We start from the raw sequence: 230,686 nt of genomic DNA, 5'->3' as shown, positions 1-230,686 counted from the left end.
TCGCATCTTCGGTCAGCGCGATCATAGCTTCACCAGCCCGCACCGGGTCACCCGCCTGCGTCCCGCTAACTTCGCGCGTACCATCCAGCCGCTTGCCCGCAGTATCAGCATAGTCGGCAATCTTCACCGGCGTCTGCTTCAGCGAACGCCCGGCCCAATCCGTCCGGAACGGTCCCGGCTCGACACACGTCACGTCGATCCCAAGCGGCTTGACCTCGGCGAGCAGCGCATCGGACCAACCCTCGACCGCATGCTTCGACGCAGCGTAATAACCCGAGCCCGGAAACCCGACCTGACCGGCAACCGACGTGATGTTGATGATATTACCGCTCTTCTGCCCCCGCATGATCGGCAGCACCGCGCGAGTCAGCGCAAACAACCCGAACACGTTCGCATCGAACTGCGCGCGGATCTCGGACTCGACGCCCTCCTCGACCGACGCCTGATAGCCGTAGCCCGCATTGTTCACGAGCACGTCGATCCGCCCGAACTTGGCCCTGGCCTGCGCGACCGCATCATCGATCTGCGCCTGCTCCGTCACGTCGAGCGACAGCGCGAGCGCCCGGTCCTCGGCGCCCTCCGCCAGATCGGCAACGCGATCCGCATCCCTCGCGGTCACCACCGCACGCCAACCGCGCGCAAGCACGAGCTTGGCGAGTTCGCGACCGAAACCGGTCGAGCAGCCGGAAATGAACCAGACGGGCGTGTCGGAGGCCATGAGACATCTTTCGCTATGGGGTAAGCACGGAAGAACGGCCGGACCGCCGATTGGCTCCGCTTTGAGCGCAAGCCACGGGATGCACGCGCGTCACGACCGGCTATACCGATCCAATGAGCACCGCTCCCGACACCGAAACCGCCTGGACCGCGTTCGAAGCCCGCGACCGCGCGTGGGACGGCCGGTTCGTCGTCGGCGTGAAGACCACCGGCATCTACTGCAAGCCAAGCTGCCCCGCGCGCCACCCCAAGCGCGAGAACGTCACCTTCCACCCCGACCCAGCCAGCGCCCGCGCCGCCGGCTTCCGCGCGTGCCTGCGTTGCACTCCGGACGAAGTCGGCCGCGACCGCACCGCCGTGGCCGCCGCAATCACGCTACTCGAAGCCGCCGAAGACCGTCTTTCGCTCGACGAGGTCGCGGCGAAAGTCGGCTACGCGCCGCACCATTTCCACCGCCTGTTCAAGCGCGCCACCGGCGTCACCCCCGCCGCCTACGCGCGGGCGCTTCGCACCGGCCGTGCGGCCAACGCCTTATCGGAGGACTCGACCGTGACCGAAGCGATCTACGACGCCGGCTATTCCGCCCCCAGCCGCTTCTACGAAGCCGACGCGAAACGGCTTGGCATGGCCCCCAGCGCCTGGGCACGCGGCGGCGAAGGCGTCACGATCCGCTGGACCACCGCCGACACGAGCCTCGGCGCCCTGTTCGTCGCCGCCACCGACAAGGGCCTCTGCCGCGTATCGTTCGACGAAGACGCCAACGAACTCCGCCGCCGCTTCCCCAACGCCAAGATCGAACCCGGCGACGAAGCGCTCGCGGACCTGGCGGCGCAAGTCGTCGCCGCCGTGGAATCCCCCGACCGCGACCAGGACCTCCCGCTGGACGTCCGCGGCACCGCCTTCCAGGAAGCGATCTGGCAAGCCCTGCGAACCATCCCGATCGGCGAAACCCGCACGTATAGCGAACTCGCGGCCCTAGCCGGTCGCCCCGCCGCGGTCCGAGCCGCCGGCACCGCGTGCGGCCAGAACCCCGTTTCGATCGTCATCCCCTGCCACCGCGCGCAACGCATCGGCGGCGCACTCGGCGGCTATGCCTATGGGCTGGACCGCAAGCGCGCGCTCCTCGCGACCGAAGCTACCAAAGCTGATCAGCGCGCCGACTTGCAGGAATAGACGAGCTTCTCGTTCGGCAGCGGCGGCAGCACCGCGCGAACCGCCGCCTGCTGCCCCGCGAGCCGCGCCAGCGCCGCATCGTCCATGTTGCACACGTTAGGTACCACACCGCGCGCGGTCCGCGCCGCGGTCATCCCCGCCGCCGACATCAGATAGCGCGTGTTGGAATAGACGCGCGTTGCCGGATCGAACGACAGGACGGACACGGTCTGCTCGGCGTCGGGCACGAGCACGCGGTCCCATCGACCGTTCGCTTCGACATATTGCGTCTTGCCGTTCACACACCCCTTCGCGCCCCAATCGATCGGCACGTCCTCGCTGGACGAGATCGTGATCCGGCTGCGCTCCGGGATCAGCGTGCACATCAGCTTGCCAGGCGCGGCGTCGGGCGTCGAAGTCCGCGTCTTCGGCAGTGCCGACACGGGGACGTCGACCTCCCCCGACGGCCGTAGCACGAAGACGATGATGGCAACGAGCACCGCCACCCCGCCGACCGACACCGCCCAGATCGCCTGCCGCCGCTGGCCGCGCGATTCGAGCAGCCCCGCGCTCCCGATCACGAGGGCGCCAGCCACCAGCAACAACCCGGCGATCGCCATCACATTCTCGCGACTGCGCGACGCCTCGGTCCGCGCCTTCTCCAGCGCAACCTCGCGCGCCATAGCATCCTGCGTCGCAGCATCGCGCTTCGCCGACGCCGCATCCGCCGTCGCCCGCGCATCCGCATCGGCATCCTGCCGCAAGCGATCCTCGATCGACGTACAGCCCGTCCCGATCGACGCGTAAGCCTGTTTCGCATCGTGCAGAAAGCCCGCCAGCTCGGTGTCCGCAATCGCAAACCCGAACGTCGAATCGCCCTCTTCGCCCCGCGTGATCGCAGAATTCACCCCGATCACCCGCCCGCACCGGTCGAGCAGCGGCCCACCCGAATTGCCCCGCGCGATGCTCGCCGTGTGAAGGAGCACCTCGACGCTGCTCAACACGCGCCGCCCGGAAAGCACGCCCTCCGACCGCACCGGAGTCATCGGCCGGATATAATCCGCCGCCGACCGCGCCGTCGCCAGGTCGACGTTCCCCGGGAAGCCGAGCGACACCACCGCATCGCCCTCGGTCATCGGCCCGGTATACAGCGCGCTCGGCGGCAGGCGTGCGCCGGTGAACTCGATCAATGCCAGGTCGCGCTGCGAATCATACGCGATGACCTTGCCCTGGTACGACTTGGTGCCCTCCGTAGGCACGATCCCGACGACGACATTGTCGGGATAGCGCTCGGCGAGATCGACGACATGCGCGTTGGTGACGATCCGGTTGGGCGCGATCGCGAAGCCGCTGCCGTGCCCGAAGCCGACCACCTGATCGTCGACCACCGCGATCGTCACGACGCGCACCACGCCGCGCCCGGTGGCGGCGATGTCGTCGGCTGAGGCGGAACTCGCCAACCCGAAAGTCAGCGCGAGAAGGAAGAGCAGGCGGATCATGCAGCAGCCTTCGGGGAGTTCTTGACCGCGATCAACCCTCGGCACTCACGAGAGGACATCCACCATTCCGGTTTGGTTAGCGAATTATCAAGCCTTCGCCCCTAACCCGGTGCGTATTCATCCAGGGATTTGGACATGAGCGCATTCGGGCGTCGTAATGGCATCAGCGGGGGGCAATCGGCCCGCCCCGCATTCGGCGTTGCCCGCCCCATGCAGGGAGGCGGCCCCGCGCTGCGTCCCGAGTCCGAGCCTGGCGCGCAATTCCCCCCGATCGAACCCTTTCCCATACCTGGCGAATCGGACGGCTTCGGCCCCGGCACCATGCCCGCCGGCCAGATGGACGCGATGCAGCGCCTGTCCGATCGTCAGAATGCGAGCGGCGAGGCGGGCAATAGCCGCGTCGAGGGCTTCGAACAGTCGATCCACAAGATCAAGGAACAGGTCCTCCCGCGGCTGCTCGAACGTGTCGATCCCGAAGCGGCGGCGACGCTGGGCAAGGACGAACTCGCCGAGGAATTCCGCCCGATCATCGGTGAAGTGCTCGCCGAACTGAAACTGACGCTCAACCGCCGCGAACAGTTCGCGCTTGAGAAAGTGCTGGTCGACGAGTTGCTCGGTCTCGGACCGCTGGAGGAGCTGCTGGCGGATCCGAACATCACCGACATCATGGTGAACGGGCCCGAGCAGACCTATGTCGAGCGCAAGGGCAAGCTCGAGCTCGCGCCGATCCAGTTCCGCGACGAGGAGCATCTGTTCCAGATCGCGCAGCGGATCGTGAACTCAGTCGGTCGCCGCGTCGACCAGACCTCCCCGCTCGCCGATGCGCGCCTCAAGGACGGCTCGCGCGTCAACGTCATCGTCCCGCCGCTGTCGCTTCGCGGCACCGCGATCTCGATTCGTAAGTTTTCCGCGAAACCGATCACGCTCGACATGATGGCGGGGTTCGGCTCGATGTCGCCGAAGATGGCGACCGCGCTGAAGATCGCGGGGGCGTCGCGGTTCAACGTGGTGATCTCGGGCGGCACCGGCTCGGGCAAGACGACGATGCTCAACGCATTGTCGAAGATGATCGACCCCGGCGAGCGCGTGCTGACGATCGAGGACGCCGCCGAGCTTCGCCTGCAACAGCCACACTGGCTTCCGCTCGAAACGCGGCCGGCCAATCTAGAGGGCCAGGGCGAGATCTCGATCCGCGATCTCGTCAAGAACGCGCTGCGTATGCGGCCCGACCGGATCATCCTGGGCGAAATTCGTGGCAGCGAGTGTTTCGACATGCTTGCAGCCATGAACACGGGTCACGACGGCTCGATGTGCACGCTCCACGCCAACTCCCCGCGCGAGGCCCTCGCCCGCATGGAGAACATGGTGATGATGTCCGACATCAAGGTGCCGAAGGAAGCGATCTCGCGCCAGATCGCCGACTCGGTCGAGCTGATCATCCAGGTGAAGCGCCTGCGCGACGGCTCGCGCCGCGTGACCAACATTACCGAAGTGATCGGGATGGAGGGCCCGGTGATCGTCACGCAGGAGCTGTTCAAGTTCGAATATATGGACGAGTCGGCGGACGGGAAGATCCTCGGCGAATACCGCTCGATGGGGCTGCGGCCGTACACGCTCGAGAAGGCCAAGCAGTTCGGGTTCGACCAGGCGTATCTGGAGGCATGCCTGTAAGGACGCGTTTGCGATTTGAGCTCTCCCATACCCGATACCGCCACCCCGGCGAAGGGCACCACCCCGGCGAAGAGCACCACCCCGGCGAAGGCACCACCCCGGTGAAGCCACCACCCCGGCGAAGGCCGGGGCCCAATTGGCAAGGTGGCAGTAACGACATGCTGCCCGCAATCATTACCGCCCCCCACTTGGGCCCCGGCCTCCGCCGGGGTGGCATATGTCCCGGGCGGTATGCCTATTTGGCGGCCTGAGCGTCGTCGCGAGATCGGCAGACATTGAGCGATCTCCGCACGCAGCGATCCTCCCCCGCCAGGGGGAGGTGTCGCCGAAGGTGACGGAGGGGGAGGACGCGCAACAGACGGGAGTCCTTTCCGCCCCCTCCGACTGGCAAGCGCCAGCCACCTCCGCCTGGCGGGGGAGGATTGCCGATCTGCTTTGCCGCCTGAAAACCCAGAAGCCTGTTTCCCCGCGAAGGCGGGGACCCAGACTGGACTCCCGCCTTCGCGGGAGATCACGGTAGAGCGGACCGTCGATGGAAGTGTGCCACGTCCTTGCGGCGAGGCGATAAGCACTGTCTTCGATCAGCCCCCCCGCCCCCGCTTGTACGCCGCCACCGACACGCTAGGGACACCCCCACATGCGTCGCGCCCTTCTCACGCTCATCCCGCTGCTTGCGGTCCTCATCGTCTCCGCGCGCGAGCCGGCAGCGCCAGCCGCCGCCATCTCCCCCGCCGCCCGAGACCGCGGCGTCTACCATCTCGCGACCGACGCCGAGACACGCTGGGTGCCGTTCGACCTCACCCCCGGCAACCAGATCCGCTTCTCGATGCAGCTCGACGGCCGCGCAGTCACCGCGATCCTCGATACCGGCGTAAGCTACACGCTGCTGGCCAAGGCCTCCCCCGTAGTCGATGCCAGCAAGCTGGTTGCAGGTGGCAGCGCCACCGCGATCGGCGGATCGGTCGCGCTCGGCTGGATGCCGACCCGCACGGTGGCGCTCGGCGGTCTTGCGCGAACCGGCGGCGGCGTCACGGTCGCGGACCTGCCCGCGATCGCGACCGGCAGCGCCGCCGCGGTCGACCTGCTGGTCGGCGCGGACATGCTCGCCGGCCATGCGCTCGACATCGACTATGCCGCGCACCGCTTCCGCCTGCTCCGCTCGGGCCGCCTCCCGTTCAAGGGCGAGACCGCACCCTTGCGAGTCTCTACCGAGCGCAGCGTCTACGAAAGCGCGATCACGCTCGGCACCCGGCGGCTGGCGCCCGTCGTGGTCGATACCGGCGACGGGTCGTCGATCACCGTCACCGCCGCCGGCTGGCAAGCGGCCGATCTTAAAAACCTGCGCACCACCACCGCGATCGCGTTCGGGCTTGCGGGGCCGGCGGTGAGCGGGCTCGCGATCGTCCCCGATCTCCGCGTCGGCACGATGACGGCCCATGCCACCGAAGTGCGGATCGAACCCGCGGGTGGCTTTTCGCAGGCGATCGGCACCGCCGGTCGGATCGGCTCGGGCTTTCTCCAGAATTACCGCGTGCTGCTCGATCCGGGCGCGGGCCACATGGTGCTCAGCCGCGGACCCAAGGCCGATACCGCGCCGCTCCGCTCGACCAGCGGGCTGCTTGTCGGCGCCGAACCGGACCGCTTGAAGGTCCTGCACGTCATGCGCGGCGGCCCCGCAGAAACCTCGGGCTGGAAGACTGGCGACATGATCTGTTCGATCGACGGCGTGCCGATACCGGCCGATTATCCCACCAACCCGCTTGCATCATGGTCCGCCGATACGCCCGGCCGCGTCGTCCGGCTCGGCCTGTGCGTCGGCGCGATACGCAACCTCACACTCGGTAATTTCTATTGACCACGCGTAGCCGCTGGACGCACGCGCTGATCCTGCTGCTGGTCGCGCTTGCGATCCGCGCTTGGGATTTCGGCAATCCGGTCATCGAGCCCGACCAGCAATATTATCTGCTGGTCGGCGATCGCCTGCTGCACGGCGCGGTGCCGTATATCGACATCTGGGACCGCAAGCCGATCGGGCTTTTCCTGCTGTTCGCCGGGATCCGCACGCTCCCCGGCAACGGCATCCTCGCCTACCAGTTGATGGCGACATTGTGCGCGTGGGCGACCGCGATCGTCGTCGGCCGCGCAGCGAAAACCCTCGGCACGAACGATCGCGGCGCGCTGGGTGCAGGAACCGCCTATCTACTGGTCATCGCGCTGGTCGGTGGCGGCGGCGGGCAGGCGCCCGTCTTCTACAATCTGCCGATGGCGGTCGCCGGCCTGCTGACGCTGCACCTGCCCGCCAAGGCGACGGCCGAGCGACCGGTGGCGATCGTGGCGAGCGGCATCGTCGCCTGCCTGCTGGCCGGGATCGCGATCCAGCTGAAATACACGCCGATGTTCGAAGGCGCGTTTTTCGGGCTCGCGCATCTGTGGTTTCTCCGGCGTGCAGGCGCACGCTGGGGTGGGATCGTCGGTGCGACCGCGGCCTGGGCGCTGATGGGGCTGCTGCCCACGCTCGCCGCGATCGGCTGGTACCGCGCGCAGGGCCAGACGGCATTCGACGCGTTCTGGTTCGCCAACGTCACCTCGATCGCGCTGCGCCGGGGCTATGCCGCGAGCGATCTCGCGATACGGCTGCTCGGCATCGCCGCACAGCTGTCGCCGCTGATCCTGGGCGCCGTCCTGACGTGGCGGGCACGACCACGCGGCGGCGCGGTCCGCGAAACGATCCTGGTCGGTTATGCGTGGCTCGGCTTTGCACTTGCGGGGTTCTTCGCGATCGGCACGTTCTTCGATCATTACGCGCTGCCGCTGGTCGCGCCCCTGGCGATCCTCGCGGCGCCGACGCTGGGGCGTTCGATCCGCATGCTGATCCTGACGCTCGGCGTGGCGATCGCGATCCTGATCGCCAAACGCCTGCTTCATCCCAGCGACGCCGCCGGTGCCTACGCGGTCGCGCAGGTCGTCGAAGCCAACAGCGGCGGCGCATGCCCGTACGTCTTCATCGGCGACACTATCACCTACCACCTCGCGCACGCGTGCCTGCCGACCGCCTATGCCTTCCCCAATCTGCTCGCCTACGACACCGAACAGGGCGCGACCGGGATCGACGAAGCCGGCGAAGTCCGCCGCATTCTCGCGCGCCGCCCGCCCGTCATCGTCACGTCGGACCGGCGCCTGTCGATCTGGAACCGGGGGAGCTTGCGCGCGGTCAAGGCGGCGCTCGCGCGCAACTACCGCCCCGTCTTCACGACCCCGCGGAACAGCTGGCACACGATCGTCTATCTCAGGAACGACCGCCGCTTCAGGTCTTGAACGCGAGCCCGATGGTGACGGCGAGCGCGATCAGCGCCAACATCTGGACGGTCGGCCAGTCGACCCAGCCGACCGAGTCCGGATCGCGCCGCCTTCGCCTGCGCCGCTCGCCAAACCCGGCCACGATGGCAAGCGCCACCAGGCCGCCGCTCGCACTCCACAATACCGACACCCCCATCAGTCCGACCGATCAGCCGAGCTTCTCGACCTTTTCCTGCAACTTGGCGAGTTCGCTGCGCAGCGCCGCGATCTCGTCATCCTTGCTGGCCGCGGGGGCTGGCGTCGTCGCGGCCGGCGTCATCGCCTGCGCGGCCACATCGAACATTGCCAGATTACGCTTGGCCAGATCGGCGAACGGCGAGTTCGCGAACGCGCCTTCGACCGCGGACTTGAACTGGTCGTGGTTGCGACGGAAGCTGTCCATCGAAGCCTCCAGATATCCCGGCACCATCGTCTGCATCGAATCGCCGTACATCGAGATCAACTGACGCAGGAAGTTCACCGGCATCATCGTCTCGCCACGGCTCTCCTCCTCCATGATGATCTGCGTCAGGACATTGTGCGTGATGTCCTCGTCGGTCTTCGCATCCACCACCTTGAAGTCGCGTCCCTCGCGGGTCATCGTCGCGAGATGATCCAGCGTGATGTAGGATGACGACTCGGTGTTATAGAGCCGCCGGTTGGCGTACTTCTTGATGATGACGATTCCGTCGGCAGCCGGTTGCTTCTTCATGGATCCCCCGTCTTATGTTTGAAACGGAGGCTACAGTCTTTGATGACGCACCGCAACACGGTGCGCAGCATGGTCCCCGGCCCTTACCCTTGTTCCTCAACGTGCTGCGCAGCGAGACCGCAGCATCGCCGGAACGGATGGCTCGAGCCCTGGCGGGATTGCGCGCGTATCAAGGCGCGCCGCGAGAGCCGCGCCCCGATCCGAAGCCGGCGATTCATCGTAAAGGCCGGGTTTCGTTGCGCGATTACGGCGGCGAAGGCCGTCCCGTCGTGTTCGTCCCATCGCTGATAAACCCGCCCGATATCCTCGATCATTCGCCCGAGTCTTCGCTGGTGCAATGGACCGCCGCGCAAGGATCCCACGTCTGGTTGGTCGACTGGGGATCGCCCAGCAGCGAAGACCGCGATCTCGATCTGGCGGCGCATGTCGAACGCTTGCTGGTGCCGCTGCTCCAGGCACTCCCCGAGCCACCAGTGCTAGTCGGCTATTGCCTAGGCGGGACGCTTGCACTCGGTGCCGCCGCGATAACGCCGACCGCCGGAGTCGCCACGATCGCCGCGCCGTGGCACTTCGCGGGGTATGGCGAAGGCCGTCCCACGCTCGCCGCGACCTGGGCTGCGGTCCAGCCCGCCGCCGCGATGCTCGGCGTCCTGCCGATGGAAGTCCTGCAAGCCGGCTTCTGGCAACTCGACCCCGCGCGCACGATCGCCAAATACGAGGCCTTCGCCGACCTCGCCCCCGACAGCAACGCAGCACGCGCATTCGTCCGACTCGAGGATTGGGCGAACGCCGGCGCTCCCCTCCCCTACGCCGCCGCCGCCTCACTCTTCGAGGACTGCATCGCCAACGATCTCCCCGGCAAAGGCGCCTGGGTCATCGCCGGCACCCCAGTCGATCCGCGCGCGCTCGCCTGCCCCACGGTCGAGTTCGTCTCGCTGAGCGACCGCATCGTCCCCGCCGCGACCGCGATCGGCCTCGCCGACCGCCGCGATCTCGGCGCGGGCCATGTCGGCATGATCGTCGGCCGTTCCGCCCGCGCGCGCCTCTGGGAACCGCTCGCCAACTGGATCGCCGCGCTCGACTGACCTACATGGGGTCCAACCATAGAGGACCCTGACATGACCGATCTCAACCCGAACGACGTCGTCATCACCGCCGCCAAGCGCACCCCCGTCGGCAGCTTCCTCGGCGCGTTCGCCACCACGCCCGCACACGAACTCGGCCGCATCGCGATCGAAGCCGCGCTCGAACAGGCCGGCGTCGCCGGCAAAGACGTCTCCGAAGTCATCCTCGGCCAGGTCCTTACCGCAGCCCAGGGCCAGAACCCCGCCCGCCAGGCCTCTATGGCCGCCGGCGTCCCGAAGGAGATTCCCGCCTGGGGCGTCAATCAGGTCTGCGGCTCAGGCCTGCGCGCGGTCGCCCTCGCGGCACAGGCGATCCAGACCGGCGACGCGACCATCGTCGTCGCGGGCGGCCAGGAATCGATGTCGCTTTCCGCGCACGCGCAGTCGATCCGCGGCGGCCAGAAGATGGGCAATCTCAGCCTCGTCGACACGATGGTCAGCGACGGCCTGACCGACGTCTTCAACGGCTATCACATGGGCATCACCGCCGAGAACCTTGCCGAGCAATACCAGGTCACGCGCGGCGAGCAGGACGCCTTCTCGGTCGCCTCGCAGAACAAGGCCGAGGCCGCCCGCGGCTCGGGGCGTTTCAAGGACGAGATCGCCCCCGTCACGATCAAGGGCCGCAAGGGTGACACCGTCGTCGCCGACGACGAATACATCCGCGCCGGCGCGACGATCGAGAGCGTCTCGGGCGTGAAACCCGCGTTCAAGAAGGACGGCACGGTGACCGCCGCCAACGCCAGCGGCCTCAACGACGGCGCCGCCGCCCTCGTCATGATGCGCCGCGACGAAGCCGAACGCCGCGGCTCGACCATCCTTGCAACGATCAAGAGCTGGGCCTCGGCCGGCGTCGACCCCTCGATCATGGGAATCGGCCCCGTCCCCGCCACCCGGCGCGCGCTGGAGAAAGCCGGCTGGACGCTAGCCGACCTCGACCTGATCGAAGCCAACGAAGCCTTCGCCGCCCAGGCGCTGTCGGTCGGCAAGGAACTTGGCTGGGACGCATCGAAGGTCAACGTCAATGGCGGCGCGATCGCGATCGGCCACCCGATCGGCGCCAGCGGCGCCCGCGTCCTGACGACGCTGATCTACGAGATGCAGAAGCGCGATTCGAAGAAGGGGCTCGCGACGCTCTGCATCGGCGGCGGCATGGGCATCGCTATGTGCATCGAGCGGTAAGCTTCGATCCTCTACCGGCCGCTCATCACGACCCGGCCGGTCAGGACCATGACCGGGAGTAGCGCGCGCCCATCCCGGTCAGCAATTCATATTGCGACATGCCAGACCGTGCCGCGGCGTCGGGCAACGCGAAATATAGCGCGATCCACGCGCCTTCCTCGATCTCCGCGACTGCAGTGACGTCGATCGCCAGCAGGTCCATCGACACCCGACCGATCACCGGCACATGCTTGCCGTCTACCACCGCACTCCCGCGGTCCGAGAACCCGCGGAAATAGCCGTCCGCGTAACCGAGGTTGATGATCGCAACCTCGGTTACGCGAGAAGCCGTCCAGGTCGCGTTGTAGCCGACGGTATCACCGGCCACCACGCGACGCCGCTGGAGGATCTGGGCTTCGGGAGTCACGACGGGCCGGATTGCTTCGCCCAGTTGGGCGCGGGGGATGCCGCCGTACAGCGCCAGTCCGGGCCGGGTCAGATCGAACGCATACCCCTCGAGCGCGATACCGGCGGAGTTGGCAAGACTCATTCGTCGCGCCGATGTCTGCCCAGCGAGCGCGGCGAACGCGACACGCTGGCGTTCGTTCATCGGGCTGTCCTCGTCCGCGCACGCTAGGTGGCTCATCAGCGTTTCGATCTGGAGGCCGTCGAGCAAGCCGGCGGCAATGTCATCCGCCGACACGCCGAGGCGGTTCATGCCGGTGTCGACCATGACGTCGCACACGCCGCCGCCCGCCGCTTTCCAGCGCGCGACTTGGCGTGGGGTGTTGAGAACCGGGCGGGCAAAGCCGGCGGCCGCGGCGGGCATGTCCTCTTCGCGGACGCCGTGGAGGACGGAAACCGTCAGGCCCAGCGGGGCGAGTTCAGCGGCTTCCTGCCAGTTCGATACGAAGAAGTCGCGGCAGCCTGCGTCGGCCAGGCGGCGCGCAACCTCGATCGCGCCGAGGCCGTAACCGTTCGCCTTGACCGCGGCACCACATGCGGCGGTGCCGCTCATGCGGTCGAGCGTGCGCCAGTTCTGGACGAGGGCGTCGCCGTCTAGGCGCAGGCGGAGGGGAGCGGGAATGTCGATCACCGGCGCGGGATAGTGCCACGGGCGCGGCGCGTCGACCGTCTATGCCGCCTTGATGCGTCCGACCGGCACCAGCAGGCGGCGATCGCCATCGTCGAGTGGCGCTACACGGACGCCGAATACGCGGCCGAGCGTCTCCGCGGTCATCACCTCGGCGACGGGCCCGAAGGCGACGACCCGGCCATCGGCGAGCAGCAACGCATCGTCTGCCGCGCGCTGCGCCTGGACGAGGTCGTGGAGGACGATCGCCACCCCTGCGCCGCCAAGCGCATAGCCACGCAGGCGGGCGAGCAGGTCGATCTGGTGCGACGGATCGAGACTCGCGAGCGGCTCGTCCGCCAGCAACCAGCGCGGCTCGCCCGCCAGTACGCGCGCCAGCAGGACCCGCGCCCGCTCGCCGCCGGAGAGTTCGCCGACCGGGCGCTCCGCGAGGTGAATCGTCTCGGTGTCGTGCATCGCGCGCTCGACTGCGGCGCGATCGGCGGGCGACGGCGCCGCATGCGCGCCGAGGTGCGGCAGGCGGCCGAGCGCGACGACATCGCGCGCGACGATGTTCCAGTGGACCGTCGCGTCCTGCGGGAGATAGCCGATCGCACGTGCGCGGGCGCGCGGGTCCATATGCGCGACGTCCTGCGCATCGAGCCGGACGCTGCCGGTGCTGCGGTCGACGAGCGCCGCGGCGGCCTTGACCAGCGTGCTCTTCCCGGCGCCGTTGGGGCCGAGGATCGCGGTGACGCGGCCGGGACGCAGGTGTGCGGACACGTCGTTGAGGACAATGCGCTTGCCGAGCTTCACGCCCAGCGCGTCGATGATCAGATCCATGCGCGACCTCGTTCCCTGACCAGCAACCCGAGGAAGAACGGCGCGCCGATCATCGCCATCGCCACGCCGAGCCGGACTTCGCCCGCGCCCGGAGCAAGGCGGACGAGGCTGTCGGCGGCGAGTACCAGCGCAGCCCCGCCGAGCGCCGAGGGCAGCAGCAACGCGCTAGGGCGGTGGCCAAAGATCGGTCGCAACAGATGCGGGACGACCAGCCCGACGAAGCCGATCACGCCCGTCACTGCAACGCCAGCACCGACGACGAGCCCAGTGCCGAGTACGACCAGCAATCGGACCCGGCCCATCCGTGTCCCGAGCGACCGCGCCGCCGTCTCGCCCAGCGCCAGCGCGTCCAGCGATCGGCCGGTGAGCAGCAGCAGCACCGCACCGACCGCCATCGGCGGCAGTGCGAGCGTCACGTCGTCCCAGCCGCGATCGGTCAACGCGCCCATGATCCAGTCGATCACCTCGGCGACCGCAGAGGGGTTCGGCGCGATCGAGATCAGGAACGCGGTGAGCGCGCCGGCGAGGCTCGACAGCACCGTGCCCGCTAGGATGAAGGTGATCGCGCTCGGCGACCGCCATGTCAGCGCGGCGAGCAACGCGACCGCGCCGCCTGCGCCCAACATCGCGGCGGCGAAGATCGCCGGGCCCGAGCCGAGCCCGAACACGATTGCCGCGACTGCCGCCAGCGCCGCAACCGACGACACGCCGACGACTGCGGGGTCGGCGAGCGGGTTGCGAAGATAGCCTTGCAGGACCGCACCCGACAGCCCGAGCGTCGCGCCCAGCGCGAGCCCGAGTACCGCGCGTGGCAGGCGGAGTTCGAGAATGATCCACCAGCGCGGATCGCTCGAGAACCAGGCGTCGAGCGGCACCCAGACTTTCCCGCAGCCGAGCGACACGCCGAACAGGAAGACGACCAGAACGGCCAATACGGCAAGTTTGAGCGCGCGGTTCATCACAGGTCCACCGCACGCCTACCGACCACCGCCGCCACCCCGGCGAAGGCCGGGGCCCAATTGGGGGACGATCGTGACGGCGTGCAGCACGCCGTTATTTCCGCCATGCCAATTGGGCTCCGGCCTTCGCCGGGGTGATTTTGGTATGCGTGTCGCATCACAGCCCCGCCCTTATCGCGGCGAGGCGTTCGAGTGCGGGCGGGATAGTCGGGCCGCCGCAGTTGATCAGGACGCGTGGGAACACGGCTTGCGGCGTGTTCGGCAGCAGGCGGCGGCGCAGGGCAGTACCGCGGCTCGCACGCTCGGGGGCGATCACGATGTTCGGGGGATTCGTCACGATCGTCTCGGCCGCCAGCGTGCCGGTATGCGTCAGGCCATAGCTCGCGGCGGCGTTGCGGAAACCGACGCGGGTCATCATCTCGTTCAGCAACGTGCTCCCCCCGGTCGCGAGATCACCGCTGATGTAGAGCAGAGCGCTCGGCTGGGCTCCATCCTTGCGCCTCCAGCGCGCCACAGCGCGATCGATATCGGCGTTGATCCGCGCGCCTCCCGCGGGCGCACCGACCGCATCGGCGATCTGCGTCACCTGTGCCTGGCTCTCCGCGATCGAGTCCGGGATGCCGAGCAGCAATGTCTTCAGCCCGGCCCGCGCGTACGCCGCCTGGGTCGCGGGCGGGGTATAGGTGCTAGCGATGACCAGATCGGGGTGCAGCGCGATCACCTCCTCGGCGGTCCCGGCAATCCCGCGAAACCGCCGCGCGACGGCCAGCGGGATCGAGGTCGCGGACGCGTCCTGCGAATAGTGGCTGATCGCGGCGATCTTTGCGGGCGGCAGGATCCGGACCAGCACCGAATCGACGCAAGGATTGGTCGAGACGATCCCCCCGCCGCCGCCGGGTGGCCGGGCGCAGCCTCCCAGCAGCAGCGCGAGCAGGATCGCCCCAATCCTCACTTCAGGCGCAACCGCACGCCGCCATACGCCGCGCGACCGTAAGTGCCGTAGCCGGCGATCGTCTGGTAGCGTGCGTCGGCGAGGTTATCGACGCGGCCGTACAGCGCGATCCGGTCGTTGATCGGCACCTCGGCACGGACGCTGGCGAGCGCATAGCCGTCGAGCCGCGTGGTGTTGCCGGCATCGTCGAAGCTGTCGCCGACCAGCGACACCGTGCCGCCGACCGAGAGCCCGAACGCGAACCGGTAGTCGGCGTTGACGCTCGCGGTCTGCGTCGGGCGACGCGCGAGGTCGTTGCCGTAATTGGCGCCGGTCGCGCGGTTCTCGGTGTGGATATAGCTGTAGTTGGCGGTCAGCGTCAGCGCATCGACCGGGCGCAGCGCAAGCGTGAACTCGACGCCATCCGCTTCGGCACGCGCAATGTTCTGGTACGTGAACGTCCCGAGATCGAAATCGATCTGGTTGCGCGTACGGCGGTTGAAATAGGTCACGCCGACGCGCGCGCGGTCGTCCAAAAACGCCTGCTCGATCCCAATATCGAAGTTCCGCGCCGTCTCCGGATCCAGATCGCGATCACCATATTCGGAGAAGAGCTGGTACAGGGTCGGCGCCTTGAAGCCTTCGCCGTAACTTGCGCGAACGGTGGTGCCGGTGTGCGGCGCCAGCGCCGCGTTCGCGCCGAACGTCGTGTGGCTGCCGAAATCCTCATGATCATCGTTGCGCACGCCGCCGGTGATCGTGAGGATCTCGAGCGGCTTGACGATCAGCTGGCCGTACACGCTGGTGATGCCGGTGTCGGCATAGGTAACGCCGTCGTTGAAGCGGCTGTTCTCGCGCTCGACGCCAGCGACGATGCGGACCTGGTCGAGCGGACGGAAGTCGCCCTGATATTCATAGCGTTCGCTGCGGCCGCGGCCGATGAACGACACATCGCCGCCGGGCTGCGCGAAATTGTCGCGGTTGATGTCGGCGATCGTGAACGCGACGCGGTTGTTGAACCGACCATCGGCAAAGTTCGCGTGCAGGCCGGCATAGCCATAGAGTTCCTGCGTGGTCCCGTAGGCAAGGCTGTCCGCGACCACAAAGGTTTCCGGATCGAAACCATCGTCGATCTCGACCTTGCTGTCCGCGAAATAGCCGCGCAGGTCGAGGCCGATCCCCGGCGCGAACTCGACGCCCAGCCGTCCGGTCGCGCCATATTGGCGATAGCCGTCGCGCTCCGTGCCGCTGGCCGCGGACGAGATGCCGTCGGTCTTCAGATACCCGCCGGTCAGCGAACCCGATACCGGCCCCGATTTGCCCGACACGCCCGCGCTCGCGAACATGCTGTCGGCATAGCCATATTCGGCGTGGGCGCGCGCCTGAACGCCTTCGGTTGGTGCGGCGGTGATGATGTTGACGACACCGCCGATCGCCTGGCTGCCCCACGGCACCGAGTTCGGCCCGCGCAACACTTCGATCCGCTCGACCGAACTCGACAGCAGGTTGCCGAAATCGAAGCCGCCGCCGGTCGAGGCCGGATCGTTGACGCGCACGCCGTCGATCACCACCAGCGTCTGGTCGGACTCGGCACCGCGGATCCGCACGCCGGTCAGCGCACCGAGCGTTCCGTTGCGCGTGACGGTGACGCCGGGCGTGGTCGCGAGCAGATCGGATATGACGACGGTCTGGCGGCGCTCGATCTCGGCGCGGTCGATCACGGTCACCGCCTGGCCGATCTCGCTGGCAGGCTGGGCAACGCGGCTCGCGGTAACGACGAGTTCGGGGGCGTCGGTATCGGGCATGTCCTGGGCATAGGCCGGCAACGCGATCGCCGCGGCGCTCAGGAGCAGGAAGAATTTCGTCATGGGGCACGTCCTGTCAGAACCGCCCACGACCATTCGGGAACGGCAGACGTCTCTCGCTCGAGGAAACCCGGCTGGACCGGAGCACTCGTCCGCGCCGGAGCACCCGCCCGCGCAGTGGATCGACCGTGAAAGGCAGGTCTCCTGGCTTCCGGGTCATCGCCTCCACCCCGCCTTCCCAGGTCGAAACCCAGTGGCATAATCGGGGTGGCCGCTAACCGGTCACAGTTGCGGGGACAGCGCCGGTCTTGCGGATGAGGATCCTGACGACCCAGCCCGCGCACCGACTTCCCTTTTGATCCCGTCGCCGGGAACCCTTCACGAAACTGGCATTAGTCGCGCGCCATGCACGGGTCAACGCGGGGGCCTAATCGACGATCCTCCCCCGCCAGGGGGAGGTGGCGCCGAAGGCGACGGAGGGGGAGGACTTCGCAACGGACGTCGTCTTTCCTCCCTTCCGTCTGCCAAGCGCCAGCCCCCCCCCCCCGGCCAGGGGGAGGATCAGATATCATCGCCCTCCGTAGCGCAGCCCCACCCAAATTGTCCGCGGCGTCGCGCGTTCGACGATGTTCGCGCCGCTGATTCCCGCCTCGACGCGTTCGTTGAAGAGGTTCTCCCCGCGCACCTCGGCGACGAGCGAGCGCAGGATCGGCAACGCGGCATACGCATCCAGCGTCGTCGCCGGGTCGAGTACCCGCGTATTCTGGTCATCGTCGAACTGCCGGCCGATATGCCGCACGGTCAGCGACAGCGCCGCCGCGTCGTGTCGCCAGTCGACCGTTCCCGACACCTGGTCGCGCGGGGTCTGCGCCGGACGCAAGCCGTCCAGAGCGGCGGTGATTCCCGAACCCTCGACCTTCGAGTTCGTGTGCGACCACGATGCCTGCACGCCAAACGGGCTATTGCCGGCATTGGGCCGATACGACGCATCCAGTTCGAACCCGTGCGCGCGGATCGCATCGAGGTTCTGGCGTACGCGGTAGGTGACGACACCCGGCAGCACCTGCGGCGGGTTGGTCGTCGTGACGTTGGCGATCGCGTCCTTCAGCCGGTTGTAGAAATAGGTCGCGGCGATGCTCACGCCCGGAGCCGGCGTCAGCGTGACGCCGCCCTCGACCCCGGTCAGCCTCTCGGGCGACAGCAACGCGTTCGCCGCAGTCGCGTCGTTGCCGACCCGGAACGGGCGATACAGTTCGTTGAGCGTCGGCAATCGCCACCCACGATACCCGGCGACACGAAGCGTGATCGGCTCGATCGGCTGATACGCGATCCCCGCACGCCCGGTCGCCTCGCTGCCGTCGCGGTCCGCGTAGCGCAGGTTGGTCAGCGCCGCCCCGCCAGCCAACGGCCGTTCCGTCAGATAGCCGCCATCGATCGACCACCAGTCGACCCGTCCACCAAGGCTGAACGTGAAGTCGCCCGCCACTACGCTTCCATCGGCGAACACACCGGTCGTCGTCGTACTCCCGCCAGCCTCGCGCCGCCGCGTCGGCGCCGCGTTGACGAACGTGTAGAGTTCCTGCGTCTTGCCGCTCACGTCGCGGATATCCGCGCCCAGCCTGAGCGCGATACTCTCGCCCAGCGGCGGCGCGATCTCGATCCGCCCGCCGAGCCCGGTGGCGGGCGTATTATACTGGTTCAGCGACTGGATCGCGGTCGTCCGCGCGGCATTGATGCTGTTGAAGCTGCTCGCGAACGCGCGCGTCTGCAGATACGCCAGCGCCGAATAGCCCCAGCGCCCGCGCCCGATCAGCCGAACGCTCGCATCGGCCCCTTCGCTCTTGTTAGCGGTAAAGTCGCTGCCCCGGTCGCGCGTGTCGGTGAAGGCGCTCGCGTTCATCTGCAATTCTGTCTTCGCACCGATTCCGACGACGGTCCGCAACGCCCCCGACGCCTGCTCGTACGGCGCGGGACGATCGACAATCCCGCGGCTCTCCCCGACCGTCGGCGTAAAGCCGTCCCCGCGCGCGTAAGCGCCCGACAAGGTCGCAAACCCCGCCCCCCGCACCAGTGCCGCAGAGCCCTGCGCATCGACCGAGTCCCGGCTGCCGTAAGCAACACTTCCCTGGAACGGCGTCAGTTGATCGGGCGTCGCGCTCTCCAGTTCGACCGTGCCAGCCAGCGCGCCCGGTCCCTGGTATCCGCTCCCGCCACCGCGCGTCACGCGAATGCGCCCGAGCCGCCCCGTCGCATAGGCCGGGAACGCGACCCAGCCGCCGAACGGATCCGCCTGCGGCACGCCGTCGAAGATCAGCAGCGCGCGACTGGAGGCATTGCCGCCGATCCCGCGCAACGAAATCCCCTGGCTGGTCGGGTTGGCACTGCGCGAATCCGATCGACGAAACTGCTGGAGACCCGCAACGTCGGCGAGCACGCTCTCCAGCCTGTTGCTCGCATTCGCCTGGATCCGGTCGCGCTCGATCGTGACGATATCATAGGCACGATCGCCGGGCGCATCCGCCAGCCCGCGCCCGGTGACGACGATGTCGGGCGCGGCGTCGGTCGGCGCCTCGGTCGATTGAGCAAGGGCGCTTCCCGATGAGAACAGGATGCAGGCGAGCGCGGACAGCGGAGTGCGAATCATCCACGCCGCATGACATCTTTTTTCCTCGCCTGAAAAGCCGGTCAAAGGTCGCCTGGGAATATATCGCCGACGTGTCCGCCGCCCCCCTCATTGGGCCCCCGCTCATTGGGCCCCCGCTCATTGGGCCAGCGCCAAGACACCCTATATTAGCGGAAACCCCATCGATGCGAGCGTTCGATATCGGTGGAGGCCTGCGTTCACGCTGATGGGACATACCATGACCGAGTATAAGAAGACCGACGAAGCCATCGCCAAGCTCACCCCCGAGCAGTTCCACGTGACGCAGCAGAGCGGCACCGAACGGCCGGGAACCGGCGAATATCTGAACACCCGCGAACCGGGCGTCTATGTCGACATCGTCTCCGGAGAACCGCTGTTCGCGTCGGCCGACAAGTTCGATTCGCATTGCGGCTGGCCCAGCTTCACCCGGCCGATCTCGCCCGTCCACGTCACCGAGCTGCACGATCGCAGCCACGGCATGGTCCGCACCGAGATCCGGTCGGCCGGCGCCGACAGCCATCTCGGCCATGTGTTCGAGGACGGCCCGCAGGATCAGGGCGGACTGCGCTACTGCATCAACTCCGCGTCGCTTCGGTTCGTGCCGCGCGACGAGATGGAGACGCAGGGCTACGCGGCCTATCTCGACCAGGTCGACGCGGCAGGCTGAAGTACGGCCAGCGGTACGAGGGCATGAAACGGGACGGCACGCGCCAGTGAGCCGTCCCGCAATTTCGGGAAGAGGTCGGCGAGCGTCGAGGGCCGCGGGGTGCGAATGATCGTGGTGTGGGTTGGAACAGCGTCTCGCGCGGACTGTTCCCCCTGCAAGCGTCCCTTTGCCGGCGACTTCGAGCGCGGCCTAGGCACAGGCTTCGAGCCTCGGCGCGCCCTCGTTCCCAAAGGACCCTCATGCCGATCCTGACGACCGAAGATCTCGTCTTCGCCTATGCCGATACCGGCCCGCGCGATGGCCCCCCGGTGCTGCTGATCCACGGCTGGCCAGACGATGCATCGACCTGGGACGCCGTCCTGCCCGCGCTCCACGATGCCGGTTTGCGGACGATCGTACCGACGCTTCGCGGCTTTGGCGAAACGCGGTTTGTCGGCGATGCGCCGCGCACCGGCAACAGCGCGATCCTGGCGATGGACATGATCGCGCTGATGGACGGGCTCGGGATCGAGACGTTCATGGTCGCGGGGCACGACTGGGGTTCGAACACCGCAGAGGCACTCGCGGTCGGCTGGCCGGACCGGGTCGAGCGGATGGCGATGCTCGCGACGCCGCCACGGCTCGGCGGCATGCCGACGCCGCCGTTCGAGCAGGCGCAGCGCCAATGGTATCACTGGTTCATGGCCACCGCGCGGGGTGCGCAGGCGGTGCGCGACGACCACAAGGGCTTCGCGCATATCCACTGGGTCAACTGGTCGCCGCCCGGCTGGTTCGACGAAGCGACGTTCGCGCGTGTCGCCGCATCGTTCGAGAATCCGGACTGGGCGGCCGTGACGCTGCACAGCTACCGCGCGCGCTGGGACGAGGCCAAGCCCGATCCGCGCAGCCAGTGGCTTGAGGACAAGGTGAAGGCAACCGCCTCGCTGTCGCTCCCGACGCTGTATTTCCAGGGCGAGGTCGACGGCGTGAACCCGCCCAGCGCCAGCGCCGCGGTGCCCGCGAAGTTCACCGGCCCGTTCGCCTTCGTGACGCTGCCCGGTGTCGGCCACTTCATCCAGCGCGAGGCGCCCGAAACGGTGTCGCGCCATCTCGTCCAACTCTTCACCGGCAACCCCGCCACCTTGGTGGCGGCGGCGGCGGCGGCGGCGGCGGACCAGAGCCCAGCCATATCGAAGGCGAAGCCCTATCTGCTCGGGGCGGCTGCGATCGGCGTTATCGCCACCGCGGCGATCGGTATCGCCCAAGCGCAGGCACGTGCCGCGAGCCCGCTGACGAGCATCGCGGAGTTCGATCACCAGGTAACGGGCGTTACGGTGACGGCGGATGGCCGCCGCTTCGTCAATTTCCCGCGCTGGACCGACGACGCGCCGATCTCGGTCGCCGAACTCCTCGAGGACGGCTCGCTCCGGCCTTATCCCGATGACACATGGAACAGCTGGCGCAACGCGCGGGCGAACGAACTGCCGGTCGGGGACTATTTCGTCTGCGTTCAGTCGATCGTCGCCGATGGTCGCGGCAACCTGTGGGTGCTCGATCCCGGCGCACCCGGCAACGAGAAGATCCTCGAAGGCGCGCCCAAGCTGGTCCAGATCGACCTCGCCACCGACCGCGTCGTGAAGGTCATCCCGGTGCCGCTCGACGTCGCGCTGCAAGGCACCTACCTCAACGACATCCGCTTCTCGCCCGACGGCAGGACCGGCTACATCACCGACAGCGGCACCCGCGGCGCGATCATCGTCGTCGACCTCGAGTCAGGCCGATCCTTCCGCGCGCTGGATGGCCACGGATCGACGCAGGTCGACAAGGCGGTCACGGTCGAGACCGACGGGACGCCGCTGCTCCGCCCGGACGGTCGCCAGCCCGCCTTCGCCGCCGACGGCATCGCGATCTCGAACGATGGCGGGACGCTCTATTTCCAGGCGCTCACCGGCCGGACGCTCTACGCGATCGACACTGCCTTGCTACGCGATGGCGTCAGCGAGGCGGATCGCGCGGCTGGTGTGAAGACTGTCGCGCAAACGCATGTCGCCGACGGCCTGTGGATGAGCAAGGCGGGCGTGCTCTATCTGACGTCGCCGACCGACAACGCGATCACGCGGCTGGTCGGCGATCGTGTCGAAACGGTCCTCACCGACAAGCGACTGCGCTGGCCCGACACCTTTTCCGAAGGGCCGGACGGTCGCATCTACCTGACGGCAAGCCACATCCAGGACACCAACTGGTTCAAACCCGGCGCGCCCGCATCGATCCGGACCGCACTGTTCGCGTTCATGCCGGACACGGTTCGCCCGAGCTGACCGTCACCCCGCCCTGTTGCTGCGTCCGGCGGTAACAGGGCGATCTGAGCGACCCCAGAACGTAAAAACCCCGCTAGCCATGAGGCTAGCGGGGTTTTCAATGGTGGGCGTGGCAAGGATTGAACTTGCGACCCCTGCGATGTCAACACAGTGCTCTACCACTGAGCTACACGCCCGCCGGAGGGCTCCACTAGCCGCGGTTATCGCGGCGTGCAAGCCCTCAATGCACGCCGGTCATATTATCCATCTCGAACAGGCGATCGACCTCGGCGACGAGGTCGCGGAGGTGGAACGGCTTGGACAGGACGCGGGCGTGCGGCATTGCTCTGCCCGCCTTCAGCGTCACCGCTGCAAACCCCGTGATGAACATCACGCGCAGGTCCGCGCACATTTCGCCAGCCTTCTGCGCCAGTTCGATACCGTCCATCTCGGGCATCACGATATCGGTCAGCAACAGGTCGAATTTTTCGGTTTCGAGCAACGGGATGGCCGCGGTGCCGCGATCTACCGCCGTTACTGCATAACCCGAGCGTTCGAGCGCACGCGTCAGATACTCGCGCATCACCTGATCGTCTTCGGCCAGCAGAATTCGCAACATCGATCTAACGCCCCGTTTTCACTCGTACATTTCAGGCCCCTGCCTTACGCGCGAAGCGGTTAAGATTTCCAGTTCGTTGACCATGAAGCACGACGGGAAGACCGCGTAGCGCGGGAGGCCGATTGCCCCGATGGCTGCGCGGCCCTAGCATGGCGTGATGCCTCCCTCTCCCTTCGAACGTCTGGGCGCGATGCCGCCAAGGACCCCCGTGGTGCTGTCGGTGCCCCATGCCGGCCGGGAGTATCCGCTGGCGTTGAAGACGGCGCTCCGCGTGCCGCTCGCGGCGCTCCTGCCGCTCGAGGACCGCCTGGTCGACGCCGTCGCGCGCGCCGCCCGGACGAACCAGACGACGGTCGTCCAGACGCGCGCGCGCGCGTGGATCGACCTCAACCGCGGGGAAAACGAGCGCGATCCCCTGATCGACGAGGGTGCCGCGTCGGTGGCGCCGACACAGCAATCCGCCAAGCTGCGCAGCGGGCTCGGGCTGGTGCCACGGCGCGTGTCGGGTGCGGGCGATCTGTGGGCGCGTCGCTTCACCGATGCCGACGTCACCGCCCGCATCGCGCAGGATCATCGTCCTTATCACGCGATGATCGCGAGCGCGCTGGAGGCGGCCAAGGCGCAGTTCGGCGTCGCGGTGCTGCTCGACCTGCATTCGATGCCGCCGCTTGGCCCTGGCGGTACGCGGATCGTGCTGGGCGATCGGTTCGGCCATGCCGCAGCGGCGCGGTTCGTGACGCGGATCGAGACCGAATGCACCGCGCGGGGGTTTTCGACTGCGATCAACACACCCTATGCTGGCGGCCACATCCTCGAGCGACACGCCCGTCCGGCCGCTAACATCCATGCGGTGCAGCTCGAACTCGACCGCACGCTGTATCTCGACCGCAAGCTCCACGCGCCGGGCGCCGGCTTTGCCCGCGTCGTCGACCTTGTGCGCTCCATCCTGGCGGCTCTCACCGACGAAGCCTTGTCTCCCCCGTTGGCGCAGGCCGCAGAATAGGCGCTACTCGACCACCCCATCGAGCAGTTCCTCGATCCGGTTCGCGCGTTCGATCGGATCTGCGATGCTCTCGCCAGCGATCCAGCGGCCATTCTTCTCGACCAGATCGCCCACGGGCTTCGCAGTCCGGCGGTCATGGGGCGTCAGCGCGATCGCCGCAGGCCCTGCGTCGATCCGCCGAATATCCGCCGCCCGCGCCAAAGTGCGGATCCGCGCGACCTGGAGAAGGCGTCGCGCCTGATCCGGCAGCGCGCCAAAACGATCGTCGAGTTCAGCTTCGAACAGATCGAGCGCAGCGACACCGTCCAGTCGCGCGAGCCGGGCGTACAGCGCAAGGCGCACTTCGGTTTCCGGAATCCACGCCTCGGGCAGGCATCCGCCGAGTTCCAGATGCAGTTCCGGGATCCAGTCGTCGACCAGCGTATCCCCTTCTTTCTCAAGCCGTGCCTTGCGCAGCGCCTTGCCAAACAGATGCTGGTACAGATCGATGCCGATCAGCTTCATGTGGCCGGCCTGGGCCTCACCGACCAGATCGCCCGCACCGCGCAGATCGAGATCACGCGCACTGATCGCGAAGCCTGCGCCGAGCCGGTCGAACGCCTGCAAGGTCCGCAGGCGCTTCAACGTTGCCTCGGCGATCGTCGCGTCGCCGTCGGTGAGCAGCATCACCTGTCCCCGCCGCCCGCTGCGTCCGACCCGCCCGCGCAACTGGTGAAGCTGCGACAGCCCGAAGCGATCGGCGTGGTGGACGATCATCGTGTTCGCGCGCGGCACGTCGAGCCCCGCCTCGATGATGTTTGTCGCCAGCAAGATGTCGCCATCGCCCGCCGCGAACGAGACCATCGCTTCGTCGATCTCCGCCGCCTGCATCTTGCCATGCGCCTGAACGAGGCCGAGTTCGGGAACGAGCTTGGCAAGCCGCGCGGCCAGTGGCGCCATGTCGTCGATCCGCGGCACGACGACGAAGCTCTGCCCGCCCCGTGCGCGTTCGCGGCGCAGCGCGGCACGGACGGTGGCATCGTCGAACTGCGCTACCGCGGTCCGGATCGGCTGGCGGCGCGCGGGCGGAGTCGCGATCACCGACAGGCCCTGCAACCCGATCATCGCCGACTGCAGCGTCCGTGGAATCGGCGTCGCACTGAGCGTCAGGACATGGCCCTCGCCGAGCGTATGCAGCTTCGCCTTGTCGGCCGCACCGAAGCGCTGCTCCTCGTCGATCACCACCAGTGCCAGATCCCGGTAGGCGACGCCCTTGCCGGCGATCGCCCCGGTGCCGATCACGACCTGGATCGATCCATCCGCAAGCCCGGCCTTCACTCGTGCCTTGTCGGCCGTGCTCGACAAACGCGACAGCCCCGCGACGTTGATGCCGCTGCCTTCGAACCGGCGTACGAACGTTTCGATATGCTGGCGGACGAGGACCGTGGTCGGCGCGGCGATCGCGACCTGGCGTCCTGCCAGCGCCACCGCGGCGGCAGCCCGCAACGCGACCTCGGTCTTGCCGTAGCCGACATCGCCGATCACCAGTCGATCCATCGGTTTGCCGCTCGCCAGGTCGGCCAGCGTCGTCGTGATCGCCCGAGCCTGGTCAGGAGTTTCGGTAAAGGCGAAGCCGGCAGCGAAACGCTCATAGTCTGCCCGGTCCGGCACGATCGGATCGGTCGTCCGCGCGCCGCGCTCGGCAGCGATCTCGGCAAGATCGCGTGCGCTCTCGGCAATTGCGGCATCGATCGCACCGCGACGTTTTTGCCATGACGATCCGTCCAGCGCGTCGAGCGTCACGGCATCCACCTCGGCGCCATAGCGCCAGATCCGGTCGGCTTCGGCGACGGGTACCAGACGCCGTCCTCCCTTGGCATATTCCAGGACGATCGCGTCGCCATCCGTGCCCGGCAGCATCTCCAACCCACGCACGACGCCGATACCGAACGCTTCATGGACGATCACGTCGCCGCATCGCAGTTCGCTCGCCAGCGCGGCCAACGCTCCCGCACCGCTGCCCGACATCTCGTCGGCGCGCGCGCGCCCGCCGAGCAGGTCCGCGCCGGCGACGACGGTGACACCGTCGATGACGAAACCACGGTCGATCGGCGCGATCAGCATCATCGCGGTGCCCGGCTTTGCCGCGTGCGCTTCGGACCAGCAGTCGATCTGCTCGAAGGCAATCTTTGCCGCACGTTCGAGCCTGGGTTGCAGGAACCGCAGGTCGCGCGGCGAGCCGACGATCAACAGCCGCCCATCGGCCAGACTGTCCTTTGCGAACCGCGCGAACGCACGCGCCGGATCGCGCCGTTCGACGAACCGCGGTGGCTGCACGTCGCTACGCCCGATTTCCAGCATGGCGCGCTGTGCCGTTGCAGCCTTCCACGCCTTGTCGTCGACCAGATCGGCGGCAGCCTTGCGGCGCGGCAGACCGTCGGCGGCGATCGCGAGGAACCGCGTCCGGCGGCCCTCCGCACCGTCATCGAACGCAATGCCAGCGTCAGGCAGATGCGCCAGAATGGACACGCCGTCCTTGATCGCCGGTTCGGTTGCGCGACCGATCTCGACACGCGCGATGTCGCCTTCGCTGAGCTGCGACACCGGATCGAAATCGCGAAGACCCGTTATGCGGCCCTCGGCGAACTCGATCCGTACGGGCTGCTGCCGATCCGCCGGGAAGACATCGATGACACCGCCGCGAACCGCGATTTCGCCAGGCTCGTCGACGCGGTCATCGACGATATAGCCGATCCCCGCCGCGATTTCCGCAAACGCATCGACGTCGATCGTATCCCCCACTGCGAGCCGGGGCGGTGCCGAATCGAACAATACCGGGGCGGGATAGCGTACTGCAGTCGCCTCTGCCGTCGTCACCAGCAAAATCGGATGCGTCTTGGCTTCGGTGGCCGCACGCAGTTGGCGCAGTGCAGCCACGCGGCGGCCGACATTGGCAGGCGATGCGGGCGCATCGTCCCCCGGCAGGGCGTCGCTGGACGGCAGATGCACCACGAGCGCGTCGGGCGCGAAGGCTGCGGCGATCGCCGCGATGTCCGTCGCCCGCTGATCATCGGCGGCAACGCAGATCACGTCGCCCTTTCTCAGCCCGTCGACGACCGTGACCGCTAAGATCCCCGCGGCAAGGGGTGTGATCTGCTCGCCGACGACCTGCTGACTGACCTGAAGCACCGATACGCATCCTTCTTTAGCCACTCAACGTGAGCCTGGGGATACGCGTTCCGGCAATGCTATCCTGAATCATGACGTTCGTCGGATTGCGGGGGTGAACGACACGATCGCGATCCGCGCGCCGTCAGGATCGCGATGATGCATGGCAAGCGCACCGCAATTGTCATAATAGCCCGGTGGTTCGGGACCATGCCGCGCATGCGACCGATCCTACCGTGATACCGGCAAAGAGCCCGAGGATAGCGCAATGGGCGGATTTATTGCAGTCGATTGGGGAACGACCAATCGGCGTGTGTTCCGGATCGAGGACGGCATAGTCGTTGCGACCGAGCGGGACGACCGTGGTGCCGCGAGCGTCGCGGCCGGTGAGTACGAGGTCGAGGTGGCGGGCATCCGCAAGCGGTTCGGCGATGTACCGATGCTGCTAGCCGGCATGGTCGGATCGAACATCGGCTGGCGTAGCGTACCCTATGTCGACGCGCCTGCGGGCCTGTCGGACATCGCAGCCGCGCTCGACCGGATCGACGACCGCACTGCGATCGTGCCGGGGTTATCGTACCGCGACGGGCTGCATGCCGACGTGATGCGCGGGGAGGAGGTGCAGTTGCTCGGCGCGGTAGCAGCCGGGCTGGTGCCGGCGGACGCGCTGCTCTGCCAGCCCGGTACGCACTGCAAATGGGCAACCGTGGAGAAGGGCGCGATCACCCGCTTCACCACCGCGATGACCGGTGAACTCTTCGCGCTGCTCCGCGCGCACGGTGTGCTCTCCCGGCAGCTCGGCCACCCGGTCGAATTGGGAACCGCGTTCCTCGACGGCGTCATGGAGGGTGCACGCCGCGATCTCGCTGCCAGCCTGTTCGCGATCCGTGCGCGTGGCGTGCTGGGAATTGCCGACGATGCGCACGCGGCCTCGTTCGCAAGCGGACTGCTGATCGGCGCGGATACCGCCGCACGGATCGAGCCGGGCGCCACGGTGCACATCCTCGCCGACCCGGCACTCGGCGCACTCTATGCCGGCGCGATCGATGCGCTCGGCGGCCGGTCTCACCATATCGACAGTCAGGCCGCGTTCGTCGCCGGCATCACCCGCATCCAGGATCTTGCAGCATGACTTCCATCACGACGTCGCCCGTGACTCATCGCCAGGCGTTCGACGAGGCCTTCGCGACATGCCCGCTGATCGCGATCCTGCGCGGTGTAAAGCCGGAGCAAGTCGAGGCAATCGGCGAGGCCCTGGTCGAGGCGGGTTTCACGATCCTCGAAGTGCCGATGAACTCACCCGATCCGCTCGACAGCATCGCCCGGCTCGCGCGTACGCTGAAGGGCCGCGCGGTCGTCGGGGCGGGCACGGTGTTGCGCGTCGAGGACGTCGAGGCAGTCGGCGCGGCGGGCGGCACGCTGATCATCGCGCCCAACGCGAACGTGCGGGTGATCGCCGCGGCGACCGAGCGCGGCTATGTCGCGCTCCCCGGCATCGCGACGCCGACCGAGGCGTTCGCGGCCCTCGAAGCAGGCGCGGCGGCGCTGAAGCTGTTCCCGGCCGAGGCCGCCAGTCCGGCGGTGCTGAAGGCGATGCGGGCCGTCCTCCCCAAGGATACCCGCGTCCTGCCGGTCGGCGGCATCGTACCGGAGATCATGACGGACTGGCGCAAGGCGGGTGCGGCAGGATTCGGCCTGGGTTCCGCGCTATATGCGCCAGGAATGACCGCAGCGGATGTCGGCGCAAGGGCCCGCGGGTTCGTCGAAGCGTTGCAGGCCGGGTAACGCGGGGATCGTCTTCGGGCCGCGTTGGGGTTAGGGCGGCGCGATGATGTTCGCCGACCAGGAACGAGACCTCGCAGCGCTGGCCGCCGCCGACCGGTATCGATCGCTCCTGCCGCGCAAGGGGATCGACTTCGCCTCGAACGACTATCTCGGGCTTGCCGGATCGGACCGGTTGCGTGGCGCGGTGGTCGATGCGTTGCGGCGCGGCGTGTCGGTCGGATCGGGCGGCTCGCGGCTGCTGCGTGGCAATGCACTCGAGCATGAGGTGCTGGAGGCGGGCGCCGCGCGGTTCTTCGGGACCGAGGCGGCGCTGTTCTTCGCGAGCGGCTATGTCGCCAACACGGTGCTGTTCGCGACGCTGCCACAGCGCGGCGACCTGATCGTCCACGACGCGCTGATTCATGCGAGCGCGCACGAAGGCATGCGTCTTACGCGGGCAGACTGCGTGAGCGCCGCGCATAACGACGCGGGCGCGTTCGAGGACGCGATCGCCAACTGGCGAAAGGCTGGCGGTATGGGCCGCGTGTGGCTCGCGGTCGAAAGCCTCTACAGCATGGATGGCGACCAAGCCCCGCTCGCAGCGCTCGCCGAAATCGCCGACCGCCACGACGCAATCCTGCTGATCGACGAAGCGCATGCGACCGGCGTGTTCGGCACCGATGGCCGCGGGCTGGCCGAGGGACTCGATGGCCGTGAGAACGTCATAAGCTTGCGAACCTGCGGCAAGGCGCTCGGCTGCGAGGGTGCGCTACTCTGCGGCCCCGCGGTGATGCGCGACTTCATCGTCAATCGCGGGCGCGGCTTCATCTTCTCGACCGCGCCGTCGCCGCTGATGGCGTTGGCAGTCGGCGAGGCGTTGCGGATCGTCGCGGACGAACCGGGGCGACGGGAGAGCCTCTGGGATCTGATTGCGACCGCCGAGCGCGTACTTGCGCGATACGGCATCGCGGCGACGGGGTCTCAGATCCTGCCGCTGGTTCTCGGCGATGCCGCGCGCACGATGCGCGTCGCCGGCGCGATCCAGGCGGCAGGGTTCGATGTGCGCGGCATCCGTCCGCCGACCGTACCTGCGGGCGGATCGCGTCTGCGGATATCGTTGACGCTCAACGCGACCGTTGCAGACATCGAGGCGTTGGGAACGGTCATGGGAGAAGCGTTGCAATGACGATCGTCGTCACCGGTACGGACACCGATATCGGCAAGACCGTGTTCGCCGCCGGGCTCACCGCGGCGCTTGGTGCGCGCTACTGGAAACCGGTGCAGGCGGGGCTTGCCGATGGCAGCGACGCAGCATCGGTGGTGACTTTAGGCGTGCCGGCGGACCATGTTTTGCCCGAAGCATACCTGCTGACGACCCCGTGCTCGCCACATCTCGCGGCGGAGATCGACCGCGTGACGATCGATCCGGACCGGCTTGCGCTACCCGAAGTCGATGGCCCCCTGATCGTCGAGGGCGCGGGCGGCGTGATGGTCCCCGTGACACGCGACCTGATCTTCGCAGACCTGTTCGCGCGCTGGGGCAAGCCGGTCGTGCTAGTCGCGCGCACCGGACTCGGCACGATCAACCACAGCCTGCTCTCGATCGAGGCACTGCGCAGCCGCGGCGTCCCGATTCTCGGCATCGCCTTCGTCGGCGACGCGGTCGAGGATAGCGAAGCGACGATCGCCGCGCTCGGCAAAGTCCGCCGGCTCGGCCGCCTGCCTCGCCTCGATCCGCTGAACGCGGCCACCTTGGCCGAGGCGTTCGCCGCAAACTTCGACCTGAAGGCGTTCCAGTGACCGGTTCCCCCGTCTGGCACCCGTTCACGCAGCACGGCCTGCGCGAGCCGATCCCGCTCGTCACGCATGCCGAGGGCGCCGCGCTCTACACGTCGGACGGACGGCGGATCGTCGATGCGATCTCGTCCTGGTGGGTGACGACGCATGGCCACGCCAACCCGAAGATCATGGCCGCCATCGCCGAACAGGCGGGCAAGCTCGACCAGATCATCTTCGCCGGCTGGACGCACCAGCCTGCCGAAGACCTCGCGCGTGGGCTGACTGCGATCATGCCGCCCGAGCTTACGCGAGTTTTTTTCTCCGACTCGGGGTCGACCAGCGTCGAGTGCGCGCTGAAGATGGCGCTCGGCTATTGGCTCGATCGCGGCGAGGATCGCCACCGCATCCTCGTGCTCGAACACGGCTATCACGGCGATACGATCGGCGCGATGTCGGTCGGCGCACGCGGAGTCTACAACCGCGCCTACGCGCCGTTGCTGTTCGACGTCGGCACGATCCCCTTCCCCGCCGCCGGCCACGAACAGGCGACGCTCGACGCGCTGGAGAAGGCCTGCGCGGCGCACCCCGCCGCGTTCATCGTCGAACCGCTGCTGCTCGGCGCGGGCGGGATGCACATCTATCCCGCGCACATCCTCGCCGAGATGCGGCGGATCTGCGCAGCGCACGACGTGCTGTTCATCGCCGACGAAGTGATGACCGGCTGGGGCCGCACCGGCACCTTGCTCGCCTGCGAACAGGCCGGCGTGGTGCCCGACATCCTCTGCCTGTCGAAGGGGCTGACCGGCGGCGCGGTGCCGCTCGCGGTGACGATGACGACCGAGGCGATCTACCAGGCGCATTACGGCACCGACCGCGCGCGGATGTTCTTCCACTCGTCGAGCTACACCGCCAACCCGATCGCCTGCGCCGCCGCCAATGCGAACCTCGCGATCTGGCGCGACGAGCCCGTGCGCGAGCGGATCGCCGACCTCGCCGCCCGCCAGGCCTCGCGGCTGGAAGCCCTGGCCCGCCACCCCCGCATCGCCAACGCGCGCCAGATCGGCACGATTACCGCGGTCGAACTCCGCGGCGAGGACGGTTATCTCTCGCAGATCGGCCCACGCCTGCTCGCGTTCTTCGGCGAACGCGACCTGCTGCTCCGGCCGCTCGGCAACACCGTCTACGTCATGCCGCCCTATTGCATCGACGATCCCGATCTCGACCGGGTCTACGCGGCGATCGCCGAAGCATGCGACACGATCGGGCAACACTCCTGACGCTATTGCTGCATTGCAGCAACAAATGATGTACGTGCGACGTTGAGATAAGATCGCGGCTGAGTACGCTGGCGACGAAAGGCTCGAGTCACGTGAGAAACATCGCCGATACCCTCGCCCGCATGGCGCGCGCCGGAGCACCGACCCCGCGCGACACCGCGCTCAGCCGCCTGACGCCGCTGACCGAGTTCGGGACCAATCCTGGTGCGCTGCTCGGCTTCAGCTACGTTCCCGCCAACCTGCCAGCGAACGCGCCACTGGTCGTCGTCCTGCACGGCTGCACGCAGACTGCGGCGGGCTACGATCACGGGTCGGGCTGGTCGAAGCTCGCCGATCGCGCGGGTTTTGCGCTGGTATTCCCCGAGCAGACGCGCGCGAACAACCCTAACCTCTGCTTCAACTGGTTCACATCGGAGGACACCGCACAAGCCGGCGGCGAGGCCGAATCGATCGCGCAGATGACCGAGACGATGATCGCGCGCCACGGCCTCGACCAGAGCCGCGTGTACGTCACCGGCCTGTCGGCCGGTGGCGCGATGACGATGGCGATGCTGGCCACGCGACCGGACCTGTTCGCGGGCGGCGCCGTGATCGGCGGCCTCGCCTACGGCACCGCGACCGGCGTGTCGCAGGCGCTAGACCGGATGCGCGGGCACGGCGACACCAGCGATAGCGTGCTGGTCGAGATAGTCCGCAGCGGCGCGCGCGGGCATGACGGACGCTGGCCGACGCTCGCGATCTGGCACGGCGGCGCGGACGCGACGGTGAGCGTAGCGAACGCGGACACGATCGCGCGGCAATGGCGCGGTATCCACGGCGTCGATGCGAAGGCCGTGCGCACGGAGCGGGCAGGCACCGCCGTCCACCGCATCTGGTCCGACGCGCAAGGGCGCGACGTGGTCGAGGACTGGACCGTCCCGGGCATGGGCCACGGCACGCCGATCGACCCGTCGCGCGGCGAGCGCTTGGGCGCCGCGGGACCGTTCATGCTCGACGTCGGGCTTTCGAGCACGGCAGTAATCGCAAAGTCCTGGGGCCTGCTAGCGGCGGCGAAGGCGGAGACTGCGGTCAGGCCGGCTCCGGTCGAACGCGTCGCCAAGATCGCTATCCCCGTGCCGCCGAAACCTGCGCCGAAGCCTCGCGCCGAAGCCCCCGCCGGTATCCAAGCCACGATCGAGAACGCCCTCCGCGCCGCCGGGCTGATGCGGTAAAAGCCACTATTGGCTAGCGCTTATGTTGACGCGCCGACCAAACCCCAACCGTCATCCTGACGAAAGTCAGGACCCAGAGCCAAACAGGACACCATCCGTTACCCTGGATCCTGACTTTCGTCAGGATGACGGAGTTGTTGGGAAGGGTCACGCGATTGCCCCAGCACCTTTCAAACCGCATCGCGCCCTATCGATCCTCCCCCGCCAGGGGGGGGTGGCAGGCATAAGCCTGACGGAGGGGGAGGAATGGACGACGTCCGTTGCATGTCCTCCCATGCGTCGCCTTCCCTACCAGCACGAGGATCGACGCGAGTAATCGACAAGCCGCCGTTCCCGGCTAAAGCCAGAGCATGACGTCCACCCCGCCCCGCCCCTGGCGCACCGAGTTCGCCGCCACGCTGAAACTCGCCTGGCCGCTAGTCGCGACCAATCTCGCCCAGGCACTCGTCGGCGCGACCGACGTCGCGATGCTCGGGCGGCTCGGCTCCGACACGCTCGCGGCAGCGACGCTTGGCCTCAACCTCTACCTCGTCTTCCTGATCTTCGGGATGGGCCTTACCACCGCCGCCGTCCCGATGATCGCGCGCGAGCGGGGTGCGCGGCCGCATGCGGTGCGCGATATCCGCCGGACCGTGCGCCAGACGATCTGGGTCGCCGCAACGCTCTGCCTGCCCTCGTGGATCATCCTGTGGAACGCCGAGTCGATCCTAGTCCACCTGCTCGACCAGGACCCGCTGCTCGCGCACGAGGCGGCCCGCTTCGTCCGCGCGGTAATGTGGGGAATGCTCCCGAGCCTCTGCTTCCTCGTGCTCCGCGCATTCGTCGCTGCGCTGGAGAAACCCGCCTGGTCGCTGGTGGTGATGGTCGGGCTGCTGGTCGTCAACGCCGGGCTCAACTGGCTGCTGATCTTCGGCCACGCCGGCCTCCCCGCGCTCGGCCTGCTCGGCTCGGGCATTGCGAGCAGCATCGCCAACGGCCTGAGCTTCATCGCGATGGCCGCCGTCATCGTCTATGCCAGGCCGTTCCGCCGCTACCACCTGCTGGGCCGGTTCTGGCGCAGCGATTGGCCGCGCTATCGCGCAGTCTGGACGCTGGGCCTGCCGATCGCGATCACGCTCGGGTTCGAGTCCACCGTGTTCATCGCCGCGGTGTTCCTGATGGGGCTGCTCGGCACCGTGCCGCTTGCCGCGCATGCGATCGCGATCCAGATTGCCAGCGTCACCTTCATGGTCCCGCTCGGCATCGCCCAAGCCGCCACCGTCCGCGTCGGCCTCGCCTCAGGCCGCGGCGACCGCGCAGGCATCGGCCGCGCCGGCTGGGCCGCGTTCGCGATCGGGGAGGGCTTTATGGTCATTACCGCCGCGCTGCTCATCCTCGCGCCACAAATGTTGATCGGCATCATCCTAGACGTCGACGCGCCCGCCAATGCGCCGGTCGTCACGCTGGCGATTTCGCTGCTCGCGGTCGCCGCCGTATTCCAGGTGGTCGACGGCGCGCAGGTGATCGGCGCAGGCATGTTGCGCGGGCTGGGCGATACCAAGGTGCCGATGCTGTTCGCTGCGATCGGCTATTGGGGCATCGGTATCGGCGTCGGCGCGTGGCTGGCGTTCGGGCGCGGCTGGGGCGGGGTCGGCATCTGGACCGGGCTCGCGACCGGACTGGCCGTGGTTTCGGTGCTGATGATGGCCCGGTGGCAGGCGCGCGAGCGGCTCGGCCTTGGTTGACGCTCCGCTGGGCGTGTTTTCCCGATAGGCCGGTACCGTTAACGCTTGGAGCGCGTTAACCTATATTGCACCACGGGAGCCTAACATGTCCGACCCAGACCGTATCGTCGCCATCGGACTTCTCACGCAACGCGACGTGTTTGCGCTGGGGCACGATCTTTCGCGCGTCTATCCAATCGACGATGCCCCATGTTTCGGCGCACTGCTCGGCGCGATCGACGATGCCGACCGTGCCTTCCACCGCGCGCACGACGCGCGCCAAATGCATGCCGATCAGCAGATCAAGGTTGCAACACAAGCACGCTAGCAGCGTTCGAGACCCGCTGCCCTAGCGGAGATCGATCATGACGCACCTACCCACCGAATTGCTGCTGCTCGGCTGGTCGACAGTCCTGCTGTTCGCCTACATCATGATCCAGGGACAAACCGCGACACGCGATCGCGGGCTCGGCTGGAACGCGGGCCCCCGCGACGGCGCACAGAAGCCGCTCGGCGAAATGGCCGGCCGCGCCGAACGCGCGCTGAAGAATTTCCAGGAAACCTACCCGGTCTTCGTCGCGCTCGCGCTGGGGTTGGCGGTCACCGACCGCACCGGCGGTATCGGTACGATCGGAGCGGGGCTCTGGTTCGGCGCGCGGATCGCCTACATCCCGCTCTACCTGTTCGGGATCAAGTATGTCCGCAGCCTGTGCTGGCTAGCGTCGATCCTCGGCCTGCTACTGATGCTGATCCGCTTCCTCTGAGGCTCAGAGCGTGCGAATGATCGCCGAAAAGTCGAGCCCACCCTGACCGGCCTCGGCAAACGCCTCGTAACGCTCGGCGGCCTTCGCGCCCATCGGCGTATCCGCACCGGTATCCCTTGCCGCCGCCATCGCAAGCCGCAGGTCTTTCAGCATCAGCGCCGCCGCAAAGCCGCCCTGATAGTCATGATCCGCGGGCGTATCGGGGCCGATACCGGGCAGCGGCGCGTACGTCGTCATCGACCAGCTCTGCCCCGACGACACGCTGGCGATATCGTAGAATGCCTGCGCATCGAGGCCCAACTTCTCCGCCAGCACGAACGCCTCGCAGGTGGCGATCATCGTCGCGCCGAGGATCATGTTGTTGCAGATCTTCGCCGCCTGCCCCGCACCGTTCGCGCCCGCGTGAATCACCGCCTTGCCCATGTCCGCCAAGATCGCCTGTGTTCGGTCGAACGCCTCCGCCGAGCCGCCGACCATGAAGGTCAGCGTCCCCGCATTCGCCGCGCCGATCCCGCCCGAGACGGGCGCGTCGACCGCGACAAGCCCCTTCGCCTGCGCAGCGACGGCGACCTGCTTGGCGGTAGCGACGTCGATCGTCGAACAGTCGATCAGGATCGCGGAGGGCGACGCGACGGCGAACAGCGCGTCATAGACCTCGGCGACATGCTTGCCGGCGGGGAGCATCGTCACGATCGCCTCGGCACCGTCCGCGGCTTCGGCGGCGGACGTGACCGGCAGGCATCCGGCGGCCTTAGCCTTGTCCAGCGCGTCGGCGCTCAGGTCGAACGCGCGGACGTCATGGCCCTTCTTGGCGAGGTTCGCCGCCATCCCGCCGCCCATGTTGCCGAGCCCGATGAAACCGATCCGTGCCATGTTCTCTCTCCTAATCTTAGCCGCCGCGACTGTGTCGCTCGCGATCCGTAACCACCCCCGTCATCCTGACGAAAGTCAGGACCCAGAGCCCAACAACGCGCCCGCCCGTAACCCTGGGTCCTGACTTTCGTCAGGATGACGAGCGGCGGCGACGGGCGCGTTACTTCCCCGTCCAGGTCCCGGCGCGCTTCTCGACGAATGCAGCCATGCCTTCGCTCTGGTCCGCGGTCCCGAACAGCCCGTGGAACAGCCGCCGCTCGAACTGGACGCCCATCGCGAGGCCCGTCTCGAACGCGGCGTTGACCATTTCCTTGTTCGCCAGCACCGCCAGCGGCGCCATCGCCGCGATCGTGGTCGCGGTCTTCACCGCCTCCTCGACCAGCTCGTCCGCCGGCACGATCCGCGAGACAAGGCCCGCACGCTCGGCTTCGGCGGCGTCCATCATCCGCCCGGTCAGGCACATCTCCATAGCCTTGGCCTTGCCGACCGCGCGCGTGAGGCGCTGCGATCCGCCCATCCCCGGCGACACGGCGAGCTTGATTTCGGGCTGGCCGAACTTGGCGGTATCGGCAGCAAGGATGAAGTCGCACATCATCGCCAGCTCGCACCCGCCGCCGAGCGCATAACCCGCGACCGCCGCGATGACCGGCTTGCGCGTCCGCGTGAAATGCTCCCAGCCTGCGAAGAAGTTGCTCGCGTACATCTCCGCGAAGCCCTGCGCCTGCATCTCCTTGATATCCGCCCCCGCCGCGAACGCTTTGGCCGAGCCGGTGAGCACCGCGCACCCCTGCGACGCATCCGCATCGAACGCGGCGAACGCGGCGATCAGGTCGGCGAGCACCTGCGAATTGAGCGCGTTCAGCGCCTGCGGGCGGTTCAGCGTGACGAGCGTGACGCCACCGCGCTGCTCGACCAGGATCGTTTCGTAGTCAGCCATTTCGTTCTCCAATTACTACGTCATCCTGGACTCGATCCAGGATCCAGAGCCACACATGTGGGCATCTGTAACGCTGGATCCTGACTTTCGTCAGGATGACGAGTCAGCCCGGCGTCCACGCCTCATGCTCCGGCAGCGGCGCGAAAATCTGGTCGATCACGTGATCGGTCACATCCTCGGGCGTCGCCGGATCCCAGCGCGGCGCATTGTCCTTGTCGACGATCACCGCCCGCACGCCCTCGATAAAGTCATGCCGCTGCACGACATGCGCGCCGACCGCATATTCCTGCCGCATCTCGTCCGCGAAACTCGCCATCGCCGCGCCCTCGTGGAGCAGCCGGAGCGAGACCTTCATCGTCTGCGGCGATTTGGTTTTCAGCGTCGCAAGTGTCTGCGTGGCCCACTCACCACCATCGGCTTCGAGCGCGGCATAGATCTCTTCCAGCACGTCCGACGCGAACAACCGGTCGATATCGTCCTTGCGCGCTAGGATCTTCGCGTCGGGAGCCGTAGTGGCCAGCGCGTCGAGCATTTCCGCAATATTCTGTGGAGTCTCCGCAATCCGCGCCTTGGCGGTATCGAGCGTATCGCCCGCCAGATACTGCGTCGCCAACCCAAGCGCGAGACACTCCGCGCCATCGAGCCGGTGCCCGGTCAGCGCCAGATACTGCCCGATCCGCCCCGGCAACCGCGACAGATACCAGCCGCCACCGACATCCGGAAACAACCCGATCCCCGTCTCAGGCATCGCGAACTTGGTGTTCTCGGTCGCCACGCGAAACCGGCACGGCAGCGCAAGGCCGACGCCGCCGCCCATCGTGATGCCGTCCATGAACGCGACAATCGGCTTGGCATAGGTGAACAGCCGATGGTTCATGCGGTACTCAGCATGAAAGAACGCCCGCGCCTCGACGCCATCGGTCGCGCCGGACGCGGCAAGCATGCGGATATCCCCGCCAGCGCAGAACCCACGCCCCTCGGCATGATCGACCACGATCGCCTCGACCGCCGCATCGCCACGCCAAGCTTCCAGCGCCTCGATCACGCCTTCACACATCGCCAGATTCAACGCGTGCAAAGCCATCGGCCGATTGAGACGAATACGGCCGACAGGCCCTTCACTCTCGACGATCAGATCATCGGTCACGCGTTCACCTCCCGAACACCATCTCCGCGCCTCCGCGTCTCCGCGTGAAAAAATTCTTGATTCACGCGGAGACGCGGAGGCGCGGAGTAGAAGTAATAAGCAAAGCTGCGCGGACTCACTGCCGCGTCAGCTCGCGACCGACGATCATCCGCATCACTTGGTTCGTCCCCTCAAGGATCGAATGCACGCGCAGGTCACGCCAGAAGCGTTCGATCGGATAATCCTGCAGATACCCATACCCGCCATGCAGCTGCAACGCGCGGTCGACCACCGACGAGCCGGTATCGGTCGCCAGCCGCTTCGCCATCGCCGCAAACTTGGTCTTGTCGGGCGCGTTCGCCGTCACCTTCGCCGCCGCGATGTAGAGCAGCGCCCGCGCCGCCTCCAGTTCGGTCGCCATGTCCGCCAGCATGAACTGCGTGTTCTGGAAATCCGCGATCGCCTTGCCGAACTGTTTCCGGTCCTTGGTATAAGAAATCGCCTCGTCCAAACACCGCTGCGCCCCCCCAAGTGAGCACGCACCGATGTTCAGTCGCCCGCCATCGAGCCCCATCATCGCGATCCGAAAGCCCTCGCCCTCGCCGCCGACCATGTTCGCCGCCGGCACGCGGACGCCATCGAAGATCACCTGCCGCGTCGGCTGCGAATGCCAGCCGAGCTTCTTCTCGTTCGCGCCGAACGACACGCCCGGCATATCCTTCTCGATCACCAGGCACGAGATGCCCTTCGGCCCGTCCTCACCGGTGCGGACCATCGTCACGTACACCTCGTTCTCGCCCGCGCCCGAGATGAACTGCTTCGAGCCCGTCACGATCCAGTCGTCGCCGTCGCGAACCGCACGCGTCTTCAGCGCCGCCGCGTCGGAACCCGACCCCGGCTCGGTCAGGCAATAGCTCCCGAGCCGGTCCATCGTCACCATGCTGGGAAGATACTTGTCCTTCACGCCCTGCGATCCGAACCGGTCGATCATCCAAGCGGCCATGTTATGGATGCTGATGAACGCCGACGTCGAAGGACACCCATACGACATCGCCTCCATGATCAGCGCAGCTTCGAGCCGCCCGAGCGCAATCCCGCCGCTTTCCTCGCTGACGTAGATCGCCGCGAAGCCGAGTTCGGCCGCCGCCTTGATCGTGTCGCGCGGAAAGATGTGCTTCTCGTCCCACTCGGCCGCATGCGGGGTGATGCGATCGGCGGTGAATCGGCGCGCCAATTCCTGGATCTCGCGCTGGTCGTCGGTGAGGTCGAACTGGTTGGAGGTGAACTGGTTCATCGTGGTCCTATCTCCGTCATGCCGGGCTTGACCCGGTACCCAGTGTCACGGACGCCGGTGTTCGTGGCTCTGGGTCCTGACGTGCGTCAGGATGACGATTGGGGGAAATGACGTGGATCGGCAACCGGCTGTCTACATCCTCGCCAGCTGGCGCAACGGGACGCTGTATATCGGCGTCACGTCCAACCTGATGGCGCGGATCGTTCAGCACCGTGCAGGATCCTTTGGCGGCTTTACGCGAATATACGGCGTCAAACGGCTCGTTTGGTTCGAGATGGCGGACACGATGGAGGGGGTCATAGCTCGCGAGAAGCAGTTGAAGAACTGGCACCGCGCCTGGAAAATCGAACTGATCGAGGCGAGCAACCCGACTTGGCGCGATCTGGCAGAGGATTGGGGCTTCCCGCCGCTCCCCCAGCCGTCATCCCGGGCTTGACCCGGGACCCAGAGCCACGAGCCCATACGCTCGTGGCTCTGGGTCCTGACGTTGATCAGGATAACGGAAGAAGGGAAGCTCACCCCAATCACCCCATCGTCGGAATAACGAACGCGTCGTTATTCCGCGCCGGACCGCCATCCTCAGCCATCGCCGGCAGCGCCGACCCGTCCGGCCAACGCTGCGTGATCGTCTTGACCTTGGTCCAGAACTTCACGCCCTCCATCCCATGCTGGTTGGTGTCGCCGAACGCCGAGCGCTTCCACCCACCAAACGTATGATACGCGACCGGCACCGGGATCGGCACGTTGATGCCGACCATGCCCACATTCACCCGCGCCGCGAACTCGCGCGCGGCGTGGCCGTTGCGCGTGAAGATCGCGACGCCGTTGCCGTATTGATGCTCGCTCGGCAGCCGCACCGCCTCCTCGAAATCGGCGGCGCGGACGATCTGGAGCACAGGCCCGAAGATCTCCTCCTTATACGCTGACATCTCCGTCGTAACGTGGTCGAACAGCGACGGCCCGATGAAGAACCCCTTCTCATGCCCCTGCAACGCGAACCCGCGCCCGTCGACGACCAGTTCCGCGCCTTCGTCGACGCCGGTCTGGATCCAGTTCTCGATTCGGGTGCGATGCGCCGCATTCACCACCGGGCCGTAATGCGCGTCGTTGTCGGTCGACACGCCGACGCGCAAAGCCGCGATCGCCGGGATCAGCTTCTCCCGCAGCGCGATCGCGGTCTTCTCGCCGACCGGCACCACCACCGGCAGCGCCATGCAGCGCTCGCCCGCGCTCCCGAACGCCGCGCCCGACAGGTCGGCGACGACCTGATCGAGATCCGCGTCGGGCATGACGATGCCGTGGTTCTTCGCGCCGCCCATCGCCTGGACGCGCTTGCCCGCCTCGACACCGCGCCGATAAACGTAATGCGCGATGTCGGACGAGCCGACGAAGCTCACCGCCGAGATCGCCGGATGATCGAGGATCGCGTCGACCATTTCCTTGTCGCCGTGGACGACCTGAAAGATGCCCTCGGGCAGCCCCGCCTCGACGAACAACTCGCCGAGCCGCACCGGCACCGACGGATCGCGCTCGCTGGGCTTCAAGATGAACGCGTTACCCGTCGCGATCGCCACGCCCGACATCCACAGCGGGATCATCGCCGGGAAGTTGAACGGCGTGATCCCCGCGCCGATGCCGAGCGGCTGGCGCATCGAATACACGTCGATCCCCGGCCCCGCGCCCTGCGTATATTCGCCCTTGAGGATGTGCGGAATGCCGCAGCAGAACTCGATGACCTCGAGCCCGCGCTGGATGTCACCCTTCGAATCCGCGATCACCTTGCCGTGCTCGGACGACAGCAACCGCGCGAGTTCGTCCATGTTCGCCTCGACGAGCCGCTTGAACTCGAACATCACGCGAGCACGCCGTTGAGGGTTAGTCGCGGCCCACCCCGGCTGCGCCCGCTGCGCGGCAGCAACCGCGCGGTCCAGATCGGTCGCGCCCGACAGCCGCACCCGCGCCTGCACCTCGCCCGAATTCGGGTCGAACACGTCGCCGAAGCGCTCGGCCGTGCTGGCCGCACCGCTAACGAAATTCTCGATAGTCCGCATGGCATCCTCTTCTAGTTGTCGGCATCGTCGGCCATAAGCGTTTCGCAGCCAAGTGGGGCTGTTTGCAGATACGCTCTGCAGATATGCAGCATGGGGTGAGGCGTTCATGGATTGGGACGACGTCCGGTATTTCCTCGCTCTGGCACGCACGCACAGGCTCGGGCCAGCCGCGAAACTGCTCGGGCAGGACGCGACGACGGTCTCACGACGGCTGCAACGGCTGGAGCGCCGACTCCAGACGACGTTGTTCGAGCAGACCGTGGCGGGATACGCGCTGACCGAGCGCGGCGCGGCGCTGCTCGACCATGCCGAGACGATGGAGGCGTCCGCGCTCGGCATCCAGGAAGTCGTCGGCAACGACGCCGGCGTGCTCGCGGGGCCGATCCGGTTGAGCGTCTCGGAAGGCTTCGGCAGCCGCATCCTCGCGCCACGCCTCGCGTCGTTCACCAACCAGCATCCGCGGATCGCGGTCGACCTGATTGCATCGACCGGATTCCTCAATCCCTCGCGGCGCGAGGCGGACATCGCCGTGATGCTCGCGCGGCCGAAAAGCGGGCCGCTGGTGGCGCGAAAGCTGACGGACTATCACCTCGGCCTCTACGCGCATCCCGATCACCTCGCACGGACGGGGCCGATCGCGACGACAGCCGACCTGATGCGCCACCGGCTGATCGGCTACGTCCCGGACATGATCTATGCGCCCGAGCTCCGTTATCTGGCGGAGATCGATAGCCGGCTCGATGCCTCGATCCGCAGTTCGAGCATCGTCGCACAGGCCGAACTGGTTGCCACGGGGGCGGGATGCGGGATCCTGCCCTGCTTCATCGGGGACGTAATACCAGGATTGGTCCGCGTGCTCCCGGAGGCGATCGATATCCGGCGCTCGTTCTGGCTGGTCGTTCACCGTGATGTCCGCCGGATCGCGCGCATTGACCGGTTCATCGCCTGGCTGACTATGACCGTCGGCGACCTGAAGCCGCTGATGCTGGGCGCCACGCTCCGATCGACCGGCGCATCGATTGCCGCGCCGAGGTGAGCCCCGTATAGCGCGCGCCGCGGCGATATCCTGTTCGTCCGGAGTACCAGCGTGATCCCGACCCTCTACCACAAGATGATCGACTGGATCGGCGACGGCACTGGGCTGCCCGACACGATCCTGCACATCCACGCCGGCATGGCGCTGTTGATGCTCGCGCGACTGGTGACGCGGCGATCGTTCGGGACGTTCATTCCGTGGTGGGTCGTTGTCGCGGGCGAGGCGTTCAACGAGATCATGGACCGCCTGACGTTCGGGTCTTGGCGGTGGGAGGATACCTCGCTGGATATCCTCAACACGCTATTGTGGCCGACGGTGATCTGTCTCGGCGTGCGGATGCGACCGATGATCGGGAAGCGTCGGCGGTAATTCGCGTCATTCCCACACCGTCATCCTGACGAAAGTCAGGACCCAGAGCCACAAAGGACGACGACCGTAACCCTGAGCCTTGACTTTCGTCAGGGTGACGGAGCGCATCAGGGGTAACGGGCGCTCACCCCAGCGCGATGTAGCGCTGGAGGTGGTGGTCTTCGTCGCCGAGCTGGTGGTCGATCATCACCAGCCGCTTGGCGTAGTGCGACACCGCATATTCCCACGTCATGCCGATGCCGCCGTGGAGCTGGATCGTCTCCTCGGCGACCAGCGCACCAGTACGCCCGATCGTGTATTTCGCCGCTGCCAAAGCCCGCTCGCGCGCCTTCGCATCGTCGCCATCGAACGCCGACGCGGCGTTGATCACTGCCGAGTGCGCCTGCTCGATCTCGAGCAACACCGTCGCCATCCGGTGCTGGAGCGCCTGGAACTTGCCGATCGGCACGCCGAACTGTTTCCGGTCGCGAAGGTAGCCGAGCGTCGCTTCCTTGACGAACTCCATCGCGCCGACCGCTTCGGCCGACAGCGCGAGCAACCCCGCCCCGACCGCCGCGTCGACGATCGCCTGCCCCCGCCCGTCGCCACCGACGCGCGCATCCGCGCCAAGCGTCACGTTCTCGAACGTCACGTCCCCGGCTGCGCCACCTTCGACGACATTGAAGCTGCGAACCGACACCCCCGCCGTATCCGCCGGTACGAGCAATACCAGCGGGTCGCCATCCTGCTCGACCGTTACGACAAACACCGATGCCGCACCCGCCTGCGAGACAACCGCCTTCGTCCCTCTCAGCGTCCAGCCATCGCCACTCTTCGCCGCGGTCACCGGCGTCGCGCCGTCGTCGTACGCGAACGCGGCGATCGTCTCGCCGGACACGATCCCGGCGAGCGTCCCGTCATGCCCGCCAGCCTTCGCCAGCGCACGCCCTGCCATGAGCGCGCCCAGGAACGGCTCGACCACCAGCGCGCGGCCGAGCGCCTCGAATACCACCATGATGTCGAACCCGCTGCCGCCGAAGCCGCCCGCCGCCTCGTCGAACAGCGCGGAGACGATGCCGAGTTCGGTCAACTGCTGCCAGACCGCCGGGTCGTACCCCGCCTCGCCATACGCGCCCGCATTGCGCGTCTCGATCGGATAGCCGTCGCGCAACGCCCGCACGAGCGTGTCGGCGAGCATGCGGCGGTCGTCGGTGTGTTCGAAGTTCATGGTATCACAGACCCAGGATGGCTTTGGAGATGATGTTCTTCTGGATCTCGTTCGACCCGCCGAAGATCGACAGTTTGCGGTTGTTGAAATAGCTCGGCGCCGCCATCGCCGCGTCCTCCGGGCCAACATCCTCGCCGTTCCAGCCTGCCTCCAGAGCTTCGGGTATGTAGGGCGCCGCATACGAGCCGTAAGCGCGACGCGTCAGCGAGGTGATCTCCTGGCGGATCTCGGTGCCCTTGATTTTGAGCATCGAGCTTTCCGCACCAGGCGCACCGCCACCCGCGACTGCCGCCAGCACGCGCAGGTTGGTCGTCTGCATGTTCGCGAGATCGATCTCGACCCGCGCCATCCTTGCCGCGAACAGCGGATCGTCCGCCAAGGCCCGCCCGCCCTTCTTCTGCATCTGCGCGACTTCCTTCAGCCGCTCGAACGACGCGATCGAGAAGCCGACGCCGGCGATGTTGGTGCGCTCGTAGGTCAGCAGGTATTTGGCGTAGGTCCAGCCCATATTCTCTTCGCCGACGAGGTTGGCGACGGGCACCTCGACGTCGGTGAAGAACACCTCGTTCACCTCCTGCTCGCCATCGATCAGCGTGATCGGGCGGACTTCGATGCCGGGCGACTTCATGTCGATCAGCAGGAACGAGATGCCCTCCTGCTTCTTCGCGGCGGGGTCAGTGCGGACGAGGCAGAAGATCATGTCGGCATGCTGGCCAAGTGTCGTCCAGGTCTTCTGACCGTTGACGACATAGACGTCGCCCTTCCGGACCGCGGTAGTCTTCAGGCCCGCGAGATCGGAGCCCGCGCCCGGCTCCGAGTACCCCTGGCACCACCAGTCGGAGCCGTCGAGGATGCGTGGCAGCCACTGCTTCTTCTGCTCTTCGGAGCCGTATTTGATCAGCACCGGGCCCAGCATGTTAACGCCGAACGGGACCACGCGGGGAGCGTGCGCGAGCGCGGACTCATTGTCGAAGATGAAGCGCTGGATTACGCTCCAGCCGGGGCCGCCCCACTCCTCGGGCCAATGGTTCGCCAGCCAGCCGCGCTCGTTGAGGATCGCGTGCCATTCCTCCATGTCCGATTTGCGCAGCCGCTTGCCCTCGCGGACCAGAGTCGAGAGGCGGGCGGGAAGTTTGTCGCGGAAGAAGCTGCGGACTTCCTCGCGGAACGCTTCTTCCTCGCGCGTAAAGCTGAGATCCATGGCCATGTGACTCCTGATGTTGGAGCCTGTGTGCCACAGTCGAACGTGAAATTGAAGGACCGGTATGGTCCGAAACGAAGAAAAGGCAGCGTCGAACGACGCAGGTTAATCCGAACGGTATCGCCGCCCACTCGTCATCCTGACGAAAGTCAGGACCCAGGGTCACAGACGCTGACGGCCTTGGCTCTGGGTCCTGACTTTCGTCAGGATGACGGAGCGGATCAGAACCGGTAGCTGATCCAGCCCGCGAGGAAGTCGGAGTTCTTGTAGCCGGCATTCGTCAGCGCAGGCCCCGCGATCAGATGCTCGTAGCGCCCGGTGAACGACAGTCGCGAGGTGAACGGATACACCGCCTGGAACCGCAGCGTATCGGCGATCTTCTTGCCCCCGAAATTCTGCGTGCCGGCAAACGCGGTGCCGTTCGCACGGTACACCGCATCGCTCGTCGTATCGCGCCACGAGCGCTGATACTCCGCGGTCATGCGCAGCTTGCCGAACGGCGTGAAGGTCACGTTGGGCGCCAGCGCGATCAGATTGGTCGGCGTCGCGAACAGCTGATAGCTGTAATAGATGTTGTTGCCGAACGGCGCGAGCGAGGTGCGCAAGGTACCGTTGCCATACGCCCCGCCACCGCTCGCATAATCCGCATGGAAGCCGACGCGTGGCGCGGTCTTGCTGTCACCGATCTTGTAAGTCTGGGCGAGCAGCAGGAGCCACGCCTTGATCGAGCGGTTGTCGTAGGACCCGCCCTGATAGTTGATCGTCCAGTCGAGGTTGACTGGCCCCGCGTCACCCCAGACGTGCAAGCCGTAGAAATTACGGACTTCGCGCGCGTTGGTCGTACCCCATACCGCCGCGCGGTTGCGCAGGCGCCAGAGGAACGGATCGACGTACAGCTTCGAGCCGCCGAACAGGGTCTCCGGCACGACAATACCCGTCGAGATGCCCGAGAACCGCCGCGCGCTCTCCGCATTGTCGTCCTGAGTACCGCCATTGCCGTAGGCGGTCGGCTTGAAGTCGAACACGTCAGCGCGGACACCAGCGGTGCGCGCCCAGGCACGGAAGCCGTTGAAGCCGAAGAACAACGTGTTGTTGTCGCGCGGCACGACCATCAGGTTCGGCCCGTCGGCAAAGGTCTGGCGGCCATAGCGCACCCCAACGTCGACATCGGCGACCGTCCCGGTCAGATCGACGAATGCCTGCTGCACGGCCAGCTTGTTGCGCAGGTTCGGCAGCGCGGTGCCGAGATTCCGCCCTTCCAGAGTACCGTGCGCGAGTTCACCGTAGAAGCGAAGGTGCTGGCCGACATGCAGGTCGGCACCACCGAACAGGCGAAGGATGTCCTGCCGCTGTGCCTCGGCATCGCGCAGGTTGGGGTTGGTGGTCTCGTTGACGCGGAACCGCGCCTCGCCCGACAGCGTCAGATAGACGTCGCCGTCGCCAGCGAGCGAAATGAACTTCAGCTGGTCGACGATGTCCTTGCGCTTCTTCGGATCGCGCAGCTTCGACCAGTCCTCCGCCCAGCGCGACTGGTTGTAGCCACCCGCCGTCACGCCGTCGCCGATCGCGGCATTGGGATAGCTTTCGGCGATCGGCGAGGCCTCGGCGGTGCTCGACACATCCTTGGCGCCGGCATTCGCCTGTCGCGAGGGCGGCGCTTCGGCCTGCGCCATGGCCGCGCTCGAGAAGGCCAGGGTCAGAAGTGCAGACGCGGCAAAGCCGGCCGCATACGCCATGCGGCGGATCGTCATCGAGGTCATAAGCAAATATCCGGTACAGGACGCGGGACCGGCGAACCGGCCCCGTACGCGTCAGTGGGCGGTAGCAGCGGCGGGGATCGCCGCCGGCACGAACTCGGGAAGCTTGCCCGACAAGGCAGCGTCGAGCTTGTCGCGGTCAAGACCACCTTCCCAGCGGGCGACGACGATCGTCGCGACCGCGTTGCCGATGAAGTTGGTGAGGCTGCGGCACTCGCTCATGAAGCGATCGACGCCGAGGATCAGCGCCATGCCCGCAATCGGCACGGTCGGCACGATCGACAGTGTCGCGGCCAAGGTGATGAAGCCCGCGCCGGTAACGCCCGCCGCACCCTTCGAGGAGATCATCGCGACGACTAGCAGCAGCAACTCCTGACCGAGCGTCAGGTGCGTGTTGGTCGCCTGCGCAATGAACAGCGCCGCCAGAGTCATGTAGATGTTGGTGCCGTCGAGATTGAACGAATAGCCGGTCGGGACGACCAGCCCGACGACCGACTTCTCGCAGCCTGCCGCTTCCATCTTCTGGATCAGGTTCGGCAGCGCGGCTTCCGACGACGACGTTCCGAGCACCAGCAGCAGCTCGGCCTTCAGATAACGGATCAGCTTGAAGATCGAAAAGCCGGTCAGCCGCGCGACGGTGCCGAGGACGACGATTACGAACAGCGCCGCGGTAAGATAGAAGGTCGCGACCAGCGCGCCGAGATTGGCAAGGCTGCCGATCCCGTATTTGCCGATGGTGAACGCGATCGCACCAAACGCGCCGAGCGGGGCTGCGCGCATCAGGATGCCGACCAGCTTGAAGACAATCAGGCTGAGGCGCTCGAGGAAGTTCAGCACCGGCTTGGCAGGCTCGCCGACCAGGCTCAGCGAGATACCGAACAGGATCGCGACGAGCAGGATCTGGAGGATGTTACCTTCCGTGAACGCGCTGACCATCGTGTCCGGGATGATGCTCATCAGGAACCCGGTGATCGTCGTCTCGTGCGCCTTCACCGTGTAGTCGGCGATGCCCTTGGTATCGAGCGTGGCGGCGTCGATGTTCATCCCCGCGCCCGGCTGGACGACGTTGGCCACGATGAGCCCGACGATCAGCGCCAGCGTCGAGAAGAACAGGAAGTAGGCGAACGCCTTGCCCGCGACGCGACCGACCGAGCCGAGCTCCTTCATCCCGGCGATGCCGGTGACGAGCGTCAGGAAGATCACCGGGGCGATGATCATCTTCACCAGCTTGATGAACGCATCGCCGAGCGGCTTCAGCGCCGCGCCGTACGTCGGATAGAAATGCCCGAGCGCCGCGCCAAGCGCGATCGCGATCAGGACCTGGATATAGAGCTGGCCGCTCCAGCGCTTTCGCGCGGGCGTTTCCGCGACGCCATATGTCTGGGTGGGTAGGGTCAACATCGCCTCCTGGTATTCTCGTCCACTCACGCGGGACGTTATGTGCGACGGTAATGCCGGGCCGAACCCAGGACTACAAGAGCAGCGCCTTCAGCGCTTAGAACGTTGGTTTTTAGCCATTTATCAGCATACCCGTTGTTCGGACGTGTGAAAATCGCCGCGTTTCACCAATGGCGCGGCCGCCGGGTGTGTGATAATCCGCACAAAATGACGCGACTCCGATCTTCCCTTTTCATCACGGCGTTGACGGTGCTGATGGCGTTCGCGGCGCTTGGCACGATCGTCGCAGGAGTCGCCTCGATCTACGGCCAGCGCGCAGCCGAAGACGCACGCGCGGGCGTGCGGATGCGCGCGGTCCAGCAGACGCGGAGCAACCTCCGCCTGCTCGAAGCGGAGCTGCAGACCTACCGCCTGTTGCCGATCATGCTCGGCGAATACCCCGACGTCCGCGCGGCACTCGCGTCGGGCAAGGTCGACCCCGCGCTCAACACCAAGCTCGCGCTGCTGGCCGAACGCACCGGTGCCCCGGTGATCTACGCGCTGGATACGCAGGGCATGACGATCGCCGCCTCGAACGCCGACCGCCCCGACAGCTTCCTCGGCCACGACTACCGGTTCCGCGATTATTTCACCAAGGCGATGGCGTCGGGCGCAACCGAGTTCTTCGCGCTCGGCAGCGTCAGCGGGCGACCCGGCCTGTACCTGTCGCGACGAATCGACCGCGCCGGTCGACCGCTCGGCGTGGTCGTGGTCAAGGTCGAGTTCGCGAAGATCGCGCGCGCGTGGATCCAGGACCGGATGGCGACCTTCGTCACCGATCCCGACGGCATCATCCTGATCTCCAGCGATCCGAAGCTGGAATTTCGCACCACCCGCCCGCTCTCGCCTTCGCGCCGCGCCGAGCTGGTCGAGACGCGCCAGTTCGGGACGTCGCCATTGGCCCCCGCCCCACTGACGCTTGCCGAGGGGGTCTCACGGCTGACCGACGGATCGCCTGCGATCACCGTCTCGCTGCCGGTACCGATCTCCGGCTGGCGGCTGGTGCATATGGAGCCGCTCGACGCTGCCCTGCGCACCGCCGCCGCGCGCACGCGCTGGGCCACCGCGATCGCCGCGATGCTGACGATCGCGGCCATGCTCGGCGCGTGGTGGCTGTACGAGCGGCGCAAGCGCAACGTCGGCGCACGCGCGGAACTGGAGGCGGAGGTCGCCCGCCGCACCGCCGAGCTCCGCGCCACCGCCGACCGCCTTCAGATCGAGGTCGAGCAGCGCGAGGCGTCCGACCAGCGCTTCCGCCAAGCACGCGAAGAACTCGCGCACGCCAACCGCGTCGGCTCGATCGGCACGATCACCGCCAGCGTCGCGCATGAAATCAACCAGCCCGTCGCCGCGATCCGCACCTTCGCCGACAATGCCGCCGCCTTCCTCGACCGCAACGAACCGGCACGCGCCGCGACCAATCTCCAGTCGATCGTCGACCTCACCAGCCGGATCGGCACGATCACCGCTGGGCTCAGACGCTATGCCCGGCGCGGTGCAGGCTCGATCGGCCCCGTCGCGCTCGACGAAGCGATCGACGGCGTCCGCCTGCTGATCGGCGACCGCTTCCGCGCCAAGGGCGTGACGCTCGACCTGCCGAACGGTCCCGAGGCGCGACTGACGGTGATCGCCGGTCGCGTCCGCCTGGAGCAGGTGCTGGTCAACCTCCTCCAGAATGCGCTCGACGCGGTCGCCGACCGCCGCGACGCGCGCGTCAGCGTCACCGTCGGGCGCAAAGGCCGCGACGTCGTGCTGACCGTCGCCGACAACGGTCCCGGCATCGAAGCCGATATCGCCGACCACCTCTTCACCCCGTTCGCGACGAGCAAGAAGGACGGCCTCGGGCTCGGTCTCGGCATCGCGCGCGACATCATGACCGAGTTCGGCGGCACGCTCGACCTGGTCCCCGCTCCAGAAGGCGCCATTTTCCGTATGATCCTGGTGAAGGCATGAGCGAGCAAGCCGTTCTGCTCGTCGACGACGACGACGTGTTGCGCGGCGCGCTCGAGCAATCGTTCGAACTCGCCGGGATCGCGGTGATCGCCGAGCGCGACCCGACCGTCGCGCTCGCCCGCGTGACCGCCGGGTTCGACGGCGCGGTGGTGTCCGACATCCGCATGCCCAAGATGGACGGCCTCGAACTCTTCCGCCGGATCGCCGCGATCGACCACGAGATCCCGGTGCTGCTGATGACCGGCCACGGCGACGTCGCGATGGCGGTCGCCGCGCTGAAGAACGGCGCGTTCGACTTCATCCCGAAACCCTTCGCGACCGATCACCTGATCGCGGGCGCGCGCCGAGCGCTCGAAATGCGCCGCCTCGTGCTCGACAACCGCCGTCTTCGCGCCGCCGCCGAGGAAACGATCGGCGCCGAACCGCTGATCGGCGAGACCCCGGTGATGGTCCGCCTCCGCGAAACGATGCGCCAGATCGCCCAGGCCGACATCGACGTGCTGGTCGAAGGCGAGACCGGCACCGGCAAGGAACTCGTCGCGGTCCTCCTCCATCGCTGGAGCAACCGCCGCTCCCGCCCGTTCGTCGCGGTCAACTGCGCCGCGCTGCCCGAGGCGGTCGCGGAGATCGAGCTGTTCGGCCACGACGGCGACTCCCGCCTGCCCCGCACCGGCCGGATCGAGGCCTCGAACCGCGGCACGCTGTTCCTCGACGAGATCGAGAGCACGCTGCCGGCGTTTCAGGCGAAACTGCTCCGCGTGCTGGAGGAGCGCGAGGTGATGCCGGTCGGCGGCGACCTCCCGCGCGCGCTCGACCTGCGCGTGATCGCCGCCGCCAAACCCGGTCTCGAACAGGCGGTCGAGGAAGGCCGATTCCGCGCCGACCTCCTGTTCCGCCTCGATGCGGTCCGCCTGCGCATCCCGCCGCTCAGAGAACGCCGCGACGACATACCGCTGCTGTTCGGCCATTTGCTCCATCAGGCAGCAGAACGGTTCGGCCGCGAGGTCCCGACGATCGACACCGCGACGCTAGCCTATCTCGGTCAGCACGACTGGCCGGGCAACGTCCGCGAACTCGACAACCTCGCCAAGCGCCTCGTCCTCCGCGTGGAGGCGGACGAGCCTTCGGACGAAGACGGCATCCCCCTGCCTGCCCGCGTCGACAAGTTCGAGGAAGCCACCATCCGCGCGACGCTGCAGCAGGTCAGCGGCGACGTCCGCTCGGCCTTGGCCGCGCTCGGCATCCCGCGAAAGACGTTCTACGACAAACTCAAGCGCCACGATATCGATGTCGAGGCGTACCGCCCGACCAAGGGGTAATTCCCCGTCATCCTGACGAAAGTCAGGACCCAGGGTTACAGGGGATAGCGGTCGTGGCTCTGGGTCCTGACTTTCGTCAGGATGACGGCAGTATATGGGCCCCATCGCGCTAAGTCGGAATGACCGGCGGCGGCACCCCGCCCTGCCGCGTCGCCACGAACTTCGCGAGCGGTGGCCCGATCAGCAGCACGCCCAGGAACCGCAACACCTGAAGCGCCATCACGAACGGCACATCGACCGGGCTAGACGCAGCAATGATCGCGACCGAATCCATCCCACCTGGGCTAGTCGCCAGATACGCGGTAACCGGATCGATCCCCCACCACCGCGTCAACGCCGCCGCGATCCCGCCGCAGAACGCAATCAGCAGCGCCACCGACAGAAGTATCCGCGGCATAGCCTTACCCGCCACCCGCAGCGTATCGCGGGTGAACGACAGCCCGATCCGCCACCCGACCACCGCATAGCTGATTGCGAGCAACCACTGCGGCAACACCGGCTGCGCGACGCCAGTGACGTTGAGCGCCGCCCCCGCCACCAGCGACCCGAGCAGCGCCCCCGCGGGCAACTTCAGCACAACCCCGACGGTCGCACCAACACCGGCAATCGCGATCGTCCGCAGCACGGCAACCGGATCGACCGACGCGAACCACGTCGCGGCAACATGATGCCCGCTCCCGCCACCGACCATCACCGCCGCCAGCACCGAAGCTACCACCGCCACGCTCACAACGCGCGTGTACGTCATCACCGCGACCAGCCGGGAATCCGCACCGTAGGCCTGCGCCATCAACACCATCGCGCTCGCAGCACCCGGCGTCGATCCCCACACCGCGACGGTCCCCGGCAACACCTGCCACCGGCTGAGCAGATAACCGAGCACGCTGCTGGCCGCGAGCGTGACGAAATTGACCATCAGGAACACCGGCCAATGATCCGCCACCGTCGCGACGATCCCCGTGGTGATCGACCCCGCGATCAGCGTCCCGACCGCCGCCTGCGCCCCGCGAAACGCCGAAGTCGGCACGGTCAGCGACCATCCGCGCACCGCCAGCACGACCGCAGCGATCATTGGCCCGAGCAGCAACCCCGCCGGCAGCCCGACGACTTCGAGCAGCGCGGCGATCACCGCCGACAGCGCGATCAAGACGGCCCACCGCCAGATCATGGCTTGGTGGCGAACCAGATCGTGTGCCGCGCGCCGCCCTTCCGCGTCGCTCGCGCGATCACTTCGTCGACCGCGAAACCCGCTTCGGCAAGGCGTGTGGCGAACGGCTTGCTCGGCGCTGACGACCACACGGCAAGCACCCCGCCCGGCCGCAAAGCCGCTCGCGCCAGAGACAATCCGCGCGCGCCGTAAAGCCGATCGTTACCCGGCCGAGAAATCCCGTCCGGACCGTTGTCGACATCGAGCAGGATCGCGTCCCAATCACCCTCCGCGATCGCCGCGGCGACATCGCCCTCGAAAATGCGCGTCCGCGGATCGGTCAGGCTGTCCCCGTGCAGCGCCGCCATAGGCCCGCGCGCCCATTCGATCACCGCCGGCACGATCTCCGCAACCACCACCTCCGCGTCCGCGCCAAGCCGGGCCAGCGCCGCGCGGAGGGTAAACCCCATCCCAAGCCCGCCAATCAGCATCCGAACACCCGACCGCCCACCGATCCGGTCGCACGCCTGCTCCGCCAGCGCCTCTTCCGACCCGCTCAACCGGCTGTTCATCAACTCGTTCGCACCGAGCATGATCGAGAACTCCGCGCCACGCTGGAGGAGCCGAAGCTCACCCCCACCCGGCACCTGCGCCGTCCCGAGAAGCACACGTGGGATCATGCCGACCAAGCCGCGATATCGTCCTGTTCGCCGATCAGCGCGAGCCCGTGCGCGATTGACGTCAGCTCGCCGCCGCTCATGATCGCCGCCTCGCCGAACCGCTCGACGAAGATCCGGCGGATGCGCGGGATCAGCGACGACCCGCCGGTCAGGAACACCCGGTCGATCTCTCCGCCGCCGACGTTCGCGACTTCCAAGGCCCGGTCGACCGCCGCCTCGATCCGCACGACGTCGTCGGCGATCCAGCCCTCGAACTGCGCCCGCGTCACGTCCGCCTCGATCTCCAGCCCCGCGCCCGCGAAGTGGAAATGCGCATCCTCACCGCTCGACAGCGCACGCTTCAGCGACCCGACCGCGTCGTACAGAGGATAGCCGAGCTCGTTCTCGATCACCGCGATCATCCGCCCGATCGCATCCGGATCGACCGCAGTCTTCTGCAACCGCTCCAGCTCGGTCATCGTCTTGCGGTTGCGCATCAGCGCTAGCCGCGACCAGTCCGCGAAATCGGCGAAATACGCGCGCGGAATCTCCAGTTCCTTGCCGAACGACTTGTACGCGCCGCCCTTGCCCAGCATCGGCAGCACCAGCCGGTCGAGAATGCGGTAATCGAACCGATCGCCCGCGATCCCAACGCCTGCATGACCCAGCGGCGTACACCGCCGCGCCGCGCCCGGCTCGGCAACGCGCACGACCGAAAAGTCGCTCGTACCGCCGCCGAAATCCGCCACCAGAATCGTCGCCGGCTCGGTCAGTCGCGTCGCATAGCTATAGGCAGCACCGAGCGGTTCGTAGACGTAATGGATCTCAGCGCCGAAGCCCTTGAACATAGCGTCATACCGCGTTCGCGCGAGCGCCTCGTCAGGCCGCGCGCCAGCATATTCGACCGGCCGCCCGACCACGATCCGATGCGGCCTTGTGTCGAGCTTGCCGCCCGCATGTGAAATCAGCTTCTCGAGAAACAGCTGGCCCATTTCCTCGAAGCGATAGCGCTTGTCGAAGACCGAGGCCTGCTCGAACGTCTTCATCGCCGCGACCGACTTGAACGACTGGATGAACCGGCTGTCGAGCGGATACTCCATATATTCGGCGATCGCCCACGGCCCCGCATCCGACGCGAGCCCCTTGCCGCTATCGTCCTGCCAGAAGCACAACGCCGATCGAAACACCGGGCTCGTCTCGGCGGGGGCGGCGAACGTCACGAGTTCGGGCGTCCCGCCGCGCGTCCCCAGCGCCACGACGCTGTTGGTCGTGCCGAAATCAAGCCCCAGGGCGGGGCCGCCAGCGTCCGTCTGCATCGCGTCATCCTTCAATGAACGCGCGCCTATGCCGACGCGGAGTGCGGGATGGCAACCCCGTGTGTGTGCTGGCGGGTGAATTGGCGAATGCGATCGTGCTCCGAGCGAACCAAACCCGTCATGCCGGGCTCGTTCCGGCATCCACCGTTCCGCGCACTCGACGCGCTTGAGTTTGCGGGACCGTGGACCCCGGAACGGGTCCGGGGTGACGAAGCCTCCAAACTGCGTGGCAGGCCTAGCGGCGCTTCAACCGGACCAGCGCGGCATCGAGCGCGGAGAGGAAGCTCGACCGGTCCGCTTTCGAAAACGGCGCGGGGCCGCCGATGATGTCGCCACCCGCGCGAAGGTCGGCCATGATCGCCCGCGTCGCGATGGCGCCACCGATCGAGCTGGTGGTGAAGGGCTTGCCGGTATTGGCGAGCACGGTCGCGCCGGCCTTCACGCAGCGATCGGCGAGCAGGATGTCGGCGGTGATCACGACCGACTTCGCATCGGCCTGTTCGGCGATCCAGTCGTCGGCGGCGTCGAAGCCATCGCTGACCACGACGCGCGAGATCAGCGGGTGGACGGGGATGCGGAAATGACTGTTCGCGACGATCGTCACGGGGACTTCGTGGCGCCACGCGACCTTGTAAATCTCGTCTTTGACGGGGCATGCGTCGGCGTCGACGAGGATGCGGATCGCGCTGGAAGATACGTTCGTCATCGTACACATCCCAAACCGCCCCACTCTTCCCGTCATCCTGACGAAAGTCAGGATCCAGGATCAAGCAGGACGGCGTTCGTTACTCTGGATCCTGACTTTCGTCAGGATGACGGAGTTCTTGAGGGCGACGCGCTCTCCCCTAGTGGGAAGCACGTGCCGAGGTCCTCAGCTACGCTCGCGATTGCCGCGATACGGCGGCTTGCGCGCAGGAGCCGGACCGCCACGCGGGGCCGCACGGTGCAGCGTCGAGCGGGGGCCGCTTGCATTGCTGCGACCACCGCCATCATGCCGGGCGCCGCTCTCGGGCGCGCCCTGCATCGCCTCGATCGCCACGCCGCTCTCTTCTTCGCCAGCCTGTGCCGTACGCTGAATCGCCGCCGAGAAACGCGACGCCACCGCGCGGGGAATCTCGAAAGCGGTCTCGTTCGGACCGATGCGGATCGCGCCGATCTCGGACTTGGTGATGTGCCCGCGACGGCAGATCAGCGGCAGGATCCAGCGCGGATCGGCGTTCTGGCGACGACCGATGTCCATCCGGAACCAGACGGTGTCCTCGAAGCCGGCGCGCGGACCCTGCGAACGCTCGTCCTGAGTCGGCTGCTTGCTCTGGTCGATCAGGTCTTCGGCCTGCGGCATCGTCGCGCGGTGCATGTGTACCAGCGCCGCGGCGATATCCTCCGGCGTCTTCTCGGCCATCAGGCGGACGGCGAGTGCGCGATCCTCCTCCTCGACCTCGACCGGCTGCAACAGCATGCCGATCAGCCGCTCGTGATCGTTCTTGCGGATGTCCTCCGCGGTCGGGGCGTTGACCCACTCCGCGTTGATCTTCGCACCACGGAGCATCATCTCGACGCGACGGCGACGCGGGAACGGTACGATCAGGACGGCGGTGCCCTTCTTGCCCGCACGACCGGTACGACCCGAGCGATGCTGGAGCGTCTCGGCATCGCGCGGCAGCTCGACGTGCACGACCAGCGACAGCGTCGGCAGATCGATACCGCGAGCGGCAACGTCGGTCGCGACGCAAACGCGCGCACGGCGATCGCGCAGAGCCTGAAGCGCAGCGTTACGCTCGTTCTGCGAATGCTCACCCGACAGTGCGACGGCGGCAAAGCCACGCTCGACCAGGCTCGCATGCAGATGGCGCACGTTATCGCGAGTCGCGCAGAACAGCATCGCCGTCTCCGCCTCGTGGAAGCGCAGCAGGTTGATCACCGCATGCTCGATCTCGGACGGCGAGACCGTGACGGCCTGGTACGAAATGTCGCCATGACCGCGATCCTCGCCAACGGTCGAAATCCGCAGCGCGTCCTTCTGGTAGCGCTTGGCGAGCGCGACGATCGGCCGCGGCATCGTTGCCGAGAACAGCAGCGTGCGACGCGCTTCGGGCGACGCATCGAGGATCTGCTCGAGGTCCTCGCGGAAGCCCATGTCGAGCATCTCGTCGGCCTCGTCGAGCACGGCGACCTTGAGGGCCGACAGGTCGAGCGCGCCACGCTCGAGGTGATCGCGCAGGCGGCCCGGCGTACCGACGACGATATGCGCGCCGTGCGCAAGCGAACGACGCTCCTTCGAGGCGTCCATGCCGCCGACGCAGGTCGAAATCCGCGCACCGGCCTTGGCATAGAGCCACATCAGCTCGCGGCTGACCTGGAGTGCCAACTCGCGAGTCGGCGCGATGCAGAGCACGAGCGGCTTGTGCGGTGCGGGCAGGCGCTGGACGCCGTCCTCGCCGGCATCACCGAGCAGCTCGCCGGCCATCGCCAGGCCGAACGCGACGGTCTTGCCCGAGCCGGTCTGCGCCGACACGACGAGATCGCGACCGATCGCATTGTCCTCGATCACATGAGCCTGGACGGGGGTGAGCGCGGTATAGCCACGCGCTTCGAGCGCCTCGGAAAGAAGCGACGGAATATTTGTAAAAGGCATGTACGTCCTAATTGGTGGCCGGCTTACGCAACGGCAAGGCACTGGCGTGGTGGTCCCTACAGGACTTGACCCGCGGCCCACCCGCTCGCCCATGCCCATTGGAAGTTGTAGCCGCCGAGCCACCCTGTGACATCGACTGCTTCGCCGACTGCATACAGCATTGGTACGCGTTTGGCTTGCATTGTTTGCGATGACAGTTCCGCGGTGCTGATTCCGCCCGCGGTGACCTCGGCCTTGGCATAGCCTTCGGAGCCGTTTGGCGTGAATTGCCAATGGCTTAGCGCGCGCTCGGCGTCCTGAAGCTTGCGGTCGGTAAGCGTGGAAATCTCGCTCGTCATGCCCAATCGCTCGCTCAAAGTCTCCGCGAGTCGGTCCGGAAGCGTGCTGCCGAGCAGTTTCCGCAGAGTCGCGCGCGGCGTGGTACGCTTGGCGGCGGGGAGCCAGCCGGACTCGCGATCGGGGAGGAAATCGATCCCGACGGGCTGGCCATTGCGCCAATAGGACGACACTTGCAGGATCGCGGGGCCGGACAGACCGCGGTGCGTGAACAGTGCGGCCTCGCGGAACGCGGTCTTGCCGGCGGTGGCGACCACCTCGGCGGCGACTCCGGACAGTTCGCGGAAGAGCGTCTCGTCGCCGCCTAGCGTCAGCGGTACGAGCGCGGGGCGTGGCTCCACGACCTTCAGCCCGAACTGGCGTGCGAGGTCATAGGCAAAGCCGGTCGCGCCCATCTTGGGGATCGACGGGCCTCCGGTGGCGATAACCAGCGCGGGGGCGGTGACGGTGCGGTCGTCGAGCGACACGCGGTAGCGGCCGTCTGCGTGGTCGACTCCGGTGACCGCGCGGCCTAGCGACAGGTCGACTCGGCCCTTGTCGCATTCGTTGAGCAGCATCTCGACGATCTGGCGAGCCGAGCCGTCGCAGAAGAGTTGGCCGAGCGTCTTCTCGTGCCACGCGATGCCGTAGGATTCGACGAGTGCGAGGAAGTCTTGCGCGGTGTAGCGGCCGAGTGCGGACTTGGCGAAATGCGGGTTGGCGGAGATGTAGCGGTCGGCGGCGGTGTGGACGTTGGTGAAATTGCACCGCCCGCCGCCGGAGATCAGGATCTTCTTGCCCGCCTGGTCGGCGTGATCGACGAGCAGGATTTTTCGCCCGCGCTGGCCGGCGACAGCGGCGCACATGAGGCCGGCGGCCCCTGCGCCGAGGATGATAGCGTCGTATTCGGACAAGTGTCGCTCCGTGCGGCTTGGTTGGGCGAGCCGCTAGTCAAGAATGTTTCCCCGCGAAGGCGGGGACCCAGACTGGGCTCCCGCCTTCGCGGGAGAACAAGGGGTGGCCGCTGTAGCCTGTTCGGGGTGCGCCACAAAGGTGGTGAGGCGTTCGTAAGTTTACGAAACCCATATTCCAGATAGCACCACCCCGGCGAAGGCCGGGGCCCAGTTGGGGGACGGCAGTGGCGCAAGTTGCGCCTCGTTACAGCGACCTTTCCAACTGGGCCCCGGCCTCCGCCGGGGTGGTGCCATTCGGGCGGGGGTGGCGCCTATCGCGGCAATGTCTCTCGCGGTGGTGCCGTTCGAAGTGGCGCCATGCGGGGGCGCGGAAGCCTCCGACGGCGTGGAGAAGCACGATAACGCCCCTTCTGCTCCCTCTCCCCTCCGGGGAGAGGGTCGGGGTGAGGGGCATCCAAGCAATGCTCCGCCTGGAACAGCCCCACACCCAACCCTCTCCCCGGAGGGGAGAGGGCTTCTAGCAAAAAACCTACCGCAACTTGGCGATATTCAACGAATCTTCCTTCGCCCGAACCTTTACCGACTCCTCGCTCCGAGTCAGCGCCTTGGCGATCGCCTTCAGCGCCATGCCCTTCTTGGCAAGCGTGTGCAGCTTCTGGATCTCGTCCTGCGTCCACGCCTGACGGTGCCGCTCGAATTTCGCTTCAGCCATCAGCCGTCATCCTTGTCGATCGACAGAACCTCGATCGCATCCGCCTTGTCCGCGAACGCTACCGTCTCGCCAACCGCCGCGCCCATCAGTGCACGCGCCAACGGTGCCGAGAACGCCAGCCGGTCCTCGCCAGGCTCGGCCTCGTCGCCACCGACGATCGCGATCACGCGTTCCGCGCCGTTCATCCGAACGCGAACGCGCGAACCGATCCCGACCTCGTCCTCCTCGGGCTGAGGCGCGAGTTCGGCGGTCGTCTGGCGCGTGTGCCAATAGCGCAGGTCGCGCAGCAGCAGCTTCCGCGCTTCCTCGTCCGTCTCCCCAGCAACCGCAGCCTCGATCTCTGTCACCCGCTCGCCGAGCAACTGCAACCCCCGCGCAGTGACCAGATTAGGCCCCGGCGCGATCGGTTGTTCGAACTTCGGCTCGAGATGTTCCTCGTCACTCTCGCGACGGAAAGCGACGCTCATGCCCTTACTTCAGGCACGCGACGATCCCGGCGATCGCCGCCAGCGTGCCGTCGACGTTCTTCACCTTCACGACGTCGAGCCCAAGCTGTTCCGCCGGATAATCATTCCCGCCCGGGAAGATCGCGTCGCCGATGAACATCATCTTGTCGAGCGCGATGCCGCTCGCCTCGTTGAGCTTCTTCAACCCGTAAGCCTTGTCGACACCTTCACGCGTGATGTCGATCGAGGTCGCGCCGCCCATGTTGATCGACAGCCCCGGCAGGCGCTTCTGCAAGTCCGCCTGGATTACTTTCCGCTTGGCGAAATCTGGATCCCAGCTGTGCTTGGCATCGATCGGCGCTTCCTGGCCGAGTGCCGAGAACGTGATCTGGCTGCCACGATCCTCGATCCGCTCGCCCCAGGTCTTCTCCGGCACGAACCCGGTAGCCTCGAGCGACTCATCGAACGCCTTGAGGATCTTCTGCTTCTCGTCCTCCTCGAACAGCTCGGCATACACCACGCGCCATTCGTCATCGAACCGGTACAGCTTGGTGCCGGTAGTCGGCATCAGCCACAGCTTGGTGCGGTCGGCCCGCTCGGGCAGCCGCGACGCGACCTGCTTTTCGAACTGCGGCCAGTCGCCGCCCGAGATCACCGCGACATGCGCGACGTCGAGCAGGTTCGCCAGCGCCTCGCCCATCGGCTCCTGCAAGGGCTGCTTGCTCTCGGCCAGCGTTCCGTCGAGGTCGAAGGCAACCAACTCTTTCATGCGGAAACTCCAGTAAGGATAAACGTGTCGATCGCGTGCGCGACGCCGTCGGCATCGTTCGCGCTGGTAATCTCGTGCGCGACGTCACGGACGGCTTGCGGTGCGTTGCCCATCGCGATCGCCAGCTTGGCGCGCTTGAGCATCGCGATGTCGTTGGCCTGATCGCCGATCGCGGCGGTCTCGGTCAGCGAGATGCCGAACGCGTCCGCCAATTCCTCGATCCCGCTGCCCTTGTTGCCGGCCACCGGCGTGATGTCGAGATAATAGGTCTGCGACTGGACGATCGTCGCTTGGCGGTCGAACTTTGCCGCGACCTTCGCATGCAGGTCGCGCAACAAATCCTCGTCATCGCTGACGAACGTCACCTTGTCGGCCTTGGCGAGCAAATCGGAAAAGTCGGAGACGATCACCGGGTCCTGCGCCGACGCCTTGCGCTCGCTGCCGACATGCCCGCCCTGATCGGTGCTGGCATACCAGACGTCGTCCGCGAAGAACCACGTATCCACGGCTGCATCGCCGACGATCTCCATCGCGCCGCGCACGACGTCGACGTCGATCATGTGATGCTCGATCACGGTGCCGTCGCGCTTGAACACGATCCCGCCATTGAACGCGCCCATCGGCTCGTCGATGCCGAGCAATTCCGCGATCGGCATCATTCCCGACCGCGGCCGGGCGCTGATGATCGTGAAGCCGAGGCCCGCCGCCTTGAGCCGCTTGACCGCATCGACCGTGGCAGGCGCGACCTTCTTCTCCTTGTCGACGAGCGTGCCGTCGACATCGGAAACGAGGAGCTTGATCGAACTCACTGCGGCATCTCGACGTGACCACCAAAGCCGAAGCGCATCGCCGACAACAGCTTGTCGCCGAACGTGTGCTCAACGCGGCTGCGGTATCGTGCGTAGAGCGCAGCGCTCAGCACGTTGGCCGGCACCTTCTCCTCCATCGCCGCATCGATCGTCCACTGGCCCTCGCCCGAATCCGCGACGCTGCCGCTATAGCCCTCGAGCGTGCCGTCCTTCGCCAGCGCGATCGCCGACAGGTCGAGCAGCCACGACGAGATCACGCTGCCCCGGCGCCAGACTTCGGCGACGTCGACCAGGTTGATGTCGAACCGCTGGTCCTCGGCGACATGCTCGCCTGACTTGCCCTTGAGGATGTCGAAGCCCTCGGCATAGGCCTGCATCAGGCCGTATTCGATGCCGTTGTGCACCATCTTGACGAAGTGCCCGGCGCCCGGAGGCCCGGCATGAATGTAACCCTTCTCGGCGCGCGGATCGGCCTTGTCCTCTACGCGACCCGGCGTGCGGACGATGTCGCCCAAGCCCGGCGCCAGCGTGTCGAAGATCGGATCGAGCAGGTCGACCGTTTCCTTGTCGCCGCCGATCATCATGCAATAGCCGCGCTCAAGGCCCCACACGCCGCCCGACGTGCCTACGTCGACGTAATGGATGCCCTTCTCGGCGAGCGCCTTCGCGCGGCGGACGTCGTCCTTGTAGAAGGTGTTGCCGCCGTCGATGACGATATCGCCGTCCGATGCCTTTTCGGCGATCGCGGTAATGGTGTCTTCGGTCGGGCCGCCGGCGGGAAGCATTACCCACCAGATCGCAGGGCTGGCGAGCTTGCCGCGCATGTCGTCGAGCGAGTCCGCGCCAATCGCGCCATCGGCGGCGAGCTGCTTGACGGCTTCGGCATCGCGGTCGAACGCGACGACTTCGTGGCCGTTCTTCATCAACCGGCGCGCGATATTGCCGCCCATCCGGCCGAGGCCGATCAGTCCGATCTTCATGGGGAATTCCTTGCTTACCCCCTCTCCCCGCCGGGGAGAGGGTGGGGGTGAGGGGCAGTTGGGGAGGGCAGCGCTCCCGGCGCCCCTCACCCCAGCCCTCTCCCCTGAGGGGAGAGGGAGCAGAAGTTTATGCCGTCGCGGGCTGCTTCTTCGCGATCGAGCCGAGCAGGTCGTCGAACGCCTTCACGAACGAGGCTACGCCCTCTTCGACCAGCTTGCCGGTCACGCCGTTCAGGTCGAGCCCAAGCCGCTCGGCTTCGGCGAGCGTGTGCTTCGCGCCCTCGACGTCCTGCGTGATCGTCTCCGCCGCGGTGCCGTGGTCGCGAAACGCGTCCATTGTCTTCGGCGGCATCGTGTTGACCGTGTCCTTGCCAATCAGCGTGTCGATGTAGAGCGTGTCAGGATAGCTTGGATCCTTCACGCCAGTCGACGCCCATAGCAGACGTTGCGGCTGCGCACCCTTAGCGGCGAGCGCCTGCCAGCGATCCGACTTCAGGAAGTCGAGATACCATTGATACGCCATCTTCGCGTTGGCGATCGCGACCTTGCCGCGGACCGCCTTCAGCGCCTCGGCATCGGCGTCGCCCTTCTCCAGGCGTGCATCGATCTCCTTGTCGATCGACGAATCGATACGACTGACGAAGAAGCTCGCCACGCTGGCGATCTTGTCGATCGGCTGGCCTTGCTTAACGCGCTCTTCCAGACCCGCAGCATACGCCTCGGCGACGCGAATATACGCGTCGAGCGCGAACAGCAGCGTGACGTTCACGTTGATCCCGCTCGCGATCGTCGACGAGATCGCCGGACCGCCCGCAAGCGTCCCTGGGATCTTGATCATCAGGTTCGGCCGGTCGACCATCCCCCACAGCTTCTTCGCCTCGGCGATCGTCGCGTCGGTATCGTCCGAGATATACGGCGACACCTCCAGGCTGACATAGCCGTCCTTCGCGTCGAGCTTGTCATAGACCGGCTTCAACGTCTCCGCTGCCGCCTTGATGTCCTGAATCGCCAGATGCTCGTAGCGGTCGATCGTCGCCGCGCCGGCATGCTGCTTGTCGTATTCGGCCAGCGTCGAGTCATAGGCATCGCCGTGACCCATCGCCTTTTCGAAGATCGACGGGTTCGACGTGACGCCGGTCAGGCCATCCTCATCGACCAGCTTCTGGAGGCCACCGGCCTCCAGGAACTTCCGGTCGACGAAATCGAGCCATACCGCCTGGCCGAAACCTTCAAGATCGTTGAGCGCACCCATCACTTGGTCTCCATCACTTGGCGGGCGACCTTGACGACATTGTCGACGGTGAACCCGAACTTGTCCTGCAGCTTGGCGAGCGGTGCCGAAGCCCCGAAGGTCGACATCGTCACGGTCGCGCCGTCAAGGCCGACATAGCGGTCCCAACCGATCGACCCAGCCATCTCGACCGCAACGCGCGCGCGCACTTCGCGTGGCAGCACGCTTTCCTTGTACGCTGCGTCCTGCAGTTCGTAGCGATACCAGCTCGGCATCGACACGACCCGGCTCTTCACGCCGTCCGCCGTCAGCTTCTCGTGCGCCTCGACCACCAGCGATACTTCGCTGCCGGTCGCGATCAGGATCACGTCGGGCGTGCCGTCGCTATCCGCGAGGACGTAGCCGCCCTTTTCGAGCCCATCAGCGCTCGCATACTTGGTCCGGTCGAGCGTCGGCAGAGCCTGGCGCGACATGATCAGCGCGGCCGGCGTGCTGGCGTCCTTGAGGACCGCCTTCCACGCCGCGACGACTTCGTTCGCGTCGCTCGGACGGATCGTGTCGAGTCCGGGGATCGCACGCAGCGTGGCGAGATGCTCGATCGGCTGGTGCGTCGGGCCGTCCTCGCCGACACCGATCGAGTCGTGCGTGAACACCCAGATCGCGCCGACCTCCATGATCGCGGACAGGCGCACCGGCGCGCGCATGTAATCCGCGAACACCAGGAAGGTGGAGCCGTACGAACGCAGATGCGACAGCGCCATGCCGTTGACGATCGCGCCCATGCCGTGTTCGCGGATGCCGAAGTGGAAGTTCCGGCCGGCGTAATTCTCCGCCTCGAACGAGGGCTGGCCCTTGATGTCGGTCTTGGTCGACGGCGCGAGATCGGCCGAACCACCGATCAGCCACGGCACCTTCGCCGCGATCGCGTTGAGTACCTTGCCGCCCGAGTCACGGCTGGCGACGCCCTTGGCATCCGCCTCGAAGGTCGGGATGTCGGCATCCCAGCCCTCGGGCAGCTCGTCCTTGAGCAGCAGGTCGAGCTCTGCGGACAGCTCGGGATAGGCACCGCGATACTTGTCTGTCAGCGCGACCCACTCGTCACGCAGCTTGGCGCCACGCTCCGCGATCGCACCGTTGAAATGCTCGATCACGCCGTCCGGCACGTAGAACGACTTGTCCTCGGGCCAGCCATAGGCCTGCTTGGTGAGGCGGATATTCTCTTCGCCAAGCGGCTCGCCGTGCGCCTTCTCGCTGCCCGCCTTGGGGCTGCCGTAACCGATCACCGAATGCACGACGATGAAGGTCGGCTTGTCGGTGGTCGCCTTGAACGTCTCGATCGCGCGGCTCAGCGCGGCGGTGTCGTTCGCGTCGTCGATGTGGATGACGTTCCAGCCATAGGCGTCGAAGCGCAGGCCGACATCCTCGTCGAACGCGAGATCGGTCGCGCCCTCGATCGAGATGTGGTTGCTGTCGTAGATCCAGCACAGGTTGCTGAGCTTGAGGTGGCCGGCAAGGCTCGCGGCCTCGGCCGAGACGCCCTCCATCATGTCGCCGTCGCCACAGATCGTGTAGACGTCATGGTCGAACAGCGTGAAGCCATCCTTGTTGTAGCGCGCCGCAAGCCAGCGTTCGGCGATCGCCATGCCGACCGAGTTGCCGCAACCCTGGCCGAGCGGACCCGTCGTGGTCTCGACGCCGGTGGTGTGACGGTATTCGGGATGACCGGGGGTTTTCGACGACAGCTGGCGGAACTGCTCAATGTCTTCGAGGCTGACGGCTTCCTTGCCGGTCTTGTTGCCGTCCGCATCGATCTCTTCGATCTTGGCGAGGTGGATCAGCGAATAGAGCAGCATCGACGCATGGCCGACCGACAGCACGAAGCGGTCGCGATTGGGCCAATCGGCGTGCTTGGGATCGTAGCGCAGGAACTTCGACCAGAGCGTGTAGCCGACCGGCGCAAGCGCCATGGGGGTGCCGGGATGGCCCGAATTGGCCTTCTGCACCGCGTCCATCGACAGCGTGCGGATGGTATCGATCGCGAGGCGTTCGGGCGAACCGTCCTCGTGCAGCATGGGGTCCGCCTTGGGGGCGGCGGTTGCGGTATCGGTCATGGAAGAAGCCTCGCTCTAGACGGTGACCGAACGCCGCGCATCCGATCTGGTTGCCAACATAGGATGCCTTTAGTCGGATGCACCCGTCCGTTCCAGTCGCGTAACGACGCCGTTCGTTGCAATATACGCGGCATCGACCTCGTCGAGGAACAGCCCGTGGCCGAGAATACCGGGGATCGCGGCAAGCGTGGCGGCGGCGCCGCGGGGGTCTTCGAGGGTCGTGAAGTGGCAGTCGACGACGAGATTGCCTTGGTCCGTCCGGTAGTTGTCGCGGATGACGGGCGCAGCGCCGATATCGGTGAGGGCGCGCATGACGTAGGCGCTGGCGAAGGGCAGCACCTCGACCGGCAGCTTGGCCGCACCGATCCGGTCGACGCGCTTGGAGCCGTCGGCGATCACGACCATCCGTGCCGAGCTTGCGGCGACGATCTTCTCCCGCAACATCGCGCCCCCTGCGCCCTTGATGGCGAAACAGCGGGCGTCGATCTCGTCCGCGCCGTCGATCGTGAGGTCGACCTGGGCGATGGCGGCGAAGTCGAGGATCTCGATGCCGAGTTCGCGGGCGAGTTTGCCTGAAGCTTCGGAGGTGACGACCGCGCGGATTTGCAGGCCTTGAGCGACCCGGTCGCCGAGCGCCTGGATCGCAAACGCGGCGGTAGATCCGGTCCCGAGTCCGACCAGCATCCCATCCCGCACCTCGGCCACAGCCGCAACGGCAGCCGCCTTCTTGTCATCATCGATCGAAGCCATCAGCCCACCCCATCCGTCATGCCGGGCTCGTTCCGGCAACCACTGCTCAACGCCCTCGCGACAATTTGGTTTGGAGGACTCCCACACAAAGCACCACCCCGGCGAAGGCCGGGGCCCAGTTGGGGAACGTTGCTAACGAAGCGCAGTCCCTCGTTACCACGACCTCTCCAATTGGGCCCCGGCCTCCGCCGGGGTGGCACCGTGGCTCAGGTCACGTGCGGTGGCTGCATGGTAGTCCGTGTGGTTGCGGGAGCGCACCCTTCCTTGTTCTCCCGCGAAGGCGGGAGCCCAGTCTGGATCCCGGCCTTCGCGGGGAAACAATCTCTTCGGCATCGAAGCGCGGCGAAGGCAGAAACATCCCCCAGCAGCAAAACAGGTTACTCTTTCTTCCCTATTTCTCACCCGCGCTTTTCAACTGACATACTTCTGGTACATCCTCGTGGTTTAGGCCGACCAACAGCTGCCACCACCGATCGCGAGCGGATACCAAACTTGATAGCCACACGATTTTCTGCGCGGCAGTGCGCCATCCTGCTGGTGCCCGCACTGGCGCTCGCCGCCTGCTCCGGCGGCGGCGACAAGGCTCAGGGCAAGGCAGGCCGTGGCAGTCAGCCCGGCCAGGGCACGCCAACCGTCGGCTATGTCGTCGTCCAGCCGACCAGCGTCGCGATGACCACCGAACTCAGCGGCCGCACCACCGCGTTCGAAAGCTCGGACGTCCGCCCCCAGGTCACCGGCATCATCCGCCGGCGGTTCTTCACCGAGGGCACGCTCGTCAAGAAGGGCCAGCCGCTCTACGAGATCGACCCCCGCCTCTATCGCGCCGCCGCCAACGAGGCGCAGGCCAACCTCCAGAGCGCGCGCGCCAACCAGCAGGCGCAGACCATCCTCGCGCAGCGGTACAAGCCGCTCGCCGAGATGGAGGCGATCAGCAAGCAGGACTACACCAACGCGGTCGCGACCTCGCGCCAGGCCACTGCCTCGGTCGCGCAGACCCGAGCCGCGCTCGAGACCGCGCAGATCAACCTCAAGTTCACGACGGTCCCCGCGCCGATCACCGGCCGCATCGGCCGCTCGCTGTTCACCGTCGGCGCGCTCGTCTCCGCGACGCAGACCGATCCGCTCGCACAGATCCAGCGACTCGATCCGATGTTCGTTGATATCCAGCAATCCTCCGGCGACCTGCTCGCGCTGCGCCGTTCGCTCGGCCAGAACGGCATCGTCGCGACCCGCGCCGAAGTCCGCCTCACGCTCGAGGACGGCAGCGAATATGGCGCGACCGGCTCCGTCGAGTTCGCCGAAGCGCTGGTCAATACCGAGACCGGCACCGTGACGTTGCGCGCCCGCTTCCCCAATCCGCAGGGCCTGCTGCTCCCCGGCATGTTCGTCCAGGCGAAGTTCGCGCAGGCGATCAACCAGCGCGCGTTCCTCGTGCCGCAGGCGGGGGTGTCGCGCGACGCGAAGGGCAATGCGACGGTCTATGTGGTCGATGCGAACAACAATGCGGTGCAGAAGAAGATCAAGGCGGACCGCACGCAAGGCGCGTTCTGGGTTGTGACGAGCGGGCTCAACCCAGGCGACAGGATCATCACGCAGGGCCTGTCGAAGATCGCCCCGAACCAGGGCGTGAAGCCGGTGCCGGAAAACACCGCGCAGAAGATCGAAGCGCCCAAGGACGACTCCTCAGGGGGCCAGTCCAGCCAGAAAAAGGCCGGCTAAGCCCTTATGTTATCCCGTGTCTTCATCGATCGCCCGATCTTCGCCTGGGTGCTCGCGATCATCGTGATGCTTGGCGGCATCGGCGCGATCATGAGCCTGCCGATCGCGCAGTACCCCGACGTCGCGCCGCCGCAGGTGACCGTCCGCGCGTCCTTCCCTGGTGCGAACGCTCAGACGATCCAGAACAGTGTCACGCAGGTCGTCGAGCAATCGCTGACGGGTATCGACGGGCTGATCTATTTCAGCTCGTCCTCGTCGTCGCGCGGCTCGGTGAACATCACGGTGACGTTCGAGAAGGGCACCGATCCCGACATCGCGCAGGTCCAGGTCCAGAACCAGGTCCAACAGACGCTGTCCCGCCTGCCGCAACAGGTCCAGCAACAGGGCCTCGTGGTGCGCAAATCGAACCCGGACAACCTCCTGATCGTCGGCGTTTACGACGAGACCGACAAGCTGACCAACCAGGACGTCTCGGACTATCTCGTCTCGAACCTGCAGGACCCGCTCGGCCGTATTCCCGGCATCGGTGACAGCAACGTGTTCGGCGCGCAATACGCGATGCGGATCTGGCTGAACCCCAACAAGCTCGCGAGCTACCAACTGATCCCGAGCGACGTGACGACCGCGATCCAGGCGCAGAACACCGAAGTCGCCGCCGGCGAGCTCGGCGGGCAACCCCAGCCCGACACGCAGATGCTCAACGCGACCGTCACCGCACAGTCGCGCCTCCAGACGCCCGAGCAGTTCGCCAACATCATCCTGAAGACCACCAACGACAGCGCCGTGGTCAAGCTGCGCGACGTCGCCCGGATCGAGCTAGGTGCGGAGAACTACAACGCGCGCAGCCGCGTCAACGCGCATCCCGGCGCCGGTATCGCGGTGCTGCTCGCGCCGGGCGCCGACGCGCTCAAGACCGCCGAACTGGTCAAGGCGTTCGTCGCTAAGTCCGCCAAGAGCTTCCCGCCTGGCCTGAAGTTCGCCTACGCCAACGACACGACGGACTTCATCAAGCTGTCGATCGACGAGGTCGTGAAGACGCTGATCGAGGCGGTCATCCTCGTCGTCATCGTCATGTTCGTGTTCCTGCAAAGCTGGCGCGCGACGCTGATCCCGACCATCGCCGTGCCCGTCGTGCTGCTCGGCACGTTCGGCGTGTTCTATCTCGCGGGCTTCTCGATCAACACGTTGACGCTGTTCGGGCTCGTGCTCGCGATCGGCCTGCTGGTCGACGACGCGATCGTCGTGGTCGAGAACGTCGAGCGACTGATGGAGGAAAATCCCGAGATGACGCCTCGGGAGGCGACGATCGAGTCGATGAACGAGATCACCGTCGCGCTGGTCGCGATCGCGCTGGTGCTGTCGGCGGTGTTCCTGCCGATGGCGTTCTTCGGCGGCTCGACCGGCGTGATCTACCGCCAGTTCTCGCTGACGATGGTCTCGGCGATGGTCCTGTCGGTGCTAGTCGCGCTGATCCTCTCGCCCGCCCTCACCGCAACGCTGCTCAAGCAGAAGAAGAAGGACGCGGACGGCAACACCGAGAAGAGCTGGGGCGAACGTAAATTCCCCAAGGTCGCGCATGTCTTCACCCGCGCAGGCGACAAGTTCAATTCGACCTTCGAGAAGGGCACGCAGAAATACACCGGTGCGGTTCAGTCCGTGATCGATCGCAAATGGCTGTTCCTCCTCATCTACGCGGTGATCGTCGCGGTGCTCGCGGTGCTGTTCCTGCGGCTGCCGACGGGCTTCCTGCCGACCGAGGACCAAGGCTCGGGCATCGTCCAGTTCCAGCTGCCCGCGGGCGCCACGCAAGGCCGCACCTTCGCGCTGCAGAAGCAGATCGAGCAATATTACTACACCAACGAGAAGGCCAACGTCCGGACGATGTTCACCGTCAGCGGTGGCGGCGGCGGTGGCGCGAGCGGCCAGAACACGGGGCAAGGCTTCATCGCGTTCGCGCCGTGGGATGATCGCAAGGGCAAGGAAAACACCGCGGAGGCGATCACCGGTCGCGCGTCGAAGGCGTTCGCCGGCTTCCGCGACGCACAGGTCTATTCGCTGGTACCACCAGCCGTGCGCGGTCTTGGTTCGTCGAACGGCTTCACGATGGAGTTGCAGAACGCCGGCGGGCTCAGCCAGGTCGAGTTCAACGCCGCGCGCGACAAGCTGCTCGCGCTCGCCCGCGCCGACTCGTCGCTGACCGCGATCCGCCTCACCGAACTGCCAGACGTCGCCACCTTGCGCGTCGACGCCGACCAGCAGAAGCTTTCCACGCTCGGCCTCACGCAGGCGAATGTGAACTCGACGCTGTCGACCGCCTGGGGTGGCCAGTACGTCAACGACTTCATCGACCGTGGCCGCGTCAAGCGCGTCTATGTCCAGGGTGACGCGCAGTTCCGTGCGCAGCCGTCGGACCTCAGCCAGTGGTTCGTCCGCGGATCGAACGGCCAGATGGCGCCTTTCTCGTCGTTCGCGAAGACCAGCTGGGGCCAGGCACCGACGACGCTGTCGCGGTTCAACGGCATCGCCTCGTACGAGATCCAGGGGTCGGGCGCGCCCGGCGTCAGCTCGGGCGACGCAATGGAGAAGATCGCGCAGCTCGCCGGTCAGATTCCCGGCACGTCGGTCGCATGGTCCGGCCTGTCGTATCAGGAACGCCTGTCCTCGGGTCAGGCGCCGATCCTCTACGGGCTGTCGCTGCTGGTCGTGTTCCTGTGCCTCGCCGCGCTGTACGAGAGCTGGTCGATCCCGATCGCTGTGCTGCTCGTGATCCCATTGGGCCTCGTCGGCGCTATCCTCGCGGTGACGCTGCGTGGGCTGATCAACGACGTGTATCTCCAGATCGGTCTGCTGACGACGATGGGCCTGGCCGCGAAGAACGCGATCCTGATGATCGAATTCGCCGAGCAGGAGGAAAAGAAGGGCAAGCGCGTCATCGAGGCGGCGTTGTCGGCCGCGAAGATCCGGTTGCGCCCGATCCTGATGACCTCGTTCGCGTTCATCCTCGGCGTGCTGCCGCTAGCGCTCTCGACCGGAGCCGGTGCGAACAGCCGCATCGCGATCGGGACGGCAGTGGTCGGCGGCATGCTGACCGCGACGATCCTAGCCATCTTCTACATCCCGCTGTTCTTCGTCCTCGTCCGCCGCGGCGCGCGGGACGGCATCGCCAAGCTGCGTGGCAAGCCGACCGGCTTCCAGGGCCATGACGACCACGACCATGACGGCCATGGATCTGATGGCGATCGCAACGAACCGCTCGGACCACCCGAACCACAGGGCCCTCACCGGCCGGAGCCCGCATGATGCGCTCGCTAGTCCTTATCCTCGCCGCCTCAACCGCGCTCGCCGGCTGCTCGCTCGCGCCGAAATACGCGCGGACCGAACTCCCCGTCCCGCCGTCGCTTCCGGTTGGCGACGCATATCTGCGCCAGTCCGAGGCGACGCTGCCCGCGATCACCTACCGCGACGTCTTCAAGGACCCGCGGCTCCAGCAGATCATCGTCCAGGCGCTCGCCAACAACCGCGATCTCCGCGTCGCCGCCGCCAACATCGCCTCGACCCGCGCGCAATACCGCATCCAGCGCGCCGACCTGTTGCCGCAGGTCGATGCGAGCGGCCGCTACACCTATTCGGGCGGCGGCAACGGCACGCGCAACACCGTTACGAGCGGAACGGGCGGTACGGGAACGGGAGGGACCGGGACCGGGACCGGAACGGGCACCGGCAACACGGGCACCGGCACCGGCACCGGTACAGGTGGGACCGGCACCGGCACCGGCACTGGATCGGTGGTCAGCTCGTCGAGCTCGAACAGCGCCTTCTCGGTCGACCTCGGCACCACCGCATTCGAGCTCGACCTGTTCGGCCGCATCCGCTCGCTCACCAGCGCCGCGCTCGATCGCTATTTCGCGACCGAAGCCGCCGCGCGCGCCACCCGCCTGACGCTGGTCGGCGACATCGCCGATGCGTGGCTCACCTACGCGTCGGACCAAAGCCTGCTCAAGATCGCGCAGGACACGGTGACGAGTTCGCAGCGCAGCGTCACGCTGACCAACGCGCGGCTGCGCGGCGGCGTCGCCCCGCGCACCGATCTCCGCCAGGCGCAGCAGATCCTGTTCACCGCGCAGTCCGACCTCGCACAACAGCGCACCGCGCTCGCGCAGGACGTCAACGCGCTGCAACTGCTGGTCGGCGCGCCGGTCGACGCCAGCCTGCTGCCCGCGTCGATCGAGCAGGCGCTGCCGACCGTTGCCACGCTGCCGGCAGGGCTCGACAGCAGCATCCTCCTGCGCCGTCCCGACGTCGTCGAGTCCGAATACCAGCTCCGTGCGACTAACGCCGAGATCGGCGCAGCGCGTGCGGAACTGTTCCCGAAGATCTCGCTGACCGGCATCCTCGGCTTTGCGAGCACGTCGCTGACCTCGCTGTTCAGCGGCGGCGCGTTCAACTATTCGGTCGCGCCCTCGGTCAGCTACCCGATCTTCCGCGCCGGTGCCGGGATCGCCGGCGTCGCCTATTCGAAGGCGCAACGCGACGCCGCGCTCGCCACCTACGAGAAGACGATCCAGACCGCGTTCCAGGAAACCGCCGACGCACTTGCGCGTCAGGGGACTATCGCCGACCAGCTGAAGGCGAACCAGAACTTCTCCGAAGCGGCGCTGGACACGTATCGCCTGTCCGACGCGCGCTATCGCGGCGGGATCGACACCTTCCTCAACTCGCTCGACGCGCAACGCTCGCTCTACACCGCGCAACGCAACCTCGTCGCGACGCAGCTCGTCGGCGCGAGCAACCGCGTGACGCTTTACCGGGTGCTGGGCGGGGACTCGACGCTGGAAGCGACGGCGGGCGGACCGCAACCGGTAACGATGAGTGGCGCACCGCGAGCGGAAACGGACTGAGCCCACCAGGGTATCGCGTTGAGGTGTCGGCGCACACCGGGGCCCGTTGCTGTCGACCAATCGCCACCACCCCGGCGGATGCCGGGGCCCAGTTGGAAAGGTCGCAGTAACGACGGACCGCGCTGCGTTAGCAACGTCCCCCAGCTGGGCCCCGGCCTTCGCCGGGGTGGCGTAATGGTCCTGATAATCGTGGCAACCCCCTCCTTGTTCTCCCGCGAAGGCGGGAGCCCAGTCTGGGTCCCCGCCTTCGCGGGGAAACAGTTTAGTCCGGACGCGCGGATTCCACGGTAGTGTAAGCCCACAACGCCGCCCGCCGCGAGGCCTCAGCCTGCACCTCCAGCCACTGCTCTCGCTCCTCAATAGCATCGGCCAGCGCCCGGTGATCCGGCACCCGCCCGTTCCGCCGCTGTGACACCGCACCGACCACTTCGCGCGCCAGAGCCTCACGCGCCGCCGCCGGCTCGACACCCGTAAGGCACGCCCGCGCCGCCTCCAGCTGCGCCTCGTCGCTATCGCGCAACCGCAACACCCGCCGCGGCTTGCCGCCCGCCCGCAACAGCGTGCTCAGCCACTTCCCATCCCACGACGGCGCGCTCGCCAGCAGGTCATGCCCCGCCAATGCCTCCACCATTCGCGCCGCCACGATGTCATGATCCTCGCCAGTCTCCTCCAACACCCGTCGCTCGATCCCATGGATAGCCTGCGCCGCCCGATCCCAGTCGGTCCACTCCGGCGCAGGCTTGATCAGATGGCTCTCCGACGACCCATCCTCGAACACCACGCCACCTCGATCGGATAGCTCGCCTTCCCCAGCGACGACGCTTCGAAATCGAGGAAGGCGAGCATGGCGCTCAGCCGGTCGGGCTGGCGGCGTTGACGAGCCTGGGCTCCTTGATAGGCGACAGCGTCTGCTCCTGATCCCCCGAAATCCGCCGCGAGCGCACGAACGGCGGCAACGTCACCGGCCCGCGCGTCTTCAGCGCCTCCAGCACGCCCTCGATCACGCGCAGATCGGCAAGCCCCTCCTCCGCATCCGGCTCGGGATCGCGGTTCTCGAGGATGCAGTCCGAGAAATAGCGCATCTCGCCGCCGAACTGGTCGGTCGGCTTGAAGCTCTCATGGCTCTTCTTCTCGCCGATGGTGACACGCTGCTCCATCGCGTCGCCGAAGCCGTAGGCAGGGTCCATGTGGATGCTGCCCTTGGTGCCCGAGATCGTCAGGCTGTCGACGTTGTTCGCCGCATAGGAGACCGTGAACTGCGCCAGCCGATCGCCGGGAAACCGCAACGTCACCGCGAACGTGTCGTCGAGATCGCCGAGCCCCAAATCGGGATGCCGCGTAGCGATCGCCGAGACCACTTCGGTCGGCTCCGCCCCGAACAGATAGCGCGTCGCGTTGATCGGGTATGGCGCCATGTCGAACAACGGCCCGGCAATGACGCCGTTCCTGACCCGGTGGTTGGCCGGATCGACCTTTTGCGTGAAGCACGAGGTGAATGCGATCAACTCACCCAGTTCGCCAGAGCGAATGCGCTGGATCGCATCGAGCGTCGACGGCTCGAAATGCAGCCGGTACGCGGTCATCAGCTTGGCCGACGACGCCCGCTCGGCATCGCGGATCGCTTCAGCCTTCTCGACCGATATTTCCAGCGGCTTCTCCGACAGCACGTGGATGCCAGCCTTGAGCGCAGGGATCGCGAACTCGGCGTGGCGCCAGTTCGGCGTCCCGAGATAGACCGCGTCGATCAGCCCCGACGCGAGCAGTTCGTCGAACTGGTCATAGCGATAGGTCGCATCGACCCCGTATTTCTCGCCCAGTTCGCGTGCCTTTTCCGCATCGTCGGTGACCAGCGCGGTGATCTCCGAATTGCCGGTATGCGTGACGCCGGGCATCATCGATGCCTGCGAGATGTCGCCGAGTCCGACGATCGCATAGCGGACCTTCTTCTTGCCAAGCCCGAGGGCGGCGGTGACGTTCGAAACGACGTTCATGGAAATGCCTCGTAATCAGGGATCGAGCCCTCAACGCGACAGGTGGCATAGCTATCCCCACAAAGTGCCGTCGAGGCCGTCGTTTGCATGATCCGGGACCGCGCTTCGAATACGGATCATTCTGTTTACGCTAAAAAAACCACTCTGGGTTTACCGATCGGACGACCGGGTAACCCGGTGGCGTTCGTCCTCCAACCCTAGGAGGCTTTCGCCACCGCCAGCGCTCGGCCGTCTCGAATCCGCAGGATACCCCGATGTACGCGCCGCTTCCCACCGCCGATCGTCGCGCGCAAAGCCGGCCGCACGGGCTCGCCCTGCGCGGGCTGTTCGGACTGAGCGACGACGACCGCGATCAGGTGACCGATCTGTTCGTGCTCAAGCTCGCGCAAGTTGCTGCGGTATGGCCGTTCACGCTGACGATCCAGGTCATCGCCTGTACGTTGCTGATCGCCTTGGCAGCATTCGGGGGAGACGGTGCGCAGTCCAGCGTTTTGGGGATCGCTGCCCAGTCCACGGTTCTGTTGGTCGCCGCGCTCTCGATCTTCGCGACGCTACGCGTGCCTGCGTTGGTCGCGCTGGCGCCGTACAAGCGCAACCGGATCGTCACGCTATGCGCGGCGGTGATGGCGGCGATGCTGACCTCGCTCCTGTGGGTCATCACGTCGGCACCCGATGGCCCGATCCGATTCACCGACGCGGTCGCGGTGGCGGGAACGATCGGCATCACTGCGGTCAGCCTCCACTCGGTCCGTGCCGCGTCGCTCGGCTTCGGCGGCGGGCTGGTGTTGACGCTGGCGATCCTCGCCGGGCCCGGCATCCCGGTGGTGATCGCCGTAATGTTCCTCGGCTGCCTTATCGCGGCCACGCTGCGCCTCGCCCGGATCGATCATGCGCGCGAACTTGATCGTGCGGCGGCCTCGAACGCAGGGTACGTCGCGGTCAAGATGATCGCGGAGTTCGAGCAGCACGGCGCGGGCTGGTTCTGGGAAGCCGATCGCCAGGGCCGCGTGACCTATCTCTCGGCGAAGGTCGCACATGATCTCGTGCCCTCCGGCAGCGCGATCGGCCAACCGCTTACCGACCTGTTGCAGATGGACAGCGATACGCCCGGTACCGAGCGCACACTCGCCTTCCACATCTCGTCGCGGACGTCGTTCTCGGATTATTCGGTCTGCGCCACCGCGTCGGGCAGCGATCGCTGGTGGTCGATCTCGGGCCGCCCGGTGGTCGACGATCTCGGTCGGTTCCAGGGCTTCATCGGCTCGGGCAGCGATCTGACCGAACAGCGCAAGTCGGAAGCGGAAATCACGCGGCTGGCGCTGTTCGACGGCCTTACCGGGCTCGCCAACCGCCAGCGGATGCGAATATCGCTCGAGAAGACGCTCGCGCAGAACACTGGCCCCTACCGCGCGACCTCGCTGTTCCTGATGGATCTCGATCGGTTCAAGGCGGTCAACGACACGCTGGGGCATCAGGCGGGTGACGCGCTGCTGCAACAGGTCGCGCAACGTCTGCAGCGCGGAGTCGGCAACACCGGGCTGGTCGGGCGACTTGGCGGCGACGAGTTCAAGGTCGTGCTACCCGGTATCGACAATCGCGACACGCTGGCCGATCTGGCGAGGGATTTGATCGCCTCGTTGTCGCAGCCCTATTTCATCAGCGGCACCGCGGTCACGATCGGCTGTTCGATTGGCATCGCGATCGCGCCCGACGACGGCGAAGACTCCGAGACGCTGGTCCGCAACGCCGATCTCGCGCTGTACGCCGCAAAGGGCGATGGCCGCGGCGTCCACCGGTTCTTCGCGGACGAGATGCTGGCGGGTGCGCGGACGCGCAAGCTGCTCGAGGACGATCTGCGCATCGCTGTATCGGAAGGCGCCTTCCATCTTTGCTACCAGCCCGTCGTCAGTACCCAATCGGTCCGGATCGTCGGTTACGAAGCGCTGATCCGCTGGGACCATCCCACCCGAGGGCTGGTCTCGCCCGCCGACTTCATCCCGGTCGCCGAGGAATGCGGGCTGATCGAAGCGATCGGCGAATGGGTCCTGCGCACCGCGTGCCACGAGGCGGCGCGCTGGCCCGACACGATCCGCGTTGCCGTCAACGTCTCGCCGATCCAGTTCGCCAACCCGGTCCTGCCCGCGCTCGTCACCAGTGCACTGGCCCAGTCGGGGATCGCCCCTGGCCGGCTCGAACTCGAGATCACCGAGGGCGTGTTCCTCGACGAGACGCGCTCGTCCGAACAGATGTTCAAGTCGCTCAAGGGGGTCGGCGTCCGGCTCGCGCTCGACGATTTCGGCACCGGCTATTCGTCGCTCGGTTACTTACGCAACGCACCGTTCGACAAGATCAAGATCGACCAGTCGTTCGTGAAGGGCGCCGCCGAACCCGGCAATCGCAACGCGGCGATCATCAAGGCGATCGTGACGCTTGCCGACACGCTCGGGATGGAGACCACGGCCGAGGGGGTCGAAGTGCAGGACGAGATCGATCTGTTGCGCGATCTCGGGTGCAGCCACATTCAGGGCTATGTTTATGGCCGCCCGGTCCGCGCGGAGGAGGCGTTGCGGCAACTCGACGTCGAGAACGGTGCCGCCACCGCCAGCGGCTTCAAGGTCAGCCGCGCGCGCCGCCACAAGATGCTCCGCTCGGCGCGCATCCTGCTCGACGGCGTCCGCGGCGACGTCCGAATTCGCGACATTTCGACCTCGGGCGCGATGCTCGAAGGGTTGAAGTTCGACAGCAACCCCCATGGTATCGAGATCCAGATCGAAATCCTCGAAAACCAGATGACTCCAGCCCGGATACGTTGGGCGCATGGCAGCAAGGCGGGCGTCGAGTTCGACGAGGCGTTCAATCTGGAGCGCCTGAACCCCGGTCAGGGCACGCGTATCCGGCGGATGGGCTAACGATCGGCAACGACGGATTCCCGTGAAGGACTCGGTCGGACACCGTCGAGTCGGACTCGTAACGCTGGCGGCCAGCATCGGGCAAAATGACGCCGTGGATCCTCGCCGACCGCTCCCGCTCGGAACCAACCGCTCCCACCACCGTCTTTCCCTCATGCCCCAGCGCACCCCCATCAAGGCCCTGGCCTTCGACGTGTTCGGCACCGTGGTAGACTGGCGTTCCGGCATAGCTCGCGATGCTGCCCCGGTTCTCGCAAGCCTCGGCCGCAGCGACATCGACCCGCACGCTTTCGCCGACGGCTGGCGCAAACGCTATCAGCCCGCGCTCGAGGAAGTTCGCAGCGACCGACGGCCGTTCGTCATCCTCGACACGCTTCACCGCGAAGCGCTCGAAGACCTGCTCCGCCACCACGGCATCGACCCCGCCGCAATGGACGAGGTCACGCTCGCCGACCTGACCCACGCTTGGCACCGTCTCGATCCGTGGCCCGATTCGGTCGAGGGTCTCACGCGCCTCAAGACCCGCTACCCGGTCGTCACGCTCAGCAACGGCAACATCGCGCTGATGCTGGATATGGCACGCCGCGCCGGCCTGCCCTGGGACGCGATCCTCGGCGCGGAAGTCAGCCGGGTCTACAAGCCGCTCCCCGAATCCTACCTCGCCACCGCGCGCATGCTGGCGATCGATCCGGCGGAACTTTGCCTCGTCGCCGCGCACCACAGCGACCTCGCCGCGGCACGCGCCGCCGGCTTGCAGACCGCCTATGTCGACCGTCCGTTGGAATATGGCGGCCGCCCCGCACCCGACGCGGATGCCGCGCAGGATTGGAACCATAGCGTCGACAGCCTGACGCGATTGGCCGACGAACTGTGCCGATGACCCGCCGACCTGCCCGCGAACCGGTGGAAACGCGCGACGCGTCCCCGTATCGAACGCTCACCGGAGTAAGATTCGGCCCGGCGTGCGACCCGGCAGGAATTTAAGATGACCACACAGACGGCCGAGGCCGATTTCCTGACAGGCGGCGGCGATATGGCCGCGATGATCCGCACGTATGACTGGTCGTCGTCGTCACTGGGGCCGATCGAGCACTGGCCACAATCGCTCCGCTCGATCGTGTCGCTGATGCTCGCCTCGGAATTCGCGATGTGCCTCGCCTGGGGCCCCGAACTCGGCTTCCTCTACAACGACCACTATGCCCGCATCATGCACGACAAGCACCCGCAGGCGCTCGGCCGACGGTTCGCCGACGTGTGGGCGGATGTCTGGGGCGATATCAGTCCCCTGGTCGACAAGGCGCTGGCGGGCGAAGCCTCGTTCTTTGAGAACCTCCCGCTCGTCACCGACCGCAAGGGCTATGACGAGCACGCCTGGTTCACCTTCTCTTATTCCCCCGTCCGCGACGAAAGCGGCGAGATCGCGGGCATGTTCTGCTCGACCTACGAAAGCACCGAGCGTGTCCAGACCGAACGTGCGCTCCGTGACGAACGCGAGCGGATGGGACAGATGTTCGCACAGGCGCCGACCTTCATGGCGATGTTGCGTGGGCCGGAGCACCGGTTCGAACTTACAAACCCCGGTTATGACAAGCTCATCGGCCACCGTGAGGTGCTCGGCCGCACGGTTGCCCAAGCACTGCCCGACGCGGTCGAACAGGGGTTTCTCGGCCTCCTCGATACCGTGTTCACGAGCGGCGAACCCTTCACGGCAAGCGGCATGCTGTACGCAGTCCAGGCCGAGCCCGGCGGTCCGATCGACAATCGTTATGTCGATTTCGTCTATCAGCCGATCCGCGATGCGACCGGCGCCATTGTAGGCATCTTCGTCGAGGGTGCCGACGTCACCGATCGCAAGCATCTCGAACGCGACCTGCAATCGCTCAACGCCGATCTTGAACAGCGCGTCCTCGATCGCACGCGCGAGCTGGTCGAGGCCCAGGAAGCGTTGCGGCAGGCTCAAAAGATGGAGGCTGTCGGTCAATTGACCGGCGGCATCGCGCACGATTTCAACAACCTGCTCCAGGGTATCACCGGTAGCCTGGAGATCGTCCAGCGGCGCGTCGCACAAGGACGGATCGGCGAACTCGATCGCTTCATACATGGCGCCACCGCAGCCGCCAACCGCGCGGCCTCGCTCACCCACCGCTTACTCGCCTTCTCGCGTCGCCAGCCGCTCGATCCGCGCCCGGTGAAAGCCAACCCGCTGGTCGCTTCGCTTGAGGACCTGCTGCGCCGCACGACGGGCGAACAGATAGAGTTCGAGATGGTGCTCGGTGCCGGCCTGTGGACGACGCTATGCGATCCCAACCAACTCGAGAACTCGCTGCTCAATCTGGTCATCAACGCGCGCGACGCGATGCCCGATGGCGGCAGGCTGATTATCGAAACCTGCAACGCGCATCTCGACGACCATTTCGCCGCCAGCCAGCGCGACGTGCGGCCCGGACATTATGTCTGCATCAGCGTGTCCGACACCGGCACCGGCATGTCCGCCGACACCATAGCGAAGGCGTTCGAGCCGTTCTTTACCACCAAGCCGATCGGTCAGGGTACCGGCCTCGGCTTGTCGATGATCTACGGCTTCGCGCGCCAGTCCGAGGGCTATGCGAGGATCTATAGCGAGCTCGGCCAGGGCACGACGATCAAGCTGTATTTGCCACGCCATTACGGCGAAGCAGAACAGGACGAGGCGCTGCCCGGGCTGACTTCGGCGCACGCGACCGATGCCGGCGAGATCGTGCTCGTGGTGGAGGACGACGTGGTGGTCCGGTCGTTGATCGTCGAGGTGCTGGGCGAGCTCGGCTATCAGGCGGTCGAGGCGCATGACGGCCCTGCCGGGCTCGAACGCCTGCGGAGTATGCAGCGCGTCGATCTGCTCGTCACCGACATCGGCCTGCCCGGCTTGAACGGTCGCCAGGTCGCCGACGCCGGCCGCGCGCTGCGTCCCGATCTGCGCGTGCTGTTCATGACGGGCTATGCGGAGAATGCGGCGCTCGCGTCGGGCTTCCTGGAACCGGGGATGTCGATGATCACCAAGCCGTTCGCGATGGAAGCCTTGGCCACGCAGATCCGGACGATGATCGAGGGGTAAGGTGGACAGGACGCGCCAACCAATCGCCGCCATTCCCGCCGATCACCACCACCCCGGCGAAGGCCGGGGAAGTTGGAAAGGTCGCAGTAACGACGCGCACCGCTCAGTTGGCGACGTCTCCCAATTGGGCCCCGGCCTCCGCCGGGGTGGTGCTCTCAAGGCTTGCTCGAATTAACCGCGGCTCGGTCTTCCGATCCTCCCCCGCCAGGGGGAAGGTCATCATGATCACCCCATATCTAGCGCCCGCGCGCGCTCCCCCAACCGAAGCAACATTTGCCACCTTCTGCCCTTAAATAATTTTTCGTTCCCGCTTCGCCCCCTTGCGCTTCACGAACCCCGCAGAAGTCCACGCGTCGCGAATATGTCGCTCGGCCAACCCGCACCCGAACGCGACGAACCGAGCCCCCGACCACCCCCGCACCCCCTTGCGTCTCTTCGCGCTTTGGCACAATCTCTTGGGGTTGCGTTCGGGGGCGGACCCAATCGCTGGTAGAACAACCCTCGCATAGCCATATGCGATATGACCGTAAGCGCGCCTTCCACCGCCGCGATGGTCACTTTTTGTTCTCCCGTTAGGGGCCGTCCGATGGTAGCATGGCGACATGACGCCGATTCGAACGAATACAGAACACTAGGAGCGGTTTCGATGAATTTCAGAGACAGCAGCCGGGATAGCGACATGACCACAGACACGATCGAACAGACCATCGCAGCGCCTGAAGCCGAGGCCCCCAAGGCCCCGCGCCAGGCGCAGGACAGCCATTCCGTGCGCGCGCAGATCTACCCGGTCGAGGTCGATCACAGCCGCGACGCGCTGCTGACCGAATTCGGTAAGGACACGCTGAAGGATCGCTACCTGCTCCCGGGTGAAAGCTACCAGGACCTGTTCGTCCGCGTCGCTTCTGCGTACGCCGACGACGCCGGCCATGCGCAGCGGCTGTACGACGCGATCTCGAAGCTCTGGTTCATGCCCGCCACCCCCGTTCTCTCGAACGGCGGCACCGGTCGCGGCCTGCCGATCTCGTGCTACCTCAACTCGGTCCCCGACAGCCTCGGCGGCATCGTCGACACCTGGAACGAGAATGTCTGGCTCGCCTCGCGCGGCGGCGGCATCGGCACCTATTGGGGCAACGTCCGCGGCATCGGCGAGCCGGTCGGCCTCAATGGCAAGACCAGCGGCATCATCCCGTTCGTCCGCGTCATGGATTCACTGACGCTCGCGATCAGCCAGGGCTCGCTGCGTCGCGGGTCGGCCGCAGTCTATCTCGACGTCTCGCACCCCGAGATCGAGGAATTCCTCGAAATCCGCAAACCCTCGGGCGATTTCAACCGCAAGGCGCTGAACCTCCACCACGGCGTGCTGATCACCGACGCCTTCATGGAAGCCGTGCGCAACGGTGAGGAATGGCACCTCCGCTCGCCGAAGGACCAGGCGATCCGCGCCACCGTCGACGCGCGCTCGCTGTTCCAGAAGCTCGTCGAGACCCGCCTCCAGACCGGCGAGCCGTACATCGTGTTCGCCGATCACGTGAACAAGGCGATGCCCAAGCATCACCGCGAGCTCGGCCTCAAGGTCTCGACCTCGAACCTGTGCTCGGAGATCACGCTGCCGACCGGCAAGGATCACCTCGGCAACGAGCGGACCGCGGTATGCTGCCTGTCGTCGCTGAACCTCGAGACATGGGATCAGTGGAAGGACGAGAAGGGCCTGATCGAGGACGTCATGCGCTTCCTCGACAACGTGCTGCAGGATTACATCGACCGCCACGAACCCGGCATGGAACGCGCCGCCTACTCCGCGGGCCGCGAACGCTCGGTCGGGCTCGGCGTGATGGGCTTCCACAGCTTCCTCCAGGCACGCGGCATCCCGTTCGAGGGCGCGATGGCAAAGTCGTGGAACCTGCGCATGTTCAAGCACATCAGCAGCCAGGCGAACGAAGCCTCGATGCAGCTCGCGATCGAGCGCGGCCCCTGCCCCGATGCCGCCGACGTCGGCGCGATGGAGCGGTTCAGCTGCAAGATGGCGATCGCGCCTACGGCTTCGATCTCGATCATCTGCGGCGGCACGTCGGCCTGCATCGAGCCGATCCCCGCGAACATCTACACGCACAAGACGCTGTCGGGCAGCTTCTCGATCAAGAATCCGTATCTCGAAAAGATGCTGAGCGAGAAGTCGAAGAACTCGGATGCGGTGTGGAACTCGATCCTCGAACAGGGCGGCTCGGTCCAGCATCTCGACTTCCTCTCGGTCGAGGAAAAGGACTGCTACAAGACGTCGTTCGAGATCGACCAGCGCTGGCTGCTCGAACTCGCCGCGGATCGCACGCCCTATATCGACCAGGCGCAGTCGCTGAACCTGTTCATCCCGGCGGACGTCGAGAAGTGGGACCTCCTCATGCTCCACTTCCGCGCATGGGAGCTCGGCATCAAGTCGCTCTATTACCTGCGTTCGAAGTCGGTCCAGCGCGCAGGCTTCGCCGGCGGCGTCGAGGCGGACAACACCATCGACCTGCGCCAGATCGACGTCGAGTCGAAGGATTACGATGAGTGCCTTGCCTGCCAGTAAGGCCTCTCGGCGTTCAAGCGTGACCCCGGCCCGTGACACGCGGACCGGGGAGCGCCTGACGCAAAAAACCCCGGCCCGCGCGAAGCGGACCGGGGTTCGGGCAGACTCGGCGGCGCGTTATGCACGCATCGCTAAGAGTTCAGGCCTCTTCTTCGAACGTCACCGCCACGTCGGCGTTGGCGGAAAGGCGGACCTTGCCGTCCTCGATATCCGCAACCAGCCCGAGCGAGATGAAGTGATGATGCCCTTCATGGCTGCCCGTGCCCTCGACGACCTGCGGCCCCGAGTCCTTCTTGGTCAGCTTGATGCGGTTGCCTTCGACCTTGTCGACGGTACCGACATGGACGCCGTCCGCGCCGATGACTTCGGCATGTTCCTGGATCTTGGTTGCATCGACCATGGTCGTTCTCCTGTGTTGGGTTCGGGTGCTGAACGCGCGCCGGGCGAGTTGGTCGCATGACGTATGGTTCAGCTATCATGTTCGTGGTCGCAGGCGTGCTCGGAATCGTCGGCACCGCGATGCTGCTCCGGTTGCGCAGCCCGAGCATTACCGAGCAACAGACCTACGCGTTCCGCATGATCGGCATCATGCTCACCTCGGCCGCGATCGTCCTCGCGATGTCCGCCGCCGCGATGTGGCAGTGGAGCACGGAAACATGATGCCCCCTTCCTGATCCCACCAGTTTCTCGATATAAAACCAATCTCCCGAAAGGCTTACCCCATGTCCCTCCTTCACGCCTCCAAGCAGTACAAGCCGTTCGAATACCCCTGGGCGTTCGAGTTCTGGAAGCGCCAGCAGCAGCTCCACTGGCTCCCCGAGGAAGTGCCCCTGGGCGAGGATTGCCGCGATTGGGCGCAGAAGCTCAGCGATCACGAGCGCAACCTGCTCACGCAGATCTTCCGCTTCTTCACGCAGGCCGACGTCGAGGTGCAGGATTGCTACCACGAGAAATACGGCCGCGTGTTCAAGCCGACCGAGATCAAGATGATGCTGACCTCGTTCAGCAACATGGAGACGGTCCACATCGCCGCCTACAGCCATCTGCTCGACACCATCGGCATGCCCGAGAGCGAGTACGGCGCCTTCCTCGAATATGCCGAGATGAAGGAAAAGCATGACTACATGCAGCAGTTCACCGTCGACAACGACGAGGACATCGCGCGCACGCTGGCCATGTTCGGCGGCTTCACCGAGGGCGTCCAGCTGTTCGCGTCGTTCGCGATGCTGATGAACTTCCCGCGCTTCAACAAGATGAAGGGCATGGGCCAGATCGTCACCTGGTCGATCCGCGACGAGAGCCTCCACTGCGAGGGCATCATCAAGATGTTCCACACCTTCTGTCAGGAGCGCCAGTGCCTGACCAAGGCAGTCAAGGACGACATCGCCGACGTCTGCCAGACGACGATCCGCCTCGAGGACAATTTCATCGATCTCGCCTTCGAGATGGGCCCGGTCAACGGCATGACCCCCAAGGAGATCAAGAAGTACATCCGCTTCATCGCCGACTGGCGCATGACTCAGCTCGGCCTGAAGCCGATCTACATGATCGACGAGCACCCGCTGCCCTGGCTCGCGCCGATGCTCAACGGCGTCGAGCACGCCAACTTCTTCGAACAGCGCGCGACGGAATATTCGAAGGCCGCGACCAAGGGCCAGTGGAACGACGTCTGGGACTCGTTCGACAAGCGCCAGACCGCGAAGAAGGGCCCGATCGCTAATGTGGACCTGAGTGAGGTTCGGGATATGTTCAGCGATTCGGTTGCAGCGGAGTAAGTTTGCGTTTCATGAAGAGGTTAGCGTCAAGTTAGCCTCCGTTACTGCGAGCCGGCATTGGCAGGCCGATGCCGGTTCGCAGAGGGAGGGAGATATAAAGAATCCTTTATGCGTCACGGATATTGAGAACATAAAGCGAACGGAACAAACCGTGGCCGTTAATCACAACGCGTGCGGTTTATTGTAGACGGATGCCGTAGGTTCGCATATAATCCATCTATGTCCTCCTTTGATGAGACCATCGCCGCATATCGCACCCGCGTCGGGCAACTGCTTGACACAAAGCGTATGTATGCGCGCAAGGTCGAAGAAATTGGTCATGAGGCCGATCTTATGAGCGCCCGCATTCACGGCTTGATGGAGGCTAAGGAACTCCTTGATGCCGAACAACGGCTGCCAGATGACTCGGAAAAGTCGGCTCAGGTAGTCATCCCAGTGCGTCGTCGCCAGCGCAGCCTCACCGGGCACTGGCAGCAGATCATGCAACTGGTCGATGACGACGACGGTTTTGACTACGATACGCTGGCAGAAGCTGTGGACACGGTAGGTCATGATGCGAACCGTGACACGCTACGCTCGCAAATGTCGCTCTATAAGGGCGGAGGGCTGGTCGAGACTATCGGAGAAGGTCGGTTCAAACTGACCGACCTTGGCCGACGTGCCGCAAGAATTTCAGGGGACCAATCCCCGAACGAGAATGGGCCGGTTTCGGCCGACCCAGATGGCCCGGACGGGGGAGTTCGTACCTCCCCCGCACCGGATTTTAAGCTCCAGACCAACGACTAGGAAGGTAGGTGCTAGCGTGAAGGCAATATTAAGAAACTAGCCGGTTAAACCGGCAGGCCCCGGCCGTCATGCCGGGGCCATACATATCCAGTCGTGACGAAATCGTCAATTTTGGGATACGGATATTTATGGCTACCAATTCAGGCGGCAAAGGCCCGCCCCGCGATAGCGGCAAAGGCCCGTCTTCGATCGCTGGTAAAGTGTTGGGTGGCGCGAAGGCGACTCCCGCACAAGCTCGTATTCTAGCGGCGTCTGTCCTGTCGCAGAACCAGAAGAGCTAAGCGCCGGACGCTGATTAGTCAGGCGCAAAGTCGCCAAACGCAGCGTGTAGGGATCTGGATTAGTCCGGATACCTACACGCTGTTTTCGTCGTTGATTGATCCATATTCCCGACACTCCGTCACCCGGATCTGTTTCGGGATCCATTGCGTTGCGGATCAAAGCCGTTCCCTCTTATGCCGCAATGGATGTTGGACCAATTTCGCCATACCGAGCCAAGGGAATCCGCCAACGGGATCGTGCAGCTAAGGGCTCTCGACCACACACCAGAACTCATGGCAAACTGGAAGCGCGGCGTAGACCAGTTGCCGCTGGAGATGATCGCCGGTGCAGACCTCGATGATTAAACTCGTCCGCGTAACCGTAGAAGGTGACGACGCCCTACAGCTCGTGTTTTCGGATGGCGCTGCGGCGCTCTGTTCGGCCGCCGATCTCATCGCACGCGACACAGTCATGACGCGTCCTCTTTCCAACCCGGCCTATTTCGCCCGCGCCTTTATCGAAGGCGGCGCGCTCGCCTGGCCCAACGGGTTCGAATTGTCGGCTGACAGTCTCCATCTCCGTCTAGGTCTGACGGACGAACAGGCATTCTCCGCCGCCTGACCCCTAAAGACCCTGTTTTTTTTCAATCGGCAGGATACCGTCGACGCTTAAGCACTACAGTCAGCACATCGATGTCACTATCGGCGGCAAGAGAATAGACGATCAGATATGGTAGTCCGACGACCGAGAACTCCCGCGTTCCGCTGACCTGCCCAGCACGACCTAGAAGCGGGAATTGCCCGAACATCATCGCCGTCTGCACGATGCGGACAACCACTCGTTCCGCGGCTCTGGCGTCATTTTCAGCGATCCAGTCGCGAATTGCGCCAAGGTCATCGCGCGCTTGGGGCGTGAAGTTAACCGTCAATCGTCAGGTCGCGTAGCACCTGTTCGACCGGGATCATCGACGACCGATCCTGCGCCTGCCTCAGGCCGCGCTCGATCTTCGCGCGTTTCCAACTTTCATAGCCATGGTCGACCGTACCGTGACCGGCTTCCAGCTTTTCGAACTCATCGACGTGCGTGGCCATGGATCGATCATAGCGCAACATCGGCTGTCCGGTAAGCCTAGCCCCATCCACACCAAGGCGAGCGCTTGCCGCCGCCATAGTGGCGCGCGAGTCCGTGGCGGACTAGGACCGCGCCCAGCGACTCCCCGTCGCGCTCGACGATGCGCAGCTTCCGCCCATAGCGGTCGACGTCGCGCTTGATCGGGGTCAGCGTGAAGGGGCCGGCGTTGAGCAGCGACTGCATCTTCAGCGTCGCCGCCTGCCCCAGCCGCGCTTCGCGGGCGCAGCGCGGCGGGTGGGTCTCCGGCGTATCGATGTCGGCGATGCGGATCTTGGTGCCCGCCATCCAGAACGTGTCGCCGTCGACCATGCAGTCGATCCGCTTGGCGTGGCCGCAGATCGTGAAGCGCGCGGAGACCGCCTTTCCCCCCGACAGCGCGGACGCCGCCGCCGCAACGGTCGACGCCGCACTGGCGACCCCCGCCGCGGTGGCGAGCGCGCCGGTGGCGGTGGCGGCGGCACCGGCCTTCGTCGCCGCACCGGCGGCTGCGGCCGCAGCGGCCGACGCCTCCGCCTTCGCAGCGTCCGCCCCCCAACCCCAGCCACCCGGCACGCGCAGATGCCCGGCGGGCCAGGCGATGCCGAACCCGGTCGGCCATTCGATCTTCAATCCGGGCGGCAGCAGCGCCGACCAGTCGATCTGGCGGATCACCGGCATCATCAGCCCGAGCAGCACGCCGTAAAACACCAGGCGGAGCTGCAGCAGCACCCCCGGCGCGGCACTGCGGCCCGCCCCACCTCGGCGCGTGGCACCGGCACGATCGCCACTCAGCAACCGCATGAAATCAAACACATACTCCATCGTCCGTCGCGCGTACGCGCGCGCGCGAGGATGTCACCTGCTCGGCGAGTCGACTTGCGCCGAGCGGAGTCAGAAACGAGGCGAACGCATCGTGAACATCGCCCAAGCGACGTCTGCGACGAAAATCGGCAGCGGCAATCTCCGCGCCGTGTGAAACGCCCGATACTCCGCTTTTCTACGCTAGCCCGACATGCCCGGTTCGACGCAGTTCAGAACGTATCCAATCCGGCGCCAATACGCCCACGCCTGCGATCGCCGGGCGAGCGCCTACGCATGCGATAGCTCGCGCACCGACGCCCAAGCGGGCCAGACACACGAAGGGCGGGAAATGGCCCTAGCCACTCCCCGCCCCCGTTACGCGTCCAGCTTGAACCTCTTGCGAGGCAAAGGCTTAGAAGTGCGTGATGATGCCGAGCATCGGACGGAAGCTCTGCGCGTCGCCGAAGGTGTTGACCTCGGCGCGGATGCGGAAGCCTGCGTTGCCGGTGATGCCCTTCAGGCCGATGCTCTGCGGACCGACTTCTGCGCCGATGCCGTAGGTGATCGCGCCGTAGTCACGACCGGTGTCGCCACCGTTGGTCGAGCGGCCCGAGAAATGGTCGAAATTGACCCACTGGTAGCCGACCTTGCCGTAGAAGATGCCGCTGTCGCCAGCGCGGAAGCCGAAGCGGCCTGCTGCGCCGTATTCCCAATCGATGTTGCCATCGATGCCCTTGATCGCGTTGCCTTCGACACCGACGAAGACCGGGCCGAGCGGTACGTTCACGCCTACGACGCCCTGGACCAGCGAGCCCGATGGCTTGTACCCGCGACGGATCGTGTTGTCAGCGTTCAGCGCCTGCGGGATGTTGTGGCCGCGCTCGTTATCGAACTGCTCCCAGCCGCCCATGACGCCGAAGTACGGCTCGATGCCGAATGCCTTCGAGCCGTCCGGTGCTGCTGCCTCGCCGGGCTGCGCGCTGTTGTCGACGGGGGCCGGTGCCGACATGTCCTGCGCGAAGGCGGGAACTGCGACCGTTGCGGCGGCGAGGGCGATTGCCAGGGAAAGCTTACGCATGCGTGTGACCTTATCTCGAGTGTTGCGTGGATCCCCGACTGCACGGTGCGTCGGTTGGTCCAGGCATGTCGAAACAGGCCGGCGGGCACATGGTTGCACAAAAAACGTCACATTCAGGGAACTGTTCCGCTGTGTTGCGTTACAGCAACGGTTCCTGTCATTTGGATGAACGAACCGTGGCCGCGTTGGGGCGTACTAGGCAGGAATACAGCGGAAAAGCGGCAAAAAGCAGAAAGCCGCGTGTTAACGCCGTCTGTTTACCGACTGGTGACCACCGGTGTGCAATGCAGCATGGATGGGGTTTTCACGCCTGTTCCGAAGCCGCTGGGCGGCGCTCTTCTGGTCGGCGGGGATCGTGTGGACGGCCTATGACGTGGCCAACGATGCACCGGAACCAGCCGCGACGAACGCGACTTCGGGCAATACGGTGGAACAATCGACCGACGCTGTCGGCGCCACGTTCAACATGGAGGATCTCGCGATACTTGCCAACGCCGCAGGCTGAGGGCGACGCGCCCGCTACAGGCGCGTCGCGGATCGTTCAGGGCTTCAGCGCGACATCGTCGGCATCCTTCAGGTCTTCGTCGTCATCGATCGTGTCGTCGTCGAGTTCGTCCTGGACGTCGTCCTCGTCCATGTCGTCTTCGTCCATCGTCACCGAGGCATCGCTCTCGCCGACGTCTTCGGAGTCCATCTTGGTCTCGTCGATCGACTCGTCGTCGGTGTCGTCTTCGCCCAGATCGGGATCGAGATCGGTCAGGATGACGCCGTCGCTCGGCCCGTTGCGCGTTGCCTCTAGGATCTCGGCGCGCTGGCTCTCGTCATAGCCCTCTTCGTCATAGCCGTCGTCGCCCGAACCGGCACTCGGCACCTGATGTCCGCCCATGGTCACACTCCCTCGTTCCAGGACGCCCGCACGATGCAGGCCTACCGGATGCGAACGGTGGACGTGGCCGGTGGTTCCTTCAAGCGCGGACGGGCGCGGTCGACGCAGGGCGGAACAAGCGCCCGCGTTCGGTGACAAGGATCGAGACGAGCGCGGCGAGTCCCGCCAGCAGGAACCCACCGACCAGCGGCACCGTCGTGCCGTTGAACGCCTGCCCGATCAGCGCACCGAACACCGCGCCGACGGTGACGCTCAGGAACCCCTGCACGCTCGACGCGGTACCCGCGATCCGCCCCATATTCTCCATCGCCATCGCCGAGAAGTTCGACGTCGCCAGCCCGAAACAGCCGAGCGTCAGCGCCTGGAACACCGCGAAGCTGACCAACGTCTCGAACCCGATCTGAATCGCGAACAGGTGGACGAGCGACACCAGGATCAGCACCGACAGCGCCCCGTGGCTGATCAACCGCGTCCCCAGCCGCATCACGATCCGCGAGTTGAGCAGATTGCACGCCGCCATCGTCACCGACGTCGTCGCAAAGATCAGCGCGAGCAACGTCGGCTTGTGGAACACGTCCGCCATGATCTGCTGAATCGAGTTGAGATAGCCGTACAGCGCGCCCATCAACGCGGTCGAGGCGAGCGTGTAGCCGAGCGAATTGCGATCGCTCAGCGTCTGGCGCCAATCGCTGAAGATGCGCCCCGGCGTGATCGGCAGGACGTTCTCGGGCGCCAGCGTCTCCGGCATCCGCAGATAGAACCAGATCAGCACCCCCAGTGTCAGCACCGCGACCGTCCAGAAGATCGCGCGCCAATCGCCGAACTGGAGCACCGTCCAGCCGAACGTCGGCGCCAATATCGGGACGATCATGAACACCATGAACGCGATCGACATCACCCGCGCCATCGCCCGCCCGTGATAGCAGTCACGGACCAGCGCGATCGTCGCCACACGGGCGGCCGCGATCACCGCCCCGCCGAACGCCCGAGCCGCCAGCAGCAGCGTGAAGCTGCCCGCGGTCGCGCAGGCAACGTTGGCGATGATGTACAAGACGAGCGACCACAGCAGCACCGTCCGCCGCCCGAACCGATCCGCAAGCGGCCCGTGGACGAGCTGCGCCACGCCGAAGCCGATCACGAACGCGGTGACGACGAACTGCCGCCCGTTCTCGGTCGCGACGCCGAGCGAGTCGCCGATCGCCGGCAGCGCTGGCAGCATCGAGTCGATACCGAGCGCGGTCAGCGACATCAACGAGGCGACGAGCGCGACGAACTCGACGAAACCGATCGGCGCGCCGCGCATCGCTGGCGCGTCGGATTGTGGATCCTGGGTCTGCATGATGCGTGCGCCTTTACCCGCTCGGCCGGTCTTGCGGAACCCGCTAACCGGCGCAGTTCGGAGATGATTGCGCGATAGGTCGACGCCCCCTATCTGTATTGTCAGAACAACACACTTCGGAGACAGTCATGATCCGTACGCTCTTTACCGCTGTTGTAGGCCTTACCAGCTTGCTCGCTCTGTCCGCCTGCGATCGCTCGAACGAGGGCGCGTCGGTCTCGATCAACGCCGATGGCGGGAACGTCCTCGGCGCGATCAACGGCGAGACCGGCGAAATGAAGATCGACGTGCCCGGCTTCCAGGGCTCGGTGAAGCTGCCGAAGATCAAGATCGACACCGGCAATTTCGATCTCAACGGCGTGCGGCTGTATCCGGGATCGTCGATCAAGACGCTCAACATCGTCGGCGACGACAAGGCCGGCGGGTTGCGCGTAGCGTTCGCCAGCCCCGCCACCCCGACGATCGTCCGCGACTGGTTCGCACAGCGGCTCGGCAAGGTCGGCTACCAAGTGCACGCGGAAGGCCCGAATCTGATCGGCACAACCGACGAGAACAAACCCTTCCGCCTCGAACTCGCGCCCGACGGCAAGGACAAGGCGACCGGCACGATCGTCATCAGCGGCTGAATCTGCATTCCTCCCCCGCCAGGGGGAGGTGGCTGGCGCTTGCCAGACGGAGGGGGCGGTAAGCGAACACGTAAGTTCCGTGTCCTCCCCTCCGTCACCTTCGGTGCCACCTCCCTCTGGCGGGGGAGGATTGAAATCTCGCCCCACCCCAATCCAGGCATTTGGCACGCCACCCCCGATCGCCTATGTCGGGCATCCCCCAAACCGGACACGCACCCCATGCTCGATACGCCCGCCGCCCAGGTCCCGACGCTCAGCCTCGCCATGCAGGACACCGACCCCGACGGTTTCGCCGCCGCGTTCGGCGAATCGTTCGAGCGCTACGGCTTTGCGATCGTCGCCGATCACGGCATCCCCGCCGACCTGATTGAGCGCGCCTGGGCCGAAACTAAACTCTTGTTCGACCTGCCCGAGGACGAGAAGCGCGGCTATCACATCCCCGGCGGCGGCGGCGCGCGCGGCTACACGCCGTTCAAGACCGAGATCGCCAAGGACGCCAAGGTCGTCGACCTCAAGGAATTCTGGCACGTCGGCCGCGAACTCCCCGAGGGTCATCGCTATGCGAACACGATGGCGCCGAACGTCTGGCCGACCCGACCCGAGGGCTTCAAGCCGGTCTTTCTCGAACTGTTCGCCGCGTTCGACCGCGCCGGCGACAAGCTCCTGTCCGCGATCGCGCGCCACCTGAAGCTCAAGCCCGACTGGTTCGATCCGGCGGTGAAGGACGGCAACAGCATCCTCCGCCTGCTGCATTATCCGCCAATCCCCGCCGACGCCGAGGGCGTCCGCGCCGGCGCGCATGAGGACATCAACCTTATCACGCTGCTGCTCGGCGCCGAGGAAGCCGGGCTCGAACTGCTCGATCGTGCCAACGATCGCTGGCTGTCGATCAAGCCGCCCGAGGGCGCGATGGTCGTCAACGTCGGCGACATGCTCCAGCGGCTGACCAACAACGTGCTGCCCTCGACCACGCACCGCGTCGTCAACCCGCCCCCCGAGCGCCGCGGCCACTCGCGCTACTCGATGCCGTTCTTCCTGCATCCGGCGCCGGACTTCCTGATCGAGACGCTGCCGGGCACGATCACGCCGGACAACGCGAACCGCTATCCGAACCCGATTACAGCGCATGATTACCTGTACGAGAGACTGGTCGAGATCGGGCTCATCAAGAAGTAGGCCGGCTCTATCAATCCTCCCCCGCCAGGGGGAGGTGGCTGGCACTTGCCAGACGGAGGGGGAGGACAGGGTAACCGCTGTTCCGTACCCTCCCCTCCGTCACCTGCGGCGCCACCTCCCCCTGGCGGGGGAGGATCGAGATGACGGGCACGCCCCAAACCTCCGCTACCACCACACCTCCACCCCGGCGAAGGCCGGGGCCCAATTGAAGGAGGGTGATAACGAAGCGCAGCGCGCCGTTACGACCACCTTTCCAATTGGGCCCCGGCCTCCGCCGGGGTGGAGCCTATTCTGATCGGTTAAAGCGGAGCAAAACACCCCACCGCTTTTCTCCCCACCTGATACCCAACAACCACGCTTCGCCCATTGGTGCAGGCGCGCGCATCCGCTAGACCGCGCGCGATGCCCCATCTCTATCTCGTCGACGGCTCCGGCTATATCTTCCGCGCCTATCACCGGCTGCCGCCGCTCACCAACAAGCATGGCGAGCCGGTCGGCGCGGTGTACGGCTACACGACGATGCTGTGGAAGCTAGCAGACGAGGTCCACGCCGCCGACGGCCCGACCCACATGGCGGTCATCCTCGACAAATCGTCGAAGACCTTCCGCAACGATCTCTACGACAAGTACAAGGCGCAGCGTCCGCCCCCGCCCGAGGACCTCGTCCCCCAGTTCCCGATGATCCGCGACGCCACGCGTGCCTTCTCGCTGCCGTGCATCGAGACCGAAGGCCTAGAAGCCGACGACATCATCGCCTGCTATTCTAAAGCCGCGCTGGCCCAAGGCTGGGAAGTCACGATCGTGTCGTCCGACAAGGACCTGATGCAGCTGATCGAGCCCGGGCTCGACATGTACGACACGATGAACAACCGCCGGCTCGGCGCGGAGCATGTCGCGGAGAAATTCCACGGCGTCTCGCCCGCGCAGCTCGGCGACGTGCTCGCGCTGATGGGCGACAGCGTCGACAACGTCCCCGGCGTGCCCGGCGTCGGCCCGAAGACTGCGGCAAAACTGATCCTCGAACACGGCGATCTCGAATCCGTGCTCGCCGCCGCCGACGGCATGAAGAAGGGCAAGCTGCGCGACAACCTGATCGAGCATGCCGAGATGGCACGCCTGTCGAAGGTCCTCGTCACGCTCAAATGCGACGTCGCGCTGCCCGAACCGCTCGAAGATCTCGAACTCAAGGGCATCCCCGACGCCCCCCTTCGCGCGTTCCTCGAACATCACGGCTTCAAGTCGCTGATCGCGAAGCTTTCCGCGGTCGCCGAAGCCCCCGTCGCGGAACCGGCGAGCACGGCCGAGTTCGACGAGGACGAGCCCTGCAAGCACGACGACTATGAAACCGTCGTCGACGAAGCCGCACTCGATCGCTGGATCACTGTGGCCAAGCACCAGGGCTGGATCGCGATCGACACCGAGACGACCGGCATAGACGCCACGCGCGCGGACCTCGTCGGGGTTAGCATGGCGCTGCATCCGAACCTCGCCTGCTACGTACCTATCGCACATGGCGGAACGGATTTGCTCGCGGAGAACCCGGTCCAGCTCGATCGCGCGCTCGTGCTAGAGAAACTGAAGCCGTTGCTGGAGGACCCGAGCGTCCTCAAGATCGGCCACAACCTCAAATACGACATGATCGTCCTCGGCCGCGCCTATGCGTCGACCGGCGGCGTACAGATCGCGCCGTTCGACGACACGATCGTGATGAGCTTCGATCTCGACGCCGGCCTCCACGGCCACGGCATGGACGAACTCGCGGCCACGCATCTCTCGCACAGCTGCATCGCGTTCAAGGACGTCGTCGGCACCGGCAAGACGCAGCGGACCTTCAACGAAATCGACCTGAAGGCCGCCACGCGCTACGCCGCCGAGGATGCCGACGTGACGCTCCGCCTCTGGCGCCGGTTCAAGCGCCGCCTGCCCGCGGAAGGTTCGACCCGCGTCTACGAGATGGTCGACCGTCCGCTCGTCCCCGTCATCGCGCAGATGGAAATGCACGGGATCAAGGTCGACGCCGCCAAACTGTCGAAGCTCTCGACCGAGTTCGCCGGCCAGATGGCGAGCCTGGAAACCGAAATCCACGCGCTCGCCGGCGCGCCGTTCACGATCGGCAGCCCCAAACAACTGGGCGACGTGCTGTTCGAGAAGATGGGCATCAAGGGCGGCCGCAAGGGCAAGTCCGGCGTCTATTCGACCGACGTCAACGAACTCGAACGGATCGCCGCGGACAAGGATTCACCCGGCGCAGTGATCGCGCGGAAGGTGCTCGACTGGCGCCAGTTGTCGAAGCTGAAATCGACCTACACCGACGCGTTGCAGGCGCAGATCAACCCGGCGACGGGCCGCGTCCACACGTCCTATTCGCTGACCGGCGCGCAGACCGGCCGGCTGTCGTCGACCGATCCCAACCTGCAGAACATCCCGATCCGCACCGAGATCGGTCGCCAGATCCGCGACGCGTTCGTTGCGGAACCCGGCAACGTCATCCTCGCCGCCGATTACTCGCAGATCGAGCTGCGGCTGGCCGCGCACATGGCCAACGTCCCCGCGCTGAAGGCCGCGTTCGCGAACGGCGACGACATCCACTCGCTGACGGCACAGGAACTGTTCGGCGAGGTCAACCGCGACACCCGCGGCCGCGCGAAGACGATCAACTTCGCGATCCTCTACGGCATCTCACGCTGGGGTCTGGCGGGTCGGCTCGACGTGTCGGCGGACGAGGCGCAAGCGATGATCGACCGCTATTTCGACCGCTTCCCCGGCATCTCTAATTACATCGTCGAGACGACCGAGAGCGTTCGCGCGAGCGGCTTCACCACCACGCTATTCGGGCGCAAAACGCACTTCCCGCGCATCCGCTCGAAGATCCAGCACGAACGCCAGGGCGCCGAACGCGCCGCGATCAACGCGCCGATCCAGGGGACGAGCGCCGACATCATCAAGCGCGCGATGGTGCGGATGGGGCCGGCGTTGCTCGAAGCGGAGCTGCCGAACGTCCGCATGCTCCTCCAGGTCCACGACGAACTCGTGTTCGAACTGCCGGAAGGTGACGTCGCCGCGGCCAAGCCCGTGATCGAGCAGGTCATGGCGAACGCCGCGCAACCCGCGGTGACGCTCGACGTCCCCCTCGGTATCGAGATAGGCACCGGCCTTAGCTGGGGAGCGGCGCATTGAGCCAGCCGATGCCGGAAAACCTTCCCCCCTCCCTGGAAGGGAGGGGCCGGGGGTGGGTCGGCTCGAGGCAGGCGCAACCAAACCTCACGGGCCAACCCACCCCCTACCCCTCCCTTCCAGGGAGGGGGGAAGAGTGACCGAAGCCACGCAGGATATCGACACGCTCGCCAAGGGCGGTCGGACCAACATCGCCGGCTTCGTCCTCCGCCTCGCCGCGCGGATCCCGTTCCTGTTCATCGCCGGCCGTATCTACGGCCCGGACCTCGTCGGCCGCTTCGCGATCGCAGTCGTGGTCGTCGAACTCGCCGCGCTGCTCGCCACGCTCGGCCTGAAACGCGGTCTCGCGCAAGCGCTCAGCAGCGCCGACCGCCCGCACGCCAACGTCGTGTGGGACGCGATGGCGGTGGCGTTCGTCGCCTCCCTCATCGCCAGCGCGGTGCTCTGCACCTTCCCGCAGATCATGTATCCGAACAGCGCGATCACCGGGCTCGACCGGTTCCTGCCGCTGATCATCGTCGCGATCGCTTGGTCCGACGTCAGCCTCGCCGCGCTCGCCTACCGCCTCAACGTCAAGGCAGCGGTGACTGCGCGCGCGGTGGTCGAGCCGTGGACGATCTCGATCGCCGCCTGGGCGTTCTCCTATTTCACGATACGTGACGGCCTAGTCCTCAGCTACGTCGCATCGATGACGGCAGCGCTGATCGCCAGCCTCGTGCCGTTCCTGCGCAGCTACGGCGTGCCGCGCGGTTGGAAACCGCAGCTCCGCCCGCTCTACACGCTCGCCCGCGCCAACGTGCCGCTCGCCGGCGCGGACATCCTCGAATGGGGCAGCCGCAACGTCGACCGCTTCATCCTCGGCGTGATGTTCGAGCCCAAGGTGGTCGGCATCTATTACATGGCGCAGCAGGTCGCGAGCTTGCCGCAAAAACTGAAGACCAGCTTCGACCCGATCCTCGGCCCCGTCATCACCCACAGCCTCGCGATCAACGACCGCGCAGCGATCGCGAACCAGGTCCGACAGGTCGCGTTCTGGATTATGGCCGCGCAAGGCGGGCTCGCGCTGATGGGCTCGATCCCTGGCGAAGCGGTGATGGGTGTGGTCGGCCCGCAGTTCGTCGCCGGCACCGCCGCGCTCGCGTTCCTGCTCACCGCCGAAGTGCTCGCCTCGACCGGCGCGGTCAGCGAATCCGCGCTCGTCTACATCGCCCGCCACCGCAATCTGATGATCTCGGCGGCGATGCTCGCGTTCCAGGTCGGCCTCAGCTTCGCTTTGATCTTCACGATCCGCGCGCTGGGTTACCCGATCAACTATCAGGCAGCAGGCCCGGCGATCGCGCTGATGCTGTCGGTAGGCATCACGTCGATCATCAAGTCCAAGCTGCTCGGCCATCTGCTCGGCGCCAGCGTCTCGCCCTGGCGCTGGCCGCTGATCTGGGCCGCGCTGGCCGCGATCGTGGTGGGGGCAGGCTTCACCGCGCTTCCCAAGCGCTACGAATGGGTCGAACTGGCGATCGGCGAACCCGCGATCGCCGCGACTTACCTCTATATCCTGTGGAAATACGCGTTCGGCCCCGCCGACCGCGCCCTGTTCGCCAAGAAACCGGACGCTGCCGAGCCTAAGCTGCCACAGACTGGATCAGCGACCCTCTAGTCCGTCAGTATGCGCGGGCGACCGCGAACTCGACGGCTTCGATCATCGCGTCCTTGGCTTCGCCATTCGGGAAGCCTCCGATCGAGTCGATTGCACGCTGGCCGTAGTGACGGGCTCTGGCGAAGGTGTCGTCGATCGCGCGGGTCGATCGGATCAGGCGGATCGCATGTTGCAGGTCGGCATCGCTGTCACGGCGACCTTCGACCGCGTCCTTCCAGAACGCACGATCCTCGGCCGATCCGCGGGCGTAGGCGAGGATCACCGGAAGCGTCATTTTCCCTTCGCGGAAGTCGTCGCCGGCATCCTTGCCCATCGTGTCCGCGTCCGAGACATAGTCGATCGCGTCGTCGACCAGCTGGAACGCGATGCCGAGGTTGCGGCCATACGCATCGAGCGCGGCCTCCTCGGCTTCGGGACGCTCGGCGACCACAGCCGAAATCCGGCAGGCAGCGGCGAACAGCGCGGCGGTCTTCGCGCCGATGATGTCGAGATAGCGCTCCTCGCCGAGATCGACGCGGCGTGCGGCAGTAAGCTGGTTGACCTCGCCCTCGGCGATCACCGCACTGGTCGAGGACAGAATCTTCAGCGCCTTGAGGCTGCCCGCCTCGACCATCAGCTCGAAACTGCGGCTGAACAGGAAATCGCCGACCAGCACGCTGGCGGGGTTGCCCCAGATGATGTTGGCGGTGCGTTTTCCCCGGCGCAGGTCCGAGCCGTCGACGACGTCGTCGTGAAGCAGCGTCGCGGTGTGGATGAACTCGACCGCGGCGGCGAGCAGGTGATGCTGCGTGCCGGAATAGCCGATCAGTTGCGCGCTTGCGAGCGTCAGCATCGGCCGCATCCGCTTGCCCCCACCCGCGATCAGGTGACCGGCGAGTTCGGGGATCAACGGAATCTCGGACTGCATCCGGCCGCGGATCACCGCATTGACCTGATCCATGTCGCCGGTCACGAGTTTGACCATCGGGTCCAGCGACGGCTGAGACTCGGGATTGGCACGTACGGTTTCGAGGCGGTGGACGGTAGCGCTCATCTCCCCGAGCCTCTGACGCCTATGCCCCTGCAAAGCAACCCTTGCCGGGCGTCGGCCCACCTTGGTCTGCCCCGCAACGCCTTGCCGATCCCGCCACATCGCCGCAAAAGGCGCGCCGAACCAACGAAAGGGTGTTTAGGTGGCTGACGACCTGTTGACCGGATACCGCCAGAGCATCGACAATATCGATGCGGCACTGATCCACATGCTCGCCGAGCGCTTCAAGGTCACGCAGGCGGTGGGACGGCACAAGGCGACGCACGGCCTGCCTGCCGCGGATCCTGGCCGCGAGGAGCGCCAGATCGCCCGATTGCGCCATCTGGCGGCGGAAGCGCAGCTCGATCCTGAGTTTTCCGAAAAATTTCTGCGCTTCATCATCGACGAGGTGATCCGTCACCACGAGCGGTTGGCGCACGATCCCGAAGAGGTGTGAGGCCTAGGTTTACGATCTTCCACCAGGGAGGAGATCGCGACGATGTCGTTGAAGTGCATGACGAAAACGTCATTCGTGCTCCACGTGCCGATCACTTGCTCCGGTGCAATCGGTTGCGAATGACGTGGTTCCACCGATCCCTGCTGGCGCTGGCCGCGTTTGCCGTTGCCGCGACCGGGTTCATGGGATGGCTCGGCTATTTCGGCGGGGCGCTGTTCACCGATGTCTACCCGACCGGGCCGCGCCGGCCGTTCGCCGCGGTGCTGCTGACCGGCGACCTTGGCTACAAGATCGGCCTGGCGCCGCAGATCGCGCAGCGGCTGGCGGCGGACGGCGTGCCGGTGGTCGCGGTCAACACGCTGACCTATCTGCGCACGACGCGCACGCCGGCGGACATCACGACGCTGATCGCCCGCGCCGAACAGAGCGCGCTGCGGTTGGGCCATACCGACCGGGTGGTGCTGATCGGCCAGTCGTTCGGTGCGGACATGCTGCACGTCGGTCTGGTCGATCTCGCCCCCGAACTGCGCGCCAAGATCGCCAAGGTCGCGCTGATCGTGCCCGAGGACACCGTTCAGTTCCGCGCGTCGCCGAGCGAGGTGTTCGATCTCTTTACCCCGACCGTCGATGCGAGGCCGACCGCGCGGCAGCTGACCTGGGCACCGTTGCTGTGCGTGCAGGGCGTGGAGGAAGTCGGCAGCCTGTGCCCGTTGCTGACGCAGCCCAATGCGCGCCGCGTCGCACTACCGGGCGGACACCCGCTTCACCGCGACGCCAATGCACTCTACGGAGTGTTGGCGCGGTTCGTTTTCGCGGATTGAGGTTCGACCGATGATTCCTGCAATGTTGGCGCTCGCGATGGTAGCGGGAAGCCCCGCCCCCGCTTCACCCGTGGAAGGCGTCTGGCACAATCCGAAGAACAGCGTCGCCGTGAAGACCGGCGCCTGTGGCGATAAATTGTGCGGCTGGGTGATCCGCGCCAATGACGAGGCCCAGGCCGATGCCCGTGACGGCGGCACTGCGAAACTCATCGGTACGGCATTGCTCCGCGAATATCGCCCGAGCGGTCGCAACAAATGGTCCGGCCAGATTTTCGTCCCCGACATGGGCCGTACGTTCGGATCGACGCTGACTCTGGTCGACACCAACACGATCGACGTGAAGGGCTGCCTGATCGGCGGGTTCCTCTGCAAGACGCAGACTTGGCACCGCGGTTGATCCAATGACAACCCGGCCGTTGGTCATCCGGATTCGCGACTGGGTCGCGCATCGCCGGGGCATGCTCATCGCACTGGCGGTACTGGTCGTCGCGGTGCTCGGCTTTGCAGCGATCCACAAGCTGACCGCCGAGATCCGCCTGTCCGAGGTTCGCGCGGCATTCTCCGCGCTCGGCTGGTCGCAGCTGTCGGTAGCGATCGGGCTGACCGTCGTCAGCTATATCGCGCTGACCTTCTATGATTCGATCGCGCTGAAAGTAATCGGCCACCCGCTGCCGTGGCGCACCGCGGCCGTCGCGTCGTTCACCAGCTATACGATCAGTCATAATCTGGGGCTTGCGATGCTGACCGGCGGCTCGGCGCGCTACCGCGTCTACAGCCGCGCGGGTCTCGACGAAGCCGCCGTCGCCCGCGTCGTCCTCATCGCGGGCGTGACATTCTGGGCGGGGGTGATCACCGTCGCGTGCCTGTCGATGGCGATCCATCCGGGGACGCTGCCGATCGTGACGTGGACGATGCCACCGCTGCTGGAGCGGACGATCGGCATCGGCCTGCCGCTCGTCATGCTGGGCATCGTTCTACGCCATCGGCAAGGCGGATCGATCGGGCTGCTAGGTTGGCGGCTGCCGCTGCCCAACTGGCGCCAGGCGCTCGCGCTGCTGCTGGTCTCGACGGTCGACCTCGCCACCGCCAGCGCGGCGCTGTTCGTGCTGCTGCCCAACGCCTCGCCGGAACTCTATCCGGTGCTGTTCCTCGGCTATGCGGTCGCGATCGTCGTCGCGTTGATCAGCCATGTACCCGGCGGCCTCGGCGTGTTCGAGGCGGTGATCATCGCGACGATGCCGCAGGACAATGCGACGGTGCTCGCGGCCCTGCTCGCCTACCGGATCATCTATTATGTCGCGCCGCTGATCCTCGCCGCGGTGCTGATGGCGTTTCACGAGGGGCGCCAGTGGCGCGGTCGAGGGACCGATCCGCTGGCGATCGCGCTGCCCCTCGCACCGCTCCTGCTCGGCGTGCTGGTCTTTCTGAGCGGGGCGATGCTGCTGGTATCCGGGGCGCTCCCCGCCGCGCCGGGCCGGATGGACACGTTGGCGACGATCCTGCCACTGCCGATCAGCGAAATGGCGCACGTCGCCGCGAGCTTGGTCGGCGTGATGCTGTTGCTGGTCGCGCTCGGGCTGTACCGGCGGCTCGACGGCGCGTTCTGGGCGGCGCGGCTGTTGCTGGTCGCCGGCGCATTGCTGTCGCTCGCCAAGGGTCTCGATTACGAAGAGGCGACGATCCTGCTGCTGACCGCGGCCGCGTTGCAATGGACGCGCGCGGCGTTCTACCGGCGGACGCGGCTGACCGCGGAGCCGCTGTCGCCCGAATGGCTGGTCGGCGTCGGCGCGGCGATCGGTCTGTCGGTGCTGATCGGGTTCTTCGCGTATCGCCGTGTCGGCTATTCGAGCGATCTGTGGTGGGAGTTCGAGACCAACGCCAACGCCTCGCGCTTCCTCCGCACGAGTCTGGCGGTCGGACTGCTGCTGATCGCCGCGGCGATCTGGCGGCTGTTCGCGGCGGCGCCCGTGCCGGTCGTCCACGACACGCTGCCCGAGGACATCGCGACCGCCGCGCTCGCGCATGCCGACCGGACCGACGCGATGCTGGCCTTCACCGGCGACAAGCGCTTCCTGGTGTCGGACAGCGGCGACGCGTTCCTGATGTACCAGGTCAAGGGCGCAAGCTGGATCGTGATCGGCGACCCGGTCGGCCCAGCCGAGGCGTGGTCGGAACTCCTCTGGGCGATCCGCGCCCGCGCCGACGCCGCACAGGGACGGCTGCTGCTGTACCAGATCGGCCTGCGCATCGTACCGATCGCGATCGAGATGGGGTTGAAGCTGGTCAAATATGGCGAGGAAGCGACGGTCGAGCTCGATGGCTTCACGCTGGAGACACCCGAGATGCGCAGCGTCCGCAAGGCGGCGCGGGTCGCGGAACGCGCGGGCGCGCAGTTCGCGGTCGTGCCGGCCGCCGAGATGCCGGCGATCATCCCCGAATTGCAGGCGATTTCCGACTGGTGGCTGGCCGACAAGGATCATGCCGAGAAGAGCTTCAGCGTCGGCCGGTTCGAGCCGAAGTATATGGCCAGGTTCGACTGCGCGGTGGTCCGCATCGAGGGGCGTATCGTTGCGTTCGCCAATGTCTGGGGCACGCCGAACGGGCAGGAACTGTCGGTCGACCTGATGCGTCACGCCGAGGACATGCCCCAGGGCGGGATGGACTTCCTGTTCACCCGGCTGATGCTGTGGGGCCACGAGCATGGCTACCGCCATTTCTCGCTGGGGATGGCGCCGCTGTCGGGGATCGAGGCGCGGCGGCTGTCGCCGACCTGGTCGAAGGTGGCGGCGTTCCTGTTCCGCCACGGCGAGCGCTTCTACGGGTTTGCCGGCCTGCGTGCGTACAAGGAGAAATTCCGGCCGAACTGGACGCCACGCTACATCGCCTCGCCGGGCGGCACGTCCTTGCTGCGCGGACTGATCGATTTGCAGGCTCTGGTCAGTCGGTAAGACTTGCTAGGGGCCCCCGCCTTGCTAGGGCAGACGCCATGAGCTTCCTCCTCGCAATCGAAGGCGCCGACGGCGCGGGCAAGGCCACCGCCTCGGCTCTGGTGGTCGAGCAACTGCGCGCCGCCGGCCGCACTGCCGACGTCGTGTCGTTCCCGCGCTATACCGAGACGGTCGGCGGCTGGGCGCTCGGCGCGATGCTCGCCGGCACACTGCCGCGCGGAACGTCGCCCAAGGCGGCGGCGGTGCTGTACGCGCTGGACCGAATGGAGTCGCGCGATCACCTGCTGGCGACGATGGCGGCGAACGACGTCGTGGTGTTCGATCGCTATATCGCCTCGAACATGGCGTATCAGGCGGCGCAGGTTCCCGCGGACCAGGCCGATGCGATGATGGCATGGATCGCCGAGCTGGAAACGGGGTCGTTCGCGCTGCCCAAGCCCGACCTGTCGGTGTATCTCGATACGCCGGCAGCCATTGCCCGCGGGCTGATCCTGAAGAAGCGGAAGCGGTCCTACACCGACGAGGCGTTCGATGCGTACGAGGCGGATACCGGACTGCAGGACCGGGTTCGAACCAATTACGCGGCGATGGCGCAAGCCGGGTTGCTCGGGCGCTGGGCGACGGTATCGACCGTCACGGATGGCGCGTCGCGCCTGCCCGCCGAGATCGCTACGGAGATTGCCGCGCTTCTCGCGTAAGCCTTATTCCGTCATCCTGACGAAAGTCAGGACCCAGAGCCACAGAGTGCATCGCCCGTTACCCTGGGTCCTGACTTTCGTCAGGATGACGATGCGATTGTCGACGCCGTTCTTAACATTTCCGTCACAAACCGATTCCGCATTGCAGCATAAGTAAACGCCATTACTTAGCACGCTAATGACTTCCCCCCGTGCCATTCTCGAATCCGCCTATGCCCGCACGCTGCTCCCGCTCGCGAAGATGTGGCGACAGGCGGCGGATCGTGCTCTGCGCGACATGAACGTCTCCGCATCGACGGGTTGGGCGCTGATCCAGGTCGGGCGGCTCGGCGACGACGTGCGCCAGACTGACCTTGCCGCCCAGCTCGACGTGACGCAGGCCTCGTTGGTCCGCTCGATCGACCAGATGACCGCGGCTGGCCTGGTCGAGCGTCGTCGCGACCCCGCCGACGCGCGCGTCAGCCGTATCCGCCTCACCGATCACGGCCGCGCGCTCGTCACCACGATCGAAGCGAAATTCGCGACGTTGCGCGCGGCGATGCTCGACGGCGTCTCCAACGACGATCTCGCCACCGCACTGCGCGTCGCGGAACGGCTGGGCGCACGTTTCATCGCGGATCGCGGGCGATGAACCTCACCCGGTTCGGCGGTAAGGAAGCGCTCTTCTCGGTCAAATGCCTGATCGCGGCGTTCCTGGCGTATTACATCGCGCTCAGGATCGGTCTCACGCGTCCCTATTGGGCGGTGACGACGTCGTACATCGTCGCGCAGCCGCTGGCGGGCGCGGTGCTGTCGAAGGCGGTGTTCCGCGTCGCCGGCACTGTGCTTGGCGCGGCCGCCGCGGTGGTGCTGGTGCCGAACCTGGTCAACGCGCCCGAGCTTCTGTCGCTCGGTCTCGCGCTGTGGCTCGGGCTGTGCCTGTATATCTCGCTGCTCGACCGGACGCCGCGCGCGTACCTGTTCCTGCTGGCGGGCTATACGGCCAGCATCATTGGGTTTCCGTCGGTCACGACGCCGGGCGCGGTGTTCACGATCGCCGCATTGCGCGTGCAGGAGATCACGATCGGCATTCTCTGCGGGAGCCTGATCCACGGATTCGTCTTCCCGCAGACCGTGACGGCGACGCTGCTCGCGCGGATCGACGCGATCCTGGCGGATGCCGAACGCTGGTCGCGGGACTCGCTGGCGGGCGCGTCCGATGCCGCGCTCGACCGCGATCGTCGGCGGCTCGCGCTCGACATCAACGAGCTTCACCAACTGTCGATCCACCTGCCGTTCGACACCGCACGCCTGCTGCCGCGTACGCGGACCCTGCGCGCGTTGCAGGCCGAACTGTCGATGCTGCTGCCGCTGGCGAGCGCGGTCGACGACCGGATCGTCGAGCTCAAACGCGGTGCCGATGCACCCCGCCCCGAATCGCTCGCGCTGATCGAGGACGTTCGTGAATGGTTGCGCGATCCGCCGCCCGTGGCCGACCGCGGCCCGACCGCGGACGCCCTGATCGAACGGGCGCGCGCCCTCGAGCCGGCAGTGGGCGACACGCTGATCTGGCGCGACGCGTTGCGGCTCAGCCTGCTCGCGCGGCTCGGCGAGCTGGTCGACGCGCACCGCAACGCGCGCGACCTGCGGGATCAGATGCGGTCGCCATCGCGCGCGCCGGTTACACCCGCAGTCGCGCGGCTGCTCGCCCGGATCGCCAAGCGGCCGCTCCACCGCGATCGAGGTATCGCACTCCGCGCCGCTGCCGGCACCGTCGCGACGATCCTGCTCGGCTGCGTCTTCTGGATCGGCACCGGCTGGGCGGACGGGGCAGGCGCGGTGCTCATCGCCGGCGTGTGCTGCGCACTGTTCGGCAACAGCGACGATCCAGCGCCGGCGATCAAGGCGTTCTTCTACGGTACGATCATCGGGCTGGTCATATCGGCCGTCTACGCCTTCGCGATCCTGCCGCGCGTGACCGATTTCGTGACACTGGCAGCCGTACTTGCGCCGCCCATGCTGATCGGCGGCATGTACCTCGCGCGGCCATCGACGCTGCTCGTGACGCTCGGCGCGCTGCTCGGCGCACTGAACACGGTCGGCCTCAACGACCGCTTCGGCAGCGATTTCAACAGCTTCATCAATGGCGGCATCGCCCAGCTGGTCGGCACGCTGTTCGCGGTGGTTACGGTCGGCCTGTTCCAGACGATCGGCGCGGACACTAGCGCGCGGCGTCTGATCCGCGCAGGCTGGCGCGAACTGGCGGCACGCAGCGATTCGATGCGCCGCCCCGATGCCGCGGGCTGGATCGCGACGATGCTCGACCGCATCGGCCTGCTCGCGCCGCGGCTCGCGTTGCAGGGCGAGGATCCCGGCAAGCCGCTGCTCGACGCGCTGACCGATCTGCGTGTCGGCGTCGCGGTCGGCGAACTCAAGCAGTTGCGGATGGACGGCTCGATCGACGAAGCCGCGATGATCACACCGGTTCTCCGCGGGATCGGCGCGCATTACCGCGCACTGCGCCCCAACCAGCCTGCGCCCCCCGAGCTCTATCTGCTCGCCGGGATCGACACCGCGATGGCGGCGATGGCCGCATCCACGCCGGATCGCCACCGCACGAGCGTCCTCGCGCTGACCTCGCTGCGTCGCAACCTGTTCCCGTCGGCGCCCCCTTATCTGGCACCTGCTTACGGAGTGGCCGCATGACCGGCGAAATCTCGATCGGCGGCGTCTATCTGCCGAGCATCCTGCTGCTCGCGGTCGCCGCGGTGATCCTCACCGGCATCGCGACACGGCTGCTCGCGTTCGCCGGTGCCTACCGCCTGGTGACGTATCGACCGCTCGTCGACCTCGCACTGTTCTTCCTCATCCTCGGGCTGCTCGCCCTGCTCACCGGACCTTCCGCATGAATACCCGCCTGAAATCTTTGCTCGCCCCTCTGGGTCGCTCGGCCGTCACGCTGATCATCGTCGCGCTCGCGGTGCTGGTCGCGCTGTGGCTGTGGAAGCGGTACGAGACCGATCCGTGGACGCGCGACGGGCATATCCGCGCCGATATCGTCCGCGTGACCCCCGACGTCGCGGGTTTGGTGACGCAGGTCGCGGTGCACGACAACCAGGCGGTGAAGCCCGGCGACGTGCTGTTCGTGGTCGATCGCCCCCGCTTCCAGCTGACTCTGGCGCAGTCGGATGCCTCGATCGCGAGCGCGCGTGCCACGCTATTGCAGGCGAAGCGCGAGGCCCAACGCGATCTCGCCCTCGGCGATCTGGTGGCGAAGGAGACGCACGAGCAGAACGTCGCGCGCGTCGCTACCGCATCCGCGGCGCTTGCGCAGGCGCAGAGCGCACGCTCGACCGCAGCGCTGAACCTCGCCCGGACGACGGTGCGCGCGACGGTGCACGGGATCGTCACCAACCTCGATCTTCACCCCGGCGACTATATCGCGGCCGGCGCGCAGGCGATGGCGCTGGTCGATACGGACTCGCTCCGCGTCGAGGGCTATTTCGAAGAGACCAAGCTCGGCAGCATCCATCTCGGCGACCCGGTGATCGTCCACCTGATGGGCGAACCGCAGGCGCTGCACGGGCGCGTCGATAGCATCGCCGCGGGGATCAACGACAGTGAGCGGACGAACACGACGAATTTGCTGCCGAACGTGAACCCGACGTTCAACTGGGTGCGACTTGCCCAGCGTATTCCCGTCCGCGTGAAGCTGACCCAGGTGCCAAAGGGGACGCAGCTGATCGTCGGCCGCACCGCAACGGTGACGGTCGAGCCAAGGGTCGCTCCGGGGACGACGGCATGATGCGCGTCTACCTCCGCCCCACCCCCCACCGCCATCCTGACGAAAGTCAGGACCCAGGGTTACAAGCGATGTCCTGCGTGGATCTGGGTCCTGACTTTCGTCAGGATGACGGAAGAGGGGGCATTGCGCGTATCGGTCACCGTGGCCTCGCGACGGTCATCGCCGCACTCGCCCTCGCCGCGTGCACCACCGCCGGCCCGAACTACGCCCTCCCCGATCGCGCCGCCGTCAACAACCCCTCCGCCCAGGGCCAGTTCGACAGCGGCTACGAAAAGGCGTTCGTCGACGCCCCGCTCCCCGACCACTGGTGGCAGCTCTACGGCGACCCCCGCCTCGACGCGTTCGTCACCGAAGCGCTAGCCGCCAACACCGACCTGCGCGCCGCCGACGCCAACCTGCGCCGCGCCGATGCCGTTGTCGCCGAAGTCGCCGCCGGCCGAACGCTTTCGACCGTCCTCGGCGGCGGCACCTCGCTCGACCGCCCGTACACGACCGGCGGCAACCTGCCTGGCACGCTCGACTACAACCTCAGCATTACCCTCGCCTACCCGCTCGACCTGTCGGGCCGCATCCGCCGCGGGATCGAGGCAGCGCAAGGCGATGCCGAGGCCGTCGCCGCTGCACGCGACAACGTCCGCGTGACGGTCGCTGCCGAAACCGCGCGGAGCTATGCCGCCGCCTGCACCGCCAACTCGGTGCTAGCCGCCAACAACCGCATCCTCGCCTTACAACGGCAGACTCTCAACGTGACGCAACGCCTGCAACGCGGCGGCCGCGGCACCGCGTTCGACGTGACGCGCGCCCGTACCGCAGTCGACCAGAGCGAAGCGCTGATCCCCGTCCAGGTCGCGACCCGCACCGCCGCGCTGTACCGGCTGGCGACGTTAATGGGTCGCGCGCCCGCCGATTACCCCAAGGACGTCGCCACCTGCGCAAAGCCGCCTGCGCTCAACCGTCCGCTCCCGATCGGTGACGGTGCAGCGCTGATCCGCCGCCGCCCTGACATCCGCGGCGCGGAACGTACGCTCGCCGCCGCCACCGCGCGGATCGGCGTCGCGACCGCGAACCTCTATCCCCAAGTCAGCCTCGGTGGTTCAGCCGGGTTCACCGGGCCGGTGTCGTCGCTAGGCTCAACCAACGCGTTCCATCTCGGGCTCGGACCGCTGATCAGCTGGAGTTTCCCCAACCGCCCGGTCATACGCGCGCAGATCGCCCAAGCCGGAGCCGCGGCGGACCAGGCGCTCGCGCAGTTCGATTCGACTACGCTCGAGGCACTCCGCCAGACCGAGACCGCGCTCTCGGCCTATGCCCGCGAAGGCGACCGCAACGCCGCGCTGCGCCGCGCGCAGTCCAGTGCCGCGCGCGCCGCGGACCAGGCCGGCACGCTCTACCGGTTCGGCCGCACCGACTTCCTGTCGCTGCTGACCGCGCAGGCCGCGCTGACCACCGCGCAGGCGAATCTCGCGGCATCCGACGCGCTGCTGGTCGATCGCCAGGTCGACGTCTTCAAGGCGCTCGGCGGGGGGTGGCAGGCATGAGACTCCGACGGCGCGGGCTCGCCTCGATCAACAGCGAAATCCGCGACGGCATCATGCCCGCTGCCGACACCATCGCGCGCGTCGCTAAGGACCCCGACGCGTTGCCGCACACGCCGAGCAACTACCGCGTCACCGCGCTGATCATCGCCTGCGCGCTGTTCATGGAGCAGATGGACTCGACCGTGCTCGCGACCGCGCTGCCGACGATGGCGCGCGATTTCGGCGTACCCGCGACCAGCATGAGTTCGGCGTTGACCTCCTACCTGCTGGCGCTCGCGATCTTCATCCCCGCGAGCGGGCGCCTCGCGGACCGGTTCGGATCGCGGACGATCTTCCGCGCGGCGATCCTCATTTTCGTCGGCGGGTCGATGCTGTGCGGCCAGGCGACCAGCCTGCCCTTCATGATGTTTGCGCGCTTCCTGCAAGGGCTCGGCGGCGCGATGATGATCCCGATCGGCCGCCTCGTCCTGCTCCGCAGCGTTGCCAAGGAGGACATGGTCCAGGCGATGGCGTGGCTGATCATGCCCGCATTGATCGGCCCGATCCTGGGGCCACCGGTCGGCGGCGCGATCGTGACGTATCTCGACTGGCGCTGGATCTTCTACCTCAACGTGCCGATCGGTCTGCTCGGCGTGGTGCTGGTAACGCGTTTCATCGGCGAGGTGCGCGAGGACAAACCGGCGCGCTTCGACGGGCCCGGCTTCATCCTGTCGGGCGTGTCGCTCGGCTTTCTGTTGTTCGGGTTCGAGATGACCAGCCGCACCGGCGAATTGTCGCGGGCCATCGTGCTGATCGTCGTCGGACTGATCGCCGGCGTCGCGTATATCCGTCACGCGAAACACCGCAGCGATCCGATCCTCGACCTCTCGCTAATGCGCATCCCGACCTTCCGCCTGTCGGTGATCGGCGGATCGCTGACTCGCATCACGCAGGGCGCGCAGCCGTTCCTGTTGCCGATGATGCTCCAGCTTGGGTTCGGGATGACCGCGGCGGCGAGCGGCGCGATCACGATCGCCGGCGCGATCGGCTCGCTGATGATGAAGAGCCTCGCACCGCGCGTGCTCAGGCGCTTCGGGTTCCGCAACAGCCTGATCGTCGGCGGACTGTGCGCGAGTTCGGGCTATGCGGTCGCCGGCTTCTTCCGCCCCGACTGGCCCATCCCGGCGATCTTTGCGGTATTGTTGGTGTCAGGCTTCTTCATGTCCTTCCAGTTCTCGGCGTATAACACGATCGCGTATGACGAGATCCCCTCGTCGCGAATGAGCAGCGCGACCAGCTTCTACGCGACGTTCCAGCAGCTGATGCTGTCGCTCGGCATCTGCGTCGGCGCGGCGTCGCTGCATGTCGGGATGCTGGGGACCGGCGCGACTAGGCCGGCGCTGACGGACTTCACGCTGGCGTTCCTGGTGGTGACCGCAGTGTCGGCGTCGGCGACGATCTGGAACCGCCGGTTCGCGGTGGATGCGGGTTCAGAACTGAGCGGACACCGCGCGTAAGTGAGGTGACCTGCTCCCATCCCTGGAAGGGAGGGGTTGGGGGTGGGTCGGCCAGCTTGTGTCGATACCGCTAGGTGATATGCGGAAGCCGACCCACCCCCGGCCCCTCCCTTTCAGGGAGGGGGGAGAGGACTCGGCGTTACGCGTGCGGTGCAGGCAACGACGGCCGCGACAATACCGACACATGCTCGCCGGGCTCCACGAACATGCCATGCGACAGCGCCCACTTCCCCGCCTTCTCGCTCGCCGTCAGCATCGTCAGGAACGGGCTGAGCAACAGCCCCAACGTCACCGGCGCGAGCCACGCCGCAGTGATCGGCGCGAACGGCGTGATCAGCAACAGCACCACACCCACCCCGACATGCCAGCGATAGCGCGGCATCACATCCGCCAGCGATAATTCGTGCGCATCGCGGTTCTGCGGCGCCCAGCCGGACTTGCGCCCCATTAATATCCCCCCCAGATCCATCGTCTGCGTCAGTGCGATCACCGGCGCCGACAGCATTGAGAACGGCACGTCGATCAGTACCGACCGCACAATCCCGCGCCGCCCGCCAAACCCCGCACGCCGCTCCGCATTCGAGATCGCCCAGATCACGCTCAGCAGCTTCGGCCCGAACAGCAACAGCAGCGTCACCGCCAACACCTGGAGCGAGGTCTGCGCCTCGACGATGTTGCGCTCGCCGAGCAGCGCTTGCACCACGCTCGTCGCGATCATCAGCAGCCACACCGGCGAGGTGATGAACGCCGACGCGCCCATCAGCAATTGCAGCCGGCTGACCCATTGGAACCCCGACGACGTCAGCAGGCTGAGATGCTGGATATTGCCCTGCGCCCAGCGCCGGTCGCGCACCGCCGCGTCGATCAGCGTCGGCGGATATTCTTCGAACGTCTCCTCGGTCATCAACATGTGCACGCGCCAGCCGCGCCGCCGCAGCAGCGCCGCCTCGACCATGTCGTGGCTCATGATGACGCCGCCGAACGGCGCACGCCCGGGGAGATCGGGGAGCCCGCAACTCGACGCAAACGCCTCGATCCGGATCAGCGCATTATGCCCCCAGAACGTTGCCTCCGATCCCGACCACCAGACCAGCCCGGCGGTGGAAATCGGACCGTACAACCGGCTGGCGAACTGCATCCAGCGCTGGAAGAACGTCACGCCGTTGATCACCGCCGGTACGGTCTGAAGCAGCGCCACCGCAGGGCGACGTTCGAGCACCTGCGCCATGCCGATGATCGTGTTGCCGCCCATCAGGCTGTCCGCGTCGAGCATCAGCATGTAGCGGTAACCGCCACCGAACCGCCGGATCCACTCGGCGACGTTGCCGGGTTTGCGCCCCACGTTCACGGTACGGCGACGGTAATAGAGCGCGCAGTCGAGCGTCGGCGCGAGGCGCTCCCATGCGGCAATCTCGGCCGCCTCGGCCGCTTCGCCGGAGTCGCTCAGGATGAAGATGTCGAACCGGTCGGCGACGCCTCCGGCCGCGATCGCGCGCGCCATCCACGCGATCCGCTCGAACACCGCATCGATATCCTCGTTGTGGACCGGCATCAGGATCGCGGTGCGGCCCTCGAGCGGTTCGGACTGGCGCGGCGTCGGGACGAACCCCGGATGCCCCCCGGTCATCAACAGCACGAAGCCGATCGCAGCGTTCATGAATCCGAACGCGATCCACGCGAACAGCGGGAAGAACAGCGCGAGCAACGCCGCGTCCCAAAAGCTCAGTCCGTCGGCGAGCAGCGATTCTTGCACCGCCGACGACGCCGCGGTTGCGAGCAGACCGGTCATCAGCACGAGGAGGATGCGACGCGCGAGCATGTCGTCGGACGACACGACCATGCCGGGGCCGGGCTCGGGCGCGGACCAGGGCGGCGGCGGCCCGTCGAAACGCTGCGGGGGCATCTCGATCGGCGTTTCGCCCGGCATCATTGCGGGAAGCGCGGGCATCAGAATATCGGGGTCAGGACGGTTTCGCTAAGTGCGCGACCGCCGCGCGTGAGGAACAGCCTGACGTCGGCGCGCCCTTGCGCATCGGGGGCCACGTCTGCGGTGACGCGCCAGCGGTTCTTCTGGCCGACGACGGGATAGGCCGCGTTGGCGAGCACCTTGCCGCGGACGACGTCGATCTTGGCGGTCACGCCGCTCTGCCGGTCGAGACCGGCGAGACCGTCGCCGATGAAATCGACCACGAGCTTTCGCGCGCCCTTCACCGGCTCGGCGCCCGGTCGGCCGGCGACGCCCTGCCAGCAATCGACGACGTGCGCTGTCGCGGCGACCGCGGTCGGATCGGTCGATTTCCACGACAGCGAGTAATCGAACTGCAACCGCTGCCCCGCCTTCGCAGGCGCTGCCGGGGTCCAGAACGAGACGACATTGTCGACCGTCTCACTGTTCGTGGGGAACGCATAGAGCATCACTGCGCCCTTGCCCCAATCGCCCTGCGGCTGAACCCACAGGTTCGGTCGGCGATCGTAGAACGCACCGTCATCTTGATAATGATCGAAATTGCGATCGCGCTGGATCAGCCCGAAGCCCTTGGGTGCCTGGTCCGCGAAACTGTCCAGCGTATCATGCGGCGGATTGTTGAGCGGCCGCCAGATGCGTTCGCCGGCGCCGGTGAGGAGCGCCAGGCCGTCCGAATCGTGGATCTCGGGACGCCAGTCGACCGCGGCGGCGCGGTTGCCTTCGCCGTACCAGAACATGCTGGTCGCCGGCGCGATGCCGAGCCGTTCGATGTCACGGCGCACGTTGAGCACGGACGAAACCTGCTGCTCGACTCCCGCGCCGGCGACGTGCCGCGACTGGATGCGGTACGCGCCGGTGACGCTCGCGCCAGCCATCAGCGCGTAGATCGTGTACGCGTCCGCGCCGGTCCGCTCGATCCAGAATTCGGTGAAGTCAGGGAATTCCTCGCGACCGGGCAACCCCGTGTTGATCGCGAGACCGCGCGCGGACAGGCCATATTGATCCTGCGCGCCGGCGGTGCGGAAATAGGATGCGCCCTGGAACGCCATCCAGTCGCTAGTCCCACCCGGCGCCATTGCGCGGAACCCAGCGATGCCCAGCGCGGCGGCATGACCTTCTTCGGCCTCGAACAGGTCGCGCGAAAACTCGATGCGACGCGCCTGACCGTTCTCGACGACGTTGATCGCGACCGGCATCGGCGCATAGCGGCCGAGCGGGAAGAGGCGGATGCCACCCGCCAGCGTCTTGTCCGCGCGGAAGCGGATGCTGCCGACCTTGTCGTAATCGATCGCGGCGGCGGCTGCGACCTTGGCGGGAGCGGCGTATGGCTTGGTGGCGAGCGTCGCGGCGCGCTGCTGGAGCGCATCCCATGAGAACGGCTCGGCCTTGCCGGGCACCGAACGCATTGCTGCGGCGGCCTGCGGGAGGACACCCAACAGACCCAGCGCGGTTAATACTTCGCGTCGACCGATCATGCAGAGCGCTCCCTTGTCGTCATCATGCTGCAGTGCGGTAGCATAGTGACGTCGCGCGCGCGCGTCGACAGGTCCCGCAGCGGGCGCGCCCTATCGCGCAGCGCGTTGCCAGCGGACACTGATCCTGACCGGGTCGTGGATATGGCCGCCGACGACCAATAGCATCGCGCCGGCGCTGGCGCAGAGGAAGCCGATCGTGGCGAGCAGGAACGCAAGCGGGCCGGCTGCCGGGTGGAGACGAGCGAGCGTGTGGACCGCGGTGACGGCAATTGCGAGCGACAGGACACCACTGGCGCGGAGGCTGAGATCGGTGCGGAGTCGGCGAGCGTCGGTCATGCGACACGTCAGCTATCGCCTGCGGCCTATGCGTTCGAGATCGATAACGGGGGGAGCCATAGTGTTCACATAGTGCGCAACCCCGTCATCCCGTCGAAAGCCGGGACCTCGCGCGGCAGGGGCGACCTGTTGCGGGGAACACACCATCTTCTCGGTTCAGGCGTCGACCAGCAGCCGGTATCCGATGCCGAGTTCGTTCGCGATGACCGGGCCGACTCCCCCCGTCCCTTCCAGCTTCTGACGAAGATTGCGCACCACAATGCGGAGATATTCGATCCGCCGGTCGTGATCGGTCGGCCACGCTGCCTCCAGGATTCGCTGATGCGTTACCACCCGCCCCGGATGCGCCGCCAGCGCCGACAGCACGTCGAACTCCTTCCGCGTCAGATGCGCTTCCTCGTTGCCGCGCCGGACGAGGCGGTGCTCGAAATCGATCTCGACCCCGTGCGCACGCAGGACCGTCGGCCGAGACGTCGCCTCCCCACGACCGCGCAAGGCGACCCGCAACCGCGCAAGCAGCTCTTCGGTATCGAACGGCTTGGTCACGTAATCCTCAGCCCCCAGATCGAGCGCCGCCACCTTCTGGTCGGTCGCCTCGCGAGCTGAAACTACGAGGATGATCGGATCGCCGAGCTTCTTCAACAGCGGCACCAGTTCCAGCCCATCGCGGTCGGGCAACCCCAGGTCAAGAAGCACTGCGGTCAACGGCCGACTCCGCGCGATCCGCAACGCCTCGCGCGCGTCGACCGCCTCCTCGACGTCGTACCCCGCGCGCTCCAGCGTGTTCTTCAACAACCGTCTGATATGCAGTTCGTCATCGACGATCAGGACCGTCTGTCCGCTCATAGATTCGCTCCATCGGTGTCGCGGACAAGCAGGGCCACGGGAAAGCACAAACTGAACTGCGCGCCGGTCAGGTCTTCGCGGTTGCTGGCTTCGATGGTCATGCCCATCGCTTCAGCGAACGCCTTGACGATCGCAAGCCCGAGCCCGGTACCGCCGATCGCGCGATCGGAGCCTTCGAGGCGGCGGAACGTCTCGAACACCTCCTTCTCGCGGCCGGGGGGCAGACCGGGCCCCTGGTCGATCACAGACAGCCGGAGCAGCCCGAACCGGTGCTCCGCACGCACCACGATCGGCGTCCCCGGATCGGCATAGCGCCCGGCATTGTCGAGCAGGTTGAGCAGACAATGGTGGAGCAGTTGCGGATCGACGCGGACCAGCGGCAGGTTGGGCGCGACGTCGAGTTCGATCGCATGACCCTCGAGCACACGCTTCGTGTCGTGAACCGCGCCCGCGACCGCGTCGGTGAGGTCGGTCGGTTCGAGCCGCAACCGGAGCGCGCCCGCTTCGACGCGGGCCATGTCGAGCAGGTTGCCAACGAACCGGTTGAGTCGCGCCGCCTCGGTCTCGATCGTGTCGATCAGTTCCGGGGTAACGCCGCGGTGCAGTTCCGCCGCCGCCGCCATCACCGAGGTCAGCGGCGTGCGCAGGTCGTGGCTGACCGACGACAGCAACGCCTGCCGCAACCGATCGCGTTCGCGCACTGCATCGACATCGCGCATCTCGACCTCCAGCCGCGCGCGTTCGAGCACCAGCGACGCCTGATCGACCAGGCTCATCAGCAACGGCAACTGGTCCGATCGTACCGGATCGCCCCCCGCTTCCCGAGCCAGCCCAAGCACCGCCAGCGTCCGCTCGCCCGAGCGCAACGGCTGGAAGAACCACTCCGAGGCCGCCAGCGTACTCGACCCGCGGCCCGCGGGCGCGCCGGTGTCGTAGGCCCATTGCGCGGCCGCCATCTCCATCGTCTCGAGCCGGTAGTCCACGCTGTTCGCAGCCTGCACCGCTAAACCGGGGTCCTCCGCGACGAGGATCACGGCGCGCACGCCGAACAGCCTCCCGATTTCCTCGCAGATCGCGCGGGCGAGCGCGACCGGGTCGTTGAGCGAGGTCAGTTGCCGCAGGAATCCGGCAAGTGCGGCGTTGGTGCGCGCGCTGGCGGCGGCGATGTCGGCCTGCGCGCGGACTCGCGACGTGAGCTGGCTCGTCACGAACGCGATGCCGAGCAGCACGAGGATCGAAATCACGTTCTCGGGATTGTTGATCGTCAGCGTGCCGGTCGGCGGCAGGAAGAAGAAATTATACGCGATCGACGAGACCACGCCTGCGAACAGCCCGGTGCGCAGCCCGAACAGGCTCGCCGCGGCCATCACCGGGAGCAGGTATAGCAGCGCGACGTTGCCGAGGTTGAGGATATGGAACAGCGCGCTCGCCACGCCGGTGACGCCCGCGACCATCGCGGTCGTCCAGGCGTACCCCGCCTTGCTGCCCCATCCACCGGTTCGCACGCGCGTACCGCGGGGCGCAGTGCCCGCCCCCATCGGCAGGACGTGGACGGCGATCCCCGGCGACTCGCGGACCATCTGGTCGACGACCGAGCCGTGGCGCAGTTCGAACCAGCGCGAGCGGGTAGACTTGCCGACGACCAGCTGCGTCGCGCGCGCCTCGGCCGTGAAGGTCTTCAGGCCGTCGACCACCGACGTCGCGGGGACGGTCGCGACGTCGCCACCAAGTTGGGTCGCCAGGTTGAAGACTGCGGCAAGCTGCCGGTGCTCGGGCTCGTCGAAGGTCTGCGCGCGGGGTGTCTCGATATATACCGCGATCCACGGCGCGTGCATCGCGTCGGCGATCCGCTTGGTGGCGCGGACGAGGCCGAGTGCGCCGGGCAGTTCGCTGATCGCGACGACGATCCGCTCGCCGCCCGCCCAGGTGCCGCCGACGCCCAATGCGCGGACGTGTTCGAGCATCTGCGCATCGACGGCTTGCGCGGCACGGCGGAGCGCGAGCTCGCGTAAGGCAGACAGGTTGGACTTGGAGAAGAAGTGCGCGAGCGCGCGCGTGGCTTCGTGGGGGAGGTAGACCTTGCCCGCCTTCAGCCGTTCGATCAGTTCGTCGGGCGGGATGTCGACGACTTCGATCTCGGCGGCCTCGACGATGCTGTCGGGGACGGTCTCGCGGACGCGGACGCGCGTGAACGAGGCGACGACGTCGTTGAGGCTCTCGATGTGCTGGATGTTGATCGTCGAATAGACGTCGATCCCCGCGGCGAGCAGTTCCTCGACGTCCTGATAGCGTTTCGGGTGGCGGCTACCGGGCGCGTTGGTGTGGGCGAGTTCGTCGACGAGGACGAGCGTGGGCGCGCGTTCGAGGATTGCGTCGAGGTCCATCTCGTCGAGCGTGCGGCCTTCGTAGGGAATCGCTTTGCGCGCGACGATCTCGTGGCCTCTGGTGAGCGCTTCGGTTTCGACGCGGCCGTGCGTCTCGACTACGCCGATGACGACGTCGACACCCGCGCGGCGCCGTTCAGCGCCTTCCGAAAGCATCTCGTACGTCTTGCCGACACCGGGGGCGGCGCCGAGGAAGATCTTCAGACGGCCGCAACCCTCCTGCGACGCCTGTCGCAGGAGGGCCTCGGGTGACGGTCGCGTATCGTCGCTCAACGCGTTGCGTCGAGGGCGCGGTTGAGAGCGAAGACGTTGACGCGTGGCTCGCCGAGGATGCCGAGCAGCGGCCCATCGACGTTGGCGGTGACCAGTGCGCGGACCTTGTCGGCGGGGAGGCCGCGGGTACGCGCCACGCGGGCGACCTGGGCATAGGCCGAGGCTGGCGACAGATCGGGGTCGAGGCCCGAACCCGATGCTGTGGCGAGGTCCGCCGGGAGCGGTCCAGTCACGCCTTCTGCGCGGCGCTTGGCGACATCGGCCTTGGTGCGATCGACCAACGCCTGGCTGGTCGGGCCGTAGTTCGAGCCCGACGAGGCCAGGCCGTCATAGCCCTTGCCGGCGGCGGAGGGGCGCGTCTGGAAATAGCGATCGGTGGTGAAGGCCTGGCCGACGACGGTCGAGCCGATCGCCTTGCCGTTGGCCATGACGAGGCTGCCGTTGGCTTGGCTGGGGAAGATGGCCTGTCCGATCCCGGTCATCGCGAGGGGATAGACGATCCCGAGCAACAGCGCGAACAGGATCGTCATGACGAACGCCGGGCGGAGGGCGGAGGTGAAATCGGAGGTCATTGTTTGCTTCCTTCTGCCGTAATGCCCGCTTCCGCCGTCACCCCCGCGAAAGCTGGGGTATCGTGCCGCGCACGGCGCACTTCGGAGAGAGAGACCCCAGCTTTCGCTGGGGTGACGGGGTGGAGTGGGGCGGTGGCGGCGGTGGTGGCATTCCACGCAGAACACGTCGAAGCGTCCGCCCTGCCATCTAGCACCACCCCGGCGGAGGCCGGGGTCCAGTTGGGGGACGTGGCCAACTGCGGATGCGCTTCGTTACTGCAACCTTTCCACCTGGGCCCCGGCCTTCGCCGGGGCGGTGCTGGCTCGTGGTGCAACGGCGCGTGAGCTGACGACGGGCTAGGCTTGGCCATCATGCCAGCCCCATCGCACCGACCAAAAGGTCGATCAGCTTGATTCCCACGAACGGCGCGATCAGGCCGCCCAGGCCATACACGGCAAGGTTGCGCGCAAGTAGCGGCCCTGCAGCCATCGGCTTGTACGCGACGCCCTTGAGCGCGAGTGGCACCAGCATCGGGATGATAATCGCGTTGAAGATGATCGCCGACAGGATCGCGCTTTCGGGCGAGCCGAGCCGCATCACGTTCAGCACCCCCAGTCCCGGATAGAGCGCGACGAACATCGCCGGGATGATCGCGAAATACTTCGCCACGTCGTTCGCCACCGAGAAGGTCGTCAGCGCACCGCGAGTCATCAGCAGCTGTTTGCCGAGGCCAACGATCTCGATCAGCTTGGTCGGGTCGCTGTCGAGATCGACCATGTTGCCCGCCTCGCGTGCAGCCTGCGTGCCGGTGTTCATCGCCACGCCGACGTCCGCCTGCGCCAGCGCGGGCGCGTCGTTGGTGCCGTCGCCGCACATCGCGACCAGCCGCCCGCCCTGCTGTTCCTTGCGGATCAGGTCGAGCTTGTCCTCCGGCGTCGCTTGCGCGAGGAAGTCGTCGACGCCCGCCTCGGCAGCGATCGCGGCGGCGGTGAGCGGGTTGTCGCCGGTGATCATCACCGTGCGGATGCCCATCGCGCGCAGTTCGCCGAAGCGTTCGCGGATGCCGGCTTTCACGACGTCCTTGAGGAAGATCGCACCGAGCAACCGCCCATCGCGAGCGACCGCCAGCGGCGTGCCGCCTGCACGGGCGATCTCATCGGTGATCCGGCGCAGTTCGGTGGCCGCAGCGGTTGCCCCTGCCCCCGGATTGGCCTTCAAGATCGAGTCGACGGCCCCCTTCTGGATCAGCGAACCACCGACCATCACGCCCGAGATGCGCGTCTGCGCGGTGAACGGAATCACCTCCGCATCGCTCGGCAGTTCGCTGGTCGTAACCCCGAACTTCTCGCGCGCCAGCACGACGATCGAGCGGCCCTCGGGCGTTTCGTCGGCAAGACTCGCTAGCAACGCCGCCTCGGCCAGATCCTCGTCGCGCGTGCCGCCGACCGAGCGGAACTCGCTCGCCTGACGATCGCCGATCGTGATCGTGCCCGTCTTGTCGAGCAGCAGGACGTCGATATCGCCCGCTGCTTCGACCGCACGACCCGACTTCGCCAGCACGTTGAAGCGCACCAAACGGTCCATGCCCGCGATACCGATCGCCGACAGCAACGCCGCGATCGTCGTCGGGATCAGCGTGATGAGCAGCGCCGCGAGGATCGCGACCGGCACGCGGCCGCCCGCATAGCTGGCGAAACCGGGGATCGTGCCGACCGCGATCAGGAAGATGATCGTCAGCCCGACGAGCAGCAGCGTCAGCGCGATCTCGTTCGGCGTCTTCTGCCGCTCGGCGCCCTCGACGAGTGCGATCATGCGGTCGAGAAAACCTTCGCCGGGATTGGCGGTGACCTTCACGCGGATCTCGTCGGAGATGACGCGCGTGCCCGCCGTCACCGCCGAGCGATCGCCGCCCGCCTCGCGGATCACCGGTGCGCTCTCGCCGGTGATCGCGGCTTCGTTGACCGAGGCGACGCCCCAGACGACTTCGCCGTCCGCCGGGATCAGGTCACCCATCGTCACCAGGACGATGTCGCCCGCGCGGAGCATGCTGGCGGGGACGGACTCGACCTGGTCCCCCTTCATGCGGCGGGCGGTCAGCTCGGCCTTGGTCGCGCGCAACGACGCGGCCTGCGCCTTGCCGCGCCCTTCGGCGAGCGCTTCGGCGAAGGTGCCGAACAGCACGGTCAGCCACAGCCAGATCACCAGCTGGATCTTGAAGCCGACCGAGAGCCCGTCGCCGCCGACATTGACGAGGATCGTCAACAGCGTGGCGACGACGGCGGTGACGAACATCACCGGGTTGCGGATCAACTGCCGCGGATCGAGCTTGCGAAACGCGTCGCCGATCGCGGGAACGATCAAGTCGGCCGTGAACAGCGACTTGGTAGGGGTGCGTGCCATTTTGGCTTGTCCCGTCAGAAGGTTTTGCCGCTGATCATCGCGAGATGATCGGCGATGGGACCGAGCGCGAGGCTCGGCAGGAAGGTCAGGCCACCGACGATCAGGATGATCCCGACCAGCAGGCCGACCCACAGCGCACCCGTCGTCGGGAACGAACCTGCGCTTTCCGGCGTGTATTTCTTGGCGGCGAGACCACCGGCGATGGCGAGCATCGGCACGATGATGAAGAAGCGCCCGAGCCACATGGCGACCCCCAGCAAGCCATTGTAATAAGGCGTGTTGGCGGTGAGCCCGGCAAAGGCCGACCCGTTGTTCCCGACCGCGCTGGTGAACGCGTAGAGGATCTCGCTGAACCCGTGCGGCCCCTTGTTGAGCGGCCCCGCAAGCCCGTCCGGCAGCACGGCGCTGAGCGCGGTGAAGCCGAGGATGACGAGCGGCAGGATGGCGATCGCCAGCACCGCCAGTTTCACTTCGCGCGCCTCGATCTTCTTGCCGACATATTCGGGCGTGCGGCCGACCATCAAGCCCGCAACGAACACCGCGAGGATGGCGAACAGCAGGAAGCCGTAGATGCCCGCGCCGACGCCGCCGATGACGACTTCGCCGAGTTGCATGTTGAGCAGCGGGATCATGCCGCCGAGCGCCGTGAAGCTGTCGTGCATCGCGTTGACCGCGCCGCACGATGCGGCAGTGGTTACGACCGAGAACAAGGCGGACGCGGCGATCCCGAAGCGGACCTCCTTGCCTTCCATGTTGCCGCCCGCAACGCCGATCTGGTGGAGGATCGGGTTGCCCGCGGCTTCCTGGGCATAGGTGATCGTGACGCCGGCGAGGAACAGTACGAGCATCGCCGAGAGGATCGCCCAGCCTTGTTTCGTGTTGCCGACGGCCTTGCCGAACGTCCAGGTCAGGCCGAAGCCGACGACGAAGATCGACAGCATCTGCACGAGGTTGACCAGCGCGGTCGGGTTCTCGAACGGATGCGCCGAGTTCGCGTTGAAGAAGCCGCCACCATTGGTGCCGAGCATCTTGATCGCTTCCTGGCTCGCCACCGGACCGAGGACCAGCGTCTGCTTGAGCCCTTCGAGCGTGGAGATGTCCACCGTGCCGGCCATCGTCTGCGGCACGCCGCTGGCGATGTAGAAGAGCGTCACAACGACGCAGATCGGCAGCAGCACGTAGAGCGTGACGCGCGTCATGTCGGCCCAGAAATTACCGATCGTTGCGCTCGAGCGCCGAGCGAACCCGCGGAACAGCGCGAACGCCAGCGCGATGCCGGTCGCCGCCGACAGGAAGTTGTGGATCGTCAGCCCAAACATCTGGCTGAAGTTCGACATGGTCGTCTCGCCGGCATAGCTCTGCCAGTTGGTGTTCGCCGTGAAGCTGATCGCGGTGTTGAACGCGAGATGGGGGTTGAGCCCCGCGAGGCCCTGCGGATTGCCCGGCAACACGCCCTGCAGACGCAGCACCGCGTAGGTCAGTGCCATCAGCACGGCGTTGAACACGATCATGTGCAGGGCGTAGCGGCGCCAGCCCTGCTCTTGTTTCGGATCGATGCCGCTGAGCTTGTAGAAGCCGGTCTCGACCGGTCCGAGGATTGCGTGGATCGGGGTGCGGCGGCCTTCGTACAAGGCGAACAGCCACAGGCCGACGGGTTTGGTCAACGCCAGCAGGATGCCGACGAAGCCCAGGATGAGGATCCATCCTTCGAATGTCATGGGCGCGCGCTCCTAAAAGCGTTCGGGACGGATCAGCACCGCCACGAGGTAAAACAGCAGCCCGAGCGCGACGATCGCGGCGAGCCAGAGGTCGAGGGTCATGGCTATGTCCTCACGCGTTGTCGCAAAGGCGGACATAGGCGAGCGTCGCCGCCACCAGTCCGACCATGAACGCTATCCAGAGTAGATCCTGCATCGGTCGATCCTTCAGAAGGCGGCGGTGAGCGAGGCGACGATCGTGCCGTCGGCGATCGATCCGGTTCCGTCCTGGCCGCGGCTGAAGCTCGGCTGGAGATACGCAGCACTGCGACGCGTGATGTCGGTGTCGACATAGCTCACGTTGAGGGTGAGGTTTCGATACGTAGTGTCCGCACCCAGCGACCAATCCCAATAGTCGCCGGTCGGCGCCGCGCTGGTCGCGTTGGGCCCGAGGCCGTCATTGCCCCAGCTATGGCCAATATGCGCCTTGGCGGTGATCGGCGTCCCTGCGATCGCGAACGCGCCATCGCCGGTGAGGTAGAGGTTGTCCTCCTTGTCGCCCGCGTCTGTGTAGACGCCCGCGGCGGCATCGGCGCCGGTGCGATACCATTTGCCGAGCGCCTGCTGCTTCGGCGCATAGAAGGCGCTCGCGGTCAGCGTCGCCGGGCCGGTCGTGCCGCTGAGCTTTACATAGGGCTCGGCGTAATCAGTCTTCGAGGCGCCGCCCGGATACATGTACCAGGTCAGGCCGACGTCGATCGTCGCGTTGTCCGCGAGCTTGTGCTTGTAGCCGCCGATCAGGTCGAGCTCCATGTTCGAGCCGCCGAACGTACCCCAGCCCGACAGGTTCGATCCCCATGCGCCGACGTAGATGCCGCTCTGGTGCGCGATCGTCAGCCCGCCCTGGATCGCGCCGTCCTTGTCCGACTGCGACACGCCGCGCAGGCGGTAGTCGGTCGCGAGCGTCACCGAACCGGAAACGGTTACCGGAGACGGCGGCGCGGTGTCCTGTGCGAACGCGGGCGTGGCGATACCGGCGAGAAGTCCGGCGGCGGCGGCGAAACGAAGAATGTGCATTGCGGTCCCCATGCGCGGGCCGCCGAAAGGATGGCGGTTCGCGAGGACTGGCAATTAGGCTCCGGCGACGTAGCAATTCGAGATCGATTGCCGGGCCGGAGCATATGTTTCCCGTAGTATTGTCGGAATTATCGACGGCTACCGTACTGGCCGAGATGCACCACCCCGGCGGAAGCCGGAGCCCAGGTGTAAAGGTCGCTGTGACGAAGCGCACCCGCCGATAGCATCGTTGCCCAACTGGGCCCCGGCCTCCGCCGGGGCGGTGCCGGCCCAGTGTCGATCAGCATTACCGACTTACTGTGCGGTGCGGCGAAGGATCAGCCAGCCGGCGATACCCGACAGGATCGAGCCGGCGAACACGCCGACCTTTACCGCGTCCATCGCATGCGGTGCGCCGGCGAACGCAAGCCTGCCGATGAACAGGCTCATCGTGAAGCCGATCCCGCACAGCACGGCCATGCCGTACACCTGCGTCCAGCGCGCGTTCCTGGGCGCCTCGGCCAGCCGGAACGTCACAAGCCCACGGATCGTCGCGAAGATGCCGATCTGCTTGCCGAGAAACAGCCCCAGCATGATCCCGACCGGCAGTGGCGCAATCACGTCCGCCGCCACCATCCCGCCGAACGCGATGCCCGCATTGGCGAACCCGAACGCCGGCACGATCAGGAAACTCGACCAGGGCTGGAGTGCGTGTTCAAGACGTTTCAGCGGCGGCTGACCGTCTCCCGTCCGCAGCGGAATCGTCAACGCGACCGCCACGCCGGCGAGCGTCGCATGGACACCCGACAGCAATACGCCATACCAGATCCCGACGCCGATCAGCAGGTACGGCACCAACGACCGCACCCCCGACAGGTTCAGGATGACGAGCACGCCGAGCCCCGCGCCCGCGCCGAGCAACGGCAGCAGTGCGATATGGCCGGTGTAGAACAGCGCGATGACGAGGATCGCGAGCAGGTCGTCGATCACCGCGATCGCCGTTAGCAACACTTTCAACGAGGTCGGTACGCGCGACCCGAGCAGGGCCAGGATGCCGAGCGCGAACGCGATGTCGGTCGCCGCCGGGATCGCCCAGCCGCGCAGATTGGCGGGCGTATCCATGTTGACCAGCACATAGAAGGCCGCCGGCACCGCCATGCCCGCGAGCGCCGCCGCCCCGGGCATGATGCGCTCGCCCCAGGTCGACAGATGCCCCGAGACGAACTCGCTCTTCACTTCCAGCCCGATCAGCAGGAAGAACAGCGCCATCAAACCGTCGTCGATCCAGTGATGGACGCTCATCCCGCCGACTACGTGGTGCAGTGTCGCGAAGTACGTCGGCGCGAGCGGTGAATTCGCGACGATCAGTGCCGCTATTGCCGCCGCGAGCAGCACGATGGCCCCGGCCGCATCACTCGAGAAAAAGCGGCGGATCGCGGTCAAAGACCTTCGCCGCCCACCCATTGCGCGTTCGACAGGCGGCGCGCGAGGTCCCAGCTCTGGACGCGGATATCGGGCACCGCGACCACCTCCCACAGCCCGCCGCGGGTCATCGGCCCGATGCAGTGGATCCGGTCATCCGGCGTCCCGTCCGCACGAATCGCGCGCGACTGCGCGTCGACGTCGACGCCGAGCCGCAACGGATCGGGCCGGATCGCGCCGGCGGCGAGCAGGTGCTTCACGAGCGGCTCCTCCGAGCGCAGCAGGTCGCCCTGCGGCCCGGTGCAATTGACGATCCGCGCCGCGCGCGTGACGACCGGGTCGGTCTCGCCGCGTGGTCGCCACGTCAGCTTTGCCTGCATACCGTCGGCTTCGGCGGACACGATCTTGCCCGCCGCGAAGGTCAGCCGCCCGGTCGCGACGAGCGCTTCGACCCGGTCCGCAACCGCCGGTGCGAGCCGGTGGCGATGGACGTCCCAATAGGGCCGCAGATGGCGAAGGAAGCGTCCGCGCACCTCCTGCGACGCCGCCGCCCACAGCATCTGCGTGACCGGACGAAGCTCGTCGACTGCGCAACGCCAGCCTTCCTGCGCAGCGCGTGCACGAACATGGCGGACGAGGTCGATCAGCCCGCCCTGCGGCTTGTCCGAGACACCGCGGTGCGCCGGCGCGCCATCGACGTGCCGTCGCGGCGACAACCCGCGTCGCGACATCGCCAGGATATTTCCGGCGAACCCCTGCGCATCGAGCAGCAACGCCGCGTCGATCGCGGTCAGCCCGGTTCCGACCAGCACGACGGTGTCGTCCGCGCCCAGTCCCTCGGCGAGATTGGCCGCCCACGGGTCCGCGTAGTAGACACCGGTCGGCAGCATGTCCGGCTTCAGCCCCGGCGGGGTATGCGGTGGCAGGTTGCCGAGCGCGAGCACCGCGGTGTCGGCCGCGATCTTGCGCCCATCCGCCATCGTCAGCGTCACCCCGTCGCGTTCGACCGGATCGATCGCGCAGACCTCGCCCTCGACATGCACCAGCCGGCCATCCGATTCCGCGATCGCCGCATCGAGCAGTTCGCGCAGATACGCGCCATAGGTGGTGCGCGGGACGAAGGTCTTGCGGTCGCCCTTGCCGTGCGTCTCCAGCCAGCGGACGAAGTGATCGGGGTCGTCGGGCAGCGCACTCATGTTGCCGGCACGGACGTTGAGCAGGTGATCCGGATGCGCCGCACTATACGCGACGCCCCGCGCGAGCTGCCGATCACGCCGCTCGATCAAGGTCACGCGCGGCCCCTCGTGCCGCATCAGATTGACCGCGAAAAGCGCACCGGAAAAGCCGCCACCCACGACGACGACATGATCCTCGGGCCCCGCGATCCGCGGCATGGTAGCTGATTGGTCCATCTGTACGCTCACCCGTGTTGTCGCGGGAAGCCATGCCCGATTCAGACCAGCTAGCCCAGCCCCGGTGCCAAAAGGCCTGTCCTCTGCGACTTCCGTCATCCTGACGAAAGTTGGGATGACGGGGTTGTGAGAAACCACCCTATGCCTCCGTCATGCCGGGCTTGTTCCGGCATCCACCGTTCCGCTGGATCGACCCTTTCGACTTTGCGGAACGGTCGCCCCCGCAACCCGGCGGAAACTGTCCCTCTCAACCGGTAAGACATGTTTCCCCGCGAAGGCGGGGATCCAGACTGGACTCCCGCCTTCGCGGGAGAACAAGGAAGCGCATGGTGCCGTACGAATGCGAACCCGGACTTGTTCGAAAGCTATAGGATCCGAACCAGTCCGGGATGAGGGAGATCATGGTGTCCGCCTGCCCCTGCCCTAAGGCCGGAACGCGCCGATGCCCGCGATCGCCATCTTCGGCTGCGTGGTCGCGACCGTCGTGAAGCCCAGCATCAGGTACCGCGCCGCTCGTGCCTTGGCGAAGGTGATGCGCTGCGTCGCCCGCGCATAGGCGATGTTGCCGAACTCGCCCTCGCCCGCCGGCGTCCAGGTCCTGCCGTCCTCACTCGTCTCGACGCTGTAGCGCCCCGGCGGTCCTGCGTCCGGCAGCGCCTGCCGGGTCGGCGTCAGGCTGAACCCGGCGACCTGCTCCGCCTTGCCCATGTCGATCATCAGCATCACGATGCCCGTCGGTGTCGGCGCGGGCGTCGTCCAGACGGTCGCGAGATCGTCGTCGAGCACCGCCTCCGCACCGGCCAATCCGGGCTTCACCACACCCGCCAACGATTTCTCCCCCGCGAAATCCGGCTTGCCCGCCTTCATCGCCAGAGTGTGCTGGATCGCGCTGACGATCGTCCACCCGGTCTTCGAGATGATCTTGTTGCCCGTCGCCTGCGAGGCCGCGATCGCGACCGGCGCGACGCTCAGGAATAGCGACAGCTCGGTGATCGCCGGGCACGCCGGCGCCTCGACGATCCGCAACCGCACGCGCCGCGCGGTCACCGGCTCTGGCAGGCGGATGATCCGTTGCGCCCCGATGCACTCGTGCACCGCGACCTCACGCCACGCGCCCTTCGCATCCGCCACATCGATCGCGAACTTCGTCACGCGCACACCGAGGTCGAGCGCCTCGCGGATCCGGATCAGGTCGAACCGGCGCCCCGGCGGCAGGTCGAGCACCAGCGACGGCGTCTTCATCGCATCCGGCGTGCTCCAATAGGTGTCGCGATTGCCGTCGAGCACGTTGGCCGGCGCAAACCGGGCGCCGCGCGATGGGCCGCTCGCCACCGCGCCCTTCGCCAGATCGGTCTTGAAGCTGCCACGCAACGCATCGCCGAACGATTTCAGCGACGCGAGATCGGGCTCCGCGATCAGCCCGCGGCGATCGGGCGGCAGGTTGAGCATCATGTTGGTGCCGCGCCCGACCGACTCGTCGTGGAACTGCATCAGCCGCTGCGGCGACTTCACCTGGAGGTCCTCGTCGGCATGATAGAACCAGCCCGGACGAATCGACGTGTTGGTCTCCGCCGGCCACCAGAGTGGCGCCCCGCGCACGCCCGAATTGCCCTCCGACTGGACATACGGATGGTTCGGCATCGTCGGCCAGCAAGGATCGCCCGCGTGACCGTCCTCGTTGCCGACCCAGCGGATATCCGCGCCGAGCGGATCGAAGGTGCACGCCATCGGCTGCAATTTGTGGACCAGCGCGATGATCGACGGCCAGTTGTAATATTTCGGCGCATCGATCTTCCGCGCCTCGCGCGCGCCGCCATAATAGCCGTCGCCGCCGTTCGCGCCGTCGAACCAGACTTCGAACAGCTCCCCGTAATTGGTGCAGAGATCGGTAAGCTGCGCGCGGAAATACTCGACATACGCGAGGGTGCCATAATCGGCGCGGTTGCGATCCCACGGCGACAGATACAGGCCGTAGGAAATCCCGCCGCGGCGGCACGCATCGCCCAGTTCGCGGACGATATCGCCCTTGCCGCCCTTGTACGGGCTGTTGCGGATGCAATGCTCGGTCAGCTTTGTGGGCCAGAGGCAGAAGCCGTCATGGTGCTTGGCGGTCAGGACGAGGCCGGTGAGCCCCGCGCTTTTCGCCGCCGCGACGATCTGGTCTGGATCGAACGCGGTCGGGTCGAACAGCTTCGGGTCCTCGTCGCCATAGCCCCATTCCTTGTCGGTCCAGGTGTTCAGCGTGAAGTGGACGAAGCCGTAGCGCTCGCGCTTGTGCCATGCGAGCTGGCGGACGCTCGGCGTCGCGCCCCACGGGGCGGGTGCACCGACCGGGGCCGCCGCACTGGTCCGGCCAGCCGCAGCAGTAGCGAGCGTACCGGCGATCAACGCGCGGCGGTTCAGGTCTAACGTCATCGCGAAACTCCGGTAGTTGCTGGCGGCCGATCGGCAGTCGCGCGGCCAAAATCACGGTTGGGCGTGGCGCCCATCTCGAACACCAGCCGCCCGCCACGAGTGATGTCGGCATGCGCGATCCAGCTCTTAGTCCAGGGCTCGCCGTTCCACGTCACCGATTGGACGTACGGCCGATCCGCCGCATTGCCGCGTGCCTCGACGACCAGCGTCCTGCCGGCACCGACGCGCATCTCCGCACGGTCGAACAGCGGCGACCCCAGCACGTAGTTCGCGCTCACCGGATCGACCGGATACAGCCCGAGCGCGCTCAGCACGAACCACGCGCTCATCTGCCCGCAATCGTCGTTGCCGATGATGCCGTCGGGATCGTCCTTATACATCTCGGTCAGCAGCCGGCGGACCATTCCTTGCGTCTTCCACGCCGCGCCACAATAGGCGTACATGTACGCGACGTGGTGGCTCGGCTCGTTGCCGTGCGCATATTGGCCGACCAGCCCGCTGATATCGGGCGGCGCGTCCTTCGGCAGGATCGACGGCGCGTTGAACAGCCCGTCGAGCTTCGCCTCGAACTTCGCATCGCCGCCCATCGCCGCGATCAGCCCGTAGACGTCGTGCTGGTTGAGGAACGTCGCCTGCCAGCCATTGCTCTCGGTAAAATCGCGCCACTTGCTCGAATGGCCGAGCGCGATCGGATCGTACGGCGCGGTCCATTTTCCGTTCGCAAGCTTGGGCCGCGCAAACCCGATCGACGCATCGAACACGTTGCGCCAATTCCCGCTACGCTTGCGCAAGCGTGCCGCGTCGGCGGTCGCGCCCGCAGCATCGGCCAGACTCGCCGAAGCGTAATCGTCATACGCATATTCGAGCGTGCGCGACACCGACTCGAACACCGTGTCGGCCGGCACATAGCCGAGCGTGTCGTAAGGCTTGATCCCGAGGCTGTTGTCGAGATTTGGCATCGCGAAGTCGAACGACCGGCGGCGCACGTTCGGCCACGCCGCGCCGTAGTTCGCGGGCACGCCCTTCGCGCGCGCCTCGGCCATCACCGACACCGAATGCCAGCCGATCATGCAGCCCGTCTCGACGCCCTGCAAAGGCCAGACCGGCGGGCCGTACGGGCTCTGCTGCGTCTGCCGGATCAGGTCGCCGACGAGTTCCGCGGTGCGCTCCGGCTCGATCAGCGTGAGCAGCGGATGCAGCGCGCGATACGTGTCCCACATCGAATAGGTGCTGTAGGCACGGTCCTTGCCGGTCACCGTATGCACCCGCCGGTCGAGCCCGACATAGCGTCCGTCGACATCGGAGAAGAGCGTCGGCGCGAGCTGCGCATGGTACAGCGCGCTCGCCATGATCGTGCGCTGCGCCGGCGTCCCACCCTCGACGCTGACCGCAGCAAGCACAGGCGCCCAAAGCTTGGTCGCCTCGGCACGGTAGCGGTCGAAATCCCAATGCCGCGCCTCGGCCGCAAGGTTCGCGCGCGCACCGGCGACGTCGACTGCGGAGATGCCGGTGCGGATCACGATCGGCGCGGCACCCGCGTCGTCATAGTGCAGCACAGCCTTTACGCGCTTGCCCGCGACGCCCTTCGCGGCCGCTGGCTGCGCGACGTCGCCATCGCCGTAGAACACGATCCGGTCAGGCTTGCGCGACAGCTGCATCGCGAAATGGATCCGCCGCCCCTTCGCCCAGCGGAACACGCGCCGGCTGCCGGTCAGCATGCCGGTTTCGTCGATGTTCAGCGAGGCGTCGTCGATCAGCACGCCCTGATCGGACTTGTCGAGGATCAGGTGCGACAGGTTGACGAGGATATGCCCCGCGCCCCCCGGAAATACGTGGCGCTGGATGCCGGTCCGCTCGGTCGCGGTCAGCTCCGCGCGGACGCCCGATTCCAGCGTCACGCGGTAATAGCCCGGCTCGGCATGCTCGGCGGAGAAGCGCTGGCGATACCCCGCATCGGGATCGGCGAGCGTGCCCGGAATCAGCTGCACCGGCCCCCGGCTAGGCACCACCAGCACGTCGAGCATGTCGCCGATACCGGTGCCCGACAAATGCGTGTGGCTGAACCCCATGATCGACGTATCGGTGCGATGATAGCCCGAACACGCATCCCAGCGCTCGACGTCGGTATCGGGGCTGAGCTGCACCATCCCGAACGGCAGCGTCGCGCCCGGATAGGTGTGGCCATGCCCGCCGGTGCCGACGAACAGGTCTGGCGCCGTCGTGGTTCGCGGCGTGGCGGCAAACGTCGCGCGCGCAGTGAGCGCAAGTGCGCCGCTACCGGCGAGGAGCATACGGCGGGAGATCATGCGCGGACTCCAAGAAGGGCGGGACGTTTGGCGGCGATGTCGACGACCAACTCGCCGAACAACCCGTTCGCCCAGGCGAACCAGGCGCGGGTAAATTTCGCGCCGTCGTCCTGGTTGAAGGATTCGTGCATGAACCCGGTGCCGCCATGCGTCGCCTTCAGCGCGGCGACGCTCCGCGCGACGGTCGCGTCGTCACCGGTCTCGAGCGCGTTCAGCGCGTGCATCACGATCGACATCGGCCAGATCTCGCGCAAGCCCGTATGCGGACTGCCGATCCCCTCCGCTGCCTTGCCGGTGAAGAAATACGCGTTGTCCTTGCTCCACGCGCGTGCCGCGGTGCGCTGCCAGAGCGGATCGTCGGCCTTTACCGCGCCGAGATAGGCGAGCCCCGACAGGCTCGGCACATTGGCGTCGTCCATGAAGATCGCATTGCCATAGCCATCGACCTCATACGCCCAGACCGGCTGGCCGTCCGCCCCCCTGGTCATGCCGTGCAGCCGCAACGCTGCCTCGACCTCGTCCGCCAGCGCAGACGCATCCGCCGCCAGCGCCGCGTCGGGTCGGGCGCGTGTCGCGAGTTCCGCCAACTGGCGCAGCGCACGAACCGCGAAGATGTTCGACGGGATCAGGAACGGGAGCACGCACGCATCGTCCGAAGGCCGGAACCCGCAATGGATCAGCCCGACCGGGCGCGACGGCGGCCCATAGCCGTCGAGCGCCATGCTTTCCCCGACGATCGGCGACGAGCGACGGAAGCGATACGGGCCCGGCCCGTCCTTGCGCTGTTGCTCGCGGAACGTCCGGATCGACGCACGCGCCCCGTCCGCCCACAGCGCATCGAACGGCGCGGTATCGCCGGTCGCCTGCCAATACGCGTGCGCGATCCACATCGGGTAGCAGAGCGAATCCACCTCCCACTTCCGCTCGCCGACGCCCGGCTTCATCACCGTGTCGTCGATCAGTGACCAACTCAGATTGGTCTTCGCCGACGGATCGTGCATGAACGCGTTGGCGTACGGATCGATCAGGATGCACCGCGCCTGCCGCGCGATCAGCCCGCGAAACAGCATCCGCAACGCCGGATCGCGCTTCGCCAGCGGCAAATACGGATGGACCTGTGCCGAGCTGTCGCGCAGCCACATGCAGTCGATGTCGCCGGTGATGACGAACGCATCGGGCTTGCCGTCGACCGCGCCCATGAACACCGTCGTGTCGAGCGTGTTCGGGTAGCAATTCGCGAACATCCAGGCGAGTTCGGGATCGGCGATCTTCGCCGACACGCGCGCGATCTCCGCCTCGACCGCGCGGCTGGTGTAGCGGCGATCGCCAATCTTCGGGCGCTTGCTGACGAACGACGGTGCGGCCACGCGCAGCGGTCCCGCAAGCCCCAGTGCCGCAGCACCGGCAATCAGCGAACGGCGGTCGATCATTTCGGCAAATCCCGCGTTCCCGTCACGGTGAAGACGGTATCGACACCCGGTCCGTCGCCAGGCTGGCCGCCGCCGATGTGCAGCCGGTATTCGCCCGGTACGACACGGCGCGTTCCTGCCGCATCGACGCTGCTCATGCCACGAGGATCGATCGTGAATGCCACGCGTGCCGTCTGCCCCGGCTTTACTGTCTGGCGCCTGAACCCGACGAGCTGCCGCTGAAGGACGGGATCGTTGAAGCGCGGCTTCACAGCCGGCTCGGGCGGCACGAGATACGCCTGCACCACCTCGTCGCCCGCAACCTTGCCGACATTGCGCACCGGCACCTCGACGGTGAAGCTCTCCCCCGCGGTTATCGTGCTGCGTGCGAGTTTGGGCGCGGCATAAGCGAACTGCGTATAGCTCAGCCCATGCCCGAAACCCCAGAGTGGCGTGCCCGTGAAGTAGCGATACGTCCGCTCGCGCATGTTGTAGTCGATGAACGCGGGCAGATCGCGCGTCTTCGCGTAGAACGTCACCGGCAGTCGGCCGCCCGGATTGCTCCTGCCAACCAGCGTATCGGCGATCGCCTGCCCGCCAGCCTGCCCCGGATACCAGCCGACCAGGATCGCATCGGCATGTGCCTTCGCCCAGGTCATCGCGACCGCGCTGCCGGTCATCAGCACGACCACCAGCGGCTTGCCGGTCGCCTTGGCCGCTTCGAGCAACTTCACCTGCGCGGCCGGGAGCCCGATATCGGTCCGATCGCCGCCCGAGAACCCGGCGACCTCGATCTGCAACGCCTCGCCCTCGACCGCGGGCGATAGGCCGACGAACGCGACGATCGCATCGGCATCCTTCGCCGCGGCGACCGCCTCCGCAACCTGCGCATCGGCCGGCGCGGTCCAGGTCAGCCGTAGCCCCTGATCCTCACCGCTATGCGCAAGCTCGACACGGATCGCGTGTGGGCCGGCGGCCAGCGTCACCGCCGCCTCGACATTCTTGCCGCCGCCGTCGTCATCGGCGACCGGCTTCCCGTCGATCCACAACCGCGACGGATCATGCCCCTTGCAGTCGAAACAGCGCGGCACGTCGAGCCGGAACACATAGTCACCCGCCGCCGGCGCGGTGATCGTACCCGTCCAGCGCACCGAAAATGCGGCCGGGTCGATCCCCGGCGCAGGCTCGGTGCGGTCCCAGTCAAAGTCGATCAGCCGGTCGGCGCGTACCACCGACGTGCCGGTGAAATCGCTCGCTCGGAAATACTCGCCACGCAGCGACAGCGCAGTGTCGGGCACCGGCACGGGCACGCCCTCGGCGATGCTCGATCCTTGCGCATACCGAACGCCCCCGAACGATGTGCGCAGCGCCGCCAGTGGCGTGATCGGCGCCCCCGCGGTACCGTGATAATTCGCCTCCAGCACGTCGACGCTGTCGGCATTCGGCCCGATCACCGCGATCTTCGCCGATGGTTTCAGCGGCAGCACGCCGTTGTTCTGAACCAGCACCATCGCCTTCCGCGCCGCCTCCAGCGCCAGCGCACGATGCGCAGGCGTGTCGAACTCGGTCGGCTTGATCCGATCCCACGGACTGGTCGTCCCGAACGCCCCGCCGAGCATCCGCCGCACCGCGAACGTCCGCGTCAGGCTCGTGTCGAGCGTCGCCTCGGGCACCAGCCCTCGCCGCACCGCATCGCCGAGCGCCGCGTAGGTCCGCCCGCAATTGAAATCCATCCCCGCAGCAATCGCCGCCGCCGATCCGCTCGCAGTATCGGGCCGATAATAATGGTAGTTCGAGATATTCCCGACCGCATCGCAGTCGGACACGATCAGCCCTTTGAAGCCCCATTCCTTACGCACTGTCTGGTTGAGCAATGGCTCCGACGCGCACACCGGCACGCCGTGGATCGCGTTGTACGCGCACATCGTCGACAGCGCCTTGCCCTCGGTCAGCGCAAGCCGGAACGCAGGCAGGAACGTCGCCTCGCGATCATGCGGCGAGATATCGACATCGAACCCGTCGCGCCCTGCCTCGGGTCCGCTATGCGCGGCGAGATGCTTCGGCGTGCCGATCACCTTCGGATGCGCGAGGTCGGGCCCCTGCAACCCGCCGATGAACGCGACGCCGAGCCGCCCCGTCAGATACGGGTCCTCGCCATACGTCTCCTGCCCACGACCCCAGCGCGGATCGCGAAAGATGTTGATGTTGGGCGACCAGATCGTCAGCCCCTGATAGCGCGTCCGGTCACCCGCCGGCAGCGCGTTGGACTTCGCGCGCGCCTCGGTAGACACGACATCGCCGACGCGCCTGAGCAGCGCCTCGTCCCACGTCGCGGCGAGGCCGATCGCCTGCGGAAACACCGTCGCCACGCCGTTGCGCGCAAGCCCGTGCAGCCCCTCGTTCCAGTAATCATACGCGGGCAAATTCAGCCGCGGGATCGCCGGCGCGACGCTCTGCAACTGCGCCGCCTTCTCGTCGAGCGTCATGCTCCGCACCGCCGGATCGACGGTTTGGGCAAGCGCTGACGACGCGAGCAACAGGCCGGGCACGAAGGCGAGCCGGGCAAACCTGGTCGAGAGGCGCCCCCTCCCCCCATCCGTCATCCTGGGCTCGACCCAGGATTCAGAGCCACGAGCGGCGGCGTCCGTAACTCTGGATCCCAGCGTTCGCTGGGATGACGGCGGGGTGGTATCGTCGCGCACTCTCTGGGCTGACGGCGCGGTGGGGGCGTGGTCGCGCATCACGACTTCACCGCCGCGACACCGGCCAGAGTCCGGACCGACAAGGCACGCCGCAGCGCCGCAGCGGATGCTTTCGAAGCAACAGTCACCGTAATGCTCTCCCCCGGCAGCAGATCGAACGCATTGTCCGATGGCGTCGCCTCGACCTTGCCGAAATCGATCCATACCGCGCGCGCCAGCTTGGTCGCGGTCAGTGTCAGGCGATTGGTCTCCCAGGTCGCGGTCAGTCCTGGATCGGGCAGCGTCATCGTTTTGGGGGCTGCCGACACGAGCGCACGCGACGTCACGCGGCCGTCTACCAGCAACTCCGCCACCGCGATCGTCCGCGCCGGATCACCACCCGCGAACAGCGTCGCATCGGGCAGCGTCGCCACCGCCGTCGCGGACAAAGGCGCCAACGTCGCAGCTTCCTCGCGCGTCGCGACGACCTTGCCGTCGACGTCAAGCGTCCGCACCCGCCACTTCGCCTCGGTCGGCACCGTCGCGTCTGAGATCAGGCTGACCTTGGTCAACCCGTCCTTGCGCTCGGCGGCGATCGCCAGCGGCGCGTAGAAATGCCGGGCGCGGAACTGCAGCGCCTTCCAGCGGCCGTAATAATCGATGCTGGCCCATGACGCGCCCGGCCAGACGTCGTTGATCTGCCAGAACAGCGACCCCATCGTCACCGGCCGGCACGCGCGGTGGTGCAGCGCGGCGAGTTCGATCCCCTCCGCCTGCATCACCTGGCTCAGATACACGAACTCGGCGAAGTCGCGCGGCTCGCGGTATTTCTCGCGGATGTAGAACAGCAGCCGGTCGTTACCCTCGCCCTTCAGGAACTTCTGGTGCGCCTTCATCACCGGCGACGTTGGCGAGAAGTCGGCGTCGGTCGCGAACGTCCGGATCGTCTTCATCTCGGGCATCGACTGCAGACCGTATTCGGACATGAACCGCGGGCTGCTGTCGAGATACGCCTCGACCGGTTTCTTGCCGCCCCAGACGTCCCAGTAATGCCGGTCGCCATCGGTATCGATGTCGGGCTTGTCCTCGTAATTGCTGCTCGGCGAGCCCGGCCAATAGACCGCATCGGGATCGCGGCGCTCGGCCGCATCGCGTAGCACGCGGTCGAACAGGATCGCCATGCCGACGCCGATCTTTTCCTGCTCGTCGGCGCCGACCGTCTTCTTGTACGTGACGCGGTCACCCCAGCCGACCCAGCCGCTCAGCACTTCGTTATTCCCCGACCACAGCACGATCGAGGGATGCGCCTGGAGCCGGTCGACCTGCTCCTCGGCTTCGATCTTCACGGTCTCGCGGAACTCGCGATCGGGCGGTGTGATCGAGCCGCCGAACATGAAGTCCTGCCACACCATCAAGCCCATCTGGTCGGCGATGTCGTAGAACGCGTCGTCGAGATAATAGCCACCGCCCCACACGCGGATCATGTTCATGTTCGCGTCGCGCGCGCCGGCCATGACGGTGCGGATCTGGCTCTCGGGCACACGTGCGGGGAACATGTCGAACGGGATCAGGTTCGCGCCTTTGGCGAACACCGGAATGCCGTTGACGACGAACGCGAAGCCGCGGCCCTGCGCGTCCTTCTCACGAAGCAGTTCGACGGTGCGCAGGCCCGTGCGGCGCTGTGCGGTATCGATCGTCGCGCCGCCGTTGGTCAGTGTCGCCTTCACGGTGTAAAGCGGCTGCGCGCCATAGCCTGCGGGGAACCAGCGCTGCGGATTGGCGACGCTCACGGGTACCGCGACATGGCTCGCGCCCGCCGCGACGGTGACGGTCCGCGCCGCCTGCGTCACGCGACCGTCTGGCCCGGTAACCGCGACCTGCACGGTAACCGGACGCTCCTCGCCAGCGACCACGTCGAGTTCGGCGGACAACCGCGCTTCGGACTTCGTCAGCCCTTCCTGCGTAACCCGAAACGCCTCGATCCGCGCGTCGTCCCACGCCTCGATCCGCGCCGGCCGCCAGATCCCCTGCGCGACGATCCGAGGACCCCAGTCCCAGCCATAGTGGTATTTCGGCTTGCGGATATAGGGCGAGGTCTGCTTGCCCATCGGCTCGTCGCCGTAGATCGAATCATATTCGCCGGGCAGCGGGTTCTTCGCCTTGAGCACCATCGGCTGCAACGTCCGGATCGGTGAGCGGAACGTGATCAGCAGATCGTTCGCCCCCGGCTTCAGCACTGCCTTGACCGGCACGCGCCAGCGCCGATGCGCGTTGTCCGCGGCGAGCAGCTTCGTCCCGTTCAGCCGCACCTCGGCAAACGTATCGAGTCCGTCGAACACGAGGTCGACATGATCGCGCGCCAATTGCTCGGCGGTCATCCGCAAGGTCGTGCGATACTGCCAGTCGGTCAGCCCGACCCACTGGATCTTCGCTTCGTTAAGTCCCTTGTACGGATCGGGCACGATCTTCGCCGCCATCAGGTCGGTCTGCGCGCTGCCCGGCACGGTCGCGCGCAACCAGCGTGCTGCCTTGGGATGCGCCTTGGCAGCCGCCATGTCGGCCGGATCGATTCGCATCGACCAGCCACTATCGAGCACGACGCTGGTGCGCGGCGCGGCCAGCGCGGGGGTGGCGGCGCTTGCGAGCAGGAGAAGTACAGTCCAACGCATCAGTTCGTCTCCGTCAGTTGCATCGATTCCACCGCGTAGATCGGCGACTCGAGCGACTGGGTAAATTGCAGGCAAAGGTCGGCGTCGCCCTTCCCCTCGGGAAGTTTGCCGCGGAACGTCATGCGGTTCGGGCTGGTCGCCGGGTCGGGCAGCGGGAAGGTCGCCGCGATCGTCCCCTTGCACCCGCCCGCGCGCACGACCAGCTCGCCGTACGTGGTCACCGCATAATGCGGCACCAGCTTGCCCGCATCGTGCGCCAGCCCGTAATGCCGGGCGAGCCGGGCGACATCGATGCTGAAACCACGCGCCACGTCGAGCGGCGCGGCCGGATACATCGTGCACGAGTCGAAGATGTTGATGTTGTACACCGGTGCCAGCGCGGTCGCCTCCGCGGTCAGCGGTACGCGCAGGTTGAGCGAGCCGCCCGGGCACGCGACCATCTCCGAATTCGATCTACGCAACAGCGCGGCACGGCTCGTCTCGAACAGCCGCGGCACCGCGGTGGCGCGGCCATCGCTGGTGAACGCGGCGGCGCGAACGACGACGCCCGGCTTAAGCGACAACGGCGACGCATAGGCCTTCGATCGCGCGGTCGGCGCCTTGCCGTCGAGCGTGTAGCGGATCGTGCCATAGCCCGCCTGCGTCGCCAGCGTGACCGGCACCTTGCGCGCCCGCAGCGCATCGCCGCGCGTACCCTGCACCGCGAAATCGACCGCGAACGCGCTGTCCGCCGCCGCAATCCCGGCCCGCGCATACCGCCCCATCTGAGGTTCCAGCCGCGCGACGAAGCTCGCATAATCCTGCGTGGTCTTCGGCGACCAGGTCCGCTCGGCCAGCGCCGACAGTCGCGGGAACGTCGCGTGCTGCAACTGTTCGGGCGTCACGAAATACTCGCTGAACGCGTTGATCTGCGCGCCCAGCACATGCTGCACCTTGTCGGGTGCGAGGCCCTTCGGCTCGGGTTCGTACTTGTAGAGATCGGCGAGCGTGACGATCGCATCGCCACCCGAGATCCGCCCTGCCGGCTCGTCGCTGCGCGTGCTCTGCAAACTGTCGAGATACAGTGTCGGCGCCGGGCTGAGCACCACGTCATGGCCCTGGTTCGCGGCCTCGACGGCGCCCTTCTCGCCACGCCACGACATCACCGAGGCCGACGGCGGCAGACCGCCCTCAAGGATCTCGTCCCAGCCGATCATGCGGCGGCCGTGCTTCGCCAGATACTCGCCGAGCTGGTCGATCATCCAACTCTGCATCTGCATCTCGGTCTTGAGGCCAAGCGCCTTCATCTTGGCCTGCACCGCGGGCGACCGCTCCCACTGGTCCTTGACCGCCTCATCACCGCCGAGATGGATGAACTGCGACGGGAAAACGTCCATCAATTCGTCGAGGACATGCTTGATGAACGTCATGCTGCGGTCCTCCGGGCTGAACAGCCACGGGTTCACGCCCCAGTCGTGGCTGACGGCCGGACGATCGCCGAGCACGCCGACTTCCGCCGGATAGGACGCGACGGCCGCCTGCGCATGGCCCGGCAGGTCGATCTCCGGGACCACCGTGATCGCGCGGTCCTTGGCATAGGCGACCAGCGCCTTCAGCTCGGCCTGCGTGTAAAATCCACCGACCTTCGGCCCGGGCGCACCGCCACTGGACGGCGGGGTGCGCCAGGCGCCGATCCGCGTCAGGTCGGGATAGCGCTTGATCTCCATCCGCCAGCCCTGATCGTCGGTCAGGTGCAGATGCAGCACGTTCATCTTCTGCGCTGCGAGCTGATCGACCATGGCGTACAACGCCGGGATCGGTACGAAATGCCGCGCCGGATCGATCAGCAGGCCGCGCCATTTGAAGCGCGGCGCGTCGCGGATCGTCATCGCCGCCAGCGTGACCGGCTTGCCGATCGCCGCATCGGGGCTGAGCAACTGCGCCAGCGTCATCGCGCCGTGAACCAGCCCTGCATCGCCGCTCGCCGCGATCGTCACGCCGTTCGTGTCGACGGTCAGCACATACGCTTCGTCACCCGCAACGCCGGCATCCCGCACGAAGCGGATCGGCCCAGCGCCCGCGTCGTCCCCCAGCGTCAGCCCGCGAACGACCTTCACCTGCTGCACCAGCAACCGCGCCGCCGTCTTCGCCCCCGCATCGGTCGCGACGATCCCTGCACCTTCGGCGATCGTCAGCGTCCCCGCCCGCGTCTCGATCGATGCCGGCGCAGGGATCAATGGGGCAATCAGCTTGGGCCCCTCGGCCAACGCGGCGGTGGACGTCATCAGCAGCGCGAATGCGAGCGGGCGGAAACGGATCATGAAGGAGCCTTCGGCAATTGCGCAGGATCGGGCGGATAGGCGGCCGACCCCGCCTTGAACGGTTCGTAATCGCGGACGACGCCGCCAGCGCGCGCGCCCTCCGCGGTCAGGATATCGACCGTCACGGTGACGGGCGAAAGACGACCGGGCCACGATGCGGAGACCTTGGCGGTACCACCCGGCGCGATCACCGGCAGTGCCTCCTCACCCTCGCCGAGCAGCACGCGGTCGCCGCCCATCGCGCGCCAGTGCAGCCGCGCGCCGATCAGCGGATAGGACGGCAACGCATCCTTCGCCGGTCCGGCGATGGTCGCTGTGAAGCCGGTCGGCGTTTCCCCCGCCATCGTCAGGTCGACGGTCGCGGTAACCGTGCGGTTGGCGGCTTCCCAGGCGAAATAGCTCGGGCGGCGCTGTCGATCGGGATCGACCAGACCATGATCGACATAGCCGTCCGCAAGCCCCGCGAAGAGGTTCTTGTTCGAGCGGTAATCCGCATAGCTCCAGAAGATCGCGCCACCGACCCAGGGCCGCGTCGCGAACGCCGCGAGCTGGTCCTTAAGGTTGTCGGTCCGCGCGACATCTGCGCCTGCGCTGTCCTTAGAGAACGGTCCCGGCCAGCCGAATTCGGAAATAACCAGCATCCGGTCGGGATACGCCTTGTCGAACGCGTCGAGCCACGGCCCGACTTTGTCCACGGCGCCGCTCCAGGTCCCGAAATAGGCGTTGGCCATCACGAAGTCCGCCTCGACCAGGGCGGGTACGCGTACGGCACGCTCCGCGATCTGCGAGTCCGCAAACGTCACGAATCGACCGGGATCGATCGCGTTGATATGCGCCTTCATCGCCTTGACGAACGCGAGCCCCTGCGGCGTCGCGGCCTCGCTCTCGTTCATGATGCTCCACGCGAGCACGCTCGGATGGTTGCCGCTCTCGGCGATCATCTCGGCCATCATCGCCTTGGCGCGCACCAGCAGCCGCGGATCGCCCAATTGCGCCGCGGTCATCTGCCACATCGGGATCTCGGGGATCAGCAGCATGCCCGCGCGGTCGGCGGCGTCGAACACGCTCTGCGGCTGCGGATAATGCACCGGCCGCGTCAGCGTCACGTGGAGCGCAGCGAGATCGCGCATGTCGTGCAGGATCGTGCCGCGCGTTTCGGCAGCGCCTTCCCACGGCGAATCCTCATGCCGCGTCACGCCGGTGAGCCGTACCGCGACGTCGTTGACGTACAGCCGCCGGTCGCGGATCGCGAGCGTACGCAGGCCGATTGTATCCTCGCGCCGGTCGAGCACCACGCCGCCTTCGTCACGCAGTTCGGCGACGATCCGGTAAAGCTTACCCGCGCCGATCTGCCAGCGCTGCGGCTCGGCGATCGTCATCGCAACATCGGGCATAGCGCTCGAAGACGCGGCCACCGTGACGCTCTTGGAACTGCGCGCAACCTCGCGGCCGTCCGGATCGGTCGCAACCGTCGTCAGTCCGTAAGTATGCGCCATCGCGTCGACATTCTCGATCGCGACGCCGCTGGTAACAGTCGCGCTATCGGCGCGCAGGACCTGGCGAATGCGCTGGCGGCGGATCAGCCCACCCTCGGCGATCCGCAAGGACACGTCGCGCGTGATCCCGCCGCTATGCCACCAATCGTACCAGACGTTCCCGGACCCGGCCAAGCGCATCGCATAGCCCGGTATCGTCGCGAACCCCGGCCGGTCGTCCGCAGACACGACGATCCGGTTCGCCCCCGGCTTCAGTATCTTCGAAACATCGAGATCGAACGCGGTGTGCCCGCCCTCGTGGGTCCCGACGAGCGTCCCGTTCACCCACACCCGCGCCGCGTAGAATACCGCGTCGAAATGTAGTTCGAGATGCTTGCCGACGATCGCCTCGGTCACCACCAGCATGCGCGCATACCAGCCGACGCCCTCGGCGCCCGCACCGCGCGACAGCGGCCAGCTATGCGGAACCGCAACGCTTTCCGCCCCAAACGGATCGGCCTTCAGCCACGCCGGATCGGCCGGCGCATCCTTTGCCAGCCAGAAGCTCCACCCCGCATCGAGATCGATCCGCTCCGCCATAGCGGGCATCGGCACCAGCATCAGGACGGCCGAGGCGAATCCGACACCGTAATGCCCGATCCGCTGCAACCCTGTCCTGATCCATCCCGAAATCATGCGTGGCGGTGTGCTTCCATCGAAAAGGAAAGGCGCGCCGTTACCGACGCGCCCGCTTGTTACATCCTGAACGAGACCGATGCGACGTACGTGCGGCCGTTCTTGTAGAACGCCGTCGGACGATCGCGCGAGCCGCTATACTGGGTGTAGGTCGAGTCGAGCAGGTTCTGCGCGTTGACCGTCAGCGTGACCGCCTTGGTCAGGTTGAAGCCTGCCGAGAAATCGAGCTGGCTGTACGGCGCGACCATGTCGATCGAGTTCAGGCGGCCGATCGCGCGGAAATACGCCGACCGGTAGTTATAGCTCAGGCGCGCCTGGAACGGTCCGTTCTCGTAATACGGGATCACGTTGACGGTGTGCTTCGACAGATAAGGCAGGTTCAGCCCCTCGTCGGTCGAGCTCTCGGCGTAGGAGTAGTTCGCCTGCAGGCCGAAGCCGTGCCAGATCTCGCCCTGCGCCGATACCAGCGCGCCGTTGACGTTCGCCTTGCCGCCGTTGAGCGGCTGCGACACGAGATAGGACGCGTTGGTCTGCGTCAGTTCGTTGAAGAACGTCTGACGGCTCAGACCGTTGAGGATGTAGTCCTTCACTTCGCGGCGGAACAGTTCGAGCGACAACAGCGTCCCCTCGCGCGGATAATATTCCGCCGACAGTTCGTAGTTCGTCGACTGGTACGGCTTCAGGTTCGGATTGCCGCCGCTCGCATCGAGCGTGATGTCGTTGCGACCGACCGATCCACCGAGCTGCTCGTAGCGCGGGCGTGCGATCACCTTGGCAACGCTGCCGCGGAAGATCAGGTGCGTGCCTGCTTCATAGGCAACGTTCAGGCTCGGCAGGAACTTCAGATAGTCGTTCTCGACCCGCTGCGGCACGATCGTCGGCAGGCTGCCGTCGGTGCTGGAGACCTGATCGGCGTAGTTCGACACGTTCTTGGTGTAGACCAGACGACCACCGATGTTACCGCGGAACCCGCTCTGGTCGAAGTTCAGCTGGACGTAGTTCGCCGCGACCGTCTCGTCGACGATGTACGAAGCGGTCGGCTTGGCGACGGCGACGTTCACCGAATTGGCGAGGATGTCGATCACGGTCTGCTGCGAGAGGTTGATGTACTTGGTCGCATTGCCGGTGCCGCCGGTACCGTCGAACGTGCCGTTCGGCGTCGTCATCGTGTCGACGCCGAGGCTCGCCAGCGTGTAGTTGGAGGTCGAGTAGTTGTTAAAGCCGCTCGCGTTCAGGCGGTTGCGGTGATCGGTGAACTTGCCGCCGATGCGGATTTCCTTGAACGGCCCCGCCTCGAACGGAATGACCGCGTCATAGCCCGCATAGTAATCGCGATCGATCGTCTTGGAGAAATCGATCCCGCCGGCGCGCGCCGCATTCAGCTGCGTGCCGTTGACGATGACGGGGGCGCCGTCGATCGTCTGGAGCTGCGGGCTGTTGCTGCGACGATAGTTGGCAGGATTGGTCAGGTCGCCGACATAGTCGACGTTCGCGCTGTCGGAGGTGAAGCCGTAGCTGTACGGAAGGTCGGTCCGCACATCGAGCAGATATTCGGGATTGCGCCCGCCGATCGCCTTGCTCCAGCCGCCGGTCGCCGACACGGTCGCGCCGCCCGGGCCTTCCCACTCGGCGACGAAGTTGAGGTTGTCGGTGGTCAGCTTGGTCTTGCGGATCAGCAGATCGAGCTGCGCACTCTGGCTGTTCGCCGAGGCCGCGCCGAAGCTGGCATTGGTGACGACGCCGTTCGCAACCGTCGCCGACTGGAGAACGTCGCCGCTCCATGCGCCGGGGATGACGTACATCGACTGGCTGCTGTTGTTGTAGTTGCCGTCGATATGCAGCCCGTTGAGAGTCAGCGTGATGTCGTCGGTCGGCTTGGCCTGGACCGTGCCGACATAGCTGATGCGCTTACGCTCCTGCGTGAAATACGCGTAGTTGATGCCGAACGGCGACACCGCGTTGGCGAGATCCTGGCGCGTGCCACCGGTCACGGTTGCGGCGGTATTCTTCAATACCGGCTGGCCGCTCGCGTCGCGGATCAGCGCGTTGTTCGCATCCTTCTGGAAGAAGCGGTCGCTGGCATTCTCGAAGCCGAAGAATTCCACGCCCGAGCGGGTCAGGCTCTGCTTGTCGTAGGTCACCGCGCCGAGCACGCCGAACGTGCCGGCTTCGTTGTGCCAGCTGTACAGACCCGACGCGCGGACATTACCCTTGTCGGCGCGGTCGTTGTACGAATAGCCACCCGACGCAAAGATCGAGTTGGCCGGCGTGTCGAGCGGGCGGCGCGTGCGGACGATAACGGTACCGCCGATGCTGCCTTCCTCGATGCGCGGCTCGGGCGACTTGTAGACTTCGAGGCGCTCGACGAGTTCGGGTGCGAGCAGCGAATAGTTGAAGGTACGGCTGGTCGGGTCGTTGTCGTTGCCGCCCCAGTCGGCCGAGGCGACCGCGTGGCCGTCGAGCAGCATGCGATTGAGCGCCGGATCGGTGCCGTGGATCGCGACCTTCTCGCCCTCGCCGAAGCGACGATCGATGCTGACGCCGGGAACGTGCGAGAGGGATTCGGCGACGTTGCGGTCGGGGAACTTGCCGATTGCCTCGGCGCTGATGACGTCGACGATCGCATTGGCCTGACGCTTGACCGCAATCGCGCTGCGCAGGCTGCCGCGAATACCGGTAACGACGATGTCATCGCCGGTTTCATCGGCAACCGGACCGGCAGGACCAGTTGCCTGCGGCTCTGCGGTGGTGGCATCCGACGCCGGCGTGGCGACCTGCGCGAACGCACTCGGGGTCGCAGCGACCAGCACGACCGCACTCGACGCCAACAAAATCTGCTTATGGAAAATCATCGTCAAAGCCCCTTCCCTTGGCGCCGTAGCGCCACCCTGACGCGGTCCGCGCCTCTTATTCTCACCTACCGCTAGGTACTACTTTGGTTGCTAAATAAGCGGCGTGGTAGGGCTACCGTATAACCAATTGCTGGTAGAATCCATCGGAAATTACACTTTGGTTACCGATCGAGGACATCGGCTAAAAGCGCGGATTTCCGAGGTTTTTAAAAGCTTTGCGGTAAGTTGATCCTTCAAGGAACGGCTTGCCGCCTTCCTTGAACCTCAATCTTCGATAATACCATTCCTTGCCGGATCAGGTAGTTTTGGGGATTGAAGCACGCGATTCGATCCGCCAAACGTAATATAATTACTGCTCGCTGAAGGCCGTCCGATGATCTTGGAAGTTTGTGTCGACGATATCGCGGGACTCGACGCAGCGGTCGCGGGCGGCGGCGACCGGATCGAACTATGTGCCGCTCTGGCACTGGGGGGCCTGACGCCCTCGCCGTCGCTGATCGCCGCTGCCAAGACCGTTCCAATCCCCGTCCACCTGCTTGCGAGACCCCGCGAAGGTGGCTTCCACTATACCGCACGCGAATCAGCCATGATCGCCGCGGACCTGGCTGCAGCCAGCGATGCAGGGCTCGCCGGCGTCGTGATCGGGGCAAGCCGCCCGGATCACACCCTCGACACGGACCTTCTCGCCGCGCTCGTTGCGCATGCATGTGCACTGGGTGCTGCACGCGGCACGCCGCTATCGCTGACGTTGCACCGCGCGATCGACTTGTGCGCCGACATGCCGACAGCACTCGATACGGCGATCGCGCTCGGTTTCGAGCGCATTCTGACGTCGGGGGGCGAACCGAAGGCGATCGATGGCATCGCCATGCTCGCCACGCTGCATCGTCGCGCCGCAGGGCGTATCACCATCCTCGCGGGTAGCGGCATCGACGCGGGCAACGCTGCGCAAATCATCGCTACAGGCGTTGGTGAAGTACATGCATCCTGTGGCAGTCTCGTCGCATCGGACACCAATGATGGCCCGTCACCATCACCCGCACGCGAGCGCCTGTTTGGCTTTGCGGCCGCCGCACGCCGCCAGACCGATGCTACCTGCGTACGAAATCTCAAGGCCGTACTTCAAAAAACGGTCGGTCAAGTCGCTTGAACAATACCAATACATAACGTATCCAAGATCGGTTGCTGGGTCGTTCTCGTTTCGGGGCCCGCTCCGGCATCATTGAAAGTCGCCTTCATGTCCTTTTCAACGAGCATTGGCAGGTTCCGGGATGGCAATCCCGCGCCGTTGTACGTCCAGCTCCAGCAGCTGATCCGCGATGCGATCAATCGCAACGTGCTGGCCAAGGACGATGCGCTGCCCGCCGAACGCGATCTTGCGATCGAATACGACGTGTCGCGCATCACCGTGCGGAAAGCGATCGGCGGGCTGGTCGAAGAGGGCCTGCTCACCCGCCGGCGAGGCGCAGGGACGTTCGTCGCGACCCGTGTCGAGAAAAGCTTCTCGAAGCTGTCGTCCTTTTCCGAGGACATGCAGTCTCGTGGCCGTACGCCGAGCAGTGCGTGGGTCAGCCGCACGATCGGGATGGTGACGCCCGAGGAATCGTTGTCGCTGGGGCTATCGCCGGGCTCGGCGGTGTACCGGTTCCAGCGCATTCGCTACGCCGACGACACGCCGATGGCGCTCGAATATTCGACCATCGCCGGATACTGCCTGCCGACGATCGATGCCGTCCAGGACTCGCTGTACGAAGCGCTCGAAGCCGCTGGCAACCGTCCGGTCCGCGCGCTGCAACGTCTGCGCGCGGTTCATTTCAGCCCGGAGCATGCCAAGATGCTCGGCGTGGATGCGGGCCATGCCGGCCTGTTCATCGAGCGCCGCGGCTTCCTGCGCGACGGCCGGGCCGCCGAATTCACGCAATCCTATTACCGTGGCGACGCCTACGATCTCGTCGCCGAACTCAACGACATCTGACGCCGGCGCACGGGCGCCGGCCGGGGGGCATACCGTGACCGAGACTATCACCGCGACCACCGCGTCGCCGCCGACGCCGATCACAAATGCGTCGTCGCCGACGCTGATGTTCAGCGAAGCCGCCGAGGCCGCCGATGCGGTCGCACGGCTGCTTGCCGCCAACCGCGAGGCACTGACGACACTTGGCGAGCGCCTCCGCGCCGCCCCCCCTGCGGTGGTCGTCACCTGCGCGCGCGGGTCGTCTGACCATGCCGCGACCTACGGTAAATACCTGATCGAGACGCTGCTCGGCGTGCCGGTTGCGTCCGCCGCCCCGTCGGTATCTTCGGTCTATGCCGCGTCGATGGCGCCCGGCACTGCACTGATGATCGCTGTCTCGCAGAGCGGCCGGAGCCCCGATCTGCTTTCCACCGTGTCGGCTTATCAAGCCGCCGGCGCGCACGTCGTGGCATTCGTCAATGACGAGGAGTCGCCGCTCGCCGAGATGGCCGACACGATGATCGCGCTGAAGGCCGGGCCGGAGCGCTCGGTCGCTGCGACCAAATCCTATATCTGCGCGCTCGCGGCGTTCGCGGCGCTGACCGCGGCCTGGTCGCAGAACGACGGCCTGACCAAGGCGATCGACACGCTCCCCGACATGCTGACGCTCGCATTCGGTGCGAACTGGACGTCGGTGGTCGACGCGCTGGCCGACGCGAACAACCTGTTCGTGATCGGTCGCGGCTATGGCTACGGCATCGCGCAGGAAGCGGCCTTGAAGCTCAAGGAAACCTGCGCGCTCCATGCCGAGGCGTTCAGCGCCGCCGAAGTCCGCCACGGGCCGATGGCGATCGTCAATGACGGCTTCCCGGTGATCGCGTTCGCCACCTCCGATACCGCCGGCGATGGCGTGCGAGACGCCGCAGCCGAGTTTGCCGTACGCGGCGCCCGCGTATGTCTCGCCGATGCGAAGGCGAACGGTGAAGCAGATCCCGCCGCGTTCACCGCGCATCCGGCGATCGAGCCGATCCTGATGATCCAGAGCTTCTACCGGATGGCCAACGCCCTTTCGCTGCGCCGCGGACTCAACCCCGATGCGCCGCTCCACCTCAGCAAGGTCACGAAGACGGTATGAGTTCGCTGCAGATGCATTTCGTAAATGGCACGATCGTCACCGCCGACACCCTGCTGACCGGCGCGACGATCACGGTCGAGGGCGACCGGATTGCCTCGATCACCGCACTCGACGGTACGCCGTCGGACGCGATCGATCTCCAGAACGGCTGGCTCGTTCCCGGGTTCGTCGACACCCAGGTCAACGGCGGCGGCGGCGTGCTGCTCAACGACCAGCCGACCGTCGAGGGCATCGCCGCGATCGGTGCGGCGCATGCGCCGTACGGCACGACCGCGTTCATGCCGACGCTGATCAGCGACACGCCCGACGTGATCGCGGCGACGCTCGACGCGATGGACGCCGCGATTCTGGCTGGCGTTCCCGGCGTGGTCGGTGCGCATATCGAAGGCCCGTGGATCAATCCCTCGCGCAAGGGCATTCACGATCCCGCCAAGTTCCGGCTGCTCGACGACGCGATGATCGAGCTGCTGATCCGTCCGCGCAAGGGTCGCGTGATGGTGACGCTAGCCCCCGAGCTGACCGATCCGGCATCGATCGCGCGGCTGGTCGCCGGCGGCGTGATCGTCAGCGCGGGCCATACCGATGCGGATTACGAGACGATCATCGACGCGGTCGGTGCGGGCCTTAGCGGGATCACGCATCTGTTCAACGCAATGTCGCCGCTGCTCCACCGCGCGCCTGGCGTGGTCGGTGCGGCGCTCGACGATCGCCATGTCTATTGCGGGCTGATCGCCGATGGCCTGCACGTCCACGATGCCGCGCTCCGCCTCGCGCTCAACGCCCGTCCGCACGACCGGCTGATGCTGGTCAGCGACGCGATGCCGTCGGTGGGTGCGGTCGACAAAGATTTCCGCCTTCAGGGTCGCCTGATCCATGTCGAGGACGGCAAGTGCTTCGGCGAGGACGGCACGCTTGCCGGCTCCGATCTCGACATGGCCGGCGCGGTCCGCAACTTCGTCGCACGGACGCACGCCGACGTGCCGACTGCAGCAGCGATGGCTGCGACCAACCCCGCCGCGTTCCTCGGCCTGTCGCACGAACGCGGTACGCTGGCGCCCGGCCTGCGCGCCGACTGGGTGGCGCTCACCGCCGACCTCAGGCCCGCGGGCACCTGGATCGGCGGCCTCAAGATCGCAGACGGAATTTAGTCCATGAAGCCGATCATCCTGACGTCGCCCCTCCAAGGCTGGGCATCGCCGCTCGAGGCTGTCCCGGACCCGGTCTTCGCCGAACGGATGATGGGCGACGGGATCGCCGTCGATCCGACCGGCGACTGCCTGCACGCACCGTGCGACGCCGTCGTGCTCAGCGTTCACGCCAGCGGCCACGCGATCACGCTGCGGACGCCGGAGGGCGCCGAGATTCTGATGCACATCGGGCTCGACACGGTGGCGCTCGGCGGCCGCGGGTTCACCCCGTGCGTGGTCGAGGGCGCGAGCGTCCAGCGGCTCGATCCGCTGATCCGCTTCGATCTCGACCTGTTGGTCTGTGAAGCGCGCGCGGTCATCACGCCGGTGATCGTCACCAACCCCGAGCGTTTCACCATCGTCCGTCGCGAGACCGGCAAGCTGGTCGGTACCGGCGAGGCGATGATGACGCTCGAACTGCGCGTAGATGCAGCAGACGTAGCCGTGGTCGAAGGCGACACGGTCCGCCGCACGATCGTCGTGCCGCTGGTCCACGGGATCCACGCGCGGCCAGCGGCCCGGATCGGCGAGATCGCGCGGAAATTCGTGTCCGACGTGACGATCACGAAGGACGCCCCGGTTGCGGCCGATCGGCGCGACGGCAACGTCCGCAGCCCTGTCGCGCTGATGGCGCTGGGCGTAAAGCTCGGCGACGAGATCACGCTCGCCGCCACCGGCCCCGACGCCGCCGACGCGCTTGCCGCGATCGGCGACCTTATCCTGGGCGGCATGGGCGAAAAGGCGGCCACAAACGATAGCGCCCCGAGCTCCCGCCCCCCGGCTTCCACAGGGGAACAGAAGCGCGCCGCGGGGAAGGTTTTGACCCTACCCGCCAACGGCCGCCTCCCCGGTGTCACCGCATCCCCCGGGATCGCGATCGGCCAGGCCGGGATCTTCCGCCTCGCCGAGATCGCCGTGACCCGCGACGGCGCGGGCGCGGCCACCGAACGCGCCGCACTCGATACCGCGCTCGCGACCGTCATCACGCGCCTCGCCACCAAATCCGCCACGGCCACTGGCGCCGAGCGCGCGATCCTGTCCGCACACGCGGCCCTGCTCGACGACCCGACGCTGACCGCCGCCGCCCACGCAGCCATCGCCCAAGGCGACAGCGCAGCCTATGCCTGGCGCACCGCGATCCGCGCGCAAGCCGACGCACTCCACGCCACGGGGGACGCACGCCTCGCCGAACGCGCCGACGACATGCTCGATCTCGAACGCCAAGTGCTGCGCGCACTCGCCGGAGAGGATCTCGACGAACGCCTGAGCTTCCCGCCCGGCACGATCCTGCTGGCGGACGACCTGCTTCCGTCGCACCTGCTTGGCCTCGACACCGCGTCGATCGTCGGCTTCTGCGTGGAGCGCGGCGGCCCGACCTCGCACGTCGCGATCCTCGCCTCGACCATGGGCTTGCCTGCCTTGGTCGCAGTCGGCCCCGCCCTCTCCGAGATCGCCGCGGGCACGCCGCTGATCCTCGACGCCGGCGCCGGCCTGCTTCACGTCGCACCGGACGCCGAAACACAGGCAGCTGCACAAACCGCGTTCGACGCGCAGACCGAACGCCGCCGCGCCGCGCTCGCCAATGCCGCGCGCGAATGCCGCACGCAGGACGGCGTCCGGATCGAAGCGTTCGCCAATCTCGGCTCGGCCGACGATGCAGACGCCGCGGTCCGCAACGGCGCCGAAGGCTGTGGGTTGCTCCGCACCGAATTCCTCTTCCTCGAACGCGACAGCGCGCCGAGCGTCGAGGAACAGACCGCGGACTACCAACGCATCGCCGACACGCTCGACGGTCGCCCGCTGATCGTCCGCCTGCTCGACATCGGCGGCGACAAGCCCGCGCCCTATTTGCCCATCGCAGCCGAAGAGAACCCGGCGCTGGGCCTGCGCGGCATCCGCGTCGGGCTCGCCCACCCCGAGATGCTCGACGCGCAGCTGCGCGCGATCCTCGCGGTCCGCCCCGCCGGGCAGTGCCGCATCATGGTCCCGATGATCGCAAGCCTCGCCGAACTCCGGGCGGTTCGCGCCGCGCTCGACGCTGCCGCCGCCGCAACCGGCCACACTGATCCCGTCGCGCTCGGCATCATGATCGAGACGCCCGCCGCCGCAGTCACCGCCGACCTGCTCGCCAGCGAAGCCGACTTCCTCTCGATCGGCACCAACGACCTGACGCAATATGCGCTCGCGATGGACCGCGGCAATCCGGCGGTCGCGAGCGACCTCGACGGGCTCCACCCCGCCGTGCTGCGATTGATCGCACGGACCTGCGAAGGCGGCGCGGTCCACGGCAAATGGACCGGCGTGTGCGGGGGCCTCGCCTCCGATCCGCTCGCGGTACCGATCCTGATCGGCCTCGGCGTCGCCGAACTCTCGTCCGCGCCCGCGCTCGTGCCCGAGATCAAGGCGCTGGTCGCGACCCTCACGATCGACGCCTGCCGCGCGCATGCCGCGGCGGCGATGAACTGTATCTCAGCCGCGGACGTGCGAACGCTCGCCCGGGAGTTCCGCCCATGAAGTCCGTGCTCGAAGCCCTCCAGCCGCTCGGCCGCGCACTCATGCTGCCGATCGCGGTGCTCCCCGTCGCCGGCCTTCTGCTGCGGCTCGGCCAATCAGACATGCTGGATATTGCCCTGCTCAGTGCGGCGGGTGACGCTATCTTCTCGCATCTCGGCTTGTTGTTCGCGATCGGCGTCGCCACCGGCTTTGCCCGAGACGGCAACGGGGCCGCGTGTCTCGCGGGCGTAGTCTGCTACCTCGTGACGACGCAGGGCGCGCAAGCGCTGATGACCGTCCCCGTCGATGCACTCAAGGGCTTCACCGGCGACACGGTCGCGCTTGTCACCGCGGCGTGGAAGGCCAAGGCGATCGCCCGGCTCGACGTACCGATCGGCATCATCTCCGGCCTGATCGGTGGCAGTTTCTACAACCGCTTCTCGACTATCGCGCTCCCCGAATATCTCGCCTTCTTCGGCGGGCGCCGGTTCGTGCCGATCGTCAGCGGTGTCGTCGGGGTCGTGCTCGCCCTGGTCGTCGGCCTCGGTTTCAGCGCGCTCAGCGCGGGCATCGATGGTCTGAGCTATGGGATCGACGGCGCTGGCGGGTTCGGCCTGTTTGTGTTCGGCGTGCTCAATCGCCTGCTGCTCGTCACCGGCCTGCACCATCTGTTGAACAACATCGTCTGGTTCGTCGCCGGCGATTATCATGGCGCGAACGGCGATATCCACCGCTTCTTCGCCGGCGACCCGACCGCGGGTGCGTTCATGGCCGGGTTCTTCCCCGTGATGATGTTCGGCCTGCCCGCCGCCTGCCTCGCCATGTACCATGCCGCGCTGCCCGAACGCCGGAAAGCGGTCGGTGGCATGCTGCTCAGCCTCGCACTGACTTCGGCGCTGACCGGCGTGACCGAGCCGATCGAGTTCAGCTTCATGTTCCTCGCACCGGTGCTCTACGCGATCCACGCGGTGCTGACCGGCCTGTCGATGGCGCTGATGAACGCGCTCGGGGTGAAATTGGGCTTCGGCTTCTCCGCCGGGCTGTTCGATTACGTGCTGAACTACGGCAAGGCGACCAAGCCGCTGCTGCTGCTCCCCGTCGGTCTCGCCTATGCCGCGATCTACTACGTCCTGTTCCGCACCGTCATCAAACGCCTCGACCTGCCGACTCCCGGCCGCGAGCGCGACGCACCCGTCGCCGTGGCAACGATCGCCAAGAGCGAACGCGGTGCAGCCTTCGCCGAGGCCTTGGGCGGCGCTGCCAACGTGACCAGCGTTGGTGCGTGCACGACCCGGTTGCGGCTGATCGTCGTCAACCAGAAGCGCATCGACGAGGTCCGTCTCAAGGCGCTCGGCGCACGCGGCCTGATCCGCCCCTCGGCCAACGCGCTCCAGATCGTGCTCGGTCCGATCGCCGACTCGGTCGCCGTCGAAATCCGCGACGCGATCGCAGCACCGGGCGAGCCGGCAAGCCCGGTCCCTTCGGTCGCGGACGCCGCACCGGTTGCCACCAACGACGTCCGGCTGACCCCCGCCACTCTTGCCGCACTCGGTGGCGCGGACAATCTGGAGGCGGCGAGCCAGCACGGCACCCGCTTGCGGATCCGTCTGAAGAATGTCGACCGCGCCTCGACACCCGCGCTCGAAGCACTGGGCATCCACGCGATCGCCCGCCCAGCGCCCGGACTGCTCCACCTGCTGCTGGACGGAGACGCCGACGCGGCAATCGTCGCAGCCTGACCGCGCCCGGAGTGTCGGGCTGGGAGTGCGTCCAGCAGGGGCGAGCGACGGACGAGCCAGGGTTCTACCGGCCACGAGCGGCAGGTGGTTTCGACCCGCGAACCGGGATCGGCCCCGGAACCTATGGTCGCGCCTCGTCATTCACATGGCCTTCACGACGTTTGCGACCTAGGCCAACCCGATGACCGACAAAACTTCCGCCCCCTCGATGAACCCTGGCGAGTTCGTCGCCTTCGTCGCGGCGTTGATGGCGGTCAACGCGCTCGGCGTCGACCTGATGCTGCCCGCGCTCGCGGATATCGGCCACCAGCTCGGCATCGCCACCGCGAATCACCGGCAATGGATCATTACCGCCTACATGCTCGGATTCGGCGCCGGCCAGCTCGTCTACGGTCCGTTGGCGGATCGGTACGGGCGCAAGCCGATCCTGCTGCTGACGCTCACCGGGTTCGTCGCAGCGAGCGTCTTCGCGGCCGGATCGCAGACCTTCGCGGCACTGCTCGGCGCTCGCGTCCTTCAGGGGCTGATGTCGGCCTCCACGCGCGTGCTTGCCGTCGCGATCGTGCGTGACCGCTATTCGGGACGCCAGATGGCTCGCACGCTGTCGGTAGCGCAGATGATATTCTTTCTCGTACCGATCATGGCGCCCAGCCTTGGCCAGCTGTTGCTCGCGATCGGTCCGTGGCGGTTCATCTTCTACGCCCTGGCCGGATTTGCGGCAATCGTGCTCGCCTGGTCGGTCACGCGGCTCCGCGAATCGCTGCCGGTCGATCGCCGTACACCGCTGTCACTGGCCGCGCTGCGCCATGCCTACACGCTGACGCTGACGAACCGATTCTCGGCCGGGTATGCGGTTGCGGCATCGATGACCTTCGGCGGCATCATCGCCTTCGTGTCGTCCGCCCAGCAGATCTTCGTCGACGAGTTTCATGCCGGCGAGCGCTTCACGATCCTGTTCGCAGTCTGCGCGTTTTCGATGGGGTGCGCGTCGTTCGCCAACAGCCGGCTGGTCGAGCGCCTGGGGACGCGGCTGATCTCGCAAGCCGCGGTATTCGCACTGATCGGCCTTTCGCTGCTGCATATCGGCGTGATCGCGACGGGGCTCGAATCGCTGTGGACCTACATGCTGTTCCAGGCGCTCAGCATGACCTGCATCGGCCTGTGCGGTTCGAATTTCGGCGCCATGGCAATGGAGCCGGTAGGCCATATCGCGGGAACCGCCTCGTCGATCCAGGGCTTCATCACCAGCGTCGGCGCGGTGATAGTCGGATCGCTGATCGGGCAATCCTATAACGGCACTACCTATCCCCTGGCGATCGGCTACCTCGCGATCGGGCTCGGCGTCCTCGCCGTCGTATACGCAGTCGAGGGCGGCAAGCTCTTCCGCGCACGGCACGCAGCGGGCGAGCAAGCGTCCGCGCCTTGAGAACTCATACGCCTGCGTAAGCTGCGCAACGCTCCGCCGCCCCGCGGTAGCTCATTGCAGTATCCTCGAAGGTTTTGGCACTTGCCGCGGCACAGATCGGCGTCGCGAGTTCACCGCGGTCCGTTAGCCGAACGTGCTCGAGATCACGGACGCGCGGCGGTTCGGGCGTCCAGCTTCCAAGATACGACCCAGATCGCGAAGCCGCCAAGTGCCAGCGCCGTGCCGACCCAACCCGTCGAGGGGAGGCCGTAACCGCCGGCGATCGCCAGACCGCCGAGCCACGGGCCGATCGCGTTGGCGGTATTGAAGGCCGAATGGTTGAGTGCCGCCGCCAGCGTCTGTGCCTCCTCCGCAACATCCATCAGCCGCGTCTGCAGGATCGTCGAGAGCCCGCCTCCGCAACCAATCAACACGACGACCGGCAGGATCGCCCACACATGCGGCGTCGCGGGTGCGTAGAGGGCCAGCGCTCCTGCTCCGAACAACAACGTGATACCTGCAGCGGGCATCAAGGCAACGTCCGCCGCCTTCGCACAAACCAGCGTGCCGATCGTCATGCCCACGCCGAACAGCGCGAACGCGACTGGCGTGAAGGCGGACGAAACGCCGGTTACCTCCGTCAAGGTCGAGGCAAGGTACGTATAGACGCAGAAGATCCCGCCGAACCCGACCGCACCGATCGCCAGCGTCAGCCAGACCTGCCCGTTGCGCAGCGCCGCCAGTTCGCCGAGTGGGGTTGCATCCTGCGCAGGACGCAGCACCGGCGCGAACCGGACCAGCATCGCCACCGTCGCTGCCGCGATGATCGCGACGATCCCGAAGCCCCAGCGCCAGCCGAACCACTGGCCGATCCCATTGGCGAGCGGCACCCCTGCGATCGTCGCGATCGTCAGCCCCAGCATCATCCGCGACACGGCGCGCGACCGCTTCTCGCGCGGCACCATAGATGCCGCGACCAGCGATCCTACCCCGAAATACGCACCGTGCGGCAATCCGCTCAGGAACCTGGCCAACAACATCGTATGATAGGTCGGCGCGAGTGCGGACAGGCCGTTGGCGATTCCAAGGAACGTCATCAACCCGATCAGCAGTATCCGCCGCTCGATCTTCGCGGCCAGCACCGCGATCGTCGGCGCGCCGACCACCACGCCGAGCGCATAGGCACTGATGACATGCCCCGCGGTCGGCTCGTCGATGCCAAGCCCGCGTGCGAACTGCGGCAACAGGCTCATCGCCGCGAACTCGGTCGTGCCGATCGCGAACCCGCCGACGGCGAGCGCGAGCAGCGCCATGCGCGTATCGACAGGTTTCATGGGCATCTCTTTCGTAAGTCGGTGAGGCGCGACATGCTGCGCCGCAACATACGCCTCTATCAGCCCGGGCGGCGCATCTTGAACAAGGAATCCTCCGTGATCGCAAAGTAATCCGCGGGGCCGCCGCCACGCAGGATCGGTTGCGCGCGGGCGGTCTGGTAGACGCCGTCCTCCAGCATCGCGGAGTCGATGTGGATCGCAACCGCCTCGCCGAGCACCAGCCATTGGTCGAGTTCGCGGCCTTCCTTGGTCTCGAGCCGGATCAGTTGCGTCAGCTTGCACTCGAACTGCGCGCGCGAGGCGGCGACGCGCGCCGGCTTGACGTTTGACGAGGTAGCCATCTCGAGCCCCGCGAGCGCGAACTCGTCGACGTCCGCCGGCACGCCCGCAGACGTCGCGTTCATCGCCTCGCCAAGGTCTCGCGTAACCAGGTTCCAGACGAACTCGCCAGTTGCCTCGATATTGGCGACGCTGTCTTTCCAGCCCATCGACGAGAAGCCGATGATCGGCGGGCTATAATTGAACAGGTTGAAGAAACTGTACGGGGCAAGGTTGGCAACGCCGTCCGCGGACACGGTGCTGACCCAGCCGATCGGGCGGGGCGCGACGATCGCGTTGAGAGGATCGTGCGGCAGGCGATGGCCGTTCGCGGGCTCGTAAGAATGCCATTCGGTCATACGCTTATCCCTGCTATGTAACGCTTCGACTGCCTATAGCGAAGGTCGAGCATGAACGATCCCACTGCCCTCCCCGTCAGCACTTCGGTCATCAAGCGCCATCGGCTGGCGACGCGCGTCTGGCATTGGGTGACGGTGGTGACGATGTTCATCATGATCGGCAGCGGGATCGGCATCCTGAAGGCGCATCCGCGGCTGTACTGGGGCAGATACGGCGCGAATTTCGATACCGCGTGGACGACGCTCGACCAGTGGCCGAGCTGGCTGGTGACGTTGCTCAACCTGCTGACGATCCCGACGAGCTACAATCTGGCGCTCTCGCGGCGTTGGCATCTGTTGTTCGCGCTGGTGCTCGCGTTCGCGCTGCTCGGGTTCATGGTAGTCAGCCTGGTCAACAAGCATTTCCAGCGCGACCTCCGCGTGCGTGCCGCCGATCTGTCGCCGCGCGAAGTGGTGCATGACGTGAAGGAACATCTCGCGTTCCGCTTTCACGATCCCAAGCGGCCGGGCGCGTACAACATCCTCCAGAAGCTCTCCTACGTGGTGACGATCTTCGTGCTGATCCCGGTGATGATCCTGACCGGGCTGACGATGTCGCCGGGGATGGATGCGGCGTGGCCTTGGCTGCTCGAAGTGTTCGGCGGGCGGCAGTCGGCGCGCTCGATCCACTTCATCGCCGCCACCGGGCTGGTGCTGTTCATCATCGCGCATCTGGCACTAGTGATCCTGGCGGGGACATGGAACGAGGTGAGGTCGATGATTACCGGGCGTTGGGCCGTGCCTGCGCATGCCGAGGAGGACGTCGCATGAGTTCGCTGATCACCCGCCGCTCGCTCGTTGTCGGTGCGACCATCGGTGCAGGCGCGCTGCTGACTGGCTGCGACAAGATCGCCGCAAACCCCGAGGCGCGGAAGATCCTGTTCATGGGCGAGGACATGAACCGCGGACTGCAGCGCGCGCTGAGCAACCGCAACGCGCTGGCACCCGAGTTCAGCCCGGCGCAGATGTCGCCGATCTTCCGGTCGAACGGCACGAGCAATCCGGGGACGGCGGACTATACCGCCATGGTCGCGAACAACTTCGCGGATTACCGGTTGAAGGTCGGCGGGCTGGTCGATCGGCCTCTGTCGGTCTCGCTCCCGCAACTACGCCAGATGCCGGCACGCGCGCAGATCACGCGCCACGATTGCGTCGAGGGCTGGAGTGCGATCGGCAAATGGCAGGGGCCGAAGCTCGGCGCGCTGCTCGACGCCGCCGGCCTCAAGAGCACCGCGCGCTACATCGTGTTCACTTGTGCCGACCTGTACCGCGGCGCGAATTATTACGAGTCGGTCGATCTGGTCGACGCCTTCCACCCACAGACCATCCTCGCCTGGGCGCTCAACGATCAGGTGCTCGACGTCGCGCATGGCGCGCCCGTCCGGCTGCGCGTCGAGCGACAGCTGGGCTACAAGCACGCGAAATACGTCACGGCAATCGACGCGGTCGCCAGCCTCGACGGGATCGGCAAGGGCAAGGGCGGCTATTGGGAAGATAACGTCGATTACGACTGGTACGCCGGGATCTGAGCCGTTCGGAGGGGTAGCGCAATTCCGTACCAGTCATTAGCTAACGCGGCATGGCTCTTTTCGATCGTTTCCTGGCCCGGCAGGTTAAAACCGGCGAACTCACGCTCATCCATGCGGATGGCACGACCAACCATTTTGGCAAGCCCGATGCCGCATATAACCCGGTCACGATCCGGCTGACCCAGCCCGGCGTCGCGGGCGCGATCGTCCGCCATCCGGCGCTCGGCGCGGCGGAAGCGTTCATGGATGGGCGCCTCGTGATCGATCGCGGCGACATTCGCGATCTGGTCAACCTGCTCAAGGGCAACAGCCCGTGGGAGCGTGGCGGCGGGCTCAATCCGTCGCTGCCGATCAAGCTGCTCGACAAGGTGGTCCACCGCGTCGACCGCGTGAACATGGCGCGCCGGTCGAAGAAGAACGTCGCGCACCACTATGATCTGTCGGACCGGCTGTACGACCTGTTCCTCGATGCGGACCGGCAATATTCCTGCGCGTACTTCACCGATTCCAGCAACAGCCTGGAGCAGGCGCAGTCGGATAAGAAGGCGCACATTGCTGCAAAGCTGGCGATCCAGCCTGGCATGCGCGTGCTCGACATCGGCTGCGGCTGGGGCGGGATGGCGCTGTACCTGCACGCGAAGACCGGTGCCGAGGTGCTCGGCGTGACGCTGAGCGAGGAACAGCTGAAGGTCGCGCGGCGGCGGGCCGAAGAGGCCGGCGTTGCCGACAAGGTGAAGTTCGAGCTGATCGACTATCGCGCGCTGACGGGAAGTTTCGACAGGATCGTCTCGGTCGGGATGTTCGAGCATGTCGGACCGGCGCACTACAAGGCGTTCTTCCGCAAGTGCCGCGACCTGCTGACCGACGACGGCGTGATGCTGCTCCACACGATCGGCCGGATGGGCGGGCCGGGCGTCACCGACACCTTCACGACCAAGTACATCTTTCCGGGCGGGTACAACCCTGCGCTGTCGGAAATCGTGAAGGGGTATGAGGGGCTGCGGATGTTCCCGACCGATATCGAGGTGCTGCGCGTCCATTATGCGCTGACGATCGACCAATGGTACGACCGGACGGTGGCGGCGAAGGACGCGATCGTCGCGCTGTACGACGAGCGGTTCTACCGGATGTGGACGTTCTATCTGGCGGGCGCCGCGGCGGCGTTCCGGACCGGGGGGATGGTCAATTACCAGATCCAGCTGTCGAAGAGCAGGATGACGTTGCCGTTGACTCGCGACTACATGATCGAGGGCGAGCGGGCGTTGCGGGACTAAGTCCGTTCGTCCTGAGTAGCTGCTGAGCTTGTCGAAGCGGCGTATCGAAGGATTCGCCCGGGGCAATGTCCTTCGATACGGGTCTTCGGCTTCGCTCAGCCCCTACTCAGGACGAACGGACTTTTGGCAATCATCGGGTGAGGCTCAGCGCGGCCCCTGCACGTCGGCCTTCGCGGCAGCGCGCTCGTCGCCGCCGATCTTGCCGTCCTTGTTGGCATCGTACTTCGCGAACGTCGCCGCGAGCAGCGCCTGCGCTTCGGCCTGCGTGACCTTGCCGTCCTTGTTCTTGTCCGCGCTGGTGAACCACAGGTCGGCGAGGCGCTTGGCGTGGACCGGGTCCGGACGTCCCTGTCCGCCAACCTTCATGTTGCCGATCCGCGCCTGCACTTCCGCGCGCGTGAGGACACCGTCCTTGTTCGTGTCCGACGCAGCGAACTCGGTCTTGAACTTGGCCGAGGCGGACGCGCGGGTTTCCTGCGCGAGCGCTGGCGTCGCAAGGCCGGCGAGGACGAAGAGGGTGAGGCTTTGGCGTAGCACGGTGGTTAAACTCCAGAGGATGCGAGGCGCGAATAGACCGGTTTGGTTGTACGCGCCATGAATGCGCGCGGTTGCATGAGGGCCACTCAACGCATAGGGGCGCCGCATTGGATATTGCCCGAAGGACCCTGCCCGTGACCGATCAGATCAACCGCGTCGTGCTCGCCTATTCCGGTGGCCTGGACACGAGCGTGATCCTGAAGTGGCTCCAGCAGACGTATAACTGCGAAGTCGTGACCTTCACCGCCGATCTCGGCCAGGGCGAGGAACTCGAGCCCGCGCGCGCCAAGGCCGAGATGATGGGGGTCAAGCCCGAGCATATCTTCGTCGACGATCTGCGCGAGGAGTTCGTCCGCGATTACGTCTTCCCGATGATGCGCTCGAACGCGCTGTACGAGGGGCTGTACCTGCTCGGCACGTCGATCGCGCGGCCGCTGATCGCCAAGCGCCAGATCGAGATCGCCAAGATGGTCGGCGCCGACGCGGTCAGCCACGGCGCGACCGGCAAGGGCAACGACCAGGTCCGCTTCGAGCTCGGCTATTACGCACTGTCGCCCGACATCAAGGTCATCGCGCCGTGGCGTGAGTGGGATCTCACCAGCCGCACGCGCCTGATCGAGTTCGCCGAGCAGCACCAGATCCCGGTCAGCAAGGACAAGCGCGGCCAGGCGCCGTTTTCGACCGATGCGAACATGCTGCACACGTCGAGCGAAGGCCTCGTGCTCGAGAACCCGTGGGACGAGGTCCCCGACTATGTCTACTCGCGCACCGTGAACCCCGAGGACGCGCCCGATGTCCCCGAGTACATCACGATCGATTTCGAGCGCGGCGACGGCGTCGCGATCAACGGCGAGGGGATGAGCCCGGCCACCCTGCTGTCGACGCTCAACGAGTACGGCCGCCGCCACGGCATCGGCCGTCTCGATCTCGTCGAGAACCGCTTCGTCGGCATGAAGAGCCGCGGCATGTACGAAACCCCGGGCGGCACGATCTATCACCTCGCGCATCGTGGGATCGAGCAGCTGACTCTCGATCGCGGCGCCGCGCATCTGAAGGACGAGCTGGCACCGCGCTATGCCGAGCTGATCTACAACGGCTTCTGGTTCTCGCCGGAGCGCGAGATGCTGCAGGCGGCGATCGATCACAGCCAGGAGAAGGTGTCGGGCACCGTCCGCCTGAAGCTCTACAAGGGCGGTGTGTACGTCGTCGGCCGCAAATCGGCGAACTCGCTGTATTCGGAGAAGGTCGTGACGTTCGAGGACGACCAGGGCGCCTATGACCAGCGCGACGCGGCTGGGTTCATCAAGTTGAATGCACTGCGGTTGCGGTTGCTGGGGCGGCGCGACCAGTAAAGCGGCGAGCCCCTACCAAGATTACACCTCCCCGGCGAAGGCTGGGGCCCAGTCGGGGGACGTTGCTAACGCAGGGCCGTACATCGTTACCGCGGCCTTCCCACCTGGACCCCGGCCTTCGCCGGGGAGGCCAGCTTGTGGCGCGAGGGCATGAACGCCTCTACGCTGCGCTGCGCGTTAACCACGCCTTAGGCATCCTCACGCATACATCCCGCATCTTGTGGGAAGAGTCTGCATGCCGAACACACCTGTCGACGTTGCGATCATCGGAGCCGGCCCGGCCGGGCTAACGGCAGCGTATCTGCTCGGCAAGGCGGGGTATTCCGTCACCGTGATCGAGAAGGATCCGGTGTATGTCGGCGGGATCAGCCGGACCGTCGAGCATCAGGGCTTCCGATTCGACATCGGCGGGCACCGGTTCTTCTCGAAGTCGCAGCCGGTGGTCGATCTCTGGAACGAGATCCTGCCCGATGACTTCATCGAGCGTCCGCGGATGAGCCGAATCTATTACGAGGGCAAATTCTACAGCTATCCGTTGCGGGCGTTCGAGGCGCTCGGCAATCTCGGCATCTGGCGCTCGACGCTGTGCATGGCGAGCTATGCCAAGGCCAAGCTGATGCCGAATGCGAATGTCCGCAGCTTCGAGGACTGGGTGGTCAACCAGTTCGGCCACAAGCTGTATTCGATCTTCTTCAAGACCTATACCGAGAAGGTGTGGGGCATGCCGTGCGATACGATGTCGGCGGATTGGGCGGCGCAGCGGATCAAGGGACTGAGCCTCGGCGGGGCGGTGCTCGATGGGCTGAAGCGCTCGCTCGGGCTCAACAAGCGGCCCAATGACGGGATGCAGACCAAGACCTTGCTGGAGAGCTTTCGCTATCCACGGCTCGGGCCGGGGATGATGTGGGATGCCGCGCGTGATAAGGTGCTCGCGCAGGGCAACACGATTCTGATGGGCCATGGGCTGAAGCAGCTTGCCGAGGATTCGACCGGTCGCTGGCGCGTCACCGCGACCGATCAGGACGGCGCGACCGTCACGATCGATGCAGGTCACGTAATCAGCAGCGCGCCGATGCGCGAACTCGCCGGCCGGCTGCACCCGCTGCCGACGACGTTGCCGCAGGCGACTGCGCTCCGGTACCGCGATTTCCTGACGGTCGCGCTGATGATCAAGTCGCCCGATCTGTTCCCCGACAACTGGATCTACATCCACGATTCGAAAGTGAAGGTGGGTCGAGTCCAGAATTTCCGCAGCTGGTCGCCTGAGATGGTGCCCGATCCGGACATCGCGTGCGTCGGGCTCGAATATTTCTGCTTCGAGGGCGATGGGCTGTGGGCGTCGAGCGATGCGGACCTGATCGCGCTGGCGACGAAGGAAATGGCGATCCTCGGACTGTGCGATCCGGCGCATGTGACCGGCGGTGCGGTGGTGCGGCAGGAGAAGGCGTACCCGGTGTACGACGAGGATTACCGCGACAATGTCGATGCGCTGCGCGAAGAGATCGAGGCGCGGCATCCGACCTTGCATTGCGTCGGGCGCAACGGAATGCACCGGTACAACAACCAGGATCACGCGATGATGACCGCGATGCTGACGGTGCGAAATATCCAGGCCGGTGCGCGCGTGCACGACATCTGGAGCGTCAACGAGGACGCGGAATATCACGAGGCGGGCAACGAGGGGGAACAGGCGGGGATCGCCGCGGCGCTTTCTAGCGTGCGTGAGGTGCCGGGGCGGCTGAAGGCTGCGTGATGCGGTTGCGGGTGGTTGGTTACGTGCCTTCTCTCCCGGGGCAGTGAGTTGATTGTTACTATCGCCCAGTAGCTCTACCCCGGCGAAGGCCGGGGCCCTTTTGGAAGGGTGGTCGTAACAGCGCGGTGTCCTTCATCAGCGACGTTCCCCAAATAGGCCCCGGCCTCCGCCGGGGTGGGGCGCAAGCGGAGGTAGTATGTGGGGGCGATCGTTGGAGCTGACACGGCATGAACGACGCGATACCAACCTTCGAGGCTGATCCACAGCGAACCCGCCTCTGGCCGACCGTCCTCGGCGGCTGGGCGCTAGCCGCATTCGTCCTCTGCCTCGCCTTCGTAGGTGCGATCGCGACGCTGCGGTTCCCTGATCCCGACGACGCGATGCGGCTGCTCGAAGTGCGCGACTGGCTTGGAGGGCAGAGCTGGTGGGACGTTGGCCAGCACCGGCTCAACGGCGGCGCGTTTGCGATGCACTGGTCGCGGCTGGTCGATCTGCCGATCGCCGCAGCGATGCTGCTGCTCGATCGGTTTTTCTCGACCGATACTGCGAACCGGATCGCGATGACGGTCGTGCCGCTGGTCACCCTCCTTGTGCTGATGGCCCTCGCCGCCGACCTGACGCGGCGGGTGAGCGATATCGAGCGTGCCAAGCTTGCGCTTCTGCTCGCACCGCTGTCGATCCCGATCGTCTATCAGATGCGACCGCTGCGGATCGATCATCATGGCTGGCAGGTGGTGCTGGCAATGGCAGCTACGACGCTGCTCGTCGGGCGATCCACGGCGCGAAACGGAGCGCTGGCAGGACTGGCACTCGCGACATTGGTGACGATTTCGCTGGAGGGACTGCCCATCGCGGTTGCGATCACCGGTGTAGCCGCGCTCGCCTGGGCGTGGCAGCCCGAACGCCGGTACTTCCTCCGTGCGCTCGCTGCGACCGTCTTCGCCGCCGCGCTCGCGTTGCACGTCGCCACGCGCGGACCCGGCATGTTCGCACCGGTGTGCGACGCGATGTCGCCTGCGTGGCTGGCGGTGCTGGGGGTCGCCGCGCTTTCGCTCGTCGCAGCGACGTTCGTCGATACCCGTGCCTTGTCTGGTCGGCTTGCCGCGCTCGTCGCAGGTGTGGCGCTCACGATCGCCGCTCTGCTGACGCTCGCACCACACTGCCTGCGCGGACCGTTCGCGACGCTCGATCCGCTGGTTTACCGGTTCTGGTATCTGAACGTGTTGGAGGGCATGCCGATCTGGCGACAGGAGCCGGCCTGGGCGCTGATGACGATCGGCTTCCCCGTCATCGGACTCGGTAGCTCGATCTTCGCCTGGTCGCGCAGCACTGGTGCGGTTCGCACGCGGTGGACGATCCTGCTTGCCATTCTCGCGGCTGCATTCATCCTTACGTTGTTCGTGATGCGCGCCGGAGCGACTGCCAATGCGCTCGCAATTCCCGGCGGTGCATCGCTGCTGCTCGCGATGCTGGAGCGCGCCCGGCGAGTCCGTCCAGTGCTCCTGCAGACGTTAGCAACAGCAGGAGCATTGCTGGCCATCTCGCCCGATCTCATCGTCGGCGCGGTATTCGCAGCGATGCCGGCGCGCCCTTCCCTGCACCATGCCGCGGCGGATACACATCCACCTTGCGACGGTTTCGCCGACGTTCGCGCGCTTGCCCAACTGCACCCCGCGATCCTGTTCGCGCCGATCGACGTCTCGCCCGAGATCATTGCGACCACCCGTCATCACGCAATCGCCGGCGGCTATCACCGCAACAGCGCGGCACTGCATACGGTCATGGCGGCGTTCATGGCTCGTCCCGAGGCCGCGCGCGCGTCGATCGTCGCCAGCCATGCCGCGTATCTCGTCGTCTGCCCCGGCATGTCGGAAACCGATATCTACCGGGAAGCCGCCCCGAACGGACTTTGGGCAAGGCTCGATCGCGGCGAGCGGTTCGATTGGCTGACCCCCGTGCCGATCGTCGGATCGCCGGTTCTTGCATGGCGCGTGAACAACTCGTCGCGCGCACCCTTGTCTGGAACGCCTGTCCGCCCCTAGGGTTGGACGGTATGAACATCCCGGGGGAAAAACTGCACTGGTGGCAGACGCGCGGCTTCGTCTTTGCGGTCGCGCTTGCCTCAGTGATACCATTGTTGTGGCCGGAGATTCCGCCGCTGGTCGACCTGCCCGGGCATATGGGCCGGTACCGCGTCCAGTTGGCGATCGGCGACAATCCCTGGCTTTCCCAGTGGTATAACTTCCGCTGGCAGATGATCGGCAACCTCGGCATCGACCTGTTGATCGAGCCGCTGGCGCCGATCTTCGGGTTGCAGCTGGCGGTGAAGCTGATCGTGATGGCGATCCCCGCGCTGACCGTGACCGGGCTGCTGTGGATCGCGCGCGAGGTACATGGGCGAATCCCTGCGACCGCGTTGTTCGCGCTCCCGCTCGCCTACAGTTATCCGTTCCAGTTCGGCTTCGTGAATTTCGCGCTCGGCATGGCGCTCGCGCTCAACCTGTTCGCGCTGTGGCTGCGGATGGGGCGGCTCGACCGGCGTCAGCTGCGGACCATCATCTTCGTCCCCGTCTCGTGCCTGTTGTGGCTGTGCCATACGTTCGGCTGGGGCGTGCTCGGCGTGCTCGCCTTCTCCGCCGAACTGATCCGCCAGCACGACATCCGCCGCGACAGCGATCCCAAGAGCTGGGCGCATGGCTGGTTCAAGGCGTGCATCCAGGCGGGGCTGAACTGCCTGCCGCTGGCGCTGCCGATGGTGATGATGATCGTCTGGCGGTCGGGCGATCATGTCGGCGGCAAGACGCAGGACTGGTTCAACTGGCGCTGGAAGATGAACTGGATCACGATGGTCCTGCGCGATCGGTGGATGACGTTCGACATCGCGTCGGTCACCGTGCTGTTCGTGATCCTGTTCCGCGGTGTGCGCGACCAGACGATCGAGTACTCGCGCAACCTGAGCCTGTCGGCGCTGTTCCTTGCGATCGTCTACGTGCTGTTGCCGCGGATCGTGTTCGGGTCGGCTTATGCCGACATGCGGCTCGCGCCGTTCATGCTCGGGATCGCGGTGATCGCGCTGCGGCCCCGGCATGGCCTGTCGCTGCGCGGCGCGGCGGTGCTCGCTGTGCTGGGCTTTGCGTTCTTCGGCATGCGGCTGGCGGGGACGACGGTCAGCTACCTGATGTACGATCGCAGCTACGACCAGGCGATCGCGGCGATCGATACGGTACCCGAGCGATCGCGCGTCGTGTCCTTCGTCGGGCGACGCTGTCGCGACGACTGGGCCTATTCGCGGCTCGAGCATGTCCCCGCGCTGCTGCTCGAGCGGCGTCTGGCGTTCACCAACGACCAATGGTCGATGGCCGGCGCGCAGTTGATGACGACGCAATATCCGGCGGCGAAGGGCTTTGCGCATGATCCGTCGGAGATCGTCAGCGACATCAAGTGCCGTGGCCAGTTCTGGCGGCCGATCGGGGTGGCGCTGGAGAAATTCCCGCGCGACGCGTTCGATTACGTCTGGTTGATCCACCCGCCGAAATTTGATTCCAAGCTCGTCCGCGACCTGACGCTCATCCGGCGTGATGGCACCAGCCTGTTGTACCGCGTCAACCGGGCTGCTGCTGCTCGCCCCGCCGGAACGGAGTAAGCTCGCCGAGATACTCCTGCTGCTCGGCGACGGCCTCGCGCTCGCGGACGAGATAGTCGGCGATCGCGCGGCGGAAGTTCGGGTCGGGAATGTAATGCGCGGAATAGGTCGCGACCGGGGCATAACCACGCGCGAGCTTGTGTTCGCCTTGCGCACCGGCCTCGACGGTCTTCAGGCCCCGCGCGATGGCGGCATCGATCGCCTGGTAATAGCAGAGCTCGAAATGGAGGAACGGCACCTCCTCCGTCGCGCCCCAGTATCGGCCGTAAAGCGTGTCGTCGCCGATCAAGTTGAGCGCGCCGGCGATCGGTACGCCGTCAAGCTCGGCGAGGATGAGCAGCACGCGGTCGCCCATCGTCTTGCCGATCTGGTCGAAGAACGCGCGCGTCAGGTAGGGCTGGCCCCATTTGCGGCTGCCGGTGTCCTGGTAAAAGACCCAGAACGCGTCCCAATGCTGGGGCGTGATTTCTGCGCCAACGAGGTGGCGGATCGTCAGCCCTTCGACGGCGGCGGCGCGTTCCTTGCGGATCGCCTTGCGCTTGCGGCTGGCGAGGACGGCGAGGAAGTCGTCGAAGCTGGCGTATCCCTCGTTCTTCCAGTGGAACTGCGTGCCCTGGCGGATCAGCCAACCTGCCGCCTCGAACAGCGGCACCTCGTCTGGGTCGATGAAGGTGGCATGTGCTGAGGACAGTCCGCTCTGGTCGGTCACCGCCTCCAGCGCGGCGATCAGCGCGGGGGCTTGCTCGCGGTCGCGGAGCAGCAGGCGTGGGCCCGGTACCGGGCTGAACGGTGCGGCGATCTGGAGCTTGGGGTAATATTGCCCCCCCGCCCGCTCCCAGGCGTCGGCCCAGCCCTGGTCGAAGACGTATTCGCCCTGGCTGTGACTCTTGGCATAGGCGGGGGCGATTCCCGCCGGTTTGCCGTCGGGGCCGTCGACCACCACCGGCAGCGCTTGCCAGCCCGAACGGCCGCCGACGCTTTTGGAGGTTTCGAGGGCGGAGAGGAAGGCGTGGCCGACGAACGGGTTGGCGGTGCCGGAGCACGCTTCCCAATCCTCGGCCGCGATCGAAGTGACGCCTTGGGCGATGCGGGCTGTGACGGCGTTCATTGCCGCCTAGGTAGAGACGCGAGGGCGAGCCTCCAAGAGCCAGAGATGGAGACGCGTGCCCGCCTCCGGGGCGGTCAGGCGGAAACCTGCACGATCGCGTCGATCTCGACGGCGGCGCCGAGCGGGAGAACGGCGACGCCGACCGCCGAGCGCGCATGCTTACCGATGTCGCCGAACAGCGCCACCATCAGGTCGGACGCGCCATTGGCGACCTTGGCCTGATCGGTGAAGTCGCCGGTCGAATTGACGAACACGCCGAGCTTCACGATCCGCTCGACGCGGCCGAGCGTGCCGAGCGCTGCCTTCATCTGTGCGACAAGCATCAGCCCGCAGAGCTTGGCAGCCTCCTGCGCGTCGTCGAGCGAGACGCCGTCGCCAACCCGGCCGGTTACCAGTGCGCCGTCCTTGAACGGCAACTGGCCCGAGATGTGGAGCATGCCGTTCGTCAGCACGGTCGGGACATAGGACGCCACGGGTGCGGCAGCCTGCGGGAGGGTGAGGCCCAGCTCTTCGAGCTTGCGGTCGATACGATCGGTCATGGCGGAGGTATCACCACAGCGGTGGGGGATGGGTCAAGGGACTCGCCACCCCGCCCGTCATTCCCGCGCAGGCGGGAACCCATACTGGCTAGTGGTCATGATCGAAGCGGTAGCGCGTTTGGGTCCCCGCTTCCGCCGGGATGACAGATGAGGCGGAAGAGTTTTCTTCACTGCACTTACTGTTCTCCCGCGAAGGCGGGAGTCCAGGATCACGGACGATGACGATCTTGGCTCCTGGGCCCCGCGTTCGCGAGGAACAAGAAGGGCTCAGGCGTCCGCTGGCAAACCCGCTTCGAACCGCGCGGAAATCCAGTCCGCGGCTTCACGCCAGTCGTCGATCCGCGCATGAGCCTCGGGCGCCTTCGGCACGGCCACCGCCAGCGTCGGCTCCGAGACCATGTGCAAACGGTGCACCCCCGGCGCATGCTTCGCGACCGACTCGTGATGCACCGCCAGATCATCGATGAAAACCGTCACCGGAGCCCCGTATTCCTCGACCAGTCGCGACACCGGCGTACCCTTGCCACCCTGGTTGCATTCTACCCGATGCGCGATCCCGAACTTCGCCAGCTGTTCGATCCGCGGCTGGCGGCATTCATCCTGGAGGTTGGTGAGGATGACGATGTCCGCCACCTGCGCCAGCCGCTCCAGCGCCTCGACCGCATGCGGGACCAGCGTCTGGCGGTGCATCTCGGCGGGGAAGAACTCGCCCAGCATAGCCCACATATCCTCGCGCGAGGGCGGCGGGCCACCGTCACGCCGTGTCATCGCGGTCGAGAAATCACCATGCTGGATCGCGAAATCGATGTCGTGGCGCTCGTCGAGCCACACGCCGAAATGCTTGACCATGTGCAGCAGCACTTCGTCGCAATCGCTGATCAGCAGCGGCCTCATGCTTGAAATCCTCCTTGATCCAGTCTGGCGTGCGCGCGGACCAGCGCCTCGGGCTTCACGCCGAGCGATTCGGCACACGCGATCAAGTCCGGCTCGTGGTTTTCGAGGAACCCCAGCGCGGCTGACAGCACCGTCGGGTCGCTCGCCCTTGCGCGGAGATCGTGCGGCTCGAGTCCGGTCACCGACAACAGCCGCATCGCGCGGTCGGGTTCGCCCAGCGTCCATACCAAAGCGCGCAGGGCGAGCGCTTCGGCGTCTTCGTTTGAATCGCGGTCGCGCATTGCCTATCGTGCCTTCTTTCCGGATAAGGTGCGGCGGTGACAAAGAAGGTGCTCGTTGTCGAGGACAACGAACTGAACCTCAAACTATTCTGCGACCTGTTGCGCGCGCATCAGTTCGCCGTCGAGCCCGTGCGCGACGGCCGCGAAGCCGTTGCGCGTGCTCGCGATTTCGTGCCCGACCTGATCATCATGGACATCCAGATGCCGCACGTCACCGGCTACGAGATCATTCTCGAACTGAAGGCGGACGAGGAACTGCGCGCGATTCCCGTGATGGCGGTGACGGCGTACGCGGGGCGCGAGGATGAGGAGCGGATACGGGCTGCGGGCGCGGATTCGTATGTGTCGAAACCGATCAGTTTGGCGCGGTTCATGGATGCGGTGGGGGCGTTGATCTAACCAGCCGAACCGTCCAATTTTCCGCTCGTGCTGAGTAGCAACCGAGTAGCTGCGCCAGCAGCGTATCGAGGGCTCGTATCGAAGCATGGGTTCCCCGCGCCAACCTGTCCTTCGATACGCCCTCTCGATACGCCGCCTACGGCGACTACTCGATGGCTACTCAGGACGAACGGGAGGAACGAAACCACAAACGCCAAAGGCCGCGGAGTTACCCGCGGCTTTCCGGATCGTCGCAATCAGTCGGCGGCTCGCACCGCCAACCCGATTACTTGATCTTGGCTTCCTTGAACTCGACATGCTTGCGCACGACGGGATCGTACTTCGAGAAGGAGAGCTTCTCCGTCTTGGTACGGGGATTCTTCTTGGTGACGTAGAAGAAGCCGGTGTCAGCGGTGCTGAGCAGCTTGATCTTTACGGTGGTCGGCTTGGCCATGAGCCCAATTCCTATGGCTTGAAAATGCGAAAGCGGCGAACTCGCGCCGCCGCTCCATCAGGGGCGGCGCATGGCGGACGTAGCAGGCCAAGTCAAGCTTTACCCCGTCGCTGCAGGGCGAGACCGGTCATTTAACCCGCTATTCACTGTCCGAGGCGCATTGTACCGTCAGATAAAGACAGGAGCGGGATCGTGGGGCAGGCGCTAGTTCGAATCGACGACATGATCGCGGTGAAGGCCGATCTCGCTGCGCGAATCGCCGCGATCGATGTCCGAGCCCCCTATTCCCGCCCCTGCGACATCGCCACCGAGATCGATGCGATCCGCGTGATCGCGCATACCAACGGGCTCAACCCCGCGGTCACTGTCGCGCACTTCGTCGATTCGGCCCTGTCGCGCGGCGAACATGGCGCGCTGGTGCATGGCTGGCTGTCGATCCTGCGCGATGCGGTCGGGTGTGAGCGGCAGGACGTCCAGGCGTGCCACGTGTTCGCCGCCGCCTGTTCGGTGCGTCTTGCGGGATAATCCATGGACGCCTTGATGGCGGCGCTCGTCGCGGCCGCGCTCGCGCAGGTCGGCGATCGAACGGCGTGGCTCGCGGCGATCCTGTCGGACCGGTACGCGAAGCCGGGACTGGTAATCGGCATGGCGGCGCTGGCTTTGGTCGCCGCAAGCGGTCTGGCGGCGATCCTCGGTGCGGTGATCGGGCCCAAGCTCGCCCCTAATGCACAGCAACTCATGCTGGCGCTCGCATTGCTGCTGCAGGGCGGTGGATCGTTCTTCCCGGCCAAGGCACCCGAGCGGCTGGATCGCTGGCAGATTGGCGCGATCGCCACTACCGCGCTCGGTCTCTTCATCCTGGCATTCGGCGACGGCGTGCAGTTTATCGTGCTGACGCTCGCCGCGCGGACGCCCGTTCCGGCGCTCGCCGCGATCGGCGCGACGATCGGCTCGCTGGTCGTTATCGTTCCGGCCGCACTGATGGGCGAGACTGCGTGGCTGCAACTGCCGCTGAGGCCGCTGCGCATCGCCATCGGCATCGTGTTCCTGGTCTTCGGCATTGTCCTGGCGCTTGGCGGCTTGCGATTGGTCTAGCGTCGGTTGGTCTAGCCGGGGAGCAATTCTGCGTTCGGATCGTTCACGCAACGACTTTCAAACGGAGCTAGACATGGCCGACATCAACCCTGCCCTCGACACCCCGACTGACCTGCCGCGCAATAGCACCAAGTCGGTCGCCGACGCGCTGAACGCCGCGCTCGCCGATTGCTACGCGCTGTACCTCAAGACCAAGAACTTCCACTGGCACATGTCGGGGCCGCATTTCCGCGACTATCATCTGCTGCTCGACGACCAGTCCGCACAGATCATCGGCGTGACCGACGCGATCGCCGAGCGCGTGCGAAAGACCGGCAACACGACGCTGCGTTCGATCGGTGACATCTCGCGCCACCAGACGATCGCCGACAACGACATGGCGTTCGTCGGCCCGACCGAGATGCTCGCCGAACTGCGCGTAGACAATCTGAAGCTCGTCGAGCAATTCCGTATCGTTAAGGACGCCGCCGACGCCGCCAAAGACAACGCTACGAGTGGTATCGTCGACGAGTGGACCGATCATGCCGAGGAGCGTGCGTGGTTCCTGTTCGAGGCGAGCCGCAAGGCCTGATCGTTACGCCTGGGGAACCAACCAGGCGCCAAGCCGGTTGAGCGATCCTATCAAACAGGAGGTCGATATGTTGAAGCTCGCAATTACCTTTCTCGTCATCGGCGCAGTCCTCGCGCTGCTCGGTTTCGGCGGCATCGGCGGTGCATTCATCGGCATTGCCAAGGTCCTGTTCTTCATCGCGATCGCGCTGTTCTTGGTCTTCCTCGTGCTCGGCCTCCTTGCGGGCAAGGGCATCAAGAACGCGGTCGACTAACGCGACGAACTCTACCGCTCGATCACGACCGTCGTCGGACCATCCGGCGGCGGTCGTTTCGCATGTGCATCCCTTCGGGTGGCAGGCGCGTTTACCGATGATGCACGCTTTTGCCGCCCTGCTCGACTCGCTCACCTACACCCGGTCGCGCAACGCGAAGTTGAAGCTGATCGCGGATTACCTGCGCGCAACGCCCGATCCCGATCGCGGCTGGGCGATGGCGGCGTTAACCGGCGATCTCGATCTCAAGGGCGTGAAATCGGCGGTCATTCGCGGGCTGATCGAGGAGCGCGTCGATCCGGTGCTGTTCCGGATGAGCCGCGATTATGTCGGCGATACCGCGGAGACGGTGGCGTTGCTCTGGCCCGAACCGACGGTGCCGGTCGACCCCACCCCCCTGTCGATAACCGATGTCGTCGAGCGGTTGGCGGCGCTGTCGCGTGCCGATGCCCCCGGTGCATTGGCGGATATGCTCGACCGATCCGATGCGGAAGAGCGGTTCGCGTTGCTCAAGATGGCGACCGGCGCGCTGCGGATCGGCGTGTCGGCACGACTGGCGAAGACGGCGCTGGCGGACGCATTCGGGCTCGATGTCGATGCGGTCGAGGAGGTCTGGCATGGGCTGGATGCGCCGTATCCGAGCCTGTTTGCCTGGGCCGAGGGAACGGGCGAGCAGCCGACGCCGGCCGACGTGCCCGTGTTCCGGCCGTTCATGCTCGCGCACGGACTGGAGGATCTGCGTGTCGATCTCGCCGACTATGCGGCCGAGTGGAAATGGGACGGCATCCGCGTCCAGATCGTCCATGTCTCGGGCGAAACGCGACTCTACAGCCGCACCGGCGACGACGTGACCGGTAGCTTCCCCGAGATCGCCGCCGCGTTTCGGACGCCGGGGACGGTCGACGGCGAACTGCTGGTGAAGGGCGAGCATCAGGGCGGCACGCTTGAGGATGGCGGCGGCGCCGCGAGCTTTAACGCGCTCCAGCAAAGGCTCGGGCGCAAGACCGTGTCCGCAAAGATGCTGACCGAGTACCCCGCGTTCGTCCGGCTCTATGATCTGTTGATCGACGGTCAGGAGGATCTGCGCGCACTGCCGTGGACCGAGCGGCGCGCGCGGCTGGAGGCGTTCGTGCCGCAACTCGATGCCGAACGGTTCGACCTGAGTGCGGTGATCGAGGCGGACGACTTCACCGCGCTTGAAGCAATCCGTGCGACTTCGCGCGACGCGGCGATCGAGGGCGTGATGCTGAAGCGCCGCGACTCGCCGTATGTGGGCGGGCGGCGCGCCGGACTCTGGTATAAATGGAAGCGCGATCCGCTGACCGCCGACTGCGTGATGATGTACGCGCAGCGCGGCTCGGGGCGGCGTTCGTCCTATTATTCGGACTATACGTTCGGCTGCTGGACCGAGGACGGCGAACTGCTCCCGGTCGGGAAGGCGTATTCCGGAATCACGGACGAAGAGCTCAAGATGCTCGACAGCTTCGTGCGCAACCATACGCAGAACCGGTTCGGGCCGGTACGCGAGGTCGAAAAGACGCTGGTTCTGGAAATCGCATTCGATTCGCTGCACGATTCGAAACGTCACAAATCGGGCGTGGCGATGCGTTTCCCGCGGATCGCACGGATCCGGACGGACAAGCCCGCAGCGGAGGCGGACCGGATCGAAACGCTCAAGCGGATGATCACGTAATGCGCCGCCACGCCGCGCGCGTGGTTGCCGTACGGGATTTCCCCGCTATCGCCGCAACTTGATCCGAAAACCCTGCGCGCAGGCGGTGGGTGTCGCAGTGTTTGGAGAGCCCGATGGACGTCACCCGCGCAAAGACCCGACGGCGCGTCCGCCGTGGCGCCTGGGTCACCGGGATCATCTCCGCGATCGTCGTACTGTTCGTCTACCTCGCAGGCTATTTCGACCGCGATCCGGTGCATGTGTATCCGGCGATCGGCGTGCAGGCTTCGGTACCGCCGCCAATCGCGGTGGTGAACTTCTCGGGCGATATGGGTCTGCGGTTCCTGCTTGGTGCATCGACGTCGCGGGGGCTGACGGAGCACGGCGTTCCGGTGGTCGGTATCACCACGCCGGCGCTGTTCGCGCATCACGTCACACGCGCGGAGCTCGATGCGATCATCGCAGAGGGCGTGCGGACGGCGCTGGCTCGGACCGGGGCGAAGCGGATCGTGGTGATGGGGCAATCCTATGGCGCGGATATCGTCCAGACCGGGCTGGCGAACCTGCCGGCAGACGTGCGCGCGCGTGTGGCGGCGATCGTGTTGATCCTGCCCGGCGATACCGTGTTCTATCGCGCCGATCCGTCGGGGCTGCTCTATGATCATACGACGCCCGACAGCATGGGGGCGACGACTGGCAACCAGCTCACCTGGGCGCCGGTCACGTGCATCTATGGCGTGGAGGAGACCGACAGCCTGTGCCCGTTGCTGACGACGGCGAATGCGCGGAAGGTCGGGATGCCGGGGGGGCATAATATCCATCACGATGCCGACGGCCTACTGAAGCATGTGCTGGCGGCGATCCGGTCGGTAGCGCCGGGTGCGGGGCATGGGTTCTAGGGCGGGCTCCAGGTTCGGCGTCAGCGGATAGACGGTTGTGGCGTGCGGCATGCCCGCACCCATCTGGCGGGTCGCGAGAAATTGGGTTCGCAGGTAATCGATCGCGGACGAGTCGCTGACCGCGTGCGCGGACGTTGGCCGGACCAAGTCTGGTTAGGCCCGCCGCACGGGGATTGCCGTCTTTTCCGATGCCGGCCCAAGGCGTTGTACGAACACCATAATCTTTCTAGAGACGCTTTCGTGACGGACCGAATTCGCCTTTTCCGCGCGTTTCCGCGCACCGCGGCGTTGCTGGCGCTGGCGCTGGCGCTGGCGGTGATGCTGCTGGTGCGGCTTGGCCCGCTTTGCGAGACTATGGCGATGGCCGCGCCCTCCGCCGCGACCGCGATGCGGGACTGCGCCAGCAAGCCGTCCGATACCTCCATCAAAAAAGCCCCGTCACCGCCGTGGCCCTCGTCGCTGTCGACGGAGAATTATCGGAGCGTATGCTCGCTTCATCCCGACAACAGTCGGATGACGGGGCTCTCGAACTGGGCGTGCTTTGCTACCTGACGCGCCCACGCCTCACTGCGGTGCGCTGGCGATCTGTATTTCGAAGAGCGTCGGCCAGTATTTGCCCGTCACGAACAGCCGGTCCGCCTTCGCGTCCCAGGCGATCCCGTTGAGGACAGCCTCAGGGTCGGTCGCAGCTATCTCGGCGACCAACGGGCGGAGGTCGATCACTGCGCCGACCTTGCCGGTCTTGGGATCGATGCGGACCAGGAAGCCGGTGTGCCAGACGTTGGCGAGCAGCGCGCCGTGGACATATTCGAGTTCGTTGATGTCGCGTAACGGCCGGCCGTCGATCGTCACCGCCACGCGCTTGCGTTCTGCCAGAGTGAGCGGATCGCGGAAAATGATGGCGGGGCTGCCGTCGGACTGGAGCAGCGACACGCCGTCGCTTGTCAGGCCCCAGCCCTCGCCGGTGTAGCGGTTCTGCCCCTTGGGCTTCAGTGTGCGGACGTCCCAGCGATGCGCAATGCCGTCATGCCAGGTCAGGCTGATGAACTGGTCCTTCCACAGCGCGAGGCCTTCGCCAAACTGCGCAGGGTCGATTCGTGCCTTGGCGAGGACCTTGCCATCCGCGAGCGAGACCCGGCGGACGTCGGATTGCCGCTCCTGCCCCGTGCTCTCGTAGAGGGCGCCGTCGTGCCAGAGCAGCCCTTCTGTGAACGCGGTGCGGTCGTGCGGGTAGCGCGCGACGATCGTCGCCGACAGCACCGGCACGTGCGTTTCGGGTGTGGTCGCCGCCTGCCCCTGAGCCGGCGCTGCGGACGACACCAAAGACGATGAAACGAGAACGGCCGGTCCCGCCAAAGCGAAACCGGCCGCAATCATTATCCTACCGAACACGGTACGATCAGCGTTCTGAGTCCGTCAGCTGGATCAGCCGCCTGCGCTCAGGTTCACCGCTGCGTACTTGCCGCGACGATCGACCTCGAGCTCGAACTCGAGCTTGTCGCCCTCGTTGAGCGTCGACATGCCGGCGCGCTCGACGGCCGAGATGTGGACGAATGCGTCAGGCTGTCCGTCGTCGCGCTGGATGAAGCCGAAGCCCTTCATCGCGTTGAAGAACTTGACCGTACCGGTCGCCTTCTCGCCGGTGAGCTGACGCTGTGCGCCACCTGCACCACCGTCACGGTCGCGATCACCACCACGGGGCGCGCCCGGGCCGGCATCACGGTCACGCGGCGGGCCGCGATCGGTGACGGCCATCGGCTCGCCGTCGATCTTCAGGTCGGTTGCCGAGATACGGCCACCGCGGTCGACGAGCGTGAAGCCAAGCGGCTGACCCTCAGCGAGAGCGACCATGCCGGCCTGCTCGACGGCGCTGATGTGAACGAACACGTCCTCGCCGCCGTCATCGCGAACGACGAAGCCAAAGCCCTTCTGCGCGTTGAAGAACTTTACGACGCCAGTGCCTTCGCCGACGACCTGGGGAGGCATGCCGCGACCACCGCCGCCGCCGCCACCGCCCGAGAAGCCGCCGCCACCGCCGCCGCCGCGGTAACCACCGCCGCCGCCGCCGCTGCCGCCACCGAAGCTGCTGCCGCCGCCGTAGCTGCTGCCACCGCCGCCACCGTAGCTCGAACCGCCGCCGCCGCCATAGCTGCTACCGCCGCCGCCGAACCGATCGCCGCCACCGCCAAAGCTGCTGCCGCCGCCGAACTCGTTGTCGCCGCCGCCGAAGCTGTCGCGCTTGTCGCGGCCACGCCCGCCACGGTTCCCGCGGCCACCTTTATCGAAACCCATAAGCTCTGTTCGTCTTCCCGGTTCGCCCGCAAATTTCTCAAAACCCTTGTGCCGGACGACGAACGCGGGTTTTCCAGCGCGAAACCTTTTGCGCCTTGAGGAGACCCTTAGCGCAAATTACAAGCCGTCGCGAATAGATTCTTATGCGCCGCGCCGCGATTTGGATCGATACTGGCGCGAGTGTCGCTTGTAAGCCACGACTCGTCGCAGGTGCACCAAGCGGGCCATCTTATCGCCCGATTCGACATCGCTGCGTAAGACTGGGCCATTGAGCGTTCAGCCTTGGGCGGCTACGGCCCTCGATATGACAGTTCATCTTCACGAAGGCGACATACCCGCCGATCTGTTCGCGGCCGGCGCCGCGATCGCCGTCGATACCGAGACGATGGGGCTTATCACGCCGCGCGACCGGCTGTGTCTCGTCCAGCTTTCCGATGGCGGCCCCGACGAACACCTCGTCCGATTCGCCGCGGGCGCCGGCTATGATGCGCCCAACCTCAAAGCGCTGCTGGCTGATCCGGCGCGCGTGAAACTCTACCATTTCGGCCGATTCGATATCGCTGCAGTCCAGCATTATCTCGGCGTCGTCGCGGCACCGGTCTATTGCACCAAGATCGCGTCGCGGCTGGTGCGCACCTACACCGATCGTCACGGCCTGAAGGAAATCGTGCGCGAACTGCTCGGCCAGGACATCTCGAAGCAGCAGCAGTCGTCGGACTGGGGCAGCCCCGAACTGTCTGAAGCACAGAAGGACTATGCGGCGTCCGACGTGCGCTTCCTTCACCGGTTGCGGACCGAGCTCGACAAGCGGCTGATTCGCGAAGGCCGGATGGAGTTGGCGCAGGCCTGCTTCGACTTCCTGCCGACCCGCGCCGCGCTCGATCTCGCCGGCTGGCCCGAGATCGATATCTTCGCACACGCATGACCCAGATGCCGCCGCCCTCCCCGACTGCCCGCCGCGCACGCACCGCCCGGCAGGACTGGGCCGCGCCCGGTGGGAGTCACGATCGATTCGTCGCGATCGCGCGCGTGGCGCTGCCGACCGCGATCGGCGTGCTGGCGGCGTTTCTGGTGATGGCGCCGCTGACCGCGGGCGGCGACGTGTCGTTCCTGCTCGACAAGAACAAGGTCGACGTCGCGCAGGAGCGGATGAAGATCCAGGCGGCGCAGTATCGCGGCGAGGACAGCAAGGGCCAGGCGTTCACGCTGGACGCGAAATCGGCGATCCAGAAGAGCTCGGCCGAACCGATCGTCCAGCTCAACCAGCTCGCCGCGCAAATCCAGCTGACCGACGGCCCCGCCAACATCAAGGCGAACACCGGCCGCTACGACATGGATACCGAAAAGGTACAGCTGTTCGGTCCGCTGAACGCCACCGCGGCGGGCGGCTACGACCTGAAGACCACCAACGCGACGATCGACATGAAGGCGCGCACGCTCGAAAGCGGCGGGGCTGCGACCGGCACCGTCCAGCAGGGGACGTTCAGCGCGAACAAGCTGCGCGCGAACCTCGAGGAGCGGACCGTGACGCTCGATGGCAATGCGCGCTTGCGGATCATCCCCAGAGGGCCGAAATAGCCGCCATGCGCGCCACTCACCTATTTGCAGCCCTGTCTGCCGTTCTGCTCTCCACGACCGCGGTCGCGCAGCAGTCGCACAATTCCAACGCCCCGATCGATTTCGGCGCGGATCATATCGAGCTTCAGGACAAGGCGAATCGCGCGATCCTGTCGGGCAACGTCGCGGTCAAGCAGGCCGAGATGACGCTGAATTCGGCGCGGATGACGGTGGCGTATACCGGCCAGGTAATCGGCGGGAACCCGCAGGTGTCGCGGCTCGATGCGTCGGGCGGCGTTATCGTCAAGCGGCCCGATCAGACGGCCAGAAGCCAGTATGCGATCTACGATCTCAACCGCCGCGTCATCACGATGCTCGGCGCGGTGACGCTGACGCAGGCGGGCAACACCGTGAACGGCGGGCGCCTGACGATGAACCTCGACACCGGGCGGTCGGTGATCGACGGGTCGTCGGTCGCGGGCGGCAGCGCCGGCGGATCGGGCGCTAGCGGTGGCACCGTCACGCAGACCGGCGGTCGCGTGACCGGCACCTTCTCGGTCCCCAAGCGCAACTGAGCGTCATGAGGCGCCGTGGGGGCTTCCCTCTGGCGGCGCGGTCATGCATGTTTCCTGCCAACCATCTGTCGAGCGTTCGGCGGCACCATCCATGCCGAGTGTTCGGCGACTGACTATTGCGAGGCCCTGATCCCATGGACGCCACCACGCTGCCCCCGATCGAGGCCGTCGAGCCGATCTCCGAGCCGCCGGTGAACCACGGGCTTCAGGTCGTCTCGATCGCCAAGTCGTACGACAAGCGCGTCGTGCTCACCGACGTCTCGGTCTCCGTTGGACGCGGCGAAGTGGTCGGCCTGCTCGGCCCCAACGGCGCGGGCAAGACGACGTGCTTCTATTCGGTGATGGGTTTGGTGAAGCCCGATTCCGGCCGGATCATGCTCGACGGCGATGACATCACGAAGCTGCCGATGTACCGGCGCGCGATCCTTGGCTTGGGCTATCTGCCGCAGGAGACGTCGATCTTCCGCGGGCTGACGATCGAGAAGAACATCCTCACCGTGCTGGAGCTGTCCGAGCCGGACAAGGCGGCGCGCCAGCGGAAACTCGATACGCTGTTGGAGGAGTTCGGGCTCACCCGCCTCCGTGCGGCACCAGCGATGGCGTTGTCGGGCGGCGAGCGACGGCGTGCGGAAATCGCCCGCGCGCTCGCGGCGGATCCGTCGATCATGCTGCTCGACGAGCCCTTCGCCGGCATCGATCCGATCTCGATCGCGGATATTCGCGACCTGGTGAAGGACCTGAAGCGCCGCGATATCGGCGTGTTGATCACCGACCACAACGTCCGCGAGACGCTCGAGATCGTCGACCGCGCGTACATTATTTATGACGGCCGGGTGCTGTTTTCGGGTTCACCCGAGGAACTGGTCGCGGATGCAAATGTGCGGCGCCTCTACCTCGGCGAAGGCTTCTCGCTTTAGGGTTATGGACAGGCTGGTGCATCCATTCCTCCCCGGCACGGGGAGGGGGACCAGCAAAGCTGGTGGAGGGCGCTTCCCGCAAACGCAGCGTCTGACGCGCCCCCCCTCCGTCGACGCTTCGCGCCGCCACCTCCCCTTGCAGGGGAGGATCTAGTGAGCCTCGCCCCTCGCCTGGACATCCGCCAGTCGCAGTCGCTGGTGATGACCCCGCAACTCCAGCAGGCGATCAAGCTGCTGGCGCTGTCGAACCTCGAGATCGAGGGGTTCATCGCCGAGGAAGTCGAGCGCAACCCGCTCCTCGAAGCCAGCGCCGCCGAAGACAGCGACGCCCCCGACCGCGAGCCCGCCCCCGAAGTCCGCGACGAACGCGTGGCGGCCGACGAACTCGTCGCGGGCACGGGTAGCGGCGACGAACCGACGCTCGACGTCGACTACGCCACCGAAAGCCACCAGCAGGACAGCGTCGCCGACGGCGGCAGCGGGATGGACGGCGCGCTCTCGATGACCGGCGCGAGCGCGGGCGGTGCAGGCGGCGAGGACGGACCCGATCTGGACGCGTTCGCGGATACCAGCCTCAGCCTCGCGGATCATCTGCTCGCACAGGCAGGCCCCGCAATCCCCCACGACGACGCGTTCATCGCCGCGCACCTGATCGACCAGATCGACGAGGCGGGATATCTCACCGTGTCGCTGCTCGACATCGCCAACCGGCTCGGCGTGCCGCTGGTCCGGGTCGAGGCCGTGCTCGCGACGATCCAGACCTTCGACCCGACCGGCGTCGGCGCACGCGATCTTGCCGAATGCCTCGCATTGCAGGCGCGCGAGGCGGACCGTTACGATCCTTGCATGGCGCGGTTGATCGACAATCTCGACCTGCTCGCGCGTGGCGAGCTGACGCGGTTGAAGCGGATGTGCGACGTCGACGACGAGGACATGGCGGACATGATCCGCGAACTGCGCGGCTATGATCCGAAGCCCGGCTGTCGCTACGGCGGCGAGCCATCGCAGTCGGTGACGCCCGACCTGTTCGTGGCGCGGACGAAAGCGGGCTGGGCGATCGAGATCAACGCCTCGACGCTGCCGCGCGTACTGGTCAACCGGAGTTACTACACCGAACTCTCGGGCGGGCAGCAGGACAAGGCGTCGAAGGCGTGGTTGTCGGACTGCCTTGCAAGCGCGAACTGGCTGGTGAAGGCGCTCGACCAGCGCCAGCGGACGATCATCAAGGTCGCGACCGAGATCGTGAAGCAGCAGGAAGCATTCTTCCTGAAGGGCGTCGCGCATCTCCGCCCCCTGACGCTGCGCCAGGTGGCGGACGCGATCGAGATGCACGAATCGACCGTCAGCCGTGTGACGAGCAATAAATACGTCTCGTGCGCGCGTGGCCTCTACGAGCTGAAATACTTCTTCACGAGCGCGATCCAGTCCGCGGATGGCGGCGAGGCGGTGTCGGCGCAGGCGGTGAAATCCGCGATCAAGGCACTGATCGACACCGAGGGCGCGAAGATCCTGTCCGACGATACGCTGGTCGACCTGCTGAACGCCAAAGGCTTCGACATCGCGCGGCGGACGGTGGCGAAATACCGCGAGGCGCTCGGGATCGGAAGCTCGGTGCAACGCCGCCGGGCGAAGGCGCTGGATGGGGTTCGGTAGGCTCCCGTCATCCTGGACTTGATCCAGGATCCAGAGCCACAAAGGACGATGCCATTGGCTCTGGATCCTGGGTCGAGCCCAAGATGACGAGGGACTCAGTTCGGCACCTGCCCCGCACCATCAGCACCCGACACGCTCGCACCACCCGGCGGAGTCGCGCTCCGCGCCTCGCCGACCGCCGTGTCATACCACCGCGCAAGATCCGCCTTCATCTGGTGCAGCGCCTCGGGATTCAGATACGTCATATGCCCCGCCGGATAGTACCGGAACGTCAAATTCCGCTGCCGTGACGGGTCGAGCATCATGTGCCCAAGGTCGGTCTCCGTCCCGAAGAACGGCGTCGCCATGTCGTAATAGCCGTTCATCGACAGCACGTTGAGATACGGGTTCTCGCGCATCGCCGCGGCGAGATCGACCGCGGTGTTGGGGTTGTTCTGGGACTGGCCGCCACGACCCGGCGCATCATGCTTCCAGTTCCACGTCCAGCCGGGCGCATCGCGCGCGCTGAGGCGATACGGCATCTCGGTCTTGTAGCCGAGCGTATGCGTCACGTAGTCGTTGAACGTGGCGATGAACGCGCCGGCGATCGCAGTATCCGACGCGTCGGTCTCGGGCCGCTCGCCCGCCGCATCGCTGTCGACGCCGGTATACCGCGAATCGAACCGGCCGAGCGTCAGCCGCTGATCGCGCAACAATTCCTTCTGGAACCGCGCAAGGTCAATGCGCAGGTTGGCGCGCTTGATGAAGTCGGGCGAAATGCCGATCAGCTGGCTCATCCGGGTGGCGACCGCATCGCGCTCCGCATCCGAAATCGTCTGCCCCTTCGACAGCGCCGCCGCGTACGGCCCGGTCGCGAACGCGCGAGCCTCGGCGACCGTCGCCGCGACGTCGGCGGGACGGTTCTGCAGGCGGTTGTGATACCAGGCGCTCGCCGCATAGCTCGGCAGATAGTTGAGGTAGATCTCGTCGAGCCCGGGCTGGCGATAGCCATAGTTCATGATCGACGACAGCAGCACCACGCCGTTCAGCGCCATCCCACGATCCTGCAACTGATACGCCAGCGCACCCGAGCGCGTCGTCCCATAGCTCTCGCCGAACAGGAACTTCGGACTGTTCCAGCGGCCGTATTTGGTGGCGTAGCGCAGGATGCCCTTGGCGAACGCGTCGGCATCCTCGTCGACACCGTAGAACGCCGACGGCTTGGTGTCGCCGAGCGGTCGCGAATAGCCGGTCCCGACCGCGTCGATGAACACCATGTCGGTCTTGTCGAGCAACGTGTCGGGGTTAGGCCCGAAGTCGTACGGCGCGGGCTTGATGTATTCGGGGTTTGCGGTGCGTAGCCGGACCGGCGCGAATGAACCCATGTGCAGCCAGAAACTGGGCGACCCCGGCCCGCCATTGTAGAAGAAGGTCACCGGACGCTTGGTGCCGGGCTTCACCCCGTCGAGCGTGTAGCCGGTATAGAACAGGCTGGCGGTTGGCTTGCCCTCCGTATCGCGAAGCGTCAGCGTACCGACGGTCGCGGTATAGCCGAGCGACTTGCCGCCGACGGTGACGCGCGCCTTCGACTTGACCTCCTGCTCGGCGATCGGGGCGTTGGCGTAGTCCGCCTCCGCCTCGGCCTTCATCCGATCGGCGTTGCTCTCGGACTTGTCCTTCTTCGGCGCGTCCTGCGCGATGGCAGTGGTCGAGAGCGCTAATAACAGCAGAGCGGCGAACTTGGTCGAACGGGCCACGGAATTTCCTTGCGACAGGGGCAATGCCCTATCCTGCCGCGTGCTGGGCAAAGCGCAAGCGTTCAGTCGTCCTCGTCCTCGAACCCCACCAGCGCCAGCGCGCGCGCCTTGATTTGGCGGGTCATGCACCAGTGGACCAGCGCGTCCTCGCGGCCGTGCGTGACCCAGACTTCCCGCGGTGCGATCTCGGTCAGCGTGGCGATCAGCTCGTCCCAATCGGCGTGATCGCTGAGGATCAGGGGAAGCTCGACGTTCTTCTGTCGCGCACGGCCCCGAACGCGCATCCAGCCGCTCGCCATCGCGGTGATCGGGTCGGGCAGGCGCCGCGACCAGCGATCGTTGAGCGCGCCAGGCGGGCACATCACGACGTGGCCCGCCATGTCGGCTTTCTTTGCATCCGCGACCGGGAGCAGTTCGCCGAGCCGCACGCCGTGCTCCGCATACAGGTCGCACAGGCGTTGCAGCGCGCCGTGGATGTAGATCGGCGCCTCGTGGCCGCGCTCGCGCAGTTCGGCGATCACGCGTTGCGCCTTGCCGAGCGCATAGGCGCCGACGACAACGCAGCGATCGGGGTTGGCGTGCAGCGCGACGATCAGCTTGTCGATCTCGTCGCCCGTGTCGGGGTGGCGGAATACCGGCAGGCCGAATGTGGCTTCGGTGATGAAGACGTCGCATTTGACGGGTTCGAACGGCGTGCAGGTCGGGTCCGCGCGGCGCTTATAGTCGCCCGAGACGACGATCCGCTCGCCGCGGTAATCGAGCACGATCTGCGCGGAGCCGAGCACGTGGCCGGCCGGAACGAAGCCGATGTCGACTTCTCCCATCCGGATCGTCTCGCCGTAGGCGACCGGGTTGCCGGCCTGCGGACCATAGCGCGCATCCATGATCGCGAGCGTTTCCGGCGTAGCCCAGACCGCCTCGTGGCCACCACGCGCGTGATCGGCGTGGCCATGCGTGACTAAGGCCTTCTCGGTCGGGATCGACGGGTCGATCCACGCGTCAATCGGCTTGACGAGGATGCCGTGCGGATGCGGTTCGAGCCAGTCGCCGAGTTTTGCCATGCGGGAGTAACGCGTGACGTAGGGGTGCGGTGCCGTGACGCTCTGCGCGGGCGTGGTGCCATGAACCATGTCTCCGTCATGCCGGACTGGTTCCGCATCCACGGTTCCGCGGAGTCGAGAGGGGGGAGATCGAGGAACGGTGGACCCCGGAACAAGTTCGGGGTGACGGCGTGTTGGTAGAGCCTGTCGTCCCTCTATCCAGGACGAGCCCGCGTCGACTTCGCGGCTTGTATCGGTGCCGACCAAAAGATCCTCCCCCGCCGAGGGGGGGGCGCCGAAGGTGACAGAGGGGGCGGATACGGAGCGGCGGTTTCGCCTTACCTCCCCCTCCGTCCGGCAAGTGACAGTCACCTCCCCCTGGCAGCGGAGGATCGCACGCTCCTGACTTTACCGCCGTCCGCCGACCTTTATCGTCGCGAGGATCGCGTCCATCCGCGCCGCCGCGACGGCCTGGGTCGGTGCGTTGCGGCTGGCGGGGGCCGCCGCCTTCACGGCGTACGTCACGCGGTCGATCGCGTAGCAGGCGCCGTTGATGACGTTGCGGAAGTTGGTCGCGTTGACCTGCTGGCTCATGCCCGCATCGCCATTGGTGTAGACCGTCCAGCGGTGGCCGCCGAGCATCCGATTGGGCAGGCGCTTCGCATGGCCCGAGACCATTCCCGCGGTGCCGCAGGTCGCCACCACGTCGGCGCTGCGGCTGAAGCCGACCTGGATCAGTTCGGTCACCTGGCCCTGCCCGTCGGTCGGCTTGGCGACTTCCCAGAAACGAACGATGCCGACGCCGCGACCTACAGGAGCGCCGTCCCACATCTGTCGCCAGCCGCGGTTCATCAGCGCACGACCCGCGAAATTGCGCGTCGGCGTCAGGCTGGAGGCATAGGAGAGTCGCACGATACCGCCAGCGCCGAGGAACGACTTCGTGGCGGCAGTGGCGTTGGCGAAAGGCAGCAGTGCGAGTAGCGGCAGGGGTAGTAGATAGCGAAGAAGCGACACCGATCGTCTTTCACAACAGAGCTTTGGCCGAATTGCCGGCCATCGCGCACGCGGTCCATAGCGGTGCGGCGCGACGCCCCCATATGGCGATGATGCGTGAACAGGCCGTGACCGACCTCCCCATCCCCTTGGAAAACTGGTTCGCGTCGCGCGGTTGGCGGCCGCGGCGGCATCAGCGCGAGATGTTGGCGGAAGGCCGCGCGGGCCATCATGCCCTGCTGGTGGCGGCGACCGGCGCGGGGAAGACACTCGCCGGGTTCCTGCCGACGCTTGCCGAACTGATCGAGGCGCCGACGAATGGGCTTCACACGCTCTACGTATCGCCGTTGAAGGCACTCGCCGTCGACGTGCAGCGCAACCTGCTGACACCGATCGACGAAATGGGCGTCGATATCCGCGTCGAGACCCGCACCGGTGATACCCCTTCAGACCGGAAAGCGCGGCAACGGATCAAGCCGCCGCAGATCCTGCTAACCACCCCGGAGTCGCTGTCGCTATTGCTGAGCTATCCGGACAGCATCACGATGTTCGAGAACCTCCGGACGATCGTCGTCGACGAGGTCCACGCGTTCGCGACCGGCAAGCGCGGCGACCTGCTCTCGCTCTGCATGGCGCGGCTCCAGAAAATTTCGCCGGGGATGCGCCGCGTCGCGCTGTCAGCGACGGTCGCGGATGCCGACGGCTATCGCGCGTGGCTCGCCCCCGATGGCGACATTGACCAGGTCGCGATGGTCCGCGGCGAGGCGGGTGCGGATCCCAACATCGCGATCCTGCTGCCCGAGGGCCGCGTGCCGTGGTCGGGGCATTCGGGCCGCTATGCCGCCGCACAGGTGATGGCCGAGATCGAGGCGCACGAGACCTCGATCGTGTTCTGCAACACGCGCAGCCTGGCCGAACTCATCTTCCAGGATCTGTGGAAGGTGAATGCGGGCAATCTGCCGATCGGCGTACACCACGGCAGCCTTGCCAAGGAAGCGCGGCGGAAAGTCGAGAACGCGATGGCCGAGGGCAAGCTGCGCGCGCTGGTTGCGACGTCGAGCCTCGATCTGGGCGTCGACTGGGGCAATGTCGATTGCGTGATCCAGATGGGCGCGCCCAAGGGGTCGTCGCGGCTGCTGCAGCGGATCGGGCGCGCGAACCACAGGCTCGACGAATCGTCGCAGGCGATCGTCGTGCCGGGCAACCGGTTCGAATATCTCGAGGCGCGCGCGGCGCTCGATGCGGTCGAGGCGGGCGAGCTCGATGCGGATATCTTCCGCGTCGGTGCGCTCGACGTGCTGGCGCAGCACGTGATGGCGTGTGCGTGCGCGGCACCGTTCCACGAAGCTGCGTTGCTCGACGAGATCCGCTCCGCGCTCCCCTATTCCGCGCTGCCGATCGAAACGTTCGAGCGCGTGCTGCATTTCATCAGCGACGGCGGGTATTCGCTGAAAGCGTATGACCGGTTCAAGCGGCTGACCAAGGATGCGGACGGGACGTGGCGCGTCAGCCATCCCAAATTCATCGGCCAGCACCGGCTGAATGCGGGGATTATCGTCGAGGCGACGATGCTCAACGTGCGGTTCGGCAATGGCCGCGTGCTCGGCCGCGTCGAGGAGGCGTTCGCGGCGCAGTTGAGCCACGGCGACACGTTCTTCTTCGCGGGGTTGAGCCTTGAGGTGATGAAGATCGACCTCGAGGATCTGGTCGTGCGCGCGACGTCGAAGCCCGCGCGGATCCCGACCTATGGCGGCAGCCGGATGCCGCTGTCGACCAACCTCGCCGACCGTGTCCGCGGGTTTCTCGCGCATCCCGGCGAGTGGGCGCGCTTCCCCCACGACGTCCGCGAATGGCTTGAGATGCAGGCGTATCGATCGGTCATGCCCGAGCCCGGCCAGCTACTGGTCGAGACGTTCCCGCGCGAGGGGCGGCATTACATGGTCGCGTACAGTTTCGAGGGCTGGAACGCGCACCAGTCGCTCGGCATGCTGATCACGCGGCGGATGGAGACGCAGGGGCTCAAACCGCTCGGCTTCGTCGCCAATGATTACGCGCTGGCGGTGTACGGGCTGGAGAAGATCACCGATCCTGCGTCCCTGTTCTCGGCGGATATCCTCGAGCACGAGTTCGTCGAATGGGTGCAGCAATCGCATCTGCTCAAGCGTGCGTTTCGCGAGGTGGCGGTAATCGGCGGGCTGGTCGAGCGCCAGCATCCGGGCAAGCGCAAGACCGGCAAGCAGGTGACGTTTTCGACCGACCTGATCTACGACGTGCTGCGCAAGTACGAGCCGACGCATCTGCTGCTGGAGGCGGCGTGGGCGGACGCGCGGGCGCGGATGACCGATGTCGGGCGGCTGGCGTCGCTGCTCGACCGCGCGGCGGCGACGATGGTGCACGTCGATCTGGAGCGGGTTACGCCGCTGGCAGTGCCGGTGCTGACGCTGATCGGGCGCGAGAAGATCTCGACGAACAGTTCGGACGACGCGCTGCTGATCGAGGCGGAGGCGATGATAGCGGACGCGATGCGGCCGGATTAAAAGTCGCCTCCTCCCTCCCAAACGCTACCACCCCGGCGGAGGCCGGGGCCCAGTTGGGGAACGCTGCTAACGAAGGGCGGCTTGCGGCTATTGCCACCTTTCCAATTGGGCCCCGGCCTCCGCCGGGGTGGTAGCGTTTGGGAGGGACGTTCGTCCTTAACAACGGTAGTTGCGCGTGTACGAAATCAGGCGCAGCATTTGCAGCATGCACAAGTGGCTAGCCCCGCTACTGCTAGTCATCGCCGCCCAGGCTAGCGCTCAGGACGCAGCCTCTCCACGCCCAAATGCTGCACCCACGCCCGGTGCAACATCCGCAGCAGAACCAGACCCAGCCACGCTCCTGTTCGGCGACGACGAAAGCCGAATGACCGTCCCCGTAACGATCGCCGGCGCAGGGCCATTCCCCTTTATCGTCGACACCGGCGCGCAGCGGACCGTGATCTCCCGTGAACTCGCGGCCACGCTCGGCCTTGCCCCAGGCCGCATCGTCCGCGTGACCGGCATGACCGGCTCGGACAGCATCGGCACCGTCATGATCCCCTCGCTCAAGGTGAGCGTCATCGGCAGCGCCGCGATCGAGGCCCCGGCGATCAGCGCGATCAATCTCGGCGCGCGCGGGCTGCTCGGGATCGACACATTGCAGGATCATGCGGTGACGATCGACTTCGACACGAAGACGATGACCGTCACCCCCTCGCGCAAACGCCAGAATCGCGAACGCGCGGGTCCCGACGAGATCGTGATCAAAGCGCGCAGCCTGTTCGGACAGCTGGTCGTCACCGACGCCTATTGCAACGGCATCCGCATCCGCGTGATCCTCGATACCGGCACGTCCGTGAGCATGGCCAATGGCGCGCTCCGCCGGAAGGTGACGCGCAAGGGACTGGGCCGCGCTGGGCCGTCGCAGTCGGTGTCGCTGACCGGCGTCACTGGCGAAACCGTGGTCGCGGATTACACGACGATCGACCACGTCACGATCGGCAGCCTTTCGCTCGGCGACGTGCCCGTCGCATTCACTGCGATCGATGCGCCGCCGTTCCAGCAGTTCGGATTGTCCGAGCGTCCCGCGATGCTGCTCGGGATGGATGTGCTGCAGTTGTTTCGCCGCGTCGACATCGATTTCGCCAACCGGGAAGTCAGGCTGGCATTGCCTCGCGGAACGCGTCGTGGCGGCGAGCCGCGGCGCTGAGGTTGCGTAACCGCGCGTTCGCTGCAACTCTCCCCACAGAAACGAACAAGGGGACGACGATGCGCGCGACTGGTTGGCTACTCACGGCGGCAATTCTAACCACACCCGTGACGACGGCGGTTAAGGCACAGGCGCAGTCTCGCCCTGACCAGAAGGCGTTCCTCGGGCTCTACAAGGAACTCGTCGAGACCAACACGACGCTGTCGTCCGGCAGCTGCACGCAGGCCGCGGCGCAGATCGGCGCGCGACTGAAGACCGCGGGTTATGCGGATACCGACATCACCTATTTCTCGGTGCCCGAGCACCCGAAGGACGGCGGGCTGGTCGCGGTGCTGAAGGGATCGGACGCGTCGATCAAGCCGATGCTGCTGCTCGCACATCTCGACGTGGTCGAGGCCAAGCGCGAGGATTGGGTGCGCGATCCGTTCAAGCTAATCGAGGAAGGCGGCTATTATTACGCGCGCGGCACCGTCGACGACAAGGCTCAGGCGGCGATCTGGTCCGACGCGATGATCCGCTTCAAGACTGGCGGGTACAAGCCGAAGCGGACGATCAAGCTCGCGCTGACCTGCGGCGAGGAGACGACGTTCGCGTGGAACGGCGCGCAGTATCTGGCGAAGTCGAAGCCCGACCTGATCGCTGCCGAGTTCGCGCTGAACGAGGGCGGCGGCGGGCGGCTTGACGACAACGGCAAGCGCCAGTTGCTCGCGATCCAGGTCGGCGAGAAGGCGGCGCAGAACTACACGTTCCTGGCGACCAACCCGGGCGGGCACAGCTCCCAGCCGATCCCCGAGAACGCGATCTACGAACTCGCCGACGCCGTGAAGGCGGTGCAGGGGTACGAGTTTCCGGTGAAGTTCACCGACACGACCAAGGCGTTCTTCGTGGCGAGCGCCAAGGCGATGCCGGGCGAGATGGGGGATGCGATCACGAAGCTGCTCGCGAACCCCGAGGACAAGGCGGCGGATGCGATCGTCAGTCGTGACAAGGCGATGCACTCGACCTTGCGGACGACGTGCGTGGCGACGTTGCTGAACGCGGGTCACGCGGAGAACGCGTTGCCGCAGCGCGCGACGGCGAACATCAACTGCCGAATCTTTCCGGGGGAGACGGTAGAGGGCACGCTCGCCAAGTTGAAGGAACTTGCGGGGGCCAAGGTGACGGTGACCGCCAACCAGCCGGTGCGCCCGACTGCGATCCCGCCGATGTTGGATCCGAAGATCATGGGGCCGGTGACGAAGATTGCGGCGAAGCATTTCCCCGGCCTGCCGATCCTGCCGCTGATGTCCACGGGGGCGACGGACGGGATCTTCTTCGAGGCGATCGGGATCCCGGTTTATGGGGCTCCGGGGGTGTTCATCGACAAGGACATGGGGGGTATTCATGGCCTCAACGAGCGCATCCGGGTGGCTTCGCTGTATGACGGTCGGGATTATCTGTTCGATTTGGTGAAAGCGTTCGCGGGGTGAACGCTACGTCCCTCGCCCCTCCGGGGAGAGGGAGGGAGGAGCCGAAGGCGACGGAAGGGAGAGGGGCGTGAGGCTCGGGACGGCGCCCGACAACGCCCCTCTCCCTTCCCACGGCAAGTGCCGCGGGCCCCTTCCCTCTCCCCGGAGGGGCGAGGGAGCACGCGCTTGCCGCCCGGAAACCGTCCGCCCCGCGCTCGGCTTACACCGTGACCTGTTCGCCTAGTTCGAGCACCTTGCCGGGGGGGATCTTCAGGAAGTCGGTGGGGTCGCTGGCGTTGCGTTGCAGGAACAGGAAGATCCGGTCCTGCCACGGCGGCATGCCCTTCTCCGCATCGGGCTTCAGCGTGTTGCGGCCGATGAAGAACGAGGTGCGCATTGGGTCGAGCCCGAGCTGTTCGGTCTTGTTGCCGACGCCGAGATCGCGGGGCACGTCGGGGGATTCCATGAAGCCGTAGGTCAGCACGACGATCGAGAAATTGTCGTCGACGCGTTCCACCTTCGCGCGCGACGCTTCGTCGACGAACGGACGGTCGGCGGTGCGGATGCTGACGATCAGGTTGCGCTCGTGGAGCACCTTGTTGTGCTTGAGATTGTGCAGCAGCGCACCCGGCGTCGCGTGCGGGTTGCCGGTCAGGAACACCGCAGTCCCCGACACGCGCTCGGGCGGACGCTTCTCCAGCGCCGAGGCGAGATCGCTGAGCGGGATGCTCTGGCGCTTCTCGAAAGCGCTGACGATCTTCTTGCCGCGCACCCAGGTGAAAATGATCAGCCCGATCGCGGCGGCGATGACGAGCGGTACCCAGCCACCCTCGATCACGCGCAGGATATTGGCGCCGAAGAAGATTAGGTCGAGCGTCAGGAACGGCAGGATCGCCGCCAATGCGAGCGGCCGCGACCAGTTCCAGCGATGGCGAACCACGATGTAGGCGAGCAAGGTGGTCACCACCATCGTGCCGGTCACCGCGATGCCGTACGCGGCCGCCATCGCCGACGACGTCTTGAACTGGATCACCAGCACCAGCACGCCGATCAGCAACAGCCAGTTGATGGCGGGCAGGTAGATCTGGCCCGCGAACACCGCCGAGGTCTGGCGGATGCGCAGCCGCGGCAGCAGGCCGAGCTGGATCGCCTGCTGCGTCAGTGAGAACGCGCCGGTGATGACCGCCTGGCTGGCGATGACCGTCGCGAACCCGGCGAGGATGATCAGCGCCGGACGCAGTGATTCGGGCGCCATCAGGAAGAACCAGTCCTGATTGACGAACGGCACGCCGCGCGCCGCCGCATCCTCGAGCCGTGACAAAGCGAACGCGCCCTGGCCGAGGTAGTTGAGCGCGAGCGCCGGGAAGACGAGGAAGAACCAGCCGATGCGGATCGGCAGCTTGCCGAAATGGCCCATGTCGGCGGTCAGCGCTTCAGCGCCGGTGACGGTCAGGAATACCGCGCCGAGCACGAACAGCCCGGTGATGCCGTGCGTGGCGAGGAACGAGATGCCGTAGGTCGGCAGGAACACGCGGACGATCGAGGGCTCGTCGGCAATGTGCCAGATGCCGAGCGCACCGATCGCGACGAACCAGAGGATGCAGACCGGGCCGAACAGCTTCGATACCTGCGCCGTGCCGCGCGACTGGATCAGGAACAGCCCGATCAGGATGGCGATCGTCAGCGCGCGGACGACGCCTTCGTTGAAGATGTGCGCCGCGCTTGGGATAGTGCGCAGGCCCTCCATCGCCGACAGCACCGACAAGGCGGGCGTGATGATCGCATCGCCGTAGAACAAAGACGCGCCCGCCGCGCCGAGCACGATCGCGATCCGCGACCGCATGCCGAGCGCGCGCCGAGCGAGCGCGGCCAGCGCCAGCACGCCGCCCTCGCCCTGGTTGTCGGCGCGCATCAGGAAGATGACGTATTTGACCGTGACGACGAGGAACAGCGACCAGAGCGCGAGGCTCAGCACGCCAAGGATCTCGGTGGGATCGATGCCGCCCGCGGACGTCTGGCCAAGCGCCTCGCGGAATGCATAGAGCGGGCTGGTGCCGATATCGCCGAACACCACGCCGATCGCGCCGACGGTCAGCGCGGCGAGTGCCGGATGCGGGTGGAGATGCGCTGCGGACAGATCCGACGGCGCGCACGCCTGCCCTGCCCCTTGTCCCGCCGAGTCCTCGGCGGTCGGTTCGGTCACGACGGCAGTTTGCGGTGTTCCGGCTACGGACGTCATGGCGCGAACAGCGCTCCTCCTGAGGGGACGGCGCGCTTTACGCCGATTGCGGGCATGCGCAAGCCCCACCCGGTTCGCGACGATGGCGGGTTGATTCGGTGCGGCGGGGGCGGCATGGCGGGCGGATGGTTCCCTTTTCGTTCGGCGGGCATGCGCTTCTGGCGTTAGCGCAAGGCGCGCTGTTCTGGCCGGAGCGGCGTGCGCTGCTGGTCGCCGACCTGCATTTTGAGAAGGCGAGCTGGTTCGCCAAGCGCGGCCAGATGCTGCCGCCCTATGATTCGATCGCGACGCTGGCCGATCTCACCGCGCTGGTCGCGGCAACCGGCGCGCGCGAAGTCTGGTGCCTCGGCGACAGCTTCCACGACAGCGACGGCTGCGAGCGATTGCCGCAACGCGCGCAGGACATGCTGCGGGCGATGACCGACGGGACGCGCTGGACGTGGATCACGGGCAATCATGATCCGGCGATCCTCGATCGGTGTGGCGGGGAGGTCGTGGACGAGGTGGTCGTCGACGGGCTGGTACTGCGGCATGAAGCGGACCGGGCGGAAACGCGGCCGGAGTTGTCGGGGCATTTCCATCCGAAGCTTCGGCTGCGGGTACGTGGGAAGCAGGTAGCGCGGCGGTGTTTCGTGGCGACGGCGACGAAGCTGATTTTACCAGCGCTCGGGTCGTTGACTGGCGGGTTGGACGTGGACCATCCGGAGATCGTTCGGGCGGTCGGGGTCGGCGCAGAGGCTATGGTGCCGGTGGCGGACCGGATGCTGCGGTTTCCGGTTGCTGCCTGACGTTTGTTGTCGCTGATCAGATAAGCCAGCCACCACCCCGGCGAAGGCCGGGGTCCAATTGCGAGCGGTTTGTAACGGAGGTTCGTCCGCCGTTACCTCTACCTTTCCAATTGGGCCCCGGCCTTCGCCGGGGTGATGCACTTTGACGGGAGGTGCCGCCTCAACTGGCGATCGTCGGAAACGCCGCGCGGAATGCCGCCACCTTCGGCTTGTCCCACATCACGACATACGGATGGGTCGGGTTCCGGTCGTAGAAATTCTGGTGATACGCCTCGGCCGGATAGAACGCGCCGGTTTCTAGCTTCGTCACGATCGGTCCTGAGAACGCATGCGTCGCGCCGAGCCGCGCGATGTACGCCCGCGCGACCTGCGCCTGCGCGGGCGACTGGGGGAAGATCGCCGAGCGATAGCTGGTGCCGCTGTCCGGTCCCTGGCGGTTCAACGTCGTCGGGTCATGCGCGATCGAGAAATAGACGCGGAGCAGCGTGCCGTAGCTGACTACACGGGGGTCGTAAGCGATCTTGATCGCTTCGGCATGCTTGGTCGTCTCGGCGGAGATCTGGTCATAGGTCGCGGTTGCCTTGGTGCCGCCGGCATAGCCGGTCGTGACCGACTTCACGCCCTTCACATGCTCGAACACCGCTTCCATCGTCCAGAAGCAGCCTCCCGCGAGCACCGCGGTTTGAATACCGGATGCCGCGGGAAGGTCTGTCTTGACGGCGGGGATGACGACGGCGCGGGCCCCTTGCGCGGTGCCGGTGGCAATAAACGTACCGGCGATACCGACGGCGGCGAGCGTGGCGAGAAGCGGCTTTTTCATGTTTCGATACATGGGGTTGCCGCTCGTCTTCGCTAGGCCAGCGGCGCTGTTATCGCGCGGCGGAGGCGCTCTGCTCGAAATGGCTGGCGAAGGTCTGGCGGGCTTCGGCCGGCTGCAGTGCGAGCAAGCCGATGGCGCCAATGACGAAACCGCCGCTGAACTGCCAGAAAAAACTCGACTTTACGATGCTGCGCATGATGCGATCCCAATGAAACCCAGTGATGGCGCCGACCGGATAGGTCAGCGTCAGTTACGGACCGGCATGTCGTAGAGATGCCGGCCAACCACAATGTCGTTTTTAGAAACTCTCGATTAACGCGCCGTGGCCGATGCGTTCATCGTGCAGCAGGCATCGCCCGACGGGATTGCCGGGAGATGTCGCCGCTTGTCTCGAATGTTGCCGGCGTTATTTCAGCGCGGCGCACGCCGTCTGGATCCGCGTGCAGGCCTCGCGGAGCAGCGCATCGGACGTTGCGTAGCTGATCCGGAACGCCGGCGAGAGGCCGAACGCGGCGCCCTGCACGACCGCCACCTTGGCGTCGTCGAGGAGATAGCCGACCATCGCCTCGTCGGTGTCGATCAGGCGGCCGTTCGGCGTGGTCTTGCCGATCAGCTCGGCGAACGACGGGTAGACGTAGAACGCGCCCTCCGGCGTCGGGCAGTGCATGCCGTCGACCTCGTTGAGCATCGACACGACGAGGTCGCGACGGCCCTGGAACGCGGTGTTGCGCTCGGCGAGGAAGGACTGGTCACCATTGAGCGCCGCCACTGCGGCTGCCTGCGCGATCGAACAGGGGTTCGAGGTCGATTGCGACTGGAGCTTGGCCATCGCCTTGATCAGCCACGATGCGCCGGCGCCGTAGCCGATCCGCCAGCCGGTCATGGCATAGGCCTTCGAGCAGCCGTTGACGGTCAGCGTGCGCTCGAACAGCTCGGGGCACGCCTCGGCGATGGTCGCGAACTTGAAGCCGTCATAGACGATGTGCTCGTACATATCGTCGGCGAAGATCCACACGTGCGGGTGCTTCGCCAGCACCGCGCCGAGCGCCTTCAGTTCGTCGATCGTGTAGCCGGCGCCGGTCGGGTTCGACGGTGAGTTGAGGATCACCCACTTGGTCTTGGGCGTGATCGCGGCGTCGAGCGCGGCGGGATCGAGCTTGTAGCCGACCTCGGGCCCCGCCTTGACGATGACCGGCACGCCGCCGGCGAACTGCACGACGTCGGGATAGCTCACCCAGTAGGGCGCGGGGATGACGACCTCGTCACCCGGATCGATCGTCGCGACCATCGCGTTGAACAAGGTGTGCTTGCCGCCGACGTTCACGCTGATCTGGTCGGTAGTGTAGGTTAGGTTGTTGTCGCGCGCGAACTTGGCGACGATCGCCTGCTTCAGCTCGATCGTACCGTCGACGTTGGTGTATTTGGTTTTGCCGTCGCGAATCGCCTGGATCGCGGCTTCCTTCACGAAGTCCGGCGTGTCGAAATCGGGTTCACCCGCGCCAAGGCCGATCACATCGACGCCTGCGCGCTTCAGTTCGAGGACGCGCGAGGTGATCGCGAGCGTCGGCGAGGGGCTGATGCGGCCGAGCGCGGCGGATGCGTGCATGGTGTAACCTTTGCGGTTGTCCGCGAGCGTCGCCGCGGAATTCGCGGGCGCTATACCCGCCGATCGCTCGAATTCGCAACCGTAACGATAGCGGGAATGAGCCCGCGGACCGCATTTCCGATGAAGAAACCGGCGGTCAGGTCGGCTCGGGTTAGCGGGGCTTCGGTTGCGCGGCCCGATTCGAGCAGGTCGGCTCGCAATATCCCGGGGAGTAGGCCATGCCGTAGCGGCGGCGTGACGAGTGCTTCGCCGCGCTGGACAAATAAGGAGGTGAAGCTGCCTTCGGTGAGGAAGCCGTCCGCGTCCTCGAACACCACCTCGAACGTGCCCGCGGCTTTCCGCGCGTCATCGTAGAACGCCCGTGCACTCGTCTTGTGGCGGAGGCGAAAGTCGGTCGCGACGACGGGCAGCGGGACGATCGCGACGGTCGCCTGCGCAGGCGAGTGCGGGAACGGTGCCGCCTCGATCGCGATCGCGCCGGACGGGCTGAGCAGCAGGCGGATGCGGCGGGGTCCGCGCAACCGGAAGGTGGCGGCCTGGAGTTCATTGCGCGCGGTGTGGCGGTCGAAGGCGAAGCCCAAGGCCTCCGCACTCGCCTTCATCCGCGCGAGATGCGCTTCAAGGCGGGTCAGGCCGGCCTCGGGGTCGAACGCCATCGTCTCGATAAGGTCGAAGCGGCGCTGGCCGGCGGTGACGAATGCGCCTTTCGCGTGGCATTCGTCCCACTCTGCGTCGGCTGTACTGTCGGCGACGATGCCCGAGCCGAGACTCATCGTCGCCGCGCCGTCTTCGATGGCGATCGTGCGGATCGCGACGTTGAAGATTGCATCGCCGTTCGCGTCAAACCGCCCCATCGCGCCGGTGTAGATGCCGCGAACGCGCGCGTGCTCGACCTCGGCGATGACCTCCATCGCGCGTTGCTTCGGTGCGCCGGTGATCGATCCGCAGGGGAACAGTGCGGTCAGGACGTCGACCGCGTCGCAGTCTGGTTTCAGCGTCGCGGTGACGGTCGAGGTCATCTGGTGGACGGTCGGATAGGTCTCGACGGTGAACAGGTCAGGGACCGCGACCTGGGTGGCGACGCGCGACAGGTCGTTGCGCATCAGGTCGACGATCATGAGGTTCTCGGCGCGCTGCTTCGGGTCGGCGGCGAGTGTTTCGGCGAGCGCACGATCGGTGTCGGGCGTCTCGCCTCGCGGTGCGGTGCCCTTCATCGGGCGGCAGGTGAGCGTGCCGCCGTCGAGCGCGAAGAAGAGTTCGGGAGAGAGCGACAGGAAGCGCGTCTTGCCGGTGTCGATCAGAGCGCCGTAGCCCGCCTTCGCCTGACTTCGTAGCCGGGCGTAGAACGCGAGAGGGTCGCCGACGAACGGCACGGTGGCGGCGAAGGTGAGGTTGGCCTGGTAGATATCGCCCGCTGCGATCAGGTCGAGCACGCGCGCCAGGCTGGCGTCGTAGGTATCGCGGTCGGTCAGCGGCTGGGGCGCACCGGTCCACGCGCCCGCGGGGTCGGAGAGCAACGCGGCGACGTCTTCGGGTGCTATCGTCTGGTACTGGGCGAACAGGCCGAACCAGAGCAGCGGCGCCTCGGTGCGGACGTCGACGGGTTTCGACGCGAGTGCGGCGCCGGCTTCGTAGGTGAGGTAGCCGGCGGCGTGCAGGCCCTCCGCGCGGGCGTTTCGTAACGCATCGAGCGCAGGGCGGACCTCGGCGAGCGTATCGGCGCGGACGATCCGGACGGGGTCGCGGTACAATCGCGCCGGGGCGCCTGCCGCGCGGGCGTCATCGAGCAACACGTAGGGCGCGGTCCACATCGTCGCGACTGTTGCACGGAGCGCGAGGCAAACCGCAAGCGGCGATTGCTCCAACGGGCGCGCTATCCTATTTCGAGGGCATGACAAATCCTTCTCTCCGCGCTGCGCCCCCGCTCCGTGCTGCCATCGTGCCCGTCACGCCGATCCAGCAGAACTGCACGATTATCTGGTGCACCGCGACGATGAAGGCGGCGGTGATCGATCCGGGGGGGGATCTGCCGCGGATCATGGCGGCGGTCGAACAGGCGGGGGTCACGGTCGAGAAGATCTTGCTGACCCACGGCCATATCGATCACGCGGGGGGCGCCAAACGGTTGTCGAACGATCTCGGCGTGCCGATCGAGGGGCCGCACGAGGCGGACCGCTTCTGGTTGCAGCGGCTCGATCAGGACGGACCGAAATACGGTATTTCGGGGGTGAATTTCGAGCCTGACCGGTGGCTGGTCGAGGGTGACACGGTGTCGGTCGGGGATCTCGTGCTAGATGTGTACGAGACGCCGGGGCACACCGAAGGTCATGTGATCTTCCACCACGCGCCGTCGAAGTTCGCGCAGGTGGGGGATGTGCTGTTCCAGGGGTCGGTCGGGCGATCGGACATGCCTGGGGGCAATCACCAGACGCTGGTGAAGTCGATCGTCGAGAAGCTGTGGCCGCTGGGGAGCGATACGAGCTTCATTCCGGGGCACGGGCCGGCGAGCACGTTCGCGCATGAGCGGGCGACGAATATGTTCGTTAGCGATCGGGCGCTGGCGGGATAACGTCTGCTTGTAAATCTAGCTGTTCCCCCGGGGGGGGCGGGGGCCCAGACTTAACCAGGGGCGGTACGCTTGGCCCCCGGGCCCCCGCCTTCGCGGGGGAGCAAGAAACAGGAGACCACCATTCAACGGCCCCACCCCGGCGAAGGCCGGGGCCCAGTTGGGGGACGAAGATTGGCTGGCGTCGCACTCCGTTATTGCCACCTTTCCAACTGGGCCCCGGCCTCCGCCGGGGTGGTTGCCAGCGTGAGGACGGGTCTTACTTCCGCTCGCTTGCGCTTTCAGCCCGCACCGACTTGAACTCCGACCCGTCGCGCCACTCCGGCCACAACCGGCTGTTCGCCAGCTTCGTGCCGATCGTCTTGAACAGGTCCACATCCTGCGCAGCACCGCGCAGGTCCCAGTCTGCGCCCCAGGCGTCGCACGTCTGGTGGTAGCATTTCATATACCCGTCGAGCCAAGCCTGCCCCGCGGTCCGACCACCCTCGACCAGATCGGGCGCGCCGCTGATCGCCATCAGCAGCAGCGTCGGCACGCCGCGCCGCGCGACCGAGAAATGGTCGGCGCGGTAGAACAGCCCGCGTTCGGGCAACGCTTCCGGCGTAACGACACGGTCTTGCGCCTTAGCGGCATCGCCCAGCATGTCTTCGAGGCTGTTCTGGCCTGCACCGACCAGCATGACATCCTTCGCAGGCCCCGCCGTCTGGAGGATGTCGAGCGTCAGGTTGGCGACCGTCTTGGCGGCCGGATAGACCGGGTTCACCGCATAGGTCTCCGAGCCCAGCAACCCGCGCTCCTCACCGCTCCACAGCGCGAAGACGAGGCTGCGGTCGGTGCGAGGGGCCTTGGCGAAATTGCGCGCGAGTTCGAGGACGCCCGCCACGCCGAGGCCGTCGTCGTTGGCGCCGGGGCGGATGGTGCGCCCCTGCGCATCGGGCGCGCCGATGCCGTAGGCGTCCCAGTGTGCGCCGAACATCACGACCTCGTCCGCGTGCTTCGTGCCCGGCAGCTTGGCGAGCACGTTCTGGCTCACGGCGGTGTCGTGCTTGACCGGCAGGTCGGTGGTGAACGCCTGCTTCAGCGCGACCGGGCGGAAGTCGCTCCGCCGCGCCGCTTTCCGTAACGCCGCCAGATCGAGGCCCGAGGCCGCAAACAACCGGGTCGCCGCACCACCTTCGAGCCAGCCCTGGAGCATCACCCGCGACTCAGGGTCTTTCCGGACGATGTCGTAATTCTCGCCAGCGGGGGCGGTGACGGTGTTCCAGCCGTACCCCGCGCCCGCCGTGTCGTGCACGATCAGCGCGCCGACCGCGCCACGTCGCGCGGCCTCCTCGTATTTGTACGTCCAGCGGCCGTAATAGGTCATCCGGCGGTCGCCGAACTTGCCCTTCGCATCGTCGCCCGCAGCCGCCTCGAAGTCGGGATCGTTGACGAGGAACACGGCCACCTTGCCCTTGAGGTCGAGGCCCTTGAAGTCGTCCCAGCCGCGCTCGGGCGCGGTGACGCCGTAGCCGACGAACACCATCGGTGCGTTGGCGATCGCGACGCGATCGACGCCGCGGACGGTGCTGAGGTACACGTCACGGCCCTGCACCAGCGCGGTGTCGCCGGCGCGGACGGTGCCCGCCCCCATTCGCGTGTGAACGAGCGGCACGGGCTGCGTCCAGCTGCCGTTCGGGCCGCCGGGTTGTGCCTTCATCGCCTTGAACTGCGCGATCAGCCAGGCGATCGTCTTGGTCTCACCCGGCGTTCCGGGCGCACGGCCTTCGAAAGAGTCGGAGGCGAGCGTCTTCACGTCGGCGGACAACCGCTCCGGCGAGACCTGCGCGGCGGCCGGCGACGCGGCCAGCAGCGTGGCGGCACCCCATAAACGAAGCGCGCTCATGCCCGGCCACCCGACGGCACGACCTGGAAGGTCTTGGCAGCGGGCACGCTGTTCGCCTGATACGCGATCGTCAGCGCCCAGCCGGCGAGTACCGCCATCAGCGCCCAGGTCGCGAGCGCGCCCCCTGCCCGCGGTACGCTCGACGTCGTCCGGTCCATCCCGAACGCATGGGCGATTCGCGCAATCACGAACACCCCACCGGCGATCCACAGCCACAGCGTCGATCCGCCGGCGAGCTCGATCAGCCCCATCAGGATCAGGATGAACGGCGCGTATTCGGTGAAGTTGGCGTGCGCGCGCATCCGCGCCTGCAGGCGCTGGTTGCCGTCGTCGCCGATCAGCACGCTCTCCTTCACGCGCATCGGCACGATTCGGAAGGCGAGCCACAGGTTGACGACGGCGGCGGCCGCGGCGATCGTCAGCGTTACGGGTAATATCACGGCGTTGCCCCTCGAATATCAGGTCTTTTGTCAGGCGCGTGCCCTGCCACTCGAGATCGGGGGTTGCAACTTGGGGGGCAGAAGCTTGCAACGCGAGGCGAAATCGCTATAGCGCCACGCTTCGCGAGCGTCAGGCCGCATGGGTTGCTTCGGGCGGCCGGCATTCATGTCGGTTGCCTGTGTCCCGTGTCCGGACGTACTCGGAGCCCCGACCTTTAGATTGAACAAGGTGCCGAAATGGCCGTCCCCAAAAGAAAAACCTCGCCCTCCAAGCGCGGCATGCGCCGTGGCCACGACTCGCTCACGATCGCGTCGTTCCAGGAATGCCCCAACTGTGGCGAGCTGAAGCGTCCGCACAACCTGTGCGGTTCGTGCGGTCACTATAACGGTCGTGAAATCCTCTCGATCGAGGGCTGAGGCTTCCAACCGGAACCTCTAACTTGAACGAAGGATAAGCGATGCCCGACAGCGGCTGGATCGCGGTCGATGCGATGGGTGGCGATGACGGGCTGGCAGTGATGCTCGCCGGCGTCGCACGCGCGCGTCATCGATACGAGGGCACGCACTTCTTCCTGGTCGGTGACGAGACTGCGATTCGCGAGGGGCTGAAAGCTCATCCGAACCTGTCGCAGAACTCCGAGATCGTCCACGCGCCCGAAGTCGTCGGTTCGAGCGAAAAGCCGAGCCAGGCGATCCGGCGCGCGAAGAAGACGTCGATGGGCATCGCGATCGACCTGGTCAAACAGGGTCGTGCGGCCGCTGCGGTGTCGTCGGGTAATACCGGCGCGCTGATGGCGATGGCGAAGATATCGCTGCGGATGCTGCCCGGAATCGACCGGCCGGCACTCGCGGCGCGTCTGCCGACGCTCGGCGACACCGACATGGTGATGCTCGACCTCGGTGCGAACACCGAGTGCGATGCGCGCAACCTCGTCCAGTTCGCGATCATGGGCGCCGCCTATGCCCGCACCGCGCTCGACATCCCGCACCCCCGCGTCGCGCTGCTGAATATCGGCAGCGAGGACATGAAGGGTACCGACGAGATCCGCGATGCGGCCGCGCAACTGCGTGCGACGCCCGCCGTGGACATGCAGTTCAACGGCTTCATCGAAGGCGACCGGCTGTCGCGCGGTGAGGTCGACGTCGTCGTGTGCGACGGATTCTCGGGCAACATCGCGCTGAAGACCGCCGAGGGCACCGCGCGATTCGTCGCCGACCTGCTCAAGCGCGCGTTCCGCAGTTCGGTGCGGTCGAAGCTCGGCTTCCTGATCTCGCGCCCGGCGACCGAATTGCTGCGCGATCACCTGGATCCCAACAATCATAACGGCGCTGTGTTTCTGGGGCTCAACGGTATCGTCGTGAAGAGCCACGGTGGCGCCACCGAGCGCGGCGTGGCGACGGCGATCGGCAATGCCGCCAAGATGGTTCGTAACGATCTGGTCCGGCGGATCGCCGACGACCTCGGCAGCGTGGAGAAGGCGGCATGATCCGGTCTGTGATCATCGGCACCGGCTCCGCCCTGCCCGCGCGCCGCGTCTCCAACGCCGAGCTCGCGGAGCAGGTCGATACCAGCGACGAGTGGATCGTCGAGCGCACCGGCATCCGCTTCCGCCACATCGCCGGCGAAGGCGAGACGACCGCGACGCTCGCCGCCGACGCGTGTCGCGCCGCGCTGGCCGCTGCCGGTATCGAGGCCGGAAGCATCGACCTGATCGTGCTCGCCACCGCGACGCCGGACCAGACTTTCCCCGCCAGCGCCACCAAGGTGCAGGCGATGCTCGGCATCGACGATTGCGTCGCGTTCGACGTCGCGGCGGTCTGCTCGGGCTTCCTGTACGCGGTGCAGGTCGTCGACAGCATGATCCGCAGCGGCGTCGCCAAGCGCGCGCTGGTGATCGGTGCCGAGACGTTCAGCCGCATCCTCGACTGGGAGGACCGGACGACCTGCGTGCTGTTCGGCGACGGCGCCGGCGCGATCGTGCTCGAAGCGCAGGACACCGCGGATGAAGGCGGTCGCGGCATCCTGACGACCAAGCTGCACGCGGACGGCCGTCACAACGAGCTTCTCTATGTCGATGGCGGCGTCTCGACGACCGGCACCGTCGGCAAGCTGCGCATGAAGGGCCGCGAGGTGTTCCGTCATGCAGTCACCAACCTGGCATCGGTGATGACCGAATCGCTGGCGATGGCAGGGCTCGAATCGTCCGACGTCGACTGGGTCGTGCCGCATCAGGCGAACGCCCGCATTCTCGATGCCACTGCGCGCAAGCTCGGCCTCGCGCCGGAAAAGGTGGTCGTCACGGTGGATCAGCATGCCAACACCTCTGCGGCCTCGGTCCCATTGGCGCTCGACGTCGCGGTGCGCGATGGACGTGTCCGACAGGGCCAGATCGTCGTGCTGGAAGCGATGGGCGGCGGATTTACCTGGGGCGCTGCGGTTATCCGCTTCTAAACCCAGCCGAAACAGGTCGATTCGCTTCTAGAACAAAAGTTCTTCCGGTCGCCTCGCTGCTTGTGTAGGAGGATCGCCGAGACTGGAGCTTGCAAATGACGATGACCGGTACTTTGACGCGGGCCGACCTGGCTGAATCGCTTCACCGCGAGGTTGGATTGTCGCGGGCGGATTCGTCGAAGATCGTCGAACAGATCCTGTCGGAGATGTGCGGCGCATTATCCGAAGGCGAGAACGTCAAGATCTCCGGATTCGGAACGTTCGTGCTCCGTGACAAGGGAGAGCGCGTTGGTCGCAATCCGAAGACCGGTATCGAAGTGCCGATCGCACCACGTCGCGTCCTCACGTTCCGTGCGAGCCAGATGATGCGTGAGCGCATTGTCGGTGCCGGCTGAAGCAATGCCCGGCGACGCCGACGACGGCGCGCCCTCGACTGGCGAGGCTGATTCGACGCCTGCTACCAAGGCCGCGGCGGCATTTCGCACGATCGGCGAACTGGCCGCCGACACCGGACTGCCGCAACATATCCTGCGCTATTGGGAAACGCGGTTCCCTCAACTTCGACCGCTTCAGCGCGCCGGCAATCGTCGCTATTACCGCGCCGAGGACGTGGCACTGGTCCGGCGGATCGACACGTTGCTGAACCGCGAAGGCTATACCGTGCGCGGGGTGCAGCAGTTGCTCGCCGGCGAGAAGTCCGCACCAGTCGCCCCGCTTTCGGCTATCCCAGCACAGGTGGAATCACCGCTTCCCGCATTGAAAGCGATCCGGGCCCTTCTGGCACAGGCGTTAATCGAGGACGCCGCCTGAGCGCGCTCCGCCGGTAGGCGTTCGAAAACCTGTCGTGAGAAAAACGGGGGAAGGCTCAACCCTCCCCCGCGTGTCTCAGGCGTCGCTGCCGAGCGTCTTCTTGGCGGCATCGAGTGCTGCCTTGCCGGTCTTGCGCACCGTCTTGGCTGCACCATCGGCAGCTTTTTCGACGGTCGTTCCGGCCTTGCGACCGAGACCGATCGACTTCGCCATCGCGCGACGGGCTTCCGAATAGGTCGCCGCGACCATCGGATAGTCCGGCTTCAGGTTGAAGCGCTCGCGGTACTGCTCGGGCGTCAAACCATTGGTCGAAAGATGACGACGCAACGTCTTGTACTTCTTGCCATCCAGCATCGATATGATGTGGTCCGGCGACGCTAGCGACTTGCGCACCGAAACCGCAGGCTCCGACGCGGGAACCGCAGCAGCTTCCGGCTCGGCTTCACCATCACCCGAAAGCTTTGCAACAGCGGCGTGCATCGCCACCAGAAATGCCGGCACGTCATCGGCCGCAGTGCGCGTGTTGGGGTTTGCAAGCCATGCTGCCGTCAGTTCGGCAGCGAGTTCAACCGTGTTAATCGTATCCGTCACGCTATTTCCTTGAATTCATCATGTATCCCCCGGCGACCGCCTACAGGCTTTGCTACCGAATTAATACTCCATGTTTGCGGGTAATTACCTGCCAGTATTCCGACCGAGGAATGTCAAACCCACTCATGATTTCTCGTGGCGTCCGCGGTGCCGACATAGTCGGACCGGCGCACTTGGAATCGGACCATCTGATTTACCCCAACGCGCTCGCAATCGGCGGAAGGCACACCAAGACTTTGGGCCGCAGTTCGTTCGATAACGCGGTTAGCAATTTGGTTCGCTGCGGAGCGCGAATCGGATGCGTATGATTAAGGAACGCCGTGCCAAACATCTACGCGAAGGTGATCATGAGCCGATCGATACTATGCGATGCAGTATCATATGTAACGACCTTTCACGATCCAGTCGAAACCAGAGCCATAGTGGATCGAGAGCTTTGCGGAACTTGGGTAGCGGTCGTGTCGATCATTCCTCACACGTAACGCGGCGGAACGTTGCAGACAGGCCCTCCCCGCGCTCCAACGAATGTCGGAATAGGCGTTTGCCCGATAGGCGTTGGGAAGGATCGAGAAGCGAGCAGTCAGCCAGACTGCTCGCTACCTATCGACAGGGTACCGGTAGGTCAGACACCAATATTCATCGGTATCAGACCAGCGTCAGGCCCACGTCGACATTACCGCGCGTCGCGTTCGAATACGGGCAGATCTGATGCGCCGCGTCGACCAACTTTTCCGCTTCGTCGCGGGCGATACCCGGCAGCGAGACGGTCAGATCGGTGGTGATGCCGAAGCCACCCGCCGAACGCGGACCGATACCGACCTTGGCGGTAACCGCGACGTCTTCGGGTATCTTCATCTTCAGTTGCTGACCAGCGACCTTCAGCGCGCCAATGAAGCACGCGGAATAGCCTGCCGCGAACAATTGCTCGGGATTGCTGCCCTCGCCGCCGGCACCGCCCAATTCCTTGGGCGTCGAAAGCGCCACATCGAAACGGCCGTCCTGCGAACGCGCATGGCCATCACGACCGCCGGTCGCCGTGGCTTCGGTAGTATACTTCACATCGATCGACATGCTGCGTCTCCAATTTTCGTTATCGCGATAAGTATCTAGGAAGGGTCGGTACCGGCGTCTAGTATAATTTGTCGCGGTAAAGATTTTTGTGGTAAACGATGGCGATAAGGAGTCCCGCCGTGTCCGACCCGCTGCCGCTCGACGACCAGCTCTGTTTTTCGCTCTACGCCGCGACCATCGCCATCAATCGCGCATACAAGCCTGCGCTCGATCGGCTGGGCATCACCTATCCGCAGTTTCTCGTGCTCCAGACGTTGAACGGGGCGGAGGACGGCTGTTCGATCGGGGCGATAGCGGAACGGCTGGCGCTCGAGCCAAGCACCATCACGCCATTGGCGAAGCGGCTGGAGGCCGCGGGGCTGGTAACGCGCGTCCGCAACCCCGCGGACGAACGCCAGATTCGGGTGCGCCTGACCGAAGCCGGCAAGGTCCGTTGGGCTGAGACCGGATGCCTCGGGCCGCTGATCGTGGAACGCTCGGGGATGACGCTCGAACGTCTCACGGCGCTCAATAGCGAAGTTGCCGCGCTCCGCCGTGCACTGGCAAGCAGCCGAACAGTTTCATCGTAAAATCGGTGTCTCTGCCGCTGTAAGCGGGATCGGGTGGTCTAAGACACAGCGGTCATGGAGGATGGCGTGCTCGCCGCCATCCTTCATGACCGAGCGCCCCTGACACCATTAGCCGCATTAGCCGAGCTGTGCGGTCGGTCTTTCGCCAAGACTAACTATCGGTAGAATAACGTCATATAAAGAATTCTTTATATCTTGCTTGACCGTCCTACGGGAAGCTGGGAAACGGCGCGTGTCGAGGTTCTTCGGTCGCGCAATCGTCCCGAAGCTAAGACGGGAAGCCGGTGCGGATCTCCTTTGAGGAACCAGGTCCCAGGCCGGCGCTGCCCCCGCAACTGTAAGCGGCGAGCGACGGTCGACGAGTGTCACTGGCGGTAGAACCCGCCGGGAAGGCTAGACCGGCGTTATGACCCGCGAGCCAGGAGACCTGCCTCCGACGCGATAACGTCCACCGGCGGGGATTCCGGGCTGGCTGCTTGCATGCACGCGGCCGGACAATCCGAACGCGGCCTGTTTCGTGTCCATCCGTCTTCTTCGCCCTTCACCGGGGTATGAAGACCATGAGCATCACGATCGGCACACGCCGCAAACGTCATTACGCCTGCATCGCCGCCGGCTTCGTCATCGGGTTGCCGTCGGCGGCCGATGCGCAAGCCGCCGAACCCACATCCGAGGACATTCTGGTCACCGGTCGCCACGCGGCGGACCTGACGGTGCCTAACGGAACGGCCAGCCGGCTCAACCTGTCACCGCTGGAGACGCCGGCGACGCTGTCGGTCATCGACGGCGCCACGATCCGCGCGCGAGGCGACATGACGATCGCCGATGCGGAAAGCCGCGCACCGGGCATCACCAGCGTCGGCAATCTTGGCAATGGCGGTACTGCGCTCGCGGCGCGTGGCTTCAGCGGCCAGGGGTCGGTGCTCCAGCTGATCGACGGCGTGCGGCTGTTTCCCGCGGCCGGGACGCTGACGTTCCCGACCGATCCATGGATGGTCGAGCGGATCGACATCCTCAACGGGCCTGCCTCGGTGCTGTACGGTCAGGGCGCGCTCGGCGGCGCGGTCAACGTGCTGATGCGCAAGCCGAATACCAAGCACACCGAAATCGATGGCGAGATCGGTTATGGCTCTCAAGACACCTTCCATGTCGCAGCGGGCGCCGGGGGACCGGCAGGCGAACACCTGTCCTACCGCGTCGACGGCAGCTACCGCCGGTCGGACGGGTATGTCGACCGAGGGCAATCGCGCAGCTACGCGCTGTCCGCAACACTGCGCTGGGCGCCGACCGATACGCTCGCCATCACGGTTCGCGACGATTACGGCAACCAGAACCCGATGCGCTATTTCGGTACGCCGTTGATCGACGGCCGGCTCGACGACGACAACCGTCACCGCAACTACAACCCGCGCGACGGCTATGTCCGCTTTCGCGACAACCGCACCAGCATCCAGGTCGACTGGACACCATCGACCGCGCTGACCGTCAGCAACCAGGCGTATCGGCTGACATCGAAGCGATCCTGGCTCAACCTCGAAAGCTATTGCTGGGTCGCAACCGATCGTAGCTGTCCGAACGGCAACGGTGGCGGCGCGGCCACGCCCGGCAGCATCTACCGCACCGACATGACCGGCATCGTCCACGACCAGACGCAATGGGGCGATCAGGGGAGTGTGACGTTCAGGACGCCGATCGCGGATGGCCTGTCCAATGACGTCGTCATTGGGTTCGACATGAACTTGGTCAAGCTGACCTATTCGCATAATTTCGGTGCCGAGCCGCAGGTGTCGGAGGTCGATCCGTACAACTTCGATCCGGGCGTCATCGTCGACACCCAGGGGATCGCGCCGCGCTATCGGACGCGGACAACCGAATATGCGGTGTTTGCCGAGGACCGGCTGAAGCTCGGCGACCAAGTCTCGATCGTCGGTGGCCTCCGCTACGAACGCGACAGGATCCAGCGCTGGACGATCGACGGCGCCACCGAGGCGTTCGCGCTCGACAAGCGGCTGCACAACACGACCTGGCGCGTCGGCAGCGTCTACCAGCCGATCCCGACCGTCTCGCTCTATGCCCAGTACGCGACCGGGGTCGACCCGCTGGGGACGCTGACCACCTATTCGACGGGCCAAGTCCAGTTCAGTAACGCCGTGGGCAATCAGATCGAGATCGGTGCCAAGGCGGTGTTCCTCGACGGCCGCGGCACGGCGACGCTGGCGGCGTACCGCATCGTCAAGACGGGGCTGCTGGCGCAACTTACGCCGACCAGCCCGATCGAGCAAATCGGACAGCGTTCCGCCAAGGGTATCGAGGCCGCGGTCTCGATCGACCTGCCAAGGGGTTTCGGGATCGACGCGAACGGCAGCGTTCTGAACGCCCGGTTCGACGACTTCCTGTCGGGGACCGCGAACTATGCGGGCAACACCCCGCCCGACGTGCCCGAGACGATGGCGAACCTGTGGCTGCGCTGGACCGTGACGCCGACCGTCCAGGCCCGCGCCGGGCTGCGTTATGTCGGTCGTCGATTCTCCGACAATGCCAACGACTTCCGGATCCCGGGATATGCCACGGTCGATACCACGCTGTCCTATGCGGTTACCCCGCGCGTCGCCGTGGACCTTCACGTCTACAACCTGTTCGATGCCGCCTATGCGATCAACAGCTACGGCGTGCAGCAATGGGTGCTGGGTCGTCCTCGTGCGGTGGACGTCTCGCTCCGTGCCGGTTTCTAGCCGCCGCCCCGCATCGCTCGCCAAGCTTGGCCGGCGCTGGCTCTATCTAGTGCACCGTTGGATCGGGATTGCGAGCTGCCTGCTGTTCGCGATGTGGTTTTCGTCGGGGCTCGTGATGATCTACGTCCCCTACCCTTCGCTGTCGCCAGCCGAGCAACTGGCGCGTGCGGAGCCGATCGACTGGCGGGCGGTGGACGTGCCGCCGCCGCTCGATACCAGGCAGTGGCCCCAGGACCTGCTGCTCGAAATGCGTGACGGGATCCCGGTCTGGCGGATCGAGACATGGGAGGGCGAGCGTCGGACTATTTCGGCTCACCGGGGAGCAGTCCTCGCTCAGGTCGATGCCGGCTATGCCGCGCGTATCGCCCGCCGCTTTGGTCATGCCTCAGTGGCAGGCACCGAGCGATTGGCGCGCGATCAGTGGACCGTGGGCGGCGGCTTAGACCAGCATCGCCCTTTGTGGAAGGTGACAATGGCGGATCCGCTGGGAAGCGAGCTGTACGTCTCCTCGTCGACAGGAAGTGTGGTGCAATCGACGACGCGGCGCGAGCGCTTATGGAACTGGCTCGGGTCAGTGCCGCACTGGCTATACCCGACCGTCCTGCGGCAGGATAACGCGGCATGGCGCCAGGTCGCGATGTGGGTTTCGGGACCCTGCATTGCCGCGGCCATCGCGGGGATGTGGATTGGAATTCTCCGGACGCGGCTTGGCCGGCACCGGTTCAGCGGTGGCCGCGCATCGCCCTATCGCGGCTGGATGCTGTGGCACCACCTGGCGGGACTGGTAGGCGGCGGCTTTCTGATCGCGTGGATCGTCAGCGGTTGGCTCTCGGTCGATCCGGGACACCTGTTTCGCAGCATCCCACCTGCCGAAGCCGCGGTCCAAACCTACGCCGCCGCCGATCAGGTTCCCGCGGTGCAGATCGATCGGCTCGCCACCGCAGGCGCGGGCGCCGTCCGCGCGCGACTGACCGACTATGCGAACACGCCACTCGTCGTCCTCGACTATGGGAATGGTCGCAGAACCACGTTGAGCGCAGCGTCGCTCGCGCCCGCGCGCGCCACCATCCGCGCCATCGCCGCCGCCGCGCGTCGCCGTCAGGCAGGCGCATCGCTGATCGCGCTCGACCGGCTGACGACGCCCGACGCCTATTGGTACGAGGTCGGCGGCTTGCCGCGTCTGCCGATCCTACGCCTGCAGTTCGATGACCCTGCCTCGACCTGGCTGTATGTCGATCCCGCGACTGGCGAGGTACTCGCGACAGCCGACCGTCGCCGCCGCATCTATCGCTGGGCGTTCGACCTGCTTCACAAATGGGACCTCAACGCACTGACGCAGCATCGCCCGATCTGGGATCTGCTGTTGTGGCTGGCATCGATCGCCGGTCTGGTGACGTCGATCAGCGGCGTCTGGCTGGGTTTGAAAAGACTGGGTTTGAAAAGGCTGCAACGGCGGCGCCCGTGAGCGGCCGGCAACCAATGTGATCCCGACCGTACTCGCGAGCGGATGCCTGTCTCAGCGGCCCACCGCGATGTAGGTGAAGCCGGCGTTCTCGACGATGTCGCGCGGGTAGATGTTGCGCAGATCGATCAGGATCGGCTCCGACAGCAACGATTTCACGCGCTTCAGATCCAAGGCGCGGAACGCGTCCCATTCGGTGACGATCACGAGCGCATCGGCGCCTTCCATCGTCGCGTAGGTGTCGTCCTTGAAATCGACGTTCTGGAGCAGCTTGGCGGCCTGTTCCATGCCCTCGGGATCATAGGCCTGCACGCGTGCGCCGGCGTCCTGGAGCAACTGGATCACCGCGATGGCGGGGCTGTCGCGCATGTCGTCGGTGTTCGGCTTGAACGTCAGGCCGAGCACCGCGACTGTCTTGCCGCGAACTTCGTCGCCCATGGCCGCGATGACCTTGCGGCCCATCGCGCGCTTGCGGTTCTCGTTGACCGCGACGACCGCCTCGACGATCCGCTGCGGCGCTTCGTAATCCTGGCTGGTTTTGAGCAGCGCCAGCGTATCCTTGGGGAAGCACGAGCCGCCATAGCCTGGCCCAGCATTAAGGAACTTCGCACCGATCCGGTTGTCGAGCCCGATGCCGCGCGCGACCTCCTGAACGTCGGCCCCGACCTTTTCGCAGAGATCGGCGATCTCGTTGATGAAGGTGATCTTGGTCGCGAGGAACGCGTTACCGGCGTATTTGGTCAACTCGGCGCCGCGCCGCGACATTTCGATCACCGGCGAGCGGTTCAGGCTCAGCGGACGATAGATTTCGCGCATCACGGCCATCGCGCGCTCGTCATGACCACCGATGACGACGCGGTCGGGCCGCTTGAAGTCGTCGATCGCGGCACCTTCGCGAAGGAATTCGGGATTGGAGACGACCGCGAATTCCGCGTCCGGGTTGTTCTCGCGCAGGATCCGCTCGACTTCGTCGCCGGTGCCGACCGGCACGGTCGACTTGGTGATGACGACGGTGAAACCGCTGACCGCCTTTGCAACTTCGGCAGCGGCGGCAAATACATAGCCGAGATCGGCATGGCCATCGCCGCGACGCGACGGAGTTCCCACCGCGATGAAGACCGCCTCGGCACCCTTGACGCCTTCGCTCAGGTCGGTGGTGAACGCCAGGCGTCCGCCCCTGACGTTGGTTTCGACCAACGCCTGGAGGCCCGGTTCGAAGATCGGGATCCGACCCGCATGCAACGCGTCGATCTTGCTCGCGTCCTTGTCGACGCAGACGACGTCATGACCGAAGTCGGCGAAGCAGGCCCCCGACACGAGGCCGACATACCCAGTTCCAATTACTGCGATCCGCATGGTCGTTTACTCACATCTTGCGAAGCCCGCACGCACGCAGACTGTCTATGCTGCATGGCAGCGTGTGTGCCGTGCTGGTGCCGCGTTTAGGTCATTTTAGCAAGGCCCGCACCTGGTTCCGTCGCCCGGATGGCGCTGTTCGGCGCGTTGCGAATGCTTTGCTGCAGCGCGACACATTTTTACAAATATAACACGGTTAACCGAAATTTAACGGCCTTGCTTAGGGTTGGTTGCAGGACTTTCTGCGATTGCTCGGGTGACGTCATGGAGATGCAAAACCGTGCCCAACACCCCCGCTTCCGCTACCTCGTTCCTGTCCACGCTCGGCGTCAACGCGCACTCCGGCAACGCGAACAATGCGTACGGCAATGCCAGCCTGACGATCAACAGTCTGAATTATCTGGGTATCGGCACGGTGCGCGATACGTTGCCGGGGTCGGGTATCGGGAACGCAGTCGTCAACGCGATGGCCGCAGCCGGCGTCAAATTCGACTTTGTGACGTCGTCGGGCCTGCCCGCGACCGGGGCGTCGGGGCTGGCGAACTATGTCGCGTCGCTCGCGGACTTCCAGACTCGGCATGCCGGCAGCATCGTCGCGGTCGAAGGGCTGAACGAGGTCAACACGCAGGAGTTCAGCTATAACGGCAGCGGCTCGCTGACCGCGGCGGTCGAGTATCAGAAGGCGCTGTATACCGCGGTTAAGGGTAATGCCGGGCTGTCGGGCGTGTCGGTCATCAACCTGTCCGTCGCACTCGAAAGCCCGTCCGCCTATGCGGCGATCGGCGATCTCGGCGCTTATTCCGACTTTGCCAACGCGCACGCCTATACCGCGTCGGGCGGACTGTCCGACAAGGTGATGGAGGCATCGATGGCGCGCGCAGCGGCGGCGTCCAAGGGCGACAAGATCGTCATCACCGAGACTGGCTACACCACGCTGTCGAGCGACCCCGGCCTCGGTGTCAACGAAAGCGCACAGGCCAAGCTGACAGTGAACGCATTGCTCACCGCGTTCGAGAACGGATCGAGCCGGACCTTCCTGTACGAACTGTTCGACAGCAGCCTCAATCCGGACGGCTCCGAAAAGGAGTTCCACTTCGGCCTGTTCAATGCCGATGGCACACCCAAGCAGGCGGCGACCGCGGTCCATAACCTGACCAGCCTGCTCTCCTACGTCGATGCCGGCACCGGCACCGCGGCCTCCGCTGCGACCGCCTATTCGCTCGGCGGCATGCCCGCGGACGGCCATTCGCTGACGCTGACCAAGGCCAACGGCGCCTACGACATCCTGCTGTGGCGCGATGCCAATCTATGGAACACCACGACCCAGTCCGAAAACGCGCTGGCGACGAAGACCGTCACGATCGATCTCGGCGGCCTGCAGAAGACGGTCTATGTCTATGATCCGCTGCGGGGCAGCGCGCCGATCGCGACCTATACCAACGTCAGCCAGATCACGCTGGCGGTCGGCGATCGCGCACTGGTCGTCGAAGTGGGGTCGAAGTCCGCCTACACCGAAACCGCCACCGCGGTTCCCGCCGCGCTGAGCACGACCGCGGACGGGCTGGTCGCGCAGATCGACAAGCTGGCCGGATCGACCGGGTTGAAGACGATCGCGCTGATCGACAGCGCGGTGCTGAACGTCGCCTCGGTATCGACGATGCGGTACATGATCGCCAAGTACGGCGATGTGCTGGCGAAGGTCAGCGGCGGCTATTCGTTCAAGGTGACGGAAACCGGCGTCGGCTGGAAGGAAGAACAGGCGTTCGACGCCAAGGGGATCCTCGTCTCGACCGCCGACTATGGCTATCTCGGCGGCGTCATCTCGAACATCCATACCGAATATGCGTCCGGCGTGATCAGCGACCAGAGCTATACCACGGGCAAGCAGTCGGCGACGATCATCGACGATCCGAAGCTCGGGCGGACCGTCACAAGCTACGACATCGCGACCGGCAAGCCGACATCGATGACGGTCGCGGGCAAGGACGGCAGCAACGCCGCGACGGTCTACAAAAACGGTATCGTGTCGACCTACACGATAACCGCGGCGGACGGCTCGAAGGTCACCGACACCTACGATGCCGCCGGCAAGCGGGTCAGCGAGGTTCAGGTCGATACCAAGAACGTCTGGACGACGCTGCAATATGACGCGAGCGGTGACGTCTCGCGCAAGTTCGTGCAGCGGCCCGACGGCAGCAGCGAGAGCTATGCGTACAAGCTGACCGGGCTCGCCTATGTGACCGAGCATCAGGTGGTGAACACCAAGGGCGTGGTCACTCTGGTCGAGCGGCTGCGCGGCGATGGCACCCCGGTGACCACCGCGCAGACCTTCGCCGACGGCGGCAAAATCTCCAGCACGTTCGGCGCCAACGGCCAGTTGCTGACCAAGGTGACGAACGCGGCCGACGGCACGCGCACGTCGCTGACCTACGATGCGACCACGACCAAGCTCGCGTCCAGCGTGGTGCAGACCGCGGCCGGGGCAACGACGACGATCACCTATGTCGGCGGCGCGATGAGCGACCGGACGCTGGTCCGCGCCGATGGCAGCCGCACGTCCGAGACGTTCGACGCGACCGGGTTGAAGACGCGGCAGGTCGATGTCGATACCGCCAAGACCTATACCACGCAGGTTTTCGACGCGACGACCGGCAAGCCTCAGCGCACTTATGTGCAATATACCGACGGGCGTAGCATCGTCACCAGCTTCAACGTCACCGGCAAATCCTATGTGACCGAAGTCCAGACCACCGACACGGCGGGCAAGGTCGTCTCGGTCGTGCGGCGCCATGCCGACAATACGCTCGACTACACCGACTCGTATGCAGCCGACGGCAACCGCACCACGACGGCCTATGATGCGACGGGCCACAGGCTCAACCAGACCATCACCGCGGTCGGCGGCGGACGCGTGATCACTACCTACGATCCGACCACCGGCGGGCTGAAGAGCCTGCTCGAACTGGCGGCCAACGGCACGATCATCCGCAGCCAGACCTATAGCGGCGGCGGCCTGGTGAACGAGGACGTGGTCAGCGAGCAGGGCAAGGTCACCTACACCTACAACAGTGCGGGCGCGAAGATCTCGCAGTTGCAGATCGACCCCGACGGCACGAAGACGACGACGCTCTACGACGCGACCTCGGGCGCGGTTACCAAGGTGTATGTCGCCAATCCCGACGGCAGCGGTGAAACCCGTGCCTACGGCCTCACCGGCCTTGCCTGGAGCACCGAAATCCAGCTGACGGATGCCACTGGCAAGATGGTGTCGCTGACCCGCAGTGCCGCGGACGGCCGGCTGGTCTCGACCGACATCGTTCAGGGCACATCGAAGATCACGACCGCGTACGATGCACAGGGCCGCCGCCAGACCGAGACGACGGTGACTGGCGACGTCGCCAAGGACGGCACGCGAACGGTGCTGACCTATGATCCGGCAACCGCGACGATGGTGTCGCGCGTCGTCCAGTCGGCGGCCGGCGGGACGGTCACCACCAGCTTCAAGGCCGGGATCGTCGCACAGATCGTCTCGGTCCTGCCCGACGGCAGCCGCTCGACGGTGACCTATGACGCGGCCGGCAAGAAGACCAACGAAGTGACGGTCGATACCGCGGGCACCTGGACCACGTCGATCCTCGACGGCACGGGTGCGGTATCGAAGCGCTATATCAAGAACGCCGACGGCAGCGGCGAGACGCAGTCGTTCGGCATTACCGGACAGGCCTGGACAACCGAGCGCAGCGTGTTCGACGCCAAGGGCAAGGTCACGCTGGTCGTGCGCAGTCACGCCGATGGCAGCCTGGCGTATCAGGAAACCAACGCCGCCGACGGCGCGCGTCTGCTCCAGACCTACGACGCGGCGGGCAAGCTCAGCCAGTCGGTAGCGATCGCGGCGACCGGCGAAACGCATACGCAACAGTTCGATGCGGCCACCGGGCTGATCACGCGCGATATCGGCCAGCTGGTCAACGGCGACGTCGCGACCTCGCTTTATACGAATGGGCAGCTTGCAAGCCGGCGGACGCAACTGGCGGCGGGCGGCAAGGTCGTCGAGGCGTATCTTGCCGACGGATCGCGCACCGCTGACACGTATACCGCCGCTGGGATCCGCACGACCGCGGTGATCGTCGATGCCGCCGGCAGCTGGAACACGACGCTGTACGATGCGGCCGGCAAGCTGACGAGCAACTTCATCGAGCGCGCCGACGGCACCGCCGAGAACACGCTGTATAACATCACCGGCAAATCCTACGTCACGCAGACGCAGCTCGTCGACGGCAAGGGCGTGGTCGTCTCGGTCGTGCGCAAGCACGGCGACGGGACGCTCGACTATACCGAGACGCGCAATCCCGACGGCACCAGCCTGCTGACCTATTACGACGCCAAGGGTCGAAAGACGAAGGCCGCGACGATCGGCAACGGCAGCACGCAGACCAGCGAGTACGATGCGGCGACCGGTGCGCTGGTGACCCGGATCGACGAATCGAACGGCATCACGCACAGCCGCGGCTTCGACACTGCGGGCCGGCTGGTCAAGGACGTCACCGTCGATGCGCAGGGCCAGTGGACGACGCTGCTGTACGATCAGGCAGGCACGGTCACGCGCAAATACGTGACCGCGCCGGACGGTTCGGCCGTCAATACCGTCTATATGCCTGCCGGCTCCGACTATGCGGTCGGCGTGGTCAAGACCGACTCGACCGGCAAGACAATCTCGGTCGATCGCACCCGCGCCGACGGCAGCCGTGCCTATGCCGAGGTCAACGATACGACCGGCCAGACGCAGCAATATTTCGACGTCGCGGGCCGCGAGCAGAGCAAGGTCGTGACCGATGCGACCGGGCGCACCACGATGACCTTCGATACCGCGAAGGACCAGCTCTCTGCGAGCAAGACCGCGCTAACCGGCGGCGGCAGCATCGTCCGCACCTATGCCGCAGGCGTCATGACCGGGCGTACGACGACCACTGCCGCAGGCGTGGCGACGACCGAGAGCTTTGCGACCGCGGGCCATGCGATCGCCGATGCCCGGAGTGCAGCGACCGGCTACGATGCGATCCTGGTGGGCGGCGTCGGCGGCGTGACCGGTTCGGTCGCGGACGAACTGCTGCTGGTCGACCGCAGCGGTGCGACCGTCGCGGGCGGCGGTGGCAACGATCGCTTCCTCGTCACGCTGGGTACCTCGGCGACGATCGAGGACTTCGGTGCGGGCCACGACCTGCTCGATCTCTCAGCGTTCGCCAAATCGGGGTATCAGCCGATGATGGAGATTTCGGGCAGCGACCTGACCGTGAAATACGATCAGGGGGCGACGATCACGCTGACCGGGGCGGCGGCACACAAGCTCGTCCAGACCTCGGCGAGCAGCGGGGTTTACGCCTTCGGCTGACGCTTTGCGGCGCGCGTACCGGTTTAAGCGGTGAAGCGCGCCGCACCGCAACATCCGATTAGGATTTAGGGCTTAACCATAAACAACACCGAATCGGTTTTGTGGAAGATGTTATGACCCCAGTCCGTATTCCCGCCGCCCGTGCGCCGGCCGGCCGTGTTCCTGCTGCGGGCCGGCCGGGCGCATGAAGTATCAGGCGATCCAGGACGATAGCGGGCTGGTCGCGCTTACCGCGCTGCTGGCGATCCACCGCATTGCGGTAGATTCCGATCAGTTGCGGCACGGTCTCGGCCATTTCCATTCGCTCGACGCCGATGCGCTCGTCCGGTTGGCGGGGGGTATCGACGGTGTCCGTGCCAAGACGCGGACCGCCAAGCCCGAGGATCTCGCGCGCCTGCCGCTGCCCGCGCTGGCGGACGGGCCCGACGGCTGGTTCCTGATCGGCCGGATGCAGGGCGACGAGGTGCTGATCCAGCGCGCGCATCAGCCGGTCGAAAAGATCGATCTCGCGACGCTCGCGACCCTGTGGTCGGGGACGCTCGTCCTGGTCACCACGCGCGAGAGCGCGGCGCTGGCGAGCAAGGGGTTCGACTTCTCGTGGTTCATCCCGCAGATCGTCCGCTATCGCCGGCTGATCGGCGAGGTGCTGCTGATCACGCTGGCGCTCAACCTGCTCGGGCTCGCTGCGCCGTTGTTCTTCCAGAGCGTGGTCGACAAGGTGCTGGTCCACGGCACGCTGTCGACGCTGTCGGTGCTGACGATCGGCTTCGTCGCGGTGTCGTTCTGGGAGACCGCGTTCGGCTGGCTGCGCACGCGGCTCTATTCGGAAACGAGCCAGAAGATCGACGTAGAGCTTGGCGCGCGGCTGTTCCGCCACCTGCTGCGACTGCCGCTGAGCTATTTCGAGTCGCGTCGTGTCGGCGATACCGCGATGCGCGTCCGCCAGCTCGAGACGATCCGCGAATTCCTCACCAACGCCTCGCTGACGGTGCTGATCGACCCGGTGTTCGCGGTCGTCTTCCTCGCGGTGATGGCGCTGTATTCGATCAAGCTTTTCTTCGTCGCGGTGCTCGCGATCCCCGCCTATCTCGCGGTCGCGCTGCTCGTGACCGGGCCGCTGCGCAGCCGCCTCGACGACAAGTTCGAACGCGGTGCGGCCAACAACGCGCTGCTGGTCGAGAGCATCGCCGGGATCCAGACGGTCAAGGCCGCCGCGGTCGAGCCGCAGTGGCAGGACGCGTGGGAGCGCCGGCTCGCGGGCTATTCGGCCGCCAACCAGCGCGTGATCGACCTCGGCAACACCGGCAACAACGCGATCCAGCTGATCTCCAAGCTCAACATGGCGGCCATCCTGTATTTCGGCGCGCAGGCGGTGATCGCGCACGATTTGACCGTCGGCGGGCTGGTCGCGTTCAACATGTTCGCGCAGCGCGTCTCAGGCCCGGTGATCCGCATGGCGCAGCTGTGGCAAGAGTTCCAGCAGGTCCGGATCGCGGTCGAGCGGCTCGGCGACGTCCTCAACCACCGCGTCGAGCCGGGCGCCGGCAGCCAGACCGCGCTGCCCGCGATCCGCGGCAGCGTGACGTTCGAGAACGTCCGCTTCCGCTACGCCGACGACGGCCCGTGGACGCTCGACGACATCGACCTGGTCGTTCCCGCCGGCTCGACGCTCGGCATCGTCGGCTCGTCGGGATCGGGCAAGTCGACGCTGACCAAGCTGCTCCAGCGGCTCTACGTCCCCGCCAACGGCCGCGTGCTGGTCGACGGGGTGGACGTCGCGCAGATCGATCCGGCGTGGCTCCGCCGCCAGATCGGCGTCGTGCTGCAGGAGAACGTGTTGTTCAACCGCACGGTGCGGGAGAATATCGCGCTCGCCAATCCCGCGCTGCCGATCGACAAGGTCATGGCCGCCGCCGAGATGGCCGGCGCGCACGAGTTCATCAGCCGGATGCCGCAAGGCTATGACACGATGATCGAGGAGCGCGGCGCCAATTTGTCGGGCGGCCAGCGCCAGCGGCTCGCGATCGCCCGCGCGCTCGTCACCCAGCCGCGCATCCTGATCTTCGACGAGGCGACCTCCGCGCTCGATGCCGAGAGCGAGGAGATCATCCAGACCAACCTCAAGCAGATGGCGGTCGGCCGCACCGTCATCATCATCGCCCACCGGCTGTCCGCGATCCGCCAGTGCGACCGCATCGTCGCGCTCGAGAAAGGGCGTCTGGTCGAACAGGGTTCGCATGACGAACTGCTCAGCCACGGTGGCCGCTACGCCGACCTCTACCGACGCCAGATGGGCGTCCTGTACGGAATCGCCTCATGACCGCGCTCACCCATCACCTGTCGCTCGTCCGTCGCGCCTGGATCGAGGACCGCGCCACCCGCCGCGACCGCCGCATCCCGCTCGAGACCGCGTTCCTGCCCGCCGCGCTCGAGGTGATCGAGCGCCCGGTGTCGCCGACCGCGCGCATCACCGCATGGCTGCTGCTCGGCGGGATGGCGGCGAGTGGGCTATGGCTGACGCTCGGCCATGTCGATATCGTCGCGACCGCCGAGGGCCGAACGATCCCCGCCGATAGCGTCAAGCTGGTCCAGTCGGTCAGCGGCGGGCTGGTCCGGCGGATCTGGGTGCATGACGGCGACGTCGTCAAGCGCGGCCAGCCGCTGGTCGATCTCGATCCAACGCTGTCGTCGGCCGACGAAGCGCAGGCGCGCCAGGCGCTGCTCACCGCCGAGATCGACGTCGCGCGCAACGCCGCGATCGTCGACGGGCTGAGCGGCGGGCGCGGGGTCTTCACGGCGCCGCCCGGCACGCCCGCCGACGTGCTCGACACGCAGCGCCGGCTGGTCGCCGCGCAACTCGGCAGCGCCCGCGCCGCCGATGCCGGGCTCGCCGCCGCACGGCGCTCCGCCCTCGCCGATGCGGCAGGGGCAGGGGACCAGATGCGCGCGCTCGACGCCAACCGGCCGCTGATGGAGCGTCAGGTCAAGGCGATCGAGACGCTCGCGGCGCGCGGCTATGCCAGCGGGCTCCGTGTCCTCGACATGCAGCGCCAGCGGCACAGCGAGATGGGCAGCCGCGACGTCGCCGCGCAACAGCGCACGCGCGGGCTGTCGGAAGCGCAGCGGTTCGGCGAGGAACTCAATCATTCGCGCGAACAGGCGCGCCAGACCGCGCTCGGCGATCTCGCCAAGGCGCAGTCGGACGCGATGCAGCGCCGCCAGGATCTCGCCAAGGCGAGCCAGCAGAGCCGGATGCAGCGGCTGGTCGCGCCGGTCGACGGCACCGTCCAGCAGCTCGCGATCCACACCGTCGGCGGCGTGGTCGAGCCGGTCCGCGCGCTGATGGTGGTGGTGCCCGACGGCAAGCTGACCGTCGAGGCCAAGCTGCTCAACCGCGACGCGGGCTTCGTCCACGCCGGCCAGCCGGTGGCGCTCAAGCTCGAGGCGTATCCGTTCACGCGGTTCGGCACCGTGCCGGGCCGGATCGTCTCGGTCAGCCGCGACGCGGTCCAGGACGAGAAGGGGCCGTCCTATTACATGGCGCGGATCGCGATGGACCAGCGCACCGTCACCGCCGACGGGCGTCCGATGACCCTGACCCCCGGCCTCGCGGTCACCGCCGACATCCGCACCGGCCGCCGCCGCCTGCTCGACTACATGCTCGATCCGGTATCGCGCGACGTCTCCGAAGCGGCGCGCGAGCGGTAGGATAGAACGGCCTACCGTGCCGGGCGGTCCGCCTTCCATGTCGCAAGCCATGCGAGGCGGTCGCTCGTCATGTTCATGAGGCATACAAAGCTGCCAAGCATGACGTAGCTGATACCGTCCGATACGTTGCAAGCGTCGTTCCTTCGAACGATCCAGCGACGTTCGGACGCGACGAGACGCTTGCGTTCGGCCGGATCGAGCGATCGCAGGAGCGTCCCGTATGAGGCGTCGAGCGCGGCGTTCGTCTTCGACAGCTGCTCCCGCAGGCAGTGGTTTTCGACATAGCCGTAGGGAAGCCCGTAGATATCCTCGATCCAGAGGCGGCCTTCGGTCACGTAACTATTCAGCGCCGGTTGCTTCCAGCACCGCCCCTTGAGGTCATCCGACGATACGCCCTTGGGCAGCACGACGTCGAAGGCCGGAGCCCAGTGCCGCCGCAGGTTCGGATCACCGGAGGACTGCGCGGAACCACTCTGCGTGAGCGCCCCGCCGACAATCAGCCCGATGGCTATCAATACCGAGACGCTGTCGCAGAAGCCCGGCTTCGATACGCGGTCGACGATCGGCTTCGGTGTACGCGTCGTCTGGGGATTTCGCCAAAACATCTGAAAACTCCCGATGCCTGCTATCATCACGGCTGATCGGCTGATCGAGCGGACCGACCGTCTCATCCGATACCAGGTTCCTCGCCGCATCATCTGGGACAGCTCCCCGTACCTTGATCTCGCGCTGCAAGAAACGATTGAGGGGCTATCGTGTCTGAGCTGCTGGAACGGATCGACTATGAGGCACTGGTGCTGGCAAAGCTCGAGGATGCGGCGCAATCATCGTCGCGGAGCGAGCGTCGCGCACATCTGGACCAAGCGGCAGTGTTCGCCGCGCAGGGTGAAGCCGCCCGGTACGCCGCAGACGGCTCTCGCGACCGCTAGAACACGTCCGCCTTCAATACGCGATCAAGACGTCGCCAGCACCTTGTCCGCCCCCTCCGGCTTTCGGAAGCGGCGGTGCCAGCCTCCGGTGTCCGTCATGAACGCATCGCTGAACGCATAGCCCATCATCAGCGTGGCGAACGCCGGGCCGTAGCATTGCACCGTGATCGCATAGACGTTGAGCATCATCAGCATCAGCAGCTTGGTGCGGTCCACCGTCCTGAAGCACGAGACGAACACGCCGGCGACGATGACCAGGAACGGGATCCCGAGCATCAGATAGGTCGTCATGTAGAAGTTATCGACCGGCACGTTGTACTGGGCCATGTCCGAGAACTTCATCGGATAGGCGAAGCAGCCAAGCCCGCAGCCGATCAGAAGCCCGGCCGGAAATATCTGCTGGAGATAGGTGAAGGGCAGCTGCCAGCTGTTGTCGATCCGGTCCTGCAAACTCATCAGCTTGGACGACACGTCCTGTAGATCCGCCCCCGCCAGGGCGAAGACAAGCACGAACGGCACCAGCACGGTCAGGAACGAAAATTTGGCGATCAGGCGATCGACGTCGAGCCGGTTCTTCGCCGGGATCAGGACGTCGACGACGACCAGATGCAGCGTGAACATCGCGAGCGTCAGCAGCGCGGTGCGGTTGGTCGAGATCTGGATCGCCCAGAGCATCAGCGGAAGAATCAGCAGATTCATCCATTTGGGCACCCAGCGATAGACCATCATGTACGGGAACAGCACCATGAATGCAGCCATCGTGCTATCGCCTGCGAACCCGCCGTACCGCACCTTGCCGTCGATCCACCACACGCGCGAGATGTTGCGCAACCCGTTGAAGCTGTCGATGTCCGCACCGACCCACGGATAGTCGATATGCGGCGCGAAGATCAGGCCGATGATCGACACCGCCGACATGATCGCGAGGCAGACCCGAACTGCGGGCAGCCGTACGACGCTGCGGCCGCAACAGATGAATCCGACGAAGATCGGCATGAACGACTTGACCGACGATGCGAACATCGCCGGCGTCCACGACATGAAGATGATCGATACGGCCGCCGCCGAGATGGTGCTCAACGTCGCAACGATCGCGAAGGCCGAGCGCTTCTGGATCGCATAATGCCAGATGAAATAGGCGAACGCGGCCATCGCCAGCAGATCGGGCACGAACCACAGAGGTGACAGATGCGTGAGTTGCAGGAGATACCGCAACATCCCCGTCAGCGCGTCGCGGACCGCGAACATGCAGAGCAGCGCGGCGGCGCAGGTGAGCGCCAGATCGTTCTTGCCGACCGTACCTGCGGCATCGTCCGTCACGTCGGCACTGTACCATATGCTAGCCATCAGCGAGATTCCGGTTCTGCGGTCATGATCACCCCGGCACGACCGGGCGCGGGTTGGCCGTCTCCCATACCGGTGCTGCCGAAGCGGCTCCAGCGTCGGTTGAGGATGGCGAGCATCGGCTTTTCGATGACGCGGTGGACGATCACCGCACCGATCAGCGCACCGACGATCGCGATCGGCAGGAGCAGCATGGGGGCACGCTCGAACAGGCCGAGCTTCTGCGCGATCGCCTCGGCGACCTTAATCGCGATTGGATGCGACAGGTACAGCGCGTAGGAGGCATCGCCACCGGCGACCAGCAGCCCGGTCAGGCACGACGATTTGCCATGCCGACCGCCGACCGGTTCGAGCCCGAGCACTGCGGCGGCCATGATCAGCGTCGCCGGAATGCCGCCCGTGACGATCCGCCCGATCGTGTCGTACGCGCCGGTCTGATAGCCGATCACCGCAAGAACCAGCGCAAGCAGCAGCATCGCGAGCGCTATCATGCGGGGGATCCGGACGCGCTTGAGGAACAGGTGCGCGAGGCCGATCCCGGCAAGGAACTCGCCGGTCAGCGGATAGCCCCAGAAATGCAGCATCCGCCAGTCGAGCGGCGCGAGGTGCGCGACCGCCATCAACCCGAGGATCGAGGCAAAGATGATCGCCAGCCCCGCGGTGCGACGGAACGGCAGCGCGATCGCGAACACGACGTAGAACATCATCTCGTAGTTCAGCGTCCAGCCGAGCGTGAACACCGGAAAACAATAGTCGCCGCAGACCGGGCCGGGCAGGAACAGGTAAGAGAACAGGATATTGGTCGCGCCCGGTCGCGGCGCACCGGTCGCGATCAGCACGACCAGCGCGAGCGTCGTGAACAGCCAGTAGAGCGGCGCGATCCGGATTAGCCGGCGGCGCAGGAAGTCCGCGGCGGCGCCGACATTCCCGAACCGGTCGTGCATCATGTAATACATCACGAAGCCCGAAATGACGAAGAACACGTCGACGCCGAGTCCCCAGTCGAACGGAATGAAGCCCCAGGTCCCCGCGCGCGCGCCGATATGTTCGACCAGCGCGTGCTGGCTGTGCCCGCACAACACGAGGAAGGCGGCGAGAAACCGTAGGATCTGGAGGCTGTCTATCCGGCCGAGACGCATCGGGAACACCTTCGTTTGGGGTAGGAGGACCGTGGTGCGGGGCACCAAGCCGCGAACCTGCTCACTGCAGAATGCCCTATAGAGAGTCATTTTCGGAAAACTATGCCGCGGCGCAACACGTTCTGAAGTGAGATCCCGAACCTGCGACATACCGACCTGTTTTGACGACGTGGCACTGGATGCTACTACGGCCTGCGACCGCCGCGGGTGGACGTATAGGTCCGAAATCGCCTACTGGCATGCTGTAGTGCAGTATGACCCGGCAGTCGGCCGGCGATCGGGTCTGCGCCGACGCCCAAGCGGAGATGCCGCCTCCATCATGTCTGTGTTACTGACACGATTGATCCGCGGCGGCGCGCCGAACATGGCTTTGCGCGGGTCGACGCTCTTCCTGCGCTTTGCCTTGTCGTTTTACATCGTCAGCCAGTTGGGACTCGCGTCGGCGGGTGTCTACGGCCTCGCCATCGGCGCGATCGGCATCGTCCCCGCGACGGTCGGCTGGGGGCTGAACTATTTCGTATCGCGCGAAGTCGTCGGGCACACCCCCGCGACCGCCGCGCCGCTGATCCGCGATCGCCTGATCATCACCTTCGCCTCGTTGCTGGCTGGCACGCTGATCGCGGTGCCCGTACTGATCTGGCAGACCGGCGAGATCACGCAGACGCAGGTCCTGATCCTGATCCTGCTGTGGCTGGAAACGGTTGCGCTCGACATCTACATGCCGATGATCGGCCTCGAACTGGCGCTGTTCGCCAACGTGCTGGTATTCGTTCGCTCGGCGTTGTGGATCCCGATTGTCGTCGCCATCGGCTTTGCCGTGCCGGCGTTGAAGACGCTCGACATGATCTTCATCGGCTGGATTCTCAGCCACCTGCTCGCGATCGCGATGCTGTTCGTCTATCTCAGGCGCTGGCCGATGAAGGCGGGCCTGCGCGAAGAGAAGAAGCTGAGCGTGCTGGTCAATCGCGCGCGCCGCGCCTGGTATATCTATTTCAGCGATCTCGGCATCGTCGGGCTCGGCTACGCCGATCGCTTCATCCTGAACGCGCTGCTCGGGCTGGTCGCAACGGGTATCTACAGCTTCTATTTCTCGATCACCAACGCGCTCCAGACACTGATCTCGACCGCGGTGGTGCAGCTCGCGTTGCCACGGATGGTGCGTGCGTTCCGCGGTGGCAATCCGGCCGAGTGGCAGGCCGAACTGCGCCGCCAGATGATCAAGACGTTGACCTTCGCCGCGGTGTTCAGCGTCGGCATCTTCCTCGCGACCGAGCTGATCTTCTACTTCGCCCCGCCCGGCCGCTTCCCGGTGTTCCGCGTACTGCTCGCGATCATGCTGCTCGCGGCGACGATCCGCTCGGGGTCGGACCTGCTCAACGTGTCTATCACCAGCATGGGGCGCGACCGCATGTACGCGGTCAACAACGTGGCCGGCGTAATCGTCGCGATCGCGTTCGGCACCGGGTTCATGTATTTCTTCGGGCTGATCGGCGCCGGCCTGTCGGCGGCGGCGACCGCCAGCACGCTGTTCATCGTCCGTTTGGTGTACCTGCGCCATGTCCTGCGCAAGATGAAGCAGCCCGATCCGGCGCCCGGTCCACGCATGGAAACGGCAAACGATCCGGCAACGGGGATGCCGCAGCGATGACCGACATTCATTCGCCGTCGGCATGGCGCACCTGTGCCGACCACGTCCGCGGCGATCTGACCCGTGTTGCAAAAGTCGGCGGCCGGCGCCCGGGCGGCGCGTTTTTCATCTATGCGTGGCTGTTCCTCCCTGGCTTCCACTTCATCCTGGCGCACCGGATCCAGCGCTTGCTGGCATCGATCCCGGTGATCGGCCGGATCGTGGCGCGGTTGTATTGGGCGCGGACCTGTCGGCGATCCGGATCGGAAATCGCTGCGATCGCGACCGTCGGACCCGGCTGCTACATGCCGCATCCCTATGCGATCGTGCTCGGCGACTGCACGGTCGGGCGCAACGTCGTGATCTTGCAATGCGTCACGATCGGCAAGCGTGGCGACGATGCCCCGCATGGGCCGATCATCGGCGACGATGTCGAGATCGGCGCCGGCGCGACCATCCTCGGGCCGATCACGATCGGCCGAGGCGCCAAGATCGGTGCCAATTCCGTCGTGCTGAAGGACGTTCCCGCAGGCGCGATCGCTGCCGGATCGCCCGCGCGGATCCTCGGCGCGGCCCCTACTTCGAGCATCGGCGCGTAATGACCCCGCTTTCGGCGTCAGATCGTCCGCCGTTGCGCGTCTTCTATATCGGTGCCGGCGATCCCGTCGCCCCGCGATCGGGGATGGACGTCGTTGCGCGCGCGCACATCGGCGAGCTGGCAGCGTCGTCCGCGATCGCGCTGACCGGCGTGTTCGCGACGTTGCCGGCCGATACCCCGCCCCCTGCGTTCGGCGGCGTCGCGGGCTATCGTGCGGATACCAAGACGCCGTCCAAGATCCGCAAGCTGGCGCATCTGCTGTCGGGCAAGCTGCTGATGAGCATCGGTTTCGTCTCGACCCCGGCGCGGCAGGCGATCCGCGCGGGGTTGGCGGCAAGACCCGACCTGATCGTGGTCGATCATATTCAGGCGCTGGCGAACGTGTCGATGTGGCGGCTCGTGCTGGGGCGGACGCCGTTCGTGTTCATCGCGCACAACGTCACCCCGGACACGCTGGTCGACGGCGCGCGGTTGCGGACGTCGCGCCTGTCCGCGCTGTTCCTGCGCATCGAGGCGGTCCAGGCGTGGCTGATCGAGGCGCTGCTGTTGCGACGGGCGGCGCGGACCGTGTTCATCTCCGACAGCGACGCGCGCCAGTATCGCGGGCTGACTGGAGCGAAGGGCGTCGCGCTATGCCCGGTGATCGAACGGAGAGCACGGGCTTCGGACCCAAAGGCGATCGCGCCGCCCTCCGACGGCGTCGATCAACGCCGTGTGCTGTTCATCGGCAGCCCCGGCTTCCCCCCCAATCGTGCGGCGATCGACTGGATCACACACGCGCTCGCGCCTGTGCTGCTGGCACTGGATGCTCCGGCGATCGTGACGTTCATCGGCAAGGGCACGCGCGAGCATATCGGATCGGCCACCGCGAACGTCGAGACGCTGGGCTTCGTCGCCGACGACGAGATGGAGCGGCTGCTCGGCACCTGCCTGTGCATGCTGAGCCCGGTCGTTCACGGTAGCGGGCTGAAGATCAAGATGCTCGAGGCGTTCGCTGCGGGTGCGCCCGTGATGGCGACGCCATTGTCGCTGCAGGGATTCGATTTCATGGGCGTCGAAGCGCTGCTCGACCTCGACCGGCCCGAAGCCGCCGCCCGGCATATCCTCGCTTTGGCGCAGGATCCCGTGGCGGTCGAGACGGCGCGGACGCAGGTGCGCGATCGCTGGGCCGCGCATAGCCGACAGCGCGAGGGCGCGCTGGTCGACACGCTGATCGAGGCGCGTTTGGGCCGGGCCGGATAATGGCCTCGGCGACGAACCCTGGCGACGAACAAGGAGCGGGCATCGTGAGCGAGACACGGACGGACGCAGCGCCGACCGATCCCCCGAGCGCCAAGATCAAGGTGCTCGATCCGAACCTGTCGATCTATCTCGACCTGCTGAGGCTGGTCGCGGCGTTCGAGGTGGTGCTGGGCCATGCCCGGCATTTCGTGATGCCGGGGCTGTCCGGGTTCATCTCCGGCCATACCGGCGAGGCGGTCGCGGTGTTCTTCGTGCTGTCGGGGTTCGTCATCGCCTTCGTCGCGGAGGAGAAGGAGCACAGCCTGCGCGCCTATGCGACCGCGCGTCTGTCGCGGCTGTATTCGGTATGCCTGATCGCGCTGCTGGTAAGCTTCGCGTGCGACATGGTCACCAGCCGCTTCGGTGTGGTACCGTTGAGCACCCACAGCTTCTACGATCCCGCCTATCTGGCCAATTTGCCGTTCGCGCTGACCTTCACCAACGAACTCTGGTTCAGCCACCGCGTGTTCGGCAGCAACGAGCCCTATTGGTCGCTCGGATTCGAAGCTGCCTATTACGTCATCTTCGCGGCGTTCTTCTATCTCGGCCGCGTGCGCGGCGTGCTGATCGGCGTCCTGCTGATGATCGCCTTCGGGCCCAAGGTGGTCGCGTACATGCCGATCTGGCTGTTCGGCCTCGTCGCCTATCGCTACGTCCGTGCGGGCCGGGTGACGATGTCCAAATGGCTGGCACTCGCCGCCTTCGTCGCGACGATCCCGGGCTATTTACTCGTCAAGCGGACAATGGAG

General features: G+C 66.2%; 189 protein-coding genes, 1 tRNA gene and 2 riboswitches (2 of these 192 running past the window's edge). Of the genes, 98 read left to right on the top strand and 92 right to left on the bottom strand.

Annotated elements, in window-relative coordinates; translation table 11 throughout:
* Window positions 1-718, bottom strand: partial view of an oxidoreductase gene (locus O6W96_RS13090; RefSeq protein ID WP_353469954.1) — the 5' portion only. Its footprint begins 128 nt before the window's first position; only the first 718 of its 846 coding nucleotides appear in the window; its start codon is at window positions 716-718; its stop codon lies off the left edge, out of view.
* A gap of 113 nt (window positions 719-831) precedes the next feature.
* On the opposite strand from O6W96_RS13090, the gene ada reads away from it, so the two are divergent.
* Window positions 832-1,890: a bifunctional DNA-binding transcriptional regulator/O6-methylguanine-DNA methyltransferase Ada gene (gene ada / locus O6W96_RS13085; protein ID WP_353469953.1), complete on the top strand. Its 1,059-nt coding sequence runs from the start codon at window positions 832-834 to the stop codon at window positions 1,888-1,890.
* Here ada and O6W96_RS13080 read toward each other — a convergent pair.
* The gene (locus tag O6W96_RS13080) at window positions 1,866-3,368 is read right to left on the bottom strand and encodes a S1C family serine protease (RefSeq protein WP_353469952.1); all 1,503 of its coding nucleotides are present in this window, start codon (window positions 3,366-3,368) and stop codon (window positions 1,866-1,868) included. The genes ada and O6W96_RS13080 overlap by 25 nt on opposite strands.
* A 135-nt stretch (window positions 3,369-3,503) precedes the next feature.
* On the opposite strand from O6W96_RS13080, the gene O6W96_RS13075 reads away from it, so the two are divergent.
* The 3 genes from O6W96_RS13075 to O6W96_RS13065 all read left to right on the top strand — a co-directional run bounded on the left by O6W96_RS13075 (window position 3,504) and on the right by O6W96_RS13065 (window position 8,354).
* Window positions 3,504-5,039 carry a CpaF family protein gene (locus tag O6W96_RS13075; RefSeq protein WP_353469951.1) on the top strand — a complete coding sequence of 512 codons (1,536 nt, stop codon included), beginning with the start codon at window positions 3,504-3,506 and terminating at the stop codon, window positions 5,037-5,039.
* Between the two features lie 637 nt (window positions 5,040-5,676).
* Window positions 5,677-6,894 carry a hypothetical protein gene (locus tag O6W96_RS13070; RefSeq protein ID WP_353469950.1) on the top strand — a complete coding sequence of 406 codons (1,218 nt, stop codon included), beginning with the start codon at window positions 5,677-5,679 and terminating at the stop codon, window positions 6,892-6,894.
* Window positions 6,891-8,354 carry a hypothetical protein gene (locus tag O6W96_RS13065; protein ID WP_353469949.1) on the top strand — a complete coding sequence of 488 codons (1,464 nt, stop codon included), beginning with the start codon at window positions 6,891-6,893 and terminating at the stop codon, window positions 8,352-8,354. The genes O6W96_RS13070 and O6W96_RS13065 overlap by 4 nt, the downstream gene beginning before the upstream one ends.
* Here O6W96_RS13065 and O6W96_RS13060 read toward each other — a convergent pair.
* Together O6W96_RS13060 and phaR are read right to left on the bottom strand one after the other, a co-directional pair.
* Window positions 8,344-8,532, bottom strand: a complete 189-nt coding sequence (locus O6W96_RS13060) for a hypothetical protein (RefSeq protein WP_353469948.1) — start codon at window positions 8,530-8,532, stop codon at window positions 8,344-8,346. The two genes, O6W96_RS13065 and O6W96_RS13060, sit on opposite strands and share 11 nt — an antisense overlap.
* Before the next feature lie 12 nt (window positions 8,533-8,544).
* Complete coding sequence (gene phaR, locus O6W96_RS13055) at window positions 8,545-9,087, bottom strand: polyhydroxyalkanoate synthesis repressor PhaR (RefSeq protein ID WP_353469947.1); 543 nt, start codon at window positions 9,085-9,087, stop codon at window positions 8,545-8,547.
* Between the two features lie 137 nt (window positions 9,088-9,224).
* Here phaR and O6W96_RS13050 point away from each other — a divergent pair, with 137 nt between their 5' ends.
* Both O6W96_RS13050 and O6W96_RS13045 read left to right on the top strand, forming a co-directional pair.
* Window positions 9,225-10,172: an alpha/beta fold hydrolase gene (locus tag O6W96_RS13050; RefSeq protein WP_353469946.1), complete on the top strand. Its 948-nt coding sequence runs from the start codon at window positions 9,225-9,227 to the stop codon at window positions 10,170-10,172.
* A 33-nt stretch (window positions 10,173-10,205) separates the two neighbouring features.
* Window positions 10,206-11,393 carry an acetyl-CoA C-acetyltransferase gene (locus tag O6W96_RS13045; RefSeq protein ID WP_353469945.1) on the top strand — a complete coding sequence of 396 codons (1,188 nt, stop codon included), beginning with the start codon at window positions 10,206-10,208 and terminating at the stop codon, window positions 11,391-11,393.
* A gap of 40 nt (window positions 11,394-11,433) precedes the next feature.
* On the opposite strand, the gene alr is transcribed toward O6W96_RS13045, so the two are convergent.
* From alr to O6W96_RS13015, 6 genes are all read right to left on the bottom strand, one after another.
* Window positions 11,434-12,459, bottom strand: a complete 1,026-nt coding sequence (alr, locus tag O6W96_RS13040) for an alanine racemase (protein ID WP_353469983.1) — start codon at window positions 12,457-12,459, stop codon at window positions 11,434-11,436.
* A 48-nt stretch (window positions 12,460-12,507) separates the two neighbouring features.
* Window positions 12,508-13,287, bottom strand: coding sequence for an ABC transporter ATP-binding protein (locus tag O6W96_RS13035; RefSeq protein ID WP_353469944.1), 780 nt, complete (start codon window positions 13,285-13,287; stop codon window positions 12,508-12,510).
* Entirely contained in the window at window positions 13,278-14,246 is a 969-nt protein-coding gene (locus O6W96_RS13030) for a FecCD family ABC transporter permease (protein WP_353469943.1), read from the bottom strand. Before O6W96_RS13030 ends, O6W96_RS13035 begins: the two co-directional genes overlap by 10 nt.
* A 157-nt stretch (window positions 14,247-14,403) precedes the next feature.
* Window positions 14,404-15,198 (bottom strand): ABC transporter substrate-binding protein, encoded by a 795-nt coding sequence (locus O6W96_RS13025; protein ID WP_353469942.1) that lies wholly within the window; start codon window positions 15,196-15,198, stop codon window positions 14,404-14,406.
* The gene (locus O6W96_RS13020; RefSeq protein WP_353469941.1) at window positions 15,195-17,045 is read right to left on the bottom strand and encodes a TonB-dependent receptor plug domain-containing protein; all 1,851 of its coding nucleotides are present in this window, start codon (window positions 17,043-17,045) and stop codon (window positions 15,195-15,197) included. Before O6W96_RS13020 ends, O6W96_RS13025 begins: the two co-directional genes overlap by 4 nt.
* 114 nt (window positions 17,046-17,159) lie before the next feature.
* A riboswitch (cobalamin riboswitch) is annotated at window positions 17,160-17,376 on the bottom strand.
* Window positions 17,377-17,550: 174 nt separating this feature from the next.
* On the bottom strand, window positions 17,551-19,626 hold the full coding sequence (locus O6W96_RS13015; protein WP_353469940.1) for a TonB-dependent receptor: 2,076 nt from the start codon (window positions 19,624-19,626) through the stop codon (window positions 17,551-17,553).
* A gap of 217 nt (window positions 19,627-19,843) precedes the next feature.
* On the opposite strand from O6W96_RS13015, the gene msrB reads away from it, so the two are divergent.
* Window positions 19,844-20,293 carry a peptide-methionine (R)-S-oxide reductase MsrB gene (gene msrB, locus O6W96_RS13010; protein ID WP_353469939.1) on the top strand — a complete coding sequence of 150 codons (450 nt, stop codon included), beginning with the start codon at window positions 19,844-19,846 and terminating at the stop codon, window positions 20,291-20,293.
* Between the two features lie 239 nt (window positions 20,294-20,532).
* Window positions 20,533-22,590, top strand: a complete 2,058-nt coding sequence (locus O6W96_RS13005; RefSeq protein WP_353469938.1) for an L-dopachrome tautomerase-related protein — start codon at window positions 20,533-20,535, stop codon at window positions 22,588-22,590.
* 101 nt (window positions 22,591-22,691) lie between these two features.
* On the opposite strand, the gene O6W96_RS13000 is transcribed toward O6W96_RS13005, so the two are convergent.
* Both O6W96_RS13000 and cpdR read right to left on the bottom strand, forming a co-directional pair.
* Window positions 22,692-22,766, bottom strand: a tRNA-Val gene (locus O6W96_RS13000).
* Window positions 22,767-22,810: 44 nt separating this feature from the next.
* Window positions 22,811-23,188, bottom strand: coding sequence for a cell cycle two-component system response regulator CpdR (cpdR, locus tag O6W96_RS12995; protein ID WP_353469937.1), 378 nt, complete (start codon window positions 23,186-23,188; stop codon window positions 22,811-22,813).
* A gap of 157 nt (window positions 23,189-23,345) precedes the next feature.
* On the opposite strand from cpdR, the gene O6W96_RS12990 reads away from it, so the two are divergent.
* A complete protein-coding gene (locus O6W96_RS12990; RefSeq protein WP_435372216.1) occupies window positions 23,346-24,191 on the top strand; it encodes an N-formylglutamate amidohydrolase in 846 nt (281 codons plus the stop codon).
* Between the two features lie 3 nt (window positions 24,192-24,194).
* Here O6W96_RS12990 and O6W96_RS12985 read toward each other — a convergent pair whose 3' ends face one another.
* The gene (locus tag O6W96_RS12985; RefSeq protein ID WP_353469935.1) at window positions 24,195-27,359 is read right to left on the bottom strand and encodes a helicase-related protein; all 3,165 of its coding nucleotides are present in this window, start codon (window positions 27,357-27,359) and stop codon (window positions 24,195-24,197) included.
* A 247-nt stretch (window positions 27,360-27,606) separates the two neighbouring features.
* On the opposite strand from O6W96_RS12985, the gene O6W96_RS12980 reads away from it, so the two are divergent.
* The 9 genes from O6W96_RS12980 (at window position 27,607) to O6W96_RS12940 (ending at window position 35,836) form a co-directional block, all read left to right on the top strand.
* Entirely contained in the window at window positions 27,607-28,470 is an 864-nt protein-coding gene (locus O6W96_RS12980) for a 2-dehydro-3-deoxygalactonokinase (RefSeq protein ID WP_353469934.1), read from the top strand.
* Window positions 28,467-29,123: a 2-dehydro-3-deoxy-6-phosphogalactonate aldolase gene (locus O6W96_RS12975; RefSeq protein WP_353469933.1), complete on the top strand. Its 657-nt coding sequence runs from the start codon at window positions 28,467-28,469 to the stop codon at window positions 29,121-29,123. Before O6W96_RS12980 ends, O6W96_RS12975 begins: the two co-directional genes overlap by 4 nt.
* 43 nt (window positions 29,124-29,166) lie before the next feature.
* The gene (locus O6W96_RS12970) at window positions 29,167-30,288 is read left to right on the top strand and encodes an 8-amino-7-oxononanoate synthase (protein ID WP_353469932.1); all 1,122 of its coding nucleotides are present in this window, start codon (window positions 29,167-29,169) and stop codon (window positions 30,286-30,288) included.
* Window positions 30,285-30,902: a dethiobiotin synthase gene (bioD, locus tag O6W96_RS12965; protein ID WP_353469931.1), complete on the top strand. Its 618-nt coding sequence runs from the start codon at window positions 30,285-30,287 to the stop codon at window positions 30,900-30,902. The genes O6W96_RS12970 and bioD overlap by 4 nt, the downstream gene beginning before the upstream one ends.
* Window positions 30,899-32,158 (top strand): adenosylmethionine--8-amino-7-oxononanoate transaminase, encoded by a 1,260-nt coding sequence (locus tag O6W96_RS12960; protein ID WP_353469930.1) that lies wholly within the window; start codon window positions 30,899-30,901, stop codon window positions 32,156-32,158. Before bioD ends, O6W96_RS12960 begins: the two co-directional genes overlap by 4 nt.
* A gap of 92 nt (window positions 32,159-32,250) precedes the next feature.
* Window positions 32,251-33,369 carry an extracellular catalytic domain type 1 short-chain-length polyhydroxyalkanoate depolymerase gene (locus O6W96_RS12955; protein WP_353469929.1) on the top strand — a complete coding sequence of 373 codons (1,119 nt, stop codon included), beginning with the start codon at window positions 32,251-32,253 and terminating at the stop codon, window positions 33,367-33,369.
* A gap of 350 nt (window positions 33,370-33,719) precedes the next feature.
* Complete coding sequence (locus O6W96_RS12950; RefSeq protein WP_353469928.1) at window positions 33,720-35,093, top strand: MATE family efflux transporter; 1,374 nt, start codon at window positions 33,720-33,722, stop codon at window positions 35,091-35,093.
* 85 nt (window positions 35,094-35,178) lie between these two features.
* Entirely contained in the window at window positions 35,179-35,400 is a 222-nt protein-coding gene (locus O6W96_RS12945) for a hypothetical protein (RefSeq protein WP_353469927.1), read from the top strand.
* 37 nt (window positions 35,401-35,437) lie between these two features.
* Entirely contained in the window at window positions 35,438-35,836 is a 399-nt protein-coding gene (locus O6W96_RS12940; RefSeq protein WP_353469926.1) for an MAPEG family protein, read from the top strand.
* 3 nt (window positions 35,837-35,839) lie between these two features.
* Here the strand turns inward: O6W96_RS12940 and mmsB are convergent, their stop codons facing one another.
* The 4 genes from mmsB to O6W96_RS12920 form a co-directional block, all read right to left on the bottom strand.
* Window positions 35,840-36,709, bottom strand: a complete 870-nt coding sequence (gene mmsB, locus O6W96_RS12935) for a 3-hydroxyisobutyrate dehydrogenase (protein ID WP_353469925.1) — start codon at window positions 36,707-36,709, stop codon at window positions 35,840-35,842.
* Between the two features lie 160 nt (window positions 36,710-36,869).
* Entirely contained in the window at window positions 36,870-37,646 is a 777-nt protein-coding gene (locus O6W96_RS12930; protein WP_353469924.1) for an enoyl-CoA hydratase, read from the bottom strand.
* Window positions 37,647-37,749: 103 nt separating this feature from the next.
* Window positions 37,750-38,793, bottom strand: coding sequence for an enoyl-CoA hydratase/isomerase family protein (locus O6W96_RS12925; protein WP_353469923.1), 1,044 nt, complete (start codon window positions 38,791-38,793; stop codon window positions 37,750-37,752).
* A 115-nt stretch (window positions 38,794-38,908) separates the two neighbouring features.
* A complete protein-coding gene (locus tag O6W96_RS12920; protein ID WP_353469922.1) occupies window positions 38,909-40,066 on the bottom strand; it encodes an acyl-CoA dehydrogenase family protein in 1,158 nt (385 codons plus the stop codon).
* A gap of 112 nt (window positions 40,067-40,178) precedes the next feature.
* On the opposite strand from O6W96_RS12920, the gene O6W96_RS12915 reads away from it, so the two are divergent.
* Entirely contained in the window at window positions 40,179-40,502 is a 324-nt protein-coding gene (locus tag O6W96_RS12915) for a GIY-YIG nuclease family protein (protein WP_353469921.1), read from the top strand.
* Between the two features lie 88 nt (window positions 40,503-40,590).
* Here O6W96_RS12915 and O6W96_RS12910 read toward each other — a convergent pair whose 3' ends face one another.
* Entirely contained in the window at window positions 40,591-42,117 is a 1,527-nt protein-coding gene (locus O6W96_RS12910; RefSeq protein ID WP_353469920.1) for a CoA-acylating methylmalonate-semialdehyde dehydrogenase, read from the bottom strand.
* 106 nt (window positions 42,118-42,223) lie between these two features.
* On the opposite strand from O6W96_RS12910, the gene O6W96_RS12905 reads away from it, so the two are divergent.
* On the top strand, window positions 42,224-43,153 hold the full coding sequence (locus tag O6W96_RS12905; RefSeq protein ID WP_353469919.1) for a LysR family transcriptional regulator: 930 nt from the start codon (window positions 42,224-42,226) through the stop codon (window positions 43,151-43,153).
* Between the two features lie 51 nt (window positions 43,154-43,204).
* The gene (locus O6W96_RS12900; RefSeq protein WP_353469918.1) at window positions 43,205-43,522 is read left to right on the top strand and encodes a hypothetical protein; all 318 of its coding nucleotides are present in this window, start codon (window positions 43,205-43,207) and stop codon (window positions 43,520-43,522) included.
* Between the two features lie 124 nt (window positions 43,523-43,646).
* Here O6W96_RS12900 and O6W96_RS12895 read toward each other — a convergent pair whose 3' ends face one another.
* From O6W96_RS12895 to O6W96_RS12880, 4 genes are all read right to left on the bottom strand, one after another.
* Window positions 43,647-44,729 carry an acyl-CoA dehydrogenase family protein gene (locus tag O6W96_RS12895; RefSeq protein ID WP_353469917.1) on the bottom strand — a complete coding sequence of 361 codons (1,083 nt, stop codon included), beginning with the start codon at window positions 44,727-44,729 and terminating at the stop codon, window positions 43,647-43,649.
* A gap of 4 nt (window positions 44,730-44,733) precedes the next feature.
* Window positions 44,734-45,930: an acyl-CoA dehydrogenase family protein gene (locus O6W96_RS12890; protein WP_353469982.1), complete on the bottom strand. Its 1,197-nt coding sequence runs from the start codon at window positions 45,928-45,930 to the stop codon at window positions 44,734-44,736.
* 221 nt (window positions 45,931-46,151) lie between these two features.
* Window positions 46,152-47,690 carry an alginate export family protein gene (locus O6W96_RS12885; RefSeq protein WP_353469916.1) on the bottom strand — a complete coding sequence of 513 codons (1,539 nt, stop codon included), beginning with the start codon at window positions 47,688-47,690 and terminating at the stop codon, window positions 46,152-46,154.
* A 51-nt stretch (window positions 47,691-47,741) separates the two neighbouring features.
* Entirely contained in the window at window positions 47,742-49,085 is a 1,344-nt protein-coding gene (locus tag O6W96_RS12880) for a dicarboxylate/amino acid:cation symporter (RefSeq protein ID WP_353469915.1), read from the bottom strand.
* 207 nt (window positions 49,086-49,292) lie between these two features.
* Here O6W96_RS12880 and O6W96_RS12875 point away from each other — a divergent pair, with 207 nt between their 5' ends.
* Together O6W96_RS12875 and O6W96_RS12870 are read left to right on the top strand one after the other, a co-directional pair.
* Entirely contained in the window at window positions 49,293-51,077 is a 1,785-nt protein-coding gene (locus O6W96_RS12875; RefSeq protein ID WP_353469914.1) for a sensor histidine kinase, read from the top strand.
* Entirely contained in the window at window positions 51,074-52,396 is a 1,323-nt protein-coding gene (locus O6W96_RS12870; RefSeq protein WP_353469913.1) for a sigma-54-dependent transcriptional regulator, read from the top strand. Before O6W96_RS12875 ends, O6W96_RS12870 begins: the two co-directional genes overlap by 4 nt.
* A 109-nt stretch (window positions 52,397-52,505) precedes the next feature.
* On the opposite strand, the gene O6W96_RS12865 is transcribed toward O6W96_RS12870, so the two are convergent.
* The 14 genes from O6W96_RS12865 to rpiA form a co-directional block, all read right to left on the bottom strand.
* A complete protein-coding gene (locus tag O6W96_RS12865) occupies window positions 52,506-53,564 on the bottom strand; it encodes an AbrB family transcriptional regulator (RefSeq protein WP_353469912.1) in 1,059 nt (352 codons plus the stop codon).
* Complete coding sequence (locus tag O6W96_RS12860) at window positions 53,561-54,223, bottom strand: spermidine synthase (RefSeq protein WP_353469911.1); 663 nt, start codon at window positions 54,221-54,223, stop codon at window positions 53,561-53,563. Before O6W96_RS12860 ends, O6W96_RS12865 begins: the two co-directional genes overlap by 4 nt.
* Entirely contained in the window at window positions 54,220-55,518 is a 1,299-nt protein-coding gene (locus tag O6W96_RS12855; protein ID WP_056065504.1) for an Hsp70 family protein, read from the bottom strand. Before O6W96_RS12855 ends, O6W96_RS12860 begins: the two co-directional genes overlap by 4 nt.
* Before the next feature lie 235 nt (window positions 55,519-55,753).
* On the bottom strand, window positions 55,754-56,224 hold the full coding sequence (locus O6W96_RS12850; RefSeq protein ID WP_353469910.1) for a YaiI/YqxD family protein: 471 nt from the start codon (window positions 56,222-56,224) through the stop codon (window positions 55,754-55,756).
* Window positions 56,225-56,389: 165 nt separating this feature from the next.
* Window positions 56,390-58,153, bottom strand: a complete 1,764-nt coding sequence (locus O6W96_RS12845; protein WP_353469909.1) for a DEAD/DEAH box helicase — start codon at window positions 58,151-58,153, stop codon at window positions 56,390-56,392.
* Between the two features lie 56 nt (window positions 58,154-58,209).
* On the bottom strand, window positions 58,210-59,382 hold the full coding sequence (locus O6W96_RS12840; protein ID WP_353469908.1) for an NAD(P)/FAD-dependent oxidoreductase: 1,173 nt from the start codon (window positions 59,380-59,382) through the stop codon (window positions 58,210-58,212).
* Window positions 59,383-59,911: 529 nt separating this feature from the next.
* The gene (locus O6W96_RS12835) at window positions 59,912-60,094 is read right to left on the bottom strand and encodes a hypothetical protein (protein ID WP_055881387.1); all 183 of its coding nucleotides are present in this window, start codon (window positions 60,092-60,094) and stop codon (window positions 59,912-59,914) included.
* Window positions 60,094-60,561, bottom strand: coding sequence for a GreA/GreB family elongation factor (locus O6W96_RS12830; protein WP_353469907.1), 468 nt, complete (start codon window positions 60,559-60,561; stop codon window positions 60,094-60,096). The genes O6W96_RS12835 and O6W96_RS12830 overlap by 1 nt, the downstream gene beginning before the upstream one ends.
* 4 nt (window positions 60,562-60,565) lie before the next feature.
* Window positions 60,566-61,309, bottom strand: a complete 744-nt coding sequence (locus O6W96_RS12825; protein WP_353469906.1) for an HAD-IIB family hydrolase — start codon at window positions 61,307-61,309, stop codon at window positions 60,566-60,568.
* Window positions 61,306-62,118, bottom strand: a complete 813-nt coding sequence (locus O6W96_RS12820; RefSeq protein WP_353469905.1) for a Cof-type HAD-IIB family hydrolase — start codon at window positions 62,116-62,118, stop codon at window positions 61,306-61,308. Before O6W96_RS12820 ends, O6W96_RS12825 begins: the two co-directional genes overlap by 4 nt.
* Window positions 62,115-63,098, bottom strand: a complete 984-nt coding sequence (gene gnd, locus O6W96_RS12815; RefSeq protein WP_353469904.1) for a phosphogluconate dehydrogenase (NAD(+)-dependent, decarboxylating) — start codon at window positions 63,096-63,098, stop codon at window positions 62,115-62,117. The genes O6W96_RS12820 and gnd overlap by 4 nt, the downstream gene beginning before the upstream one ends.
* A gap of 127 nt (window positions 63,099-63,225) precedes the next feature.
* Window positions 63,226-64,350 (bottom strand): transaldolase, encoded by a 1,125-nt coding sequence (gene tal / locus O6W96_RS12810; protein ID WP_056484631.1) that lies wholly within the window; start codon window positions 64,348-64,350, stop codon window positions 63,226-63,228.
* Complete coding sequence (gene tkt / locus O6W96_RS12805; protein ID WP_353469903.1) at window positions 64,350-66,440, bottom strand: transketolase; 2,091 nt, start codon at window positions 66,438-66,440, stop codon at window positions 64,350-64,352. Before tkt ends, tal begins: the two co-directional genes overlap by 1 nt.
* A 69-nt stretch (window positions 66,441-66,509) precedes the next feature.
* On the bottom strand, window positions 66,510-67,190 hold the full coding sequence (gene rpiA, locus O6W96_RS12800; RefSeq protein WP_353469902.1) for a ribose-5-phosphate isomerase RpiA: 681 nt from the start codon (window positions 67,188-67,190) through the stop codon (window positions 66,510-66,512).
* 495 nt (window positions 67,191-67,685) lie between these two features.
* Here rpiA and O6W96_RS12795 point away from each other — a divergent pair, with 495 nt between their 5' ends.
* The 3 genes from O6W96_RS12795 to O6W96_RS12785 are packed head-to-tail and all read left to right on the top strand — an operon-like array spanning window position 67,686 to window position 73,807.
* Entirely contained in the window at window positions 67,686-68,909 is a 1,224-nt protein-coding gene (locus O6W96_RS12795; RefSeq protein ID WP_435372220.1) for an efflux RND transporter periplasmic adaptor subunit, read from the top strand.
* A gap of 6 nt (window positions 68,910-68,915) precedes the next feature.
* Window positions 68,916-72,209 carry a multidrug efflux RND transporter permease subunit gene (locus tag O6W96_RS12790; protein ID WP_353469900.1) on the top strand — a complete coding sequence of 1,098 codons (3,294 nt, stop codon included), beginning with the start codon at window positions 68,916-68,918 and terminating at the stop codon, window positions 72,207-72,209.
* Window positions 72,206-73,807 (top strand): efflux transporter outer membrane subunit, encoded by a 1,602-nt coding sequence (locus O6W96_RS12785; protein WP_353469899.1) that lies wholly within the window; start codon window positions 72,206-72,208, stop codon window positions 73,805-73,807. Before O6W96_RS12790 ends, O6W96_RS12785 begins: the two co-directional genes overlap by 4 nt.
* A gap of 262 nt (window positions 73,808-74,069) precedes the next feature.
* Here the strand turns inward: O6W96_RS12785 and O6W96_RS12780 are convergent, their stop codons facing one another.
* Entirely contained in the window at window positions 74,070-74,588 is a 519-nt protein-coding gene (locus O6W96_RS12780; protein WP_353469898.1) for a transcriptional regulator, read from the bottom strand.
* A gap of 70 nt (window positions 74,589-74,658) precedes the next feature.
* Window positions 74,659-75,798, bottom strand: a complete 1,140-nt coding sequence (locus tag O6W96_RS12775) for a Gfo/Idh/MocA family protein (RefSeq protein ID WP_353469897.1) — start codon at window positions 75,796-75,798, stop codon at window positions 74,659-74,661.
* 254 nt (window positions 75,799-76,052) lie between these two features.
* Between O6W96_RS12775 and O6W96_RS12770 the strand changes: the two genes are divergently transcribed.
* From O6W96_RS12770 to O6W96_RS12755, 4 genes are all read left to right on the top strand, one after another.
* The gene (locus tag O6W96_RS12770; protein WP_353469896.1) at window positions 76,053-78,707 is read left to right on the top strand and encodes an EAL domain-containing protein; all 2,655 of its coding nucleotides are present in this window, start codon (window positions 76,053-76,055) and stop codon (window positions 78,705-78,707) included.
* 154 nt (window positions 78,708-78,861) lie between these two features.
* The gene (locus O6W96_RS12765; RefSeq protein WP_353469895.1) at window positions 78,862-79,587 is read left to right on the top strand and encodes a haloacid dehalogenase type II; all 726 of its coding nucleotides are present in this window, start codon (window positions 78,862-78,864) and stop codon (window positions 79,585-79,587) included.
* Window positions 79,588-79,692: 105 nt separating this feature from the next.
* Window positions 79,693-81,798 carry a PAS domain-containing protein gene (locus tag O6W96_RS12760; protein WP_353469894.1) on the top strand — a complete coding sequence of 702 codons (2,106 nt, stop codon included), beginning with the start codon at window positions 79,693-79,695 and terminating at the stop codon, window positions 81,796-81,798.
* 679 nt (window positions 81,799-82,477) lie between these two features.
* The gene (locus O6W96_RS12755) at window positions 82,478-84,364 is read left to right on the top strand and encodes a ribonucleoside-diphosphate reductase subunit alpha (RefSeq protein ID WP_435372215.1); all 1,887 of its coding nucleotides are present in this window, start codon (window positions 82,478-82,480) and stop codon (window positions 84,362-84,364) included.
* Window positions 84,365-84,503: 139 nt separating this feature from the next.
* Here the strand turns inward: O6W96_RS12755 and O6W96_RS12750 are convergent, their stop codons facing one another.
* The gene (locus O6W96_RS12750; protein ID WP_353469892.1) at window positions 84,504-84,764 is read right to left on the bottom strand and encodes a DUF2171 domain-containing protein; all 261 of its coding nucleotides are present in this window, start codon (window positions 84,762-84,764) and stop codon (window positions 84,504-84,506) included.
* 77 nt (window positions 84,765-84,841) lie between these two features.
* Here O6W96_RS12750 and O6W96_RS12745 point away from each other — a divergent pair, with 77 nt between their 5' ends.
* The 4 genes from O6W96_RS12745 (at window position 84,842) to O6W96_RS12730 (ending at window position 87,807) form a co-directional block, all read left to right on the top strand.
* Entirely contained in the window at window positions 84,842-85,024 is a 183-nt protein-coding gene (locus O6W96_RS12745) for a hypothetical protein (RefSeq protein ID WP_353469891.1), read from the top strand.
* Between the two features lie 62 nt (window positions 85,025-85,086).
* Window positions 85,087-86,139, top strand: a complete 1,053-nt coding sequence (locus tag O6W96_RS12740; RefSeq protein WP_056484648.1) for a ribonucleotide-diphosphate reductase subunit beta — start codon at window positions 85,087-85,089, stop codon at window positions 86,137-86,139.
* 219 nt (window positions 86,140-86,358) lie between these two features.
* A complete protein-coding gene (locus O6W96_RS12735; RefSeq protein ID WP_353469890.1) occupies window positions 86,359-86,925 on the top strand; it encodes a hypothetical protein in 567 nt (188 codons plus the stop codon).
* Window positions 86,926-87,531: 606 nt separating this feature from the next.
* Complete coding sequence (locus O6W96_RS12730; protein ID WP_353469889.1) at window positions 87,532-87,807, top strand: DUF2442 domain-containing protein; 276 nt, start codon at window positions 87,532-87,534, stop codon at window positions 87,805-87,807.
* A gap of 22 nt (window positions 87,808-87,829) precedes the next feature.
* On the opposite strand, the gene O6W96_RS12725 is transcribed toward O6W96_RS12730, so the two are convergent.
* The 4 genes from O6W96_RS12725 to O6W96_RS12710 all read right to left on the bottom strand — a co-directional run bounded on the left by O6W96_RS12725 (window position 87,830) and on the right by O6W96_RS12710 (window position 90,175).
* Window positions 87,830-88,114 carry a type II toxin-antitoxin system RelE/ParE family toxin gene (locus O6W96_RS12725; RefSeq protein WP_353469888.1) on the bottom strand — a complete coding sequence of 95 codons (285 nt, stop codon included), beginning with the start codon at window positions 88,112-88,114 and terminating at the stop codon, window positions 87,830-87,832.
* Window positions 88,104-88,277, bottom strand: coding sequence for a hypothetical protein (locus tag O6W96_RS12720; protein WP_353469887.1), 174 nt, complete (start codon window positions 88,275-88,277; stop codon window positions 88,104-88,106). Before O6W96_RS12720 ends, O6W96_RS12725 begins: the two co-directional genes overlap by 11 nt.
* Window positions 88,278-88,314: 37 nt before the next feature.
* On the bottom strand, window positions 88,315-89,097 hold the full coding sequence (locus O6W96_RS12715; protein ID WP_353469886.1) for a thermonuclease family protein: 783 nt from the start codon (window positions 89,095-89,097) through the stop codon (window positions 88,315-88,317).
* A gap of 412 nt (window positions 89,098-89,509) precedes the next feature.
* Window positions 89,510-90,175 (bottom strand): opacity protein, encoded by a 666-nt coding sequence (locus tag O6W96_RS12710; protein ID WP_353469885.1) that lies wholly within the window; start codon window positions 90,173-90,175, stop codon window positions 89,510-89,512.
* A 295-nt stretch (window positions 90,176-90,470) separates the two neighbouring features.
* Between O6W96_RS12710 and O6W96_RS12705 the strand changes: the two genes are divergently transcribed.
* Complete coding sequence (locus O6W96_RS12705) at window positions 90,471-90,680, top strand: hypothetical protein (protein WP_353469884.1); 210 nt, start codon at window positions 90,471-90,473, stop codon at window positions 90,678-90,680.
* A 36-nt stretch (window positions 90,681-90,716) separates the two neighbouring features.
* On the opposite strand, the gene O6W96_RS12700 is transcribed toward O6W96_RS12705, so the two are convergent.
* Both O6W96_RS12700 and O6W96_RS12695 read right to left on the bottom strand, forming a co-directional pair.
* A complete protein-coding gene (locus O6W96_RS12700; RefSeq protein ID WP_353469883.1) occupies window positions 90,717-91,061 on the bottom strand; it encodes a DNA primase in 345 nt (114 codons plus the stop codon).
* A 79-nt stretch (window positions 91,062-91,140) separates the two neighbouring features.
* Window positions 91,141-92,400 (bottom strand): multidrug effflux MFS transporter, encoded by a 1,260-nt coding sequence (locus O6W96_RS12695; RefSeq protein WP_353469882.1) that lies wholly within the window; start codon window positions 92,398-92,400, stop codon window positions 91,141-91,143.
* A 128-nt stretch (window positions 92,401-92,528) separates the two neighbouring features.
* On the opposite strand from O6W96_RS12695, the gene O6W96_RS12690 reads away from it, so the two are divergent.
* The 4 genes from O6W96_RS12690 to O6W96_RS12675 all read left to right on the top strand — a co-directional run bounded on the left by O6W96_RS12690 (window position 92,529) and on the right by O6W96_RS12675 (window position 99,030).
* On the top strand, window positions 92,529-93,026 hold the full coding sequence (locus tag O6W96_RS12690; protein WP_353469881.1) for a hypothetical protein: 498 nt from the start codon (window positions 92,529-92,531) through the stop codon (window positions 93,024-93,026).
* Between the two features lie 219 nt (window positions 93,027-93,245).
* Window positions 93,246-94,202, top strand: a complete 957-nt coding sequence (locus O6W96_RS12685; RefSeq protein ID WP_353469880.1) for an isopenicillin N synthase family dioxygenase — start codon at window positions 93,246-93,248, stop codon at window positions 94,200-94,202.
* Window positions 94,203-94,604: 402 nt separating this feature from the next.
* Window positions 94,605-97,379 carry a DNA polymerase I gene (polA, locus tag O6W96_RS12680; protein ID WP_353469879.1) on the top strand — a complete coding sequence of 925 codons (2,775 nt, stop codon included), beginning with the start codon at window positions 94,605-94,607 and terminating at the stop codon, window positions 97,377-97,379.
* A 133-nt stretch (window positions 97,380-97,512) separates the two neighbouring features.
* On the top strand, window positions 97,513-99,030 hold the full coding sequence (locus O6W96_RS12675) for a lipopolysaccharide biosynthesis protein (protein WP_353469878.1): 1,518 nt from the start codon (window positions 97,513-97,515) through the stop codon (window positions 99,028-99,030).
* A gap of 4 nt (window positions 99,031-99,034) precedes the next feature.
* Here O6W96_RS12675 and O6W96_RS12670 read toward each other — a convergent pair whose 3' ends face one another.
* A complete protein-coding gene (locus O6W96_RS12670) occupies window positions 99,035-100,063 on the bottom strand; it encodes a polyprenyl synthetase family protein (RefSeq protein ID WP_353469877.1) in 1,029 nt (342 codons plus the stop codon).
* Window positions 100,064-100,202: 139 nt separating this feature from the next.
* On the opposite strand from O6W96_RS12670, the gene O6W96_RS12665 reads away from it, so the two are divergent.
* The 11 genes from O6W96_RS12665 to O6W96_RS12615 all read left to right on the top strand — a co-directional run bounded on the left by O6W96_RS12665 (window position 100,203) and on the right by O6W96_RS12615 (window position 111,781).
* Window positions 100,203-100,496, top strand: coding sequence for a chorismate mutase (locus tag O6W96_RS12665; protein ID WP_353469876.1), 294 nt, complete (start codon window positions 100,203-100,205; stop codon window positions 100,494-100,496).
* A gap of 119 nt (window positions 100,497-100,615) precedes the next feature.
* Window positions 100,616-101,317, top strand: coding sequence for an AcvB/VirJ family lysyl-phosphatidylglycerol hydrolase (locus O6W96_RS12660; protein WP_353469875.1), 702 nt, complete (start codon window positions 100,616-100,618; stop codon window positions 101,315-101,317).
* 10 nt (window positions 101,318-101,327) lie between these two features.
* Window positions 101,328-101,714, top strand: a complete 387-nt coding sequence (locus tag O6W96_RS12655; protein ID WP_353469874.1) for a DUF2147 domain-containing protein — start codon at window positions 101,328-101,330, stop codon at window positions 101,712-101,714.
* 61 nt (window positions 101,715-101,775) lie between these two features.
* Entirely contained in the window at window positions 101,776-104,265 is a 2,490-nt protein-coding gene (gene mprF, locus O6W96_RS12650) for a bifunctional lysylphosphatidylglycerol flippase/synthetase MprF (protein WP_353469873.1), read from the top strand.
* A 38-nt stretch (window positions 104,266-104,303) separates the two neighbouring features.
* Entirely contained in the window at window positions 104,304-104,963 is a 660-nt protein-coding gene (locus O6W96_RS12645) for a dTMP kinase (protein ID WP_353469872.1), read from the top strand.
* A 178-nt stretch (window positions 104,964-105,141) separates the two neighbouring features.
* Entirely contained in the window at window positions 105,142-105,594 is a 453-nt protein-coding gene (locus tag O6W96_RS12640; RefSeq protein WP_353469871.1) for a MarR family winged helix-turn-helix transcriptional regulator, read from the top strand.
* Entirely contained in the window at window positions 105,591-107,648 is a 2,058-nt protein-coding gene (locus tag O6W96_RS12635) for an FUSC family protein (protein ID WP_353469870.1), read from the top strand. Before O6W96_RS12640 ends, O6W96_RS12635 begins: the two co-directional genes overlap by 4 nt.
* Window positions 107,645-107,851, top strand: coding sequence for a DUF1656 domain-containing protein (locus O6W96_RS12630; RefSeq protein WP_353469869.1), 207 nt, complete (start codon window positions 107,645-107,647; stop codon window positions 107,849-107,851). Before O6W96_RS12635 ends, O6W96_RS12630 begins: the two co-directional genes overlap by 4 nt.
* Window positions 107,848-108,747 (top strand): efflux RND transporter periplasmic adaptor subunit, encoded by a 900-nt coding sequence (locus tag O6W96_RS12625; protein ID WP_353469868.1) that lies wholly within the window; start codon window positions 107,848-107,850, stop codon window positions 108,745-108,747. Before O6W96_RS12630 ends, O6W96_RS12625 begins: the two co-directional genes overlap by 4 nt.
* 131 nt (window positions 108,748-108,878) lie before the next feature.
* Entirely contained in the window at window positions 108,879-110,285 is a 1,407-nt protein-coding gene (locus O6W96_RS12620) for a TolC family protein (protein ID WP_353469981.1), read from the top strand.
* A complete protein-coding gene (locus tag O6W96_RS12615) occupies window positions 110,282-111,781 on the top strand; it encodes a DHA2 family efflux MFS transporter permease subunit (protein WP_353469867.1) in 1,500 nt (499 codons plus the stop codon). The genes O6W96_RS12620 and O6W96_RS12615 overlap by 4 nt, the downstream gene beginning before the upstream one ends.
* 139 nt (window positions 111,782-111,920) lie before the next feature.
* On the opposite strand, the gene mdoH is transcribed toward O6W96_RS12615, so the two are convergent.
* The 20 genes from mdoH to O6W96_RS12515 form a co-directional block, all read right to left on the bottom strand.
* Window positions 111,921-113,729: a glucans biosynthesis glucosyltransferase MdoH gene (gene mdoH, locus O6W96_RS12610; RefSeq protein WP_353469866.1), complete on the bottom strand. Its 1,809-nt coding sequence runs from the start codon at window positions 113,727-113,729 to the stop codon at window positions 111,921-111,923.
* On the bottom strand, window positions 113,729-115,222 hold the full coding sequence (locus O6W96_RS12605; RefSeq protein WP_353469865.1) for a glucan biosynthesis protein: 1,494 nt from the start codon (window positions 115,220-115,222) through the stop codon (window positions 113,729-113,731). Before O6W96_RS12605 ends, mdoH begins: the two co-directional genes overlap by 1 nt.
* A gap of 90 nt (window positions 115,223-115,312) precedes the next feature.
* On the bottom strand, window positions 115,313-115,558 hold the full coding sequence (locus tag O6W96_RS12600) for a hypothetical protein (RefSeq protein ID WP_353469864.1): 246 nt from the start codon (window positions 115,556-115,558) through the stop codon (window positions 115,313-115,315).
* 156 nt (window positions 115,559-115,714) lie between these two features.
* The gene (locus tag O6W96_RS12595) at window positions 115,715-116,404 is read right to left on the bottom strand and encodes a response regulator transcription factor (protein ID WP_353469863.1); all 690 of its coding nucleotides are present in this window, start codon (window positions 116,402-116,404) and stop codon (window positions 115,715-115,717) included.
* Entirely contained in the window at window positions 116,401-119,061 is a 2,661-nt protein-coding gene (locus O6W96_RS12590; protein ID WP_353469862.1) for a sensor histidine kinase KdpD, read from the bottom strand. The genes O6W96_RS12595 and O6W96_RS12590 overlap by 4 nt, the downstream gene beginning before the upstream one ends.
* Entirely contained in the window at window positions 119,058-119,633 is a 576-nt protein-coding gene (gene kdpC / locus O6W96_RS12585; RefSeq protein ID WP_353469861.1) for a potassium-transporting ATPase subunit KdpC, read from the bottom strand. The genes O6W96_RS12590 and kdpC overlap by 4 nt, the downstream gene beginning before the upstream one ends.
* Window positions 119,634-119,982: 349 nt before the next feature.
* Window positions 119,983-122,013 (bottom strand): potassium-transporting ATPase subunit KdpB, encoded by a 2,031-nt coding sequence (gene kdpB / locus O6W96_RS12580; RefSeq protein ID WP_353469860.1) that lies wholly within the window; start codon window positions 122,011-122,013, stop codon window positions 119,983-119,985.
* Between the two features lie 14 nt (window positions 122,014-122,027).
* A complete protein-coding gene (kdpA, locus tag O6W96_RS12575) occupies window positions 122,028-123,731 on the bottom strand; it encodes a potassium-transporting ATPase subunit KdpA (RefSeq protein ID WP_353469859.1) in 1,704 nt (567 codons plus the stop codon).
* Window positions 123,732-123,743: 12 nt separating this feature from the next.
* Window positions 123,744-123,833 carry a K(+)-transporting ATPase subunit F gene (kdpF, locus tag O6W96_RS12570; RefSeq protein ID WP_055875324.1) on the bottom strand — a complete coding sequence of 30 codons (90 nt, stop codon included), beginning with the start codon at window positions 123,831-123,833 and terminating at the stop codon, window positions 123,744-123,746.
* 105 nt (window positions 123,834-123,938) lie between these two features.
* Window positions 123,939-124,787 (bottom strand): TorF family putative porin, encoded by an 849-nt coding sequence (locus O6W96_RS12565; protein ID WP_353469858.1) that lies wholly within the window; start codon window positions 124,785-124,787, stop codon window positions 123,939-123,941.
* Between the two features lie 294 nt (window positions 124,788-125,081).
* The gene (gene nhaA / locus O6W96_RS12560; RefSeq protein WP_353469857.1) at window positions 125,082-126,209 is read right to left on the bottom strand and encodes a Na+/H+ antiporter NhaA; all 1,128 of its coding nucleotides are present in this window, start codon (window positions 126,207-126,209) and stop codon (window positions 125,082-125,084) included.
* Window positions 126,206-127,600, bottom strand: a complete 1,395-nt coding sequence (locus O6W96_RS12555; protein WP_353469856.1) for an FAD/NAD(P)-binding protein — start codon at window positions 127,598-127,600, stop codon at window positions 126,206-126,208. Before O6W96_RS12555 ends, nhaA begins: the two co-directional genes overlap by 4 nt.
* Window positions 127,601-128,023: 423 nt before the next feature.
* Entirely contained in the window at window positions 128,024-130,015 is a 1,992-nt protein-coding gene (locus O6W96_RS12550; RefSeq protein WP_353469855.1) for an alpha-L-fucosidase, read from the bottom strand.
* Window positions 130,012-132,321 (bottom strand): GH92 family glycosyl hydrolase, encoded by a 2,310-nt coding sequence (locus O6W96_RS12545; protein WP_353469854.1) that lies wholly within the window; start codon window positions 132,319-132,321, stop codon window positions 130,012-130,014. The genes O6W96_RS12550 and O6W96_RS12545 overlap by 4 nt, the downstream gene beginning before the upstream one ends.
* Window positions 132,318-133,751, bottom strand: a complete 1,434-nt coding sequence (locus O6W96_RS12540) for a glycoside hydrolase family 125 protein (protein WP_353469853.1) — start codon at window positions 133,749-133,751, stop codon at window positions 132,318-132,320. The genes O6W96_RS12545 and O6W96_RS12540 overlap by 4 nt, the downstream gene beginning before the upstream one ends.
* Window positions 133,748-136,279, bottom strand: coding sequence for a glycoside hydrolase family 3 C-terminal domain-containing protein (locus O6W96_RS12535; protein ID WP_353469852.1), 2,532 nt, complete (start codon window positions 136,277-136,279; stop codon window positions 133,748-133,750). Before O6W96_RS12535 ends, O6W96_RS12540 begins: the two co-directional genes overlap by 4 nt.
* A 191-nt stretch (window positions 136,280-136,470) precedes the next feature.
* Complete coding sequence (locus O6W96_RS12530) at window positions 136,471-139,080, bottom strand: beta-mannosidase (protein WP_353469851.1); 2,610 nt, start codon at window positions 139,078-139,080, stop codon at window positions 136,471-136,473.
* Window positions 139,080-141,380: a beta-N-acetylhexosaminidase gene (locus O6W96_RS12525; RefSeq protein ID WP_353469850.1), complete on the bottom strand. Its 2,301-nt coding sequence runs from the start codon at window positions 141,378-141,380 to the stop codon at window positions 139,080-139,082. Before O6W96_RS12525 ends, O6W96_RS12530 begins: the two co-directional genes overlap by 1 nt.
* A complete protein-coding gene (locus O6W96_RS12520; RefSeq protein WP_353469849.1) occupies window positions 141,377-143,551 on the bottom strand; it encodes a glycoside hydrolase family 2 protein in 2,175 nt (724 codons plus the stop codon). The genes O6W96_RS12525 and O6W96_RS12520 overlap by 4 nt, the downstream gene beginning before the upstream one ends.
* A 59-nt stretch (window positions 143,552-143,610) precedes the next feature.
* Complete coding sequence (locus O6W96_RS12515; RefSeq protein WP_353469848.1) at window positions 143,611-146,403, bottom strand: TonB-dependent receptor; 2,793 nt, start codon at window positions 146,401-146,403, stop codon at window positions 143,611-143,613.
* A 373-nt stretch (window positions 146,404-146,776) separates the two neighbouring features.
* Here O6W96_RS12515 and O6W96_RS12510 point away from each other — a divergent pair, with 373 nt between their 5' ends.
* The 7 genes from O6W96_RS12510 (at window position 146,777) to O6W96_RS12480 (ending at window position 156,337) form a co-directional block, all read left to right on the top strand.
* Complete coding sequence (locus O6W96_RS12510) at window positions 146,777-147,553, top strand: copper homeostasis protein CutC (RefSeq protein WP_353469847.1); 777 nt, start codon at window positions 146,777-146,779, stop codon at window positions 147,551-147,553.
* A gap of 87 nt (window positions 147,554-147,640) precedes the next feature.
* On the top strand, window positions 147,641-148,378 hold the full coding sequence (locus O6W96_RS12505) for a GntR family transcriptional regulator (protein WP_128455172.1): 738 nt from the start codon (window positions 147,641-147,643) through the stop codon (window positions 148,376-148,378).
* Between the two features lie 106 nt (window positions 148,379-148,484).
* Window positions 148,485-149,492 (top strand): SIS domain-containing protein, encoded by a 1,008-nt coding sequence (locus tag O6W96_RS12500; protein ID WP_353469980.1) that lies wholly within the window; start codon window positions 148,485-148,487, stop codon window positions 149,490-149,492.
* A gap of 11 nt (window positions 149,493-149,503) precedes the next feature.
* The gene (gene nagA / locus O6W96_RS12495; RefSeq protein ID WP_353469846.1) at window positions 149,504-150,640 is read left to right on the top strand and encodes an N-acetylglucosamine-6-phosphate deacetylase; all 1,137 of its coding nucleotides are present in this window, start codon (window positions 149,504-149,506) and stop codon (window positions 150,638-150,640) included.
* Window positions 150,641-150,643: 3 nt separating this feature from the next.
* Window positions 150,644-153,193 (top strand): phosphoenolpyruvate--protein phosphotransferase, encoded by a 2,550-nt coding sequence (gene ptsP / locus O6W96_RS12490; RefSeq protein ID WP_353469845.1) that lies wholly within the window; start codon window positions 150,644-150,646, stop codon window positions 153,191-153,193.
* Window positions 153,190-154,911, top strand: a complete 1,722-nt coding sequence (nagE, locus tag O6W96_RS12485) for an N-acetylglucosamine-specific PTS transporter subunit IIBC (protein WP_353469844.1) — start codon at window positions 153,190-153,192, stop codon at window positions 154,909-154,911. Before ptsP ends, nagE begins: the two co-directional genes overlap by 4 nt.
* Window positions 154,912-155,119: 208 nt before the next feature.
* Entirely contained in the window at window positions 155,120-156,337 is a 1,218-nt protein-coding gene (locus O6W96_RS12480) for a multidrug effflux MFS transporter (RefSeq protein WP_353469979.1), read from the top strand.
* A gap of 143 nt (window positions 156,338-156,480) precedes the next feature.
* Here the strand turns inward: O6W96_RS12480 and O6W96_RS12475 are convergent, their stop codons facing one another.
* Window positions 156,481-157,650, bottom strand: coding sequence for an MFS transporter (locus tag O6W96_RS12475; protein ID WP_353469843.1), 1,170 nt, complete (start codon window positions 157,648-157,650; stop codon window positions 156,481-156,483).
* Window positions 157,651-157,709: 59 nt separating this feature from the next.
* On the bottom strand, window positions 157,710-158,327 hold the full coding sequence (locus O6W96_RS12470) for a flavin reductase family protein (protein WP_353469842.1): 618 nt from the start codon (window positions 158,325-158,327) through the stop codon (window positions 157,710-157,712).
* Between the two features lie 51 nt (window positions 158,328-158,378).
* Here O6W96_RS12470 and O6W96_RS12465 point away from each other — a divergent pair, with 51 nt between their 5' ends.
* From O6W96_RS12465 to O6W96_RS12455, 3 genes are read left to right on the top strand one after another with little or no spacing between them, the layout of a single operon-like run.
* A complete protein-coding gene (locus O6W96_RS12465) occupies window positions 158,379-159,137 on the top strand; it encodes a cytochrome b/b6 domain-containing protein (RefSeq protein WP_353469841.1) in 759 nt (252 codons plus the stop codon).
* Window positions 159,134-159,895 (top strand): molybdopterin-dependent oxidoreductase, encoded by a 762-nt coding sequence (locus O6W96_RS12460; protein ID WP_353469840.1) that lies wholly within the window; start codon window positions 159,134-159,136, stop codon window positions 159,893-159,895. The genes O6W96_RS12465 and O6W96_RS12460 overlap by 4 nt, the downstream gene beginning before the upstream one ends.
* A 50-nt stretch (window positions 159,896-159,945) precedes the next feature.
* Window positions 159,946-161,169, top strand: coding sequence for a cyclopropane-fatty-acyl-phospholipid synthase family protein (locus O6W96_RS12455; protein ID WP_353469839.1), 1,224 nt, complete (start codon window positions 159,946-159,948; stop codon window positions 161,167-161,169).
* Between the two features lie 144 nt (window positions 161,170-161,313).
* On the opposite strand, the gene O6W96_RS12450 is transcribed toward O6W96_RS12455, so the two are convergent.
* Window positions 161,314-161,706, bottom strand: a complete 393-nt coding sequence (locus O6W96_RS12450) for an EF-hand domain-containing protein (protein ID WP_332755841.1) — start codon at window positions 161,704-161,706, stop codon at window positions 161,314-161,316.
* A gap of 134 nt (window positions 161,707-161,840) precedes the next feature.
* On the opposite strand from O6W96_RS12450, the gene O6W96_RS12445 reads away from it, so the two are divergent.
* The 4 genes from O6W96_RS12445 (at window position 161,841) to O6W96_RS12430 (ending at window position 168,454) form a co-directional block, all read left to right on the top strand.
* Complete coding sequence (locus O6W96_RS12445; RefSeq protein ID WP_353469838.1) at window positions 161,841-163,058, top strand: argininosuccinate synthase; 1,218 nt, start codon at window positions 161,841-161,843, stop codon at window positions 163,056-163,058.
* Between the two features lie 235 nt (window positions 163,059-163,293).
* Complete coding sequence (locus tag O6W96_RS12440) at window positions 163,294-164,811, top strand: NAD(P)/FAD-dependent oxidoreductase (protein WP_353469837.1); 1,518 nt, start codon at window positions 163,294-163,296, stop codon at window positions 164,809-164,811.
* Window positions 164,812-165,038: 227 nt separating this feature from the next.
* Window positions 165,039-166,853: a hypothetical protein gene (locus O6W96_RS12435; protein WP_353469836.1), complete on the top strand. Its 1,815-nt coding sequence runs from the start codon at window positions 165,039-165,041 to the stop codon at window positions 166,851-166,853.
* A gap of 11 nt (window positions 166,854-166,864) precedes the next feature.
* The gene (locus O6W96_RS12430; RefSeq protein WP_353469835.1) at window positions 166,865-168,454 is read left to right on the top strand and encodes a hypothetical protein; all 1,590 of its coding nucleotides are present in this window, start codon (window positions 166,865-166,867) and stop codon (window positions 168,452-168,454) included.
* On the opposite strand, the gene O6W96_RS12425 is transcribed toward O6W96_RS12430, so the two are convergent.
* From O6W96_RS12425 to O6W96_RS12410, 4 genes are all read right to left on the bottom strand, one after another.
* On the bottom strand, window positions 168,414-169,562 hold the full coding sequence (locus O6W96_RS12425; RefSeq protein ID WP_353469834.1) for a GNAT family N-acetyltransferase: 1,149 nt from the start codon (window positions 169,560-169,562) through the stop codon (window positions 168,414-168,416). The genes O6W96_RS12430 and O6W96_RS12425 overlap by 41 nt on opposite strands.
* Window positions 169,563-169,636: 74 nt before the next feature.
* On the bottom strand, window positions 169,637-170,101 hold the full coding sequence (locus tag O6W96_RS12420; RefSeq protein ID WP_353469833.1) for a RidA family protein: 465 nt from the start codon (window positions 170,099-170,101) through the stop codon (window positions 169,637-169,639).
* A gap of 267 nt (window positions 170,102-170,368) precedes the next feature.
* Window positions 170,369-170,995, bottom strand: coding sequence for an HAD family hydrolase (locus tag O6W96_RS12415; protein WP_353469832.1), 627 nt, complete (start codon window positions 170,993-170,995; stop codon window positions 170,369-170,371).
* Window positions 170,992-171,276 (bottom strand): DUF3572 domain-containing protein, encoded by a 285-nt coding sequence (locus O6W96_RS12410; RefSeq protein ID WP_353469831.1) that lies wholly within the window; start codon window positions 171,274-171,276, stop codon window positions 170,992-170,994. Before O6W96_RS12410 ends, O6W96_RS12415 begins: the two co-directional genes overlap by 4 nt.
* Before the next feature lie 36 nt (window positions 171,277-171,312).
* Here O6W96_RS12410 and O6W96_RS12405 point away from each other — a divergent pair, with 36 nt between their 5' ends.
* The gene (locus O6W96_RS12405; RefSeq protein WP_132742468.1) at window positions 171,313-171,675 is read left to right on the top strand and encodes a response regulator; all 363 of its coding nucleotides are present in this window, start codon (window positions 171,313-171,315) and stop codon (window positions 171,673-171,675) included.
* Between the two features lie 265 nt (window positions 171,676-171,940).
* On the opposite strand, the gene rpmG is transcribed toward O6W96_RS12405, so the two are convergent.
* Window positions 171,941-172,108 (bottom strand): 50S ribosomal protein L33, encoded by a 168-nt coding sequence (rpmG, locus tag O6W96_RS12400; protein WP_055881863.1) that lies wholly within the window; start codon window positions 172,106-172,108, stop codon window positions 171,941-171,943.
* 192 nt (window positions 172,109-172,300) lie between these two features.
* On the opposite strand from rpmG, the gene O6W96_RS12395 reads away from it, so the two are divergent.
* The 7 genes from O6W96_RS12395 (at window position 172,301) to O6W96_RS12365 (ending at window position 177,150) form a co-directional block, all read left to right on the top strand.
* Window positions 172,301-172,633: a hypothetical protein gene (locus O6W96_RS12395; protein ID WP_353469830.1), complete on the top strand. Its 333-nt coding sequence runs from the start codon at window positions 172,301-172,303 to the stop codon at window positions 172,631-172,633.
* Window positions 172,634-172,636: 3 nt separating this feature from the next.
* Window positions 172,637-173,203 (top strand): TMEM165/GDT1 family protein, encoded by a 567-nt coding sequence (locus tag O6W96_RS12390; RefSeq protein WP_353469829.1) that lies wholly within the window; start codon window positions 172,637-172,639, stop codon window positions 173,201-173,203.
* A 73-nt stretch (window positions 173,204-173,276) separates the two neighbouring features.
* A complete protein-coding gene (locus O6W96_RS12385; RefSeq protein WP_353469828.1) occupies window positions 173,277-173,774 on the top strand; it encodes a Dps family protein in 498 nt (165 codons plus the stop codon).
* 67 nt (window positions 173,775-173,841) lie between these two features.
* Window positions 173,842-174,027 carry a DUF1328 family protein gene (locus O6W96_RS12380; RefSeq protein ID WP_353469827.1) on the top strand — a complete coding sequence of 62 codons (186 nt, stop codon included), beginning with the start codon at window positions 173,842-173,844 and terminating at the stop codon, window positions 174,025-174,027.
* 100 nt (window positions 174,028-174,127) lie between these two features.
* Window positions 174,128-175,720, top strand: a complete 1,593-nt coding sequence (locus tag O6W96_RS12375) for a cisplatin damage response ATP-dependent DNA ligase (protein ID WP_353469978.1) — start codon at window positions 174,128-174,130, stop codon at window positions 175,718-175,720.
* A 113-nt stretch (window positions 175,721-175,833) separates the two neighbouring features.
* Window positions 175,834-176,598, top strand: coding sequence for an AcvB/VirJ family lysyl-phosphatidylglycerol hydrolase (locus tag O6W96_RS12370; RefSeq protein WP_353469826.1), 765 nt, complete (start codon window positions 175,834-175,836; stop codon window positions 176,596-176,598).
* 240 nt (window positions 176,599-176,838) lie between these two features.
* Entirely contained in the window at window positions 176,839-177,150 is a 312-nt protein-coding gene (locus O6W96_RS12365; protein WP_353469825.1) for a hypothetical protein, read from the top strand.
* Between the two features lie 12 nt (window positions 177,151-177,162).
* On the opposite strand, the gene O6W96_RS12360 is transcribed toward O6W96_RS12365, so the two are convergent.
* A complete protein-coding gene (locus O6W96_RS12360; protein ID WP_353469824.1) occupies window positions 177,163-177,918 on the bottom strand; it encodes a glutaminyl-peptide cyclotransferase in 756 nt (251 codons plus the stop codon).
* A 105-nt stretch (window positions 177,919-178,023) separates the two neighbouring features.
* Window positions 178,024-178,890, bottom strand: coding sequence for a cold-shock protein (locus O6W96_RS12355; protein WP_192975200.1), 867 nt, complete (start codon window positions 178,888-178,890; stop codon window positions 178,024-178,026).
* A 304-nt stretch (window positions 178,891-179,194) separates the two neighbouring features.
* Here O6W96_RS12355 and O6W96_RS12350 point away from each other — a divergent pair, with 304 nt between their 5' ends.
* The 5 genes from O6W96_RS12350 to rpoN all read left to right on the top strand — a co-directional run bounded on the left by O6W96_RS12350 (window position 179,195) and on the right by rpoN (window position 183,592).
* Window positions 179,195-179,815 (top strand): ribonuclease D, encoded by a 621-nt coding sequence (locus O6W96_RS12350; protein ID WP_353469823.1) that lies wholly within the window; start codon window positions 179,195-179,197, stop codon window positions 179,813-179,815.
* Window positions 179,812-180,468, top strand: a complete 657-nt coding sequence (gene lptC, locus O6W96_RS12345; protein ID WP_353469822.1) for an LPS export ABC transporter periplasmic protein LptC — start codon at window positions 179,812-179,814, stop codon at window positions 180,466-180,468. Before O6W96_RS12350 ends, lptC begins: the two co-directional genes overlap by 4 nt.
* Before the next feature lie 5 nt (window positions 180,469-180,473).
* Window positions 180,474-181,022: an LptA/OstA family protein gene (locus tag O6W96_RS12340; protein WP_353469821.1), complete on the top strand. Its 549-nt coding sequence runs from the start codon at window positions 180,474-180,476 to the stop codon at window positions 181,020-181,022.
* Window positions 181,023-181,156: 134 nt separating this feature from the next.
* The gene (lptB, locus tag O6W96_RS12335; RefSeq protein WP_353469820.1) at window positions 181,157-181,939 is read left to right on the top strand and encodes an LPS export ABC transporter ATP-binding protein; all 783 of its coding nucleotides are present in this window, start codon (window positions 181,157-181,159) and stop codon (window positions 181,937-181,939) included.
* 153 nt (window positions 181,940-182,092) lie between these two features.
* Window positions 182,093-183,592 carry an RNA polymerase factor sigma-54 gene (gene rpoN / locus O6W96_RS12330; protein WP_353469819.1) on the top strand — a complete coding sequence of 500 codons (1,500 nt, stop codon included), beginning with the start codon at window positions 182,093-182,095 and terminating at the stop codon, window positions 183,590-183,592.
* A gap of 95 nt (window positions 183,593-183,687) precedes the next feature.
* Here rpoN and O6W96_RS12325 read toward each other — a convergent pair whose 3' ends face one another.
* From O6W96_RS12325 to O6W96_RS12315, 3 genes are all read right to left on the bottom strand, one after another.
* Entirely contained in the window at window positions 183,688-185,328 is a 1,641-nt protein-coding gene (locus tag O6W96_RS12325) for a S10 family peptidase (protein WP_353469818.1), read from the bottom strand.
* Between the two features lie 62 nt (window positions 185,329-185,390).
* Window positions 185,391-186,389, bottom strand: coding sequence for a ligase-associated DNA damage response exonuclease (locus O6W96_RS12320; protein ID WP_353469977.1), 999 nt, complete (start codon window positions 186,387-186,389; stop codon window positions 185,391-185,393).
* 387 nt (window positions 186,390-186,776) lie between these two features.
* The gene (locus O6W96_RS12315; RefSeq protein WP_353469817.1) at window positions 186,777-187,382 is read right to left on the bottom strand and encodes a hypothetical protein; all 606 of its coding nucleotides are present in this window, start codon (window positions 187,380-187,382) and stop codon (window positions 186,777-186,779) included.
* A 92-nt stretch (window positions 187,383-187,474) separates the two neighbouring features.
* Between O6W96_RS12315 and O6W96_RS12310 the strand changes: the two genes are divergently transcribed.
* The 3 genes from O6W96_RS12310 to O6W96_RS12300 all read left to right on the top strand — a co-directional run bounded on the left by O6W96_RS12310 (window position 187,475) and on the right by O6W96_RS12300 (window position 192,556).
* A complete protein-coding gene (locus tag O6W96_RS12310; protein ID WP_353469816.1) occupies window positions 187,475-189,898 on the top strand; it encodes a ligase-associated DNA damage response DEXH box helicase in 2,424 nt (807 codons plus the stop codon).
* A 364-nt stretch (window positions 189,899-190,262) separates the two neighbouring features.
* Window positions 190,263-191,087 (top strand): aspartyl protease family protein, encoded by an 825-nt coding sequence (locus tag O6W96_RS12305; RefSeq protein WP_353469815.1) that lies wholly within the window; start codon window positions 190,263-190,265, stop codon window positions 191,085-191,087.
* A 59-nt stretch (window positions 191,088-191,146) separates the two neighbouring features.
* Entirely contained in the window at window positions 191,147-192,556 is a 1,410-nt protein-coding gene (locus tag O6W96_RS12300) for a M20/M25/M40 family metallo-hydrolase (protein ID WP_353469814.1), read from the top strand.
* 199 nt (window positions 192,557-192,755) lie between these two features.
* Here the strand turns inward: O6W96_RS12300 and O6W96_RS12295 are convergent, their stop codons facing one another.
* Window positions 192,756-194,672 (bottom strand): potassium transporter Kup, encoded by a 1,917-nt coding sequence (locus O6W96_RS12295; RefSeq protein ID WP_353469976.1) that lies wholly within the window; start codon window positions 194,670-194,672, stop codon window positions 192,756-192,758.
* Between the two features lie 227 nt (window positions 194,673-194,899).
* On the opposite strand from O6W96_RS12295, the gene pdeM reads away from it, so the two are divergent.
* Window positions 194,900-195,562: a ligase-associated DNA damage response endonuclease PdeM gene (gene pdeM, locus O6W96_RS12290; protein WP_353469813.1), complete on the top strand. Its 663-nt coding sequence runs from the start codon at window positions 194,900-194,902 to the stop codon at window positions 195,560-195,562.
* A gap of 160 nt (window positions 195,563-195,722) precedes the next feature.
* Here the strand turns inward: pdeM and msrA are convergent, their stop codons facing one another.
* From msrA to pabB, 4 genes are all read right to left on the bottom strand, one after another.
* Window positions 195,723-196,382, bottom strand: a complete 660-nt coding sequence (msrA, locus tag O6W96_RS12285; protein WP_353469812.1) for a peptide-methionine (S)-S-oxide reductase MsrA — start codon at window positions 196,380-196,382, stop codon at window positions 195,723-195,725.
* Window positions 196,383-196,431: 49 nt separating this feature from the next.
* Window positions 196,432-196,578 (bottom strand): hypothetical protein, encoded by a 147-nt coding sequence (locus O6W96_RS12280; RefSeq protein WP_353469811.1) that lies wholly within the window; start codon window positions 196,576-196,578, stop codon window positions 196,432-196,434.
* A 210-nt stretch (window positions 196,579-196,788) separates the two neighbouring features.
* Entirely contained in the window at window positions 196,789-197,988 is a 1,200-nt protein-coding gene (locus O6W96_RS12275) for a pyridoxal phosphate-dependent aminotransferase (protein ID WP_353469810.1), read from the bottom strand.
* A gap of 50 nt (window positions 197,989-198,038) precedes the next feature.
* Entirely contained in the window at window positions 198,039-199,799 is a 1,761-nt protein-coding gene (pabB, locus tag O6W96_RS12270; RefSeq protein WP_353469809.1) for an aminodeoxychorismate synthase component I, read from the bottom strand.
* Window positions 199,800-199,879: 80 nt separating this feature from the next.
* Here pabB and O6W96_RS12265 point away from each other — a divergent pair, with 80 nt between their 5' ends.
* Window positions 199,880-200,557 (top strand): MBL fold metallo-hydrolase, encoded by a 678-nt coding sequence (locus O6W96_RS12265; RefSeq protein WP_353469808.1) that lies wholly within the window; start codon window positions 199,880-199,882, stop codon window positions 200,555-200,557.
* A gap of 256 nt (window positions 200,558-200,813) precedes the next feature.
* Here the strand turns inward: O6W96_RS12265 and O6W96_RS12260 are convergent, their stop codons facing one another.
* The gene (locus O6W96_RS12260; RefSeq protein WP_353469807.1) at window positions 200,814-202,439 is read right to left on the bottom strand and encodes a M28 family metallopeptidase; all 1,626 of its coding nucleotides are present in this window, start codon (window positions 202,437-202,439) and stop codon (window positions 200,814-200,816) included.
* Entirely contained in the window at window positions 202,436-202,879 is a 444-nt protein-coding gene (locus O6W96_RS12255) for an MAPEG family protein (RefSeq protein WP_353469806.1), read from the bottom strand. The genes O6W96_RS12260 and O6W96_RS12255 overlap by 4 nt, the downstream gene beginning before the upstream one ends.
* Window positions 202,880-203,116: 237 nt before the next feature.
* Here O6W96_RS12255 and rpmF point away from each other — a divergent pair, with 237 nt between their 5' ends.
* The 5 genes from rpmF (at window position 203,117) to O6W96_RS12230 (ending at window position 206,141) form a co-directional block, all read left to right on the top strand.
* Window positions 203,117-203,296: a 50S ribosomal protein L32 gene (rpmF, locus tag O6W96_RS12250; RefSeq protein ID WP_056054400.1), complete on the top strand. Its 180-nt coding sequence runs from the start codon at window positions 203,117-203,119 to the stop codon at window positions 203,294-203,296.
* Between the two features lie 41 nt (window positions 203,297-203,337).
* Complete coding sequence (plsX, locus tag O6W96_RS12245) at window positions 203,338-204,366, top strand: phosphate acyltransferase PlsX (protein ID WP_353469805.1); 1,029 nt, start codon at window positions 203,338-203,340, stop codon at window positions 204,364-204,366.
* Window positions 204,363-205,331 (top strand): beta-ketoacyl-ACP synthase III, encoded by a 969-nt coding sequence (locus O6W96_RS12240; RefSeq protein WP_353469804.1) that lies wholly within the window; start codon window positions 204,363-204,365, stop codon window positions 205,329-205,331. Before plsX ends, O6W96_RS12240 begins: the two co-directional genes overlap by 4 nt.
* Before the next feature lie 95 nt (window positions 205,332-205,426).
* Window positions 205,427-205,726 (top strand): integration host factor subunit alpha, encoded by a 300-nt coding sequence (locus O6W96_RS12235; protein ID WP_353469803.1) that lies wholly within the window; start codon window positions 205,427-205,429, stop codon window positions 205,724-205,726.
* A complete protein-coding gene (locus O6W96_RS12230; protein WP_353469975.1) occupies window positions 205,710-206,141 on the top strand; it encodes a MerR family transcriptional regulator in 432 nt (143 codons plus the stop codon). The genes O6W96_RS12235 and O6W96_RS12230 overlap by 17 nt, the downstream gene beginning before the upstream one ends.
* Window positions 206,142-206,216: 75 nt before the next feature.
* Here the strand turns inward: O6W96_RS12230 and O6W96_RS12225 are convergent, their stop codons facing one another.
* Window positions 206,217-206,732: a MucR family transcriptional regulator gene (locus O6W96_RS12225; RefSeq protein ID WP_353469802.1), complete on the bottom strand. Its 516-nt coding sequence runs from the start codon at window positions 206,730-206,732 to the stop codon at window positions 206,217-206,219.
* A 645-nt stretch (window positions 206,733-207,377) separates the two neighbouring features.
* Entirely contained in the window at window positions 207,378-207,803 is a 426-nt protein-coding gene (locus O6W96_RS12220; RefSeq protein WP_353469801.1) for an organic hydroperoxide resistance protein, read from the bottom strand.
* A 119-nt stretch (window positions 207,804-207,922) separates the two neighbouring features.
* Between O6W96_RS12220 and O6W96_RS12215 the strand changes: the two genes are divergently transcribed.
* The 3 genes from O6W96_RS12215 to O6W96_RS12205 all read left to right on the top strand — a co-directional run bounded on the left by O6W96_RS12215 (window position 207,923) and on the right by O6W96_RS12205 (window position 212,569).
* Window positions 207,923-208,372: a MarR family winged helix-turn-helix transcriptional regulator gene (locus tag O6W96_RS12215; protein WP_353469800.1), complete on the top strand. Its 450-nt coding sequence runs from the start codon at window positions 207,923-207,925 to the stop codon at window positions 208,370-208,372.
* Between the two features lie 222 nt (window positions 208,373-208,594).
* Window positions 208,595-208,821: riboswitch (cobalamin riboswitch) on the top strand.
* Between the two features lie 102 nt (window positions 208,822-208,923).
* The gene (locus O6W96_RS12210; RefSeq protein WP_353469799.1) at window positions 208,924-211,104 is read left to right on the top strand and encodes a TonB-dependent receptor; all 2,181 of its coding nucleotides are present in this window, start codon (window positions 208,924-208,926) and stop codon (window positions 211,102-211,104) included.
* Window positions 211,091-212,569 carry a PepSY domain-containing protein gene (locus O6W96_RS12205; RefSeq protein ID WP_353469798.1) on the top strand — a complete coding sequence of 493 codons (1,479 nt, stop codon included), beginning with the start codon at window positions 211,091-211,093 and terminating at the stop codon, window positions 212,567-212,569. The genes O6W96_RS12210 and O6W96_RS12205 overlap by 14 nt, the downstream gene beginning before the upstream one ends.
* A gap of 51 nt (window positions 212,570-212,620) precedes the next feature.
* On the opposite strand, the gene O6W96_RS12200 is transcribed toward O6W96_RS12205, so the two are convergent.
* Window positions 212,621-213,922, bottom strand: coding sequence for a UDP-glucose dehydrogenase family protein (locus O6W96_RS12200; protein WP_353469797.1), 1,302 nt, complete (start codon window positions 213,920-213,922; stop codon window positions 212,621-212,623).
* A 280-nt stretch (window positions 213,923-214,202) separates the two neighbouring features.
* Here O6W96_RS12200 and O6W96_RS12195 point away from each other — a divergent pair, with 280 nt between their 5' ends.
* The 3 genes from O6W96_RS12195 (at window position 214,203) to O6W96_RS12185 (ending at window position 223,019) form a co-directional block, all read left to right on the top strand.
* Window positions 214,203-219,311, top strand: coding sequence for a hypothetical protein (locus O6W96_RS12195; RefSeq protein WP_353469796.1), 5,109 nt, complete (start codon window positions 214,203-214,205; stop codon window positions 219,309-219,311).
* A 184-nt stretch (window positions 219,312-219,495) separates the two neighbouring features.
* Window positions 219,496-221,631, top strand: a complete 2,136-nt coding sequence (locus O6W96_RS12190) for a type I secretion system permease/ATPase (protein WP_353469795.1) — start codon at window positions 219,496-219,498, stop codon at window positions 221,629-221,631.
* On the top strand, window positions 221,628-223,019 hold the full coding sequence (locus O6W96_RS12185; protein ID WP_353469794.1) for an HlyD family type I secretion periplasmic adaptor subunit: 1,392 nt from the start codon (window positions 221,628-221,630) through the stop codon (window positions 223,017-223,019). The genes O6W96_RS12190 and O6W96_RS12185 overlap by 4 nt, the downstream gene beginning before the upstream one ends.
* 11 nt (window positions 223,020-223,030) lie before the next feature.
* On the opposite strand, the gene O6W96_RS12180 is transcribed toward O6W96_RS12185, so the two are convergent.
* On the bottom strand, window positions 223,031-223,624 hold the full coding sequence (locus O6W96_RS12180) for a lysozyme inhibitor LprI family protein (protein ID WP_353469793.1): 594 nt from the start codon (window positions 223,622-223,624) through the stop codon (window positions 223,031-223,033).
* Between the two features lie 150 nt (window positions 223,625-223,774).
* Here O6W96_RS12180 and O6W96_RS12175 point away from each other — a divergent pair, with 150 nt between their 5' ends.
* Window positions 223,775-223,948 (top strand): hypothetical protein, encoded by a 174-nt coding sequence (locus O6W96_RS12175; RefSeq protein WP_353469792.1) that lies wholly within the window; start codon window positions 223,775-223,777, stop codon window positions 223,946-223,948.
* 24 nt (window positions 223,949-223,972) lie between these two features.
* Here the strand turns inward: O6W96_RS12175 and O6W96_RS12170 are convergent, their stop codons facing one another.
* On the bottom strand, window positions 223,973-225,295 hold the full coding sequence (locus O6W96_RS12170) for a hypothetical protein (RefSeq protein WP_353469791.1): 1,323 nt from the start codon (window positions 225,293-225,295) through the stop codon (window positions 223,973-223,975).
* On the bottom strand, window positions 225,295-226,431 hold the full coding sequence (locus O6W96_RS12165) for an acyltransferase family protein (protein WP_353469790.1): 1,137 nt from the start codon (window positions 226,429-226,431) through the stop codon (window positions 225,295-225,297). Before O6W96_RS12165 ends, O6W96_RS12170 begins: the two co-directional genes overlap by 1 nt.
* 319 nt (window positions 226,432-226,750) lie before the next feature.
* Between O6W96_RS12165 and O6W96_RS12160 the strand changes: the two genes are divergently transcribed.
* The 4 genes in view from O6W96_RS12160 to O6W96_RS12145 are tightly spaced (at most 44 nt apart) and all read left to right on the top strand, a layout consistent with a single transcriptional unit that may run on beyond the window.
* Window positions 226,751-228,079, top strand: coding sequence for a lipopolysaccharide biosynthesis protein (locus O6W96_RS12160; protein WP_353469789.1), 1,329 nt, complete (start codon window positions 226,751-226,753; stop codon window positions 228,077-228,079).
* The gene (locus O6W96_RS12155; RefSeq protein WP_353469788.1) at window positions 228,076-228,657 is read left to right on the top strand and encodes a serine O-acetyltransferase; all 582 of its coding nucleotides are present in this window, start codon (window positions 228,076-228,078) and stop codon (window positions 228,655-228,657) included. The genes O6W96_RS12160 and O6W96_RS12155 overlap by 4 nt, the downstream gene beginning before the upstream one ends.
* Window positions 228,657-229,898, top strand: coding sequence for a glycosyltransferase (locus O6W96_RS12150; RefSeq protein ID WP_353469787.1), 1,242 nt, complete (start codon window positions 228,657-228,659; stop codon window positions 229,896-229,898). Before O6W96_RS12155 ends, O6W96_RS12150 begins: the two co-directional genes overlap by 1 nt.
* 44 nt (window positions 229,899-229,942) lie before the next feature.
* Window positions 229,943-230,686, top strand: the 5' portion of a protein-coding gene (locus O6W96_RS12145; RefSeq protein ID WP_353469786.1) for an acyltransferase family protein. It continues 417 nt past the right edge of the window; the window shows 744 of its 1,161 coding nt (coding positions 1-744); its start codon is at window positions 229,943-229,945; its stop codon lies off the right edge, out of view.

Origin of the sequence: Sphingomonas faeni (assembly GCF_040407495.1) — a bacterium.
Classification (GTDB): Bacteria; Pseudomonadota; Alphaproteobacteria; order Sphingomonadales; family Sphingomonadaceae; genus Sphingomonas; species Sphingomonas faeni_D.
The sequence above is the reverse complement of the archived record's forward strand: the minus strand, read 5'-3'. Positions and strand labels throughout refer to the sequence as shown.

Coding starts and splice junctions, on each gene's coding strand:
- O6W96_RS12750 (WP_353469892.1), bottom strand. CDS start 84,764: ATGGTCGATGCAACCAAGATCCAGGAACATGCCGAAGTCATCGGCGCG.
- O6W96_RS13030 (WP_353469943.1), bottom strand. CDS start 14,246: ATGAACCGCGCGCTCAAACTTGCCGTATTGGCCGTTCTGGTCGTCTTC.
- nagA (WP_353469846.1), top strand. CDS start 149,504: ATGCATTTCGTAAATGGCACGATCGTCACCGCCGACACCCTGCTGACC.
- O6W96_RS13035 (WP_353469944.1), bottom strand. CDS start 13,287: ATGGATCTGATCATCGACGCGCTGGGCGTGAAGCTCGGCAAGCGCATT.
- O6W96_RS13050 (WP_353469946.1), top strand. CDS start 9,225: ATGGCTCGAGCCCTGGCGGGATTGCGCGCGTATCAAGGCGCGCCGCGA.
- O6W96_RS12645 (WP_353469872.1), top strand. CDS start 104,304: ATGAGCTTCCTCCTCGCAATCGAAGGCGCCGACGGCGCGGGCAAGGCC.
- O6W96_RS12520 (WP_353469849.1), bottom strand. CDS start 143,551: ATGATTTCGGGATGGATCAGGACAGGGTTGCAGCGGATCGGGCATTAC.
- O6W96_RS12885 (WP_353469916.1), bottom strand. CDS start 47,690: ATGACCTCGATGACGATCCGCCGCATGGCGTATGCGGCCGGCTTTGCC.
- O6W96_RS12865 (WP_353469912.1), bottom strand. CDS start 53,564: ATGATCTGGCGGTGGGCCGTCTTGATCGCGCTGTCGGCGGTGATCGCC.
- O6W96_RS12150 (WP_353469787.1), top strand. CDS start 228,657: ATGACCCCGCTTTCGGCGTCAGATCGTCCGCCGTTGCGCGTCTTCTAT.
- O6W96_RS12980 (WP_353469934.1), top strand. CDS start 27,607: ATGGGCGGATTTATTGCAGTCGATTGGGGAACGACCAATCGGCGTGTG.
- O6W96_RS12540 (WP_353469853.1), bottom strand. CDS start 133,751: ATGATCGACCGCCGTTCGCTGATTGCCGGTGCTGCGGCACTGGGGCTT.
- O6W96_RS12370 (WP_353469826.1), top strand. CDS start 175,834: ATGGACGTCACCCGCGCAAAGACCCGACGGCGCGTCCGCCGTGGCGCC.
- O6W96_RS13005 (WP_353469938.1), top strand. CDS start 20,533: ATGCCGATCCTGACGACCGAAGATCTCGTCTTCGCCTATGCCGATACC.
- O6W96_RS12455 (WP_353469839.1), top strand. CDS start 159,946: ATGGCTCTTTTCGATCGTTTCCTGGCCCGGCAGGTTAAAACCGGCGAA.
- O6W96_RS12835 (WP_055881387.1), bottom strand. CDS start 60,094: ATGGCTGAAGCGAAATTCGAGCGGCACCGTCAGGCGTGGACGCAGGAC.
- O6W96_RS12305 (WP_353469815.1), top strand. CDS start 190,263: ATGACCGTCCCCGTAACGATCGCCGGCGCAGGGCCATTCCCCTTTATC.
- O6W96_RS12755 (WP_435372215.1), top strand. CDS start 82,478: ATGACCACAGACACGATCGAACAGACCATCGCAGCGCCTGAAGCCGAG.
- O6W96_RS12410 (WP_353469831.1), bottom strand. CDS start 171,276: ATGCGCGACCGCGATTCAAACGAAGACGCCGAAGCGCTCGCCCTGCGC.
- O6W96_RS12160 (WP_353469789.1), top strand. CDS start 226,751: ATGTCTGTGTTACTGACACGATTGATCCGCGGCGGCGCGCCGAACATG.
- O6W96_RS12745 (WP_353469891.1), top strand. CDS start 84,842: ATGTTCGTGGTCGCAGGCGTGCTCGGAATCGTCGGCACCGCGATGCTG.
- O6W96_RS12715 (WP_353469886.1), bottom strand. CDS start 89,097: ATGCGGTTGCTGAGTGGCGATCGTGCCGGTGCCACGCGCCGAGGTGGG.
- O6W96_RS12975 (WP_353469933.1), top strand. CDS start 28,467: ATGACTTCCATCACGACGTCGCCCGTGACTCATCGCCAGGCGTTCGAC.
- O6W96_RS12770 (WP_353469896.1), top strand. CDS start 76,053: ATGTACGCGCCGCTTCCCACCGCCGATCGTCGCGCGCAAAGCCGGCCG.
- O6W96_RS12180 (WP_353469793.1), bottom strand. CDS start 223,624: ATGTTTTGGCGAAATCCCCAGACGACGCGTACACCGAAGCCGATCGTC.
- O6W96_RS13080 (WP_353469952.1), bottom strand. CDS start 3,368: ATGATCCGCCTGCTCTTCCTTCTCGCGCTGACTTTCGGGTTGGCGAGT.
- O6W96_RS12640 (WP_353469871.1), top strand. CDS start 105,142: ATGACTTCCCCCCGTGCCATTCTCGAATCCGCCTATGCCCGCACGCTG.
- O6W96_RS12310 (WP_353469816.1), top strand. CDS start 187,475: ATGCGTGAACAGGCCGTGACCGACCTCCCCATCCCCTTGGAAAACTGG.
- O6W96_RS12260 (WP_353469807.1), bottom strand. CDS start 202,439: ATGAGCGCGCTTCGTTTATGGGGTGCCGCCACGCTGCTGGCCGCGTCG.
- tkt (WP_353469903.1), bottom strand. CDS start 66,440: ATGACCGATACCGCAACCGCCGCCCCCAAGGCGGACCCCATGCTGCAC.
- kdpB (WP_353469860.1), bottom strand. CDS start 122,013: ATGGCACGCACCCCTACCAAGTCGCTGTTCACGGCCGACTTGATCGTT.
- phaR (WP_353469947.1), bottom strand. CDS start 9,087: ATGAAGAAGCAACCGGCTGCCGACGGAATCGTCATCATCAAGAAGTAC.
- O6W96_RS12635 (WP_353469870.1), top strand. CDS start 105,591: ATGAACCTCACCCGGTTCGGCGGTAAGGAAGCGCTCTTCTCGGTCAAA.
- O6W96_RS12875 (WP_353469914.1), top strand. CDS start 49,293: ATGACGCGACTCCGATCTTCCCTTTTCATCACGGCGTTGACGGTGCTG.
- O6W96_RS12355 (WP_192975200.1), bottom strand. CDS start 178,890: ATGGGTTTCGATAAAGGTGGCCGCGGGAACCGTGGCGGGCGTGGCCGC.
- O6W96_RS12685 (WP_353469880.1), top strand. CDS start 93,246: ATGCTCGATACGCCCGCCGCCCAGGTCCCGACGCTCAGCCTCGCCATG.
- O6W96_RS12660 (WP_353469875.1), top strand. CDS start 100,616: ATGACGTGGTTCCACCGATCCCTGCTGGCGCTGGCCGCGTTTGCCGTT.
- O6W96_RS12860 (WP_353469911.1), bottom strand. CDS start 54,223: ATGATCCCACGTGTGCTTCTCGGGACGGCGCAGGTGCCGGGTGGGGGT.
- O6W96_RS12720 (WP_353469887.1), bottom strand. CDS start 88,277: ATGGCCACGCACGTCGATGAGTTCGAAAAGCTGGAAGCCGGTCACGGT.
- O6W96_RS12165 (WP_353469790.1), bottom strand. CDS start 226,431: ATGCGTCTCGGCCGGATAGACAGCCTCCAGATCCTACGGTTTCTCGCC.
- pabB (WP_353469809.1), bottom strand. CDS start 199,799: ATGTGGACCGCGCCCTACGTGTTGCTCGATGACGCCCGCGCGGCAGGC.
- O6W96_RS12950 (WP_353469928.1), top strand. CDS start 33,720: ATGACGTCCACCCCGCCCCGCCCCTGGCGCACCGAGTTCGCCGCCACG.
- O6W96_RS12460 (WP_353469840.1), top strand. CDS start 159,134: ATGAGTTCGCTGATCACCCGCCGCTCGCTCGTTGTCGGTGCGACCATC.
- O6W96_RS12990 (WP_435372216.1), top strand. CDS start 23,346: ATGCCTCCCTCTCCCTTCGAACGTCTGGGCGCGATGCCGCCAAGGACC.
- O6W96_RS12185 (WP_353469794.1), top strand. CDS start 221,628: ATGACCGCGCTCACCCATCACCTGTCGCTCGTCCGTCGCGCCTGGATC.
- ptsP (WP_353469845.1), top strand. CDS start 150,644: ATGAAGCCGATCATCCTGACGTCGCCCCTCCAAGGCTGGGCATCGCCG.
- O6W96_RS12655 (WP_353469874.1), top strand. CDS start 101,328: ATGATTCCTGCAATGTTGGCGCTCGCGATGGTAGCGGGAAGCCCCGCC.
- O6W96_RS12385 (WP_353469828.1), top strand. CDS start 173,277: ATGGCCGACATCAACCCTGCCCTCGACACCCCGACTGACCTGCCGCGC.
- O6W96_RS12550 (WP_353469855.1), bottom strand. CDS start 130,015: ATGACGTTAGACCTGAACCGCCGCGCGTTGATCGCCGGTACGCTCGCT.
- O6W96_RS12690 (WP_353469881.1), top strand. CDS start 92,529: ATGATCCGTACGCTCTTTACCGCTGTTGTAGGCCTTACCAGCTTGCTC.
- O6W96_RS12525 (WP_353469850.1), bottom strand. CDS start 141,380: ATGATCCGTTTCCGCCCGCTCGCATTCGCGCTGCTGATGACGTCCACC.
- O6W96_RS12930 (WP_353469924.1), bottom strand. CDS start 37,646: ATGGCTGACTACGAAACGATCCTGGTCGAGCAGCGCGGTGGCGTCACG.
- O6W96_RS12510 (WP_353469847.1), top strand. CDS start 146,777: ATGATCTTGGAAGTTTGTGTCGACGATATCGCGGGACTCGACGCAGCG.
- O6W96_RS13060 (WP_353469948.1), bottom strand. CDS start 8,532: ATGGGGGTGTCGGTATTGTGGAGTGCGAGCGGCGGCCTGGTGGCGCTT.
- O6W96_RS12505 (WP_128455172.1), top strand. CDS start 147,641: ATGTCCTTTTCAACGAGCATTGGCAGGTTCCGGGATGGCAATCCCGCG.
- O6W96_RS12475 (WP_353469843.1), bottom strand. CDS start 157,650: ATGAAACCTGTCGATACGCGCATGGCGCTGCTCGCGCTCGCCGTCGGC.
- O6W96_RS12740 (WP_056484648.1), top strand. CDS start 85,087: ATGTCCCTCCTTCACGCCTCCAAGCAGTACAAGCCGTTCGAATACCCC.
- O6W96_RS12790 (WP_353469900.1), top strand. CDS start 68,916: ATGTTATCCCGTGTCTTCATCGATCGCCCGATCTTCGCCTGGGTGCTC.
- O6W96_RS12605 (WP_353469865.1), bottom strand. CDS start 115,222: ATGATCGGTCGACGCGAAGTATTAACCGCGCTGGGTCTGTTGGGTGTC.
- O6W96_RS12435 (WP_353469836.1), top strand. CDS start 165,039: ATGAACGACGCGATACCAACCTTCGAGGCTGATCCACAGCGAACCCGC.
- O6W96_RS12905 (WP_353469919.1), top strand. CDS start 42,224: ATGGATTGGGACGACGTCCGGTATTTCCTCGCTCTGGCACGCACGCAC.
- O6W96_RS12240 (WP_353469804.1), top strand. CDS start 204,363: ATGATCCGGTCTGTGATCATCGGCACCGGCTCCGCCCTGCCCGCGCGC.
- O6W96_RS12530 (WP_353469851.1), bottom strand. CDS start 139,080: ATGCGTTGGACTGTACTTCTCCTGCTCGCAAGCGCCGCCACCCCCGCG.
- ada (WP_353469953.1), top strand. CDS start 832: ATGAGCACCGCTCCCGACACCGAAACCGCCTGGACCGCGTTCGAAGCC.
- O6W96_RS12890 (WP_353469982.1), bottom strand. CDS start 45,930: ATGGATCTCAGCTTTACGCGCGAGGAAGAAGCGTTCCGCGAGGAAGTC.
- O6W96_RS12695 (WP_353469882.1), bottom strand. CDS start 92,400: ATGCAGACCCAGGATCCACAATCCGACGCGCCAGCGATGCGCGGCGCG.
- O6W96_RS12220 (WP_353469801.1), bottom strand. CDS start 207,803: ATGTCGATCGATGTGAAGTATACTACCGAAGCCACGGCGACCGGCGGT.
- O6W96_RS12615 (WP_353469867.1), top strand. CDS start 110,282: ATGAGACTCCGACGGCGCGGGCTCGCCTCGATCAACAGCGAAATCCGC.
- pdeM (WP_353469813.1), top strand. CDS start 194,900: ATGGTTCCCTTTTCGTTCGGCGGGCATGCGCTTCTGGCGTTAGCGCAA.
- gnd (WP_353469904.1), bottom strand. CDS start 63,098: ATGAAGATCGGACTGATCGGCCTCGGCCGGATGGGCGGCAATATCGCG.
- O6W96_RS12420 (WP_353469833.1), bottom strand. CDS start 170,101: ATGACCGATCGTATCGACCGCAAGCTCGAAGAGCTGGGCCTCACCCTC.
- O6W96_RS12320 (WP_353469977.1), bottom strand. CDS start 186,389: ATGGCAAAACTCGGCGACTGGCTCGAACCGCATCCGCACGGCATCCTC.
- nagE (WP_353469844.1), top strand. CDS start 153,190: ATGAAGTCCGTGCTCGAAGCCCTCCAGCCGCTCGGCCGCGCACTCATG.
- O6W96_RS12340 (WP_353469821.1), top strand. CDS start 180,474: ATGCGCGCCACTCACCTATTTGCAGCCCTGTCTGCCGTTCTGCTCTCC.
- O6W96_RS12855 (WP_056065504.1), bottom strand. CDS start 55,518: ATGCAGACGGACGCTGGCGGCCCCGCCCTGGGGCTTGATTTCGGCACG.
- O6W96_RS12380 (WP_353469827.1), top strand. CDS start 173,842: ATGTTGAAGCTCGCAATTACCTTTCTCGTCATCGGCGCAGTCCTCGCG.
- O6W96_RS12565 (WP_353469858.1), bottom strand. CDS start 124,787: ATGCACATTCTTCGTTTCGCCGCCGCCGCCGGACTTCTCGCCGGTATC.
- O6W96_RS12350 (WP_353469823.1), top strand. CDS start 179,195: ATGACAGTTCATCTTCACGAAGGCGACATACCCGCCGATCTGTTCGCG.
- O6W96_RS12775 (WP_353469897.1), bottom strand. CDS start 75,798: ATGAACGTCGTTTCGAACGTCACCGCCGCCCTCGGGCTTGGCAAGAAG.
- O6W96_RS13045 (WP_353469945.1), top strand. CDS start 10,206: ATGACCGATCTCAACCCGAACGACGTCGTCATCACCGCCGCCAAGCGC.
- O6W96_RS12910 (WP_353469920.1), bottom strand. CDS start 42,117: ATGCGGACTATCGAGAATTTCGTTAGCGGTGCGGCCAGCACGGCCGAG.
- O6W96_RS12870 (WP_353469913.1), top strand. CDS start 51,074: ATGAGCGAGCAAGCCGTTCTGCTCGTCGACGACGACGACGTGTTGCGC.
- msrA (WP_353469812.1), bottom strand. CDS start 196,382: ATGAAAAAGCCGCTTCTCGCCACGCTCGCCGCCGTCGGTATCGCCGGT.
- rpiA (WP_353469902.1), bottom strand. CDS start 67,190: ATGGCTTCGATCGATGATGACAAGAAGGCGGCTGCCGTTGCGGCTGTG.
- O6W96_RS12785 (WP_353469899.1), top strand. CDS start 72,206: ATGATGCGCTCGCTAGTCCTTATCCTCGCCGCCTCAACCGCGCTCGCC.
- O6W96_RS12625 (WP_353469868.1), top strand. CDS start 107,848: ATGAATACCCGCCTGAAATCTTTGCTCGCCCCTCTGGGTCGCTCGGCC.
- O6W96_RS12920 (WP_353469922.1), bottom strand. CDS start 40,066: ATGAACCAGTTCACCTCCAACCAGTTCGACCTCACCGACGACCAGCGC.
- O6W96_RS12760 (WP_353469894.1), top strand. CDS start 79,693: ATGACCACACAGACGGCCGAGGCCGATTTCCTGACAGGCGGCGGCGAT.
- O6W96_RS12845 (WP_353469909.1), bottom strand. CDS start 58,153: ATGCCTTTTACAAATATTCCGTCGCTTCTTTCCGAGGCGCTCGAAGCG.
- O6W96_RS12440 (WP_353469837.1), top strand. CDS start 163,294: ATGCCGAACACACCTGTCGACGTTGCGATCATCGGAGCCGGCCCGGCC.
- O6W96_RS12555 (WP_353469856.1), bottom strand. CDS start 127,600: ATGGACCAATCAGCTACCATGCCGCGGATCGCGGGGCCCGAGGATCAT.
- O6W96_RS12830 (WP_353469907.1), bottom strand. CDS start 60,561: ATGAGCGTCGCTTTCCGTCGCGAGAGTGACGAGGAACATCTCGAGCCG.
- O6W96_RS12265 (WP_353469808.1), top strand. CDS start 199,880: ATGACAAATCCTTCTCTCCGCGCTGCGCCCCCGCTCCGTGCTGCCATC.
- msrB (WP_353469939.1), top strand. CDS start 19,844: ATGACCGAGTATAAGAAGACCGACGAAGCCATCGCCAAGCTCACCCCC.
- O6W96_RS12465 (WP_353469841.1), top strand. CDS start 158,379: ATGAACGATCCCACTGCCCTCCCCGTCAGCACTTCGGTCATCAAGCGC.
- O6W96_RS13020 (WP_353469941.1), bottom strand. CDS start 17,045: ATGACGAAATTCTTCCTGCTCCTGAGCGCCGCGGCGATCGCGTTGCCG.
- O6W96_RS12390 (WP_353469829.1), top strand. CDS start 172,637: ATGGACGCCTTGATGGCGGCGCTCGTCGCGGCCGCGCTCGCGCAGGTC.
- cpdR (WP_353469937.1), bottom strand. CDS start 23,188: ATGTTGCGAATTCTGCTGGCCGAAGACGATCAGGTGATGCGCGAGTAT.
- O6W96_RS12895 (WP_353469917.1), bottom strand. CDS start 44,729: ATGAACTTCGAACACACCGACGACCGCCGCATGCTCGCCGACACGCTC.
- mdoH (WP_353469866.1), bottom strand. CDS start 113,729: ATGCCCGCGCTTCCCGCAATGATGCCGGGCGAAACGCCGATCGAGATG.
- O6W96_RS12735 (WP_353469890.1), top strand. CDS start 86,359: ATGTCCTCCTTTGATGAGACCATCGCCGCATATCGCACCCGCGTCGGG.
- mmsB (WP_353469925.1), bottom strand. CDS start 36,709: ATGGCACGGATCGGTTTCATCGGGCTCGGCAACATGGGCGGCGGGATG.
- O6W96_RS12545 (WP_353469854.1), bottom strand. CDS start 132,321: ATGATCTCCCGCCGTATGCTCCTCGCCGGTAGCGGCGCACTTGCGCTC.
- O6W96_RS12190 (WP_353469795.1), top strand. CDS start 219,496: ATGAAGTATCAGGCGATCCAGGACGATAGCGGGCTGGTCGCGCTTACC.
- O6W96_RS13075 (WP_353469951.1), top strand. CDS start 3,504: ATGAGCGCATTCGGGCGTCGTAATGGCATCAGCGGGGGGCAATCGGCC.
- O6W96_RS13070 (WP_353469950.1), top strand. CDS start 5,677: ATGCGTCGCGCCCTTCTCACGCTCATCCCGCTGCTTGCGGTCCTCATC.
- O6W96_RS12595 (WP_353469863.1), bottom strand. CDS start 116,404: ATGAGCGGACAGACGGTCCTGATCGTCGATGACGAACTGCATATCAGA.
- O6W96_RS12425 (WP_353469834.1), bottom strand. CDS start 169,562: ATGAACGCCGTCACAGCCCGCATCGCCCAAGGCGTCACTTCGATCGCG.
- O6W96_RS12430 (WP_353469835.1), top strand. CDS start 166,865: ATGAACATCCCGGGGGAAAAACTGCACTGGTGGCAGACGCGCGGCTTC.
- plsX (WP_353469805.1), top strand. CDS start 203,338: ATGCCCGACAGCGGCTGGATCGCGGTCGATGCGATGGGTGGCGATGAC.
- polA (WP_353469879.1), top strand. CDS start 94,605: ATGCCCCATCTCTATCTCGTCGACGGCTCCGGCTATATCTTCCGCGCC.
- kdpA (WP_353469859.1), bottom strand. CDS start 123,731: ATGACATTCGAAGGATGGATCCTCATCCTGGGCTTCGTCGGCATCCTG.
- lptB (WP_353469820.1), top strand. CDS start 181,157: ATGGACGCCACCACGCTGCCCCCGATCGAGGCCGTCGAGCCGATCTCC.
- O6W96_RS12515 (WP_353469848.1), bottom strand. CDS start 146,403: ATGATTTTCCATAAGCAGATTTTGTTGGCGTCGAGTGCGGTCGTGCTG.
- O6W96_RS12480 (WP_353469979.1), top strand. CDS start 155,120: ATGAACCCTGGCGAGTTCGTCGCCTTCGTCGCGGCGTTGATGGCGGTC.
- O6W96_RS12850 (WP_353469910.1), bottom strand. CDS start 56,224: ATGACGAACGTATCTTCCAGCGCGATCCGCATCCTCGTCGACGCCGAC.
- lptC (WP_353469822.1), top strand. CDS start 179,812: ATGACCCAGATGCCGCCGCCCTCCCCGACTGCCCGCCGCGCACGCACC.
- O6W96_RS12300 (WP_353469814.1), top strand. CDS start 191,147: ATGCGCGCGACTGGTTGGCTACTCACGGCGGCAATTCTAACCACACCC.
- rpmF (WP_056054400.1), top strand. CDS start 203,117: ATGGCCGTCCCCAAAAGAAAAACCTCGCCCTCCAAGCGCGGCATGCGC.
- O6W96_RS12600 (WP_353469864.1), bottom strand. CDS start 115,558: ATGACCGACGCTCGCCGACTCCGCACCGATCTCAGCCTCCGCGCCAGT.
- tal (WP_056484631.1), bottom strand. CDS start 64,350: ATGGGTGCGCTCAACGATCTTGAAGGTTTCGGCCAGGCGGTATGGCTC.
- O6W96_RS12940 (WP_353469926.1), top strand. CDS start 35,438: ATGACGCACCTACCCACCGAATTGCTGCTGCTCGGCTGGTCGACAGTC.
- O6W96_RS12500 (WP_353469980.1), top strand. CDS start 148,485: ATGTTCAGCGAAGCCGCCGAGGCCGCCGATGCGGTCGCACGGCTGCTT.
- O6W96_RS13015 (WP_353469940.1), bottom strand. CDS start 19,626: ATGATTCGCACTCCGCTGTCCGCGCTCGCCTGCATCCTGTTCTCATCG.
- O6W96_RS12670 (WP_353469877.1), bottom strand. CDS start 100,063: ATGAGCGCTACCGTCCACCGCCTCGAAACCGTACGTGCCAATCCCGAG.
- O6W96_RS12630 (WP_353469869.1), top strand. CDS start 107,645: ATGACCGGCGAAATCTCGATCGGCGGCGTCTATCTGCCGAGCATCCTG.
- O6W96_RS12155 (WP_353469788.1), top strand. CDS start 228,076: ATGACCGACATTCATTCGCCGTCGGCATGGCGCACCTGTGCCGACCAC.
- O6W96_RS12235 (WP_353469803.1), top strand. CDS start 205,427: ATGACGATGACCGGTACTTTGACGCGGGCCGACCTGGCTGAATCGCTT.
- O6W96_RS12470 (WP_353469842.1), bottom strand. CDS start 158,327: ATGACCGAATGGCATTCTTACGAGCCCGCGAACGGCCATCGCCTGCCG.
- mprF (WP_353469873.1), top strand. CDS start 101,776: ATGCTCATCGCACTGGCGGTACTGGTCGTCGCGGTGCTCGGCTTTGCA.
- O6W96_RS12275 (WP_353469810.1), bottom strand. CDS start 197,988: ATGCACGCATCCGCCGCGCTCGGCCGCATCAGCCCCTCGCCGACGCTC.
- O6W96_RS12970 (WP_353469932.1), top strand. CDS start 29,167: ATGATGTTCGCCGACCAGGAACGAGACCTCGCAGCGCTGGCCGCCGCC.
- O6W96_RS12210 (WP_353469799.1), top strand. CDS start 208,924: ATGAAGACCATGAGCATCACGATCGGCACACGCCGCAAACGTCATTAC.
- bioD (WP_353469931.1), top strand. CDS start 30,285: ATGACGATCGTCGTCACCGGTACGGACACCGATATCGGCAAGACCGTG.
- kdpF (WP_055875324.1), bottom strand. CDS start 123,833: ATGACCCTCGACCTCTGGCTCGCCGCGATCGTCGCGCTCGGGCTGCTG.
- O6W96_RS12765 (WP_353469895.1), top strand. CDS start 78,862: ATGCCCCAGCGCACCCCCATCAAGGCCCTGGCCTTCGACGTGTTCGGC.
- kdpC (WP_353469861.1), bottom strand. CDS start 119,633: ATGACCTCCGATTTCACCTCCGCCCTCCGCCCGGCGTTCGTCATGACG.
- O6W96_RS12200 (WP_353469797.1), bottom strand. CDS start 213,922: ATGCGGATCGCAGTAATTGGAACTGGGTATGTCGGCCTCGTGTCGGGG.
- O6W96_RS12170 (WP_353469791.1), bottom strand. CDS start 225,295: ATGGCTAGCATATGGTACAGTGCCGACGTGACGGACGATGCCGCAGGT.
- rpmG (WP_055881863.1), bottom strand. CDS start 172,108: ATGGCCAAGCCGACCACCGTAAAGATCAAGCTGCTCAGCACCGCTGAC.
- O6W96_RS12945 (WP_353469927.1), top strand. CDS start 35,179: ATGTCCGACCCAGACCGTATCGTCGCCATCGGACTTCTCACGCAACGC.
- O6W96_RS12825 (WP_353469906.1), bottom strand. CDS start 61,309: ATGAAAGAGTTGGTTGCCTTCGACCTCGACGGAACGCTGGCCGAGAGC.
- O6W96_RS12700 (WP_353469883.1), bottom strand. CDS start 91,061: ATGGGCGGACATCAGGTGCCGAGTGCCGGTTCGGGCGACGACGGCTAT.
- O6W96_RS12375 (WP_353469978.1), top strand. CDS start 174,128: ATGCACGCTTTTGCCGCCCTGCTCGACTCGCTCACCTACACCCGGTCG.
- O6W96_RS12710 (WP_353469885.1), bottom strand. CDS start 90,175: ATGCGTAAGCTTTCCCTGGCAATCGCCCTCGCCGCCGCAACGGTCGCA.
- O6W96_RS12280 (WP_353469811.1), bottom strand. CDS start 196,578: ATGCGCAGCATCGTAAAGTCGAGTTTTTTCTGGCAGTTCAGCGGCGGT.
- O6W96_RS12415 (WP_353469832.1), bottom strand. CDS start 170,995: ATGAGGCCGCTGCTGATCAGCGATTGCGACGAAGTGCTGCTGCACATG.
- O6W96_RS12705 (WP_353469884.1), top strand. CDS start 90,471: ATGGGGTTTTCACGCCTGTTCCGAAGCCGCTGGGCGGCGCTCTTCTGG.